Source organism: Allosphingosinicella indica (assembly GCF_900177405.1).
In the GTDB taxonomy this organism is placed as follows: Bacteria; Pseudomonadota; Alphaproteobacteria; order Sphingomonadales; family Sphingomonadaceae; genus Allosphingosinicella; species Allosphingosinicella indica.
In genome coordinates this window covers 1,417,064-1,638,349 of record NZ_LT840185.1, presented here as the reverse complement: position 1 = coordinate 1,638,349, position 221,286 = coordinate 1,417,064, and the positions used below count along the sequence as shown (strand labels likewise).

Below are 221,286 nucleotides of genomic sequence, written 5' to 3'. Positions count from 1 at the left end.
GCGATCAGCGCCATCGGCGTGCTGATCTTCGCCGGCCTCACCGCCTATGACACGCAGCGCATCAAGAGCCTGTACTTCCATGTCGCGGGCACTGACATGATGGGCAAGACCGTGATCATGGGCGCGCTGTCGCTCTATCTCGACTTCGTCAACATGTTCACCTTCCTGCTCCAGTTCATGGGCCAGCGCGACTAAGCGCGGAAGGCGATACGAAAGCGAAAGGCCCGGCGGAAACGCCGGGCCTTTTTCGTTGGGGCTGGCGTAGCGATCTAGGCGAGATGCTGGCGGAAGAAGGCGATGCTCGCCGCCCAGGCTTTGTCCGCCGCCGCCTTGTTGTAGCGCTCCGCCGAAGTGTCGTTGTTGAAGGCGTGATCGACGTCGGGATAGGTCACCGCCTGCACCTGTTTGCCAGCCGCCTTCAAGGCCGCAGCCCAAGGCTCCGCCGTCGCATTAACCCGCGCGTCGCGGCCGGCGAGTTGGATCAGCAGCGGGGCGCTCACCTTCGCTGCTTCCGATGTCGCTGGCGCGGGACCGTAATAGGAGACACCCGCGCTCAAGCGATCGCCCGCGGCGACGGCAAGCCGATTGACGAACGCGCCACCCCAGCAATAGCCGACGACGCCGACCTTGCCGTTGGTGCTGGCGAGCGCCTTCAGCGCGTCGATCTCCGCGATCGCGGCGGCGAGAGCGGCATCGTAATCGAGCTTGCCGATCGCGGCGCGGGCGGCATCCTCATCCGCGGGCGTGCCGCCGGCCGGCGTCAGGAAATCGGGCGCGACGGTGAAGAAGCCTTCGAGTGCGAAGCGGCGCGCAACGTCCTCGATATGCGCGTTGAGCCCGCGATTCTCGTGTACCACGATCAGCGCGGGGAGCTTCCCCTTGGCGTCCTTCGGCGCGGCGACATAGCCGTCGAGCGCGATGCCCTTGAGCCCGAGCGAGCCCTTCTTGATCACCAGCCGGGGATCGTCCGCCTTGGTGATCGCGGCCGCGGCGGGATCGGCGGCGATCGCCAGCAGCAGCGCATTGGCCGCCGCCGCGCCGCCCGCGATGCGCGTCAGCCGCTCCATGAACACGCGGCGGTCCATGCCTTCGTGGGTGAAGCGATCGTAGAGCGCTACGGCGGCGGCGCGGGTCTCGGGGTTCATGCGCTTGCTCCCTGTGTTTCGGCTTCCGCAACGGCGGCATCGTCCAGTTCGTTGGCGCGCTGGGCGGCCGGACGGGCGTGCAGCCGCGCGATATAGGCTTCGAACGCCGGCCGCTTCTCGATCGTGCCGAACATCAGCCCCCAGCCGATCTGCGATCCGACATAGACGTCGGCGGCGGAAAAGTGGTCACCCGCAATATATTCCCGGTCCTTCACCGCACCCTCCAGTGCGTAGATCACATCCTCATAGGTGCCGTAACCAGCCGCGGCGGATTTCTCCTTGGGGACGAGCAGGCCAAACGCCTTGGCGGTAACCGCCGCTTCCAACGGCCCGGCGGCGAAGAACAGCCAGCGATAATAATCGCCGCGCCGGTCCACCGGCGGCGCGAGCCCGGCATTGGGGAAAGCATCGGCCATATAGGCGCAGATCGCCGCCGCCTCGGTGACGATTGTCTCTCCATGTTTGATCGCGGGCACCTTGCCCATCGGATTCACCGCCAGATAGTCGGCGGACTTCATGCTGGTGCCGTAGCCGAGGATTACCGTCTCGTAAGGCTCGCCCGCCTCCTCCAGCATCCACCGAGCGATCCGCCCACGCGACTGGGGGTTTGTGTAGAGGGTCAGCTCGGCCATCGCTTGCTCTCCTTGGTGCGGGAGCAGCCTTTTGCGCCTGGGGCTCGGCAATGAAAAGCCCCTCCGCCGCGGGCTGCGGGGGAGGGGGCTTGTTCTTACGCCTGTTCGGTCGGCTTTTTCTCGGGCGGCGCCTTCTTGGCCTTCTTCCGCCCGGCCTTGGGCGGCGCGCCGGTGATCTCGAAGGCGGGGGCGTTGTCCTTGATGCGGACCTTGACCTCGCCGCCGTGGATGAGCTTGCCGAACAGCAACTCCTCGGCCAGCGGCTGCTTGATCTTCTCCTGCACCAGCCGGGCCATCGGCCGGGCGCCGTAGAGCCGGTCGTAGCCGCGTGCCGTGAGCCAGGCGCGCGCCTCGTCGTCCAGTTCGATGTGGACGTTGCGGTCGGCGAGCTGGAGCTCGAGCTGGAGGATGAACTTGTCGACCACCCGCGCCACGACCTCGGTCGGCAGGTAGCCGAACGGCACCACCGCATCCAGGCGGTTGCGGAACTCCGGCGTGAACATCCGCTTGATCGCTTCCTCGTCCTCGCCTTCGCGGGTCATGGCACCGAAGCCCACCGCCTCGCGCGCCATGTCGCTGGCGCCCGCATTGGTGGTCATGATGAGGATCACATTGCGGAAATCGACCGTCTTGCCGTGGTGATCGGTAAGCTTGCCGTTATCCATCACCTGCAGGAGGATGTTGAACAGATCGGGGTGCGCCTTCTCGATCTCGTCGAGCAGCAGCACGCTGTGCGGATGCTGATCGACCGCATCGGTCAAGAGACCGCCCTGATCGTAGCCGACATAGCCCGGCGGCGCGCCGATCAGCCGGCTGACCGAGTGGCGCTCCATATATTCCGACATGTCGAAGCGCTGCAGCGGAATGCCCATGATGCTGGCAAGCTGGCGCGCGACCTCTGTCTTGCCGACACCGGTCGGGCCGGAGAAGAGATAGTTGCCGATCGGCTTGTCGGGATCACGCAGGCCAGCACGGCTGAGCTTGATCGCCGACGAGAGCACCGAGATCGCCGCATCCTGGCCGAACACGACGCGCTTCAGATCGCGATCGAGATGCTCGAGCGTCTTCTTGTCGTCGGTCGAGACGCTCTTCGGCGGGATGCGCGCCATCGTCGCGATCACCGCCTCGATCTCCTTGGTGGTGATCGTCTTCTTGCGCTTCGACGGCGGCACCAGCATCTGCATTGCGCCGACCTCGTCGATCACGTCGATCGCCTTGTCGGGCAGCTTGCGGTCGTTGATGTAGCGCGCCGACAGCTCGACCGCCGACTTGATCGCGTCGGGGGTGTATTTGACGCTGTGGTGATCCTCGAACGCCGAGCGCAGGCCGGCGAGGATCTTGATCGTATCCTCGACGGTCGGCTCGTTGACGTCGATCTTCTGGAAGCGCCGGAGCAGCGCCCGGTCCTTCTCGAAATGGTTTCGGAATTCCTTGTAGGTAGTCGATCCGATGCAGCGGATCGTGCCGCCCGACAGCGCGGGCTTGAGCAGGTTCGACGCATCCATCGCGCCTCCCGAGGTGGCGCCCGCACCGATGACGGTGTGGATCTCGTCGATGAACAGCACCGCGTGCGGAAGCTTTTCGAGCTCGTTGACGACCGCCTTCAGCCGTTCCTCGAAATCGCCGCGGTAGCGGGTGCCCGCCAGCAGCGCGCCCATGTCGAGCGAATAGATGACGGCGGGCTTGAGCACATCGGGGACGTCGCCCTCAACGATCTTGCGCGCGAGGCCCTCGGCGATGGCGGTCTTGCCGACGCCGGGATCGCCGACGTAGAGCGGGTTGTTCTTCGAGCGGCGGCAGAGGATCTGCACCGTGCGATCGACCTCCGGCCCGCGGCCGATCAGCGGATCGACGCGGCCGTCCTGCGCCTTCTCGTTCAGGTTGATCGTGAACTGTTTGAGCGCGCTCTCGCTCTTCTTCTTGCCCTCGTCGGCCTTGGGCTCCTCGGCGCCCTTCACTTCGGGCGCGTCCGAAGAGACCTCGCCCTTGCCGACGCCGTGGCTGATGTAGCTCACCGCATCGAGGCGGCTCATATCCTGCTGCTGGAGGAAATAGACGGCATAGCTTTCGCGCTCGGAGAACAGCGCGACGAGCACGTTGGCGCCGGTCACCTCGTCGCGGCCCGAGGACTGGACGTGGAGGATCGCGCGCTGGACGACGCGCTGGAAGCCGCTGGTCGGCGAGGGATCGGTCCCGGCATCGACCTTCAGCGCCTCGAGCTCGGTATCGAGATAATTCTTCACTGCAGCCTTCAGCTCGCCGGTGTCGACGCCGCAAGCCTGCATCACCTTGGAGGCATGGGCATCGTCGATAAGGGCGATCAGCAGATGCTCGAGCGTCGCATATTCGTGGTGGCGGTTGCTCGCTTCGGCGAGCGCGCCGTGCAGCGTCTGTTCGAGTTCGCGGGCAAATGACGGCATTTCAAACTCCTGGTGGCCCGCGAGCGTCGCGCTACGGGCGGCTTGCCCTTAATGTCGTGCCTCGTCGCACGATCATCAAGCGGACGGCGGGAAAGGCGCTGAGCGGCACAGGCAAGTCCCGGCGTTCCATCACTTTCGGAATAGAGCGTCGGCGCTTGCGCGATGGTTAACGGCGGCGGTAATTTTCGCTTTGATGCGAGCGATTTCGGCCTCCAGCGCGGCGATGCGCGCGGTGAGCTCGTCGACGGACAGCGGATCGAGATCCTGGCGCTGGAGCAGCGTCAGCGGATCTTCCGGCTTGCCCGGAAAGAGATCGTCGAGATCCATGGGCGAAAGTTGACCCCCGGGCGCGGCCAAGTCAACAAGCGCGGCGGGCGGATGCGAAGCCGGCCGGGGAGCGTTGCGCGATGACCACTATCCCTCAGACGATGACCGCGATCGATTTCGAGGCGCCCGGGGGGCCGGAGGTGCTCAAGCCGTTCGAGCGGCCGGTGCCGAAGCCCGGCGCGGGCGAAGTGCTGATTCAGGTCGCTGCGGCGGGCGTCAACCGGCCCGACGTGATGCAGCGCAAGGGCCTCTACCCCTCCCCGCCCGGTGCGGCGGCGTGGCCCGGACTGGAGGTTGCGGGAACAGTCGTCACGCTCGGCGACGGCGCCGAGGAAGCGCTGCTGGGAACGCGTGTATGCGCGCTGGTCGCGGGCGGCGGCTATGCCGAATATTGCGCCGCGCCCGCTGGCCAGTGCCTGCCGGTCCCCGACGCGCTGACGATGGTCGAGGCCGCGGCGCTGCCGGAAACCCTCTTCACCGTCTGGGTCAATCTGTTCGAGCGCGGCTATGCGGCTCCCGGCGACACGGTGCTGGTTCACGGCGGCACCAGCGGGATCGGGACGATGGCGATCCAGCTCGGCACGCTGTTCGACCTCAAAGTGATCGTTACCGCCGGCTCCGCCGCAAAGTGCGCGCGGGCGCTGGAGATCGGCGCGGCGCATGCCATCGACTACAACACTCAGGATTTCGTCGCCGAGGTTGAGCGCATCACCGGCGGTGCGGGCGTCGCGGTTGTGCTCGACATGATCGGCGGCGATTATCTGCCGCGCAACCTCCAGTGCCTCGCCATCGAGGGACGCCACGTCTCGATCGCTATGCAGCGCGGCGCCAAGGCGGAGATCGCGATATTCGATCTGATGGTCCGCCGCCTGACCCTCACCGGATCGACGCTCCGCCCGCGATCGGTGGAGTTCAAGACGCTGGTGGCTGAGGAGCTCCACCGCACCGTCTGGCCGCATGTCGAGGCGGGCGAATTGAAGCCGGTGATCGATTCCACCTTCCCTCTCGCCGACGCCGCCAAAGCGCATGCGCGGATGGAAAGCAGCGAACATGTCGGCAAGATCGTGCTGACCATGGAATCTGCCGGCTGAGGAGTTGCATCCGCATTATGCGGGCGCGACGCAATGATGGCCGCGAAAGAGGTTGCCGGGGTCGTAGCGGCGCTTGACCGCTGCGAGTCGCGGATAATTGCTGCCCCAATAGGCCTGCTGCCAGTCGGGCTGAAAATAGTCCGCCTCCGACATATAGGCGCCGGCATTGGGGACAAGCGTCCGGAACGGCGCCATTGCGCTTGCAACCCGCTCCGCCTCCTTCCGTGCTAACGCGGTGTCGGGGGCATGGCCCTCTATGCCCGGCCAGACCGGGGGACCGTCCGCCGCGCAGATGAGCAATGCGAAGGCGTCGAGGACGGCAGGATTCGTCGCGGTTTCGCGTGTCGCGCCGAGTGCGTCCGCCGTTCCCCCAGCCAGACCCTTGTTCATGTGCAGTGTCACGCTCCATTCTCCGGCTCCCGCGATCAGCGCATCGACCAGCGCCCCGCGGCGCGCCGGGGCGAGCAGGTCTGCCGGGAGCCAGGCGGACTGATAGGCGTGGAGCGTCTGTCCAGCCTCGCCGAGATTGCCGGCCCAGAAGATATTCTCCTTCGGGGCGCCCGGCCGGTCGTCGCCCAGGACGATGCCGGGTACGCTCCGCAGAAATTCCGGGTCCCAGAAGCTGCGGCCTGGAATTTCGACGATCATGGGCTCCGCCTTGAGCGCATAGTCAGCGGGCCGGGACCGCAGGAACCCAAGGAACGGCTCCCACACTTGCCTGATCCTCGCTTCGTCCAAGCCGTGGCAGACCATCGACACGCTGAGGCGTCGCCCGCGGTTGAACCGAATCTGTTCGCCCCAATGGGAGTTGAACAGGTCTTCCGCGTAGAAATCCACGACGCGCCCTACCAGCGTGCGCCACGCGGCATCATCGGCAGCGGCGACGTCGAAGATCGCAGCGCCGAACCGCTCGGGAAGATCATGCGTCTTCATGGTCAGCCGCGTGGCGATGCCGAAGGTGCCGCCGCCACCGCCGCGCAACGCATAAAAGAGATCGGGATGCGAATGCGCGTTGACGACGAGGGGTGAGCCGTCCGCGGTGACGATCTCGGCCTCGATCAAATTCGCTGCCCCGGTGCCGAATTGTTTCGAGAAGGAGCCGAAGCCGCCGCCAAGGGTGAACCCGGTGACGCCGACCGTCAGGCAGCCGCCGCCCTGGACGTATCGGCCCTGCCGCGCGGCCGCGCGATAGACCTCTCCCCAGATGCAGCCCGCGCCGACCGAGATGGCCGGCACCGGCGGAGCGTCCGCAGGCCATGCCGCACCCTTGAACGCATCGTGCAACTGCACGTCGCGAAGCCGACGGGTCCAGACGAGCAGCGATCCCGCGCGATTGGAATTGCCGAAATAGCTGTGCCCGCCACCTTTGACGACCAACGGCACCTTGGAGTCCCGCGCAAAGCGCACGGCGGCGCTCACGTCCTCGACCGATCGGGCAGCAACGGCCTTCAGGCTCGGCTGGCTGGTCCACGCACCAGTCCAGCCGAGCGTCTGGGTAAGACCCGGCTCATCGCCCAGATAATAGGGGTTCTTGAGCTGCCGCATGAGCGCGCCGATATCCGTGTCCCCACGCGCCGCGGCGACAAGCGGCGATCGGACGTCTAGCAGGCGATCGCCCACCTGCCGCTGGAGTGGCGCCCAGAAGCCCGCTGCCTCCGGTGTGCCAGCCTGGTTAGCCCTGGCCGGGCCGGCAGCGACCGCCGCCAGCGAACCCGCAATAAATGTCCGGCGATCCATATCGGCCCCCAATTGCGTCGTATCGGCGCTTGGCCACATGCACCACGTGAGCAGAAGCACGTAACTATGCGGATGGTTAGCCGGCTCCGGAGACAAACGGGATTTCGGTTTTGAAAGCGGGCCATTTCCGCCAAAGGACCGAAAGCAGGAGACCGGACGTGGAAAAGCTTATTCTTCACGAATATGCGCCTTCGGGCAATTGCTACAAAATCCGGCTGACAGCCGCGCATCTCGGGCTGACGCTGGAGCGGCGGGGCTACGATATCCTGAGCGGGGCGACGCGGACGGCCGAGTTTCTGGCCAGCGTCAATGCCAACGGCCGCATCCCGGTGCTGCAGATCGGCGAACGCTTCCTGCCGGAGAGCGGTGCGGCCTGCTTCCACCTTGCTGAGGGCTCGACGCTGATCCCGACCGATCCGTTCGAGCGCGCCGACATGCTGCACTGGATGTTCTGGGAGCAATATAATCACGAGCCCAATATCGCGACTTTGCGCTTCTGGATTGCCTTCGTCGGCGAGGAAAATCTGAGCGCCGCGCAGAAGGCGCAGATCGACACCAAGCGGGCGGCGGGCGAGGCGGCGCTCGACCTGCTGGACAAGCATCTCGAAGATCGCACCTTCTTCGTGGGCGAAGCGCTGAGCCTCGCCGACATCGCGCTCTATGCCTACACTCATGTCGCGGACGAAGGCGGGTTCGATCTCGCGCGCTGGCCCAACGTTCGCTCCTGGCTGGACCGCGTCGCCGCGCAGCCGGGGCATATCCCGATCGACGCGTGACGCTGCCGATCCACGCCGTCCTGCCGGAGCTGCTCGCGGCGCTGCGCGGCGGGTCCAACGCCGTGCTGGTCGCGCCGCCCGGAGCGGGCAAGACGACGGCCGTGGCGCCCGCGCTGCTCGCCGAGCCGTGGTGCGGGGGCGAGATCCTGCTCCTCTCCCCGCGCCGCCTCGCGGCGCGCGCGGCGGCGGAGCGGATGGCGGAGCTGGCGGGCGAGAAGCCTGGCGGCACGATCGGCTATGCGACGCGGCTCGACAGCAAGCGATCCGCCTCGACGCGGATCACGGTGCTGACCGAAGGCATATTCCGCAACCGCATCCAGGCGGACCCCGAGCTGGCGGGCGTCTCCGCCGTGCTGTTCGACGAGGTGCACGAGCGCGGCCTCGACAGCGATTTCGGCCTTGCGCTGGCGCTCGACGCGCAGGTGGCGCTGCGGCCCGATCTGCGGCTGATCGCGATGTCGGCGACGCTCGACGGCGCGCGCTTCGCCGCGCTGATGGGCGGCTCGCCAGTGATAGAAAGCGCGGGCCGCAGCCATCCGATTACGCTGCATCATATCGGCCGACGCGCTGAGGCGCGGATCGAGGATGCGATGGCCGCCGCGATCCGCCGCGCGCTGGGCGAAACGGAAGGCAGCCTGCTCGCCTTCCTGCCCGGCGTCGCCGAGATCGAGCGCACCGCCGAGCGGTTGGAGCCGCTGCCGCCGGGCATCGCGCTCCACCGGCTGCACGGCAGCCTCGACCCCGCCGCGCAGCGCGCCGCGATCGCGCCGTCAGCCGGGCGAAAGGTCGTGCTCGCGACATCGATCGCGGAGACCAGCCTCACCATCGACGGAGTGCGGATCGTGGTGGATTCGGGCCTCGCGCGGCGCCCGCGATACGATCGTGCGGCGGGCGTCACCCGGCTCGTCACCGAGCGTGCGAGCCAGGCCGCCGTGACCCAGCGCGCGGGCCGCGCAGGGCGGCAGGGGCCGGGCATCGTCTATCGCCTGTGGGAGGAAGCGGCGACCGCTGGCCTGCCGCGCTTCGACTCGCCCGAGATATTGGAGGCCGACCTCTCCGCGCTGACGCTCGATGCTGCGATCTGGGGCGTCGCCGATCCGCGCGATCTGGCCTGGATCGATCCGCCGCCCGACGCCGCCGTCTCGGAAGCGCGGCGCCGGCTGACAGCGCTGGGCGCGATCGGCGAAGACGGACGCCCGACGCCGCATGGCCGCCGCATCGCGGCTCTGCCGCTGCCGCCGCGGCTCGCGCACATGCTGATCGAGGCCGAGACGCTCGGCCGCGCGCGCGAGGGGGCGGAGGTGGCGGTGCTGCTTTCCGAGCGCGGGCTCGGCGGCAGCGATGTCGATCTGGACTTGCGGCTCCGGCGCTGGCGGAGCGAGCGCGGGCGGCGGGCGGAAGCGGCGCGGGGTTTGGCGCGGCGCTGGGCAGCGCTGGCGTCCTCTCCCCAAGGCTCGCTTCGCTCGTCACCCACCCCCGGCCCCTCCCTTGGCAGGGAAGGGGGTGCCGGGGAGCTGGTCGCGCTCGCCTTTCCCGATCGCGTTGCCAAGCGGCGGGGCGGCGATGGGGCGGACTGGCTTTCGGCGGGCGGGCGCGGGTTCCGGCTCGATCCGCTGTCGCCGCTGGCGCGCGAGACTTGGCTGGCGGTGGCCGAGGTCAGCGGCACCGCGGCCGGGGCACGCATCCTCTCCGCCGCTGCGATCGACGAGGCCACGGTCGAAGCGCTGTTCGCCGATCGGATCGCGACCGGCGCGTCGGTCACATTCGATCCCGCCACCGGGGGCGTCACCGCGGCGCGCGGGCGTCGGCTGGGCGCGATCCTGCTGTTGGGCGGACAGGACAGCCGCCCCGATCCGGAAGCGGTGACCGCCGCGTTGGTCGAAGGCGTCCGCGCCCACGGCCTTGACCGCCTGCCGTGGAGTGCCAATGCACGCTCGCTCCGCACCCGCGGCGCCTTCGCCCGCTCTTACGATCCGGCGATCGCCGATCTGTCGGACGCGGCGCTGCTCGCAACGCTCGACGAATGGCTGCCGCTGCTCGCGGCGGGGCGTCGCAGGCTGAGCGAGATCGACCCCGGCGCGCTGTCGGGGACGCTGGATGCGCTGATAGGCTGGGAGGGGCGCAAGGCGATCGACCGGCTGGCGCCCGAGCAGTTCACCACACCCGCCGGAAGCGCGCACGCGATCGATTATGCGGCGGAGGGCGGCCCCGCCGTCACCGTTCGCGTGCAGGCGCTGTTCGGCCTCACCGATCATCCCGCGGTCGCGGGCGGCCGGGTGCCACTGCTCCTGCTCCTCACCTCGCCCGCGGGACGCCCGATCCAGACGACGCGCGACCTGCCCGGCTTCTGGGCGGGAAGCTGGACCGCGGTCGCCAAGGAGATGCGCGGCCGCTACCCCAAGCATCCCTGGCCCGACGATCCCGCCCGCGCCGATCCGACGTTGCGCACCAAGAAGGCTTCGTCGCGCTAGTTCACAGAGCCGGTTTTGGCGCTATAGGTTCTGCAGACCAATTTCAGGGGCAGGCGACATGGCGGCGCGCATCTACCAGCGCTCGAAGAATGCGATGCAATCGGGCCGCGCGCGGGCCGACGAATGGGTACTGGAGTTCGAATCGCACTCCGCCAAGCGTCCCGATCCGCTGACCGGCTGGGCCGGCGGCTCCGACACCCAGACGCAGGTGCGACTGCGCTTCCCGACGCTGGAAGCCGCGAAGGCCTATGCTGCGAAGAAGGGGGTGGAGGTGCATTTCGTGCCCCCGGCGCCCAAGAAGCTGCGCCTGCAGAGCTACGCGGACAATTTTCGGTAAGCGTGCCTGCCGTCACCCTGAACTTGTTTCAGGGTCCATCTTGGAGAGGGTCGCGATCGTCCCCGGCATGGATGCTGAAACAAGTTCAGCATGACAGGTTGAGCGGTGAGGTGGCGAGAACACTGCCCGCCATCAGCATCAGCAGCTTTGCATCCACGGCTGCGCCTTCCCGGCGCTTGGCATCGAGAAATGCCCCTACCTCCGTCAGCGGGACGCGGTGGACGATGATGCCTTCGCCGTTCACGCCGCCGCCCTCGCCCACTTTCTCCAGATCGTGCGCCGTGAGGAGGGTGAAGGTCTCCGAGACCATGCCGGGCGAGGAGGCGAATTCGCCGATCGTCTCGATCCGCCCGGCGCGATAGCCGGTTTCCTCCTCCAGCTCGCGGCGCGCGGCTTGCTCGGCCGGCTCGCCTTCGCGATCATCGCCGACGAGGCCGGCGGGAAGCTCGATACAGTTGCGGCCGAGCGGCACGCGATATTGCTCGACGAGCAGCACGTCGCCCGCATCCACCGCGACGATCACGGCGGCGCGGATGCCGCGGGTGCGGCCGACATATTCCCAGCGCCCGCGCCGCTTGGCGGCGATGAAGCGGCCCTCCCACATCAGCTCTTCGGGCCTGTCGGCGTCGGGCGTCACAATTCGATCAACCGATCGGGCAGTTCGTTGGTATCGCCCGCCTCGCGCGGCAGATGCGCGGCGAGCACGGCGCCGATCGCGGTGACCGCCGCGGCCATGCCCTCGCCCGGCCGACCCGCCTTCACCTCGGCGATGAGCGCCGCCATCGCATCGCCCCAGACGCCAGGCTCGACCTTCGAATGGATCGCCTCGTCGGCGACGATCTCGGCGCGATGCTCCAGCATCGACAGATAGACGAGGATGCCGGTGCGCCCGCGCGTGCGGCGCTCGGCGCTCGCCCGGAACAGCGCCAGCGCGCGGCGGCGGACGCGGCGCGTCTTGGTGCCGCCCGGGGTCAGCGCCATGCGCAGCGGCATGTAGGCGAGGATCACGCGCACGATCAGGAAGACGATGGCGAGCAGAGCGAACAGTGCCGCCATCGCCGCGCCATGCGCCACGCCCTCGTTCCAGCCCGCGAACGGCGCGAGCGCAGCGTCGATCGCTCCGCGCGGGAGCGCGGCGAGGACGGCTGGCACCAGCAGCATCGCCAGCACCGCATAATGGAGCGCGACGTCGTGATAGGAATCGGACGCCGGGGCCACGATCGTCACGATCTCGCCCGCCGTCTCGCGCTCGGCCGCGGCGATCGCCGCCGTCACCCTGCCATGATCGTCGGGCGTGACGCGCATCACCAGCTCCCCGAGGCGCCGCCGCCACCGAAGCCGCCGCCGCCGCCGCCGCTGAAGCCGCCGCCGCCCCAGCCTCCGCCACCGAAGCCGCCGCTGCTGCCGCCTCCGCCCCAGCCTCCGCCGCCGCGCCCGCTGGAGCGCGCCGCGTCGCTCATCGCATCGGCGATCGTCCAGAGCACGATCGGCCAACTGCTGTCGTGGCGGCGCCCGCCCCACGGCCCTTTCCGGGAGCGGCGGCGGAAGATCATCGGCACGAGGACGAACAGGATCACGATCCCCCAGAAGACGAGGCCGAACCAGGAACTGCCGCCCTCGCTCCGGCGGTGCGTCTTGTCATATTCCGCCGCAGCCGCTGCCGCGCGCGCCTGTGCCTCGGCATCGGGGAGCGACAATTGCTCGACCAGCGCATCGGTGCCGGCGACGATGCCGCCGGGCAGATCCCCTGCCTTGAAGCGCGGCAGTATCTGCTGGTTGATGACGATACTGCTGAACGCGTCGGTCAGCACCGGCTCGAGCCCATAACCGACCTCGACCCGCACCGCGCGATCGTTGGGCGCGATGATGAGGATGGCGCCGTTGTTCGCATCCTTCAGCCCCACGCCCCAGGCGCGGCCGAGTTGGTAGCCGTAATCGTCGATCGGTCGCCCTTCGAGATCGGGGATCGTCGCAACGACGAGTTGGTGATTGGTGGTGCGCTGGAGATCGTCGAGCTTCTGCGTCAGCGACGCCTCGACCTCCGGTGGCAGCACGTTGGCGGCATCGACGACGAAGCCGCTGAACGCGGGGAAGTTCTGCGCCGAAGCGGGGGCGGCGAAGAGAAAGGCGAAAGCGACCAGCAGCAGGCGCACCAGATCCTCCCCTGCTTTTCGCAGGGGAGGGGGACCATGCGAAGCATGGTGGAGGGGCCCATCCGACCCAGAATACCCCTCCGCCGCGCTGCGCGCGGTCCCCCTCCCCCAGCCTTCGGCGCGGGGAGGATTGGAAGGGGCCACCGCCGTCACTGGCCGTTGCCGAAATCCACCGTCGGCGCCTGTTCGGCGTTGGGGGCGGTCGCCTCGAACGGCACCTTGGGCTCGGCGCCGTAGATCACCTTCGCGCCGATCATGTCGGGGAAGGTGCGGATGCGCGTGTTATAGGCCTGCACCGCGGCGTTATAGTCCTGCCGCGCGATCGTGATGCGGTTCTCGGTCCCCTCGAGCTGCGATTGCAGCGTCAGGAAATTCTGGTTGGACTTGAGGTCCGGATAGGCCTCGACCGTCGCGAGCAGCCGGCCGAGCGACTGGCCGAGCTGCGCCTGCGCGGCGCCGAACTGCTGGAGCTTGGCGGGATCGCTGAGATCGTCGGCATTGACCTGGATCGAGCTCGCCTTGGCGCGCGCCTCGGTCACCTGCGTCAGCACCTGGCTTTCCTGCTGCGCATAGCCCTTCACCGTGTTGACCAGATTGGGGATGAGATCGGCGCGGCGCTGATACTGGTTTTGCACGTCGGCCCAGCGCGCCTTCACATTCTCGTCGGCGGTAGGGATCGAATTGATGCCGCAGCCGGAGAGCGTCATCAGCGCGACGGGGGCGATCAGGGCGAGGGTGAAGCGGCGATCCATCGTCATCTCCATGCCAGCGGCCCGTGGAAGGGGGTGGGCCGCAGCGTTAGGTAGGGCGGCAGTGTCCGCGGCGCAATCGTGACAAGCGCATCATCCTTCGCCATGCTGGCACGCGAACAGCGGGAGATGCTCCATGATCCAGGAGTTCAAGGCCTTCATCGCGCGCGGCAACGTGCTCGACCTCGCCGTCGCGGTCATTATCGGCGCGGCGTTCGGCAAGATCGTCACCAGCCTGACCGACGACATCATCATGCCGGTGATCGGGTGGCTGGCGGGCGATCTCGATTTCTCCGGTTATTTCGTCCGGCTGGGATCGATCCCCGAGGGCTATACCGGATCGACCACCAGCTACGCCGCGCTGAAGGCGGCGGGCGTACCGCTCCTGGGTTACGGCCAGTTCGTCACCGTCGCGGTCAATTTCCTGATCGTCGCCTTCATCATCTTCCTCCTCGTGCGCGTGGCCAACCGCATCGTCGCGAAGAAGGAGGAGGCCCCTGCGGCCGATCCGGCGGAGATCGTGCTGCTGCGCGAAATCCGCGACGAGCTGAAGGCGCGGCGCGAGGTCTGAGCCGAAGCGTGCAGACACTTCCTATTCAGGAACGGCGACTTATATAGGTCGGTGCCGGGTTCGCCCGGCTATGGCGATAAACTGCGGCGTATAATAGGCGCAGCGGACCCGGGGGCAGTACCCGGCGGCTCCACCAACTGAGCCGAACGGCAGCACGCTTGGACCGCGTGCCGCCGAGCGGCTCAGCTAGAGGGGCCGAACCAGGATCGACGTGTGTTGAAAAGCGCAGCTTTCGCCCGGAATGGGACCACCGCAACGGCCCATAACACAAGTGCCAACGATAACGAGGCGCTCGCGATTGCTGCGTAACGACGTCCTCACGGACTGACTTACAAAGACAAAAGCGCGGTTGGGCCGCACCGGGCAACAGAAGCGGATACCGGCGGTACGGGGAGCACCGAGCAACAGAAGCTCCCCACTTTTCTTCATCCGGAGTCGGGCACCGCATTCAGTCGCGGTTCAGCGCCGATGCGTCATTCGCGCTATCGAAGCATATTTTTTCGGCGGGTGCATATCAGCCGAAATGCAAGGCCGGCCAAGGCTTTAACGTCCGCCGTTCGTTACGGGCGCGATCGGGCGTGCTTCGTTTCGTCGAATTTTCTGGAACCAACTCCGGAAACGATGATTATTACGCTTCTCTAACCAGGGGAGCACCTAGATGAAATTCATGTCCAACGTGATCGCGCTGTCGGCTTTCGCCATGGTGGCGGCCTGCAACAGCCCGGCCGCCGAGAAGGTCGAGGACGCGGCCGAGAATCAGGCGGATGCGCTGGAGAACCAGGCCGACGTCCTCGATGAGCAGGCGGACAACGCCACCGGCGCGACCGAGAATGCTCTCGAGAACCAGGCCGATGCGCTCGAGAACCAGGCCGACGCCGTCCGCGAGGAAGGCGAGAACAAGGCCGACGCGATCAACGCGAACTCCAACTAAGCCTTTCCGCCTCGGCGGAAGGATCGAAGGCCGCCGGCAGCGATGCCGGCGGCCTTTTCTTTGGCCTAGGCGCGGCGGCCTACGCCCGGCCCGCGATCAGAACCTCCGCGACAGCGACAGCTCGAAGCTGCGCGGCGCGCCGACGAACACCAACCCGGAGGCATAACCGGACCAATCGGCGTAGAACGCGTCGGTGAGGTTGCGGCAGCGCAGGGTCAGCGTGCCGAAGGGCGCGCGCCAGGCAATGGCGGCATCCACCGTGGTGAAGCCGTTGATCCGCACGTTGTTGGCGTTCGACGTGTAGAAGCTGCCGCTGTGTCGCACGCTTCCCGTCAGGCTGATCGGCAGCGCCTGGGGCGCGTAGGTGACGACGAAATCGGCGAGCCGTTCGGGCACGTTGGGGGGCCGATTGCCCGATCGGTCCGCGCCGCCTGCCTCGACCAGCTCCAGATATTCGGCATCCAGCAAGGTTCCGCTCAGCGCGACATTGAGCTCCGGCGAGACGGGCAGGTTCAATGCCGCCTCCACCCCGCGCGAGCGGAGCGTCCCACCCTGGACGGTGATCGCGGGATTGATCGGATCGCGGGTCAGGATGTCGTCCTGACGAATGTCGAACAGCGAGGCGGTGAGTTCCACCCCGCTCCCGGCAAGCGAAGTTTTCACGCCGGCTTCGTAGGAGCGGCCCCTGGTCAGATCTAATTCCGCGTTGGACGCGCTCAGGAACAGCAAACCGCTGATCGGCGTGACGGCACGATTATATTGCGCGAAGAGCTGGGTGCGCGGGGTCAGGCTATAGACGGTGCCGACACGCCACGAGAGCGGATCATAATCCTGCCCATAGCGCTGCACCGCGCCGCTCGTCACGTCGGCCACCTTGCGATCGAGATCGATGGCGTCGTATCGCAGCCCGGCGACCACCAGCCAATCCGCGGTCACGTTGAGCGCATTTTCGGCAAAGATGGCGCGCTGTCCGACATCGGCGGTCACATCCTGCCGCGTCGCGAAATTGGCGGGCGTATCGGCAGGAAACAGGCCGCGGACGGGCGCAAACGGATCGGCCGCCGCCGCGGCCCCAAAGCGGCGTTCGGTGAAGAAATCGGTCTCGCCGATCTCGACTCCGATCGCGAAGCGGTTGCGCAGGCCCGCGACGTGGCCGTCGAAAGCCAGGTGGAGGCGCTGGCTCCAGAATTGATGATCATGGGTTATCAGCGTCGCGCCGCGCCCGATCAGCCCCGTCGCCGCGTTGAACGTATATTCGTCCGCGTCGCGATAATAGCGGTAGCTGTCGTAATAGCTGCTGTCGCTGACCAGCGTCAGCGTATCGCTCAGCGCATATTCGCCGCGCGCGCGCAGCCACAACGTGTCCGAATTGTCGTCCCCGTCGGCCACGTTGAAGTTCAGCCGACGCATCGCGCGATCGAGAACCAGCCCGGCGCTACCCGACACTGCGGAGGACGGGCGGCGCGCGACCGCGCGTGAGACGACCGGCGTGCCATAATATTGGGTGTCGAAATCATCCTCGAAATAGTCGGCCGAGAGGGAGAGCTTTAGCCGCGCGCTGGGCTGCCAAAGCAGTGATCCGGACGCCGCGGTCGTGCGGCTGTCGGTATCGTCGATCCAGCCGGAGGACCGGGAGAAGGCGATATCGCCGCGCGCCGCGACCGTCTCGCCAAGCGGGACGTTGAGATCGCCGGCCAGGCGTGCGGTGCCAAAGCTGCCGTAGCTCGCGAGCGCCTCGCCGCCGACCGCGCCGAGGATCGGCCGGCGCGGCACGAAATTGATAGCGCCAGCGAGCGCTCCTTCCCCCGAGGTGACCGACGCGGGGCCCTTGATCACCTCGATGCGCTCGAACATCCACGCATCCCAGTTGCGCAGCCCGACGTCCGAATTGGCCATCCGCACGCCGTCGTAGAGATAGTTCACCGCGCGGTGGAAGCCGCGCATCGAGACCGAGCCGATCGATCCCGGCAAATTGCCCGACGCGACACCCGGCGCGGCGTTCATCGCCTCGATGATGGTGCGGAGTCCCTGGTTCTGGAAATCGGCCTGCGTCACGACATCGACGATCGCCGGCGTCTCGCGATTGCTGAGGCCGAGCCGCCCGGCCACCTCCGGTTCGGCTTCGAGCTGGCGCTGGCCGGTGACGACGATGCGGCCGAGATCGGCGCCGTCATCGGCGGTTTCGGCAAATGCGGGCGTGGCGGCAAAGCAGGCCGCAACCGCGATGAGCGAGGTTTTCATGATAGTCTCCCTGTTGCATTGTCGGTGATGGTGGCTGGCCGGGCGCGGGCGGCGCGGCGGCGCCTCCAGTGCAAGAGGCCGGTGAGGAGGAGCGCTGCGGGCGCGAGCCCGGCGACGATTGCGAGGATGCGGCCCACGGTGCCGCCGGCCGATCCGTCGTGGAGGCCGCGCACCCACGCCGACACCATCGTCCCACCGCCGGCGGTCCGGATGTCGTGGATGGCGAGGACGCGCGCCGAATATTGGTCTACGAAGACGAAGCTGCCGGGGAAGCGGCGGTGCGGATCGCCCGGCACCTGCACGCGCATCCGGAACACGCCGTCCCCGGCGCCCAGAACATCGATGAAGGACAGGCGCGCTTCCGGAAGCGCGCGATGCGCGGCAGCGAGCGCCGCCGCCACCGGCACCTGCGTCCCCGATGCCCTGTGCGAGCGCGGATCAGGCACCGCGGCCGGCGCGAGAAGCACGGCGCGCACGCCCGGCATGGCCAGCAGTGCGCCGGTCATTGCGAGCAGCGCGAGCGGTATCGCGCTCGACAGGCCGGCGAGCTTGTGGACGTCGTGCAGGCGGCGGAGCGGCACCGCACGGCGCTTGAAGGCAAGCGCCTTGCGCCAGCCCCCGCGCGGCCACCAGGCGACGATGCCCGATGCCAAAAGCAGAATGACGGCAAAGCCCGACCAGCCAGCGATCTGCCGGCCCAGCGCGTCCGCCTTTAGGTTGGCGTGGAGTTCGTACAGCCAGCTCATGGCGTACTCGCCCCAGGGCTCGGCTCGAAGAACGCGGCCGCCATCGGCTGAGAACCAGACCGTCTCGCGCAAGTCATGGTGCGAGTGGCCGGCATGGTCCGCGGGCGGATAGTAGCGCGCCGGGATCGGCCCTCCCTGCCCGGTTGCTTCGAACGACCAGCTTCCATGGGGATCGGGCCAACGCGAACGCGCCGTCTTCAGGGCATGGTCCCAAACCGGCGACGACCAGCCCGGTCCCGCCCCCGGCACGGGCGCGCTCGCCGCGGGGTGAAGCGCGCCATCGATCTCGATGTAGAAGACGAGCGCAGCGCCGGTCAGCCCGAGCAGCGCGAACAGCGCGCCCACCACGAGGCCCAGCCAGAGATGCACGGCGCGCACGAAGCTCCGCGCGCGCCTCATGCCCGCGTTCCGTCGTTCGCGCGCCGCCACCGCGCGGCGACGCGCTTTTGGCTAGCCAGGCCGACGGCGTTGCGCCGCTGGACCGGAAGCCGGCCACCGTGCGCGCTAGTCAGCGCGCCGGCGGAAAATCCATCTTGCATGTCGAGCCCCTGTCTCGCCGCGCAGCGCGCAGGGCGAGGAGCGCGCGGCGGCGAGCCACGCGACGTTCAGCGGCGAGGAACTGCGATTGTCCGTCGCCGCGCGAGCGTCAGCGGCGGGCGGGTGGTCCGCGCAAGGGTGGCCGGAGGTGCGGCGCCGGCAGGATCGGCGGCAGCGGCGCGCGGATCAACGCAAGCGCGAGGATGAAGGCGATCGCCGCCGCAAGAAGCACCGGGTCCGCACTGCCCGTCAGCGCCTGCGCCAGATCCGCATAGGCGCATTTGCCTTCGGCGGCGCTCCCGGCCTTATGCTCCAAACCGGGGATCGTCATTTCCATCGTCTTGCGACCATCCGGCGAGCCGGTACATATCGTGACGATGATAGTGCCGCTCTTCACGGTGGGCATGTAACCGCCTGGAACGAGCACGCGCAGCGCCAGCGCCGCCGCCAGAATTAGGGCGACCAGCCATGGGCGGTTCCGGATCAAGGCGCGCGCCTGATGCACTGCGCCTCCTTAGAATCCGCCAGCGGTAATGTCATCCGCATAAACGAACAGTTGGGGAGCCGTTCGATGTGGTGACCCCTACGGGAATCGAACCCGTGTTTCAGCCGTGAAAGGGCCGCGTCCTAACCGCTAGACGAAGGGGCCACGTCGCCGTGGGCAGGCGCCGGTTAGGCGAGGCGGCGGCGCGGGTCAAGCATCGGCAAAGGCGGCGTCGTCGAGGTGGAGCTCGGCCTGCGGGCGGTCTCCCCAGTCGTCGCGCTTGACGCGCCCGGCGATCCACAGGCTGCGATAGGACGGCGCCGCGAGCAGCGCCTGGCCGAGCGGACCGTCGGCCATACGAAAGCCGATCGCCTTCAGCCGCCGCCCGTCGTCGCCCGCGACGATGAGGCGCAGGTGGCCGTTGCCGACGACATCGGCCTTGACGATCCGCACCGGCCCGGCAGCGACGCGCGGGCTCGGCCAGCCGGCGCCATACGGCCCGCCTGCTTCCAGCGCATCACAGAGGTCGGGCGTCACGCCCCCGGGCGCGAGCAGCGCGTCGATGGTAAGCGACCGTCCCTGGCGCGCGCGCGCCACATCGGCGGCGAGCCGCTCCTCCAGAAAATCGGCGAGCGCGTCGATACGGCCGGCGTCGACGGTCAGCCCCGCCGCCATTGCATGGCCGCCGCCCGCGACGAGCAGCCCGCTGTCCTTGGCAGCCAGCACAGCTGCGCCAAGATCGACACCGGTGATCGACCGGCCCGACCCCTTACCGGTGCCCCCGTCCAGCGCGACCACGATCGCGGGCCGCCCCAACTTCTCCTTGAGCCGCCCGGCGACGATGCCGATCACGCCGGGGTGCCAGCCCTCGCCCGACACGATCGCGACGGCGCGATTGTCCTGCGCGGCCGCGAGCGCATCGGCGGCCTCGGAGACCGCCGCCTCGATCGCGCGGCGCTCCTCATTGTGGCGATCGAGCTCCTCGGCAAGCGATCGCGCCTCGACAGGATCGTCGGTGGTGAGCAGGCGGACGCCGAGATCGGAGCGGCCGACGCGCCCGCCGGCATTGATCCGCGGGCCGAGCGCGAAGCCGAGATCGTGGCACGCGGGCGGCTTGGTCAGCCGTGCGACCTCGGCAAGCGCGGCGAGGCCGGTGTTGCGGCGCCCCGCCATCACCTTCAGCCCCTGCGCCACGAAGGCGCGGTTGAGGCCCTTCAACTGCGCGACATCGGCAACGGTGCCGAGCGCGACGAGATCGAGCAGCTCGATCAGCTTCGGCTCCTCGCACCCCGCGAAGAAGCCGCGGGCGCGGAGGGTGCGGATCAGCGCCGCGCCGAGGAGGAAGCAGACGCCCACCGCGGCGAGATGGCCGTGGGATGCCGCCTCGCTCGCCTCGTCCAATCGGTTGGGATTGACCAGCGCGCGCGCCACCGGGAGCGCGGCAGCGCATTTGTGATGATCGACGACGACGACGTCGACGCCGGCGCCTTTCGCCATCTCGAGCGCCTCGAACGCCTGCGCGCCGCAATCGACGGTGACGATGAGCTGGGCGCCCTCTTCCGCCAGCCGGACCAGAGCTTCGCCGGACGGGCCATAGCCCTCCATCAGCCGGTCCGGGATGTAGACCGAAGGGTCGGCGCCGAGCTGGCGGAGCAGGCGGACGAGCAGCGCCGCCGAGGTCGCGCCATCGACGTCGTAATCGCCGAAGATCGTGATCCGCTCGCCGGCCGCGAGGGCATCGGCGAGCCGCTCGGCGGCGGCATCCATGTCGCGGAACAGCGAGGGATCGGGCATGAAACCGCGGATCGTCGGCGCGCGGTGCTGTTCCAGATCGGCGCGGGCGACGCCACGGGCGAGGAGGAGCTGATCGGTGAGATCGTCGGGCCGGAAGCCCGCGTCGAGCCCCTCCCCGGCCAGTGCCCGCCAGCGCCATGGCTGGCCGAGGATCGACTGCGAGACGCCGCAGACGGGCGGGGGATCGGAGGGGGTGGTCACGAGAAGAAGGTTAGTCTCGGTCTGCTTGGTCCGGAAGCCCTCCCCCTTGATGGGGGAGATGATCAGGTCGCCATGTCCCCCGGACATGGCTTTGGATTGCGGGGCAATCCAAACCTGATCATGGGTGGGGGTGGCGGTGGAGATTAAAGCGCCATTTTCGGAGACGCCACCCACCACCCCTCCCCATCAAGGGGAGGGGAACAGGATCAATCGCACCCGCCCGGCGTCTTGCGGTGCTCGCCCTTGACCCAGCGGACGGTGCCGGTGCTGGCGCGCATCACGACGCTTTCGGTGGTGACGCAATGCTTGCGGCGCTTGACGCCCTCGAGCAGCGATCCGTCGGTGACGCCGGTTGCTGCGAAGATGACGTCGCCCTGCGCGAGATCCTCAAGGTGATAGATGCGGTCCAGATTCTCGACGCCCCATTTGGCGGCGCGGCTGCGCTCGTCGTCGTTGCGGAAGACGAGGCGGCCCTGGAACTGGCCGCCGACGCAGCGCAGCGCGGCCGCGGCGAGCACGCCCTCCGGCGCGCCGCCCTGCCCCATGTAGACGTCGATCGTCGTGTCGGGATCGGTCACCGCGATCACCCCCGCGACGTCGCCGTCGGGGATGAGGTGGATGCCGCAGCCGAGCGCGCGCAGCTCCGCAATGATCGACGCGTGGCGCGGCCGGTCGAGCACGCAGGCGATGATGTCGGAAGGCTCGACGCCCTTCGCCGCGGCGATCGCGCGGACATTCTCCGCCGGGCTCTTGGCGAGATCGATCGTGCCTTCGGGGTAGCCGGGGCCGATCGCAAGCTTGTCCATATAGACGTCAGGTGCGTTAAGGAGGCAGCCCTTCTCGGCGATCGCCAGCACCGCCAGCGCATTGGGGCCGGCCTTGGCAGTGATCGTGGTGCCTTCGAGCGGATCGAGCGCAATGTCGATCGCCGGCGCATTGCCCTGCGCGCTGCCGACCTTCTCGCCGATATAGAGCATCGGCGCCTCGTCGCGCTCGCCCTCGCCGATCACCACGGTGCCGTCCATCGCCAGCGTGTTGAGCGCGGCCCGCATCGCCTCGACCGCAGCCGCGTCCGCCGCTTTCTCGTCGCCGCGGCCGATCAGCCGCGACGCCGCGACCGCCGCCGCCTCGGTGACGCGCACCATTTCGAGCACCAGCACGCGATCGAGCACCTGGCTTGCCTTCACCATTTTTTCGTGATCCCTGTTCATTCCAAGACGCTTGCGAGGGCGATTACGCGAGGGGCATGGCATTGTCGAGAATGACGCTCGCCACCGCGCTGCTGATCCTCCCCGCCGCCGGATCGGCGCAGGAGAGCGCGGTCGAGGGTAAGTATCGCGCGCTCTTCCCGACGATCGCCGAGCTGGATTGCCCGCAAGGCAGCGGCGACGACATCGTCGTGTGCGCGCGCAAGGACGAGCGCCGGTCGCCCCGCCTGCCGCTGCCGGTCGAGCCGGTGGAGGGCGCACGCGTTGCGGGCATGAGCACCACTACCGACACGATGGGTCCGGTCGATCACAACCGCTGCACGCCGGTTGGGCCCAACAAGCAATGCGGCGGCGGATTGCCGATCCCGCAGGCGATCATGCTATTGGTCGAAGCGGCAAAGATCATAGCGGACCCCGATCGCTAGGGAGCCGAAAGCCGCATCGGGCCGTTCGAAGCCCGAGCCAAGAGAAGAGGATGCGATGGCGGACCAGGACGAGCGCAAAGCGGACGCGGGCATGACGGCCGCTTTTCCGACGCTGGAAGAAATGCAGCATTGGACATCGGTGATGGGCCGCGCCCAGCAGATGATGCTGGAGCATCTTTCCGCGCAAATGAGTGAGGCGGCTGCGGCGGCGCCCGCCGCCCCCGTAGCAATGCCTGCGATCCGCTGGCCGGGCATGGAGCAGTTCGTCGATCCCGCGAAGCTTGCGCAGGCGCAGGCGGACATGTGGTCGCAGGGCATGGCGGTGTGGCAGCAGATGCTGAGCGGTACACCGGCTGCAGCGCCCGCGCCGGACGCGTCCAAGGACAAGCGTTTCGCCGCGCCGGAATGGGCGGCGAACCCGATGTTCGACATGATCCGCCAGAGCTATCTGATGATCTCCGACCGACTGCTCGGCGGCGTAGAGGCGCTTGAGGGGATCGACGAGCCTGCCCGGCGCAAGCTGCGCTTCGCGACCAAGAGCTTCGTCGATGCGATGGCGCCCTCCAATTTCGCGCTCACCAATCCGCAGGTGATGCAGCGGGCGATGGAGACGCGTGGCGAGAGCCTGCTCAAGGGGCTGGAGAACATGCTCCGAGACATGGGCAAGGGGCAGCTCACCCACACCGATGCGGACGCCTTCGAGGTCGGCCGCAATATCGCGACCACGCCGGGCAAGGTCGTCAAGCAGACCAAGCTCTATCAGCTCATCCAGTACAGCCCGGCGACCGATCAGGTGCTGGAAGTGCCGCTCGTCATCTTCCCGCCGTGGATCAACCGCTTCTACATCCTCGATCTCAACCCCAAGAAGAGCTTCATCCGCTGGGCGGTCGAGCAGGGGCTGACGGTGTTCGTCGTCTCGTGGAAATCGGCGGACGAGAGCACCGTGGACGTCGACGTCGAAGATTATGTGCTGGCGCAGGTCGATGCGATCGACACGATCCGCAAATTGCTCGACGTAGAGAGCGTCCACACCATAGGCTATTGCGTGGCGGGGACGATGCTCGCGGCGACGCTGGCGCTGCTCGCGGCGCGGGGCGAGGCCGAAAAGGTCGCCTCCGCCACCTTCTTCACCGCGCAGGTCGATTTCGCGCAGGCTGGCGATCTCAACCTCTTCGTCGGCGACGAGCAGATGGAGCTCTTGAAGCAGATTTCGGCCGACAAGGGCTATCTCGATGGCCGCTACATGGCCGCGACCTTTAACCTGCTGCGCGGTCGCGACCTCATCTGGTCCTACGTCGTGAACAATTATCTGATGGGCGAGGAGTATCCGCCGTTCGATCTGCTCCACTGGAACGGCGACACCACCAACCTGCCCGCCAAGTGGCACCAGAATTACCTCACCCAATTCTATCGCGACAATCGGCTGGTGCAGGCGGGCAGCATCACCGTCGACGGCACGCCGATCAACCTCGCCAAGGTCAAGACGCCGACCTATGTGCAGGCCGGGCGTGAGGACCATATCGCGCCGCCCGAAAGCGTGTGGAAGATCACCCATCATTTCCAGGGGCCGCTGCGCTTCGTGCTCGCGGGCTCCGGCCATATCGCCGGCGTGGTGAACCCGCCCGAGGCCGGCAAATACCAATATTGGACCAACGAGGACCGGGTCGACACGCTCGACGATTTCATCGCCGGCGCGAGCGAGACCAAGGGAAGCTGGTGGCCGGATTGGAACCGCTGGATCCGGTCGCTGAACGACGACACCGCGCTGGCGATCGGTGCGCGCAAACCCGGTGAGGGGGATTTGAAGGCGCTGGAGGATGCGCCGGGGAGCTACGTGCGAACGCGATGATCCTGCACCGCTACGTCATGCTGAACTTGTTTCAGCATCCATGCCGGTGACGATCGCGTCAGTCTCCCAGATGGACCCTGAAACAAGTTCAGGGTGACGACCGAGGGAATCTACGCACGCTCATGTTGCACTGCACAAAAAGTTCTTGAAACCGTAACATCACCTCGCTATGTTGCACCGCAGCATGAGCAGGAAGAACAGCATGACCGCCCAGAAGAAGGGTGCCGCCAAGGCGAAGCGCGCGAGCGCCAAGCCCGTCGTCGCCCAGCGGCCGGCCGCGCCGGCTCCCGCCCTCAAGGCAGACATCCCCGCCGCGGCTTCGGCCCAGGCGATCGAAACCGCGAAAGGACATGACATGAACGAGCAGATCAAGAAGACCGTCGAGACCGGCCAGCAGACCGCGCAGCAGACCGCCGAGCGCGTCCAGGCCGCCTTCGGCGACATGAACGAGCGCGCCAAGAGCGCGATGGAGCGCAACTCCAAGCTGGTCGAGGAAATGACCGACCTCACCAAGGGCAACGTCGAGGCGTTCGTCGCTTCGAGCCGCGTCGCCGCGCAGGGCTTCCAGACCCTCGGCCAGGAAGCCGCCGATTTCTCGCGCCGCAGCTTCGAGGAGGCCTCGGCCACCCTCAAGAGCTTCGCCGAAGTGAAGTCGCCGACCGACTTCTTCCGCCTGCAGAGCGAATATGCGCGCAGCGCGTTCGACTCGATGGTGTCGGAGAGCTCGAAGATGAGCGAAGCCGTGATCAAGCTCGCCGGCGAAGTCGCCGAGCCGATCACCAACCGCGCGACGATCGCCGCGGACAAGGTCAAGGCGTTCGCCGCCTAAGCCCGATCGGCTTCTGAAAACGGAAAGGGCGGCGCCTCACCGGAGGCGCCGCCCTTTTCTTTTGCGTGCCGTCTCTCGACATACCGTCTCGACGGGCTCGACGGCCGCTCGAGATGAGCGGCGGGGAATGCGTGACATCGCTCATCTCGAGCCAGCGTCGAGCGAAGCGGAGACGCGCCGTCGAGAGACGCTTCACCCCACGCTAACCATTCCACCGTCTTGCCCCCCGGGCGGCGATTGCCATATTAGAAGGGCGCGATGGAACGACCGACCGATATCACTGCCGCGGGGGACCGCCGTGAGGACGACGAAGGCACGGGCCTTGGCGTCGCCACGCGAACGCGCACCCGCACCAAGACGCCCTCGCCCTACAAGGTGCTGATGCTCAACGACGACTACACGCCAATGGAGTTCGTCGTCCTCTGCCTCCAGCGCTTCTTCCGGATGGGGATCGAGGATGCGACGCGCGTGATGCTCCACGTCCACCAGCGCGGCGTCGGCGTCTGCGGCATCTTCAGCTACGAGGTCGCCGAGACCAAAGTCAGCCAAGTGATCGACTTCGCGCGCGAGAACCAGCACCCGCTGCAATGCACGCTGGAAAAGGCCTGAACCTGACCGCTCGGTGCGCCGCTTGCGCGCGTCTCGCAAGTCTCTAGAAGCCGCGCGATGGACAAGATCATCATTCGCGGCGGCAAGCGGCTGGAAGGCCGCATCCCCATCTCCGGCGCCAAGAATGCCGCGCTGACGCTCCTCCCCTGCGCGGTGCTGACCGACGAGCCGCTGACGCTCCGCAACCTGCCGCGCCTCGCCGATGTCGACAGCTTCGGCCATCTGCTCAACCAGTTCGGCGTTTCGACCACGATCGAAGGCGCGCGGCCCGGCGATTTCGGCAGGGTGATGACCGCGCGCGCTGCGAACATCACCTCGACGGTCGCGCCTTACGACATCGTCCGCAAGATGCGCGCGTCGATCCTCGTGCTCGGCCCGTTGCTCGCGCGCTGCGGCGAGGCGACGGTGTCGCTGCCCGGGGGCTGCGCGATCGGCAACCGGCCGATCGACCTCCACCTGAAGGCGCTCGAGGCGCTCGGCGCCGAGATCGAGCTCGCCGCGGGCTATGTGAAGGCGACCGCGCCGGGCGGGCGGCTGAAGGGCGGACGGATCAATTTCTCCAACGTCTCGGTCGGCGCCACCGAGAATGCGCTGATGGCCGCGGTGCTCGCCCAGGGCGAGAGCGTGATCGAGAATGCCGCGCGCGAGCCCGAGATCACCGATCTCGCTAAATGCCTGATCGCGATGGGCGCCAAGATCGACGGCCTGCGCACCGACACGCTCACCATCCAGGGCGTCGACGAGCTGCACGGCGCGACCTATGCGGTGATGCCCGACCGGATCGAGGCGGGAAGCTACGCCTGCGCCGCCGCGATCACCGGCGGATCGCTGATCCTTGCGGGCGCGCGGCGCGAGACGATGCCGTCGATCCTCTCCAGCCTGGAAGATGCCGGCGTGACGGTGGAGGACGTGAAGGACGGCCTCAAGGTCAGCGCCAACGGGCGGCTGAAGCCGCTGTCGCTCTCCACCGCGCCGTACCCCGCCTTCCCCACCGACATGCAGGCGCAGTTCATGGCGATGCTTGCGCTCGCGGACGGCACCAGCCTCCTTACCGAGACGATCTTCGAAAACCGCTACATGCACGTCCCCGAGCTCAACCGCATGGGCGCCGAGATCGAGGTGCGCGGCCGTTCGGCGATCGTGCGCGGGGTCGAGGGTCTGGTCGGCGCGCCGGTGATGGCGACCGATCTTCGCGCCTCAATGAGCCTGATTCTCGCCGGCCTCGCCGCCGAGGGGGAGACCGAAGTCAGCCGCATCTATCACCTCGACCGCGGCTACGAGCGGCTGGAAGAGAAGCTCCAGGCCGTCGGCGCCGACATCGAGCGCGTCAGCGACGGCTAGGGCGTCAGCGTCTTTCCGAAACGGTGGCTGGTGTGCTCATAGCCCAGCCGTTCGTAGAAACGATGCGCTTCGACGCGCCGCCGGTTGCTGGTCACCTCCACCAGTCCGCAACCTTCCGCAGCGAGCAATCGCTCGGCCTCCGCCACCAGTGCCGCGCCGATCCCCGATCCGCGGCGCTCGGGGCTAACGACCAGCATGGAGATGCGGCCGACCGGCTTCGGCCGATGGAGAACATGCATGACGCTGGTGGTGAGCACGCCGATCACCGCGCCGTCGGCCGCGACGAGCACGTGCTGGCGCGCCTCGCGCACGGCCAGCATGCGCGCCGTGACCACCTCGGCATCGGCGGCATAGCCTAGGCCGTCGATCAGCGCCGCGATGGCGGGAGCGTCGGCGCGCGTCGCCGCGCGGATGGCGAGCGCGGCGCCCTCGCCGCTCACCGGGGATCGCGCGCGTAGAGATTGACCGGATCGCCCTTGTGCTCTGCGGTGCGCAGGAGGCGATAGCCGAGCCTGGCGGCGATCTTCGCGGAGGCGGCGTTTTCCGTGGCGATCATGCATACCGTGCGGCATTTGCCGTGCGTTGCCTCGAACCAGTCGATCGCGGCCTGCATCGCCTCGCCCGCATAGCCGCGGCCCCAGCGGTCAGAGGCGACGATCCAGCCGGCCTCCGGATGGTCATCGAAACCTTCGCCGAGCCCGCGATTGAGGCGGAAGAGGCCGCAGGTGCCGACGAAGGCGCCGCCGTCGCGCTCGCGAATAGTGAAGCGGTCGAAGCCGAAGGTCGCCCAGCCGCCGATCGCCGCGAGCAGGCGGCGGTAATCATCCTCGATGCTCGCCGCGCCGCCGAGGTAGCGGTGCATTTCCTCACTCGCGGTCAGCGCGTGCAGCCGATCGAAATCGTCGATCTGCCACGGCCGGAGGCGCAGCCGATCGGTCTCGATCGTCACCACAGAACTTCGGCCGTGTGGATGGTGAGCCCGACGAGGCCGCCGACGAGCGTACCGTTGATGCGGATATATTGGAGATCGCGGCCCACGGCGCCCTCCAGCCGGTTGGTGACAGTCCGCGCATCCCAGCCGCGGACGGTCTCCGAAACCAGCGTCACGATCTGCGACCCGTAGGTTGCGACCGCGCCCACGACGGCGCGCCGCGCGAATTGGTTGATCGCCGCCTTGAGTCGCGCATCCTCTTGCAACGTAGCGCCGAGTTGCTGGAGCATCTCGCCCATTCGCCCCGCCATCGCCGCTTGCGGGTCGCGCGCGGCGGCGAGCAGGCCGGCGCGGGTCTTTTCCCAGAGGCCCTCGATCCAGTCGGTCACCGCCTTGTTGCCGATGAGATCGGCCTTCCATTCCTCGACCTTGGCGCGCGTCTCGGGATCGTTCTTGAGGCTGGCGGCAAGGCGGACGAGCCCTTCCTCCGCCTTCAGCCGCAGCGGGTGATCGAGATCGACCGCCATGTCGATGGTGAGGCGCCGCAGCCCGTCGATGATCCCCTCCGCGAGCTTGTCGTCGAGCCCGGCGAGCCGCATCACCCAGCCGGCGCGGTCGTGGACCATGTTGCGGATCACATCTTCGTTCGCGTCGAGCGTCCGGCCCGCCCAGGTGATGATCGCATCGAGCATCGGGATATGGCGTTCCTGATTGATCGCAGCGTCGAGCGACTTGCCGGCGAGCGGCGAGATTTCCATCGCCTTCAGCCGCCCGGCGACCGCGCTCTTCACCATGCCGCCTAGCCGCTCCTGATCGAGCGATTCGAGCACGTCGGCGAGGAGCCGCGACGCCCCTTCACGCAAACGCCCCTCGCGCGGCGGATGGGCGAGGAAGCGGCCGACCGCGCCCGCGACGTCGAACGTCCGCATCCGCCGCGCGATCACCGACGCGGTGAGGAAATTGTCCTTGAGGAAGGAGGCGAGCGCCCCTCCGATCCGGTCCTTGTTGCGCGGGATGATCGCGGTGTGCGGAATGGGGATGCCGAGCGGGTGGCGGAACAGCGCCGTCACCGCGAACCAGTCGGCGAGCCCGCCGACCATCGCCGCCTCGGCAAAGGATTTGACGAACCCCCAGGCAGGATGCGTCTCCGCCATGTAGCTCGCGAGGCCGAAGATGCCGGCCATCAGCACCAGCATGCCGGTGGCGACGGTGCGCATCCGCCCCGCGCCGCTCTGGACGGGCGACAGGCGCGCGGCCTCGGGCTGGGCGGACGGCGTCATTCCGCCCTCAATAGCCGAAACCGGCTAAAGGTTCACTCCGCGGGTTGCGGTGCCGGCCCGTGATCCTGCGGACCCTTGTAGGTAAGCATCCGCCCGAGCTTCGGCCCGAGCCATTTCTCGAAGCTGTCGGCAAGGCTGAACGAGGCTGGGACGATGACAAGGGTCAGCACCGTCGAGAGCAGCAGCCCGCCGATCACCGTGATGCCCATCGGCTGCCGCCACGCGCCGTCGCCCGAGAGCGACAGAGCGGTCGGCACCATGCCGGCGACCATCGCCACCGTCGTCATCACGATCGGCTGGGCGCGCTTGTGGCCGGCATCGATGATCGCCTCCAGCTTGGGCACCCCCTTGTCCATCTCCTCCAGCGCGAAGTCGATCAGCAGGATCGAGTTCTTGGCGACGATGCCGAGCAGCATGAGGAGGCCGATGAACACCGGCATCGAGACCGGCATGCCGGCGATGTGCAGCGCCAGCGCACCGCCGAGCGGGGCGAGCAGCAGCGAGCCCATGTTCACGAACGGCGGCATCACCCGCTTGTAGAGCAGCACCAGCACCGCGAAGACCAGCATCACGCCCGAGATCACCGCGACGACGAAATTCTGCAGCATCTCCATCTGGAACTTGCTGTCGCCGGCGTTGATCTTCTGGACGCCCTGCACATTGCCGTCGAGGATCGCCTTCATCGTCGGCAGCGCGTTCAATTTGGTCATCGCTTGGCTCGTGACGAGGCCGGGCGCGAGATCGGCACCGATCACGACGCGGCGGATCTGGTTGAAGCGGCGGATCTGCGTCGGGCCGGCGCCGAACTGCACGTCGGCCACCACCTTCAGCGGCACCGAGCCGCCGTCCGCGGTCGGCACCGGCAGATTCTCGAGCGTCGAAAGATTTCGGCGCGAATTCTCGTCGAGCGCGACGCGGATCGGAATCTGGCGGTCGCTCAGCGAGAATTTGGCGCTGTTCTGATCGATGTCGCCCAGCGTCGCGATGCGGATCGTCTGGCTGAGCGCCGACGTGGTGACGCCCATGTCGGCGGCAAGGTCGAGCCGCGGCTTGATGATCACCTCAGGCCGCTGCATGTCGCCCTGCACGCGCGGCTGGCGTAGCTCCGGCAGCGTCGCCATCTCGCCGACCAGCTTGTTCGCCGTCCGCTCGAGCAGCGCGGGATCGTCGCTGCCGAGCATGATGATGATGTCGCGGCCGAAACCGCCGCCTGATTGCGACTGGAAGTTCACCCGTGCGTCCGCGACCTTGGAGAACATTGGCGCCGTCTTGCGCTCCCACTCGACGCTGGAGATCGGCTTGTCGTCCCGCAGCGTCAGATAGATGGTCGCGGCGGTCGGGTTGATGTCCGAGAAGGCCGATTCGACCACCGCAGTGTCGGCGGAGAGCTTGGCGGCCACGTCCTGCGTTACGCGGCGCGTCTGCTCGAGCGTGCTGCCCGGCACCATCTCGATCTGGACCTGGCTGTAATCCTGGTCGACCGAAGGCTGGAAGGTCAGCGGCAGCGTCGCGAACGCCGCGATGGTGAGCGCGAACGCGCCGCCGCCGCCGATAAGCACCGTCTTCCAGCGGTTGCGCAGGCTCCAGCGCAGCACATCCATATAGCGGTCGATCAGCCAGCCTTCGCCATGCTTGGCCTCGCCGTGCGCTTCTAGAAAATAGGCCGCGATCATTGGCGTTATCAGGCGCGCCACGGCAAGGCTCATCAGCACCGCGACGACGACGGTCATGCCGAACTGGGTGAAGAACTGGCCGGTGAGGCCGGGCATCAGCCCGACGGGGAGGAACACCGCGACGATCGACATGGTGGTGGCGAGCACCGCGAGCCCGATCTCGTCGGCCGCCTCGATCGACGCCTGATACGCGGATTTGCCCATCCGCATATGGCGCACGATATTCTCGATCTCCACGATCGCATCGTCGACCAGCACGCCGGCGACGAGGCTGAGCGCGAGCAGCGACAGCGTGTTGAGCGTGAAGCCCATCATGTCCATGAACCAGAAGGCCGGGATCGCCGACAACGGGATGGCGAGCGCCGAGATGAGCGTGGCGCGCCAGTCGCGCAGGAACAGGAACACCACGATGACGGCGAGGACGGCGCCCTCGATCATCGCCAGCATCGCCGAGTGATATTGCATCTTGGTGTATTTGACGCTGCTGAAAAGCTGCTTGAACTTGACCTTGGGGTTCTCCTTTTCGAGCTTCTCGATCTGCTTCAGCGCCTCGTCATAGACGGTGACGTCCGAAGAGCCCTTGGCCTTCGACATCGAGAAGCTCGTCACCTGGCGGCCGCCGGCGACGGAGAAATTGCGCTGCTCAGCATACATGTCGCGCACGTCGGCGATGTCGGAGAGCCTGACGGTCCGCCCGCCGCCGACAGCGATCTGCGTTTCGCCCAGCGTGAAGGCGTTGGTAGCGTTGCCGAGCACGCGCACCGACTGTTCGGCGCCGGCGATCTCGGTCCGGCCGCCCGCGGCGTTGAGATTGACCTGGCGGAGCTGCTGGTTGACCTGAACCGCGGTCAGCCCCTGCGCCTGGAGCTTGGCGGGATCGAGGATGACGCGGATCTCGCGACTGACGCCGCCGCCGCGCTGTACCTGCGCCATGCCGGGCACGCCGAGCAGCCGCTTGGCGACCGTATTGTCCACGTACCAGCTCAGCTCCTCCAGCGTCATATCGGTCGCTTCGGCGCTGAAATAGGCCATCGGTCCGCCCTCGATGTCCATCCGCACCACCTGCGGCTCGAGGATGCCGTCGGGAAGCTGGCTGCGGACCTGATCGATCGCGTTGCGCACGTCGTTCATCGCGCGGTCGACGGGGGTGCCGATGTCGAACTGGACGATGGTGAAGCTCTCGCCCTCGCGCGCGATCGAGGTGATCTCGTCGACGCCGCTTATGCCGCGCACCGCCGCCTCGACGCGCTGGGTGACCTGCGTCTCGAGCTCCGCGGGCGCCGCGCCCGGCTGGTTGACGGTCACCGTCACGGCGGGGAAGCTGATGTCGGGCATCGCATTGATGTCCATCCGCATGAAGCTGACCATGCCGGCCAGCGTCAGCGCGACGAACAGCACGATCGGGGTCACCGGGTTGCGGATCGACCAGGCCGAGATGTTGCGGAAGTTCATATGCCCAGCGTCCCTGCTGCCGTTCAGCGCGCCGCAGCGCGGACCGGATTGACCTTGTCGCCCGGATTGAGAAATGCGCCCGCCGACTGGACGACCGGCTCATTGCCCTGCAGTCCGCCGATAATGGTGACGCCCTTGTCCGTCACCTGACCGACCTGCACGTCGCGGCGCACGACCTTGTTCTCGCCCGAGACGATATAGACGTAGCTGCCCTTGGCATCGTTCTGCACCGCCGATTCGGGGAGCAGCGGCGCATCGACCTGTCCGGAAACGATTTGCGCGGTGGCGAAGCCGCCCGGCCGCAGCAGAGGATTATAGGCGAGCGTGATGCGCGCGATGCCCTGCCGCGTCTGCGGATCGATGACGGGGGAGACCTGCCACACCTGGCCCGTGAACGACTGGCTGGAGCCGACCGGGGTGACCGTCGCCGGGATGCCGGCGCTGACCCGCGCCAGATCCTCCTGCGACATGCGCGCGCGCAACTCCATCTGACCGCCCATGGCGATGCGGAACAAAGCGCCCGAGCCCGGACCGACCACCTGGCCCGGCTCGACCATGCGATCGAGCACCAGCCCCGCTGCCGGCGCGCGCACGTCGAGACGGCCGATCCGCGCGCGGGTTTCGGCGAGCTGCGCCTGGGCCACCTTCACGCGGGCGTTGGCCGCGTCGCGCGTCGCGATGCGCCGCTCGACGTCCGCCTTGGAAATGAAGCCGCGGCCGACGAGGCTCTGCGCACGCTCCAGCTCCTGCTGGGCAAGGCGCGCGTCGGCGCGGGCGACGTCGATCGAAGCAGCGAGCTGCTGCGCCTGCTGCGATTGCACCGAACGCTCGATCACCGCGAGCGTCTGGCCCGCGGATACCCAGGCGCCCGGCTCCACCATCACGCGGGTGACCTCGCCGCCTTCGCCCGACACGCCGACCGGCATGTCGCGGCGGGCGGCGAGCGATCCGGTCGCCGAGATGGCGCGCTCGACCTGCGTGCGGCCCGGCACGACCACCGTAACGGTCGGCATCGCCTGACCGCCCGGCTCGGCACCCGGCGCGGCGCCGCCGCCGCGGCCCATGATGAGATAGAAAGCCAGTGCCGCGGCGGCCAGCGCCACCACCACGCCGATGATGATCCGCCGCTTACGCCGTGCGATCATCGCCGCGCCGTCGACATCGTCATCCTGCAGCGGATCGCGCTTCCAGCTCGCCGTTTCGAAATTCATCGTCTTCATCATCCCCGCACCGCAACGCCAGCGGCCCCTGCAGCCGCACAACTGTATTACCCGAATATAGCACCAAGCTCAAGCGGCATTCGTGCATCGCGCCCAACCCCTCGCAAGACCCGCTCGCGCGCCCATACACCGGAATGTGCGAGCGCTCCATGAACGGCGGTCGAAAAATTGTGCACTTTGGTCGCAACCTTTGCGGGGTCGATCCGCTTTGGATACGGATGCGTTACGAACGCGCGAAAGGGAGCAACGCCATATGCTGGGCACGTACAGTTTTCTCGGTTGGATCGTCGTCGGAGCGGTCGCCGGCATTCTTGCCAAGGTCATCATGCCTGGGCGCGATCCGGGTGGCTGCATCGTCACCATATTGCTGGGCATCGGCGGTGCGCTGGTCGCGGGTTTCATCGGCAATGCGATGGGCTGGTACAGCCAGGGTCAGGCGGGCGGCTGGATCGCGGCTACGCTGGGCGCCATCCTCATACTCTGGATCTACCGAATGATCTCGGCGCGCCGCTGAACGGAAGCTGTCGTTCCGGTTCAGATTCGTTGCAGCCGGTCCGTGCTTTTGGCGGGCCGAGCCGTTGATGCGGCCGAATCCACAGGGAGTATCCACATGATCCGTTCGTTGACCGTTGCTTCGCTGATCGCGCTTTCGGCCGCAGCGGTGCCTGCCTCCGCGCAGGTTTCGCCGGGCGCAGCCGTGCCGGTGCAGACGATTTCCGGCACGCGCCTCGACATTGTCGCGACCGGCGAGATCAACCGCGTGCCCGATGTGGCGCGAATCAGCGCCGGCGTGGTGACGCAGGCACAATCGGCGAGCGAGGCGATCCGCGGCAATTCCGCGCAGATGGCCAAGGTGATGGCGGCGCTGAAGCGCGCCGGGATCGCCGAGCGCGACATCCAGACGAGTACGATCAGCCTCAACCCCGAATATCGCTACGCCGACAACCAGCCGCCGGTGCTGACCGGCTATCGCGCCTCCAACCAGGTTGACGTGCGCTTCCGCGACATCGCTCAGACCGGCAAGATCCTTGATGCGCTGGTCGCCGAGGGCGCCAACCAGATCAACGGCCCCAACCTGATGATCGACAAGCCCGAGGCGGCGATGGACGAGGCACGCCAGCAGGCGCTGAAGACTGCGCAGGCCCGCGCCGATCAATATGCCCGCGCGCTCGGCAAGCGGGTGGTGCGCATCCTCTCGATCAGCGAATCGGGGGCGCAGCCGCCCTATCCGATGCCGGTCGCGGTGCAGAGCTTCGCCCGCGATGGCGCGGCCGAGGCCAAGATCGCGCCGGGCGAGCAGACGATCAGCACCACGCTGCAGGTCAGCTTCGAAATCCAGTGACTGCGAAAGAGGCTCCGCGAGCGATCGCGGAGCCCCTCGCGAACCATGCCGGTCGACCCGGCGCGGTTTTAGAATTTGCGTTGGCGCTCGTAGAGCGACTTGTAATGCTGGATGCGGGTCACGCGCAGTCCCGGCATGCCCGAGCGGTCCACCGCGCGTTGCCACCCGGCGAATTCCTCGAGGCTGAGGCCGTAGCGCTCGCACACCTCGTCCACCGAAAGCAGCCCGCCGTTCACCGCCGACACCACTTCCGCCTTGCGGCGCACCACCCATCGCGTGGTGCCCTTGGGCGGAAGCGAATCCACCGTCAGCGGCTCTCCCAACGGACCGATCACCTGCGCGGGACGGATTTTCTGATTCTCGATCATTCCTACCTCAAAGCCTAACCGTCCTGCCGTCGCCTCACCTCTAGCCCTGCGTCCTTTGAGGAACGCTAAAGCGCGAAGGTAAATGCGCCGGTCATTTCGGTTGACGACGCCCGCAGAAGTGCCGCCACCCGTGGATTGAAGCTGCCCCGCTGCACCGCGACGGCCTCGCGCCGGCACGGTCCGCCCGCCAGAACGTCAACCAGCGCATGGCCGGTCACCGTCCGGGCGGACGCCGCGGCCGCCGCTGCCTTCGCCGCAACGCTTGCGCGCTGCGCCGCCGACAGGCCGGCCGTCAGCAGGCGGAAATCCGGCCGCGCCACGCTTTCGCCCGACAACGGAACCCGGAAGCCGCTCAAATCCATGTCCCCGGTCTTAGCGGGGAAGGCTGAAGACGAGGTAAAGGGCGGCTTACGGGTGGGCGCGGGGGCCGTCAGGCGCTATGGGGCGCGGCGATGAACGCGGATTTCCAGCTCGGCCGCTCCGCGAAGGGCGCGCGGATCGTCGTCGCCATGTCGGGCGGCGTCGACAGCTCGGTGGTGGCCGCGCTGGCCGTTCAAACCGGCGCCGAGGTGATCGGCGTGACGCTCCAGCTCTACGATCATGGCACCGTGCCGCAACGCGCCGGAAGCTGCTGCGCCGGGCAGGACATCTACGACGCACGCACCGTCGCCGACCGGCTCGGCATCGCGCACCACGTCTTCGACTATGAAAGCCGCTTCCGCGAGGGCGTGATCGACCGCTTCGCCGACGAATATGTGAGGGGGCGCACGCCGATCCCCTGCGTCTCGTGCAACCAGGGTGTGAAGTTCACCGATCTCCTGGGCTTCGCGCGCGAGATGGGGGCGGATTGCCTCGCGACCGGCCATTACGTCCGCCGGGTCGCCGGGCCGCACGGCGCCGAACTCCACCGCGCGGACGATCCCGCGCGCGACCAGAGCTATTTCCTGTTCGCGACGACCCGCGACCAGCTCGACTATCTCCGCTTTCCGCTCGGCGACATGCCCAAGCCCGCAGTGCGCGAGGCGGCGCGCGCGCTCGGCCTGCTCGTCGCCGACAAGCCCGACAGCCAGGACATCTGCTTCGTCCCCAACGGCGATTATGCGTCGATCGTGAAGAAGGTCCGCCCCGAAGCGGGCGAACCGGGCGCGATCGTCGATCTGGAAGGCCGCGAGATCGGCCGCCACCGCGGCCTCATCCATTTCACCGTCGGCCAGCGCCGCGGGCTGGAGATCGGCGGGCAGCCCGAGCCGCTCTACGTTGTGCGGATCGAACCCGAGACCCGCCGCGTTGTCGCCGGCCCCAAGGCCGCGCTCGCGGTGCGAGGCGCGCGCCTTTCCGGCATCAACTGGCTCGGCGAGGACCAATGCGACGATCTCACCGTCAAGGTCCGCTCGATGGCCAAGCCCGCGCCCGCGCGCTTCGCCGACGGTGCGGTCCATTTCGAAACACCCGAATATGGCGTTGCCCCCGGCCAGGCCGCCGTCCTCTACCAGGGCGACCGCGTCCTCGGCGGCGGCTGGATCGAGGAAACTTTCGCGGCGGAGCTAAGCCCGGCCTGACGCGCGCCTCGCGGCGAAATAGAGGATGATCCCGGCGGCGAGCAGCGCGGCAAGGGTGATCCATGCGGTCGCGTTGGATTGCGCCGCGCCCCACAGGCCGACTGCAATGCCCGCTGCGACAAGTGCGTAGACGCTCCAGCCTGCGCGGCCCACAGCGGCACGCTCGGCAGCGGGAAGCGCAGCGATGCTGAGGCCGTAGACGAACATCCGCGCCAGCGTGCTCACCACCGCCAGCCAGACGAAGCTGCCGGTTACTGCGAGCAACGCGCCGAGCGCGCCCATGAACAGGATCGAATTGGCCGGCGTCGCCCAGCGGCGGCTGACCCGGCCGAACCAGCCGGGCAGCACTCCCTCCTCGGCGAGCGCATAGGTGACGCGCGGCGTCGAGGTCATCGAGCCGGAGATATTGCCCGCGACCGACGCGAGCGCCGCCGCGGTGATGAGTGCAGCCCCCGCCGGGCCAGCCAGCGCAAAAGCGAAGGCGACGAGCGGCGCATCGGGGTGCGCGTCCGCCGGCATCACCGCCACATAGGCGAGCTGGACGAAGAAATAGAGCGCCGCCGTCGCGACGATGGTTGTGATGAGCGCGCGCGGGATGGTCTTGAGCGGACTGCGCGTCTCGCCCGCGGGCACCACCGAATTTTCGAAGCCGACAAAGGCGTAGAGAGTGAGCAGCGCCGCGGCCTCGATTCCCGACAGCGGCGGCGGCGGGCCGGGCGGCGGCACACCGTCGGCATAGAGCGCCAGCCCCCAGCCGGCGAGCGCGACCAGCGGCGCGGCCTTGAGCAGGGTCAGCGCATCGAGCGCGCGGATCGCGCGGCGTACCCCGACGAGGTTGACGTAGGTAACCGCCGCGGTGAGCGCGAGCAGCACCGCGATGCGGCCCGGGCCGGTGCCGAGCGGACTCCACAGCGCACCGGCATAGGTCGCGAAGACATTGGCGTTGGCGGCGAGCGCCGCGACGCGCGCGACATAATAGAGCCAGCCGGCCTGGAACGACACGAAGCGGCCGAAGGGCGCGGTGTAGGCGACCGGCCCGCCCGATGCCGGCACCCGCGCCGCCAGCCGCGCGAGCGGCAGCGCGATCAGCAGCACCAGCGCGCCGAACATCGGGAACAGCCAAGGGCTGAACGCGCCGAATTGTTCGTGCAGACTGCCGGGCAGCGCGAAGATGCCCGCGCCGACGATGCCGTTGAACGACAAGAAGGCCGATCCTGCGAAGGATATGTCGCGGCGGAGGCGGCCGTCCTCTTCGCTCAAGTCGGCGCCTCTCCGGCTCCGCAGCCATGATCGGGACAGCGGTTCGCCTCCACCGTCAGATGCGCGATGCGGCTCTGCCCGGCGAGCCGCGCCTTGTAATCGGTGGGCGGCAGCGGCCGCTCGGCGACCAGCGAGACGATCGCCGCATATTTGCCGGGGCCGACCTGCCAGAGGTGCATGTCGGCGATCCGCGCATCGCCGTCGCTTTCGATCGCCGCGGTGATCGTGTCGGCCAGCGCCGCGTCGGGAACGGTGTCGGTCAGCACCGAGGCGGTGTCCTTCGCCAGCCCCCACGACCAGCGCGCGATCACCACGGCTCCGATGATGCCGACCGCCGAATCGAGCCAGGTGATCCCGAACCAAAGCCCTGCGACCAGCGCCGCGATCGCGAGCACCGAGGTCAGCGCGTCGGCAAGGACGTGGAGGTAGGCCGATCGCAGATTGTTGTCGTGGCCGTGGCTGTGGCCGTGCCCATCATGGCCGTGATGGCCATGACCGTGATGATGCCCGCCGCCGGCGAGCAGCCAGGCGCTGACCAGGTTCACGAGCAGGCCGATGACGGCGACGACGATCGCCTCGCGGAAGGCGACGCGGCCGGGATCGATCAGCCGCTCGACCGATTCGATGCCGATGCCGATGGACACCGCGCCGAGCCCCAGCGCCGATGCGAAGCCGGCGAGATCGCCGACCTTGCCGGTGCCCCAGCCGAACCGCACGTCCCCGGCGCGGCGCCGCGCGAAGGCATAAGCGGCGGCGGTGACGCCCAGCGCGCCCGCGTGCGTCGCCATGTGCCAGCCGTCCGCCAGCAGCGCCATCGAGTTGAAGATGTAGCCGGCGGCGATCTCCGCCACCATCATCACCGCCGTCAGCGCGACCACCCACCAGGTCCGCCGCTCGTTCGACGCATGGGCATGGCCGAGAAAGGCGTGGTCGTGGGTGTGATCGGCGATGTCGTGGCGGTGCATGGTCAGATCAGCAGCAGCCCTTCGATGACGGTGACGCAGCGCCCGCCGAGGATGACGCGGTCCCTCGCCATGCGGCAATCGACGCGCCCACCGCGTGCGCTTGCCTGGAAGGCTGAGACGCTCTCACGCCCCAGCCGCTCCGCCCAGAAGGGCGCGAGCGCGGCATGGGCGGAGCCGGTGACTGGGTCCTCATCGACACCCCAGGCCGGCACAAAGACGCGGCTGACCACGTCCATTTCGCCATCGCCCGGCGCGGTAACGATCGCCATCAGCGATATCTCCCGAAGCGCCGCCATGTCGGGCGTGCAGGCGCGCACCGCGTCGGCATCGAGGAGCAGGACGATCGCTGTCTCCTCCGCGCCCTCATAGGAAAGGAAAACCTCCGCGCCCGGCGTGCCGAGCGCGGCGAGCAGCGCCGCATCCTCCGCCCGCCGCACGCGCGTCGCCGGCAGATCAAGCGTCAGCGCATCGCCGTCACGCGCGACGGTCAGCACACCGGCCTTGCGGGTGCGGAAGCGCACCGCATCGCCTTCGATCAGAACATGCCCGCTGGCCAGCGTCGCGTGGCCGCACAGCGCCACTTCGGTGGTCGGGGTGAACCAGCGCAGCTCGTAATCGGCGTCGCCATCGGCCAGCGGCACGGTGAAGGCGGTTTCGGAGAGATTATTCTCTAGCGCGATCGCCTGCATTATCGCGTCGGGAAGCCATGCCTCCAGCGGCACCACCGCGGCCGGGTTGCCGGTGAACGGTCGGTCGGCAAAGGCATCGACCTGGACGAACCGCAGGCTCATGCGCGCTTGCCGAACCAGTGGGGAACGACTTCTTCCTCGATAAGCGCATTGCCGGGATGATCGACATGCCCGTCGGGATCGACGTGGATCAGCACTTCGACATTGGGGAACTCGCGCCGCAGATTCTCTTCCACTTCCTCGACGATGTCATGCGCCTTCGCGACAGTGATGTCGGCAGGGACATGCATGTGGAATTGCGCGAAATCGTGCGATCCGCTGTGCCGGGTACGGAAATCGTGGATGCCGAGCAGTTGCGGATGCTGCGCAGCGACCGCGATGAAACGCTCGCGCATTTCCTCCGGCCATTCCCTGTCCATGAGCTGATCGATCGCGTGGCTCGACGCCTTGAACGCGCCCCACGCCAGCCACAGCGCGATCGCGATGCCGAAGATCGGATCGGCACTGGCAAAGCCCAGGAACTGGTCGAGCACCAGCGCCGCTATCACCGAGAGGTTGAGCAGCAGATCGCTCTGGTAGTGGACGTTGTCGGCGCGGATCGCGATCGATCCGGTCTTCTTGATGACGCTGCGCTGATAGGCGAGCAGCGCGAAGGTCGCGACGATAGCGACGATCGACACGCCGATGCCGAACTCGGCATCCGTCGTCGGCGCGTCGGCGCCCAGCCGCTCGATCGCGCGCCACGCGATCGCGCCAGCCGACGCGGTAATCAGGGCGACCTGGAACAGCGCCGCCAGCGCCTCCGCCTTGCCGTGGCCGAAGCGGTGGTCGTGGTCGGCCGGCTCCGCGGCGATGCGCACGCCGTAGAGTGTCACCAGCGAGGCGAGGAGATCGAGCCCGGTGTCGGCGAGCGAGCCGAGCATCGCCACCGACCCGGTGTGCCAGGCGGCGAATCCTTTGAGCGCGAGCAGGAAGGTCGCCGTCGCGACGCTCGCGATGGCGGCCGATATCGTGGCGCGGGCGGCTTCCTGGCGAGTCATGGGTAGAGCAAGCCTTCGGCCCATGCGCCGCCGTCGGCAAGCGTGAAGATGCGCCGCTCGTGCAGCCGATGCGCCCGGTCGCTCCAGAATTCGAACCGCTCCGGGGTCAGCCGGAAGCCCGACCAGCGCGGCGGGCGCGGCACATTGCTGCCAGCAAATCGATCGCTCATCGCCCCGAAGCGCACCTCGAAAGTCTCCCGGTCGGCGAGCGGCCGGGATTGATCGGACGCCCAGGCGCCAAGCTGCGAATCGCGGGATCGAGTGGCGAAATAAGCGTCCGCCTCCTCTGCGCTCACTGCCTCGAGCGCGCCCTCGATTCGAATCTGGCGGCGCAGCGATTTCCAGTGAAACAGCAGCGCCGCCTTGGGATTGGCCGCGATCTCGCCGCCCTTGCGGCTGTCGAGATTGGTGTAGAAGGCGAAGCCGCGCGCGTCGTGGCCCTTCAGCAGCACCATCCGCACCGAGGGGCGGCCGGCCGCATCGGCGGTGGCCAGCGCCATCGCGTTGGGATCGTTGGGCTCGGCCGCTTCGGCCTCCGCCATCCAGTGATCGAACAGCAGATGCGGGTCTTCGCTCATGCCCGCCTCTTGCCGCCGGACGCCGCTTGGCACAAGCATGGGTTGCGGCGCCGCCCCATCGGGGCCATTTCGGGATCGTCAGTGAGGACATGAGGGGCGAATGGCCGATCTCTACGCGACATTGGGGGTAGCGCGCAGCGCCGACGAGGCGGCGATCAAGAAGGCGTATCGCAAGCTCGCCAAGGAGCTGCACCCCGATCGCAACAAGGATAATCCCAAGGCGACCGAGCGCTTCGCCAAGGTGACGCAGGCCTATGACATCCTCACCGACAAGGACAAACGCGCGCAATACGACCGCGGCGAGATCGACGACGAGGGCAATCCGCGCGCACCATTCGGCTTCAGCCGCGGCGGCCAGCCTGGCGGCGGCTTCCGCTCCGGATCCGGCGGTTTCGAGGGGTTCGGCGGCGGCGGCGCGGAAGCGCCCGACCTCTCCGACCTGTTCGAGGGCCTGTTCGGCGGAGGCGGCGGCGCGCGGCGCGGCGGCGGCGGGTTCGGCGGCGGCTTCGGCCGGTCCGCGCCCCCGCAGAAGGGCGCTGACGTCGCCTATCGCCTGTCGGTGCCGTTCGAGGATGCCGCCGCGCTCAAGGAGCAAAGGGTGACGCTCTCCGGCGGCCGGACGCTCGACGTGAAGCTTCCCAAGGGCGTCGAGGACGGCACCCGCATCCGCCTTTCCGGCCAGGGCCAGGCCGGGCCGGGCGGCAACGGCGATGCGATCGTCACCATTGCCGTCACGCCCCACCGCTTCTTCACCCGCGACGGCAACGACGTGCGGCTCAATCTCCCGATTTCGCTCGCCGAGGCGGTGCAGGGCGGCAAGGTGAAGATCCCGACGGTGGAGGGCGCGGTGATGATGGCGATCCCCAAGGGATCCACCTCCGGCAAGGTGCTGCGCCTCAAGGGCCGCGGCTTCCACGGCAAGTCGGGCCGCGGCGATCAGCTCGTCACGCTGATGGTCGACGTGCCGACCGACGACGCCGATCTCGCGGCCTTCGTCGAAGGCTGGAAAGGCGGCGGAGGAAACCCGCGGGCCGGGTTGGGCGTCTAACGCTACGTGACTGGTATCTCGCCTGAATCGCCCGAAGCGCGGCGCAAGCGCTTCGCCAAGACCCGCGCCCGGCTCGACAAGCAGGTCGAGAAGATCAAACCCGGCACCTATCCCTTCGAGGTCGGCAAGCGCGTCGTGGTGGGCGTCTACAGCGACGGCTTCATCCACGCCGGCAATCTCGCCTATCTGGCGCTGCTGACGCTGTTCCCGTTCGTCATCGTCGCCGCCGCGGTCGCGCGGCTGTTCGGTGCCACCGAAGGCGGCCTCGATACGATCGTCGCCCTCCTCCAGACGATGCCGCCGACCGTAGCGGACGTGCTGCAGAAGCCGATCAACGACGTCCTCACCGCCCGCTCCGGCACATTGCTCTGGGTCGGTGCGCTGGTCGGCCTCTGGACCACCGGCAGCTTCATCGAGACCATCCGCGACATCATCCGCCGCGCTTACGGCATTTCCTACAGCCGCCCATTCTGGGAATATCGGCTGGGATCGATGGGGATCATCATCGGATCGGTGGTGCTGGCGCTGACCGCTTTGGCGCTCTCGGTCATGCTCGCCGGCGTTCAGCAATTCGTCGTCAGCTATCTGCCGGGCGCGAGCACGGTCTTCCTCAACCTCTTCCGCCTGCTCCCCGCCGTCGTCCTGTTCGGCTCGCTCTACTTGCTCTTCTACACGCTAACGCCGAAGCGTTATCGAAAATGGACCGTCTGGCCCGGCCCCGCGCTCGTCAGCATCTGGTGGGTCGGCACCACCGCGCTCCTGCCCCGCGTCATCTCTACGCTCGGCAGCTACGACCTCACTTACGGCAGCCTTGCCGGTGTGATGATTGCGCTCATCTTTTTCTTCATCATAGGCTTGGGCGTGGTTATTGGGGCCGAACTCAATGCCGCGCTCGCGGAATCGCCGAGCGATGCGCATGACAATATCGGCCAGGCCGACAACCGGGCGCGAGAGGAGCGGGAATGACGGGATTGATGGCGGGGAAGCGCGGCCTCATCATGGGCCTGGCCAACGATCGATCGCTCGCCTGGGGAATTGCCAGGGCGCTCAGCGAACAGGGCGCCGAACTCGCCTTCAGCTATCAAGGGGAAGCGCTGGCGAGGCGCGTCGCGCCGCTGGCGGAACAGCTCGGCTCCGATCTGCTGATCGACTGCGACGTCGCCGATATGGACGCGCTCGACCGCGCGTTCGCCGCGCTGGCGGAACGCTGGCCGACGATCGATTTCGTCGTCCACGCCATCGGCTTTTCGGACAAGAATGAGCTACGCGGGAAGTATGTCGACACCAGCCTCGACAATTTCCTGATGACGATGAACATCTCCGCCTACAGCTTCGTCGCGGTCGCCCGGCGGGCGCGCGCGATGATGCCGGATGGCGGCAGCCTGCTCACCCTCTCTTATTACGGCGCCGAGAAGGTCATCCCGCACTATAACGTCATGGGCGTCGCCAAGGCCGCGCTCGAAACCTCGGTCAAATATCTGGCGATGGATCTCGGGCCGGAGAACATCCGCGTCAACGCCATCTCCGCCGGGCCGATCAAGACGCTCGCCGCCAGCGGCATCGGCGATTTCCGCTACATCATGAAGTGGAACGAATATAACGCGCCGCTCCGCCGCAACGTCACGATCGAGGACGTCGGCGGCGCCGGCCTTTATCTCCTCTCCGATCTCGCATCCGGCGTTACCGGCGAAACGCACCATGTCGACGCCGGCTACAATGTCGTCGGGATGAAGGCCGAAGACGCTCCCGACATTGCCACCACGTAACGGGAGCGAAACGCACGATCGCTCGTTGAACGCGACGTGACAGGGGGCATCCAGGCATTCATCGATACGCATTCGGCGGTGATCGGTCTCGCGATCCTCGCCGTGATGTTCGTCGAATTCATCCGCGAGCGTTACGCAGTTTCGGTCATCTCGCTGCTTGGTGCATGCGCGTTTCTTGCGCTCGGCCTCCTCGACGCTGACGGCTTCTTCTCGGTCTTCTCCAACACTGCGCCGATCACCGTGGCGGCGATGTTCATCCTCTCGGGCGCGCTGGTCCGCACGGGCGTGATCGATGCGGTAGCTTCTTTCTTCGTCGCCCGCGCCAAGCGGCATCCACGGCTCGCCGTGTTGGAAGTTTTCGGCGGCGCGCTCGCGGTCGCGCCCTTTATGAACAACACGCCGGTGGTTGCGATCCTTATTCCAATCGTCTTCCGCCTCGCCACCGCAACCGGGTTCGGCGTCAAGAAGCTGATGATGCCGGTATCGATCATCGCGGTGCTCGGGGGCTGCCTGACACTCGTCGGCACCTCGACCAACCTCGTCGTCGACGGCCTCGCGCGCGACGCCGGCATGCTGCCGTTCGGCATCTTCGAGATCACGCCTTACGGGGCCGCGGCAGTGGTCGCGGGCTGTATCGGGCTGCTTATTCTCGGCCCCTGGCTGCTTCCCAACGATCCGCCCTCGGGCATGATGGGTGACACCGAGGACGGTGATTATCTTACCGAACTGACTGTGCGGGAGGACAGCGCGCTCATCGGGAAGCTTGCCGGCGAAATTGGACCGATCAAGCGGCGCATGAAGCAGGTGCGCGCGATTATTCAGGGTTCGCGGACTTCCTGGTCGGATCTTGAAACCGTGGCTTTGGGTGCCGGCGACCGGATCGTACTGCGCGCGCAAGCCGCGGATCTGCTAACGCTTCGGCAAAACAAGGACTTCTTGGTCGGCATCACCCGAGGCGTCCTGCCGGTCGATGATGAGCAGGAAATCGTCGAGACGATGATCGCGCCGACCCATCCCTCGATCGGCGGGCGGCTGGCCGACGTTCCCTTCTTCAACAAATTGCGCGTCCGCGTACTGGGCATCATGCGCTACCGTCACCTTCCCGGCCCGGATCTCGCCAATGCCCGGTTGCGCGCAGCGGATCGCCTGTTGATCGCTGCAGGTCCGGATTCGGTCCAGGCGCTGCGCGACAATCAGCACCTGCTCGGCGCCAACCCAATTGCCAATCGCGCATTTCGTCCCGATCTCGCGCCCATCGCGATCCTCGCGCTCGCCGCCGCGATTACGGTTTCGGCCCTCGGCCTGATGCCGATAGCAGTGTCGGCGGTGCTCGCGACGGCGGCGATCCTGCTCCTCCGTTGCATCGATCCAGCGGAAGCCTGGGCATCGATCGACGGCGACGTCCTCATCCTCATCTTCGCGATGCTCGCCGTCGGGCTCGGACTTGAGCAAGCGGGCAGCGTGCGATTGATGGTGGATTGGATCACGCCGATGCTGCGCGACGCATCCCCCGCGATGCTCGTCTTTCTCATATACTTCATGACGATGCTGCTCTCCGAACTGCTCAGCAACAACGCCGTCGCGGCGATCGTCACGCCGGTTGTCATCTATCTCGCGCGCGATCTCGGCGTGGATCCGCGCCCGCTGGTGATCGCGGTCATGATCGCCGCCTCGGCCTGCTTCGCGACTCCGATCGGCTATCAGACCAACGTCATGGTCTATGTCGCCGGCGATTACCGCTTCATGGATTTCGTCAAGATCGGCGTCCCGCTCAACATCATCGTCGGCGTCGCTGCCTGCTTGGCGATCATCCTGATATAGCCGGCGGCGATGGAGATTGCCCGCCATTTGACGATCCGCGGCCGCGTCCAGGGAGTCTGGTATCGTGCGTGGATGGCGGAGCAGGCGGAAGCGCTCGGCGTGCGCGGCTGGGTTCGCAACCGGAGCGACAGCACCGTAGAAGCGCTGGTGGTGGGGAGTGCCGACGCGCTGGAGGGCCTGATCACGCGCTGCCGTCAGGGTCCGCCCGCCGCGCGCGTCGATTCGATCGACAGCGAAAAGGCCGATCCCGCAGACGCGGGACCGGCCTTCGAAAAGAGAACGACTCTAGCTTAACCGAACACGCCGCATGCGATCCGCGCGCCGCTGTTGCCGGTCGGGTCGGTGCGATAATCGTCCGCCGTCGCATGGATGACGATCGCCGCGCCGTCGGCATCCAGCATCGGTGCTGCGCCACCACGCACCATCGCGCCCTTTATGGTGAACTCGACAGTGCCGCGCCCGTCCGATCCGATCACGATGTTGGGGAGATCGCCCATATGCGGGCCGGAGGCATTGTCCTTGCCGTGCTGCATCTTGCCCGGGTTCCAGTGCCCGCCCGCGCTGTCGAAGCTCGGCGGCGTGCACTGGCCGACGGTATGGACGTGAAGACCGTGCGAACCGGGCGGGAAGCCCATTGCATTCACCCGCACGCGGATATCGTTGCCGGCCTGCGAAGCGGTCGCGTTGCCGCGGCTCTGGCCATCGGCATCGAGCAGCCCGGCATTCGCGCTGACGACTTCGGCGCTGCCGCCATCTCCTGCCGTGGTGCATGCCGCCGTCGCCAGAATCGCGGCCGCACCCAGGATCGTCACCATCGCCTTCATAAACTCGTCCTCCTGTTGTCGCGGAATGAACGAGCCGTCGTCCGATGGGTTGCGCGCGTCAAGCGCGGCCGATGCCGGAATATTGGAAGCCTGCAGCAGCGGCATCCTGCGGACTGTAGACGTTGCGGAGATCGACGAGGATCGGCTGCGCCATTTTCGCCGCCAGCCGCCGGAGATCCAACGCGCGCAGAACGTCCCATTCGGTGACAAGCACCGCGGCGTCTGCGCCGTTCGCCGCGTCATAGGGCGTGGCGCAGAAGGTGACGCTCTTCATCAGCGGCTTGGCTTGCTCGACCCCTTCCGGATCGAACGCGCGGACGACAGCGCCGGCATCTTCCAGCGCCTGCACGATCGCGATCGACGGCGCATCGCGCATGTCGTCGGTGTTGGGCTTGAAGGTGAGGCCGAGCAGCGCGACCGTCTTCCCGCGCGCGTCGCCGCCCAGCGCCTGGATGACGCGGCGTCCCATTGCACGCTTGCGCTGGTCGTTCACCGACGCGACGGCCTCGACAATGCGCAGCGGCGATTCGTAATCCTCCGCCGTCTTGAGCAGCGCCAGCGTATCCTTCGGGAAGCAGGAGCCGCCATAGCCTGGGCCTGCATGCAGAAACTTGCCGCCGATCCGGTTGTCCAGCCCGATGCCCTGCGCCACGTCCTGCACGTCGCCGCCGACCTTCTCACACAGATCCGCCATCTCGTTGATGAAAGTGATCTTGGTCGCGAGGAAGGCGTTGGCCGCATATTTGATGAGCTCGGCCGAACGGCGGCTGGTGAACAGCAGCGGCGCCTTGTTGAGATAGAGCGGCCTGTAAACCTCGCGCATGATCGCGCGCCCGCGCTCGTCGTCGGCGCCGATCACGATCCGATCCGGCCGTTTGAAATCCTCGATCGCCGCGCCTTCGCGCAAGAACTCGGGGTTGGACACCACCCAGGCCTCGGCGTCGGGCGAAGTCTCGCGGATGATCCGCTCCACCTCGTCCCCCGTGCCCACCGGCACCGTCGATTTCGTGACGACGACGGTCGAGCCTGTCAGGGAAGCTGCAATCTCCTCCGCGGCTGCGAAGACGTAGCTGAGATCGGCATGGCCGTCGCCGCGGCGGGATGGTGTGCCCACCGCGATGAACACGGCATCGGCGCCCGCAACGGCCGTCGCAGTGTCGGTGGTGAATGACAGCCGCCCGCCCCGCACGTTGCTCGCGACCAGCCGGTCCAGGCCGGGCTCATATATCGGCATCACGCCGCGCTCGAGTGCGGCGATCTTTTCGGCATCCTTGTCGACGCAGATCACGTCGTGGCCGAAATCCGAGAAACAGGCGCCGGATACGAGACCCACATAGCCCGTACCGATCATCGCAATCCGCATCACATCGCCCCGAATGGAAGTTCGGCGCCCGCCTAGCAAAGCGAGCGGCTCGGGGCCAGCGCTCGCGGTCGCTCCCCCTCAGCGGCCAACGCAAAAGAAAAGGAGCCGGCCCTTGCGGACCAGCTCCCTTCTTTCACCAGTCCGGTGACTGCCGCCGGAGCGGCAGTCCTCGGTCTTACATGCCCGAACCCGGACCGAAGGTGATTTCCACGCGCCGGTTCTGCGGCTCGCGGACACCGTCGGCGGTTTCGACCAGCGGACGGCTTTCGCCGAACGCTTCGGTGGACATGGCACCATCCGGAACACCACGGCCAGCCATGTACGAGCGGACCGAGTCAGCACGACGCTGAGACAGACCGACGTTGTAGCTTGCCGAACCCGAACGATCCGCGTGACCAGCGAGCACGACCTGCGCCTGACCGGTCTGCTGATAAGCAGCGGCGGCGTTGTCGAGGATCGCTGCGGCCTGCGGCGTGATGTCCGACTTATCCCAGTCGAAGAACACGATGAACGGCCCAACCGGCGGCGGCGGAGGCGGCGGCGGCGGGGGCGGAGGAGGCGGCGGAGGCGGAGGCGGAGGCGGCGGAGGCGGCGGGGGCGGAGCCGCGCCGAAGTTGAAGATCAGACCACCGAGCAGCGAGTGCGAGCGGTAGCGGAACTCCGTCTCCTGACCGTTGAACGCGACCATGCGAACGTCCGGCACGTTGAAGAAGCGATACTTCAGGCTGACGTCGATGTTGTCGGTGACCGCAGTGCGGACGCCGGCGAACACCTGCCAAGCAAGACGCGTGTCGCTGTCGTCGAGGAACGGCGCGACATTGGCATAGACGCGCTGGTTGTCCGACTCGACGCGGGCGACACCGACACCGCCGCCGACGAAGCCGTTCAGGCCGTCGTCGTCGCCGAAGTCGAGCATACCGTTCGCCATGAAGCTCAGGACGTTGACGTTACCGCCACCGAACGGAAAACTCGGCGGAGCGGTCGTGATCGACGGACCCGTGCCCGGAAGCAGGATGCGACGCGCGGTCTCGATGCTCTCGAGATCGGCGCGCTTGTAAGCGACTTCGGCCTCGATGCGGAACGACCCGAGGTCGTAGCCGACGAAGGCGCCGCCATCGAACCCGTAATCATAGTTCAGGATGGCAGCGTTGTTGGTTGCGCCAACGTCGAGTTTGATATCCTCGACGAGCATGCCACCAAACTCGCCGCCGACATACCAGGCGCCATCACGCGCGAGGGCCGGGGTGGCGAGCACGGTGGATGAAAGCGCCACAGCTATGGCGAGCTTCCGCATAGAATCTTCCCCTTTCTTGTGCGTTCCAACGGGAACGGCCTTGGACTCATTACGGTAAGGTGAGTTTCCGCGCAAGCACGCTTATCCCCACAATTGTTGCCGAAATGCCGCAGTTTATCCCTAAGGAATGCCTGCCGCGGTTCGACAATCACACCGCAAACGGCAGTTCAGCCCTTCCGGTTTCATTTTCCAGAGCCCTGAGAGTCAATCAATCAGGCCGTGTGACTTTAACGCAACAATAATCTCCTCCACTGCTGACCGTGCCTCGGCATCGATTATCGTTCCACCTGAAGGAGTTGCTATCTCCGCAAGTCGCGATCCTACCACCTGTACCCCACCGACGAAAATCGCGTCGGCGCAAATGGAACTTTCCCACGTCGCGCCAGTCCATCGCAGGAGCCGGCCCTCGCCATCCTCCCAGATCTGCATGCCCGGCCTCGGCGCCACGAAACGCCATCCGCCTTCGGTCCAGGCGGCGAGGGCATGCGCCTGCCCGCTCCATGCCCCGCTCGGCGTGCTTCCGACGATCCAGCAGTCGCCCGCCGCTGGTGCCGCGGGCGGCGCATTGCGCGGCGGCTCGATCACCGACGCATGCAAAGCGGCATCGATCCGCGCGAGCGCCTCGTTGTGGAAAAGCTCCTTCTGCGCTTGCCCGGGAAGAATGTGAGGCAGCGCGAAGCGCGGCGTAGTGGCCATGCGCGTCTCCTATGATGAAAGGGTGAGCGTCGTCGCGCGCGATGGCGCGAACATGCCTGTCTGCCGGACGGCGACGATGAAGGGCGCCCCGCCGTCCGCAGCCTGTGCAGCGGCACTATATAGATAGCCGGGCGTATCGAGCGGGACCGCCCGTCCGTTGATCGTCAGCAGATAGCGCTCCGCATCTTCGCCCAGCGGCACATCGCCGCCGTCGCGCCAGTCCCATCCGTCGCGGCTGCGTCGCACCCAGGCCAATCGGATATCGCCGCCGGCCAGATGCTCGGCCGTGAGATGCACCGGCGACGGCGGACGCAACATCGCGCCCTCGATCGTCACGGAAGCGACGACCGGCGCACCCGCGTCGCCCAGCCCTTCCGCCATTACGGAAAGCGATCCGCCGATGCGCGATGCTGGAAGATCGATCGTGGCCAGCGTCGGCGCTTCCAGAAGAATGAAACGGGCTCCAACGGCATGGTCTCCGGCCGCCCATTCGGTGCCGCGCCGCCCGCGCAGCAGGCGGGAGAGCCGGAACACGCGCGCCCACCCGCTCGGGGCGCAGCGCGAACAGCTCCGCCGGCATCGCCGCCGCGTCGCAGACGATCTGCAGGAAGGCGTTGCCGTGGAGCAGCAGATGCGCCGCCGCCGCCTCCATCAGCCCCGGCGCGCGGACCAGAGCGGCCGCCTTCGCCTCGCCCGCCAGCGCATAGAGCGGCACGCCGGCAAGCCCTTCCGCCACCAGCCGCACCGCGCGCTGCGCCACCGGATTGCCGAGATAGGCGGCGCGCACCTGCGCCTCGTAGGATCGCGGCCACGGCTCCGCCGCCGCCCCGCCCCACCGCTCCACAAGAAAAGGCCGCGGCACCGCCGCGGCCTTCCGCCCGAACCATTTCATGGCCTTGCTCTCCAGAATAACGGACACCCTTGCGCCGCTCTCCCTCTCCCGCTTGCGGGAGAGGGTTGGGGTGAGGGTGCGAGCGCAGCGAGCATAAAGCGCCTCCGCACCACCCTCACCGCTGCGACTAGTGCGCTCCCGTCAGGACCGCCCAAGTCTCGCTCCTCTCCCGCAAGCGGGAGAGGGAATTACGCCACCCACACCCGCGGCTCCGCCTTCCTCCCCAGCATCAGATCGGTCAGCGCCCATACCATCGCGTCCGCCCGGTCCGGCGATCGGCCCGGGCCTTCATAATCCCCGCCGAAGGTCATCCCCGCCATCTCGTCCTCCAGCGCGGGGAAGGCGCCGGCGAGCTTCGCCAGTCCGCGCTCGAACAGCGCCGCCACCGGCTCGGCGCGGACGCTCTTGCCGCGCCGCGCGTGGACCGCGCGCACCGGCAGCGTCACCCCGGCGCTGCGCAGCACGCTCTCCACCATGTCGCCGCCCATGTTCGCCTCGGCGATCACTCGCGATGCGCCCCACGCCTCCGCCGCCGCCTCCACCGCGCGCGCCCAGCCGTCGGGGCGGAGGCCACCAACGCTCGCATCGGCGAGCACATAGCCGGTGCCGCTGCGCGCCAGCCCCGCGACGACGATGCCGCACGCATCGCCCCGCGCGCTCGCCGGCGGATCGACCGCCACCACCACGCGGGCCAGCGCCGCCGGCGCCGGCGCACGGCTGCGCTCGATCAGGTCGCGCGGCCACAGGCTCCCCTCCGCCTCGCTCAATATCTCGCCGTCCAGCTCCTGCCGGCCGAGCCGCGTGCCGCCATAGGTGGCGCGCATCATCGCGACGAAATCCTCGTCCAGGCTGACATTCTCGTCGGTGCTGCCGCGCGTCTTCACGCTGCGCGGCGCCGCTGCGATCGCATCGAGCAGCTTCAGCGGCCGCGGTGTCGTCGTCACCATCGCGCGCGGCCGGTGCCCGGCGCGCAGCCCCATCTGCAGATTGTGCCACGTCTCTTCGGCCCGCGCCCATTTCGCCAGCTCGTCGCACCAGGCGAAGTGATGCTCCGGCCCGCGCAGCCCGTCCGGATGCTCGCCCGAATAGACATAAGCCACGCTGCCGTTGGGCCAGGAGAGCTTGCCCAGGCTCGGCTCCCAGCGCGGCACCCGCGCGCCGCGCCAGCGCGCGACGTTGAGCAGCCCCGCCGGCCCCTCGATCATCACGCTGCGCACTTCCGCGGCGCTCGCGCCAATCAGCGCAATCCGGCAACCGGTACGCGCCGTCGCCATGCCGTGCACCCATTCCGCGCCGGCCCGCGTCTTGCCGAAGCCGCGCCCCGCGATCATCAGCCAGGTGCGCCAGCCCTCCGCGTCCCGGGGGAGCTGGCGGCGGTCGGCCCATAGCTCGAACCAGGCGTCCATCCTGAGCAGGTCGCTCGCCGTCATCCCGCCCAGGAAATCGCGCCACCCGCCTTCGTCGAGCGCGCCGAGCAAAGCCCGCACCCGCCCCACGTCCAACCCGTGCATCACTCTCTCCGATGTCCGATCGCCCGCAGCCCAGCCGCCACCCTCTCCCGCTCGCCCCCGGCAACCCTCTCCCGCCCGCGGGAGAGGAGCGAGACTTGGCAGTCCCGAAGGGAATGCCTAGTCGCAGCGGTGAGGGTCGGACGCCTCAGCAACCCCCGCCGCCCCCGCCGCCAGTTTCGCCTTCAGCCGCTTCAGCTTGCCCTCGATCTTCGCCCGCAGCTCCGCCAGCTCCGCGCCCTCCGGCTCGCTGTCCGCGGCATGCGCCGCGTCGCGGTGCATGCGGAGCAGCGCCAGCGCCGTCTGGTTCGAATATTCGCGCACCACGTCGGTGCTGCCGTCGGGCCGAGTGATCTCCTTCACCACGCCCTGCATCGCGCGTTCCAGCAGCACCAGCTCCAGCCGCGCATAGCCTTCGCTCAGCGCCGCCGCCCAGCGCGCGCGGAACGCCGCCCGCGTCCGCCGCCGGCGATAGGCCGCACTGTCGCTCACCCCCGCCGCCGCCGCCGCACGGCTGACGTTGCACCCCTCCGCCAGCGCCATGAAGAAGGCGTCCTCGGTCGCCTTGTCCCACCGCTCGCGCGCCACCGCCACGATCCGGGGCCGAGCCCCGCCGCGCAGCACCGCGCCCCGCACCGCCCTCCGCTTCGCCACCATCGCCCACCCCACCAAACGCCGGGCGCAACGAAAAAAGGCCCCCGGTCACCCGAGAGCCCTGCCCGACTCGCAATTCTTCAGCGTGGATACCTAGTGGCGTATCTGTCTTTTACAAACCCACAGAGGGGAGGTGGGGAATGGGCCTTTGGGCGTGCCTCACCAAGTGGGCTAAAGGGATAGCGCTCGACGAAAGCGCAGAACAATCCTACATTGCAAAGGTGCAATACACACCGCTAGCCTTGGCCAACACGTTTGTGGAGCGATATGGATCAAGCAATACGCTTGACCATATGAAGCTCCAGAAGCTGGCGTTTTATGCCTACGGCTGGTGGCTCGCCTACAATCCGCAGCCTGTGCTAAATGAACCGCCGCAGGTTTGGAGGCATGGCCCTGTATTTTCTTCGCTCTACGGCGCTCTCCGGCCGTTCGGTAGCGCGCCCATTACTAAACCCGTGGGAGGCCCTAACCGCACGCCCCCCACGATACCTGCGACCGATGACGTGGCGCGCAGTTGGGTCGATTGGGTGTGGAACCGTTACGGGCACCTCAATGCCCTCCAGCTTTCGGATATGACGCATGAGGTGGGGACCCCTTGGCAGATTGAGGCGGCGGCGCGAGAATATCGAGTCCCACAGCACCATCCCATCCCCGACGCCACAACCCGAGCCTACTTTAAGCGTCTTGCCGCCAACCTTACCTGACGTAAGTAACGAGGAGACTTTTGAGGTCGCTCGCGAGCCGTCGAGTTCAGCCGAGAAGAGACAGCTCGAAGACCTTCGCGAGAAGCGGATTAAAAACGATTCCGAAGAGCAAGACGTAGGCGAGCGCATGCGTTACGCCGACCACGCCTACGGCATTACCCAAGCCTGGGTCGGCTTCCTGATCGTTCTAACGATCGCGCAATTCTCCTTGAAGCCGCTCGGCTTAGGGCTGTCCGATGGAGCTTTTGTGGCTGTCTTCACAACCACGACGGCGGCCGTGTTCGGCTTTTGGCTGTTAGTCGGGAAATATCTGTTTCGAAGCCGGTAAAAGGTTCCTAGCGACCGAGCTTTTCGACAGCCTTTTCCATCGCCTCGATATTCTCCCGAAGCGCGTCGTTCAAATGGGCGGTCGACCCTACCAGTTCGCCGAGCAATTTCGGACCCATTAAGGGCGCTTGCCCAAGCGCCTCGTCGGCTCGACGTAGTAGCCGCTGGGTATCGGCGACGAGAGCCATGCCATCTCCAACAGTCTCTGGGTTACTCATCGCCATTCTCCACCGGCTTCTGCTTCACCAGCTTCCCTACGCGCTCCCGAAAGCGCTCCGGGTCATCGTCCGTCTCTAGGTCGCGAGCGGCCTGCTTGAACTTGTCGAGTTGCCCCGGCGCAGGGTCAGGTGAAATCGTCATAACAATGGGTCCTTTCAACTTCTTGACAGTGACGGAAACGGGAGTTTTCCGGCACTTTCAGCACGGTTGACACCTCTTGCGGAATCTCCGGAGGCAATTTACCATACGCCCGTGCCCGTATGGCGGAATGGTAGACGCAGTGGTCTTTAAAACCAAAGTCCTCTCCGGGGCGTGCCGGTTCGAGTCCGGCTGCGGGCACCATTGTCACTTTCAAAGGATATAATCGTGAACGCGAAAGAGCAAATGCAGATGATAGACGCAGAGCTGGCCCGTATCAGGTCCGAGATCGAACGGCTTCGCGCCCAAGAAGAGGTGCTCCTTAAGCTCCGATCCAGCTTCAGCGGGGAGCCCGCCGCCGTCGCGCGCAAGCGATCCTCCCCAGTGAAGCCGCTTGTAATCGACATTATGCGTAGCGTGGGATTTGCTGGCGCCACCTCGGCGGAGGTGGACGACATGGTGCGCGAGAAGGTGCCCACGGTTGCGAAGGACAGCGTGGGCTCGATCCTGTCTCGGCTGAAATCTGCTGGCGCGCTCGTTTACAGCGGTGAGCGCTACTATGAGAAGCAGTTCGCCCCGAAGGCAGAATCCCCTTTTGAACAGGGGTTACGGGCGGTAGGATAAAGGTGAAGCCCCCGACCAGTGGTAGCTGGCCGGGGGCTTAGAGAATATGGACGCGTGGCAGAGCGGTTTAATGCTCCGGACTCAAAATCCGGCGGGGTAGCCCATCACAGCATCGCCCCCGTGGGTTCGAATCCCACCGCGTCCGTAACCTCTGGAATTGGCGAAGCCTCTCCGGGGCGTTTCGTCACTTCCAAACCGGAAGCTAACGAAAACCCCTTAAAAAAGCCCGTTCAAGCTGTTTGACTCGGATAGCTTTGACAAACCTATCAAGTCGAATGCTTCCCTGATTAAGAAGCGTATGTCAGCCGCTTGCCGACGATGCCCCGCACCGCTTCGTGCGAACGCGCGCGATCATCGACGCCATTCGCGATGCGGTTGTTATAGCGGAACTCGAACTCCGCCAGATAGCGGTGTAGGTGCTGCTCGCCGCAGTGCTGATAGACGCCGCGCATGCCGCGCTTAAAGATCGAGAAGGCGCCTTCCACGGTATTCGTGTGAATGGTGCGGTCCTCCGGGTGGACATACTGGTGACCGCCGTGAAGCGTGGTGCCGTGCTCGGCGAACTGCTTGCCGATCTTGGAATACATGCGGGCTTCGTCCGTCATTAGGCGGGCTTCGCGGCTGATGTTGGCGAGGACGATCGGGTGGACCTGCTCGGCGCGGAACTTGTCGAACGTGAAAGAGCGCATGGTGCCGGTAGCGCGGTCCACCAGCGACAGGACGCCCAGCTTGTGAGCGTGACCGCCACGGCCCTTCTGAACGCCCTTGCGGTTGCCGAAATAGGTTTCGTCCACCTCGACAGCGCCGCCGCCCGAACCGAACGGAGCGAGATCGCCAGAGCGCATCGCTTCACGGATGCGGTGAGCGAGAAACCAAGCGCTCTTATACTGGACTTCCAAAACGCGAGCGAGCTGGTGGGCGCTGATGCCCTTCTTGCTCGACACCATGAGGTGAACGGCCTGTAGCATCTTGTGAAGCGGCATGCGGGCGTGCTCGAAAACAGTGCCGACCTTGACGGTGAACTGCTTGCGGCACTCGCCACACTTCTTGAGGCCGTGGCGGACAACGCCCTCCGGGCTCTTCTTGCTCGGCTTGGAACGGACGCCCGCCAGATCATAGACGCGACCGGCGACAACGCCGCAGTGCGGACAGGTCACTCCGTCAGCCCAGACGATGCTTTCCAGATACTCGAAAGCCTTGGCTTCGTCGTGGAAGTGAGGGGAAGAAAGAACCGACATGGTGAACCGCTCCGTTGATGCTTCCTTATGGCATCAATCGGTGGGTTTGTAAACTACATAATCGCCTACCTAGTGCCAGATCAGCGTCACGATGTCAACTATATTATCCTGTTTGGTTCAGAATTATGACAAGCATTGCGATAGCAAAAATAGCGGGCACGACTACGCGAAGCCATCGGTAGGCGAACACGGTTGTGCACCGGTCGCACGTTGGAAACATCTCCGGGCCGTGCATAAGTCTGCCGCAGTGCTCGCAAGGCTCCTTCATATCTTCGGGTCCACACGGTCTGGCTGAGTTTCATCGGCGCGCCTTGCGCGATAATCAGCCGAACTGCGCAACATTTCTTCTATCTTGCCAAGCTGACGCCCAATCTCGCCCAAGTTCCCAAAGAGACGGTCGTATAGCTCAATCTGCATGCGTCTAACGCTGCGCGCGGAATCGGCGACCTGCCAGATCAGCGCCACCACCAGCAGTGCGATTATCGCCAACAGCCAGATCATATCGCTCGACACCTGCACGCCAATCTCCCGCTCGCCCGGTAGGGTTCACTTGGGTTCGTCATCCGCCTTTAGGGGCTTTGCGCACCAACGCCATTCCGCGGCAGCACAAATGACAAGCAAGATATACATGAACACGAAGCCAATTGCCGCGCGCCGCCCGGCTTCAGCGAACGTCGCGGCATTCGAACTTCCGCTGATCCAGACCGATGTCGTGATGACGACGACAGTCACCGTGGCGAGAATCAAAGGCCTGAGCCAGATATATTTCCAGACGGGCATTCTACGCTCAACGCTGTTTTGCGCGCAGCTTAGCCAAGACAGCCCAAACAAAAAAGGACCGCTCTCCCTCCCCCGGCAGAGCGGTCACTCCAGGTATCGGCGGCCGGTCGCGGTCGGCCTTTGGGGCTAAGGTGGTCCGGCCGCTTCCTTGAGGCGTCGACCGTGGCCTGTCCTTGCGAAAAGCATCCTGCCCCGCCCCCGCGACGCCGCGCGCGATCATCGACCGGCGCGCGCGCCGCCACGACGGAGCCGTTCCGCACGCGACGAAAGTGACGGAAACCGCGACGAAATCGACAGCCATGCCCTCCGCCGCAGGAACGCGCCCGCGCCGCGCGGCGTTTTCCGCTTCGGCCGCGCCCTCGCTGCCGCCTGTTGGAGTATGCCCCTTGAAGATCGCGCAGATCGCCCCGCTCGCCGAGGCTGTTCCCCCCAAGCTCTACGGCGGCACCGAGCGGGTGATCTGGTGGCTGACGGAGGCGCTGGTCGATCTCGGCCATGATGTCACGCTCTATGCCTCAGGCGATTCCGTCACCTCCGCGCGGCTGGTGCCGTGCAGCGAAGCGGGCCTCCGCCTCGCCGGGATCAACGACCACGCCGCTGCCACGCTGGCGATGCTTGATCGCGTGCTGCGCGAGGCGGACCGCTACGACATCCTCCATTTCCACGTCGATCTGCTGCAATATCCGATGTTCCGCCACCTCGCGGGCAAGTGCCTCACCACGCTCCACGGCCGCCAGGATCTTCCCGATTTCTGGCCGATCCACGATGCGTTTCCAGAGAAGAACCTGGTCTCCATCTCGGACAATCAGCGCGCGCCCATCCCGCAGGCCAATTTCATCGGCACCGTCTATCACGGCATGCCCGATGCGCTGATCCCCTTCGCGCCCGCGGGCGGCGATTATCTCGCCTTCATCGGCCGCATCTCGCCCGAGAAGCGCCCCGATCGCGCGATCGAAATCGCTCGGCGCGCCGGCATGAAGCTGCGCATCGCCGCCAAGATCGACAATGCCGACAAGGCCTATTTCGAGGAGCGGATCGCGCCGTTGCTGGAGGGCGCCGACGTCGAGTTCATCGGCGAGATCGGCGATGCCGAGAAGCCCGAATTTCTCGGCAATGCCGCCGCGCTGCTCTTCCCGATCGACTGGCCCGAGCCGTTCGGGCTGGTGATGATCGAGGCGATGGCGGCGGGCACGCCGGTCATCGCCTTCGCCAACGGCTCGGTGCCCGAAGTGATTGAGCCCGGCGTCACCGGCGCCATCGTCTCCTCGGTCGAGGAAGCGGTGGACGCCGTCCCCTTCGTCCGCGCCATCCCGCGCGAGACGGTGCGCCGCGCGTTCGAGGCACGCTTCACCGCGCACCGCATGGCGCGCGATTATGTCGCGCTCTACGAGAGCCTCGCCGGGCTCGGCACGCTGCCGCCGCCCGCATTCGCGGGTGATGCATTCGCCGCGAGCCGGGGCTTGGATATGGCGGGAGCGGGCACTTATGGCTGATGCCGATACGGATTCCGGCTGGAAGACGATCGCGCCGCAATCGGCCCCCGACGATTATCATATCGAGGTCGAGAAATCGCTGGTCGATCAGCCGCTTCGCACGCTGAAGCGGGACGATCTGTTTGGCGTGTTTGACAATTACGGCGATTTCCGGGGCGAGGAGCATGGCGCCCACGGCCTTTATTTCCACGACACCCGCTTCCTCTCGCGGCTCGAATTCCGGCTCGGCGGCAAGCCGCCGCTGCTGCTCGATTCCGTGGTGCTCGACGACAACAGCGCGCTCATCGTCGATACCTCCAATGCCGATCTCCACGTCAGCGCCGCGCCCGCCGGCGCCGCGCCGGTGGGGATGGAGCTGCCGCGCGAGACCTTGTTCGCCAGCCGCCTCAAATTCCTCTGGGAGGATGCCGCCTACGAGCGCATCCTCATCCGCCGCTTCGGCGGACCCGGCCTCACCATCCCTGCGGATCTCCGCTTCGACGCCGATTTCGCCGATCTGTTCGAGGTGCGCGGCGACATAAGGCTTAAGCGCGGCACGCTGAGCGCCACGGTGGTCGATCCCGCCACCGTCCGCTTCTCCTACGTCGGGCTCGACGAGATCGCGCGCACCACCACCATCCAGTTCGAGCCCGCGCCGGACGAGCTCCGCCCCCTCGGCGCGCGCTGGCTGGTCGATCTCACCGAGCGCGACCGCGCCACGATCCTCACCCGCGTCCATTGCGCGATCGGCGATGCCCCCGCCGCCGATCCGCCCAGCCCCATCGCCGCCTATCGCGGCCTCCGCCGATCGGGCCGCAAGCGCACCGCCGCGCTCCGCCAGGTGGAGACGTCGAACGAGATGTTCGACAGCGTGCTCGGCCGCTCCGCCGCCGATCTCGAGATGCTCATCACCAAGACGCCGCACGGGCTTTATCCTTACGCCGGCGTCCCCTGGTATTCCACGATCTTCGGCCGCGACGGCCTCATCACCGCGATCGAGCTGCTGTGGATCGCCCCCGCGATCGCGCGCGACGTGCTCCTCGTGCTCGCCCGCACACAGGCGACCGAGGTGGACGAAGCGGCGGACGCGCAGCCCGGCAAGATCCTCCACGAGATGCGCGGCGGCGAAATGGCCATTCTCGGCGAAGTGCCGTTCCGCCGCTATTACGGCACCGTCGATGCGACGCCGCTCTTCGTCATGCTCGCCGGCCTCTATTTCCGCCGCACCGGCGATCTCGAGACGATCCGCAGCATCTGGCCCAACATCCGGGCTGCGATGGGCTGGATCACCGATTGGGGCGATCCCGACGGCGACGGCTTCGTCGAATATCACCGGATGACCGACCGCGGCCTCGCCAACCAGGGGTGGAAGGACAGCCACGATTCGATCTTCCACGCCGACGGCCGTGGCGCCGAAGGCCCGATCGCGCTGTGCGAAGTCCAGGCCTATGTCTTCGCCGCGCACGAGGCCGCTGCGCTCCTCGCCGACGCCTTGGGCGAGCCCGGCGCCGAGGCCCATGCCGCCAAGGCGGAAGCGATCCGCACCGCGTTCGAGGACCGTTTCTGGATCGAGGAGATGGGCTGCTACGCGCTCGCGCTTGACGGGCGGAAGGAGCCGTGCCGCGTCCTCTCCTCCAACGCCGGCCATGCCCTTTTCGCCCGCATCGCCGCGCCCGATCGCGCCGCGCGTGTCGCGAAACTGCTCACCGGATCGCGCTTCTTCACCGGCTGGGGGATCCGCACCATCGCGGCGGGCGAGGCGCGCTACAATCCGATGTCCTATCACAACGGATCGGTGTGGCCGCACGACAATGCGCTGATCGCGATGGGCCTCGCCCGCTACGGCCACAAGGCGGAAGCCGCGCGTGTCCTCCACGGCCTGTTCGAGGCCGCGACCTATGACGAGCTCCACCGCCTGCCCGAGCTTTTCTGCGGCTTCCCGCGCCGCCGCAAGCGTGGCCCTACCGGCTATCCGGTCGCCTGCTCGCCGCAAGCCTGGGCGGCGGCGGCGCCCTTCGCGCTGCTCGGCGCGGCGATCGGCGTCGATCTCGATCATGCCGCGGGTGCGCTCGCCATCGACCGGCCGTTCTTCCCCGATTTCCTCGATAGCGTGCGCCTGCCCGAGCTGCGGCTCGGCAGCTCGGCGATGACGCTCGCCTTCCACCGCGCGGGGCAGGACATTGCGGCGCAGGTGGTGGCGCGCTCCGGCCCGGCGCGGCTCGTCGTCTCCAAATGACCGCCGTTCATCGACCGATCATGCGGCCTGTGGTAGTGAAATACCCCATGCGCTTTCTCCTCGCCTTTGCCGGAGTCGCCGCCGCCGCGCTCGCGATGCCCGCCGCCGCCCAGCAATCCGACGGGCGGCTCGGCGACATTCTCGAATCGCTGCCCCCTGAGGATGGTGCCGTCCCGCTGCCCGAGGCCGACGCGCCGTTCGCGCCGCGCGTAACTCCGCCGCCGCCTTCGGCAATGCCGCCCGGCCCGGTCCAGCCCGTCGTTACCTCGCGCACGTCGAGCGGCATCGGCATCGCCGATCTGCCACCCAGCCAGGTCGTCTCCGGCCCCTATGGCGGCGGCGAGCGGCCCGCCGACATGCCGTTCGGCCCGCCGACCGACGATCCCGCCAACGCCCCGCGCCTCGGCGGCGATCTCGCCGAGACGGAGGACGATCCCGCCGCCGAGCCGGTCGCCGTCGCCGATGCCGAGGGCGTCAATCCTTACACAGACGATGCCGCCGAACCGGCCGAGCCCGTGATCCTCACCGCCGAGCAGCAGCAGGCGATCTGGGAAGAGAATGAACGCGCCCGGCTGGCCGAGGCGGACCGCCGCATGGCCGCCCGTGCCGAGGAGATCCTCCGCGCCCGCGAAGCGCGCGCCGCCGAATATGAGGCGCAGATCGCCGCGCGCCAGGCCGAGATGGAGGCGCAGGACGCCGATTATCGGCGCACGCTCGACGAGGCGCGCCAGAACATGGAGCGCGACCGCGCCGCCTGGGAAGCCCGCGTCCGCGCCTGCCGCGCCGGCGACCAGAGCGCCTGCGCCACGAGGGAAGAACGGCGGCGCTACTGAGCGACTGACCTCCTCCCCAATATGCGGCTTGCCGCCCGCCGCGCTTCGCGCGACATTGGCGGCGATGGGGGAACAATCAGCCGCACCCGCGCGGGACCGGATCGAGGCGCTCGATTTCGTGCGTGGCGCCGCGTTGCTCGGCATCCTCCTCCTCAACATCACCGGCTTCGGGCTGCCCGATTCTTACGTCAATCCCGCCAATGCGGGCGGCAGCAGCGGCCCGGACCTGTGGAGCTGGATCGTCATCCAGGTCGGCTTCGAGGGCACCCAGCGCGCGCTGTTCGCGATCCTGTTCGGTGCCGGCGCGATCCTCTTCACGCGCAATCTGGAGGCCAAGGGCGGCGACAGCGCGCCGCTCTGGTTCCGCCGCAATTTCTGGCTGATCGTCTTCGGGATGGTGAACGGCTATCTGCTGCTCTGGTTCGGCGACATATTGTTCAGCTACGGCGTCATCGCCTTCGGCCTCTACGCCTTCCGCCACATGGCCCCCAAACGCCTCCTCGCGCTCGGGCTGGCGATGCTGGTGGCGAGCGCGGCGTGGAACCTGTGGGATGCGACATTGATGCTCAACGCCGAGCGCGCCGCCCGGCCCGCGATCGAGGCGCAGGCCGCTGGCGAAGAGCTCAGTCCCGCGCAGACCGCCGCGCTCGAACGCTGGGACGCCGAGCGGGTGGAATATGAATCCTCCGCGGATTCGATGCAGGCCGACATCAAGGCGCGCACTCAGGGCTATGCCGCCGCCTTCCCCTATCTCGCCCGCATCACTTATTATTTTCAGACCTGGGGGCTGATCCGCTACTTCTTCGACGCCTTCGGGATGATGCTGATCGGCATGGGCCTGTTCGGCCTCGGCGTGCTGACGCTGGAGCGGCCGGGCAGCGTCTATCTGGCGATGGTGGCGATCGGCTACGGCATCGGCATTCCCGTCAACATCATCGAGACCAAGCACGTCATCGACGGCGCCTTCGCGGCCTCCGCCTTTGCCGAGGCCAATATCAGCTACGATCTCGGCCGCCTGCCGCTTACCATGGGGCATCTCGGGCTGCTGCTGCTCTTCGTCCGCTTGGGCGCGATCCCGGCGCTGCGCCGCGCGCTCGCCGCGGTCGGGCGGATGGCGCTCACCTCCTACATGATGCAGTCGGCGATCTGCGGTATCCTCTTCCTCGGCCTCGGCTGGTACGGCCAGCTCCAGCGGCACGAGCTTTACTATATCGTCGCCGCGATCTGGGCATTCCAGATCGCCTTCGCGGTCCTCTGGCTCGCCCGCTTCCGCTTCGGCCCGATGGAATATGTCTGGCGCTGGCTCACCTACGGCGCCCGCCCGCCGATGAAGCGTTAGGCGCGCCACCTTCTTGACCGTCATCCCGGCGAAGGCCGGGATCCAGCCCTTCAAACGAATCCTTGTCAGCGGACTGAATACCGGCCTTCGCCGGAATAACGAGAAGAGGATGGCGCCGCGCTCTTCCCAACCCCATCACGCCGCGCTAGGTTGCAAAACGCAATCCATTTCCGGGAGTACGCTCGATGATCCTCTACGGTTCTTCGCTGTCGCCGTTCGTGCGCAAGGTGCTGGTCTTCGCCGCGGAGAAAGGCATCGCGCTCGAACTGAAGCCCACCGGCCTCAACGCGCAGGATCCGGAGTTTCTGGAGGCCAGCCCCTTCCGCAAAATCCCCGCCTTCCGCGACGGCGATTTCACCCTCGCCGATTCCAGCGCGATCATCACCTATCTCGATGCGCTGAACCCCGATACCAACCTCATTCCCACCGAAGCCAAGGCACACGCGAAGGCCATCTGGTTCGAGGAATTCGCCGACACCTTGCTGATGAGCTGCGGCGGCAAGATGTTCTTCAATCGCATCGTCAGCCCGCTGTTCCTGAAGCGGCCGGGCAATGCGGCGATGGCCGACGAGGCCGAAGCGACCGAATTCCCGCCGCTGCTCGATTATCTGGAGGGCGTCATCCCCGAGAGCGGCTTCCTGGTCGAGGACCGGCTGACTCTCGCCGACATCGCGGTCGCGGCGCCTTTCGTGAACTTCGCCCACCTCGCGCTCGATTGGCGCAGCGCTCGGCCCAAGCTCGCCGCATACATCGACGCCATCCTCGCCCGCCCAAGCTTCACGCAATGGGCGGAGCGCGAGACGGCGTTCCTCGAGAAAGCGCGCGCCGCCTAGACGGTGAGCAACTTGCCGGTCGCCACCACCGGCCCCGTCGGCGCGCCGGTCGGCGATCCGCCTGCGGGCTCCAGCGAGATGGCGAGCGTCGCGCCCTCGCTCAGATAGGCGCGCATCGGCGCCGCGACCGCCATCCGGCCCGGCGCATCGCCCGCGATCAGGCCGAGCGAGCGCGGCGTGCCGTCGGCGGGGATCACCCACAATTCGCGCGCGCGATCATCGTCCGCCATCCGCACCGGCGTGATCAGCAGTTCGGCGCCCGCCTTCTCGATGCCGATCGCGACTGCCATCGGCATTTCGTCGCCCTCGAGCGCGGCGACCATGCGCGCCGCCTGCGTCTCGACGGGCTGCGGTGGAACAACCGGCGGCGTCCGCCCCGGCTGCAGGATGAGCACCAGCGCCAGCACCGCCGCAACGGCGCTCGCCACAAACGAGAAGGCGCGCCAGCGGCGTAGCGCGGCGGCATTGCCGGGCGCATCGGACACGTCGTTGGCCGCAAGCGTCGGCGCGATCCGCTCCCACAGCTCCGCCGGCGGCGTGGCCTCGGTGCCGAGCATCGGCAGCAGCCGCGCGTGCCAGCGATCGACTGCCGCCGCGAAATCCGGATCGGCGCGCACGCGCGCCTCCGCTTCGGCACGATCGGCGCCTTCCAGCACGCCCAGCGCGAGCTCAGCGGCGAAGATGTCGTCGTCGCGTTCGCGGGTCATGGTGTCAGGCACCCCCGGAGCTTGGCGAGCGCGCGGCGGACGCGGCTCTTGACGGTGCCGAGCGGGATGCCGCCGCGCTCCGCCAGTTCGGAATAGGTCGATCCCTGCAGGAAAGCGGCGCGGATCAGCGCCTCGTCTTTCTCCTCCAATTGCTTCAGACAAGCGATGAGTTCGGCGACCTCCTGATCGCGCTCGATGACGGCATCGGCGGGCGCGTCCGTCGCGGCGATCTCGCTTGCCGCGTCGATCGGCCGCGTGTTGACCGGCCGGCGCGCGCGGAAGCGGTCTACCGCGCGGTTGCGCGTTACCGTCGCCAGCCAGGTGATCGGGCTCGCGCGCTTCGGATCGAAGCTGCCGGCGTTGCGCCAGATCTTGAGGAATGCGTCTTGCAGGGCCTCCTCCGCGTCGCCCCTGTCGGTCAAGATACGCAGGCAAATGCCGTAGAGTTTCGGAGCGGTGCGGTCGTAGACCAGCTTCAGAGCGCTACGGTCTCCGTCGGCGACGCGGCGGAGCGCCTCGGCGAGCGCGGCGCGTGCCGCATCGGCATCCTCTCCGGCGGGGCGCGGCCCGTCTGCGGACGGAGTATCGGGAGGGGATTCGCCGCTCATTCGGGCCGACGCTACGAAACAAATGTTTCGGATCAAACGAAATTCTTTCGCCCGAAATGCGTCCGAGCGCGCCGCATCCTCGTAACTCCTTGCGCGCGCTCGCGAAGAGATGACGCCAACAGGAGGTATGCGATGACCAAGACCAACGACGATCTGCTGATCGAGGCGTTCGACGCGCGCGTGAAGCGCCGCGAGGACCGGCGCGATTTCTTCCGCGCCGCCGGCGGTCTTGCCGTCGCGATGGGCGGTGTCGGTCTCCTTGCCGCCTGTGACGGGGACGACAATTCTCCGACCCCCACACCCAGCCCGACACCCACGCCCGCACCGACGCCGACGCCCAGCCCGACGCCCGCTTTCACCGATGCGGACATCCTCAACTTCGCGCTCAACCTCGAATATCTCGAGGCGCAATTCTATTATTTCGCGTCTTACGGCACGGGCCTGCCCGCCAGCATCCTGACCGGCACCGGCACGCAGGGCGCCGTCACCGGCGGCGCGCAGGTCAATTTCACCGATCCAGTCGTCCGCCAATATGCCCGCGAGATCGCCAATGACGAGCGCGCGCACGTCGAGTTTCTGCGTGCCGCGCTCGGTGCGTCCGCCGTTTCGCAGCCGGCGCTCGATATCAGTTCCGACCCCAACGGCGCCTTCTCCAGCGCGGCGCGCGCGGCGGGGCTGATCGGCGCGGGCGCGTCGTTCGATCCGTACGCCAATGACGAGAACTTCCTGCTCGGCGCCTATATCTTCGAGGATGTCGGCGTCACCGCGTACAAGGGCGCCTCGCCGCTCATCACCAGCAAGACCTTCCTCGAAGCGGCGGCGGGCATCCTCGCGGCCGAGGCCTATCACGCCGGTCTGGTGCGTACCGCGCTTTATGCCAAGGGCGTCGCGATACCGGAGCTGCGCACTTCGGCGGACGCGATTTCCGACGCGCGCGATAGTCTCGACGGGCCGACCGATCTCGATCAGGGCATCACCGGCACCGCCGATGAATCCAACATCGTGCCGCTCGACGCCAACGGCATCGCCTTCAGCCGCACCGTCGGCCAGGTGCTCAACATCGTCTATCTCAACAAGGAAGCGGTGACGATGGGCGGGTTCTTCCCGGCCGGCGTCAACGGCACAAACATCGCGTTCCGGACCAGCGCCGACAACTGACCCAGGCGCCTCCTCGCCTGTACTCGAAGGGCGCGTCGTGATCGGCGCGCCCTTTCTTTTTGGGCGCATGCCGGACCGGGCGAGTCCCGCGTCGCGGCCCGCGAGTCGTTCGCATTCCGTCCGTTTCGCACCCTGGAAATCGTCCCATCGCGGGACGAACGGATTGGGTAAATTCCCAGAAAAGCGAGATTGTTAACTTCTGGTTGACAGTCGCGCCGCGGCGGCGATGATGCCGGCGGTGGGGAAAGGCTGCGCGGCAGCTTCATCCCAATCCGGACGGGCGGCCTGCAGGCGGCCCGGTTGCACGGGAGCGACGAAGCTGACGGTTCAAGGCGTGAGCATCGGTTTTAGCGGCGGGACGTCCTTTACGGGCGGCATCGCGGCGACCGGCTATGCCTATTATCGCCGCAGCGCTCTTAAGGTTCAGCAAGCCTCGCCGGGAACGGCGGGGCTTTTTTGATGGCCGGAAGGGGGCGCGGCACATCGCATCCCCGGCGGCGACAGGATCTGAAGCAAGATCGATAATGGGAGGTTGATGATGGTTGGTACGTTGAAAGACATCGAGTTCGAGGGCGATCGCAGCACGCGCGACCTCAACAACGAATATTCGGACGCCTATGTCGCCGCGGTGCGCGCCTCACAGGCCAATGTCGACGGCCAGGGCGGCACGATCCGCGGCAAGCCGGTCTTCACCAAAGAAGAGGTCGCTTACTACCTCAACCGCGGCGACGGGATTATCGGCGGCTTCGAGTCGGGCGCCAACTGGGACGGCGCGCAGGGCTATGCCAACAACCAATATTATTGGCTGCCCGTCACCAAGGCGATGGGCGGCGAAGCCGGCCTGCCGTCGGAAGGCGGCCCCGGCGCGACCGGCCCGCTGACCACGCTGACCTTCGGCTTCTACGAGACGCTGGCCAGCCTGCCCGAGCCTTATGTCTATCGCACGCCGGCCGGCAATCTCGCGCTTGGCCTCAGCGTCGCGCAGGGCTTCTCGCCCTTCACCGCGGCGCAGCGCACCGCCACGCGCGAAGCGATTGGCCTCTGGGACGACATCATCAAGGTCAATTTCCAGGAAACGTCGTTCCAGCAGGGCGACCTCAACTTCATGAACACCACGACGGGCCCGGCGCAGGCCGCGGCCTATCTGCCCTATGATTACGGGTCGGAAGAAGGGTTCAAGAACTTCGAAGGCGACGACGTCAGCTACTACGAGATCGCCGGCGACGTGTTCGTGAACCCGAACCAGGCGTCGAACTTCCAGTTCCTGCCGGGTCAATACGGCCTCAACACGCTGGTTCACGAAATCGGCCACGCGATCGGCCTCGAGCACCCGGGTGCCTATAACTTTGGCCCCGGCTTCGACGTGACCTATGACAATGGCGCGGAATATTATCAGGATTCGCGCATGTACTCGATCATGTCCTACTGGGACGCGGAAGAGACCGGCGCGGCGCACGTCAACTGGGAAAACCTGACGTACAGCTACAATTCGACGCCGATGATCCACGACATCCTGGCGGCGCAGCGTATCTATGGCGTCGAGGAGAATACCCGCACCGGCAACACGACTTACGGCTTCAACAGCAATGCCGGTAAGGACATGTACGATTTCACCAAGAATCCGAACCCGGTGATTTCGATCTACGATGCCGGCGGCAACGACACCCTCGATCTGTCGGGCTACAACACCCGCTCGTTCATCGATTTGAACCCGGGTGCATTCAGCAGCGCCGGTGGCTTCTATTCGGAAGACATCCCGACGCTCGACGAGATCAACGCCCGCCGTGCGGCCGCCGGCCTCGCGCCGCGTACGCAGGCAACCTATGATCTCTATATCGAGCTGTTCGGTGCCACCTACACCGACGGTCTGATGCGCGATAACATCTCGATTGCGTACAATTCGATCATCGAGAATGCGGTCGGCGGCGGCGGGGACGACACGATCGTCGCCAACGGCGCGGCCAACCGCATCGACGGCGGCGCCGGCAACGACATCGTCAGCTATCAGACCTCGGGCACCGCAGTCAGCGTCAACCTCGCCAACGGCCTCGTGTCGGGCGGTGCGGCTGGCGACGTCCTGATCTCGATCGAAGGCGTCACCGGCAGCCGGCACAACGACGTGCTGACCGGCAGCGACGGCAACAACGTCCTGAACGGCGGCGCCGGCAACGACATCATCTACGGTCGCAACGGTGACGACACGATCGATGGTGGCGACGGCGTCGATCAGCTGTTCGGCGATGGCGGCAACGACACGATCCGTGGTGGTGACGGCAACGACACCATCATGGGCGGCGCCGGCGACGACATCCTGTTCGGCGATGCCGGCAACGACACGCTCTACGGTGATGCCGGCAATGACGTCCTCGATGGCGGTGCGGGCGACGACAAGCTGTACGGCGGTGCGGGTGCGGATACGTTCCGCTTCTCGGATCTCGGCGGCTACGACACGATCGTCGACTTCCGCCGCGGCCAGGGCGACAAGATCGACCTGACCGGCATCGACCCGAACATCAACGTCGATGCGGTGAACGAGCAGTTCAACTTCATCGGCAACGCGGCTTTCTCCGGCACCGCCGGCGAGCTCCGCACGTTCGTGGATCGCGGTTCGACGATCATCGCCGGTGACGTCAACGGCGATGGCGTCGCCGACTTCCAGATCAACGTCGGCGCCACGGCCATCCGTGCCGACGACCTGATCCTGACGGTCAACGTCGCCGCCTGATCGGGCACGACGGAAACAAGAAGGGCGCCGGGGACAACCCCGGCGCCCTTTCTTTTTGCGCGACGAACGGGCGTCAGCCGATCCGCCGTGCAGCCCCGGACCGCACCGCCTCTTCGATCAGCGCACGAAGTTCGCGGTCGGTTTGGGCGGCGATGCGGGTTTGTTCGCGGGAGAGCGCGTCCTGTTCGCGGCTCAGCATGTCCTGCTGGCGGCCGAGCGCTTCCTGCTTCTGCTCCAGCGCGCGCTGTTCGCGCTCATTGACATCCGGGCGGGCGGCTCCGGTGCTGGCCAGCGACACGGCAGCGCGGGCCTGGCGCATGCCGATTTCCGCCTGGCGCATGCTGAGCTCGGCTTGTTGCGCACCGAGCGCGCCCTGCCGTTTGCCGAGCGCACCCTGGCGCGCGCCGAGATCGCGTTGCGGCGCGAAAATACGCTCCGCCGCGCGCAGCGTCGCCGCCTCGCGGATGACGTAATGGCTGCCGCCCGAACGGACGTAGAGCAGCGCCTCGGTCCCCGCGCGCTGGGCCCGCGCGCGCCGGAGATCGTCCGTGTCACCGCTCATCATGCTGCCGCGTTCGCCGGCGTGGAACAGCACATAGGCCACCCGCTCGCGTGTACGCTCAGCAGCGACGGCGGTAGTGGTCGGCAGAAGCGCAGGCAACGTCACGGCGGCGGCAAGCAGGCCAAGGGCGAGGCCGCGCAGCATGCGCGGTGCGGAGGTGGGCGATAAGGTCACGGCGTTTCTCCCGGGTTCGATATATCCCGGCGCTGCAACTTCCGCGCCAGCGCGGGCCCCGAGAGAAACCCGTCGCTCCGCCGCCGCATCCGTCCGGATGCGAACAGCCGCCAGTTCGGTTCCGGACAGTAGAAGGGGCCCGCGGCCGGACGACAGACCGCGGGCCCCGTCGCGTCAGGCGAGTTCGGCCTGACGGTTGACCTTGGTTTCGGCCATCTTGCTGAGCTTGATGTCGGTCGCCTTTTCTTCTTCCAGCGTCTCGGCGAGCACGGCGGCGCAATCGTCGCGGCCGAGCTGCTTGGCCCAAGCGATCAGCGTGCCGTAGCGCGTGATCTCATAATGTTCGACCGCCTGCGCCGAAGCGACCAGCGCCGCATCGAGCACGTCCTTGTCGGCGATGTCACCGGCGACCTCATTGGCCTCCTTGATGATGCCGTCGATCGCCGGGCATTGCACCGCCTTGGGCTTCTGGCCGTGCATCTCGAACACGCGCTCGAGCCGCGCGATCTGGCCTTCGGTCTCCTTGAGATGCATCTCGAAGCCCTGCTTGAGCTCGGGGCTCGTCGCCTTGCCGATCATCTTTGGCAGCGCCTTGGTGATCTGATTCTCGGCATAATAGATGTCCTGCAAGGTGTGGACGAAGAGGTCGTCAAGCGTTGTGATGTCCTTGGAGAACAGTCCCATGATGGTTTCCTTCTGATTGGTCTCGGTGCCCACCCGTGGGCCGCCAACGGGGCGCATCGGCCGCCCGTTCCCCAAAGCAATGCAGGTTAGTACGAATCTTATGCTGCGCTGCGGAACTCGCGGATCGGCGGTCGCGTTTGGTCGCCGGGTTCCATTTCCAAGGGCTTCAACATGCAGGACTATGTCGTGGTGCGTCAGCCGCTTGATGGATCTCGCGCATGCGAGACGTGCCGCTTCGAGGACGACGATGCAGCGGTTTCCTACATTCTGCCGCTGGCGCGCGGATTGCTGCTCGAAGTCTGGCAGGGCGATCGCCTCGTCGCGACGGTCGACGAACGCCCCTGCCTCGCCGCCTGAGGCTTGCGGCGGGCCGCTCCCTAAGAGGGGTAGGGCGCCCGGAAGACTAACCCGCATCGGGGACTTGCCGCCGCCAAGCCGCTATATTCGGGAAAGCGCGGAGGGGCCTCGCTCGAAAAGGAGCAGACACATGCGCATTTTCCTCGGCCTTTACGCCGCAATCCTCATGGCATCGCCCGCACTGGCGCAGGCCGGGCAGGCACCGATGCAGGACCAGACGCCGCCGCCGGTCGATCGCACCATGCCGGCGCCCGAGGGCACCACGCCGCCGCCCGGACCGGTGGCCGACAGCGGCGACAGGCCAGACGGCTTTACCGGCACCGACGCCGAATGGGCGGATCATGTGCGGAGCTGCCAGGACCGCTATCAGGGCTATGACCCCGCGACGAACAAATATCGCGCGCCCAACGGCGACATGAAAAGCTGCCCGCACTCGGCGATGAAGAAACGCTGATCCTCTATCGCCCCGGCCCATCGCGGCCGGGGCTTTTCATGTCCTTCGAAGAAATCCCGGAAAATCGCCCCCGCGGCGTTGCCTAATCGCGGCTGATCGGCATTATCGGGGCGCGCCGTCCGGGGAGCGCGGCTCTTGCCGCTCCGCTCGCCGGCCGCGCGCTCCGCAACCCGCATCGCTCTTTTCACGCCGGAGGACGATCATCTTCGACGATTTGCCCCGGCCACTGTCCGCCGTTCCGCGGGGCGCTTTTCCGACATGCTGATCCTGCTGCTCATCGCGCTGCTGGGAAGCTGCCTGTTCCCGCTGGCCGCCCGGATCATCGGACGCGGCGCGGGCTTCGTCGTCGCGCTGCTGCCGTTCGGGCTGCTCGCCGGCCTCGTCGCGCTCGCGCCGATTGTCGAGCGCGGCTGGGTGCGCGGCGAGGGCTGGCAATGGGCGCCGTCGCTGGGGCTGGACCTGACGCTCCGCCTCGACGGTTTCTCCTTCCTCTTCTGCCTGCTGATCACCGGGATCGGCGGGCTCGTCACCATCTATGCGGGCGGCTATCTCACCAACAAGTCGCGCCGCGACCGCGCGCGGTTCTTCACGCTGATCCTGCTGTTCATGACGGCCATGCTCGGCACCGTCCTCGCCGACAATCTGCTGCTGATGATCCTCTTCTGGGAAGCGACCAGCATCCTCTCGTTCCTGCTGATCGGTTTCGATCACAAGAGCTCGCGCTCGCGCCGCGCCGCGATCCTCTCGCTCCAGGTAACGGCGATCGGCGGGCTTGGCCTCGTCGTCGCGGCGGTGATGATCGGCCATGTCACCGGCACCTATTCGATGGCGGAGGCGGTGCGCCGCGGCGACGAGATCGTGGCGCATCCGCTGGGCGTTCCGATCCTGCTGGGCATCATGCTCGCGGCCTTCACCAAGTCCGCGCAATTCCCGTTCCACTTCTGGCTGCCCAACGCGATGCAGGCGCCGACGCCGGCCTCCGCCTATCTCCACTCGGCGACGATGGTGAAGCTCGGCATCTACCTCCTCGCCCGCTTCGAGCCGGTGATCGCGATGACCGAATGGGGCCGCGGCACCTTGGTTGCGGTCGCCTGCCTGACCATGATCGTCGCCGCGGTTCAGGCGCTGCGGGCGGAAAGCTTCAAGGCCGCGCTCGCTTATTCGACGATCGCCTCGCTCGGCATCCTCGTGCTGCTCGTCGGGCTCGACGGGCCGCGCGCGTCGGTGGCGATGATCGGCTTCCTGTTCGCGCATGCGCTCTACAAGGCGGCGCTGTTCTTCTGCGCGGGATCGGTGCTGCACGCGACCGGCAAGGGGGTGCTGCGCTCGCTCGGGGGCCTCAGAAAGCCGCTGCCGCTCACTGCCGCGGCCTGCGTCGGCGCGAGCCTCTCGATGGCCGGCATCCCGCCGTTCCTGGGCTTCATCTCCAAGGAGTTCCTGTTCGAGGCGCAGCTCGCGAGCAGTTGGGAGCTGGTGCCGCTCGCCATCGCCGTGCTGGTCAATGCGGTGATGGTCGGCGTCGCCGGCGTCATCACGCTCCGCCCCTTCTTCATGAAGCCCGCGCAGCCGGTCGAGATGCTCCATGGCGAGAGCTTCTCGCTGGTGCTGCCGCCGCTGCTGCTCGCGACGATGGGCCTCACCATCAGCCTCGATCCCGAATGGATCACCCGCGTCGCTATCCGACCCGCGGTGATCGAGGTCTATGGCCAGACGGTCGCCGTGGACCTTTCGGTCTGGCACGGGCTGACGCCAATGCTGGCGCTGAGCGCGGTGGTGGTGTCGATCGGCATCCTTATCATCCGCTTCTGGCGGCGTATCCATTTGCTGCTCCGCTCGCGCGAGCGGATCGAACGCTATTCGGTCGAGAGCCTGTGGGAGAAGAGCCTGTTCCGGCTGGTGCAGGGCGGCGCGCGGTTGACCCGGTGGATCGAGCATGGCGATCTGCGCGGCTATGTCGCCACCGCGATTGTGGCGTTCACCTTCTTCCTCGTCTGGGCGTTCGTCGCATCGGGCGCGGAGATCCGCGTGCCCGCGATCGAGGGGCCGGTGCGCTATGCCGAGATACTGGTCGGGCTGATGGCGGTCGCCGGCGCGATCGTCGCCGCCGCGAGCCGCAACCTGCTCGCCGCGCTGGTCGGCGTCGGCATCACCGGCTTCGCCATCGCGATCACCTTCCTGTTCAACGGCGCGCCCGATCTCGCGCTCACCCAGTTCACCGTCGAGGCGCTGCTGGTGGTGCTGCTGACCGCGCTGCTGCTCGCGCTGCCGCTGGCCGGCGCGGCGACGCGCAGCCGTAGCGAGCATGGCCGCGACCTGCTGATCGCCGGCGCATTCGGCATCGTGCTGTTCGCGGCGCTGATCGACATGGGCGCGGGCCGCACCGCCTCCGAGGCCTCCGACTGGTTCGGCCGGATGAGCTATATCGCCGGCCACGGCGCCAACGTCGTCAACGTAATCCTCGTCGATTTCCGCGCCTTCGACACGATGGGCGAAACGGCGGTGATCGCGATCGCGGCGGTGCTCGCCGGATCGCTGCTCGCCCGCCGCCGCGGCGCGGCGCGTGATGCCGAGGAAGCACGCACCGTCCATTTCGCTTTCTCGGCGGCGAGCAGACCCTTGTTCTGGATGCTGATCGCCGCCTCGGTGATCATCCTCTTCCGCGGCCATAACCAGCCGGGCGGCGGCTTCGTCGGCGGGCTCGCCGCCGCGCTCGCCTTCGCCGTCCTCTCGCTCGCCCACGGTGCGGCGCGGGCGGAGAAGGCGCTGCGGCTCCAGCCGCTCACCCTCGTCGGCATCGGCCTCGCGCTCGGCGTCGCCAGCGGATTGCCCGGCATGTTCGTCCCCGGCGGCGCGCCGTTCCTGACACATCTGTGGTGGGAGCCGGGCGGTATGCTACCCAAGCTCGGCACGACGATGATCTTCGACATCGGCGTCTATCTGGTGGTGCTCGGCGCCGTCCTCTCCTTCCTATTCGGGCTGCAGAAGGAGGGCGCGCGATGACGATCTTCTACGCCTTCTGCGCCGCCGCGATCATGGCCTGCGCGCTGCACATGACGCTCTCGCGCAATCTCGTGCGGACGTTGCTCGGGCTCGCGCTGCTCTCCACCGGGGTCAATCTCGCGCTGTTCGGCGCCGGCGGCTTCTCGACCGATCAGCCGCCGATCGTGGCCGAGGGCGCAAAGCGGCTGGGCGAATCCGCCGATCCGCTTCTTCAGGCGCTTATCCTCACCGCGATCGTCATCGGTTTCGCGCTGACCCTGGTGCTCGCCGCGATCGTGCTGCGCGCGTGGCGCGGCACCAAGTCGCTCGATGCGCGCGACCTGGAGACGCTCGACCAGCCCGACGATTGGGAGGCGCCGCCGCATGGCTGACGCCTGGCTGCTCGTCGCACCGGTGGTGGTGCCTTTGCTCGCCGCGGCGGCCGCGATCCTGCTGCGCCATCGCCCGCGCGCCAGCGAGGCGCTGACCCTCGCCACGCTTGCCGCGAGCTTCGCGCTTTCGATCGCGCTGCTCCAGCGCGCGATGGACGGCGGCACGCTCGCCGCCACCGTCTTCGGCGGCTGGCCCCAGGGGTTCGGCGTCTCCTTCGCGGCGCGGATGCCGGGCGCGGTGCTGGTGGCGACCACGCTGCTCATCGCGCTCGCCGTCGCCATCTACAGCCATGCGGCGATCGGCGGGCGGCGGCGCCACGGCGGGCATGACGCTTTGCTGCTCGCGATGGTCGGCGCGGTGAACGGCGCGTTCCTCACCGGCGATCTCTTCAACCTCTACGTCTGGTTCGAGCTGGCGCTGCTCGCCGCGATCGGCCTCATCAGCCTCGACAGGCGGCAGATGCAGATCGGCGCGGCGATGCGCTACGCGACCTTCGGCATCGTCGGCGCGACCGCGATCCTGGCGGGCATCGGCATCCTCTACGGCGCGACGGGGACGCTCGATCTCGCGACGCTCGCCGCCCGGCTCGCCCCCGCGCCGCCGACCATCGCCACCGCCGCGGCGGCCGCGCTGCTGCTCGGCGGGCTGGCGCTCAAGTCCGGGCTGGCGCCGGTCCACGTCTGGCTGCCGTCGTCTTACGGGCCCGCACCCATCTCCGCCTCCGGCCTGTTCGCCGGGCTACTCACCAAGATGGGCTTCTACGCGCTGCTGCTGATCTTCGCTGGCGTGTTCGCCGTCGGCGCGGGCGGCATCGGCGCGCGCCATATCGCGCCTCTGTTCGGCTGGATCGCGGGGGCGACGATGCTGCTGTGTTCGATCGCCGCGCTGGCGCAGAACGACATGCGGCGGCTGCTCGCCTACCATATCGTCGCGCAGGTCGGTTACATGATGGCGGGCCTTGCCACCGGCACGCGCGAGGGCGTCGAGGCGGCGGTCTTCGCGATGGTCCATTCGATGATCGTCCAGACCAACCTCTTCCTCGGCGCGGGCGCGATCCACCGCGCGACGGGATCGTGGCTGCTCTCGACCACCGGCGGAATGCTGCGCGCCAATCCCTTGTTCGGCTTCGTCTTCGCGGTGCCGATGCTGTCGCTGGCGGGCATCCCGCCCTTCTCGGGCTTCTGGGCCAAGATGCTGGTGTTCCGCGCGGCGATCGACGCGGGCGATTACGCGCTGCTCGCCGCCGCGATCCTCGCCGCGGTGCTGACCATCTTCTCGGTCGCGATCTTCTGGTCCGCCGCCTGCTGGAAGGAGCTGCCCGACCGCCCCGCCAAGCGCCTGCCGCCCTCGATGCTCGCCGGCATGGCGCTGCTCTCGCTCGCGACGCTCGCCATCGGCCTTTACCCCGGCTGGCTGCACGAGGCCGCGCAACTCTCCGCCGGCGCGCTTGCGCGGATGGGGGTCTTCGCATGAGGCTGTTCGCCAAAGCCCGCGCGCTGCTGATGCTGCTGCTGAGCTTCGTCTGGGATCTGTTCGCCTCGACCGGGACGGTGGCGCGGATCGTCCTCTCGCCCCGGATCGGCGTCAGACCCGCGATCCTCGTCATGCCCACGAAACTGCAAAAACCCTGGGCGGTGGCGATGCTCGCTTACTTCACCTCGCTGACGCCGGGATCGACCTGCCTGCACGTCTCGGAGGACCGCCAGACGCTGCATCTCCACATCCTTGATCTGCATGATGCCGACGCGACGATCGCCAAGTTCCGGCGGCTCTACGAACGCCGCATTGCGGAGCTCGAGGCATGATCGCGCTCGGCCCTCTCGCCGACATTCTCGCGGTGGTGCTGTGTGGCGCGCTGGCGCTGATCTGCTGGCGGCTGGTCAAGGGGCCGAGCTTCGCCGACCGCTTCGTCGCCTTCGACATGCTGACCGCAATCGGCATCGCCTTCGCCGGGCTCACCGCAGTCTCCACCGGCCGCGGCACCTTCCTCGACATCGCTCTCGGCCTCTCGCTCATCAACTTCGTCGGCACCGCCGCCTTCGCGATCTTCCTCGAACGCAAGGCGCGCGACCGGTGAATATCCTCGCCGCCATCCTGCTCGTCGCAGGCGTGCTGCTGATGCTGATCGCCGCCATCGGCGTCGTCCGCCTCGCCGATCCGCTGCAACGCATGCACAGCGCCACGAAGGCGGGAACGCTCGGCACCGTGCTCGTCATGGCGGGCGTGCTTGCGGGGTCGGACGCACAGGTTTCGACCGGCGTGCTGACTGTGCTGTTCCTGCTCTTCACCCTGCCAATCACTGCCCAGCTCCTCGGCCGCGCCACCTACCTCTCGGGCACCCCGCTGCAAGGCCTAGACGACACCGAGATCGAAGGCATGCCCGAGCGCGCAAAGCCCGAGGACGGAGAGGAGGGCCGCCCATGAATTTCGACGATCAGTTCCGCGAATATTTTGGCTCTGCGGATCTCGCCCGGGTGACGCCGCCGGCGCTGGCGGCAGGAATCGAGCGGATGCGGGTCGATCTCGGGCTGGAGCGTGATCGCGGCCGCCGCTTCGCGCTTTGGGCTGTGCTCTTCATGCTCGGCGAGGCGCCCGATCTCGACGTCGCCTTCGCCGACCCTGCCGATCGCGACGCCGCGCGCAACTTCATGGACTTCGCCGCCCGCGCGGAGGATTGAGGGCGGCTGCGGCTTCTCCGCCGGCGGGGCCAGGCCGATCTGGTCGATCCAGTTCTCGCCGCGCGCGCGGCGGGCGCCGAACCAGCGTTCGTGGAATTCGAACATGCCGGGCTGCATGTCGCGGCCCGGCTCGGGCTGGTCGGCGAAGCGCATATAGCCCTCGCCCTCCGCATAGGCGGGCCAGCGGGGAAGTCCGCCGCTGTTGGGGTTGCCGGTGCGCGCGAACTGCACCCAATAGTCGATCATCGCATCGGACAGTGCCGCGTCGACCGACCCGCCGAGCCGCGGCCAGGTGTCGGGGAGCGGCGCGTCCGGGCCGGTCTGGCCGAAGACATAGGGCAATTCGCTCGCATGGAAGGCGCAGAGATCGCGCGCCTCGGATGCCGGATCACAGCGGTCGAACCGGTAGAGATAGGCCGGCACGCCCGCCGCCGCGTAATCGCGGACCAGCCGTTCGCTCGACCAGCCGAACACGCCATCGCGCAGCGTCGCCAGCATGCTCTCGCGCAGGTCCGACGCGGGGTAGAGCGCGAGGAAGGCGGGTGCCTGTTTGCCGTAGCGCGCGGTAGCCGCTGCCTCATAGGCTGCCGCATCGGCCGGGATCGGTGGCAGCGTGATCAGCCCGGCGCGCATCTCACCGCCGGTGAAGCCGGTTAGCAGCGGCACCCTGGCCTGCTCGCCCGCATCGAACACGTCGAGCAACTGGCGCGGCAGCACCCAGCCGTCGAGCACGGTGCGTGCATCGAAGCGGGCGCGGAGCGCAGCGGCGGCAAGCGCCTCGGCGTCCATCGCGCGCAGCGCCGCGAGGTTCGGCGCGCCGACCTCCTTTGCCAGCGCAGCGCCGGTCGCTTCGGCAGGCGGCAGCCCGTAGGCGGCGCGCTTCAGTTCGGGCATGGCGCGCAGGTTGGTGCTCTGCGCGATCGCCTTGTGGAACAGCCCCTCGGCGAGCGAGCTGACGAGCAGGTGGGTTACGCTGAGCGCGCCCGCCGATTCGCCCATGATCGTGACATTGCCTGGATCGCCCCCGAAAGCGGCGGCATTGGCCTGCACCCAGCGCAGAGCGGCGATCTGATCGAGCAGCCCGTAATTGCCCGACGCATTGTGCGGCGATTCCGCGCTGAGCCCGGGATGCGTGAGCCAGCCAAGCACGCCGAGCCGGTAGTTGATCGACACGAAGACGATCCCCCGGCGCGCGAACGCGGCGCCGTCGTAAAGCGGCTCGGCGCTGCCGCCGATGCGCAGCGATCCGCCGTGGATCCACACGATCACCGGCGCACGCTCGGCTTTGTCGGGCACCCAGACGTTGAGCGTCAGGCAATCCTCGCTCATCGCCGCGATCGGGCTGTAATAGAGGCTCGTCTTCGGCAGTGGCGGCTGGACGCAGCGCGGTCCGAAATCGGTCGCAGCGCGGATGCCGGTCCAGGCTTGCGGCGGCTCCGGCGCGCGCCAGCGCATTTCGCCGACGGGAGGGCGGGCATAAGGGATGTTCTTGAAGACGCGGAGCGCACCGTCGCGGATGCCGGCGAGACGGCCGTCCGCCACCGTCACGACCGGCGGTTCGGTGGCCGGCGCTGCGGTGCCGAGGCCGACGAGCAGCAGCCAGGCCAGGAGGCGCGCCCATCGTCCGGTCATCCGCATGCTCGTCTCTCCCGTTTGCCCCCCGGCACCGCGTCAGCGCGCGGCGATCAGCGTCTCCGCAAAGCCCGCCTTGGCGAGCTCGCGCTCGGCCTGGGTGAAGCCGTAATCGGGGACGATCTCGCCGCGCCGATCGCCGACCGCGTCCCATGCCTCGATCACTCGCTCCGCCGCATCCGTGCCGCCGCCGATCTGGACACCCTCCGTGAGCGTGACGAAGGCGCGCGCGAAATGGCCGGCGCCCGCGCACAGGATCGCGCGGGTGGGCGCATTCTCGGCGACGAGCGCCAGCAGACCCGGGCTGACCAGATCGGGAGCCAGTTTCGCCAGCGCCTCGGGCGCCATCAGGCCGCCGGTCATCTGCGTCGCCGCGGTGGGAGCGAGGCAGTTGACGCGGATGCCGTATTTCTCGCCCTCCAGCGCCAGCGTCTGCATCAGGCCGACGAGCGCCATCTTGGCGGCGCCGTAATTGGCCTGGCCGAAATTGCCGTAGAGTCCCGACGAGGAGGTCGTCATCACGATGCGGCCGAACTGCTGCGCGCGCATGATCTCCCACACCGCCTTGGTGCAGATCGCGGCGCCCATCAGATGCACGTCGACGACCGCGCGGAAATCGTCGAGCGTCATCTTGGCGAAGCTCTTGTCGCGCAGGATGCCGGCATTGTTGACGAGGATGTCGATCCGCCCCCAATCGTCGATCGCGCGATCCGCCATCGCGGCCACCGCATCGACGTCAGTGACCGACGCGGCGATGCCGATCGCTGTGCCGCCGGCCGCAGCGATCTCATCGGCGACGCCTTCGGCGAGCGCGGCGCTGACATCATTGACCACCACCTTGGCGCCGTGGCGGGCGAGCATCAGCGCGTGACACCGGCCCAGCCCTCCGCCCGCACCGGTCACGATGGCGACACGTCCATTCAATCGCATTGCTTCGCTCACTTATTACTCGCTCTCTCGTCAGTTAGTGTTGTGCGCATGCAGGGTGCGATTTGCGGGCGCCCTGTTCAGGCGGGCTTGCAAATCTCCAGGAAGCCCGCTGCCATGAAGCGCGCCATCCGCGCCTTCACCGCCGCATAATCGTCGGAATCACAGAGGCCGTTCGAAAGCCGGTCGATGCGGCCGGTGCGCGCCAGCGTCAGCATCAGCGCGCCGGTGACGAAATGATAGCCCCAGAACAGGTCGCGGTCGGGGCAGCCGGGCAAGGCCTTCCGGAGCAGCTCGATCAGCCGCAGCACGACCGGATCGAAATGCTCATTCATCAACTGCGCGCCCCATTCGGGCGAGTTCGACATCAAGGCGCCGAGCGCGGCATAATTGCGCCAGCCCTCGCCGCCCTCGATGTAGAGATCGAGATCGGTGTCGAGAAAGGCGTGGAGCGCGCCTTCCACCGTGGGCTTGCCGCCGGTCGCCGCGTCATATTCGTCGAGCGCCTGCATCCGCCGCTCCACCGTCACCACCGCGCGCCGGGCGGAGACGGCGTGGAACAGCTTGGTCTTGTCCTCGAAATAATAATTGAGCAGCGTGTGGTGGACGCCGACCTGCTTGGCGACATCCTTCAGCGTAACGCCGTAGAAGCCGCGCTTGGAGAACAGAGCTTCCGCGGCGTCCAAGATCTGCTCGGTCGTCTCGGCGCGCTGTTCGGCCTTGGTGGTCCGCTTGCGCCGCGGTTGACTGACTGCTGACAAAACTCGCCCCTTCCTCATCGCTGGCGCGACCACTGCCCGGGATGTGCCCGCCTGGCTCATACCCGCCCATATTCCGATCTGAGGCGTATTTTGTCGATCTTTCCGGTGGATGCCAGCGGCATGTTGCCGAGATGGATCACCGCATCGGGTATCCACCAGGGCGCCACTCGCCCGCGCAAGGGGGCGAGCAGATCGTCGTCCGCGAGCGGCGCGCCGTCGCGCGTCTCGACCAGCAGGATCGGACGCTCGCCCCATTTGGGGTCGGGCCGGCCGATCACCGCGGCCAGCGCGACCTGGGGCAGCGCGCCGACGATCGCCTCGATCTCGCTGGGGTTGATCCATTCCCCGCCCGACTTGATGAGATCCTTCGCGCGGCCGGTGATGGTGAGGTTTCCGGCAGCGTCGATCCGCGCGAGATCGCCGGTGTCGAACCAGCCGTCGCGCGTCGCCGGCTCGTCATGGCCGAAATAGCGTTCGACGACCGAGGGGCCGCGGACGTGCAGGCGCCCTTCCCCGTCGCGCTGATCGGGCAGCGGGTTGCCCTCGCTGTCGGCAAGCATGAGATCGACCCCGACCGCGGGGCGGCCGGAGCGGCCGGCGTCGCGATCGGCCGAGGCGGCAGGCGCCGCTGTGCCGAGCGGCGAAAGCTCGGTCATCCCCCAGGTGGTCTGCACCGCGATACCGCGATCCTCGATCCGCTGCATGAGCGCGGGCGGCATCGGCGCGCCGCCGACCATGATCCGCTCGAGCGACGGCAGCGAGCGGCCGGTCTCGTCGAGCAGGTCCATGAGCCCGAGCCAGACGGTGGGAACGCCGACGCCGATCGTCACGCCCTCTTCCGCGATCAGGTCGACCAGACTGGCGCCGTCGGCATGGCGGCCGGGAAGGATCAGCGATCCCCCCGCGGCGGGGACCGAGAAGGGCAGGCCCCAGCCGTTGGCGTGAAACATCGGCACCGCGACCAGCACGACATCGCGCGCGGTGATGCCCGAGACGTCCGCCTGCAACTGGCGCATTGTGTGGAGATAATTGCCGCGGTGCGTGTAGCTGACGCCCTTCGGCGCGCCGGTGGTGCCAGAGGTGAAGCAGAGACCGCAGGGTGCACTCTCGTCGAAGCCGCCCCAAGCGATTGGATCGACGTCCGCAGCGGCGATATCGTCCAGGGTCGCAACCGGGCGGCCCGCCGCGGCCTCCGCCATCGCCTCGGCCGGGCCGTCGATCACGATGACCTCGGCGATCGCCGGCGCGGCGGCGAGGATGTCGCGGACCAGCGGCGCGAGATCGGCGCTAGCGATCAACACCCGGGCTGCCGATTGCGCGAGCATCGCGGCGCTCTGCGCGGCGAACAGGCGGGGGTTGAGCGTGTGGCAGACCGCGCCCATCCCCATGATCGCGTACCATGCCTCAAGATGCGCCTGCGTGTTCCAGGCGAGCGTGGCGACGCGCGTGCCCTGCGTCACGCCCCGCGCGGCCAGTGCCGCTGAGACGCGGCGCGCGCGATCGAGCAGCGCGGGGTAGGCGATCCGGTCCACCGCCCCCTCGCCCCGCGCGGTGACGACCTGGCCGCTCGGATGCCATTTGGCGGCATGGAGAAGGAACTTGTCTACCGTCAGCGCGTAGCGCTGGGTCGTGCCGTCGGTCATCGGCACCCCGGCGCCTGCGGCGGCATGTCCGGCGCGATCACTCCGACGTTCCACGTCCAGCCGATCCCCGCGGCGCGGCGGCGGCAGACGACTTCCTCGTGCAGCTCGAAATGGCCGGGCAGCGGATCGGCGGCGGTGCGCGGCGCGCCGGCGAAATGCATGTAGGCCTGATCCTCGCCATAGGGCTTCCACGCGGGCTGACCTTTGGCCTGCGGACGGCCGCTCTTCGCGAAGGAAGCCCAATATTCCACCATCGCCTGCGACAAAGCGGTCTCCGCCGCCGTGTCGGGGATCGCCGGCCAGTCGGGCGCGGTCTGGCGGATCGTGCCGAACATGTAGGGCAGCTCCATCGCATGGAAGGCGTGGAGGTTCGCGGCCTCGGTCGCCGGCGTGCCGTGATCGAAATAATAGAGGAAGGAGGGCTGGCCCATCGCCGACTGCTTCGCGGCGAGCCGCTCCGACGTCCAGCCGTACATCGCGTCACGCGTCGTCGCGAGCATGCTCTCCTCGATGTTCGCCGACGGATAGAGGCGGAGCGCGGCATCGGCGAGATCGCCATAGCCCTTGCGGATCGCCGCCTCATAAGCCGCTGCATCGGCGGGCTTGGGCGGCAGCAGGATGCGAAGCGAGCGTATTTCGCCTTCATTGAACCCGGCGAGGACCGGCACCGGCGCCTGCTCGCCGCGATCGAAGATATCGACGAGCTGGGCCGGCAGAATTTTCCCGTCGATCGTCCCCCACGGGATGTATCCCGCGGTCACCGCCGCCTCGGTCAGCGCCTGCGCGTCCATGGCGCGGAGATCGGCGAGGCTGCCGGCCTTGAGTTGGCCCTGCAGCCAGGCGCCAACCGCTTCCGCCGGCGGCGCACCGAAGCGCTCGGCTCGAAGCTCGGGCGTCGAGAGCATGTAGGCGCTCTGCGCGATCGCGCGGTGGAAGAGGCCGCGCGCGGAAGGCGAGGCCATCAGATACATGACGCTGAGCGCCCCCGCCGACTCCCCGGCGATCGTGACCTGCTTCGGATCGCCGCCGAACGCCGCGATGTTGCGGTTGATCCAGCGCAGCGCGGCGACTTGATCGAGCAGTCCGTAATTGCCCGAGACGCCATCGGCCGATTCCGCGCTGAGCTCGGGGTGGGCGAGATAGCCGAGCGCGCCGACACGATAGTTGATCGAGACGACGACCAGCCCCTGCTTGGCGAGCGCGGCGCCGTCGTACATCGGGAAGCGCGTCCCGCCCGTCGTCAGCGCGCCGCCGTAGATCCAGACGAACACCGGCGCGTTCCTGGCATTTTCCGGCGCCCAGACGTTGAGCGTCAGGCAATCCTCGCTCGTCGTGCCGACATCGTCGGCATAGATGCTTTCGCCGCGCCGCGCGGGCTGGATGCACGACGCGCCGAATTGCGTCGCATCACGCACGCCGCTCCAGCGCGGCAGATCGGCAGGCGCCTGCCAGCGGCGCTCGCCGACGGGGGGCTGCGCATAGGGCAGGCCTTTGAACAGCTTTAGCCCGTCCGCCTGCGTGCCGCGTGCAGCACCCGCCGGCGCATCGATCTCGACCGGCTGCTGCGCCGTTGCGGGAAGCGCGAGCGCCGCCGCCGCAGCGGCGATCGCCCATTTTACCAGAGCCTGCATCACGCCCATTTCTCCCCTCAGAACCGATAGCCGGCGCGTATCCCCACGGTGCGCGGACGCAACCGCGCGAACCGGCTGTCGAGGAAGGCTTCGGGGTGGATGTAGGTGATCGAGGAATCGTTCAGCACATTCTCGACATAAGCGGTGAGATCGAGATCGCCGACGTTGACGCCCGCATAGAGGTTCACGTTGGTCCAAGCGTCGGTGAAGCCGTAGGTCGGGCTCACCTGAGTGGGCCGGCCGGGCACGTTCGGGAACTGGTTCGGGAAGGAGCCGGCGTGGGAGACGTTGACCGACGCATAAGCGTTGGACGTCGCCGAGACCGGGAAATCGTAGCGGATCGTGCCCGATCCCTGGAAGCGCGGAGACGCCAGTCGCCCGCCGAGCACCGCGCCCGAGATCGCGGCCTCGCCCGGGGTTAGATCGTTGATGTTCGTCTCGTTGACCGAGCCGTTCAAGATCAGGCTCAGCCCCTGCACGGGCCGCGCCATGAACTCGAATTCCACGCCGTAGCTTTCCGCGCCGCCGATGTTGGTGGCGAACTGGATGGTGTCCGAAACGCGGTTGGCCTGGACCTGGATGTCGCTCCAGTCGATATAATAAGCCGCGATATTGGCGGTGAGATCGCCTCCCAGCCAGCGGCCCTTCACGCCCACCTCATAGTTGATGAGCTTGTCCGACTTCGCGCCGTCCGGGATGACGATGTCGGTGGGGTCGAGCGCGCTGACGAGGCCGGCGCGGGCGTTGACCACCGGCGGGCGGAAGCCGGTCGCGACCGTGGCATAGGTGGTGATGTCGGGAGACGGCCGCCACGACACGCTCGCCTTCCACGATATCCGGTCATCCTCGACCTTGCGGCCGATCTCGGCCGCGATCGGCGTCACCGTCAGTGGAATGTTGGAGAAACCGCCCAGCGCGGCGGCGAGATAGTTGCTGTTATAGCCGCCCTCGCGCGTAAAGGCCTGCACCGTGGTGTTGCCGTAGCGGATGCCGCCGGTGACCCAGAAATCGTCGCTGAAGCGATAGGTCAGCTCGCCGAACCCGGCGATCTCCTTCTGGTCGGCATAGCTGTTGAACCGCTGATAATATTCGTCCGGTAACCCGGTGAGCCCGCGCGCCTGGAGGAATTCGACCGACGAACGGTAATCGAAATCGACCGTCCGCCGCTTCGAATAATAGAAGAAGCCCGCGACCCACTCGAGCGGCCCGTCGGTCTTGGAGACGAGGCGCGATTCCTGGACGAAGAGGTCGTCATAGCCGAACGCGTCGAGCGCGAACGGGATGAGCTGGCCGAACGTGCCGGCGAGATCGACGTAGAAGGACGCGTCGTAGTTCGACAGCGTGGTCGAGCTGATCAGCTCCGCGAAATCGAAATCGTAATTGACGGTGACATTGTAGTTGGTGAGCTCACCCTGGAAGAGATCGGGGCGGTCGGACCGCCGCACATATTTGCCGAGCGCCGGGTTGGTGAGCGCGGAATCGGCAGGATTGCTCTTTTCGTAGGAGGTAAGCAGCCGAATCGTCAGCCGATCGGACGGCTTCATCAGCAGGATCGCGCGGCCACCATAAGCTTCCAGGCTGTTCGAATCCTCGATGCCGGTGCCGATGTTGTTCACCCAGCCGTCTTCGTTGCGGTAATAGCCCACCGCGCGGAAACCCAGCTGATCGTCGATCAGCGGAACGTTGATCATCCCGTTGTAGCGCTGGCGGAGCGAATCCGAGCCGGTCAGGCCGAAATCGACCAGCGCCGAAGCTTCGAAATTGTTGAGGTTGGGGTTCTTGTTGAGGATGCGCATCGCGCCCGCCAGCGAGCTCGATCCGAACAAGGTGCCCTGCGGCCCGCGCAGGAATTCGACGCGCTCGACATCATAGAGGTTGGGATCGAGGATGGTCGAGTTGCCGTTTGCCGAGATCGGCAGCTCGTCGATATAGATGGCGACGGCGCTCTGCAGGCCCGCGCTGTAGCCGTTGGTGTTGATGCCGCGCGCGGTGAAATTGTTGAAGTTCTGCGTTGGCCGATTGACCACGATACCGGGCGTGTTCTGCGCAATCCCCTCGTAACCGACGATGCCAAGCTTGTTCAGCTCTTCCTGGTCGAAGGCGGTGATGCTGAGCGGTACGTCCTGCAGCTTCTCTTCGCGCCGCGTCGCGGTGACGATGATGTCGCGATTGTCCATCGTCGCGGACCGCGGCTCGGCAGTCTCGACGGTTTCGCCGGCATTCTCCGATTGCGCCCAGGCGGCGCCCGGAACCAGCATGACGGCTGCCGCCGACACCGATGCGAAAAGCATGGCCTTCATCTTTATCCCCTCCTGTTGCGCGTGGGTCGTTTTCGCCCACTTGTTTTCAATTTCGACCTTAGGGTTGTGCCAAGTCAATACTCGCTATCGCGTGTGTGAATGTCTTTCCGAGCAAGTCGTGGTGTTGCGCGACCGACGCCCGGCGTCAGCGTGTCTGTGCCTGCCTCCCGTTCATGCCGCGGCCTGTTCTTCGCGCGCGATCGCTCGCGACAGCGCTATGAACAGCAGCACCGCGAGGAAATAGAAGGGTACGAGCGTGTAGAAGGCCATCTGCAGCGAATTGTCCGGAAAGCTGGCGCGGAACCAGTCGCTCGCCGCGCCGAGATAGGTCGGGCCGAGGCCGAGGCCGATCATGTTCATCACCAGCAGCAGCAGCGCGCCGGCGAGCACGCGCTGGTTGGGCCGCACCTCCTCTTGCACCAGCGCCACCGCGGGCGAGAGGTAGAAATAGTTGAGGCCCATCGGCAGCGCGAGGAACAGCAGCGCCATCTGCCAGGTCGGCGCCCGTACGAAGCCGACGAACAGCGGCACCGCGCACAGCAGCCCGATCGCCGGCACCCAGGCATAGACCTTCTTGGTCCGCGTCACGAAGCGGTCGATCAGACGGCCCGAGACATACATGCCGACACTCGTCGCGATGCCGATGAGCAGCGCATAGTAAAGCGCCACCTCGTTCAGTGTCATGCCCTTCTCGCGCATCAGGAAGAGAATGGTGAAGTTGAGCGATGCGTAGGTGACGAACTGCGTCGCCCCGCAGGCGAGCGCCACCAGCAGCAGCACCCGGCGGGTGAAGAACATGCGGCAGGTCGCGAGGAACGGCGCGGGCGCTTCCACTGCCACGGTAGCGGCGCCGGGGCTCGGCGCATCGAGGCCGCCGCGCTTGGGCTCCTTCACGAAGATCCAGACCATCAGCGCCGTGACGACGCCGACCCCGCCGATCGCGATGAAGGCGTCACGCCAGCTATAGGCGGCGGCGATCGACGCGCCGAATGCGACCCCCAACGCCTGGCCGATCGGCGGACCGAGATTGAACAGGCCGAGCGCGGTGCCGCGCGTGCCGCGCGGGAAATAATCGGAAATGATCGCATAGGACGGCGGGACACCGCCTGCCTCGCCCAGCCCCACAGTCATCCGCGCGACGGCGAGTTGCGGATAGGTGCGCGCAAGCCCGCAGGCGATCGTGGCCGCGCTCCACAAGGCGCAGGCGAGCGAGAGCACGCGGACGCGATTGGTCCGGTCCGCAAGCCACGCGACGGGGATCGACACCAGGCAATAGAAGATCGCGAAATAGAGTCCGCTGATGAGGCCGATCTGCCCGTCCGTGATCCCCATCTCGTCCTGGATCGGCTTGGCGAGGATCGACAGCAATTGCCGATCGAGAAAGTTCAGGACGTAGACGAAGCACAGGAAGGCGAGAACGACCCAGGCGTAGCGATCGGGCCGGGCCGGTGCCATCGGCGGCGGGCCGGGCGGCCCGGAAAGCGGATCGACCGATGCGGGAATGGCGGTCATCGTGTCGGCCGCGCAAAAAGGGATGGTCCGCAGGGCCGGATCGGAAGGCGATGCGATGAAGGCTCCGCCGCGATCCTATCGCAGCCGCCGACCCCACGGCGATACAATCCGCCAAGCGTCATCCGTCCCTCTCCTGTCGCGGACCCGACTCTTGCCGGCCAGGTCTCGATCCAGAGACTGCAAGCGAAACGCACCGCTGTCAACACTCACTATCGAGCGTGTGAATATCATGTGTTGGCGGCATGGCTCTGGCGCGCTTCCCGCCGGCGCCGGGGCGCAATCCACCCATAACGAAGCACATTTCATGTGATTTATCACTTTTACATCGCCGGAAATGTCGTGCATGCGCTGTCTTGGATGCGGGGTGGCCAGATATTTACGCGGGCGCCGCATCCCGAATGTCACAGCTTATGCCTTTGATTTCCCCTCCCCAAGTAATGACTAGCTGCTAATAAGCTTGGACATGACGCGACGCACGATGCGCGCGGCATGGCGGTTGTTAGGCAGAAGCATGATGGAAGGCTTTCCGCTCGATGAGTGACCGTAGTGCTTACGACCCCAGCAATCCGGAGTTCAGGCTCGAGAACTCGCCATTCTATCTGATGGCGCATGCCGACTACAAATATCACGAGGACATGGACAAGGTGCTGCACAAGCACGGCATGTCCAAGCCGATCTATCGCATCATGACCGTGCTGCGCGAGCATCAGCCCGCGAGCATCGGTGCGCTGGCCGAGGCGGCCCTGATCAAGCGCCCGACCGTCAGCCGGATCATCGACCGGATGATCGAGCAGGGGCTGGTGAAGACTTCGCCCAATCGCGAGGACAACCGGATAACGGAAGTCACCCTGACGCCCGCCGGCCAGCAGAAGCTGGGAAAGCTGACCCCCATCGTCGGCCGGCAGTTCGCGCGTGCGATGGAGGGCGTGAGCGACCGCGATATCGCCTATCTGCTGCAAGTCCTGCACAGGATCAGCCAGAACCTGAGCAAATTGCCGATCGAGTAAAGGCGGGCCTGTCCAGGCGTGTGAGACCTATCCGCCCGATAGCTAGGCCGGGGCCTGCGGCACGCGACGGTCGCGGATTACGCCCGATCCGAGGCAGTCGCACACGCCTCGACTAACATTCGAGTTCAATTACACGTGATTTTGCGTATCGCGTTGGGCTGTGACAGAGTGCGATGTCCGCGATGGTCGCCGGACGTAGAGCAGGACATCGCGACGCAATTGTCCCCGCAGCAAACCGACGCCATGCTTCAGCGCGCCATGCAGCTTGGCCAGGCCGGCGCGTTGCCGGCGGCGCGGGCGTTGCTGGACGAATTGCTGGCCGCGTCCCCCTCTCATCCCGACGCGCTCCAGCTTAAGGGCATGATCGCGCGCCGTGGCGGCGACAATGAAGAAGCGGTACGCTGGTTTCAGCGCTCGCTTCGGGCGAACCCCGCGCAGCCCCATGTGCTCAGCAACCTCGGCAATGCCTTGCTCGATCTCGGCGAGATCGATGCCGCCGTGCGCGCCTATCGCGAGGCGGTGAAAATGGCGCCGGGCAACCACGATGCGACGGCGCATCTGGGAATGGCGCTGATTGCGCGCGGCGATACGCGCGAAGCCTGCGATGTGCTGGAACGAGCGGTGCGCAACGCTCCCCGGCATGCCAAGATGTGGGCTGTACTCGGCAGCGCGCTTCGCGCGGAAAACAGGCTGGCCGAAGCCGTGACTGCCTTTCGCAATGCCCTGGCGCTCCGTCCCGGCCATGTCGCGACGATGCACAACCTAGGGGTCGCGCTGCGGCTCTCCGGCCAGCCCGGGGAGGCCGCCGCGCTGCTGCGCACCTGTGCGACGGCCGATCCCGCGTCGCCCGAGATCCACTACAATCTCGGCCATTGCCTCCAGGACCTCGGCGACGTCACCGGTGCCGCGGAAGCCTATCGCCGGACGATCGCGCTACGGCCGCTAGACCGGGACGCGCACGCCTCGCTCGCGCGCCTGTGCTGGCAGGTGGGGAATAATGCCGCTCATCTTGCCAGCTATCGCGAAACGCTCGACCGACATTCGGATGACGCCGGGCTGCTCGCCGATCTCGCCCACCAGCTAAACCTCCGCGGCGAACAGAGCGAGGCGGCGGCGGCGCTGGGCAACGGATTTGCGCGCGGCGTCGATGGCGCCGAACTGCGGCTGCGCATGGGTCAGGCCCTCTGGGGTCAGGGGCAGGTCGACGCCGCGCTGGCCGAATGGGCGGCCGGGCGGCGGATGGCCCCCGATGATGCGTCGCTGCGGCGGGAGACGGCGCGCGCGCTCATCATCCTCGCGCGCTACGAAGACGCGCTGTCGGAGCTTGGCGCGGATGAGGGCGCGGACCAGCAGTCCTTGGCCTATCGCGGACTGTGCTGGCGCTTCCTCGGCGATCCGCGCGCGGACTGGCTCAACAATTTTGACCGCTTCGTCCACGCTGCCCCGCTGACGCCCCCGGACGGGACGGACATCGACTCGTTCAACGCCCGCCTTGCCGCGCGCCTCGCCGATCTTCACGCCGCGACGCGGCATCCGCTCGATCAGACGCTGCGCGGCGGGACGCAGACGACTGACGACCTGTTCGGCCGCGACATTCCGGAGATCCGGGCGGTGCAGGCGATGATCGAGGCGGAGGTCGCGCGCTATATCGCCGCCCTGCCCGACGACTCCGATCATCCGTTTCTGCGCCGGAAATCGCAGCGTTTCGCTTTCTCGGGCTCATGGTCGGTGCGCTTGCGGCGCGGCGGGCATCATGTGAACCACGTTCACCCGGAAGGCTGGATCAGCTCCTGCTATTATGTCGCGCTGCCGAAGGCCGTGGATGGGTCAGGCCATCAGGGCTGGCTCAAGTTCGGCGAGTCGGCACTTAACCTCGGGCCACGCGAAAGCATCGCGCGGGTGGAGCGGCCGGAGGTCGGCAAGCTCGTCCTCTTCCCCTCCTATTTCTATCACGGCACGGTGCCGTTCGACGAGGAAGCCGACCGGTTGACGATCGCCTTCGATGTGATCCCCGCTGCCTGAGGCGCAGCTCAGTCCGCCGCTGCGGCACGCTCCGCGATCCAGCGATCGACGAGTCCCTCCAGCGTGCTCATCGGCACCTGGCCTTGCGCGAGGATGAGATCGTGGAAGCCGCGGATGTCGAACCGCTTTCCAAGCTTCTGCTCGGCGCGGGCGCGTAGCCCGACGATCGTCAGTTCGCCCACCTTGTAGGCGACGGCGCCGCCCGGCGCGCCGATGTAGCGCAGCAGCTCGGTATCGATGTTGATGTCGGCAAGCGCGGTATTTTCGACGAAGCAAGCCCGCGCCTGCTCATAGCTCCACCCCATCACGTGGATCCCAGTATCGACGACCATTCGGCACGCCCGCCACATCTCGGTCGAGAGCGTGCCGAAGGTCTCATAAGGGTCGCGATAGATGCCCATTTCGTGGCCCAACCGCTCGGCATAGAGCGCCCAGCCTTCGCGATAGGCTAGCATGTCCCGCTGGCGCCGGAAGGCGGGGAGGTCCGGATTCTCGCTGGTCAGCGCGAAATGGGTGTGATGGCCCGGCGCGGCTTCGTGCAGCGTCAGCGCGGGCAGCTCGTAGAACGGCCGCTGATCGAGGTGCGACGTGTTGACGAGGAAGCGGCCCGGAAAGCCCTTGCCGAAATCGGCGCCGCCATAGCGCGCGGTGGTGTAGCCCTCCTCCACGTCGCGCGGCACCGGCACGACGGCGAAGGGCTGCCGCGGGAGCAGTCCGAAATAGCGGGGTAGCACCGCGTCGATGCGCTTGGCGATGATGCTCGCGCGGTCGAGCAATTGCTCGCGGCTGGTCGCGTAGAAGCGCGGATCGGTGCGGAGGAAATCGAGCCACTCCGCGAAGCTGCCTTCGAAGCCCGCGGCCTTGATGACCGTATCCATCTCGGCGCGGATGCGGCGCACCTCCGCAAGGCCGGTCGCGTGGATCTGTTCGGCGGTCTGATCGGTGGTGGTGTAATAGCGCAGCAGGAAATCATAATAGGCCCGCCCGTCAGGCACCGATGCGATGCCGATCCCGGGGCGCGCTGCTGCCCGATACGGGCCATCGATGAACGCCAAGGCCTCGCGCTGCGCGGGCCGGACGACGGTTTCGATCACTTTCGTTGCTTCCGCAAGCAGGGTCGGATCGAGCTTGGCGGCCTTGATGGGATCGAGCAGCGGATCCTCTGCGGCGGGGCGGGCAATGTAGTTGCGCAGAATCGTGACCGCGACATCGACCACCGATGCCGGATTGGTCCATCCGGTCGCCATGCCGCGCTCCATATTGACGCGCTGCTCGGCGAAATATGCGGGCACCGCGTTCAATTGCGCGATCCAGGCGCGGGCCTCCGCCGCGTCGCGCACGGTGACGCCACGCGCCGCGTTATACGGCGTGTTGTAGAAGCCTTCGTGCGCGACGAAAGCGAAGCGCCGCTCGTCGAAATCGAGGCCCTCGATGCGCCAGGCGATGAGCTTGCCGAGATAGTCGCGGTCCGCCGCCGCGTCGGCGGACAGGCCAGTCGCATCGACCGCGCGAAGCCGTGCCTGCATCGCGACGAGACCGGCCTTCCGCTCGGTCATCGCCGCTAGGCTCTCCTGCGGCCAGCCATCCACCCCGCGCGCGGGATCGGACCGTCCCGCTTCCATCGGGAAGCGCGTCGTGAAGCGTTCGTAATCGGCGATCAGGTCGGGCAGCGACGGAGGCGGGGCTGCTGCTAGCAGCAATGCGGCCAGCGGAAGGATCAGCAACCTGCGTTTGCCGGAGACCCTGCTGTGCATCCTTCCTCCTTCAGTCGGCAAGATAGGCGAGCGTCATCATCAGCTCCGGCGAGCGCGCGGCGAGCGGATAGAATGGGATGGCGGCGGGAGAGCGCACCGACACCGAGAGCGCCGAAAGATCGTCACCCGCCAAAGCGGCGGCCAGCTCCGCACCGATCACGGTGTTGGTGGAGATGCCCCGCCCGTTGCAGGCCTGGATCGCGACGGCGCCGTCGCCGAGATCATAGACTTCGGGCAGGAACGACGTGTTGATCCACGCGATGCCTTCCCACAGGCTTTCGATCTCCACGCCGTGCAATGCCGGAAAATGCTTGGTCAGGCGGCGCCGCGCTTCCTTGTGATAGGCACGCGGACCGCGCACGCACCACGTCCGCGGGAAAGCCGATATCAGCCGCCCGTCGCCGTCGTAACGTGCCGAGAAGATGTAGGAGGATTTGTCGGTGAACGCGCCGCCGTGCGGGAGGATACGGTCACGCAATGCGGCAGGAAGCGGCGTGGTCGCGAACTCGACGACGTTGAGCGGAAGCGCGGCGCGGCGCATGGCGCGATGCAGCCCGGCATTCCCGCCGTTGGCGGCAAGGACGACCCGCGAGGCGCGGACCGATCCGCCTGCTGCGCGCGCATGCCAGCGCCCGTCCGCCGCGCGCGAAAGATCGCGGACAGCCGTGTCGCGATAGACATATGCGCCCGCCGCCATCGCCGCTTCCGTCAAGCCGCGCACGTAGGCGAGCGGATTGATGCTGCCACCCTGCCCGAAGCGCAGCGCACCGCGATAGGCATCGGTGCCGAGCGCGTCCTCCGCGCCGGCCTGCTCCACGAACGATACGTCGAAACCGCGCGACTGCCATTGCCCGGCAACGCGGCGCTGCTGTTCGGCAAGATCGTGCTGATGGACGGGGGTGTAGAAACCGTCCTGCCGGGCGTCGCAGTCGATATCGTGGCGCGCGATGAGATCGAAGCAATGCTGCGCCGAACGCCCGAGCATGGCGGTCAGCCGCTCGCCCGCTTCCGGCCCGAATTGCGCGGCGATGCTGTCCGGCGTGTGGCGGATGTAATCGGGCGCGATGAGACCGCCGCTCTGGCCGGTGGCGGCGCTGCCGGGTTCACCCGCCTCCACCACCACGACCGCAACGCCGGCCTCGGCGAGGTGCAGCGCGGTCGACATGCCCGCGATGCCGCCACCGATGACGAGCACGTCCGTATCCACATCCCCCTGCAATTGCGTAAGGGACGGCCCGGCGGGCGCGGTGTGCCGCCACAGCGCGAGCCGGCTCGCGGCCTTCACGAAACGCTCCGCGCCGCGGACACCGGCGATACGGGGCCTGTGCCGGAAAGGACGATCGCCCCCCCGAAGGCCAGGAAACACTGCACTGTCATCGAACCGAACCCTTGGTGCCCGAAGGACACATTGAAGCTAAGCGGCCGCCGCGGCCGCCGGGGCCCTGCGCCGCGCGATGGCGACGAAGGCGAGAACGACGGCCAGCGCGACCGGAGTGTTCATGATCATCGGCAGCGACATCTCGTTGTTGCCGACGATGGAGACCGCGATGAAAATCGCCGTCCCCTCCTGGCGCATGAGATGCTCGATCCCGATGGCGATATTCTCCCGCCGGTTGAGCTTGGCGAAGCTCACCAGCGTCAGCACCACCGCCAGCATCGCGACGTTGAGGAACACGGTGATCCAGAAGAGCGCGCCGAGATTTTCGCGGAGGACCGGGATCTGATCGACGAGGATGAAGCCGAACGAGGTGAACAGCACGATCATCGCGATGTTCTTGATGTAGGGCTTGATCCACAGCGCGAATTCCGGGCGGAAGGCGCGGATCGCGAAACCCGTCGCGGCCGGCAGCACGGTGATCGAAAAGATGTCCCAGAAGAAGGACGCGATCGGCACCTCGATCTCGGCCTCGACGCCCATGAAATGCAGGATCGCGAAGTGCGCGTAAAAGGGGATGACGAGGATGTAGATCATGCTCAGCAGCAGCGTCATCGACATGGACAGCGCGAGATCGCCCTTGGCCATGTCGGTGAACAGGTTCGAGAGCATGCCGCTCGGCGTCGTCGCGAGCAGGATGAAGCCGACGGCCAGCGCCGGGGTCGGCGCGACGGTGAATGCGATGAAGAGGCCGATGATCGGCGGCACGATCAGCATCGAGCACAGGCCGATGATCAGCGCGCGCTTGTTGCGGAACACCTGACGGAAATCGTCGGCGACGAGCGAGAGGCCCATCGAGAGCATGATACACACGAGCGAGCCCGGCAGCAGCCAGTCCCCCATCAAGGCCATCAGATCGGCAAATTCCATATGGGCTACCCCTGCTCGCTCAGGCCGGCTCGAACGTGATCGTGCAGGCGCCATTCCGGCGGATCGTCTTGAAATCCGCCTGCGCCTTGGCGAGATCATCCGCGACGATGCGCGCGCACACGTTCGCCTTGATCCAGCCGAACGGCATCAGCAGCCGCCCGCCTGCACCATAGAAGACGCCGATGTCGTAGAAATCGCCGGGCGGAAGCCCCTGCACGCTGCCCGCGGTCAGATAGGCCAGCACCAGATCGCCGGCGTCGGGATAGGAGGTGGCATTCTCCTCCGGAATCGCGGGCGCCGCCATGCCTTCGGGCAAGATGGATGCCGGCATCGGCACCGAGATTTCGGGGCCGGTCCACATCGCGTGGATTGCATCGAACCCCGCCCGCCGCGCCGCCAGATCGGCGAGAAAGGCGGAGGACACGGGGGCTTCGCGTTCGAGCAAATCGCAGCGCGCCGACAGGCCCGAACGCGCTTCGGTGATCCGGATCATGGTCATTCGGCGCCCTTCCCGGCCGTCGCCAGATATTCCTCACGCTGCAGCGCGATCGGCACGTTGCCGTTGAGCCAGAGATAGTCGTGAAAATGCTTGAGGCTGAACCGATCGCCGAGGCGCGTCTTCGCTTCGGTCAGGAAGTCCAGCGTCTGCAGCTTGCCGATCTGATAGCTGATCGCCTGGCCGGGGGATGCGGCGAAGAACACCGCTTCCTCCTCCGCCGTCTCGCGGTCCATCGGCACCGCAGCGGCTAGACAATCCGCAGCTTCGGCGATCGTGAATTCGCCCAGCGCCAGCTTGACGTCCACTTCCACGCGCAACGCCCGCAGCCGCGCGAAATTGTAGATGATCTCCCGCGTGCGCGGGGAATCGTCGAACAGTCCGGCCTGCAGCATCATTTCTTCGGCATAGAAGCCGGTGCCCTCGTTGGCGGCGCTGTCATAATAATAGCGGCGCAGCGGATTGGGGTGGCGCCAGCTCAAAGTAAGCTGGAAGAAATGGCCCGGAACCCCCTCGTGGACGATGATCGGGCGCGGATCGCGGGTGATCGACAGATTGAAATAGCCGAGCGATGGCGACGGCTCGGGCAGATAGACGGTGGCATTCTGGCCGACGCGGACCCGATCGGTGAGATCGAAGGTGCGGCCGAGCCAGCCGATCGGCGCCAGATAGGCCGGAAAGCCCATCGCATTATAATGACCCGCCCAGTCCGGCACGGTGAGCAGATCGTGGTCGCGAAGGTAGGTGCGGACCTCAAGCTCCTGCGCATTCAGCCGGCCGACGACGGCGTCGATCGACGGCCCGATCGGAAGCTGGGGCACCGTGCGGTTGCGGTTGCGCTCGAGCTCCTCGAACTGGACCGAGCGCGTCCATTCCTGCCGCCCCATGATGAGCAGTTGCTCGGGCGTGTAGGGATAGAGCGCGACGTTCCGCAGGAAGAATGTGTAGCCGTCACGGCCGACCGCCGTTTCCTGCGAGAGGCCGGCCTGGCGCGCGGCGAGAAACGCGCCGTAGGATTCGAAGGCTGTCAGCGCGCGCTGGATCGCGGCGCGAAGCCGCCGTTCCTGATTGCCCGCGAGCGACGGCCGGAGCCCGTCCGCCATGCCGTTAAGGCTGGCAGGAATCCGCTCGAGCCCCGCGATCGCAACCTCGACGAAAGGCCCGCGCATGTCGGTGAGATTGGATTGGCCCGCGAGCAAGGTCGCGGGGATGCGCTCGACCAGAGCGATCACCGTCTCGACGCGCGCGGACTTGACCGGCGGCGGCGGAAGCAGCGTTTCGAAGATCGGGACCAGCGCCTGATCGACGTAGAATTGCGGCTGGCGCTGCCACGCCGCGACATGATCCATTTCCCAGCGCACGCGGGCGAGCGCCGATCCGACGAGCCGGTAATCGACGCGCCCGCTTACGTCCTGCGGCGTATCGGCCAGCGCCTGGAAGCGGCGCTCGAAATCCGCCAGTCGCGCCTTGCGGTCTTCGATCGCCTTCGGCGACCAGTCCGGCACCCATTTTGCGGGACGGACGATGCGCGGAATGTCGTCACTGGTGGCGGGCTGGGTCTTCGCGCGCCACGCCCAGAACTCCGCGCCCAGATCCTGCACCGGCTGCGCCGCCGCCGTGCCGCCGAATGCCAGCATGCCGAGCGCGTACAGGAACCGCAGCGGGCGCCTCAGCATCCTTACCGCTCCGGCTTCAGGTGGAGGTTGAAGAAATCGACCATCTTGCGGAACGCGAAGCGCGTCTGCGGCAGATTGTCGGTCGCCCAGCTATGGCTCGCGCCGGGCAGCGTCACCAGCTCGAACATCTGCTCGTTGGCGATCATCTTTTCGGTGAGCGCCACCGTGTCGGAATAGAGGACGACGGGATCGCGCGTGCCGTGGATGATCATCAGCGGATCGCGCACGCCCTGCACCTGATAGAGCGGCGACTGCGCCTCGTAACGGGCGGGCATGTCGCGCCCGTCGGGCGGGCCCATGATCCACATCTGCGAGGGATAGGCGTGCCATACGTTCGTCGCCGGCGCGCCTGCGATGCCCGCAGCGTAGACGCCCGGCTTCTTGGCCAGCGACATGATCGTCATCAGGCCGCCGTAGCTGGAGCCCCAGAGGCCGACGCGTGAGGGATCGACATAGCCCTTGGAGACTAGGTGCCGGACGCCGCTCTCCAAATCGTTGATGTCGGTCTCGCCGTAGCTGTTGAGCTGCGCCTGGGTATGCTTGCGGCCCTGCCCCCAGCTTCCGCGGATGTTGACGTTGAGGACGAGATAACCCCGCGCGACGAAATATTGGTCGAGGCCCCAGGTGGGGTGTGCGCGCCGCCCGCCCCACTGGTTGCGCACCGCATCCGAATAGACCGAACCGACGATCAGCGGATAGCGCCGCGACGGATCGAAATCGGCCGGCACGCTTAGCCGGCCGATCAACTTTGTGCCGTCGACGTGGCTCGGGAATTCCACGTAGCTGACCTTTGCCCAGGTCTGGCGATCGAATTCAGGCTGCGGCGAGCGGGTGACCTGCTTCGCCTGCGCGGGGGTCGCCGGATCGATGACCAGAAGCTCGGGCGGGGTGGTGTCGTTGGTGAAGAAGCTCGCAGCCCGGCTGTAATCGGGCGACCAGACGGGCGTGTGCGTGCCGGGCGTCGCGGGGCTGACCCGCTCGACCGCGCCGCCGCCCATCGCCACGCGATAGAGCTGCCGCTCGGGCAGCGCCGACTCGTTGGCGACGAAATAGATGCGGTTGTTTGACGCATCGACCTCGAAGGATTCGATTTCCCACTCGCCGCGGGTGATCCGGCGCGGCGCGGCACCTGCCGACGGCTTGTGATAGAGATGCCCGAAGCCGTCTCGATCGGTGAGGATCACGAGGCCACGGTCGCCCGGCGCCCAGGCGACCTTCCAGTCGGGCCGGATGTGTTTCGGATCGCGCTCGCGATAGAAGGTCTCGCGCTTGCCGGTCTGCGTGTCGAAGACGTAGACGATATGGTCCTTCACCTCGAGATCGGAGCTGTTGACGAACAGCCGCCGCCCGTCCTGCGAGAGGCCGAAGCCCCAGAGGTGATGGAGCGGATCGGGCCGCTCGAAGTAACGCGGCGCCGCCTCGCCGAGCGCGATCAGGCCGATTCGGGTGCGACTGGTCTCGTCGCCCGGAAAGGCGCGGATGACGCGATTGTTCTGAAGCTCGCCCTTCGCATAATAATAGATGTCGCGCTCCGGCATCGCCCGATCGTCCGATTCCTCGAACGCGATCGCGCGGCCGTCCGACGACCAGTGATAATCGGACACGTAGATCTTCGGGTCATCGTTGCCGACGAGACGCCGCGCTGCATTACCGCCCGGCGCGGCGGCATCGCGCGTCCACAGGATGCCGCCCTGGGTGACGCGATTGCGGGGATCGACCGGATTGCCCGACACGAACGCGAGCGTCTGCCCGTCGGGCGAAAGCGAAAGCCGGCGAATGGCGCGCTTGTCAGTCTCCACCTGCACCGACGCGCCATCGGCCTCGCGAATGTGGAGATTGCCATCGACCACGAAGGCGATGCGGTCGTTGCCGAGGAATAGGGCCTCGGAAATGCCGCGCCGCTCGCTCTTGGGATCCGCCTCACGGCCGAGGGAGGTTAGCCGCGTGCGCTCCCCGCTATCGAGCGAGTATACCCAAAGGTCGCGAAAGCTGTATCCCTCGTCGTTCCAGAGAAACAGCAACTGGCGGCCATCCGCCGACCACGCATAGCCTTCCGGCGTAGTGCCGATGAGGCTGCGAGGCTGATAGAGTTGGTCGATCGAAAGCATGGTGCCCGAAGCCGCCCTCGCCTCCGGCGCCGCGACCGGTGCGGTCGCCTGGCCGAATGCGGGACCGGATGCCAACAGCATCGCCGCCGCCGCGCCGAAGGTGAGACGATACAGTTTCATGTCCGGCATCCTGTCCACCCTCCAGCGCGGCGTCGAGCCCCTGCGTCCTCAGAAGTTGGCGGTGAAACCAACCGTGAAGCGCCGGCCGATCGCATCATAGGTCTGCCGTTCGAAAAGCTGGAACGGCGGATCGCGATCGAGAAGGTTGTCGATCGTCCCGAAGAAGCGGAAGCGCTCGTTGACGTCGATGCTCGCCGAAAGGTCGAGATAATGGACATCGGGCGTGCTCGGCACCGCGAGCAGCGGCGGCGCGGAGCCGGTGGATTCCGCGGCCGCGATCCGTCCGTCCCTCGCCTTTCCGATGAAGCGGTGACGCAGCGAAATCTGGAAGGTATCGGCATCCCAGGTCAGCCGTTGGGTGAAGCGCCAGCGCGGATTGGCGCTGCCGCAGCTTCCGCCGCCGATGAAGCCCGCGCAGTCGATCGGGTTCAGCACCGGGCTGCTCGTCGTTTCATTCTCGAAGAGATAGGCGCCGGCGAGGAAGTAGCCGAGGCTGCCCGCGCCGATCTCGTGACGATAGTCGAGCCGGAAATCGATGCCCGACGCGGTGATCTCGGCGATGTTCTGGTTGAGCAGCGGAACGTCCTGCAACTGCCCGTCCGGCGTACGCGTCTGCAGCGGCACGCAGAACGGATTGGTGAGGCTGAGATTGCCCCGGCAGGCGTTGATCGTCGGCTGCAGGCCGCCGCCGAACAGCGCGATCGCGTCGCTGATCTTGATGTTGTAATAATCGACGGTGATCTGAAGGTTGGGGATGAAGTCTGGCCGCAGCACGGCGCCGACCGACCAGGTGTCGGAGGTTTCCTCGGACAGATTGGGATTGCCGCCGGTGATGGCGCGAATCTGGACGTTCTCCTGCTGGAACACGTCGATCAGTGCCGCGGGCACGCCGAGATCGATACAGAATTGACGCTCCTGCGCAGTGCGGTTCGGCCCCGCGTTGCAGAAGTCGGTCGCCAGCGGCGCGGTGTTGGTCGCGCCCGAGAAGAGCTCGGTGATGTTCGGCGCACGCACGGCGCGCTGATAGAGGCCGCGCAGCTTCAGCCCGCGGAACGGCGTATATTCGCCGCCGATCTTGTAGGAGACGACGGACCCCGCGGTGGAGTAATCCGAATAGCGGATGCCGCCTTCGACCGCGAGCAGTTCGGCGCCAGGCATGTCGGCGAGCAACGGCACGTAAATCTCGCCGAACACTTCGGACACGTCGTAGCTGCCGCCGGTGGGCTGGAGGCCCGCCGAGCGCGAGATCGCATCGCCCAGAACATAGAGCTGATCGGGCTGGAAGCGCGCGGATTCCTTGCGATATTCCGCGCCCACCGCGATGCCGACATCGCCGGCCGGAAGTGCGAAGAGCGAGCCCGTCACCGTGCCGCCGACCTGTGTCTGGCGTACGCGCGTGATGTTCGTGAGATCGACATTGTAATAAGCAACCATCTCCGGCGTCAGCGTGTTGAGGCCGAAGGGATTGATGACCGGGCAACTTGGGTCGCCGTTCGCGCAGCGGAACGGATTGCTGGGATCAGTGAGGAACATCGCCGCGAAGCGATCGATCAGGATACCGCCACCCTGCCGGTCGCGAAGATCGTTCTCACCGTGGTTGAAGAAGACTTCCCAGTTCAGCTTGTCGGTGAGCCCGCCACGCAGACCCAGGACACCACGCCAGAAATCGCGCGTCTGATCGCTGGTCCGCGGACCGGACTCGAGGATGCGGCGGTTGATGTTGACGGGCACGAGATTGTTGCCGTCTGCATCGAGATTGGTGCGGAGGAACTCGCGCAGAGTGTCCGGAAGATAGGGATTGCGCAGATCGAGCTGGAAGCCGGGGATGAAGCCCGAACTGCTCATCGGCAGCGCGCCCAGGGTCGAGTTGACGCGCGAGCGGGCGTAGGTGCCTTCCCAGAAGAATTTGATGTCGTCGCTCACCTCGTAATGGCCGAGGATCGCGCCCTGGATGCGCTCGAGCGGGAGTTGCAGATTGTTGAACGGGCGATCGTTGAAGCCGTCGCTTCCGCGATAGGCGCGCCACCCTTCATCCGCGAAGAAGATGCCCTGCGGTCCGATGGTGTTACCGAACTGATCGCGAAGCCCGACGAGCGAAGGCGCGAAGATCGTGCCCTGCGGCGTCACGGCATTGCCACCGGGAACGAGGACGCCGACGCCGTTCTGCACAGCATCGACCAGGAACACCGTCGCGTGATCGCGCGCCGAGGCGAAGGTCTGCTCACGATTGAAATAATTGGCGTAGAAAACGACGTTGCCGCGGCCGTCGGCGAAATTGCCGCCGACGGTAAGATCGACGTTATAGCGCGCGCTGTCGCCGCGGCTCGAGACGCCCGCCTGTGCGCCAAGCTCGAGCCCTTCGAAGTCGTCCGTCATCACGAAGTTGACAACGCCGGCCATCGCGTCCGAACCGTAGACGGCCGAAGCGCCGCCAGTGACAACGTCGATCCGCTTGATGAGCGCGGGCGGGATCATGTTGATATCGACGACGCCGTCCTCGCCCGAGCCGACGATGCGGCGGCCGTTCATCAAGACCAGCGTGCGCACGGTGCCGAGGTTGCGAAGGTTCACCGTGGCGGTGCCGTTGCCCGGGTTGTTCGACTGCGATCCGAAGCCCGCCGAGAATTGCGGCATCGAGTTCAGGATCTGCTCGGTCTCGTTCGACGCGGTGAGCTTGATTTCCTCTTCGCCGATCACGTTGACCGGGCTGTTGGAAACGACGTCCGGCCGCGGGATGCGCGAGCCCGTGACGACGATCGATTCGCCCGCATCGGGGGTAAGGGTGGTTTCCGGCGGAAGCGATTCGTCGGCCGTCTGGGCGAACGCCGCGCCGCTGCAAAGCGCCGCCAAAAGGATTGCCGATCCGGCCTTGAGGGCCATGCATTTCGCGGTCCTGCGGTTTGTCGACATAGTCCCGTCCCCTCCATGCTCACGCAATGTTTTGAGTGAAGATATGCGTGATTTTGAGCATGATTTGGGCGGGCTCGCAACCCGCTTTGGCGGTGAAACAAAATTTTCATCCAACGCAACGTTCGGCGCGTACGCTGAGCATGAAACGTCGCGTGCCTCTGCGGTATTGCGCGCAGTCGAGTCACGGCACCGGCGCAGCAAGCATCGAACACGATCGATCGTCGTCGTGCATTGACGCAGCCGAAAATCTTCAACAATGTTCAGAATCACATGATATTTTTGCGGTGCAGCGCGAGGCTTGCGCCGGAGGATATTGCCGACACAGGAGGAGCATAGCGATGCGACACGTTCTGGGACTGGCCTGCGCGTTGCTGGCAGGCAGCGCTTTCGTGGCACCGGCTTCGGCCCAGACGACGGCACCGGCCGCAGCCTCCACATCGAGCGCCGCGATCCCCAACGGCGCAGGAAGCTACGAGGATTTCACGGCGCTCTTTACCGAATTCCACGCCTGGCGCAGCGCGCAGCCGGCGGACGGCGTGGTCGACTACAGCCCCGCCGCCACGGACCGGCGCCGCGCCGAGCTGCGCGCATTCCAGGCGCGCCTCCCCGACTTCGCCGTCGCGCGCTGGGATCGCCACAAGCAGGTCGATTACCTTGCCGTCCGCGCGCAGATGGATCTCCAGGACTTCATCCTGAACGTCACCAAGCCCTGGGCCCGCGATCCGGGCATGTATATCGACGAGATCCAGCGGCTTGCTTACGCGGAGCTGCCATTAGAAGGCGAGGCGCTGACAACGCTGCAGACCCGCCTGCGCGGCATTCCTGCCTATCTCTCGCAGGCCCGCGTCAATCTCGATTCGGTGGCACACGACTATGCCGACCTCGCAATCCACAATCTTTCGAATGGCGATGGCGTCGGCCACGGCATGCCCTACCGCGCCGTCGAGCCCGCCGGCCTGATCGGCTGGTTCGCCGATCTGCGGAAGCGCGCTGAGACCCAGCAACCCGCGCTAGTCGCCGACATTCGCGCCGCGGAGAAGGCGATCCAGGGCTATCGCCAGTGGCTGACCGCCAACCGGCCGAAGATGACGGCCAAGGCGGGCGTCGGCGAAGCGGCCTATGACTGGTTCCTCACCAACGTGCGCCTGATGCCTTACACCTCGGACGACATCGTGCTGCTCGGTCAGCGGGAGCTGGAGCGCCACTGGGCTTTCTACACGGCCGAGCGCCATCGCAACCGCAAGCTGCCCGAGGTTCCGCTTCCGAAGTCGGGCGAGGAGTATGAGGCGCAGCTCGCTGCGACCGACGCGAAGATCCGCCGCTGGCTGGTCGACGAGGAGATCATTACCGTTCCCGATTACATGCCGGCCACCTATCAGGAGATGGGTTACAACGCGCCGTGGGTGGTGCGGCCGGAAGGACCGATGTTCTGGGAGCAGATCCAGTTCCGCGACGCATCGCCCGACCATCTCCACGCCACCTTCCCCGGCCACCGCTTCGACGGCCACGCCGCCAAACGGCTCACGCATCCCATTCGTGCCCACATATCGGATAGCGGCCGCACCGAGGGCTGGGGCTTCTACATCGAGGAGACCGCTCTCCAGCTCGGCCTGTTCGACGATCGGCCGCGCACGCGCGAGTTCATCTACGTCTTCGGCCTGTTCCGCGCGGCGCGGACGATCGGCGACGTCAAGATGCAGCGCAACGAGATGAACGTCGGCGAGGTGATGAAATTCTGGAAGGAATGGACGCCCTATCTCGACGACAATGTCGCGCGGGTCGATGCGGCGATCTATCTGCGCCGCCCGCCTGGTTACGGCATGACTTATACGATCGGCGCGATGCAGCTACAGCGGCTGCTGGTCGATCGGCGCCGCCAACTCGGCGACAAGTTCTCGCTGCGCGATTTCCACGATTATCTGATGAATGCGGGCCGCCTTCCGGTATCGCTGCTGCGCTACGACCTCACCGGTCATGGCGATGAAGTCGCGAAGCTGTGGCCGCACACGCCGCTGTCGGACCTGAAGCGCGATTGAGCGCCCGTCCCCAATCCCCCAGCACCGGAGACACCGCACGATGAAATGGCCCGCGCAGCGGCTGCAGCGAAGCTCGAACAAGAGCTTCGGCATGTATGAGGAAGCCGTGAAGCTTGAAGCGCAGGGGCTCGATCTCATCCATCTGGAATTCGGGCGACCGCATGCCGATACGCCCGGTCATATCAAGGAGGCGGTGAAGACGGCGCTCGATGCCGGCATCGTCCATTATGGCGATTTTCGCGGCACGCTGAGTTTCCGCCAGGCGCTCGCGGAGAAGCTCACCGACTTCAACAAGCTGGATTATGGCGTCGACGAGATCCTCGTCACCAACGGCCTCACCCACGCGTCCTTCGCCGCGTTCATGGCGGCGATCGATCCGGGCGACGAGGTTATCCTGCTCGAGCCTTATTATCCGCAGCATGTCGCCAAGGTCGAACTGGCGGGCGGCACGGTGGTCACCGCGCCACTCGACGCGGCGAACAATTTCGCGATCTCGCACGCGGCGATCGCGGCGAAGATCACGCCGAAGACGCGGATGATCGTGCTGGTCAATCCCGCCAACCCCACCGGCCGCGTCTACACCCGCGCCGAGCTGGAGATCGTCGCCGAACTGGCCATCGCCCACGACCTCATCGTGCTGTGCGACGAGGTATACGAATATATCACCTACGATGGCGCCGAACATGTCAGCATCGCCTCGCTGCCCGGAATGCGCGAGCGCACGATCACCTGCTTCGCCTTCACCAAGGCCTATTCGATGGACGGATGGCGCGTCGGCTATCTCACCGCCGACGCCAGGCTCATCCCGGCGATCCTCCGCATCATCACCACGGACGTCACCCATGTGAACGTCTTCGTGCAGGAAGGCGCGCGTGCCGCCGTTACCGGACCGCAGGAGCCGATGCACGCGATGGTGGAGGCGGACCGGCGCAAGCGCGAGATCGTCGTGCGCGCGCTCAACCAGATGCCCGGCGTGACCTGCGCGGAGCCGCAAGGCACGATCTACGCCTTCCCCGATATCCGCGGCACCGGCCGCACATCGGCCGCGCTCGCGACGGAGATCCTCCACAAAGCGCATGTCGTCACCGAAGCCGGGTCTTTCTACGGGCCCGCCGGCGAGGGACATCTGCGCATCTGCTTCGGATCGGAATCCGAAGAGCGCGTGCGCGAAGGGATGGAGCGGCTCACGCGCTTCTTCAACACCATCTGACGCGGCGCGGCTGCATCGCGGGCACGCAGAACACAGGCAAGGGAGAGCGGCACGTGCAACATCGGATAGGGCGCGCGGCACGATGGCTCGCTCCGCTTCTCGCTGGCGTGGCGCTTTCCCAAGCGGCCAGTGCCCAGCAGGCATCGCCGCCACCGGCGGGGGTGACCGCCACCTCCGGGGCCGAGGCACAGCCCGAAGCCTATCGCGCGCTCGTCGCGCTGCACGGCGAGTTTCGCGCGTTGGTGCCGCCGCCGATGCGCGACGGCGTTCCCGATTATTCGCCCGCGGCGACGGGTGCGCAATATCGCGCGCTGCAGCAGTTGATGGGGCGCCTGCGCGCGATCGACGACAGCGCATGGCCGATTCCGCTCAGGGTCGATTATATGGTCGTGCTCGCCGAGATGCGCGGGATGGACTTCCAGCATCGCGTGCTGAAACCTTGGCAGCGCGATCCGGCTTTCTACAGTACGACCAACCTCGGCTTCGGCCCCAAGATGCACGGCGCATTCTCGATCCCCGATCTGCCGATGCCGGCGGCCGAGGCTGGTGCGCTGGCGAAGAAACTGAACGCAGTGCCCGAAGCGCTGCGCCAAGCCCGCGCCAATCTGACCGAACCGCGCGGCGATCTCGCCCGCCTCGCGATCGAGCAGAAGCGCATTGAAGTGAACGTCTTTTCCCGGCTGGCTTCGGAAGCGAAGGCGCACAACCCGGAGCTCGTAGCTCCGGCGACCCGTGCGCGCGATGCCGCGGCCGGCTTCCTCGCCTGGCTGACGCAGATCGAAGCGGGGCTCCCCGCGCATGGCGGCGTGGGGCGTGAGAATTACGACTGGTATCTGCGCCATGTGCTGCTGCTGCCCTACACCGCCGACCAGATCGAGACGATTGGCGACCGGGAATATCAGCGCATGGTCGCCTTCCTGCGGATCGAGGAGCATCGCAATCGCGACCTCCCCGAAATCCCGATGGTCCGCAGCCGCGCCGCCTTCGACGCGAAGCGCGCGCGTGAGGATGAGGCGCTGCTGACCTTCCTGCGCGAAGGCAAGTGGGTCACCGTGCCCGATTATCTCCGCCACGATCCGGCGGAAGGGCCGTATATCCTCCCCGCGGAGCGCGATCCCAAGCGGCCGGGGCTGTTCGACGATCCCGAGAACGTCCACTTCTTCTTCCAGACCGAGTTCCGCGACGGAACGCCGCTGCGCGCGCACAATCTGCCCGGCCATATGTTCGATCGGCTGCAGGCGGAGCGCGACACGCGGCCGATCCGCGGGCAGCGCCGCCTGTTCTTCGTCGACGGCGTCCGCAACGAAGGCTGGGCCTTCTACCTGGAGGAGATGATCCTCCAGGGCGGCATGCTCGACGGCAGCCCGCGCACCCGCGAGATCGATTATATGCTGGGGGCGAAGCGCGCCGCGCGCCTGCGGCCGGAAGTGCGCATGCATGCCAATGAATGGACCTGGGCGGAGGCCAACGCCTCGCTGATCAGCCGCACGCCGCGCTGGATGCACAAGGGCGACGCCATCGCCCAGTTCGATATCGAATTGTATCTGCGGCAGCCGGGCTACGGCATCGGCTATCATATCGGGAAGGTCGAGCTGGAACGGCTGCTGGCCGAGCGATCGATGCAGCTCGGCGACAGCTTCGACATCCGCGCATTCCACGATCAGTTCCGCGCCGCGGGCGCGGTCCCGATCTCCCTCATCCGCTGGGAAATGACCGGCCGCGACGACGAAATCGCGACGCTGAGAGGCGATTTCTGATCGGTCGGGTTGTCCAAGTCGAGTTGCGCAAAGTTCGACTTGGCGACGCCCCATCAGCCCCGATGCCAGGCGAACCCTCTTTTGCGCGTCTCGACGTGCCAAATCATCGTCCAACGAAGAGGACAGTCTGACGAAATTTCTCGCGCGCTTCGATATTGCGTGGAGCGATATCCAATCCGCCCGAGTAAACTTCGAGTGTGGCCCGGAACCTTCCGGATCCTGGACCAGCCCGCGCCGACCATTCGGCGCAGCTTCTTCGGTAATTACTCCGCGCATTGGGCGTGCTAGCATCTGCTCATGTTCAGAAATCCGCATCGAGATCGGCTCCGTAAAATGTTCGCGGATCAGTTCGAGCAGGATGGAGAGAGCTTTCTTTACCGGCGAGACCTCAAAGGCGCTGCCATTCGCGTTACTCAGGCGGAGCGCGATGAGTTCGTCGCATCATTCAACAGGACCGCGCGCTACATATTCTGGTCGCTGGTTCCTGGGTCTGTGTTTGTCATCTTCCTCCTAGCATGGCTGGTGCCGCAGCAAGACGAAGCAGCGCGCACCACCGCCGTCTGGATTGCGGTCCCGGCAATTCTTATCCCTTTCGGCGCAGCGTTTTACAGGATCTGGACGAGGCCCGCGCGCTGGCCTTCTCGAGAATATCTTACGCGCAGTTGGGGTTGGGCGCGTTGCTCGGCATAGGTCTCGCTTGGAGCCATTGGATGGAGCCCGGCAATTTTGACGCCTCAGAAGCCGCCTGGGTGGGTTGCGGGGTTTTCCTCGCCCTGCTTTCCGCCGTTCAGACTGTTCGCAAATGGCGTCATAGCCGAAGTCGGACATCGGTCTAACGTGTCGCATCTCGTCGCTCACCGCTAAATCGGGAGGCGACCGGAGCCGCTGGCTGGGGCGGCAGGATTCGAACCTGCGAATGGCGGCACCAAAAGCCGCTGCCTTACCACTTGGCGACGCCCCAGCAGCCGGCGCGCCTTATAGCGCGGCGCGGCGGGAGGGGAAGCCTTTCACTGGCGCCTTCGGATCAGGCCGGGGCGAGGTCCATGATGAGGGTCGGGATCAGCTCGGACACGGTGGGGTGGATCGGCACCGCCCAGCGTAGCGTGCGATAATCCATCCCCGCATGAACCGCATCGAGGATGCCGTGGATCGCCTCGTCGCCGCCGGTGCCGAGGATCGCGGCGCCGAGGATGCGGTGCGTCTCTGCGTCCGCGATCAGCTTCATGAATCCCTTGGTCTCGCCCTTCTCCTTGGCGCGGCCGACGCGGCTCATCGGCCGCTTGGCGATCAGCAGCGGTCGGCCGGACTTGCGCGCCTCCGACTCGCTCATTCCGACGCGGCCGAGCGGCGGATCGGTGTAGAGCGCGTAGCCGGAGACGCGCGCACCGACCTTGCGGTTCGCACCGTCGAGGAGATTGGCAGCCACGATCTCGTAATCATTGTAGGCGGTGTGGGTGAAGGCGCCGCGGCCGTTGCAATCGCCGAGCGCCCAGACGCCGTCTGCACTCGTCTTGAGATGCTCGTCGACCGTGACGTAGCCGCGCGCGTCGGTCTCGACGCCGGCTGCATCGAGCCCGAGATCGGCGGTGTTGGGGACGCGGCCGACCGCGAGCAGCAGATGGCTCCCCTCCATCACCGGCGGCCCGTCCGCGCAATCGACCGCGATGGCGACGCCGCCCTCGCGGCCCGGCTGGAGACGGATGCATTCGGCGCCGGTGCGGATCGCGATCCCCTCGTCTTCCAGCAGGCTTTGGAGTGCTTCCGACACGTCCTCGTCCTCGCGCATGACGATGCGCGGGCTGCGCTCGACCACCGACACGCGCGCGCCGAAGCGGCGGAACATCTGCGCGAATTCGAGCCCGATGTAGGAGCCGCCGACGACGAGCAGATGCTCGGGAACTTCGGTGAGTTGAAGGATCGAGCTGTTGGTGAGAAATGGCACGCGGTCGACGCCCGGAAGATCGGGCACGAGCGCGCGCCCGCCGACGTTGAGGAAGATGCGCGGCGCGGTCAGCCGTTCGCCGTCCACCTCGATCGCGCTAGGGCCGGTGAAGCGGGCATGGCCGCGGATAAGGGTCAGCCGCTCCATCCCCTCGAGCCAGCGCGTGTTGCCCTCGCGCGCGTCGCGCGTGATGCCGTGCGCGCGGGCTTGGACGCGGGCCATGTCGACCGTGATGTCGCCGCCGATGCCGACGCCGTACTCGCCGGCGCGGCGGACGAGATGCGCGGCATAGGCGCTGGCGACCATCGCCTTGGTGGGCATGCAGCCGGTGTTGACGCAGGTGCCGCCGATAAGGTGCCGCTCGATCAGCGCAACGCTCATGCCTTCAGCGGTCAGCCGCCCGGCGAGCGGCGGCCCGGCCTGCCCGGCGCCGATGATGATCGCGTCGAAGCCGCGGCTCATGCCGCCGCCGACAGCACCGCGATGGCGAGCGCGATGCCCGCCACGTCCTCGATCAGCGCCGCGGGGAGATCGCGGCCCAATGCGGCGGCAAGGCGCGCGCGGATCGCGGCGCCGCCGAGCGTGCCGGCGATGCCGCCTACCGCGCCGGCGGCAAGGCCCAGCCACAGCGCGCCGCCCGCGATACCGATCGCCGCGCCGCCAAGCGCGCCCATCGCGATGCGCGCGGCGAAGGCCGGCGGCTGCTTGCGGCTCGGCGTAGTCGGGAGCTTGTCGGTGACGAGCTCGCCCACCGCGAGAAGGGTCGCGATCCACGGCGTCCAGGGATGTGCCAGCCAGGACAGCCAGGTGCCGGAAAGATCGATCCAGCCGAGATGCGCCGCCCAGGCAACCGCGGCGGGAACGAGCATCGCGCGGAGCCCCGCGACGACGCCTATGCCGAAGGCGAGAAGGATCAGCATCGCGGCAGACTAGCCGAAAATTACGGCTGCGTCACGATGATCCGGCAGCGATCAGGCGCGATCGGGCAGGCGGCGTGCCGGCTCGGAACCGTCCGGCACGAATACCATCGCCACCGAATTGAGGCAGTAGCGCAGCCCTGTCGGCGGCGGGCCGTCGGGAAAGACATGGCCCAGGTGAGATGCGCAGCGTGCGCAGCGGATTTCGGTGCGCACCATGCCGTAGGAATGGTCGGTGATCTCGGCGATATGCTGCGGATCGTAAGGCTCGGTGAAGCTCGGCCAGCCGGTGCCGCTCTCGAACTTGGCGCCTGCCCTGAACAGCGGCAGCCCGCACAGGCGGCAGGCATAGGCGCCCGGCTCCTTGGTGGCGAGCAAGGTGCCGCAGAAGGCGCGCTCGGTGCCGTGATGGAGCAGGACTTCGCGCTCCTCGGCAGTGAGATCCGCTTCGGCGGCGGTGCGTTCGGCGTCGTTCAGGGGTGTGAGATCGTATCCGCTGGCGGACAGCGTGCCGGTGGTCATGGTCCGGGCTCCTGTGGTGGGCGCTGACGGGCTCGAACCGCCGACCCTCTCGGTGTAAACGAGATGCTCTACCAACTGAGCTAAGCGCCCCAAGGGGTGAGCGCTGCATGTAGGCGCCGCCGCGGCGCGGTCAAGCGCGGGGTTGGGATGATGTACCCCTCCCCGTCATGCTGACGATCGCGATCGTCTCCAGCATGGACCCTGAAACGAGTTCAGGGTGACGGTCCACTCAAAGCGGGCGGACAAGGCGGACGGCGACGGCGGCCCAGGGCGGATCGGTGATCACCGTCTGGCGCTGGCCGGAGCCGAGCGGCAGCAGGTGGAGCTTACCCCCGCTTTCGCCCGCGGGCGCCTCGCGGCCGATCAGCCGGCCGAAGACGAAGCGTCCGGCGGGGCGCGGCAGCAGCACGTCGCGGTTCATCGCCTGGCTGAAGGCGTCGGGGGCGAGGCGCCGGCACCAGATTTCGTCGCCCGCGCGATAATCGCCGATCCCCGCCTCGACGCGCACGGCGATCATCCCCGCTTCCACCGCCGGGGGCAGCGCCAGCGCCTCGCGGCGCGGCGCATGCGCGCCGTCGGGGCCGAGCAGCGCCGCGATCGGCAGGTCGTCGCGCTCGGGAAGTCGGACAAGATCCGCCGCCTCGACGCCCAGCGCCTTGGCGATGCGGTTGAGCCAGCCGACCGACACCGTGCGCGTACCCGTCTCCAGCCGGCCCACGGTCTGCGGCGTCGTCGGCGGAATGCATTGGTCCGCGACTTCCTGCAGCGTCATCTTCTTCGCGCGCCGAACTTCGCGGATGCGGGTGATCATGCGGCGATCCTTTTAACCGATACGGTTTCCTTCTGTCCTACATTCCATCCGGCGTGGCAAGGACGATTCGACGGGCGATGGAGGGTGGATGCGACGCAATCGATTGCTGGTGGAAGAGGCGCTGCCGCAGGATGGCCGCGGGCGGACGCATGCCGGCAAGCGCCCGGTGCGCAGCGTCACCGTCAACGCCGTGGAATCGCCGCTCGGCTGGCTGAAGGCGCGCGGCCATGTCAGCCAGCGCCAATATGACGCGGGCGAGCGGCTGCGCGCCGACTGGGAGATGGCGCAGCTCGGCGCGTCGGTGACGATGCGTTGGGATGCGCCGCCGCTCGGCCGCACGCCGCGCGGCAGTCACGATCACGGCAGCGCGACGCTCGCCCAGATCGCAGCCAAGCGCCGCTTCGACGCCGCGATCGAAGCAGTCGGCCCGGGCCTCTCCGACATCGCCTGGCGGACGGTCTGCGCGGGCGAGGGCATGCGCGATGCCGAGAGCGCGCTCGGCTGGCCGGCGCGCGCGGGCAAGCTGGTGCTCGGCCTGGCGCTCGACCGGCTGGCGGACTTCTACCGGATGTGAGCGGGCACGCTCCCCTCAGCCATTCTCGCCGAGATATTTGAGATTGGCTTCCCGCACCTCGGCCGCGGCCTCGTCGTAGAGGAAAGGCAGATAGGCGAAGCGCTCGCCGCGCGTCACCGGTGTCGCCTCGTGGAGCAGCGAGCAGGAGAAGACGACCGCGCCGCCGGTTGGCGCGCGATAGGTGCGCGGGCCGAATTCCGGGAAGCGCAGATCGCCACCGTCATACTCACCAGCGTTGAGGTTGAGCGTCACGGCGAAGCGGCGGTGCGCGGTGCCCTTGGTCGTATTGTCGCGATGCGGCCGGAAATGGCCCGCGCCGGCCGAATAGCACGCGATGAGGTGGCGCTCGATCCGTGTCGGCTCGAATGCGAAGGCGCGCTGGACCGCCGGGGTCAGCCGCCGCGCGAGCCGTGCCAGCACCGAATTGCGGAGCTCCGCATCGTCCACCTCGACGTCGCGGCGCTGCTTGTGGGTCGCGTCGTGGACCAGCACGGTCTGGCCGTCTACTTCACGCATGAAGCCGGATTCGACACCGCCCCGATCGCGATAATAACCGACCAGCCGCTGGCAGAGCTCGGGCTCCAGCACGTCCGGCACCACTAGCACCGGCGCGTGCGGCTCGGGCGGCGCGGCCTCGATCGCACCGCGCAGGCAGGCGATCGCCTCCTCGCCGCGATCGACCGGGAAGGCGCCGAGCACGCGCAGCGCCGGATCGAGCACCAGCCAGTGCGGGCGATAACGCTCCGGGCCTTCCTCGGCGTGGTAGAGGCGGCTCACCGAACGATCATAGTCGAGAAAGAAGCGGAGCCCCGGGAGCCGCTGCGCGATCCGCCCCATCTCCGCATCCTCGGGATCGACGGTGATGCCGAAGAAGCAGGCCTTTGCATCATCGAACAATGCGCGATGCGCGACGACCACCGACAGCGCCGCCGCAGTGGGCGCGAACCGGGCCGATCCCATGAACAGCAACAGCACATGCCGCCCGGCGACCGAATCGAAGGCGTAGCGCGGCGATCCCGAAAGCGCCTGCGCATGGAACCAGGGCGCGTGATCGCCGGGTAGGATTCGCGTTGCGGTCATGCGGTCAGCGCAGCCGGTTGTCCGCCAGGTCGCGCGCCGCGATGTCCAGCGCCTCGGGCGCGGCCGCCCCGGTTAGCGCGTAGGAGATGTCGCCGTTGCGCCAGTAAGCGACGGATTCCGCGCCCTTGTCGATCACCACGGGTGTGGCGGGGGCATCGCTGCCGGCGTGGATCGCGAAGATCGAGATCGCATCCTCCTCGGCGGTATCAACCATGATCTGCAGCGCCGGTCCCTCGTCCGACGGGAAGATCTGCACGTCTCGCACGGTCCATCCTTCGGGCAGCACGGGCATCCGGATGCGGGTGGCGCGCATCACTTCGCCCGCATCGAACACGCGCGATTGCGGCAGCGATTCCATGCCGGCGCGCAGCATCCCGGTGCGATAGGCCATCAGCGCATCGGCGACGTAGGGCGGCGGCTCGGCCTGTGCGGGGCCGTCGTTGACCGCGATCATCAGCAGCACCACGGCGGCGGCGCTGGTCATCAGCCCGGCGAGCGGACGAAACAGGCGCGAGCGCGGCTTGCCCGCCAGCCGCCGGTCTAGCCGATCAGCGGCACTGCCGAGGCCGGACGGGACCGGCCCTTCCGCGCGGGCGAGCAGCCGAAGCGCGCTGCGGGCACGGAGATCGGCCATCACGCTGGCGGCGAGCTCGGGATCGTGCGCCAGCCGCTCCTCCACCGCCATGCGGCGGGCGAGATCGAGCTGATCGTCGACATAGGCTTCGAGCTCGATCGGCTCGATCGATTCAGGACGCATCGGTGCCTCCGACAATACGCAGGGGATGGGGAGCGACGTCGGCCTCGCGGAGCGCCGCGCGGGCGCGACTGATGCGCGACATGACGGTGCCGATCGGCACCTCGAGCGCGTCCGCCGCCTCCTGGTAGGAAAAGCCCTCGACCGCGACGAGGTGGAGCACCGACCGCTGCGCTTCCGGCAGCCGCGAGAAGCGCGCCGCTATCTGGGCGAGATAGACCGCCTGCTCGGGATCGCTCGAGGCGATCGCGTCGGCGGTCTGATAGGCGAAATCCTCGTCGCGCGCGGCTTCCGCCTCGCGCCGCCGGATGCCGCTGATGAAGGCGTTGCGCAGGATCGCCAGCAGCCAGACCTTGAGCGAACGACCGGTCTGGAAGGTGCCGCTCTTCTCATAGGCGCGGAGCAGCGCGTCCTGCACGAGATCGTCCGCCGCCGCGCGGTCCCGCGCGAGGCTCCGTGCATAGCGGCGCAGCACCGGCAGTGCGCGCTGGACGTCCGTTTTTCCCCACATATGCGAACCTTACGCCTGCGGCGCCGATTTTATTCCATCGCTGAACCGCGCTTCCCGCGGCGCGTTGGGATCGGTACCCCACAGTCTTGGAGGCCGTCATGCCACAGGGTGACAAATCCGCTTACACCGACAAGCAGAAGCGCAAGGCCACGCATATCGAGCAAGGCTATGAAGAGCGCGGTGTTCCCCGGAAGGAAGCCGAAGCGCGCGCTTGGGCGACGGTGAACAAGGAAAGCGGCGGCGGCAACAAGTCTGGCTCCGGCCGCGGCAAGCCCGATACCAAGGTTTCGTCGCGGAAAGGTGGCAAGAAAGGCGGCGCGGCCTCGGCCAGCCGCAGCGCCGCCGACCGCTCCGCCGCGGCCAAGAAAGGCTGGGAAACACGCCGCAAGCGCGGGAATAGTTGAGGCGTCTCCTTACCTCACCTTTGTCATGCTGAACTTGTTTCAGCATCCATCGCGATGAGGGTCGCGACCGTCTCCGCCATGGACCCTGAAACGAGTTCAGGGTGACGTCTATGGTTACGCGTTCGGCAGGCGCCGATGCACTAGGTCGAGATAATCCTTGCGGAGCTGGCGGGTGAGATCGCCGACTTCGAAATTCCACGGGCCGGCGGACTGGACCGGGGTCACCTCGGCAGCGCTCCCGGTGAGGAAGAATTGTTCGAAGCTCTCCAGCTCCTCGGGCCAGATCTTGCGCTCGATCACTTCGATCCCGCGGCGGCGGGCGAGGTCCATCACGGTGCGGCGGGTGATGCCGTCGAGGAAGCAATCGGGGACCGGCGTGTGCAGTGCGCCGTCCTTGACGAAGAAGGCGTTGGCGCCGGTCGCCTCCGCCACCTGCCCGCGCCAGTCGAGCATCAGCGCGTCGTTATAGCCGCGATCGTCGGCGCGGTGCTTGGCGAGCGTGCAGATCATGTAGAGGCCCGCCGCCTTGCTCTCGGTCGGCGCGGTGTAGGGGGCGGGGCGGCGCCACGGCGAGATGTCCAGCCGGAGGCCGCTCTCGATCGCCTCATGGCCGAAATAGGTGCCCCATTCCCAGGCAGTGATCGCGACATGCGGCTTGGTGCGCTGCGCCGCGACGCCCATCTGCTCGGACCCGCGCCAGGCGAGCGGACGCATATAGCCGTCCTCCAGCCCATTGGCCTTCATCACTTCGATACAGGCGGCGTCGAGCTCCTCGACCGTCCAGGGCAGCTCGAAGCCGAGCAGCGACGCGCTCTTGCGGAGCCGCGTGCTATGCTCGCTGAGCTTGAAGATCTCGCCCGAATAGATGCGCTGCCCCTCAAACACCGCGGAGGCATAATGCAGCGCGTGGGTGAGGACGTGGACGTTCGCCTCGCGCCAGGGCACCAGCTTGCCGTCGAACCAGATCCAACCGTCCCGGTCGTCGAAGCTGCGCTGGTCGGTCATGTCGGTCCCCGTCGGCTGTGGTGCGGGGGCGGGATAGGAAAGCCGGGAGGCGCGGTCAACGCGTCAGCGCCGCGCCGCCGCCCCCATCTCGCGCGAGCGATCGACGGCCGCCTCCAGGGTGCGGCGGACGAGATCGGCGAGCGCAGCGTCGTCGTCGAGGATGTCGAGCCCCTTCGCGGTCATCCCCCCGGGACTGGTAACGCGCACCGCAAGCTCGTGCGGCGTTTCGGGCGAAGATCCGGCGAGGCTGCCTGCGCCGTCGACCGTCGCGAGCGCGAGCCGCGCCGCCTGCTCGGGCGGCAGGCCGAGCGCCGCGCCCGCCGCCGCGATCGCGTCGATGAAACGGAAGACGAACGCGGGGCCACTGCCGCAGAGCGCACCGACGACATGGAGCAGATCCTCGTCCTCCACCCATTCGGCGTGGCCGAGCGCCGTCATCAGCGCGCCCACGGCTTCGCGCGCAGCCGGGTGGGCGCTGTCGGAGAACAGCCCCGTCGCGCCCTTGCGGAGCGCCACCGGCGTGTTGGGCATGGCGCGAACGATTGTGCGCGGCGCAGCAAAGCGCGCGCGGAGCGAGGCGGTTTCGACCCCGGCGAGGATCGAGACGAGGATGGTCTCGGGCGCCAGAGCGGGCGCGAGCGACGGCGCGACATCGTCCAGCTTCTGCGGCTTGACGCCGAGCATCGCGATCGCCGGCGTTTCGTCGGCGGGAAGCGCAGTGAGCGTGCGCACGCCGCCCGGCGCGGGGGTGCCGCTGGGGCGAATGACGGTCACGCGGTCTGGGTCCAGCCCCGCCGCGAGCCAGCCCTCGAGCATCGCCCCGGCCATATTGCCGCAGCCGATCATCCAGAACGGGCCGGGAAGGTGGATCATGCCATCGTCATTGCGAAGCGCGTAGCGCCGCGGCAATCCAGCCATTGCTGGATTGCTTCGCTGCGCTCGCAATGACGGGACTGGTACGGAATGCCCGCGCGGTCACGCCTCGCCCTGCGTCTCGATCAGCGCGGCGGCGATGGCGTCCTGGGGGGTCTTGTCGGCCCAGAGCACGAACTGGAAGACGGGGTAGAAGCGCTCGCACTCCTCGATCGCGGCTTCGACCAAAGTCTCCGCCTGGCGCAGCGTCAGCGTCGCGCCGTCGTCATTCTCGATCAGCGCGGCGTGGCGGAAGAGCACGAGGCCCGAGGTCGCCCACAGCTCGAAATGGCCGAGCCAGAGCTGCTCGTTGATGAGACCAATCGTCTCATAGGTCTGCGGGCGCTTATCGGTCGCGACGCGGATATCGGGGAGCGCGAGGAACTGGAGGACATTGTCGTCGTCGCGCCAGATCGCGCGCAGCTCATACTGCGCCCAGCTTCCCTGGAACGTCGCCACGATCTCGTCGTCGCCGCTGCGCTCATAGGCCCAGCCGTGCGCGCCGAAATAATATTCGAGCATGTCGATCGGCGCGCCCGCGTCGCGCTCGGCCTCATATTCGTCGACAGTCATGCGCAATCCCTGACGCCCTTCACTCACGCGAGTCTGCAACGCACCGCACCGCCGCCGCAAGGGCAGCGGGCGCCGCTATAACAGAAAGCTGTGGATTAGTCGCCGCGCCCCGACGCTGCGGGCTTTTGCTTGGGCGCGGGCTTCGCCGCCGGCTTGGCCGCTTGCGGCTTCGCCTTGCCTTCCAGCGCGTCGAGACGGGCTTTCAGCTCCGCATTCTCCTCGCGCGCGGCCACGGCCATCGCCTTCACCGCCTCGAACTCGTCGCGGCTCACCATGTCGAGCCCGCCGACCCAGTCGCGCGCGCGCTCGCGGAACGCCGTCTCCGCCTCGCGGCCCATGCCCGCGACGGTGCCGGCGGCGCCGTTCAGCACTTTCACCAGATCGTCGAACAAACGGTTCTGCGACTGCATGGACGTATCTCCTAGGGTCTCAGAGCGCGATGTCGGTGCTCTCGGCGCCCGGCGCAAGGGTTTCGGCCTCCGGGTTGAGCACGCGGATCTGGTAATTGAGGTAGGAGGCAAAGCACAGCCAGGCCAGATAGGGCAGCATCAGCACTGCCGCAGCCTTGCGGATCCGCCAGAAGAGGGCGGTGACTGCGATCGAAACGCCAAGGATCGCGACGATCAGGATCAGCGCCACGCCGACCTTGTGCCAGGCGAAGAAGACCGGCGACCAGAGATAGTTGAGGATAAGCTGGCCGACGAACAGCGCGATCGCCGCCTCGCGCAGCCGCGCGCCCTTGGCGTGGAGAATCATCGCGAAGGCGAGTCCCAACAGGATGTAGAGCAATGTCCACGCCGCGCCGAACACCCAGCCAGGCGGCATCAGATCGGGCTTCACCAGCGCATCGAACCAGGAATTGCCATAGCCCGAATTGGCGAGCCGGCCGGAGAGCGTGCCGAGCAGCAGCACCGCGGGCACGGTGAACAGCGCATAGCGGAAAAAGGACATACGCAATTGGGACCGGGACGCGATGGCGGTCATGCTGGCATTCCCTATTCTGGGGTTATTCGGCGGGCATCGGCACCGCACCGTGCGGCGCCCCCTCGCCATGCTCGGCGAGCTGCGCTTCCAGCTTGCGCTTCACGGCATCCGGAGAGCCGGTGTAGCGCGCCAGCAGCGAATAGAGGACAGGTATGAGGAACAGCGTGACGATCGTCGCGATGGAGACGCCCCACACAACGACCACGCCGATCGCCTGACGCGCGCCCGCGCCGGCGCCGGAGGCCAGCATCAACGGCACCGCACCCGCGGTGGTCGCGATCGAGGTCATCAGGATCGGCCGCAGCCGTCGCGCCGAGGCTTCGCGGATCGCGTCGGCGATGTCGCGGCCCTGATCGCGCAACTGGTTCGCGAATTCGACGATCAGGATGCCGTTCTTGGCGGCGAGCCCGACCAGCATGACGATGCCGACCTGACTGTAGAGGTTGAGCGACTGGCCCATCACCGCCAGCCCGACGATGCCGCCCGCCACGGCGAGCGGTACGGTGGATATGATCACCCCCGGATGGACGAAGCTTTCGAACTGCGCCGCGAGCAGCAGATAGACGACGAGGATGGTGAGGCCGAACACGAGCAGAATCGAGCCACCCGATTCCTTGAACGACTGACTTTCGCCGCGATAGCCGATGGCGGTGACCTCGGAGGATTGCGCGGCCTGCTGCTCGAGGAATTCGAGCGCCTGGCCGAGCGAATAGCCGGGCGCGAGGCCGCCCGAGAGCGTGATCGCGCGCAGCTTGTTGTAGCGGCCGAGATCGCGCGCGCCCGCCGTCTCGCGCGTCGTCACGAGGTTGGAGAGCGGGATGAGATCGCCGGTGCGGCTGCGCACGTAGATGGATGCGAGATCGGCCTCGGTCGAACGGCGCTGGGCATCGGCCTGGACGACGACGCGATATTCCTCGCCGCGATCGAGATAGGTCGAAACGCGGCGCGAGCCGAGCAGGGTCTGCAGCGCCTGACTGATCGCATCGACCGACACGCCGAGATCGCCGGCGCGGGTGGTGTCGACCTCGATCCGCATCTGCGGCTTCGATTCCTTATAGTCGGAATCGAGATTGATGATGCCGGGGTTGTCCGCCGCCGCGGCGAGGATGCGGTCGCGCGCCTGCGCCAGTTCCTCATAGGTGTTGCCGGCGATGACGAAGTTGATCGGCTGTCCGCGGCCGCGGCCGAGCGAGGAGCGGACCGAGGCATTGCCGCGGACGGCCGGGATGGTCGCGAGCATTCGGTTGATGTCGTTGACCACGTCCTGCGTCGTCTTCTCGCGATTGCCCCATTGGTTGAGGAAGACGGTGTAGGATCCGGTATTGAAATCGTCGCTCTGGCCGAAGCCGCCGGGCGTGCGGGCGATGACGGTGCGGACATCGCCTTCCTTCAGCATCGGCAGCAGCTGCGCCTGCACGTCGAGCACGTAACGGTCCATCGCGTCATAGCCCGTACCTTCGGGCGCGTTGACGTTGACCGAAAGGATGCCGACGTCCTCCGCCGGGGCGAGCTCCGACTGGAGCGTCATGAACAACACGCCGGCACCGCCCAGCAAGACACCGACCCCGGCCAGCGCGATGAGGGGCTTGCGCAGCACCCCGTCGAGCCGGCGGCCATAGGCGCCTTCGAGTCGCTGGAACCGCCGATCGAGCCACGCCGCGAAACGTCCGCGCTGCTCGTTCTTGAGCAATTTCGAACAGAGCATCGGCGCCAGGCTGAGCGCGAGGAAGCCCGAAAAGGCGATCGCCCCGATCATCGCCACCGCCAGCTCGCGGAACAGCAGGCCCGTCTGCCCGGCGATGAACATCACGGGCACGAACACCGCGCAAACGACGAGCGTCATCGAGATGACCGCGAACCCGACCTGCCGTGCGCCCTCGAACGCGGCGGCGAGCGGCGGCTCGCCCTGTTCGATGCGATGGTAGATATTCTCGAGCACCACGATCGCATCGTCGACCACGATGCCGATCGCGAGGACGAGCGCGAGCAGCGTTAGGAGATTGATCGAGAAGCCTGCGACCCAGAGGACGAAGAAGGCGCCGAGCAGGCAGATCGGCACAGTGATCGCCGGGATGAGCGTCGCGCGCCAGCTTCCCAGAAACAGGAAGATCACCAGCACCACGAGCACGGCTGCCTCGGCAAGGGTGAGATAGACCTTGTTGATGGCCTCGTTGATGAACAGCGAATCGTCCGAGCCGACGACCATCGTCATGCCTTCGGGAAGGTTCGGCTGCATCTCGTTCGCGACGCGCTTCACCTGATCCGCCACCGCAAGCGTGTTCGCGCCAGACTGGCGGACAATACCGAGGCCGACCGCATTGTTGCCGTTCATCCGAAACGCCGAATAGGGATTTTCCGGGCCCTGCTCGACACGCCCGACATCGCCGAGGCGGACGAGATAACCGTCCGATCCGCGCCCGACGATGAGCCCCGCAAACTGCTGCGCGGTCGCGAACGGCCGGTCGACGCGCAGGGTGACGTTCTGATCGGCGGATTCGAGGCGGCCCGCGGGAAGCTCGACATTCTGCGAGCGGAGCGCGGTCTCGATGTCGCCGGGGGTCAGCGAATAAGCGGCGAGCCGCTCCGGATTGAGCCAGATGCGCATCGCCGGACGCGCCTCTCCGCCGATGAACACCCGCGCTACGCCGTCGATCGCCGAAAACCGGTCGACGAGGGTACGATCAACATAGTCGGAGAGCTGGAGCCGGTCCCAGCCCGGCTTGGAAATGACGAGGAACATGATCGGCGACGCATCGGCATCGACCTTGCGGACCTCCGGCGGCAGGACTTCGTCGGGCAGATCGTCGGTGACCCGGCCGATCCGATCGCGCACGTCGTTGGCGGCGATGTCGACATCACGCCCGGCGGCGAATTCCAGCGTAATGTCCGACTGCCCGTCACGCGACCGCGACGTGATCGTCTGCAGCCCCTCGATGCCCGACAGGCTCTGCTCGAGGACTTGCGTCACGCGCGCCTCCACCACCGATGCGGCGGCGCCCGTGTAGACCGTATCGACCGACACGATCGGCGGATCGACATCCGGATATTCGCGGATCGAGAGGCTGAAGAAACCGACGATGCCGACAACCACGATCAGGATCGCCAGAACCGCGGCGAAGACGGGCCGTTTGACCGAGACGTCGGAGAGTTGCATCGACCGCTAGCTGCCGGTCGCGCTGGGCGTGCCCGGCGCGGGCGTATCACGGCGGACCTGCTCGGCCCCCGTCACCCGCACCGCCATGCCATCGGCCAGCTTTACGACGCCTTCGGTCACCACCCGCGCGTTTTGCGGCAGGCCCTCGACGATCTCGATCTTGCCGTCGGCGCGCATGCCGGTCTTGACGTTGGTACGGCGGACCTTGTTGTCGGCGCCGACCACATAAACGAAGCGATTGTCGCCCTCTCCCACCACCGCAAGCTCGGGCACCGCAAGTGCGGCGCGCGGCGCGGTCTCGATATTCACCGTCAGCAGCATCCCGGGCTTCAGCCGGTTGCCGGGATTGGGCAGCCGCGCGCGCACCGTGACGGCGCGGGTGTTGGGATTGATCACGGGGTCGATCGTCGAAATCTGCCCGCTGAACCGCTCGTCGGGCCACGCAGCAGCGCGCGCGACGATCGGCTGGCCGGTGCGGATCGCCGACAGCATCGTCTCGGGCACCGGGAAATCGAGCTTGATCGAGGAGAGGTCGCTGATCGTCGCGATCTCGGTTCCCGCCTGGACGACGGCACCGGCGGAGATGTTGCGAAGCGACACCCAGCCTGAGAAGGGCGCCTTGACGATCCGGTCGGCGATCTCGGCCCGCGCCCCGGCCGCCTGCGCGCGCGCAGCAGCAGCGGCGGCGACCTGCGTGTCGAGGCTGGAGGTGGTCGCGAAGCCGCGGTTCTTGAGCTCCTCGACGCGGCTGAGCTGCTGCTGCGCCTCGCGGGCGCGCGCCTGCGCCTCGTTGAGCGACGCGGTCTGCTGACCCTGCGAGAGCACTGCGATGGTCTGGCCGCTGCGCACAAAGGCGCCGTCGTCGAAATTGAGGCGCACGATCCGCTCGGTCACCGGCGCGGAAAGCGTCACCTGCTCGTTGGCGAGCGCGGTGCCCACCGCCTCGATCGAATCCGCAAAGCGCGTCATCTCGGCAGCAGCGGCGCTCACCGTGGGCGCGGGACGCTCACGTTCCTTGGTCTCCCCGCCCGTGCATGCGGCGGCGAGAAGTGCGATCAGCGGGATGAAGCGACGTATCCGATACACCACGCGCCGCTAGCCCGACACACGGCAGCGATCAACCGCGGACTGCGGCGAGCAGAAATTCGACATTTCCTTCGGGACCCTGGATCGGACTTTCAACTATTCCCTCAACGCACCATTGCCTCGATTCGACCCACCGTGCAGCATCTTCGCAGACTCTAAGATGAACGGCAGGGTCGCGGACCACCCCGCCCTTGCCGATTTCGGATCGCTCCGCCTCGAACTGCGGCTTGACCAGCGCCACCAACCGCGCCCGCTCCGCCGCCATGTCGAGCGCCGTATCGAGCACTTTTGACAAGGATATGAAACTCGCGTCGCAAACCACGATGTCCACGGGATCGGGCACGATCTCGCGGGTGAGATAGCGCGCGTTGGTCTGCTCGTGGACGATGACGCGCGGATCGGAACGCAGCTTCCAGGCGAGCTGATTGGTGCCGACGTCGATCGCGAACACTTTGGCCGCGCCGCGCTGGAGCAGTACGTCGGTGAACCCGCCGGTGGACGAACCGACGTCGAGCCCGACCGCGCCCGTGACGTCCCAGCCGAAATGATCGAGCGCATGGGCAAGCTTGATCCCGCCGCGCGACACCCAGGGATGATCGCGCCCGCGTACCTCCAGCGGCGCATCGGCGGCGAGCGGCTGCCCCGCCTTGTCGATCTTGCGCTCGCCCGAGAACACCGCCCCCGCCAGGATCAAAGCCTGCGCCCGCGCCCGGCTCTCCACAAGCCCGCGTTCGACGAGAAGCTGGTCAGCGCGTTGTTTAGCCACCACCAGAAATACAGTCTATCTAGTCCGACGAACTTCGGTGACAGCCTGTTGCCAGTCTTCCCACATCGCCAGATCAGCCGGAGCGCCGTCGCCTGCCGCCGTACGGTCGCACGCCGACAAAAGCCAAGCGACGTCACCGCCCTCGAACACGCTTTGATCCGGCGACCCGCTACGCACCCACCAATTTTCCAGGAATTTTCGCATGGCATCGAAGGCCGTCAGCGCGTCGAGATAGGCGGCAAGCGGTCCGGGCCAGTCCCTCTCGCTTTCCGCCACGGTTACGCCCGCGCCCCCTCGACAACCCCCGCGCTGTTGTGGCGAAGGGCCTTCAGGACCGTGTCGACGATCGCGTCGGCATCCAGCCCCGCCTCGGCATATTGCTTCTCGGGCTTGTCCTGGTCCTGGAAACGGTCGGGGAGGCGCATGGTGCGGATCTTGAGGCCGGCGTCGGTGAGCCCGGCGTCGCTGGCGAGGGTCAGGACATGCGCGCCCAATCCGCCGACCGCGGCTTCCTCGATCGTCACCGCAACTTCGTGCGTGGCGAGCAGGCGGCGGATCAGTTCCTCGTCGAGCGGCTTGGCAAAGCGGAGGTCCGCAACGGTGGTGGAAAGGCCCCGCGCATCGAGCTGATCGGCGGCCTTGAGCGCCTCCGCCAGCCGCGTGCCGAGCGACAGGATCGCGACCTTCTTGCCCTCGCGAACGACGCGGCCCTTGCCGATCGCCAGCGGCTCGAGCGCGTCGGGAATCACGACGCCGGTGCCATTGCCGCGCGGATAGCGCACCGCGATCGGCCCGTCGTCGTGGAGCTGCATGGTGCGCACCATCTGCGCCAGTTCCGCCTCGTCCGACGGCGCCATGACGACGAAATTGGGCAGGGTGCAGAGATAGGCGAGATCGAAGCTGCCCGCGTGGGTCGATCCGTCGGCGCCGACAAGCCCGGCGCGGTCCATGCCGAAGCGGACGGGCAGGTTCTGGATCGCGACGTCGTGGACGACCTGATCGTAGGCGCGCTGCAGGAAGGTTGAATAGATGGCGACGAACGGCCGCATCCCCTGCGCGGCGAGGCCGGCAGCGAAGGTGACGGCATGCTGCTCGGCAATGCCGACGTCGAACGCGCGCGCCGGATGTGCCTGCGCGAACCTGTCGACGCCGGTGCCCGACGGCATCGCCGCGGTGATCGCGCAGATACGGTCGTCGTCGTCCGCCAGCTTCGCCAGCGTCTCGCCGAACACGTTTTGATAAGCCGGCGGGCCGCCGCCCGGCCCCTTGTCCTGCTTGCCGGTGACGACATCGAACTTCACGACGCCGTGATATTTGTCCGCCGCCGCCTCGGCCGGGGCATAGCCCTTGCCCTTCTTGGTGACGACGTGGACGAGCATCGGCCCTTCCTCGGCGTCGCGGACATTCTCCAGCACCTCGACCAGCGCCTCGATATTGTGGCCGTCGATCGGGCCGACGTAGTAGAAGCCCAGCTCCTCGAAGAGCGTGCCGCCGGTCGCCATGCCCCGGGCATATTCTTCCACCTTGCGCGCAGCATTGTGGATAGGCCCCGGCAGCCGCCGCGCGACCTTGCGCGCGATGTCGCGCACCGTGAGATATTTGCCCGACGAGACGAGCCGCGCGAGATAGTTGGAAAGCCCGCCCACCGGCGGCGCGATCGACATGTCGTTGTCGTTGAGGATGACGATCAGCCGGTTGCCCGCGGCCTCGGCATTGTTCATCGCTTCATAGGCCATGCCGGCGCTCATCGCGCCGTCGCCGATCACCGCGATCGCCTTGCCCGGACGGTCGTTCAGCTTGTTGGCGATTGCGAAGCCCAGCGCCGCCGAGATCGAGGTCGAGCTGTGCGCGGCGCCGAACGGATCATATTCGCTCTCGCTGCGCTTGGTGAAGCCGGACAGGCCGCCGCCCATGCGCAGGGTGCGGATGCGGTCGCGCCGCCCGGTGAGGATCTTGTGCGGATAACATTGGTGGCCGACGTCCCAGATCAGCCGGTCTTCGGGCGTGTCGAAGACATAGTGGAGCGCCGCGGTCAGCTCGACCACGCCGAGTCCCGCGCCGAGATGCCCGCCGGTGACCGAAACGGCGGAGATCGTCTCGGCGCGCAGCTCGTCGGCGAACTGGCGGAGCTGGCCGGGATCGAGCCGGCGGAGATCGGCCGGCGTATCGACGGTGTCCAGAAGGGGCGTGTGCGGTCGCTCTGTCATCGCGCCGTCTTAATCGAGTGCGCCGATGCTGTCGAACGCGGAGTGAGTATCTCCGCGCGGGGCTGTCCCCTCTCCCGCTTGCGGGAGAGGTTGGGGTGAGGGTGCGAGCGCAGCGAGCATGAGGCCGCCCCACCCACCCTCACCGCTGCGACTAAGGCGCTCCGTTGCCGCACCGCCAAGTCTCGCTCCTATCCCGCGAGCGGGAGAGGGTCCTACTCCAGCGTCTTCACTTCGATCGGCATCCCCAGCTTCTCGAGCTGCGGCCTTACCTTGGCGGCGTCGCCGATCACCACCCAGACGAGCTTCTTGGGATCGACAGCGGCGCGGATCGCCTTGTCGAGCTCCGGCGCGGTCATCGTGCGGTAGCGGCTGGCGAGCGTCGCCTGATAGTCGTCGGGCCGCTTGTAGAGCGCATTGCCCTGGATCGCGGAGAGAACGGCGGGCGACGTCTCATAGCTGCCCGGCAGCTCGCGGATATTGCCGTTGAGCGTGCGGGTCAGCTCCTCCGGGGTGATGCCCTTCTTGCCGAGGAACTGGGTCATCTGATCGCGCAGCGCCGCGATCGAGTCGCCGGTGCGGTCCGACTGGACGGGCGCGTAAACCAAATAGGGCACCTGATGCTCGACGCGGTTGACGAAGCCCTGGACGCCATAGGCCCAGCCCTTGGTCTCGCGCAGATCTAAGTTGAGGCGCGAGAGGAAGCTGCCGCCGAGAACATCGTTGGCGGCGAGCAGAGTGGTCAGGTCGTCGGTGCCGTTGAGCGGCATGATTTCGCCCGCCAGGATCAGCGACTGCGGCGAATTCGGCCGGTTGATGAGGACGATGCGGGGCTTCGCGGCCGGGATCGGCGCGGCGAAGCTCTTCTCCGGCCGCGCGCCCGCCGGCACCGCCCAGGCGCCGAACCGCGCCTCCAGCAACGGCATGATTTCAGCGAGATTGGCGTCGCCGACGACGAAGATCTGCGCATTGTCGGGCCGCACCCAATTGGCGTGCGCGGAGACAATGTCCTCCCGGGTCAGCGACTTGACGTCATCAACTGTGCCCGATCCGGTGAACGGCACGCCATAGGGGTGCGCGTCGCCGTAGAGCAGCGGCGGCAGCGTGCGGAGCGCGATGCCGGTTGGCTGAGTCAGCTCGCTGGCGATGCCGGCGAGGCGCTGCGCGCGCAACCGCTCGATCTCCTTGGGATCGAAGGCGGGGTTGCGGACGATATCGGCCATCAGATCGAGCGACGGCGCGAGATTGGGCGTCAGCGCGGCGAGCGTCACGCTGGTGCGATCGAGCGTCGCGCCGGTGCTGATCTGCGCGCCCAGCCGCTCCTGCGCCTCGGCGATGCCGACCGCGTCGAGCGACGTCGTACCCTCGTCGAGCAGCGCCGCCATCAGGCTCTGCAGGCCGAGTTTGGACTTGGGATCGGAGGCATAGCCCGCGTCGAACTGGATCGACACGCGCACCACCGGCACCGTCGCGCGGCGCGCGAAGACGACCGGAATGCCGTTGGAAAGTTGCGCCCGCTCGATCGCGGGAAATTCGAGATCGCCGATCGCGCCGACCGGCGGCAGCTTCGAGCGATCGACGCCCTGGAAGCTGCGCGGCATCGGCGCCAGCGGCTGCTCGCCCTCCTGCGGGGTGCGATAGTAGCGCGGACGGATCGTGCCGCCTTTGCCCGAGGCCTGCGCCTCTTCATAGGCGCCGCGCTCGCCCGGCTCGACCGCCAGCGCATAGACCGGCCGCGTCAGCCACTTCTGCATCGCCGCGCGCACCGTCTCCGGCGTCATCGCGGCAAGCCCCTGGAGCTGCTTTTTGTAGAAATCGGAATCGTTCGCGTAGAGCTCGCCCTCCGCAAGCGCGACCGCCTTGCCGCCGAAGCCGCCGACCTGCTCGAGCCCGCGGATCCGGCCCGCGACCTCCTGCATCACGACGCGGCGGACCTCGTCCTCGGTCGGGCCCTTGGCGATGAAGTCCGCCATCAGCGCATCGAGCTTCTGCGCGACCGCACCCGCATCGACCCCCGGCTTCACGTTGACGATCACTTCGAAGATCGAGATGCGGTGGAATTTCTGGACCTGCGCGCTCGCGCTTACCGCCGTCTGGTCGCCGCGGACCAGCGCGTTGTCGAGCCGCGAACTGGCGAGCCCGCCGAACACCTGCGCGGCGACGTCGAGCGCGTCGGTGTCCGGATCGAGCAGCCCGGGCACCGCCCAGTTGCGATAGAGCCGCGTCATCGCGACCTTGTCGTGCATCGTCTCGTTGACCGGCGCTGGCAGCGTCGGCACCGGCGCCTGGGCGGGGCTGTTGACCGCGCCGCGCGGGATGTCGCCGAAATATTTCTCGACCAGCGGCCGCGCCTCGGCGGCATTGATGTCGCCCGCGAGAACCAGCACCGCATTGTTGGGGCCGTATTTGTCGCGGAACCACTGCTTAACGTCGTTGAGGCTGGCGGCGTCGAGATCGGCCATCGAGCCGATCGTCGAGTGATGATAGGGATGCCCTTCCGGGAACAGCGCCGAAAGCTGCGCATATTCGACGAGGCCGTAGGGCTCGTTGTCGCCCTGCCTTTTCTCGTTCTGGACGACGCCGCGCTGGTTATCGAGCACCTCCTTGGTCACCGCGCCGAGCAAGTGGCCCATCCGGTCGCTTTCCAGGAACAACGTGGTTTCCAGTGCGGCGCGCGGCACCGTCTGGAAATAATTGGTGCGATCGAACCAGGTGGTGCCGTTGAGATCGGTGGCGCCGATCTGCTGCATCGGCTCGAAATAGTCGCCCGGCGCATTCTCCGATCCGTTGAACATCAGATGCTCGAAGAGATGGGCGAAGCCGGTCTTGCCCTTGGGCTCGTCCTTTGAGCCAACATTGTACCAGATGCTGACCGCGACGATCGGCGCCTTGCGATCCTCGTGGACGACAACGCGCAGGCCGTTCGCCAGCGTGAAATTCTCGTGCGGGATGTCGACGCGGCCGACCAGGCTCGCGGCGTCGACGGCGGGCTGGAGCGGCGCCGGGGCGGCAGCCGCCGCGCGCGGCGCATCGCTGGAGGCCGTCTGGGTGCAGGCGGGAAGCGCGAGCGCCAAAAGCAGGACGAACGGCAGCAGCAGGCGGCGCATCGGGCGACTCCATTTCATCAAAGGCCGCGGCACCATAGCGAGGGGCCTTGGTGATGCAACACGCTGAGTCACCCTTTTCCCGCGACGAACCGCCGCTATAGTCGCGCCCGCATCACAAAGGGGATTTCCATGCGCCTTGCCTTCGCCGCCGTCGCCGCCGCCCTGCTCGCTTCCGCTGCGCCCGCGCAGGCGCCTGCCCAGCCGGAATTCTCGGCGGACCGGGTGAAGGCCGACATCGAGTTTCTCGCCGACGATCTGCTCGAAGGGCGCGACACGGGGACGCGCGGCTACGACATCGCCGCGCACTTCGTCGCGACGCGGTTCGAATCGATGGGGCTCAAGCCCGCATCGAAGGACGGCTGGTATCAGGAGGTGCGCTTCCGCGAGACCAAGCTCGCCGACCCTGCGCCGGTGCTGACGATCGGCGGCAAGAGTTATGAGAACGGCCCGCAGGTGCTGATGGGGCCGAGCGCGTTCGAGACCAGCCAGACGATCGCCGGGTTGCCGGTGGTGTTCGCGGGCTACGGCCTTCACGCGCCCGATCGCGGCATCGACGATTATGCCGGGCTCGACGTCAAGGGGAAGGTCGTCGCGGTGCTGAGCGGCTTCCCCAAGGGCATGGCGAGCGACATCGGCGCGCATCTCGCCACCGACAAAGGCAGCGCGGCGGAGCGGCAGGGCGCGGTCGGCATGGTCTCGATCCTGACGCCAGAAGCGCTGAAGGTCGCGCCCTGGGCGCTCCGCCAGCGCTATGCGGGCGAGCCGGGCTTCACCTGGCTGAAGCCCGACGGCCAGCCGTTCGACGACGCTCCGGGCCTGCGCTTCGGCGCGCAGTTCAACGAGGAAGCGGCAGCGAACCTGTTCGCCGGCGCGCCGCGCAGCCTGAAGACGGTGCTCGGCGAGGCGGCCAAGGCGGGAGGCAAGCCCAAGGGCTTCGCGCTCAAGCAGACCGTCGGCATCACCCGCGCCAGCGCGCACAGCGAGACGAAGAGCCCCAACGTCATCGCGATGCTGCCCGGCTCCGATCCCGCGCTCGCCAACGAATATGTGCTGCTGATGGCGCATCTCGACCATGAGGGGATCGACGCCAAGAAAGCCGACGGCGACCGCATCTACAACGGCGCGATGGACAATGCCTCGGGTGTCGCGACGATGCTGGAAGCGGCGCGCGCTTTCGTCGCCAGCGGCGTCGCGCCCAAGCGCCCGATCCTGTTCGCGGCGGTGACAGCCGAGGAGAAGGGCCTGCTCGGCGCGCAATATCTCGCGAAATATCCTGCGGTGCCGGCACCCGGCAAGGTGGTCGCGGTCGTGAATCTCGACATGCCGGTGCTGCTCTACGACTTCACCGATGTCGTCGCGTTCGGCGCGGAGCATTCGACGCTCGGCCCGATCGTCGACCGCGCCACGGCGTCGGCGGGCGTCAAGCTCTCCCCCGATCCGATGCCCGAGCAGAACCTCTTCACCCGCTCCGACCATTACCGCTTCGTGCAGGAAGGCGTGCCCTCGGTGTTCCTGATGACCGGCTTCGCCAATGGCGGCGAGAAGATCTTCAAGGACTTCCTCGCGACGCACTACCACAAGGTCAGCGACCAGACCGACCTGCCCTTCGACTGGAACGCCGCCGCCAAGTTCGCGCGGATCAACTACGCCATCGCCCGCGAAATCGCCGACGCCCCCGAGGCGCCGCGCTGGTACCAGGACAGCTTCTTCGGCGATACCTTCGCCAAGGACGCCCCGAAGGCGGCGAAGGCGGGGAAGTGAGGCGCGCTCACCTATTCGTCATGCTGAACTCGTTTCAGCATCCATCCCGGTGACGGTCGCGATCGTCTCCCGCATGGACCCTGAAACAAGTTCAGGGTGACGGGTATGGAGCGGAGTCCGGCGGTTTACATCCTAGCCAGCGCGCCACGCGGGACGCTCTACATTGGGGTACCTCGGATCTCATGGCGCGGATCTGGCAACATCGCAGCGGCGCGACCGGGGGCTTCACCGCGCGCTACCGCGTTCACCGGCTCGTCCATTACGAGTCTTACGATGACATGGAGGCCGCAATCCTCCGCGAAAAGCAGCTCAAGCGCTGGCATCGCGGTTGGAAAATCAACCTGGTCGAAGCGGCAAACCCGCAATGGGGCGATCTGGCAATCGGCTTGGGCTTCGAGCCGTTGCCTCGACAATGATTGTTCCTAACCGTCATGCTGAACTTGTTTCAGCATCCATTCCGGTGACAATCGCGACCGTCTCCAACATGGACCCTGAAACAAGTTCAGGGTGACGGCAGTGGGGCTCCATCTTGTGTTGTTTTCGGGCAACACCATATCCGCTCGAACGGCAATTGAGGGGCTGTCATGAACCTTGAGAAATTCACCGATCGGGCGCGCGGGTTCCTGCAGTCGGCGCAGACCGTCGCGCTCCGCATGAACCACCAGCGGATCACCCCGGCGCACTTGCTGAAGGCGCTGCTGGAGGACGATCAGGGCATGGCCGCGGGGCTGATCGCGCGCGCCGGCGCAAGTGCTGACGCCGCGGTCCGCGCGGTCGACGCGTCGCTGGCGCGCATGCCGGCGGTGACGGGCAGCGGCGCGAGCGCGGCGCCGGGGCTGGACGGGGAGACGATCCGCCTCCTCGACCAGGCCGAGCAGATCGCGTCCAAGGCAGGCGATTCCTACGTGACGGTCGAGCGGATGCTGCTCGCGCTGGCGCTCGCCACCACCACCGATGCGGGCAAGGCGCTCGCCGAAGCGGGGCTGAAGCCCGAGGCGCTCAACACCGCGATCAACGAATTGCGCGGCGGCCGCAACGCCGACACGGCCTCTGCCGAAGACCGTTACGACGCGCTCAAGAAGTTCGCGCGCGACCTCACCCAGGCGGCGCGCGACGGCAAGCTCGATCCGGTCATCGGCCGCGACGAGGAAATCCGCCGCACCGTCCAGATCCTCGCCCGCCGCACAAAGAACAATCCGGTGCTGATCGGCGACCCCGGCGTCGGCAAGACCGCGATCGCCGAAGGGCTGGCGCTGCGCATCGCCAATGGCGACGTGCCCGACAGCCTCAAGGACCGGCGGCTGATGGCGCTCGACATGGGCGCCCTCATCGCGGGCGCGAAATATCGCGGCGAGTTCGAGGAGCGGCTGAAGGGCGTCCTCGACGAGGTGCGCCAAGCCGAGGGCGAGATCGTCCTCTTCATCGACGAGATGCACACGCTGATCGGCGCCGGCAAGGCCGAAGGTGCGATGGACGCGGGCAACCTCCTGAAGCCAGCGCTCGCCCGCGGCGAGCTGCACTGCATCGGCGCCACCACGCTCGACGAATATCGCAAATATGTCGAGAAGGACCCGGCCCTCCAGCGGCGGTTCCAGCCCGTGTTCGTCGGCGAGCCGACCGTCGAGGACACGATCTCGATTCTCCGCGGCCTCAAGGAGAAATATGAGGCGCACCACAACGTGCGCATCACCGACGGCGCGCTGGTTTCCGCCGCGACGCTCTCCAACCGCTACATCTCGGACCGCTTTCTTCCCGACAAGGCAATCGACCTGATGGACGAGGCCGCGTCGCGGCTGCGCATGGAGGTGGAGTCCAAACCCGAGGAGATCGAAAGCCTCGACCGGCGCATCATCCAACTCAAGATCGAGCGCGAGGCGCTGAAGAAGGAGACCGACCAGGCCTCCAAGGACCGGCTCGCGACTCTGGAGGCCGATCTCGCCAATCTCGAGCAACAGTCCGGCGAGCTGACCGCGCGCTGGCAGGCGGAGAAGGACAAGATCGCGGGCGAGGCCAAGGTCCGCGAGAAGCTGGAGGCGGCGCGGCTCGAGCTGGAACAGGCGCAGCGGGCGGGCGACCTCGCCAAGGCGGGCGAGCTTTCATACGGCACCATCCCGGGCCTCGAGAAGCAGCTCGACGCGGCGCAGGCCGCGGGCGCCGGCGCGATGCTGCGCGAGGAAGTCACCGCCGAGGACATCGCGTCGGTCGTCAGCCGCTGGACCGGCATTCCGGTCGACCGGATGCTGGAGGGCGAGCGGGAGAAATTGCTCCAGATGGAAGCGATCATCGGCAAGCGCGTGATCGGCCAGGAGGATGCGGTGAAGGCCGTCTCCGCCGCCGTCCGCCGCGCCCGTGCGGGCCTCCAGGATCCCAACCGGCCGCTCGGCTCGTTCCTGTTCCTGGGACCGACCGGCGTCGGCAAGACCGAGCTCACCCGCGCGCTCGCCGGTTTCCTGTTCGACGACGATGCCGCGATGGTGCGCGTCGACATGAGCGAGTTCATGGAGAAGCACAGCGTCGCGCGGCTGGTCGGCGCGCCGCCGGGCTATGTCGGCTATGAGGAAGGCGGCGTGCTCACCGAGGCCGTCCGCCGCCGCCCCTATCAGGTCGTGTTGTTCGACGAGGTCGAGAAGGCGCACGCGGACGTGTTCAACATCCTGCTCCAGGTGCTCGACGACGGGCGCCTTACCGACGGGCAGGGCCGCACGGTCGATTTCACCAACACGCTCATCATCCTGACTTCGAACCTCGGCAGCCAGTATCTCGCCGGGCTCGGTGACGATCAGGCGGTGGCCGATGTCGAGCCGCAGGTGATGGAGGTGGTACGCGGCCACTTCCGGCCCGAATTCCTCAACCGGCTGGACGAGATCATCCTGTTCCACCGGCTGGCGGCGGGGCACATGGCGCCGATCGTCGACATCCAGGTCGCGCGCGTCCAGCGGCTGCTCAAGGACCGCAAGATCACGCTCGATCTCACCGACGGCGCGCGGGCGTGGCTCGGCCGGGTCGGCTACGATCCGGTCTACGGCGCGCGGCCCTTGAAGCGCGCGGTGCAGAAATATCTGCAGGACCCGCTCGCCGACAAGATTCTCAGAGGCGAGGTGCGCGACGGATCGACGGTGAAGGTCGACGAGGGCGACGGCGCGCTGGTGCTGAAGGCGGCCTAATGTTCCCCGGCGAAAGCCGGGGCCCAATGGCCGCCGTCCGACACAGACTGGGCCCCGGCTTTCGCCGGGGAACAGCGGCATTGGCGTTCAACCCGTCACCACAAGCCGCAGCCATAACCGCCATCGTCACCCTGAACTTGTTTCAGGGTCCATGCCGGAGACGGTCGCGACTTTCATCGAGAGGGATGCTGAAACAAGTTCAGCATGACGGCGGTTCGAGGTGGCCCCTCAGTCCATAACCCTGAGTTTCAGCTCCAGCCGGCCGCCCTCGGCGACCAGTTCGTTGAACGAGGGCCGCGTAGATCGCGTGCGTTCGGAAAGCGTACCCGCGCCGATCATGCGGATCTGGCGATCGCCGATCGCATGCGCGATATCGAACGGATCGTGGACATGGCCCGAGATCACTGCATGCGCCCCCGCTTCCGCCAAGATCTTGAGCGCCGCGCGCCCGCGCAGCGTGCGTCCGCTCGATTCCAGCCCCTGCTTGTCGACCAGCGGATGATGCGCGGCGACGATGCAGATGTGATCGGGATCGGCGCTGGCGAGCAGTTCGACGGCTTTGCGCAAGCTGTCCTTGTTGACCACGCCCCACGACCAATTGTGCCGCCATTGCGCGCGCGCGGTGGTGCGCAGCGGGACGATCGACACGCCCTTCAAATCCAGGGGCCGCTCGACCAGCTTCTGGACGCGGCCGAAGCGGCGATAGGGCCGAACGAACCGCTCGAACGGGTTGAAATAGGGAAGATCGTGGTTGCCTGGTTCCACCGAGACCGGCACCGGCAGCGCCTCCAGCCACTTCGCCGCCGCTTCGAACTCGGCCGAGCGCGCCCGCATCGTGAGATCACCGGTGCAGACCACCGCATTGGGCCGCTCCGCCTCCACCGTCGCTGCGAACCAGTCGAGCGCGGCATGGTCGGCCTTGCCGAAATGGAGATCGGAAACGTGGAAGATGCGTGTCATGTCCGCTGTCCTGAACGCCGGCCGGGCGGCAAAGGTTCGATTTGCCTGCCCACAAAGCGCATGACGGCCATCTCGACAACCCCGGCGGCGCGCCCTAATTGATGCCGGAACGCGGGTGTAGCTCAATGGTAGAGCAGAAGCTTCCCAAGCTTACGACGAGGGTTCGATTCCCTTCACCCGCTCCACGCTAGCGCGAGTGCGAGGGCTTCAAACAGCTTTCAAACTAAGCGTAGCGAGCAGCGCCTGCGCTTCCTCCCGCTCATATTCCGAAATATAATCGGAACGGACCGCCGCCGTTAAAGATCGCAGCGCCATCTGGCGATCCGCGCGCACCCCGGTGCCGTCCAGATAGCATTTCGCGATATCGAGCTGCGCGCTCCCATCGCCCGTTTCGGCGACGCGAGTGAACCACTGGAACATCGCGCGGAGGTTGCCGCGTTCCCGATAGAGGATGGCGATGTTGTTGCCCGCCGCAATGTTTCGGCCGATCCGCCAGGCGCGCCGATAGAGGCGCATCGCTCTGTCCTTATCGACCGGCACGCCCGTGCCGACGTCGAACATATGCGCCAGGCGGCTCATGCAATAGTCGTCGCCCAGCGCTGCGCCGCGCTCGAACATTTGGCGCGCGACGTCGAACTTGCCGTCTTCTTCGGCAGCATCGCCAGGATGAAGAGGGCAGTGGTATCGACCATTCCGCAGCTTGGCACATATGCGGTTCAAAGCAGAAGGGCCGCCCCCTCGCGGGAGCGGCCCTTCTTCATTCCAATGTGACAGGCGGGCCTCAGCCCATCAGTTCCTGTTCCAGCTTCTTGGCCATTTCCTCGATATTCTCGGGCGGCCAGCCGGGGATGTCCATGCCGAGGCGCAGGCCCATCGACGAGAGGACTTCCTTGATCTCGTTGAGGCTCTTGCGGCCGAAGTTCGGCGTGCGCAGCATCTCGGCTTCGGTCTTCTGGACGAGATCGCCGATGTAGATGATGTTGTCGTTCTTGAGGCAGTTGGCCGAACGCACCGAAAGCTCCAGCTCGTCCACCTTCTTCAAGAGATAGCGGTTGAGCTGGTTGGCGTCGGCCTCCGTGTCCATGGTGCCGGTCGCCGCGAGGCCCGCGGTGGTCGGGACGGCATGGGCGATGCCCTCGTCGAAGTGGACGAAGAGCTGGAGCTGGTCCTGCAGGATGCGCGCCGCATAAGCGATCGCGTCGTCCGGCGTGACCGTGCCGTCGGTCTCGACGGTCAGCGTCAGCTTGTCGTAATCGAGCTCCTGCCCGACGCGGGTGTTCTCGACCTTGTAGCTGACCTGGCGGACCGGCGAGTAGAGCGCGTCGACCGGGATCAGGCCGATCGGCGCATCGACCGGGCGGTTGGCGGCGGCGGGCACATAGCCTTTGCCGACTTCCGCGGTGAGCTCCATGTTGAGCGTCGCGCCGTCGTCGAGATGGCAGAGCACGAGATCGGGGTTCATCACCTCGATGTCGCCGCTCGTCGCGATCTGGCCGGCGGTGACTTCACCGGGGCCGGTGGCGGAAAGCTGGAGGCGCTTGGAGCCCTCGCCTTCCATCTTGAGCGCGACCTGCTTCACGTTGAGGACGATGTCGGTGACGTCCTCGCGGACACCCGCGAGGCTCGAGAATTCGTGCAGCACGCCTTCGATCTTGATCGCGGTGACGGCGGCGCCCTGCAGCGACGAGAGAAGCACGCGGCGCAGCGAGTTGCCGAGCGTCAGGCCGAAGCCGCGCTCCAGCGGCTCGGCGACGAAGGTCGCCTTGCGGCGGCTGTCGCCTCCGGCCTTCTTCTCGAGCGCGTTGGGCTTCTTCATTTCCTGCCAGTTCTTTGCGTTGACGGCCATGGTCTTCCCTTGGGCTCGGGCGGGGGGCGGTCCCCGCCTTTTGGACTTCGTAAGCGAGGAGGGCGGAGCCGCGGCGAACCGCGGCCCTCAAGCCGTCCTCAGACGCGGCGACGCTTGGACGGGCGGACGCCGTTGTGCGGGATCGGCGTCACGTCGCGGATCGAGGTGATCTGGAAGCCGACCGCCTGCAGCGCACGGAGCGCCGACTCGCGGCCCGAACCCGGACCCTTGACCTCGACCTCGAGGGTGCGAACGCCGTGATCGGCGGCCTTCTTGCCGGCATCCTCGGCGGCGACCTGGGCGGCATAAGGCGTCGACTTGCGGCTGCCCTTGAAGCCCATCATGCCCGCGGACGACCAGGCGATGGCGTTGCCCTGCGCGTCGGTGATGGTGATCATCGTGTTGTTGAACGTCGCGTTCACGTGCGCGACGCCGGCGGAGATATTCTTGCGCTCGCGACGGCGAAGGCGCTGCGGTGCTTGTGCCATTTCTTCTGACCTAACCTAAAGTCTTGCGTGACGCCGGTGCAGTCTGAGACGCGCCGGCGGAGAAATCAGCCCCTGCGGACTTACTTCTTCTTGCCGGCGATCGGCTTGGCCTTGCCCTTGCGGGTGCGCGCGTTTGTGTGCGTGCGCTGGCCGCGGACCGGAAGGCCCTTGCGATGGCGAAGGCCGCGATAGCAGGCGAGATCCATCAGCCGCTTGATGTTCATCGCGGTCTCGCGACGAAGATCGCCCTCGACCGTATGATCGGCGTCGATCGTCTCGCGGATCTGGAGCACTTCCTGATCCGAAAGGTCCTGCACGCGGCGCTCCGGCGCGATGCCGAGCTTGTTGGCGATTTCCACGGCCTTGGTGCGGCCGATGCCGTGAATGTAGGTCAGCGCGATCACTACGCGCTTGTTGGTCGGGATGTTGACACCCGCGATACGTGCCATGTGACTTTTTCTCCTGCTCCACAGGGCGGATGGCGTCCCGCCCTATCTCAGCGCTTCGATGGCCCGGCGAATCGGGCAGCCCTTGAACGGACGAAAGCGGCGCGCGCACGGAATGCGCCGCCGGAATTTCCGGTTTCGGGATGAGACGCAAATAGGGATGGCCCCGGCCCGAGTCAAGCGAGTCGGCAGCCGCTGGGGACGCGCGCGCCGCCCTCTTCTACCTGTCACGGAAAGCCGCTAGTCCGCCAGCGATGATCGACATGCGCGAGGATGAGACGAGGGCTGCGGCGGACGGGCCGATCGCGCTCGCCATCATCATCCCCGTCTTCCAGGAATCGGCCAATATCGCCGAGCTGGCCGCGCGGCTCGCGGCGGTGCTTGAGGGCGTCGCCTGGGAAGCGATCTTCGTCGACGACAACAGCCCCGACGGCACCGCCGATGCGGCGCGCGCACTGGCGCGGACCGACCGGCGCATCCGGGTGATCGAGCGCGTCGGGCGGCGCGGGCTCGCCTCGGCGGTGATTGAGGGGATGCTGGCGACCGCCGCGCCGCTCGTCGCGGTGATCGACGGCGATCTCCAGCACGACGAGGCGCTGCTGCCACGGATGCTCGCGGCGATGGAGGCCGATCCGGCGCTCGATCTCGCGATCGGATCGCGCTTCGTTGCCGGGGGCAGCGATGCCGGCCTGTCGGACAAGCGCGCGGCGCAGTCGCGGCTCGCCACACGCCTCAGCCGCGGCGCGATCGGCGCGGACCTCAAGGATCCGATGAGCGGCTTCTTCATGGCGCGCATCGAGACCATCCGCGAAGTGCTGCCGCGCCTCAGCGCGATCGGCTTCAAGATCCTGCTCGACATCTTCACCTCGGCGCGGCGGCCACTGAAGTTCGTCGAGCTACCTTATGCCTTTAGAAGCCGCGGCGCGGGCGCCAGCAAGCTCGATCGCGCGATCGCCTTCGAATATCTGGTGATGCTCTACGACAAGGCGTTCGGCCGGATCGTTCCCGCGCGCTTTGCCTTGTTCTCGGCGATCGGCGCGCTGGGCGTCGCGGTCCACTTTGCCTTCCTCACCGCGATGTTCCAGGGCGCGAACACCAGCTTCGCGGCGGCGCAGGCAGTGGCGACGCTGGGCGCGATGACCTTCAACTTCGCGCTCAACAACAGCCTCACCTATCGCGACCGGCAGCTCCGCGGGCCCAAGCAACTGCTCAAGGGCTGGCTCTCCTTCTGCGTCGTGTGCAGCGTCGGCGCGCTCGCCAATGTCGGCGTCGCGACCTGGCTGTTCGAGACGCGCCACGCGCTCTGGACGCTCTCCGCGCTCGCCGGCATCGCGGTCGGCGCGGTGTGGAATTTCGCGCTGTCGAGCCGCTTCACCTGGAGCCGCTTCTAGGGCCGCCTCACTTCCAGCTCTCGAGCCAGGTCCAGTGGGCAAAGGCGCCTTCGTCGGCAAGCGGGCGGGCGGCGAGGACGGGGTAGAAATAATAGAAGAGCGCGGCGGCGACGCCGAGGAAGACCGGCGGTAGCCAGTTCGTCCAGCGGCCGGTGCAGAGGCGGTGCAGCGCGCCCGCCAGCGCCAGGCACAGGAACAGCGCCGGCATATAATAATAATAATAGAAGCCGATCTTCTTGGGGATCACCGCGAACACCAGCCACGAGAAGAGGAACAGCCCCGCGACCAGCAACAGCGCGCCGTCGTGGCGGCGGAGGCCCGTCCAGAGGCAGGCGACGGCGGCAACGAGGCCGCCCCACATGATCGCCGGATTGCCGATGAAGAGCACGCCGCGCATCACCCCCTCCACCCGCTCGTAGAGATACCAGATCGGCCGGCCGATGACGGGCCAGCTCCACCACTGGCTCTCATAGGGATGCGGCGAAAGCTGCTGCGTCTGGAGGCGGAGCAGTTCCATCTGGTGGACGAGAAGATCGCGCGGGGCGAGCGGATTGGCGCCGACGAAGAACGCGGGTGTGAAGGTCGCGAGATAGATGGCGAGCGCGGGGACGGCGAGCAGCAGCGCACCCTCCGCCGCGGACACGCCCGCCCATCCGCGGCCGCGGAGGCGGAGGACGAGATAGGTGAGCCCCGCCGCGCCGGCATAAGGCACCGCCGCCCATTTGCAGCCGATCGCACAACCGAAGGCGATGCCGGCGAGCACCAGCCGCCAACGCACCGCCCTTCCTTCCCTTTCGCGCGCATCGAGCAGCAGCCACAGGGCGGCGAGCAGAAAGGCGCCCATATAGACGTCGAGCATCGCGATGCGCGCCTGGATGAAGAGCAATTGGTTGAGGATCGCGAGCGTCGCGGCGACCAGGCTGACCCGGCTGTCGCGCCACAGCGCCTGCGCGATGCCGAAGATGGCGGCGACGGTGGCGGTGCCTGCGACCGTGCTCAGCACGCGCCAGCCCCAGGGCGTATCGCCGAACAGGTGCATCGAGAGGCCGATGAGCCATTTGCCGAGCAAAGGATGCTCGACGTTCACATAGGCCGCGCCCGTGAACAGCATCCGCGCCGCGGGCACGTAATGCGTTTCGTCGAACATCATCTGGTTGGGCTGGCCGAGCCCGACGAGGAACAGGATTTGCGCGGCGGCGCAGACGAGGAGCAGCGCGAAGGCGGGCTTCAGCGCGGGGAAGAAGTCGAGGCCGGAGGTCTGCGCTGGAGCGGCCATGCGGGAGGGGTTAGCCGGGCGCGGCGGGGTTGGAAAGGTGGGGCGCGGCGCTCCCTCCACCGTCATGCTGAACTTGTTTCAGCATCCATGCCGGAGACGGTAGCGGCTGTCTTCACGATGGACCCTGAAACGCGTTCAGGGTGACGGCTTGTGACTACGGAACGGGCGTCGCGGCAAAGCCGCGCCGTCGGTCGGGCTCGGCGGGGACGACCCGCCGGCCGGTCTTTCGCCTCTCTCGCCCAAGCAACGGGCGCGCTGCGCCCGTCGCTTGGTCTCGGGGCTTCAGACCACTCCGAACGCCAGCATGGCGTCGGCGACTTTCTTGAAACCGGCGATGTTGGCGCCGCGGACGTAATCGACATAGCCCTTTTCGCGCTCGCCATATTCCAGGCAGCGTTCGTGGATGCCGTCCATGATGTCGCGGAGCAGCCGCTGCAGCTCGTCGACCTTCCAGCTGATCCGCGCGCTGTTCTGGCTCATCTCGAGGCCCGAGACGGCGACGCCGCCGGCGTTGGCCGCCTTTCCCGGCGCGTAGAGCGTCTTGGCCTTGCGAAACAGGTGCACGCCTTCGAGATCCGTCGGCATGTTGGCGCCTTCCGACACCGCAATGCAGCCGTTTTTGATGAGGAGCTCGGCTTCCTTGCCGTTGAGCTCGTTCTGCGTGGCGCAGGGCAGCGCGACGTCGCATTCGACGCCCCACGGCCGCTCGCCGGCGTGGAAGGTCGCGGTCTTATACTCCTTGGCATAGTCGCTGATCCGGCCGCGGCGGCGCGTCTTGTGCGTCTTCACCCAGTCGATCTTCTCCTGCGTGAAGCCGTCGGGATCGTAGACGAAGCCTTCGGAGTCGGAGAGCGTCAGCACCTTGCCGCCAAGCTGGACGATCTTTTCCGCCGCATGGGTCGCGACATTGCCCGAGCCGGAGATGACGGCGCGCTTGCCGGTCAGGTCTTGGCCCTTGGTCTTCAGCATATTCTCGAGGAAATAGACGGCGCCATAGCCGGTCGCCTCGGGGCGGATCAGCGAGCCGCCATATTCGAGGCCCTTGCCGGTCAGCACGCCCTCGAAGCTGTTGGTGATCCGCTTGTACTGGCCGAACATGTAGCCGATCTCGCGCCCGCCGACGCCGATGTCGCCCGCCGGCACGTCCACGTCGGCGCCGATGTGACGGTAGAGCTCGGTCATGAAGCTCTGGCAGAAGCGCATGATCTCGCCGTCGCTCTTGCCCTTGGGGTTGAAGTTGGCGCCGCCCTTACCGCCGCCCATGGGGAGGCCGGTGAGCGCGTTCTTGAAGGTCTGTTCGAACGCCAGAAACTTCAGGATCGATTCGTTGACCGACGGGTGGAAGCGCAGCCCCCCCTTATACGGTCCGATCGCATTGTTGTTCTGGACGCGGTAGCCGCGCTGGACGCGGATGTTGTGCTCGTCGTCCTCCCAGCTCACGCGGAACGAAACGACACGATCGGGCTCGGCAATGCGGCGGAGGATCTGCCAGCGGTGATATTCTTCCTTGCCCTCGATAAAGTCGAAGATGTCCTCGGCGACTTCCTGCACCGCCTGCACGAACTCGGGCTGGCCGGGGTTGCGGCGCTTCACGCCCTCCATGAAGCCTTCGATACCGACATGCTCCGACGGCGCGGCCGTTCCATCGCCTCTGCTCATCAAACCCCTCCCACATAGATGAAATCGGCGCCGGACTGCCCGGAGTCGAAACGCGGGTTTCATATCATGTTTCGGGGAAATTGAAGCGCCGATCCGGCAGTTTCGTCGCCGGGCGGGAAAGGTTGGTCGATGACGGCGCCGATCAGCGCTCGACGACGTCGCGCTTCATCGGCGCGAGCTTGGCGAGGAAGCGATTCTGCGCGCGGAACGGCACGCCTTCCTTGGTCATCGCCTTCTGGAGATTGTCGACCAGCGCGTTCATGTCCGCCGTTTGCGTGCCCATATCCTTGTGGGCGGAGCGCATGTCGCGGCCGGTATAGGCGCAGCCCCCGCCGAGGATGTAGCAGAATTGCTCGCGCAGCGTCCGGTTGAGGCGGACGATATCCTGGCCCTTGAAAATGTCGCTGATGCGCGGATCACTGGTGTTGAGGCCGACGAAGGTGGTGACGATCCGGTCGATGCCCTCCCTGCCGTTGAACGCGCGGAACATCGCATCGCCGGCAAAGGGCGCGGCGCCGGCATTGGCATCGCTGATCTCGTACGGATCGACTGGCTCTTCGCCCGGATGGACGGCGGGCGTGGCAGCGGCGAGCAGGAATGCGGTGAGGATCATGGCCGGATGTTCCGTCAGAAAGCGGTTTGCAAGGAGAGATAGGCGCCCTGCTGCCCGCGGAATGTCGCGATGCTGCCGAGATCGACATAAGCGGCGGTGAGCGTGACGTTGCGGTGGAGCTGCCAGGCGGCGAACAGATCGAAGCTGTCCTGCTCCTTCGCGAAGCCGAGGTTGTCGGGCTTGGTGCGCACCTCCGCGCCGACCAGCAGACGGCGCGTGACGAGCGTGCCGACCGAGCCTTCGAATTGCAGGCTGTGCCCCGACTTGCGATCGCCGCCGAAGCCGAGCAGCCCGAACTGATTGGCCTTGGTGAGCCGCGCGGTGCCGTTCACCACGAGGCTCTGGCCGAGCAGCACCTTGGTGGCGGCGACGTAGAAATCGGTGCCGGTTCGGTTGCGGCCGCCGACCGCGGCGATCACCGCGCCCTCGTCCGCGCGCTTGTGCTGGATGCCGAGCGAGATTTGCGGAAGCACGCGATCCTGATCGTAGACGGCATCACCAACGACGCGCAGCTTGGCGCCGAACACGTCCTGACCGAAGGTGAAGCCGCGGCCGAGGCCGAGCGCGGCGCCCGCGTCGCGCGTGTCGAAGCTCTGCCGCGCCCATGACAGCTCGACCCGGTCGAACAGGCCGATCTTGGCACCGAAGGTGGTGAGCGAGAAATCGTCGGTGACGACATAAGTGCCATGCGCGCCGCCGCCGATGCCGGCGTCCGTCGCGTGCCCGCCGATCACCGCCCAGCTCGCGAGCCCGCCGCCTGCCGCACCCTCAACCGAAGTCGCGGCGTCGGTCAGCAGCAGCTTGCCGCCCCAGCGCAGATCCTGCGCCGCAGCCGGTCCAGCCATGCAAGCGATTGAAAGACCAATCGAAATACCCACGATCCGGCGCAAATTCCGGGTCCTCGTTCCGTCAAAAATCGGCCTCAAACCTAGCCCGCCATGGTTATCGGCAAGTTAAAGCCGAAACGGATATCCGAAATGGATTTAACCGAATGTTGGGGTTCGCGCGCCATAGTCCGGTTATGAAAAGGACCGTATTCGCCCTCGCCGCCGCGGCAGCGATCACTGCGCCTGCGCAGGCCGGCACGCTGGAGATCAGCGTGCGCGACACCGCGGGCAAGCCGCTGCGCGATGCCGTCGTCACCGTCCACGCGCCGGGCCGCACGCCTGCCGCCGCGCGCTTCCCCTGGCCGGCGCAGGTCACGCAGCAGGACATCCAGTTCAATCCGTTCGTGCTGGTCGTGCCGGTCGGCGCGGAGGTCTCCTTCCCCAACAAGGACAAGGTGCGCCATCACGTCTATTCCTTCTCCAAGCCCAAGAAGTTCGAGCTCAAGCTCTACGGCCGCGAGGACGCGCGCACGGTGAAGTTCGACAAGGCCGGAGCCGTGGCGCTGGGCTGCAACATCCATGACGGGATGACCGGCTTCGTGAAGGTGGTCGACACGCCCTGGGCGGCGAAGACCGACGAGCGCGGCGTCGCCCGCGTCGCCGGCCTGCCCGCCGGTCAGGCGTCGGTGGCGGTCTGGCATCCCTATGCGCGGCTGAAGAACAACGAATCGGTGCTCGCCGTGTCGCTGCCACCTTCGGGCAATGTCGCGCGGTCGATCAGCCTGCCGATCGTGCCGCCGCGCTGACATGCCGATGCGGCTGCCGCACTTTCGACGGATACGGACGCGGCTGGCGGTTCTCTACGCCGGCCTGTTCGCGCTCGTACTGTTCGTCATCGCGCTGATGGCGCAGGTGATGATCCTCGAAAATGCCAAGACCTCGGTGCGCAGCGAGCTGACGACCAGCGGCAGCGTCTATGATCGCATATGGGCGCTGCGCAGCCGGGCGCTGTCCGACTCCGCCGACGTGCTGGCGCGCGACTTCGGTTTTCGCGGCGCCATCGCCTCCAACGACGTGCCGACCATCGAATCCGCGCTAGAGAATCTGCGCAGCCGCGCGCGGGTGAGCACTGCGTTCATCGTCATGCAGGACGGCGCGGTGATCGGCGAAGGCGATGCCGCGCTGAAGGACGGCATCTCCGAAATCCCCTACACTTTGCCCGGTGGCCGCGGCAGCGGCATCACCGCGATCGGCGACGAAGCCTATCGAATCATCGTCGCACCCGTGCTGGCGCCGGTCGAGATCGGCTGGGTGGTGTTCGCCGTGCATCTCGACGCCGCCGAGATGCGGACGCTCGAGAAACTCTCCGCCATCCCGCTCACCGCCAGCGTCCTCCACCGCGATGCCGGCGGCGCGTGGCGCGGCACGGGCGCCGCGCCGGATACCGCTATGCTCCAGCTCGCCCAGCAGGCGCTCAGCACCCGGAGCGCGCAGCCGCGCGAGATCGACACCGGCGAGGGGTCGGCGATCGCGCTGGCGAAGCCGCTGCCGGCGATTGCCGAGGGCGAGGCTTCGGTGCTGCTGCTCCGCTATCCGCTGGCGCGCGCTATGGCCTCCTTCCGGCCGCTGCAGCTCGGCGTGCTCGTCACCGGCCTCCTCGGGCTGCTTATCGTCATCGCAGGGAGCCTCAGGCTGGCGGCGAGTATCTCGCGCCCGATCGCCCAGCTCGACGATGCCGCCAAGCGGCTCGAAACCGGGGACCGTATCCAGGTGCCCGTGACGGGGCAGGACGAGATCGGCCGCCTCGCCGAAAGCTTCAACGCGATGTCGCGCGGGATCTTCGAGCGCGAGGACCGCATCGCGCACATGGCGTTCAACGACAGCCTCACCGGGCTTCCCAATCGCGTCTTCTTCCGGGAGCAGCTCGACCGGCGCCTGCGCCGCGCCGCGACGGGCGACGGCTTCGCGATCCTCTGCCTCGATCTCGACGGGTTCAAGGACATCAACGACACGATGGGCCACCCGTTCGGAGACCGGGTGCTCTGCTCGGTCGGCGCGCTGCTCGCTGAAACCGCGCCAGAGGCCTTCGTCGCACGGCTGGGCGGGGACGAGTTCGCGCTCATCCTGCCCGAAGGCAGCGACGGAGAGGCCGCCCGCGCGCTGGGCCAGAAGCTGGTCGAGCGGATGCTGCGCCCGGTCGACGTCGGCGATCAGCAGGTGCTGGTCGGCACCAGCGTCGGCATCGCGCTGGCGCCGCAGGACGGCGATTGCGCCGATGAGCTCATCAAGAATGCCGATCTTGCGCTCTATCGCGCCAAGCATGACGGGCGCGGCGCCTATCGCTTCTTCGAGCCCGATCTCGATGCCCAGGCGCAGGCGCGCCGCCAGCTCGAGATCGATCTGCGCGAGGCGCTGGCCGAGGGCCAGTTCCACCTCCACTTCCAGCCGATCTACGCCGCGAGCGGCGATCGCATCGTCTGCTTCGAGACGCTGCTACGCTGGAACCACCCGGTCCGCGGCGCGGTCGGCCCCGACGTCTTCATCCCGGTGGCGGAAGAATGCGGGCTGATCGGACGGATGGGCGAGTGGGTGCTCAACGAAGCCTGCCGCCATGCGCGCGCCTGGGATCCGGCGATCCGCATCGCGGTCAATGTTTCGGCGCGCCAGTTCCGCAACCCCGGCCTCAACGCCTCGATCCTGCAGGCATTGGCCAACAGCGGCATCGATCCCAAGCGGCTGGAGATCGAGATCACCGAATCGATCTTCCTCGACGACGGCGGCGACACGATCGCGATGCTGCACAGCCTGCGCGCGCTGGGCGTCCGCATCGCGCTCGACGATTTCGGCACCGGCTATTCGTCGCTGAGCTATTTGCGCAGCTTCCCCTTTGACAAGATCAAGATCGACAAGAGCTTCGTGAACGACATCTCGCGCGCTGCCGATGCCGAGGCGATCGTCCATGCGATCCTGCAGCTCGCCACGGCGCTCGGCATGGAGACGACCGCCGAGGGGGTGGAGACGCAGGAGCAGCTCGACAAGCTGAGGAGCCACGGCTGCGACAGCATCCAGGGTTATCTGATGAGCCGGCCGATCTCCGCGGCCGAGGCAGGGCGGCTGGCCGACACCGTCGCCGCCGCGGCACGCGCCGCCTGACGGCGCTCAGCGCCCGTCGAGAATCGCCTCGATCGCGCGGGTCACTTCGGGCATCGGCGCCATCCCGTCGACGCGGCGGACGAGGCCGGTCGCTTCGAAATGCGGCAGGATCGGCGCGGTCTTGGCGCGATATTCGACGAGGCGGTTGCGTACCGTCTCCTCATTGTCGTCGGGGCGGCGCTTGAACGCGGTCGATCCGCAGACGTCGCACACGCCTTCCACCTTCGGCTGCTTGTAGCGGTCGTGATAGCCTTCGCCGCAGCTGGCGCAGGAGAAGCGGCCGGTGATGCGGTCGACCAGCGCTTCCTCGTCCACCACGAGTTCGATGACATGATCGAGTTTCATGCCCTTCTCGGCGAGCAGCCGGTCCAGCGATTCCGCCTGCGCGGCGGTCCGCGGATAGCCGTCGAGAATGAACCCCTTGGCGACGTCGGGCTGGTCGAGCCGCTCGGAGAGGATGCCGGTGACGATCTCGTCCGAGACCAGCCCGCCCGCGTCCATCACCGCCTTGGCGCGCAGCCCGGTCTCGGAGCGGGCGGCGACGGCGGCGCGCAGCATGTCGCCGGTCGACAGCTGCACCATGCCCCGGTCCTTCTCCAGCAGGCTCGCTTGCGTCCCCTTGCCCGCGCCCGGCGGCCCCAGAAGGATGATGTTCATCGGATTGCTGCGCTCCCCTGTCGCCGCCGGCCTTTACCGCGGTCGGCCGCCCTTCAGCTTCGCCTTCTTGATGAGATCGCCATATTGATGGGCGATGAGGTGGCTCTGGATCTGCGTCACCGTATCCATCGTCACGTTGACGACGATGAGGAGGCTGGTGCCGCCGAGATAGAAGGGGATGCCAGCGCGCGCGATCAGGAACTCCGGCACCAGACAGATCAGCGTCAGATAGGCGGCGCCGACCACGGTGATGCGGGTGAGTACGTAATCGAGATATTCCTCAGTACGCTTGCCGGGGCGGATGCCCGGGATGAAGCCGCCATGCTTCTTGAGATTGTCCGCGGTCTCTTCCGGATTGAAGACGACCGCGGTGTAGAAGAAGCAGAAGAAGATGATCCCCGCCGCATAGAGCGCCATGTAAAGCGGCGCGCCGTGCTGGAGCGCGGTGGTGACGGTGATCAAGAGATCGCCGCCGGTGCTTTCGCCCTGCACACGATTGCCGGCGAATTGCGCGATCGTCAGCGGCATAAGCAGCAGCGACGAGGCGAAAATCGGCGGGATGACGCCGGCGGTGTTGATCTTGAGCGGCAGGTGCGAACGCTCCGGCTGCATCGCGCCGCGCGCCGTCTGGCGCTTGGGATATTGGATCAGGACACGCCGCTGCGCGCGCTCCATGAAGCAGATGCCGGCGATCAGCGCGAGCGCGAGCGCGATGACGCCGATGATCAGCACCGGCGAGAGCGTGCCGGTGCGGCCGCCCTCGAACACCTGGCCGAGCGCGCGCGGAAGCTGCGCGACGATGCCCGCCATGATGATGAGGCTGATGCCGTTGCCGATGCCGCGGCTGGTGATCTGCTCGCCCAGCCACATCAGGAACATGGTGCCGCCGACCAGATTGATGACGGTGGTGATGCGGAACAGCAGGCCCGGATCGATCACCGCCGACTGGCCCTGCGCCGCGCCCCAGCCTTCGAGGCCGACGGCGATGAACCAGCCTTGCACCGCGCACAGGAAGACCGTGCCGATGCGAGTGTACTGGTTGATCTTCTTGCGCCCCGCTTCGCCCTCTTTCTTGAGCTGCGCGAGGGTGGGCGACATGGTGGTGGCGAGCTGCACCACGATCGACGCGGTGATGTAGGGCATGACGCCGAGCGCGATGAGGCTCATGCGCTCCAGGCTGCCGCCCGAGAAGGTGTTGAAGAAATCGAGGACGGTGCCCTGCGTCGTCTGGAACAGCGCACCCAGCGCGCGCGGATCGATGCCGGGCAGCGGGATGAAGCTCAGCAGGCGGAAGACGATCAGCGCGCCGAGCGTGAACCACAGGCGCTTCTTGAGCTCGGTCGCCTTGGCGAAATTCGCCAGGCTGATGTTGGCGGCCATGTTCTGGGCTGCGGATGCCATATGTCTATCGATCCTGGGAAACGGCCTTGATGGTCAGATCATCGACCCGGCTGCGGGTCAAGAAACGAAAGGGCGGCGGAGGTCCGTGAAGTCCCGCCGCCGCCCCATATAATGTTCCCTCGGCGCTTGTCAGCCTCCGAGACGGCTAAATGGCTTTACGCCTTCGCGGCGGCGGCCTTCTTGACGCTGCCCTTCTTGGCAGCCGCCTTTTCGGACGCCGGAACGACCTCGATCACCTCGACCGAGCCGCCCGCCTTCTCGATCGCCTCGCGCGCGCCCTTCGACAGGCCGGCGACCTTGAAGCTGAGCTTGGCCGAATAATCGCCCTTGCCGAGCAGGCGGACGCCGTCCTTGCCACCGCGCGCCACGCCCGCGGCCTTCAGCGCCGCATGGTCGATGGTGCCCTTGGCGTCGAGCTTCTTGGCGTCGACCAGCTTCTGGATCGTGCCGAGGTTCACCTCGGCATAATCCTTGGCGAAGATGTTGTTGAAGCCGCGCTTCGGCAGCCGCATGTGGAGCGGCATCTGGCCGCCCTCGAAGCCCTTGATCGAGACGCCCGAGCGGCTCTTCTGGCCCTTCTGGCCGCGGCCGGCGGTCTTGCCGAGGCCGGAACCGATGCCGCGGCCGACGCGGACGCGGCTCTTGCGGGCACCGGGATTGTCGCGGATTTCGTTCAGTTTCATGTCTTGCACTCGCTGTAGTTCACCCTCGCAAAAGCGAGGGCCCAGTTTCGCTGTGGGCCAACCCTGCCGCGCGCTTAGGCAGGGTGGATCCCCGCTTGCGCGGGGATGACACGTGGAAGGCTCAGCCCTCCACGTTCACCATATGCTGCACCTTGCGGATCATGCCGCGCACCTCGGGGGTGTCGTCGAGCTCGACCGTGCGGTGCATCTTGTTGAGGCCGAGGCCGACCAGCGTCTTGCGCTGATCCGGCGAGCGGCGGATCGGGGAACCCGTCTGGGTGATCTTGAGCTTCGCCACGTTCTTACTCCGTAACCGCTTCCGCTTCGGCCTGAGCCTCGGCGCCCGACAGGCCATCGCGGCGGCCCATCAGATCGGCGATCTTCTTGCCGCGGCGCTGCGCCACCGACTTCGGGCTCGCCTGATCCGTCAGCGCCTCGAAGGTCGCGCGGATCATATTGTAGGGGTTGGACGTGCCGACCGACTTGGTGACCACGTCCGCGACGCCCAGGCTCTCGAACACGGCGCGCATCGGTCCGCCGGCGATGATGCCGGTGCCGGCCGGAGCCGAACGGACGTAGACGCGGCCGGCGCCGAAATGGCCCATGCCGTCGTGGTGGAGAGTGCGGCCCTCGCGCAGCGGCACGCGGACCATCGCCTTCTTCGCGGCGGCGGTCGCCTTGTTGATCGCCTCGGGAACCTCGCGGGCCTTGCCGTGGCCGAAGCCGGCGCGACCCTTGGCGTCGCCGACGACGACCAGCGCGGCGAAGCCGAAGCGCTTGCCGCCCTTCACGGTCTTGGAGACGCGGTTGATGTGGACCAGCTTCTCGACCAGCTCCTCGCCGCCGTCCTCGTCGCCGCCACGGCCGCCACGGCGATCGTCGCGACGGCCACGGCCGCCACGGCCACCGTCACGGCCACCGCCCCCACCACGTCCGCCGCGGGGACCGCGATCGCGGCGCCCCTCGGTCTGCGGCTGCGCTGCAGGCTGCTCGGCGGTGGCCGGAGCCTCCGCTGCGCCGGCGTCCTGCGCCTGGGTGTTTTCGTCAGCCATCATCAGAACTCCAGGCCGCCTTCGCGGGCGGCATCGGCGAGCGCCTTGACGCGCCCATGGAACAGGAAGCCCCCGCGATCGAACACGACGCGGGTGACGCCGGCCTTCTTGGCCTTCTCGGCGACGCGCTTGCCGACTTCGGCGGCAGCGGCGGACGTCGCGCCGCCCTTGCCCTTGACGTCCTTGTCGATCGTCGAGGCGGAGGCGACGGTGCGGCCCTGCGCATCGTCGATCACCTGGGCGTAGATGTGCCGGCCCGAGCGGTGGACGCTGAGCCGCGGGCGATCGCCGCCGCGTGCGCGGAGCGAGGTGCGGACGCGCTGGCGCCGCCGGTCGAAGAGGGAGAGCTTTGCCATCTTACTTCTTCTTCCCTTCCTTGCGGAAGATATACTCGCCGCGATACTTGATGCCCTTGCCCTTATAGGGCTCCGGCTTCCTCCAGCGGCGGATCTCGGCGGCGAGCTGGCCGACCTTCTGCTTGTCGGTGCCCGTGATCTCGACCGTGGTCTGATCCGGCGTCTTCACCTCGAGCCCGTCCGGCACCGCGACGTTGACGTCGTGGCTGTAGCCGAGCTGCAGGCGCAGGTTCTTGCCCTGCGCAGCGGCACGATAGCCGACGCCGGTGATCTCCAGAACCTTGGTGAAACCGTCGGTCACGCCGGTCACCAGATTCTGCACCAGCGTGCGGTGCATGCCCCAGAAGGAGCGCGCGCGCTTGGTATCGTTCGCCGGTTTGACGACGATGCGGCCGTCTTCGATGCCATAGCTGATGTCGTCGATCATCGGCATCGACAGGGTGCCCTTCGGACCCTTCACCGACAGCGTCGAACCTTCGGTCGTCGCGGTGACGTTGCCAGGCAGCGCGACCGGCACTTTTCCAATGCGGCTCATGATCAGAATACCTCCGCCAGCACCTCGCCGCCGACGTTCTGGTCGCGCGCTTCCGCGTCGGACAGAACGCCACGAGGCGTCGAGACGATGGTGATGCCAAGGCCGTTGCGGACGCGCGGCAGCTCCTGCGCGCCCGAATAGACGCGGCGGCCGGGCTTCGACACGCGCGCCAGGTGGTGGATCGCCGGCTGGCCCTCGAAATACTTCAGCTCGATGCGAAGACCGGCATGGGCGCCGAGCGCCTCTTCCGAATAGCCACGGATGTAGCCTTCGCGCTGGAGAACATCGAGGACACGCGCGCGCAGCTTGGACGCGGGGGAAACCACGCTGTCCTTGCGGGCCCGCTGGCCGTTGCGGATACGGGTGAGCAGGTCACCCAGGGGATCGGTCATCGCCATCTCAGATAGCCCTTACCAGCTCGACTTCGTGACGCCGGGGATCAGGCCCTTGTTGGCCAGATCGCGCAGCGAAACGCGCGAAAGACGGAATTTGCGATAATAGGCACGCGGACGGCCGGTCATCTCGCAACGGTTGCGCACCCGGGTGGGGTTCGCGTTGCGCGGAATTTCCGCCATCTTCAGGCGCGCCATCAGGCGCTCCGTATCGTCCTTGGACTCGTCGTCCGCGATCGCCTTGAGCTTCGCATATTGGCCGGCGTACTTCTTCACCAGCTTCTTGCGACGCTCATTCTTGTTGATCGAACTCAGTTTCGCCATGACTTAAGTTCTCTTCCTTCTGTCACGAAGCAGGACGGCTTAGGCCGCCTGCTTCTGATCCTCTTGGGCCGGGAACGGGAAGTTGAAGAGGCGCAGCAGCTCGCGCGCTTCCTCGTCCGTCTTCGCCGTGGTGGCCACGATGATGTCCATGCCGCGCACCTTCTCGATGCGATCGTAGTTGATCTCCGGGAACACGATCTGCTCCTTGAGACCCATGGCGTAATTGCCGCGGCCGTCGAACGACTTCGGGTTCAGGCCGCGGAAATCGCGAACGCGCGGCAGCGCGATCGTGACCAGGCGGTCCAGGAACTCGTACATCCGCTCGCGGCGCATCGTCACCTTGACGCCGATCGGCATGCCTTCGCGCAGCTTGAACTGCGCGATCGAGACGCGGGCCTTGGTGATGACCGGCTTCTGGCCGGCGATCAGCTCCATTTCGGCAGCCGCGGTGTCGACCTTCTTCTTGTCCTGGGTCGCCTCGCCGACGCCCATGTTGAGGACGATCTTGTCGAGCTTCGGAACCTCGAAACGGTTCTTGTACCCGAACTTCGCGATCATCGCCGGGACGATGCGCTCGTCATAATCCTTGCGAAGACGCGGGGTGTATTTGTCAGCCATTGATAAGCTCCCCGGACTTGGCGGCCACGCGGACCTTCTTGCCGTCGCGGACCTCGAAGCGGACGCGCGTCGCCTTGCCGGTCTTCGGATCCTCGATCGCGACCTTCGACACGTGCATCGGCGCCTCGACACGCTCCAGGCCGCCCTGCGGGTTGGCCTGGCTCGGCTTGCGATGGCGCGTCGCGACGTTGACGCCGGACACGATCACCTTGCCCTCCTTGGGCATCGACTTGGTGACTTCGCCGTGCTTGCCCTTGTCCTTGCCGGACAGGATCACGACGCGATCGCCCTTCTTGATCTTGAGCGCGGACATTTACAGCACCTCCGGCGCAAGGCTGATGATCTTCATATGCTTCTTCGCGCGCAGCTCGCGCACGACCGGGCCGAAGATGCGCGTGCCGATCGGCTCCGCATTGTTGTTCACCAGGACGGCGGCGTTCGAATCGAACCGGATGGTCGAACCGTCGGCGCGGTGGATGTCCTTGGCGGTGCGGACGATCACGGCCTTGTGCACGTCGCCCTTCTTCACGCGGCCGCGCGGGGCCGCTTCCTTGACGGAGACGACGATGATGTCGCCCACGCCCGCGAAGCGGCGCTTGGAGCCGCCCAGCACCTTGATGCACTGAACGCGCTTGGCCCCCGAATTGTCGGCAACCTCAAGGTTTGACTGCATCTGGATCATCGATCCATTCCTTCTCTCACTTCAACCGGAACCGGTCCGGCGATCAGCTACAAACGATTGCGGTCAGGCTTCCGCCTGGGCCTCTTCCTTCTTCGCCTTGGACTTGGCGGCGGGCTTGGTCGGCGTCGCATGGGTGTCGACGCGGCCCGTGACCTTCCAGGTCTTCAGCTTGGAGATCGGCGCGGTCTCTTCGATCCGCACGGTTTCCCCGGACTTGTACTCATTGCCCTCGTCATGGGCATGATATTTCTTCGAACGCCGGATGATCTTGCCGTACATCGCGTGCTTCACGCGACGCTCGACCTTCACCACGACGGTCTTGTCGGTCTTGTCGGAGACCACCGTTCCCGTCAGCACGCGCTTCGGCATCGTGCGGTCCTCCTTACTTGCCCGACGCCGCGGCCTTGTCGGCGCGCTGCGTCTGCAGGGTCTTGATACGCGCGATGGTGCGACGCACCTCGCGCACGCGGCTCGGCTTTTCGAGCTGGTTGGTCGCGGCCTGGAAGCGCAGGTTGAACTGCTCGCGCTTCAGATCGACGAGCTGCTGCTGCAGTTGATCGTCGGTCTGGACCTTGAGATCGTCGGTCTTCGCCATGGATCAGGCCTCCTCGAACAGCGATTCGCCGAGGCGGGCAACCACCTTGGTCTTGATCGGCAGCTTCTCCGCGGCGCGCTCGAAAGCGGCCTTGGCGAGCGGGCCGGGGACACCGTCCAGCTCGAACAGGACCCGGCCGGGTTTGACGCGGGCGGCCCAGAATTCCGGCGCGCCCTTGCCCTTGCCCATGCGGACTTCGGCCGGCTTCGACGAGACGGGCACGTCCGGGAAGATGCGGATCCACAAACGCCCCTGGCGCTTGATGTGACGCGTGATCGCGCGGCGGGCCGCCTCGATCTGGCGCGCGGTGATCCGGTCCGGCTCCATAGCCTTGAGGCCGAAGGAACCGAAGTTCAGCGCGGTCCCGCCCTTGGCGTTGCCATGGATGCGGCCCTTGAAGGCCTTGCGGAACTTGGTGCGTTTGGGTTGCAGCATGATCAGTCGTCCTTAGCGACGGTCGTCGCGGGCCGGGCGGACGCCCGAGGTCTGCGCTTCCATCATCAGGCGGTCCTGGGCGAGCGGATCGTGACCCAGGATCTCACCCTTGAAGATCCACACCTTGACGCCGCACACGCCGTAAGCGGTGTGCGCCTGCGCCTCGGCATAATCGACGTTGCCGCGCAGCGTGTGGAGCGGCACGCGGCCTTCGCGATACCATTCGGTACGCGCGATCTCGGCGCCGCCGAGACGGCCCGAGCAGGTGATGCGAATGCCCTCGGCGCCGAGACGCAGCGCCGACTGCACCGCGCGCTTCATGGCGCGGCGGAAGGCGATGCGGCGCTCGAGCTGATCGGCGACACCCTGCGCGACGAGCTTGGCGTCGATCTCGGGCTTGCGGATCTCGACGATGTTCAGCGACACGTCGCTGGACGTCATCTCGCCGAGCTTCTTGCGCAGCTTCTCGATGTCCGCGCCCTTCTTGCCGATGATCACGCCGGGGCGCGCGGCATAGATGGAGATGCGGCACAGCTTGGCCGGACGCTCGATCACCACCTTGGAGATCGCCGCCTGCGGCAGCGCCTTCATGACATGCTCGCGGATCTTCAGATCCTCGAGCAGCAGGCGGCCGTAATCGGCGCCGTCGGCGTACCAGCGGCTGTCCCAGGTGCGATTGATCTGGAGGCGGAGCCCGATCGGATTGCTCTTCTGACCCATTATGCTTCTTCCTGCTCGCGCACCACGATGCGCACGCGGCTGAACGGCTTGACGATGCGGGTGGAACGGCCGCGGGCGCGCGTCGCGAAACGCTTCATCGACAGGCTCTTGCCCACCGAAGCCTCGGCGACGACCAGCGCGTCGACGTCCAGATTGTGGTTGTTCTCCGCATTGGCGATCGCTGAGGCGAGCACCTTGCGGACGTCCACCGCCATCGCCTTGGGCGAGAACGAGAGGATGTTGAGCGCGTCCTCGGCCTTCTTGCCGCGGATCAGCGCGGCGACCAGGTTGAGCTTCTGCGCCGAACCGCGGATCGTGGTGCCGACCGCGAGCGCTTCCTTGTCGCCCACCTTGCGCGGTGCTGCCTGCTTGGACATCAGCGCTTGCCCTTCTTGTCCGCGGCGTGGCCCGGGAAGAAGCGGGTCGGCGCGAACTCGCCGAGCTTCATACCGACCATGTCCTCGTTGACCGACACCGGCACGAACTTGCGGCCGTTGTAGACGTTGAACGTGAGGCCCACGAACTGCGGCAGGATCGTCGAACGGCGCGACCAGGTCTTGATCGGCGCGCGGCCTCCGGCATCCTGCGCCGCTTCCGCCTTCTTCAGCAGCGACAGCTCGACGAACGGGCCTTTCCAGATGGAACGGGCCATGGCTTACCTCTTCTTCTTCGCGTGGCGGCTGCGGATGATCATCTTGTCCGTCGCCTTGTTGTTGCGGGTGCGCGCACCCTTCGTCGGCTTGCCCCACGGGGTGACCGGATGACGGCCGCCCGAGGTACGGCCTTCACCACCGCCGTGGGGGTGATCGACCGGGTTCTTGGCGACGCCGCGGGTCAGCGGGCGCTTGCCCATCCAGCGCGTGCGGCCCGCCTTGCCGAAATTCTGGTTCTGGTTGTCGGGGTTCGAGACCGCGCCGACCGTCGCCATGCAATCGCTGCGGATGTAGCGCTGCTCGCCCGAGTTGAGGCGGACGATGACCATGCCGCGATCGCGGCCGACGACCTGCACATAGGTGCCGGCCGAACGCGCGATCTGGCCGCCCTTGCCCGGCTTCATCTCCACATTGTGGACGATGGTGCCGACCGGCATCGAGCCCAGCTCCATCGCATTGCCCGGCTTCACGTCGGTCTTCTTGCCGGCGACGATGGTGTCGCCCGCGGCCAGACGCTGCGGCGCGATGATATAGGCCTGCTCGCCGTCCTCATACTTCACCAGCGCGATGAAGGCGGTGCGATTGGGGTCATATTCCAGCCGCTCGACGGTCGCCGGGGCGTCCCACTTGCGGCGCTTGAAATCGATATAGCGATAGCGCTGCTTGTGGCCGCCGGCGATGCCACGCGATGTGACATGGCCCTTGTTGTTGCGGCCGCCGGTCTTGCGCTTGCCTTCGGTCAGCGCCTTGACGGGCTTGCCCTTCCACAGCGCCGACTTGTCGACCAGCACGAGCCCGCGCTGCGACGAAGTCGTCGGGTTGTAAGTCTTGAGTGCCATCTTGCCCTAGCCTCAGATACCGGTGGTGACGTCGATCGACTGGCCGTCGGCCAGCGTCACAACCGCCTTCTTGACGCTGGAGCGCGTGTAGGCACGGCCCTTCCAGCGCTTCGTCTTGCCCTTCTGGACCATCGTGTTGACGCCCGTCACGGTGACGTTGAACAGCGCCTCGACGGCGGCCTTGATCTCCGGCTTGGACGCAGTGTTCGCGACGCGGAACACGACGGCATTCTGTTCGGACAGCAGGGTCGACTTCTCGGTGATGTGCGGCGCGAGCACGACGTCGTAGTGCGCGACGTCCACCTGAGCCGTCTTTGCGGGCTTTTTAGCCATTGAAACGGGCCTCCAGCTTCTCGACCGCGGCGCGGGTCAGGACCAGCGTCTCGTGGGCGAGGATGTCGTAGACGTTGGCGCCGACCGCCGGGAGAAGGTTGATCTCCCGAAGGTTGGACGACGCACGGGCGAAAGCGACGTTGAGCGCGTCGCCGTCAATGACGAGAGCGTTCTTGCCGAAGCCGAGCTTGCCGAGCTGCTCCTTGAGCGTCTTGGTCTTGCCGCCATCGACGTCAAGATTGTCCATCACGATCAGCTTGCCGTCCTTGGCCTTCGACGACAGCGCCATCTTGAGGCCGAGCGCGCGGACCTTCTTGTTCAGCGACGGATTGAAGTCGCGAACGCGCGGCCCATGCGCCTTGCCGCCGCCGATGAAGATCGGGGCGCGGCGATCGCCGTGACGGGCGGTGCCGCCGCCCTTCTGGCGACCGAACTTCTTGCCGGTGCGGGCGACATCGCTGCGCTCGCGGGCACCGCGCGCGGTGCCGCGGCGCTTCTCGAGCTGCCAGGTGACGACGCGGTGCAGGATGTCGGCGCGCGGATCGAGGCCGAAGACCTCGTCGTTGAGCTCGATATCGCCGCCCGCCTTGGCGCCGTCGAGGGTCTGAACCTTGACCTTCATGGCTTAGCCTTCCTTGCTCTCGTCGGCGGCCGGGGCATCGCCCTCGGAGCCCTTGTCCCCAGCGGCCACGTCGTCGGCGGCGGGCGCGTCGGCCGCACCTTCCTCGACCACGCCGGCTTCCTGCTCGGCGGCGATCGCGGCGACTTCATCGTCGCCCGGAAGCGCCGGAATCTCGTGAACCGCGGCCTCGTCGACCATGCCGGCCATCGGCGTCTCTTCCAGATCCGCCTTCTTCAGCAGTTCCTTGAGGCCGGCGGGATAGGGCGCGTCCTCGGGACGGGCGACCTTCACCGAATCCTTGACAATCAGCCAGCCGCCCTTCGAGCCGGGCACCGAGCCCTTCACGAAGATGAGGCCGCGCGCGATGTCGGTCAGCACGACTTCGAGGTTCTGCTGGGTGCGGTTGCGCGCGCCCATGTGGCCGGCCATCTTCTTGTTCTTGAAGACGCGGCCCGGATCCTGGCGATTGCCGGTCGAACCGTGCGAACGGTGCGAGACCGAGACGCCGTGGGTGGCGCGCAGACCGCCGAAGCCCCAACGCTTCATGGCGCCCGCGAAGCCCTTACCCTGGGTCACGCCCTGGATATCGACCATCTGGCCGGCGATGAAATGGTTGGCGGCGATTTCCGCGCCGACGTCGAGGAGCGCATCCTCGGCGACGCGAAATTCGACGACGCGCGCCTTGGGCTCGACCTCGGCCTTGCCGAAATGGCCGCGCTGCGGCTTCGAAAGATTCTTCGCCTTGGCCGAGCCGGCGCCGAGCTGAACGGCCGTATAGCCGTCGCGATCGGCTTCGCGGCGCGCCACGACCTGGACGTTGTCGAGCTGCAGGACGGTGACGGGCACATGGCGTCCGTCTTCCTGGAACAGGCGGGTCATCCCCATTTTCTTCGCGATCACGCCAGTGCGCATGATCCATACTCCCTATACAGAGGCCCCCGAGACCCTGATGGCTTCGGGGGCGTGGTGGGCGCCCGTCAAAGTACTACTTTGACGGGACCCTTGACCCTTGAAAACAATGCGTACCCGCCTGGGCCAAAGCTTCACCACGAGGGCGAAACGGCGGGGACGCAGACCCGGGCAAGCCCGGCGGTATCCCTTGTCTCGTCAGGAGGGCCGAAGCCTTCCTCTTTCGTCATGCCTGCGAAGGCTGGCATCCATACGGTCTTGCGAGACCCGATGGACCCGGCCTCGGCCGGGCGACGATGCCGGCCTCTTAGGCCAGCTTGATCTCTACGTCGACGCCGGCGGCGAGATCGAGCTTCATCAGCGCGTCGACCGTCTGCGGCGTGGGCTGCACGATGTCGAGCAGCCGCTTGTACGTCCTCACCTCGAACTGCTCGCGCGACTTCTTGTCGATGTGCGGCGAACGGTTGACGGTGAACTTCTCGATGCGCGTCGGGAGGGGAATGGGACCGCGGATGAGAGCACCCGTGCGACGCGCCGTATCGGCAATGTCGCCGGTGGCCTGATCGAGCACACGATGATCGAACGCCTTCAGGCGAATGCGGATATTCTGCGTTTCCATGTCCACTACCGATGCGAAAGAGCCAGCCCCGCGGGGCAAACCAAAACCGGCCTTCTCCGGACCCTTGCGGCCCCGGATCGGCCTTCAATATCACTCAAAAGGCGAGCCGCCCGAATCTCCCGATCCGGGCGGCTGGAGGCCCTATATTACTTCGTGATCGTGCCGACAACCCCTGCGCCGACCGTGCGGCCGCCTTCGCGGATAGCGAAGCGCAGGCCCTGGTCCATGGCGATCGGAGCGATCAGCTTCACGCCGAGGGTGACGTTGTCGCCCGGCATGACCATCTCGGTGCCTTCCGGCAGAACCACTTCGCCCGTCACGTCGGTCGTGCGGAAGTAGAACTGCGGACGGTAGTTGGCGAAGAACGGCGTGTGACGGCCGCCTTCGTCCTTCGAGAGGACATAGACTTCCGCCGAGAAGTCGGTGTGCGGCGTGATCGAGCCCGGCTTGGCCAGAACCTGGCCGCGCTCGACTTCCTCACGGCCGACGCCGCGGATCAGCGCGCCGATGTTGTCGCCGGCCTGGCCCTGATCGAGCAGCTTGCGGAACATCTCGACGCCGGTGACGGTCGTCTTCTTGGTGTCCTTGATGCCGACGATCTCGACTTCCTCGCCGACCTTGACGATGCCGGTCTCGACGCGGCCGGTGACGACCGTGCCGCGGCCCGAGATCGAGAACACGTCCTCGATCGGCATCAGGAACGGCTTGTCCAGCGGACGCTCCGGCTGCGGAATGTAGCTGTCGACAGCCTTCATCAGCTCCAGGATGGCGTCATGGCCGATCTTGCGGTCGCTGTCCTCGAGCGCGGCGAGAGCCGAACCCTTGATGACGGGGATGTCGTCGCCCGGGAAGTCGTAGGACGACAGCAGCTCGCGGATTTCGAGCTCGACGAGCTCGAGGAGCTCCTCGTCGTCGACCTGGTCGACCTTGTTCATGAACACGACGAGCGCCGGAACACCGACCTGACGGGCGAGCAGGATGTGCTCGCGGGTCTGCGGCATGGGGCCGTCGGCCGCCGACACCACCAGGATGCCGCCGTCCATCTGCGCCGCGCCGGTGATCATGTTCTTCACATAATCGGCGTGGCCCGGGCAATCGACGTGCGCATAGTGGCGATCGCTCGTCTCATACTCGACGTGCGCCGTCGAGATGGTGATGCCGCGCTCGCGCTCTTCCGGCGCCTTGTCGATATTGTCGTAGCTGGTGAAGGTCGCGCCGCCGGTTTCGGCCAGCACCTTCGTGATCGCCGCGGTCAGCGAGGTCTTGCCGTGATCGACGTGACCGATCGTGCCGATGTTGCAGTGCGGCTTCGTCCGCTCAAATTTAGCTTTCGCCATTGTAACCTACCCTCGTCTTTCTGACTGTTGACCCAAGCCGCTATCAGGCGAGCTTGGCTTTCACTTCATCCGCGACGTTCTGCGGCACTTCATCGTAATGTGAGAACTGCATCGTGTACTGAGCGCGGCCCTGGGTGAAGGACCGGAGCTCATTAACGTAGCCGAACATATTGGCAAGCGGGACCAGCGCCTCGACCGCCTGGGCATTGCCCCGGCTGTCGGTGCCCTGGATCTGGCCCCGCCGCGAGTTGATGTCGCCGATAACGTCGCCGAGATAATCCTCCGGCGTCACCACCTCAACCTTCATCACCGGCTCCAGCAGCGTGATGCCCGCCTTCTGCGCAGCCTCGCGCATCGCGGCGCGAGCGGTGATCTCGAATGCCAGCGCCGACGAATCGACGTCGTGGTACGCGCCGTCATAGAGCAGGATCTCGAAATCGATGATCGGGAAGCCGATCAGCGATCCGGTCGCCGCGGTCTCACGGAAGCCCTTCTCGATCGCGGGGATATATTCCTTGGGAATATTGCCACCCTTGATCTCGTCCTTGAAGATGATGCCCGCGCCGCGCTCGCCCGGCGTCAGCTTCACCTTGACGCGGCCGAACTGGCCGGTGCCGCCCGACTGCTTCTTGTGGGTGTAATCGATGTCGACCTCTTTCTTGAGGTACTCACGATACGCCACCTGCGGCGCGCCGACATTGGCCTCGACCTTGAACTCGCGCTTCATGCGGTCGACCAGGATCTCGAGGTGGAGCTCGCCCATCCCCTTGATGATGGTCTGGCCCGATTCGTGATCGGTCGAGACGCGGAACGAGGGATCCTCGGCAGCGAGGCGATTGAGCGCGATGCCCATCTTCTCCTGGTCGGCCTTGGTCTTCGGCTCCACGCTGAGCTCGATGACGGGCTCGGGGAATTCCATCCGCTCGAGGATGATCGGCGCCGACTTCGCGCAAAGCGTGTCGCCGGTCGTCGTCTCCTTGAGGCCGGCCAGCGCAACGATGTCGCCGGCATAGGCCTCGTCGATGTCCTCGCGGCTGTTCGCATGCATCAGGAGCATACGGCCGATCTTCTCGTCCTTCTCCTTGACGCTGTTCAGGTACGAGCCCTTGGTGAGCTTGCCCGAATAGATGCGCGCAAAGGTGAGCGAGCCGACGAACGGATCGTTCATGATCTTGAACGCGAGCGCGCTGAACGGCGCGTCGTCCGACGACGGACGCGAATCCTCGGTCTCACCGTCGAGCTTGACGCCCTTGATCGCCGGCACGTCGAGCGGGCTCGGCAGATAGTCGATGACCGCGTCGAGCAGGGGCTGCACGCCCTTGTTCTTGAACGCCGAGCCACAGACGACCGGCACGAACGCCATCGCCAGCGTGCCCTTGCGGATCAGCTTCTTGAGCGTCGCGACATCCGGCTCATTGCCTTCGAGATAGGCTTCCATGACGTCGTCGTCCTGGTCGACGACCAGTTCGATGAGCGCCTGGCGCGCCTCGGCGGCCTTGTCCTTCAGATCGTCCGGGATCTCGCGATATTCGAACTTCGCGCCCAGCGACTCTTCGAGCCAGACGATCGCGCGATTCTCGACGAGATCGACCAGGCCCTTGAAGTCGCCTTCGAGGCCGATCGGGAGATAGAGGACGGCCGGCTTCGCGCCGAGGCGATCGATGATCGACTGCACGCAATAGTCGAAATTGGCGCCGGTGCGGTCGAGCTTGTTGATGAAGCACATCCGCGGCACGCCATATTTGTCGGCCTGACGCCACACCGTCTCGGACTGCGGCTCCACACCGGCGACGCCGTCGAAGCAGGCGACCGCGCCGTCGAGCACGCGCAAGCTGCGCTCGACTTCGATGGTGAAGTCGACGTGGCCCGGCGTGTCGATGATGTTGATGCGGTGCTCGGGGCCCTTGCCCTCGTCGGCCTGCCAGAAGCAGGTCGTCGCGGCCGACGTGATCGTGATCCCGCGCTCCTGCTCCTGCTCCATCCAGTCCATCGTCGCAGTGCCTTCGTGCACTTCGCCGATCTTGTAGGACTTGCCGGTATAATAGAGGATGCGCTCGGTCGTCGTCGTCTTGCCGGCGTCGATGTGCGCCATGATACCGATGTTGCGATAATGTTCGAGCGGATGGCGGCGGGCCATGATCTTTAACTCCGATGCCGGGAAGAGCCTCAGGGGCCCGTTCCCAGCGATATGGTGACTGTTTTTACCAGCGGTAGTGGCTGAAGGCGCGGTTCGCTTCAGCCATGCGGTGCGTATCCTCGCGCTTCTTCACCGCGTTGCCGCGATTGTTCGAAGCGTCGAGAAGCTCGCCCGAAAGGCGGGCGGCCATCGTCTTTTCCGAACGGGCGCGCGCGGCGCCGATCAGCCAGCGGATGGCGAGCGCCTGCGCACGCTCGGTGCGGACCTCGACCGGAACCTGATAGGTCGCACCGCCGACGCGGCGGCTGCGGACCTCGATGCCCGGCTTCACATTGTTCAGCGCGTCGTGAAACACGCCGATCGGATCCTTCTTGGCACGCGCCTCGACGGTGTCGAGCGCGCCATAGACGATGCCTTCGGCGACCGACTTCTTGCCGTCGAGCATGACGGAATTCATGAACTTCGAAAGCACGATATCCCCGAACTTCGGATCGGGGAGAATCTCGCGCTTCTCTGGGCGACGACGACGGGACATTCTTTCAACCCTTCCTTGCTTCAGCCTGGTCCGGAACCTGTGGGAACCCGTCAAAGTACTACTTTGATGGGAGCCCTGTCCGGGGCTTACTGTTTCGATGTCATCCCCGCGAAAGCGGGGACCCAGTAACGATGTGGATCCCGGATAGGCTCGCTCGTCGCGAGCCTTGCGGGATGATCATGCCCCCGGCATGATCACTTCGGACGCTTGGCGCCGTATTTGGAGCGCGACTGGCGGCGGTCCTTGACACCCTGGGTGTCGAGCACGCCGCGCAGCACGTGATAGCGCACGCCGGGCAAGTCGCGCACACGACCGCCGCGGATCAGCACGACGCTGTGCTCCTGGAGGTTGTGGCCCTCGCCGGGGATGTAGCTGATCACCTCGCGCTGGTTGGTGAGGCGCACCTTGGCGACCTTGCGAAGCGCCGAGTTCGGCTTCTTCGGGGTCGTGGTGTAGACGCGCGTGCAGACGCCCCGCTTCTGCGGGTTCTGCTCCATCGCGGGAACCTTGGACTTGGCCTTCTGCGGCTCGCGACCCTTGCGGATCAACTGGTTGATCGTCGGCATGAAGCCTTCACTTCCTTGAGTTACTTTACCGAACGCGAAAATGCGCGAACACCCGGTGGACCCTATGGGCCCCCCGGCCATTCGCATGCGTGCGGCAACGTTCATTGCTCTGGCGCCCGGACCCGAACGCGGCCTCGCTGGGAGAATCCTCCGGTCCCGGACAGGCGCGGCCTATACTGACGGGTAGTCGCAGCGTCAACGGGAGTCTGGCCTGCCGCGCGACATCAAGGCCGGCCCTCTGCCATTGCCCCCCACGCCCCGCTCCCCTACATGCCGAGGCCTGGTTTCACCGGGGAGGGACAATGCTGCTCGCGGTCTTCAACGTCATCGATCTGCTTCTCAGGGTTCTCACCTGGATCATCATCATCCAGGCGATCCTGAGCTGGCTGGTCGCGTTCAACGTGATCAACACCTACAACGACTTCGTCCGCCAGGTGCTGAACGCGCTCGACAAGATCACCGAGCCGTTATACCGCCCCGTCCGCCGCATCATGCCCGATTTCGGCGGCATCGATTTCTCGCCGCTGGTCGTGCTTCTCGCCATCTACGTCGCGCGCATCCTGTTGAGCGGGCTCGCCCGCGACATGGCGCTGGCGGCTTATTAGGGCATTGGCATGAGCGCCGAGATCATCGACGGCAAGGCGTTCGCGGCCGGCCTGCGCAGCCGCGTCGGCGCGCTCGCGGGCGCGTTCGAAAAGGCCACGGGCCGCAAGGCGGGTCTCGCCGTCGTGCTGGTCGGCGAGGATCCGGCGAGCCAGGTCTATGTCCGCTCCAAGGGCAAAGCGACGCTCGAGGCGGGCATGGAGAGCTTCGAGCACCGCCTGCCCGACGACACGAGCGAAGCCGATCTCGTCGCGCTGGTCCGGTCGCTCAACGCCGATCCCGCGGTCGACGGCATCCTCGTCCAGCTCCCGCTCCCGAAGCATATCGACGAGAATGCAGTGATTGCGGCGATCGACCCCGACAAGGACGTCGATGGCTTCCACCCGGTCAACGCCGGCCGCCTCGCCACCGGGCTCCACGGCTTCGTCCCCTGCACGCCGCTCGGCTGCATCATGCTGCTCAAGGACCGGCTCGGTGATCTTTCCGGCCTCGATGCGGTGGTGATCGGCCGCTCGAACATCGTCGGCAAGCCGATGGCGCAACTGCTGCTCAAGGAAAGCTGCACCGTCACCATCGCGCACAGCCGGACGCGCGATTTGGCGGACGTCGTGCGCCGCGCCGACATCGTCGTGGCCGCAGTCGGCCGGCCGCAAATGATCCGCGGCGACTGGCTGAAGCCAGGCGCGACGGTGATCGACGTTGGCATCAACCGGATCATGGACACCGAGACGGCCAAGGGCCGGCTGGTCGGCGACGTCGATTTCGACAGCGCCGCGAAGGTCGCCGGCGCGATCACGCCGGTGCCGGGCGGCGTCGGGCCGATGACGATCGCGGTGCTGCTGCGCAATACGCTCGTCGCCGCGCACCGGCTGGCCGGCGTGCCGCTGGCGAAGGACGCGATCTGATGCGCGCGCGGGGGGGCCTGCGATGATCGAGCTGTTCGTCTCCGCCTTCGTGACGTTGCTCGTCATCATCGATCCGCCGGGCTGCGCGCCGATCTTCGCGACGCTCACCAAGGGCGCCGAGGCTTCGCACCGCCGCGCGATGGCCTATCGCTCGGTGCTGATCGCGACCGGCATCCTGCTCTTCTTCGGTCTGTTCGGCGAGGATCTGCTCCGTGCGCTCGGCATCAGCCTCGACGCCTTCCGCATCGCGGGCGGCATCATGCTCTTCCTGATCGCGCTCGAAATGGTGTTCGAGAAGCGGCAGGAGCGCCGCGAGAACCGCGCCAACGAGGTGAATGCCACGCCCGAGATCGAGGACATCTCGGTCTTCCCGATGGCGATCCCGATGATCGCCGGACCCGGCTCGATCTCGGCGCTGATGCTGCTGATGGCGCGCACCGAGGGGCTGAACGCCAGCCTCGTCGTGCTCGGCGCGCTCGCCGCGGTGCTGATCGTGACGCTGATCGCGCTGCTCGCCGCCGGGCCGCTGCTGCGGCTGCTGGGGCACAAGGTCGAGGCGATGATCACCCGCATCCTGGGCGTCATCCTCGCCGCGCTTGCCACCCAGTTCATCATCGACGGCATCGCCGCGAGCTTCCGCGTCAGCGTCTGATCACCCGCCACATCCGATAGGGCGATCCCTTGGGCAGATCCACGGGATCGAGCCAGTCGGGCACCTGCCCTGCCGCCAGCATCACATAGAAGCCCTGCTTCGCCTCGCTGCGGTAGACGGTCGATTCCGACATGCCGGGGCAGATGAGGACATAATCAACGCCGCGCTTCTCGACGATCGCGCGCGCGGTGTCGGCGCTGCCGCGGAAGGCGTGCATCACGTCGAGGATCGCATCGCCGTTGCGGTGATAGGGCCCGGCGATCGCGCTGTGCGGCGTCACCGCGATCAGCCGCGGGCCGAGATCGACGAAGGTGAGCACCGTCCCCTTGGGCTGCATCGCCACTGCGCGCAGCGCCGCCAGCGTCGGGCAGAAGCTGTTCGCGCGGTTGACCTTCTTCATCCCGGCGCTGACCGGTGTGCGCAGCCAATCGGCGCTCCACTGCGCGGCAAGGCCGGAGATGACGAGGAAGGCGGCGACGATTGCGGCGGACTGGACCGGCCAGGGCCGCCAGCCGCGCACCTTCGCGAAGGCCGCCCAGGCCAGCGCCGCCGCACCGGGGATGGATAGGAGCTGCGCTGCCGGCCCGGCGCGCGTCTGCCAGAGCAGCAGGGTCGCCGCGACGAGCGCGGGCAGCGCGAGCACGCCCCAGCGGATCGCGGCATGCGCATCGCGGCGCGAGCGCCACAGCATCAGCGCATAGCCGATCAGCCCCGCCACCGGCAGCGAGACGATGCCGAGGCCGACCTGCAGGCTGTGGGTGTAGACCGGACGCGCCTCGCGGACATGGCTCAGCCACCGATCGTCGAGCTCGGGCGTCACGCCCTCCGGGCGGCCGAGGCAATGCGGCCAGAGCAGCACGAAGCCGACCGCGATGATCGCGCCCGCAGCCGCCGCGAGGCCGAAGCGCGCGGTCCACCGTTCCGGCGACAGCCGCGCCAGCAGCACCGCCGCGCCGCCCGCCGCGATCATCGCGGAGAGCCAGACCGGCGACAGCGCATCGCAGACCGGCGCGCGGTTGGCGTAGGAGGCGAACAGCAGGAAGCCCGCCGCACAGCCGCCGGCAAGGCTCGCGCCATAGGTCGCGGCGCGGGGCGCCTCGGCCCGGTCGTGCACCCAGCGCAGGATCGTCACCGCGCCGGCCAGCGCGAGATAGATCAGCATCTCAAGCCCGATGACGAGCGAGAGCGCCGTGGCGAAGCCGATCACCGCGCCGCCGCGCGCGCGCCGCGCATCGGTCAGCCCGACGAGGACGAGACCGAGCAAGGCGAGCTGCCAGCCGTGGTGATCGATGCGCAGCGGCACCCACATGCCACGCGCCGAATGCGCGCAGAGCAACAGCGCTATCGCCAGCGGCCATGCCGCGGCGCCGATCATCCGCCGCGCGATCGCGGCAATGGCGAAGAAGGCAACGCCGAGTGGCAGTAGCGGCGCCGCGCGGACCGCCGCCCGCTCGGCATCCGCGCCGCCGAGCAGCGGCGTCAGGAGGAGCTTGATCCCCGCGATCGGCAGATCGACGAGCCGCGACCAGTGGACATCCGCCCCACCCGGCGGCGCGAGCTTATATTGCCTGAGATCGAACCAGCCTTGTCCCGCGAGCCAGGCGCGGACTTGGGCGATGCGCAGATTGTCGTCGGTGTCGGCGAGCGCGAACCACTGGATCTGCTGCCAGCGCGCCCAGACGAGCAGCGCCGCCGCGGCGAGCCAGAAGAGCAGCACCCACCAGCGCCATTGCGCTTCGCGTTCAAGGGGAAGGCCCCCGCCTTGCAATCGATCGTCCCTTCCCAACCGCCTGGCGGTGCATTAGTCGCTGCGCCGCAAAGGGCAAGCGACCGGACAGATGCTGGATCGACTGAAATCGCACGAGGCGCTGATCGGCCAGCTCGTCCGCTACGCGCTGACCGGCGGGCTCGCCAGCTTCGTCAACATCGGCGTCTATTGGGTACTCGCCGCGCGCGGCATGGACCCGAACCTCGCCTGGGCGATCGGCTTCGTCGCCGCCGTCGCGGTCGGCTATGTCGTTCACAGCCGCTGGAGCTTCCGCGGCCACGGCCGTCGCGGCAATCTGGCGCGCACCGGCGGGCGGTTCGTGATCGTCGCACTTGTCAGCTTCGCGCTCAACCAATTTTGGGTGTGGTTGCTCGTCGCGCGCGCCGGCCTGCCGCTCTGGGCGCCCTATCCGCTGGTGCTGGGCGTCACCCCGCTCGTCGTCTTCGCGCTCAACCGCCGCTGGGTGTTCGGATGATCCCGGCGGAGGATTGTGGCACAAGGCGCGTCATGGCCGCCGACCCTGCCGTTCCAACACTTTCGATCATCGTTCCGGTGAAGGACGAGGAAGACGGCATCGCGCCCTTCGTCGCGCGTGTCGCGCCGATCCTCGACGGGCTGCTGCCCGCGCGCGACTGGGAAATCCTGTTCATCGACGACGGCAGCACCGATACCACGCTGCCCGCCATCGACCTCGCCCACCGCGCCGAGCCGCGCGTCCGCGGCCTCTCGCTCTCGCGCAATTTCGGCAAGGAGGCGGCGCTCTCCGCCGGGCTCGATCATGCCCGCGGCGCGGCGGTGGTGCCGATGGACGTCGATCTGCAGGATCCGCCCGAAGTGCTGGGCGAGATGATGGCCAAGTGGCGCGAGGGGCATGAGGTGGTCTACGGCGTCCGCCGCAACCGGCGCACCGACAGCCTCCCCAAGCGGCTGACCGCCGATCTCTATTATCGCGCGCACAATTACATGTCGTCGGACAAGATCCCCGAACATGCCGGCGATTTCCGCCTGCTCGACCGCGCCGTCGTCGATCTCATCCGCCGCATGCCCGAGCGTAACCGCTTCATGAAGGGCATGTTCGCCTGGGGCGGCTTCCGCCAGGCCGCGGTGGAATATGACCGCGCCAGGCGCACCGTCGGCAAGACCAAGTTCAATTACTGGAAGCTGTGGACGCTTGCGCTCGACGGAATCACCTCCGCCTCCACCTGGCCGCTGCGCGTCTGGAGCTATATCGGCGTCGTCATCGCGCTCCTCTCCTTCGTCTACGCCCTCTACATGATCGTCCGCGTCGTCGTGCTGGGGAGCGACGTCCCCGGCTATCCCTCGCTGATGGTCGCGGTGCTGTTCTTCGGCGGGCTGCAGCTCATCTCGCTGGGCGTGCTCGGCGAATATATCGGCCGCATCCTCATCGAGACCAAGCAGCGGCCGATCTACGTCATCCGCCACACCATCGGCATCGAGGAGCAGGGCTGATGGAACGCGCAGTCTATGAGCGGATGGCGGCGATCGACGGCGAGCATTGGTGGTTCGCCGCGCGGCGCCAGATCCTCACCGATCTTATCCGCCGCCTCGATCTGCCGCAGAGCCCGCGCATCCTCGAAGTCGGCGCGGGTACCGGATCGAACCTCGAGATGCTGAAAGGCTTCGGCCGGGTCGACGCGATCGAGCCCGACGATCCCGCGCGCGCGCTCGCCAGCCGGCGCAGCGGCATCGACGTGATGGGCGGGATGCTCCCCGACGGCGTGAAGCTCGAGGACGGCGCCTACGACCTTATCGTCCTGCTCGACGTGCTCGAACATATTCCGGACGACGAGGGCACGCTGAAGGCGCTGCGCTCGAAGCTCGCGCCGGGCGGGCGGCTGATGGTCTCGGTGCCGGCGTCGCCTTGGATGTGGAGCGCGCACGATGTCGCGCACCACCACCAACGCCGCTACACCGCCGCCGGGCTGGAGAAGGTGTTCCGCGCGGCAGGCTATCGCACCGCCTATCGCAGCCATTTCAACACCCTGCTCTTCCCGCTGATCGCCGCCGCGCGGCTGGCGGGCAAGCTGACGAAGCGCGAGGGCGGCGACGATGCGATTCCGCCCAAGCCGCTCAACGGCCTCCTGAAGACGATTTTCGGCGCCGAGCGTCACGCGATCGGGCGCGCGTCGCTCCCGTTCGGCGTGTCGCTGGCGTTGGTCGCGGTGCCGACCACCCGGTAGAGCACGCCGCGCTCGCCCTGCCAGACCGGCTGCAGGAACGGCGCGGAGGGCCAGTCGGCGGGGCCGACTCCGATCAGCCAGAAATGATCGAACGCGCCGCGCGGCAGCACCTGCATCGCCATCGCGATCGACCCCTCACGCCGCGTCTGACATTCGGGCGGGCGGAGTATTTGCGAAGGGTCGTCGGCGAATGGCTCGCCATCGCGGTAGCGAACGCGGAGGAGTTGCGCGCCGGGCATGACCCACTGATCGTTGACGAAGGCGTCGCGGCGGATGGTGGCGAAGCTGGTCAGATGCTCGAAGCGCGGCCGGTCCCACACTTCGTTGCACGGCGTCTCGGCGAGCGCGAGGACGCGGCTGCCCTCGGCGATATGCGGGACGGCGGCGAGCTGCGCCTGCCAGCCGCGGTCGACATCGGCGAAGGCGGCGGTGCTGACCGCGATCCGCGCAGCGAAGAAAGCGATGCCGAAGATCGCGATCGCGCCCGACCAGCGCTTCGCGAACTCGCCCACCGGCGCGATCGCGATGATCGCGACGGCGAAGAGGAAGGGCGCGAGCCGCATGTCGGCATAGGCACTGCCCAACAGGATGCGCGGCAGGCCGATGAAGGCGAGCATCAGGAACAAGGTCGCCAGCCCCAGCTTGTGGCTGAAGCGGATGCGCGTCCAGAAGATGGCGGTCAGCGGCAGCGCCATCACCAGCAGCGCGCTGGCGACGTCCCACGCCTCCCACCGCTCGCGCAGCAGATAGACCAGCCAGCGGCCCTTGGCGTACCAGTTGAACCAGTCCCCGGTGGAGCCCGCGACCTGGCCGCTCCGCCACAGCAGCATCAGCGCCACGGGCGGCGCGAGCGGCAAGCAGGCGAGCCCGCCGCGGACCAGCGCCGCGAAATAATTGTGCCCGCGCTCGCGCGCGCTCGCCGTCTCGGTGGCGAAGGCAAGCAGGCCTAGCAGCCCCCAGCCGAAGGTGTGGGTCAGCCAGATCAGCGCGCCGATCGGCACGAAGAGGATCGCGCGCTGCCGCTCGCGCCCCTTGCGGCCCATCCGGATCCACAAGGCGAAGGCGATCAGCGCGAACGCCGCGGACAGCGCGAAATTGGCGAAGCCGAACTGGAAGGGATAGCCATAGGCCAGCGGCAGCGCGAAAAAGGCGGTGGCCGGGATACGGCCGTGGATCTCGTGCGCGATCCACAGCAGCCCCGCGACGGTGAGCGGCGGGATCGCCAGCACGATCATCTTCACCGCCGGCTCCAGCCCGAACAGGCGGCCGAGCGGTTCGATCAGGAGATCGATGCCAAGATTGCCGATCACCGCCCATTGGAAGCCGAAATAGCGCGCCAGCGCGGCCGATTCGCCCATGTTGAGCTGCACGCGATAGCGACCCATATGGCCGGGCAGATCGACCAGCGGCGGGACAGCAGGCGCGATCAGCGGGATCGCGGCGGCGAGGATGACCAACGCCAGGAACAGGCGGCTCTGCCACCATTGCCCCCGGACCGGGTTCCGGAAATTGAGCCTGAGAACCACGCGCCGCGCCTAGGCCGGAAGCGCCGCCTTCGCAATCAGGAGATTGGCGGCGCCACCTGCCAGACGCGCAGATCGGGCGAGTTGGTCACGGGCACGGGCCGCAGCCACGCAGGCGCGCGCCCACCCTCCAGATCGGCCATGAACCCTTTTGGGCTGGCGGCCAGGTAGAGCTGGATTTCGGGCAGGCGGCGGCAATAAGCCACATAGGTCGCGCCGCTCGCGCGCACGATCGCCTCGGCGTCCCGCGCGCTCCCCGTGAAGCTTCGGATCACCTCGCGCATCGCATCATTGTTGCGATGATAGCCGCCAGCGATCACGCTGTGCTGCGTGTACATCAGCATCGAGGGGCCAACGTCGATCGGCGCGAAGAGTGTGGCGGCGGGCCGTGCCGCGATCTGGGACAGTCCGGCTTCAGACAGGCATTCCTTCCCGTCGAACGCCGGCTGGAGCATCGTCCGCTCGGCATCGTCGAGTTCGATCCGCGCCATCGCGCTGCCTGCCGGAATGGGCGACGGGAGCGCGATCGCGAGGACCGTCAGCGGCACCCGCGCGGCGGCGAAGCGGAGGTTTGCCAGGCGGCGGAGCAGCACGGTAAGCAGCGCCGCCGACCCGATCGTGGCGTACAGATGCGCGACGCCCTGCCCGCGGTAAACGAGAACCGAGAGCAGGAAGGCGCCGCCGAACATCACCGCGAAGGTCGTCCAGCGCCGCGCCGCCTCGGGCGTTTCGGCCGAGCGCCAGCCGATCCACGCGCCGATCATGCCGACCAGCGAGGGCCAGAGCGATCCGACGGCGAGATAGGAGGGCTGATCCCACAGCGGCAGCCCTTCGCGGACATTCTGATACCAGAAGCGATGGACGAGCGGATCGAGCGCCTCGAACGGCCCGCCGAGGCAGGCCGGGCCGGACAGCGCGAGCGCGGCGGCGCCGACAGCCCCCGCCACACCGAGCAGCGCCAGACGCTGCACCGCGCCCTCCATGGCGGGAAGCCGGCTGCCCGCCGCGACGGTTGCGGCGGCGATGGCGAGCGGAAGGAGATAGGGCGCCGACATCGAATCGCAGCGCACCGCGCCCCAGGCCGCAGGCAGCTTGGTCGCGGCGAAGAAGGCGATCGACGCCGCCGCCGCCGCGATCAGATAGGCGACCAGCCGGGCGCCTTCACGCCGGTCGAGCAGATAACGGAGCGCGAGCAGCGCGCCGATCAGCGCGAGATAAGGCAGGCCCTCGATCGAGATATGCGTCCAGAAGGCCGCTGCAATGCCTGCGACGATCCCCGAGCGGCGCGGATCGTCGTCGAGCAGCGCGAGCAGCGCGAGCCCCGCCATCGCGATCTGCCAGCTATGATGATCGATCCGCAGCGGCGCGAATTGCGCGAGAAGATAGGGGCTGGTCGCGACGAGCAGCGCGGCGAGGATTCCGCCTTCCGGCCCGAGCAGCCGGCGCCCGGCGCGCGCGACGAAGTTCATCGCCAGCAGCAATATGCCGAGCGGCACCGCGATCAGCGCCGCGATCTCCGCCTGCGCGCCGCCAAGCAGCGGGCGCAGCAGCAGGATCACCCCCGCGATCGGCATGTCGACGAAGCGCGACCAGTGCATGTCGCCGCCGTGCGGCGGGTAAAGGCGGTGCTGGCTGACGTCGAACCAGCCCTGCCCCGCCAGCCAGTCGCGGACCTGAACCAGGCGCATGTGATCGTCCGGATCGATCATCGAAACGGTAAGGATGCTCTGCCAGCGGCCGGCGATCAGGATGACCGCGACCACCGCCCAGGCGAGCAGGATCAGCCGGCCGTAGGGCCAGCCTGCGATGCCGCGCGCCGGCTGCGGGGCCGGCGCCGGGGTCATGCGAAGACGAACCGCCGGCGCAGCAGGTAGGTGGTCTGGAAGGCGACGCCGATCGCGACGAGCTTGGCGAGCCGCGGATCGAGATGCAGCGCATCGCCGATGCCGACGATCGCGGTGGTGAGCGCAAGGCCGATCAGCGCCGAGCCCAGGAACAGCACCTGCTGCTGGCGGCGCGCGCCGCCGCGTTCCGCAAGGCGTCCGCTGAAGACCGCGCGGCTGGAGAGCAGCCAGTGCGCGCCGATGCCCGCGCCATAGCCGATCGCCGCGGCGAGGAACGGCTCGACGCCCAAATGGATCGCGGCGAGGAACAGCGCGAGATCGAGCCCCAGCGCGCCGGCGCTGGCGACGATGTAGCGGGTATAAGTGGCGCGCAGCAGCGCGAGCATCACGCCGCCGCCTTCAGCCGTGCCGGGACGGCGCGTTCGGACGAAAGCGCGGCGTTGCGGCCGGCGGCATCGTCCTGCCCCTCGTGGCCCGCCTCATGATATTCGGCGTCCTCGTTGACCTGCCAGATGTCGTAGACCCGCGCGCCCGCCTCGATGTTGCGGACGGTCAGCATCGCCGTCATCATCGCATGGTCCTGGTTGTTGTAGCGATGCATGCCGTTGCGGCCGACCATGTGCAGCGTCGGGAAGCGCTCCTCCAGATCGGCGCGCATCGCCTCGACATTGTCGCGATATTCGTCGTCGTAAACCGGATAGGCCTTTTCCTGGCGCACCACCTTGCCGCCGACGACGGTGGCGGGATCGGCGAGGCCGAGCGTCGCCAGTTCCTTCGTTGCCAGCGCGACCAGCTCTTCGTCATCCGCGGACCACAGCCCGTCGCCCTCGAAACAGAAATATTCGAGGCCGACGCAGGCGAGGTCGGGATCGGGCACCATCTCGGGCGACCAGGAACGGAAGTTCTGCACGCGGCCTACCTGCACGCGCGGATCGTGGATGTAGATCCAATTGTCCGGGAACAGATCGTCCGATCGGATCATCAGCGCGACGGTCAGGAAGTCGCGATATTTGAGGTCCATCGCCTGCGGCAGGCTGGCGGGCAGCGGATGGATGCGCCCGGCGAGCTCGCGCATCGGCGCGGAGGAAATGACATGCGCCGCGCTGATCGCCGACTTGCTGCCGTCCGGGCAGTCGACGGTGACGCGCCACCGCCCGCTCGCCTGGTCCTCGGATAGCTGGTGCAAAGCATGGCCCATCAGCACGCGGTTGCCGCATGCGGTAACGAAATCGCGCGCGCGCTCCCACATCATGCCGGGGCCCTGGCGCGGATAGCGGAACGTCTCGAGCAGCGTCTTCACCGCCATCCCGTCGTTCTTGCGCTTGTGGAGGCCGAGCGAGCGCTTGAGCCCGTCGAGCACCGCGCCGCCGAGGCTCAGCCCCTTGATCCGCTGCGCCGCCCAGTCGGCCGACATCTCGTCGGTCGGCATGCCCCACACCTTCTCGGTGTAGGTCTTGAAGAAGATCGAAAAGAGCTTGTGGCCGAACTGGTTCACCACCCACTGCTCGAAGCTCTTCGGGTCCTTGTGCGGGAACAGCTTCCAGCGGGCATAGCTCGCCATGCAGAGCGTCGAGCGCCAGATGCCGAGGTTCCACAGCGCCTCGAACGCGCGCAGCGGATAGGAATAGAATTTGCCTTCATAATAGATGCGGCTCATCCGCGGCCGCTCGATGAAGTCGTCGGGCAGGATCTCGTTCCAGAGATCGACCACCTCCTTGGATTTCGAGAAGAAGCGGTGGCCGCCGATGTCGAAGCGGAAGCCGTCATGCTCCACCGTGCGGCTGATGCCGCCGACATAGACCGGGTCCTTCTCGATGACGGTAACCGAATAGCCGCGCTTGGTCAGCAGATAGGCCGCCGTCAAACCGGCCGGCCCCGCGCCGATGATCGCCACATCGACAGCCTGGTAATCGCGATCCATTGCCACTCCCCGTCCTAGCCCTCCGACCAGTGACGCAAAGGTGCTAAGGGATGGTTAATCGATTCTTCCCGCCGCTGGGCATCGGGGCGACGGCGTTAGCGGGCCCGTTAACCCAGCCCGTTCAAGGTGGAGACAGGCGGTGAAGCGTATTTCCCCTGCGGCAAGCGGCGCTTACCGTCGCTCCCGCCGCGTAAGGAGTATCGCATGAAGAAGCTGATTATCACCGGCGCGCTGGCCGCGCTCGTCGCCGTTCCCGTCGTCGCGCAGGAGATGGCGCGTCCCGAACGCGGCGCAGACATGACCCGCACCGCGGTCGAAGCGCGCGTCCGCGCCAATTTCGACCGGCTCGACGCCAACAAGGACGGCTTCGTCACCAAGGAAGAGCGCCAGGCCGCGCGCAGCGAGCGACGCGAGAAGCGCCGCGACGCGATGTTCGCCCGGCTCGATGCGAACAAGGACGGCATGATCAGCCGCGCCGAATTCGATGCGCCGCGTGCCAAGGGGCCCAAGGGCGAGCGCGCCGAGGGCATGCGCGGCAAGCACCGCGGCATGGGCATGGCGCACCGCGGCGGCGGCAAGATGATGGAGCGCGTCGATGCCGACAGGGACGGCCGCGTCTCGCTTGCCGAGATGACCGCGGCGCGCCTCGCGCATTTCGATCGCATGGATGCCGATCGCAACGGCGTCGTCACCCGCGAGGAGCGCAAGGCGTTCCGCGAATCGATCCGCGCGCAGCGTAGGGGCTGACCGGCCCGACCTGCGAACCGGACACGACGAGAGGGCCGGGGCGTCGCCGCTCCGGCCCTTTCTTCATTCTGCCTGCAATCAGACGCAGCCGCCCGCGGGCGGCCGGCCGGGCCTCAGCCCTGGCGCGCCTTGAAGCGGCGATTCGTCTTGTTGATGACGTAGGTGCGGCCCCGGCGACGGATCACGCGGCAGTCGCGATGGCGCGACTTGAGGGACTTCAGAGAGTTGCGGATCTTCATGGCCGTGACTTTGCCTGTCTGGGATCGGACGAAATTGCCGGGAAAAACGAAGGCGCTCCCCTATGCGGCGGTGCCAGGCAAGTCAAGCGCGGGACGGGTGAAGCGCGCCCTGTCCTATGTCCTACATCCGGATTATCTGCGACTATCGCCGCCTTAGGCTCTTTCCCATCGTCGATCCGCGTTCAACGACACTGCCACGGCATAAGCCCCTGTCACCACCCCCATGGCCAGTGCGAACATTGGGACCTTTCGCGCGAAAGGACCGGACGCGAAGCCCTCAAACCCCGTCGATCGCCTCGAAGATGGTGGCAATGCCGCGGCGTTCTTCGTCGCTCAGTTCGGGCCGCCAGATGTCGAAGATCAGCACGACGCGGTTGTGCGCGCTGTCGTTCCACGCCTCATGCTCGATGCTGTCGTCGAAGATGAGCAGCTTGCCCTCCTCCCACTCGCGCGTCTCGTTGCCGACGCGAATGCCGCAGCCCTCCGGCACCACCAGCGGCAGATGGCAGACCAGGCGCGTATTGAGCATCCCCGTATGCGGCGGGATGCGCGCGCCGGGCCGCAGCATCGAGAAGAAGACAGAAGGCGTGCGCCCGCGCATCTGGGTCAGCGGCAGCGCCTCCAGCGCAGCCATCGTCCGCGGGCAGCGCGCGGCATGCGCTTCGTTCATCGTGCCATGCTCGACCAGGTAGAAGGCGCTCCAGTTCGGATCGTCGAGCAGGTCATGGAAATCCATCTTCGGACGATTTTCCTCCTGCTGGACGTACGGCTTGAAGCCGGCCTCTGATTTCAGCAGCTCGACCAGCTCGGCACGGATCGCATCGGTCTCCGCTTCCACCCGCTCCGCCCACTCGAACGCCCCGCGCTCGTAGAACTGGATGTGCGGCAGCCGCGGATAGAAGAAGGCGCTCGGCTGCTGGAAATAGGGCTGTTTGCGCTGGAACAATATGTCGAGCGATTCGGCGAAGCGCGCCCCGATCGCCGCCGGATCGACACCGCCAGAGAGAATGCGGTCCTCCAGGTGCCCCTGGAAATTGGAGCCCGCCTCCTCGGTGCGCCGCGCGATCCGTTGCAGCTCGCGCGCCATGTTGAGCGGCAGGCCCGGCGTGGCGGCGCCGACCTTCGCGGCCATCTGGTAGAAGCTGACCGCGGAGCGCGGGTCGCGCGCGTCCCAGCGGCGATCGCCCTTGCGAATGAGACCCATCAGGTGGCGCGGCGCGATCTCCAGCAGCCGGTCGATCCACACCTCCTCCGCCGCGCGGTCGCCGATCTCGGAATGCGATTGGGCGATGAGCGTGAACAGCGCCGGATGCCGCTCACCGCCGTCCGCCACCGGCTGGAGCAGCCGCAGCGCGCCGCGCGGATCGCCGCGCTGGAGCATCGCGGCGGCGGATTGCAGCGTCGCGTCGATCGTCATGCGGCCGAGCCCTCCGCCTGGCGTTCGGCCAGCGACCGCTCCCAAGCGAGCGCGTGGGCGACGATGGTGTCGAGATCGTCGCGGCGCGGGCGCCACGGCAGCGTTTCGAGGATGCGGGCATTGTCCGCGACCAGCGCGTCGGGATCGCCGGCGCGGCGCGGCTCCATCCGCCGATCGACGCGCATGTTTGTGACGCGATCGACCGCGTCGAGCACTTCGAGCACCGAGAAGCCGCGCCCGTAGCCGCAGTTCATCACATGGCTCGCGGCGGGATCGCGGACCAGCATCTCCAGCGCGTCGACATGCGCATCGGCGAGATCGCTGACATGGATATAATCGCGCACCCCGGTGCCGTCCGGCGTGTCGTAATCGCTGCCGTAGACGGCAACGCCGTCGCGCTTGCTCGTCGCCGCCTCGACCGCGACCTTGATGAGGTGCGTCGCACCGGCGGTGGATTGCCCCGTGCGGCCGTGCGGATCGGCGCCGGCGACGTTGAAATAGCGGAGCGCGCAATAGTTGATCGGATGCGCTGCGGCAGTGTCGGCGAGCATCCGCTCGGTCATCAGCTTGGACCAGCCATAGGGGTTGATCGGCCGCGTCGGCGCATCCTCCGCCACCGGCACGCTTTCGGGAATGCCGTAGGTCGCGGCGGTCGAGGAGAAGATGAAGTGGCGCACCCCGCCTTTCACCGCGCTCTCGATCAGCGCGCGGCTCTTCACGGTGTTGTTCTCATAATATTTGAGCGGATCGCTCACCGATTCGGGCACCACCACCGATCCCGCGAAATGCATGATCGCGCCGACGCCATGCTCGGCGATGACGCGCGCGACCAGCGGCTGATCGGCGATGTCGCCTTCAACGAACGCCGCCGCACCGGGCACCGCCCAGCGGAAACCGGTCACCAGATTGTCGATCACCACCACCGGCCAGCCGGCATCGAGCAGCGCCAGAACGGCGTGGCTGCCGATATAGCCGGCACCGCCCGTCACCAGCACAGCGGGTTTCTTCGCTTCGTCCATTCGCCCCTCTCGCCTGCCGATGCAGCGAAATGCCCGCACGATCGTTTAGGAAGTGCAATGATCATCATAGCGGCGAGGTGCGCAAAATGAAGGCGGTGATGCGGATCGGCGGAGCGATGCTGCTGGCGGCAACGGTTTTGACCGGCTGCGCTACGGGCGGTGGGGAGCGGCGGCTTGGTGGCGCGGACGTCACCCGCTTCCACCTCGGAGAGCCGATCGCGCGCGGCCAGATTGCAGTCGAGCCGTTCGAGCCGGACATGGCGGGCAGCCTGGAATTCCGCAGCTATTCGGGCGCGGTCACGGCGCAGCTCGCCCGGCTCGGCTGGACCGTCGTCGATTCGCCCGGCAAGTCCGAGCAGGTCGCGCTCGTCGATGTTCGCCAGGGCAGCCGCGAGGCGCTCCGTAGCCGCCCGCCGGTCACCATCGGTATCGGCGGCGGCACCGGCGGCTGGTCGAGCGGCGTCGGCGCGGGCGCAAGCTTCGGTGTCGGCGGCGGGCGCGGCGGCGAGATCGTCGGCACTATGCTGCAGGTGAGCATCAAGCGCCGCTCCGACGGCACCGTATTTTGGGAAGGCCGCGCCGAGACCGAGGCGCGTGCGGAAGATCCGCTCGCCGATCGCCGCAATGCGGTCGAAAGACTCGCCGACGCGCTGTTCCGGGACTTCCCCGGTGAATCGGGACGCACTATCTCGGTGCCATGACCCTCAGCATCTCGAGCGCCTTCGATGGCGGCAACATCAAGCTGGTCGCCATCGAAGGCGATCGTGTCGACCTGGAAATCGTCAAGGACCACCAGTCCGATTTCTACCAATGGTTCTACTTCCGGCTGACCGGCGCTGCCGGCCGCGCGGTGGAGCTGCGCATCGTCAACTGCGGCGATTCGGCCTACCCCAAAGGCTGGGAGAATTACCGCGCGCGCTTCTCCTACGACCGCGAAGATTGGCGGCAGGCGGAAACGGATTACGCAGGCGGGGTGCTGACGATCCGGCTGACGCCCGCTTCGGACAGCGTGTGGCTCGCCTATTTCGCGCCATATTCGATGGAGCGCCACAACGATTTCATCGCCGACGCCGCATCGCACCCGGACGTTTCCTACCGTTCGCTTGGGACTACGCTCGACGGGCAGGACATCGACTATCTCTCGGTCGGCACCGGGCCGCTCTCGGTGTGGCTTTACGGCCGCCAGCATCCCGGCGAGACGATGGCAAGCTGGTGGATGGAAGGCGCGGTGGCGCGGCTGCTCGACGATTCGGATCCGGTCGCACGGCGGCTGCGCGAGCGCGCGACCTTCCACATCGTACCCAATATGAACCCCGACGGATCGCGCCTCGGGCATCTGCGCACCAACGCCGCGGGCGTGAACCTCAACCGCGAATGGCATACGCCCACCGCCGAGAAGAGCCCCGAAGTGCTCGCCGTGCGCAATCGCATGGACGAGACCGGCGTCCATTTCGCGATGGACGTCCACGGCGACGAGGCGATCCCCTATAATTTCCTCGCCGGCTTCGAGGGCATCCCGAGCTGGACCGATGCGCTGGGCGATCTCTTCACCCGCTATGCCGAGCGGCTGGAGGCGATCTCGCCCGATTTCCAGCGCCGCCACGGCTATGAGGTCGCGCAGCCCGGCCAGGCCAATCTCTCGATGTCGACCAACCAGGTCGCCGAGCGGTTTGGCGCGGTGTCGATGACGCTGGAAATGCCGTTCAAGGACAATGACGATCTGCCCGATCCCGATCAGGGCTGGTCGCCGGACCGCTGCGCCGCGCTCGGCCGTTCGTGCCTAGACGCGCTCCATGCCATGCTCGACGATCTCGACGCGCGGCGGTAAGCGGCCAAGCCGGAAGCGTCCTTGCGAGGAGCATCGCGACGAAGCAATCCAGCGGCCACCAACGCCGCTCTGGATTGCTTCTCCCGGCATTCGCCGGGATCGCAATGACGGCAATATTTACGGAGACCCCATGCCCACGCTCGTCCTCATCCGTCATGGCCAGTCGGCCTGGAACCTGGAGAATCGCTTCACCGGCTGGTGGGACGTCAACCTGACGCCGCAGGGCGAAGCGGAAGCCAAGGCGGCGGGCGAGCTGCTCGCCGAGCGCGGGCTCGATTTCGACATCTGTTTCACCAGCCTCCAGACGCGCGCGATCAAGACGCTCAACATCGCGCTGGAGGCGATGGGGCGTCTGTGGTTGCCGGTCGAAAAGCATTGGCGGCTGAACGAGCGCCACTATGGCGGGCTCACTGGGCTCGACAAGGCGGAGACGGCGGCGAAGCATAGCGCCGAGCAGGTCCATATCTGGCGGCGCTCGTTCGACATCCCGCCGCCCGCGATGGAGCCGGGCGGCGACTTCGATCTCACCAACGACCGTCGCTACGCGGGGATCGAGATCCCGTCGCACGAAAGCCTCAAGGACACGATCGCGCGCGTGCTGCCTTATTGGGAGGAGCGGATCATCCCCGAGCTGAAAGAGGGCCGCCGCGTGCTCGTCTCCGCGCACGGCAATTCGCTCCGCGCGCTCGTCAAGCATCTCAACCGGATCACCGATGCGGACATCAGCGGGCTGGAGATCCCGACCGGCCAGCCGATCGTCTTCGAGCTCGACGACAGCCTCGACGCGAAAGACTTCTACTATCTGAAGGACCGCTAGGCGCGGCCTCAGCCGTCGCGCTTGGCGCGTGCCTTGTTGCGGTCGGCGCGGCGGAGGACGTCCTCCACCGTATCGCCGGTCAGCACCGTCGCGACGCCGATCGCGGACTCCAACGCCAGCTCGCTGCCGCCGATGTCGAGCGGGTTGGTGGCGATGCAGCGCGCGATGCGCTCCGCGGTCTCGATCGCGCTGTTGTGATCGAGATGGTCGAGGATCAGTCCGAACTCGTCGCCGCCAACGCGCGCCGCGCAATCGGTGGTGCGGATCAGCCCGGCGAGCAGCCCGGCGACATGGATCAGCGCCGCGTCGCCCGCGAAATGGCCGTGCGCGTCGTTGATCGCCTTCAGCCCGGCGAGATCGACGAACAGCACCGCCGACGGCGTGCCGTGGCGATTGGCGCGGCTTACCGCGCGCTCGAGTTCGGCAAGGAAGCGGCGGCGGTTGGGGAGCGGCGTCAGCACGTCGCTGTCGGCGGTGCGCTCCAGCTCCTGCACCCGCTCGCGCGTTTCGGCGAGTGCGGCGCGGAGCAGCGCATTCTCGTCGGAGAGCTGGCCGATCGCGGCGCGCACCTCGCTCGTCATGTCCTCGACCGGAATGCCGGCGACGATATTGCCGTGGATGTTCATGGCCCTGCCCCTTGCGTGTGGGCACGAAACTAGCCCGCATCTGGTTAACAGACCGCCAATTGCGCACCCCCGCCGCGCCGGTTAAGGAGTGGCGCTTCGCCGGGCAGGCAGGGTGGCAATGGCAGACGAAGCGACGATCGGGATTATCATGGGCAGCCGCTCCGATTGGGAGACGATGCGCCATGCCGCGGAGACGCTCGAAGCGCTCGGCGTGTCGCATGAGGTGAAGGTCGTCTCCGCGCACCGCACGCCCGACCGGCTCTACGATTATGCCAAGTCCGCCGCCGGGCGCGGCCTCAGGGCGATCATCGCCGGCGCGGGCGGCGCGGCGCACCTGCCCGGCATGGCGGCGGCGATGACGCGGCTGCCGGTGCTCGGCGTGCCGGTCGAATCCAAGGCGCTGTCGGGCTGGGACAGCCTGCTTTCGATCGTCCAGATGCCCGCCGGCATTCCGGTCGGCACGCTCGCGATCGGCAAGGCGGGCGCGGTCAACGCCGCGCTCCTCGCCGCCGCGATGCTCGCCACCACCGACGATGCGCTCGCCGGGCGGCTGGAGGCGTGGCGCGAAAAGCAGACCAGCGACGTGGCCGAAACGCCCGAATGACCGTCCCGCCGGGCTCTACCATCGGCATCGTCGGCGGCGGCCAGCTCGGCCGGATGCTGGCGATGGCCGCGGCGCAGCTCGGCTATCGCTGCCACATCTACGCGCCCGAAGATGCGCCGATCGCCGCCGAAGTCGCCGCGCGCGTCACCCGCGGCGCCTATGACGATGCGGAGGCACTGGCTAGGTTCGGCGCCGAGGTCGACGTCGCGACCTACGAGTTCGAGAATATCGCCGCCGGCCCGCTGTCGGCGCTGACCGGCAAGGTCGCACTGCATCCGCCCGCCGCGGCGCTGGAGGTGGCGCAGGACCGGCTGAGCGAGAAGAATTTCGTCGCCGGGCTGGGCGGGCGGCCCGCGCCGTTCGCGGCGGTCGACGACCGCGCCGGACTCGACGCCGCGCTCGCCGGGATCGGCGCGCCGGCGATCCTGAAGACGCGGCGGTTCGGCTATGACGGCAAGGGCCAGGCGCGGATCATGGCCGCAGCGGACGCCGATGCGGCATGGGACGCGGTGCGCGGCGCGCCGTCCGTGCTGGAAGGCTTCGTCCGCTTCGACGCGGAATTTTCGATCCTGCTGTGCCGCGGCACCGATGGCCAGGCGGTGGTCTGGGACGCGCCGCGCAACGTCCATACCAACGGCATCCTCGACACCAGCGAGGCGCCTGCGACCGGCATCGCGCCGGAGACGATCGCCGAGGGCGCCGCGCTGGCGCGCAAGGTGGCGGACGCGCTCGATTATGTCGGCGTCATCGCGTTGGAGTTTTTCGCGACGGCGGATGGCGCGGTGTTCAACGAGATGGCGCCGCGCGTCCACAACAGCGGACACTGGACGATCGAAGGGGCGCGCACCTCGCAGTTCGAAAACCACATCCGCGCGATCTGCGGCCTGCCGCTCGGCGACACGTCGCTGTCGGCCCAGCGGGTAACGATGCGCAATCTGATCGGCACCGACGCCGGCGACTGGCCGACGCTTCTGGCCGATCCGCGCGCGCATCTGCATCTTTATGGAAAACGTCAGGCACGGCCCGGGCGCAAGATGGGCCACGTCACCTGGCTTGCTGACTAGTCCTTGCAATCCTCGCAGCGGCCACGGACTTCGATGACCGGGCGCTCGGGCGAAAAGCCCGTCTCGCTCGCCGCCGCGCGCACCCGGCTCGACAGCGCATCGTCGTCGATATGCTTGGCCTGGCCGCAGGTGTCGCAGATCAGGAAGATGCAATCGTGCAGGCAGCCTGGGTGGTCGTTGGCAATATAGCCGTTGGCGCTTTCCACCCGCCGCGCGAGATTGGCGCCGACGAAAAGGTCCAGGATGCGATAGACGCTGTTGGCGGCGACGCGGCGGCCCTGCGCCTGCCCCAGCTTCTCGGCGATGTCATAGGCCGACGCCGGCTTGTCGAACCCGGCGAGCGCATCGAACACCGCGGCGCGCATCGCCGTCCACTGCTCGCCCGATTTCTCCATCGTCGATTGCGCGGCGACCGCGAGATCGCGGCTTTCGTGGATGTGATGATCGTGCGCGGTCGACATGATCCGGATTTAGGCCTTCGCGGCCCCTGCGACAAGCGGAAGCTAGATCACCGCCCGACGGTTGAGATCGTGGCCGAGCGCGAGCAGCGCCACACCAAGCACCGTGTAGAGCGTGCTGCCCAAGCCGTGATCGAGCGTCATCGCGCCCGCCATCACGCCAAGCCCGAGCGAGCCGACCGCGGCGGGCATCATGTATCCGTGATCGACGATCCCGCGGCCAAGCGCGAAAACGCCGAGAAGGATCGCCAGCGAAAGGCCGATCTCGTGGATCGCGGGATCGAGCAATGCGCCGCCCGCGGACGCCAGCATCGCGACGAATACCGCGCTCGCCACGCAATGCACGACGCACAGGCCGGAGAGCATGATGCCCAGCCGGTCCATCGCACCACCTGACCTGATCGCGTTCATGGGAATCGGGAAATCCGCTGTCGTGAGATGCATCTATAAGGCTGGCGCTGCAAAGATACAATATAACATTTGCGATCTGCGCAAAGTTTTCCGGGAAGGCGGCCGCGGTGTCCGGGCGACCTCCGCCTTCCCTTTTTCCCCCGGTGCGGCCATAGGCGCGGCCATGTCGTCCACGCTCTTGCAGCCCCCCACCGCCCGGCCGCTCGCGATCGCGCGCTGGCTCTATGCCGTCGCTTCGCTGGTCTTCGTGATGGTCGTCGTCGGCGGGATCACGCGGCTCACCGAATCAGGGCTGTCGATCGTCCATTGGGATGTGGTCACGGGGACGCTGCCGCCGCTCAACGAAGCGGCGTGGCAGGCGGCGTTCGATGCCTATCGCACCAGCCCGCAATATCTCGAGATCAATCGCGGCATGAGCCTTGATGCGTTCAAGGAGATCTATTTCTGGGAGTATGTCCACCGGTTGCTCGGCCGCGTGATCGGCTTCGCCTTCGCGCTGCCGCTCGCCTGGTTCGCGTGGAAGCGGGCGATCCCCAGGGGCTATGGCTGGCGGCTGGTCGCGCTGCTCGCACTCGGCGGACTGCAGGGCGCGATCGGCTGGTGGATGGTGGCGTCCGGCCTCGTCGACCGGCCCGACGTCAGCCACATCCGGCTCGCCGTCCACCTGCTCACCGCGCTTTTCATCTTCGCCGGGCTGATCTGGACCGCGCTGGACCTGATGGACTTGTCGCGCGACCCCGCCGCAAAGCCGGTGCGGATGACGACACCCGGTATCTGGACCCTGTCGATCCTGGCGCTGCAGATGCTGTTCGGCGCCTATGTCGCCGGGCTCGACGCCGGCTACGCCTATTCGAGCTGGCCCAAAATGGGCGACGAATGGTTCCCCTCCGGCACCCCGATGCTTGAGCCGTTCGTCCGCAACTTCGTGGACAATCCGATTGTCGTGCAGTTCGTCCATCGCTGGCTCGCCTTCGCGGTGGCGATCGCTGCCTGCCTCTTCGCCTTCACCGCCTGGGACCGCGGCTTGCGGCGCGAGGCCGTATGGGTGATTGCGGCGGTGACCGCGCAGATCCTACTCGGCATCGGCACGCTGCTGACCGGCGTCGATATTCACATCGCGGTCGCCCACCAGGGCATGGGCGCGCTGCTGCTCGCTGCGGTCATCGTCTGCGCGCACCGGCTGGGCGAACGGCGGGCGTGACCGCGATCGTCTCTGTCTACGCGGTCTTCGCCAACGCCGAGGAGGCCGAGCGGATCGGACGCGTGGCCGTCGAGGAAGGGCTCGCCGCCTGCGTCAACATTCTGGGTCCCTGCCGGTCGATCTATCGCTGGCAGGGCGCAATCGAGACCAGCAGCGAAGTACCCGTGATCTTCAAGACCGCCGCCGAGGCCGCACCCGCGCTCACCGCCCGTATCGCCGCGCTGCACAGCTATGACGTGCCGGCCATCGTCACCTGGCCGATCGCCGATGCGCTTCCCGATTACGCGCGCTGGGCGGCGGAGAGCAGCACGCGGCGGTAGTCCTGCGGTATCGTGATACCTCTCGGCAAACCCGCTCATTTCTTGACTTTATCGGGCGCCGCTGCGAATAGCGCGCCACCGGCGCCGTCCCCAGTGGGCGGCGCAGTTCATTTTCAAGAGGTCTGGCCCCATGAAGGCGCTGTTGAAGACCACGAAGTCGGCGAAGCCGGCCGAGGTCGAAAAGAAGTGGCATCTGATCGATGCCGACGGGCTGGTGGTCGGGCGTCTCGCCACGATCGTCGCCAACATCCTGCGCGGCAAGCACAAGCCGAGCTACACCCCGCACGTCGATTGTGGCGACCATGTCGTCATCATCAACGCGGACAAGGTGAAGTTCACGGGCCGCAAGCTGCAGCAGAAGATGTATTACAAGCATACCGGCTATCCGGGCGGCCTCAAGGAAGTCCGCGCCGACAAGATCCTCGAGGGTCGTTTCCCCGAGCGCATTCTTGAAAAGGCCGTCGAGCGCATGATCCCGCGCGGTCCGCTGGGCCGCGATCAGATGCGCGCGCTGCACCTCTACAACGGCACCGAGCATCCGCACGGCGGCCAGAACCCCGAAACCCTCGACGTCGCGGGCATGAGCCGCAAGAACAAGGTGGGTGCCTGATGACCGACAATCGCCAGTCCCTTGCCGATCTCGGCAATCTGACCAACCAGCCGGCCCCCGCCGCGCCGGACGCCGCCGAGGCTCCCGCCGCCGCGGACGCATCGGCCGATGCACCGCAGCAGGAGGCCGCTCCGGTCCAGCCGCAGCAGCCGGAAGCCCCGCTTCGCGAGCAGCAGCTCGACAAGCAGGGCCGCGCCTATGCCACCGGCCGCCGCAAGGACGCCGTCGCGCGCGTCTGGCTGAAGCCGGGCTCGGGCAAGATCACGGTCAACGGCCGCGATCAGGCCGTCTACTTTGCGCGCCCGACGCTGCGTCTCGTCATCAACCAGCCGTTCGGCGTCGCCGGCCGCGAAGGCCAGTATGACGTCGTCTGCACCGTCACCGGCGGCGGGCTTTCGGGCCAGGCCGGTGCGGTGAAGCACGGCATCAGCCAGGCGCTGACCCGCTACGAGCCGGCGCTGCGCACCACCGTCAAGCGTGCGGGCTTCCTCACGCGCGACAGCCGCGCGGTCGAGCGCAAGAAGTATGGCCGCGCCAAGGCGCGCCGCAGCTTCCAGTTCTCGAAGCGCTGATCGGCACACGGTCGCAAAGCCTTTGAAGGGCGGTCCGGGCAACCGGGCCGCCCTTTTTCTTTGGGTCCGCATCACGCCGGCTTGACGCGCGCCGGACCAGCGGAGACGATCCGCGCTTCATCGATCAGCGAAGGACCACCGCCATGCTCGGCCCCAAGGACAGCAACAAATCCGCGCCGCCGCTCGACAAGAAGCCGCTGGAAGAGAAGTCGACCGACGAGACCCAGCCGCCGAAGAGCAAGCAGTACTGACGCGGCAGCGCCGCGGGCGTCAGCGTCCGCGCGCGACGTCGAACGCGACGGTAAGCCGCTCGCCGGCGTCGAATGGCACCGTCCCGTGCCACATCGTCGAGGGGAAGAGTGCGAGCCGGCCCGGCTTGGGCTCGATCACTCGCGTCGGCGGCAGATCGACGCCAAGCTCGGTCTGCGGCACGCCGAGCTGGAGCCAGCCCGCCGGATCGGCCCCGCGCTCCGCCGCATCGGGCAGCGCCACGTAGAAGGCCGAGCTGATCCAGCCTTGCGGGTGGATGTGGTTCGAATGATGCCCCTGTTGCTGGAGCCGCACCGACCAGGATCCGGCGAAGCGCACTGGTCCGTCGCGGGGCACCCCCAGGAAGGGATGGGTCGCATCGACAGGCGGCAGCCCGTCGACATAGGTCTCGACCGCGCGAACGATCGCGGCTCGGAGCGCCTGAATCTCCGGCTCGATGCGGCGGAACAGCGGGCCGTCGGTCTGCGTCCCGCCGCGCACCGATTGCTCCAGCGGCTGATGGCTGGTGTTGTGCAGCACGCGCAACCGCTCGGCGAGCGCGTCGAGGCCGGGCGCAAGCTCGTCGAGATCGAAATGGCGGACGAGGCGTTCGTCGCCCTCCAGCCATTGCCAGCGCGGATCATCGGTCAGCCGCCAGGCAATCGACAGATAGGGCCATACCATCGCCGCTTCGGGACGGCCGGTCCACGGCAGCGCCAGCGCGATTGCCTCGTCGGGACGGCCCGCGCGGAGCAGATGGCGGATGTGGCGGACGGCGACGGTGACGTCGTCGATGGTACCGAGCTTGGCGAACAGCCGGTCCGCCGTCGCGATGTCGCCCATCTCGGCAACGCACACCGCCTCGTTGACGTCGAACACGATATGCTGGCCGGCAGAGATGCGCCCTTGTGCGATCGCGGCGAGCGCGGATTCGAACTGGTCGGCATGGGTCAGCGTCGTGATGAGATCGCGCCACAGGTTGATGTCGCCGGGTGCGGTGCCGAGAGCGCGCTTGTAGCTGTCGGCGAAATGCTCGCGATCACCGATCAGCCAGCGCAGCCGCGCCATCAGCGCATGGCCGGGGAGCCAACCGGGATTGGCGCCGAGGATGATTTCAAGATCGGGCAGCGCGGCCTCTGGCCCGCCGTCGGCGAATTGCGCGGCGCTGCGGCCGAGCAGCACGTCGCCATCGCGTGGAGCAAGGCTGGCGGCATGATCGAACAGCGGCTTCGAGGGGAGCCCCGCCTCCAGCGCCGCGCGGGCATGGCCGTGGGCGATGCGCGGATCGGCGGGTGCGCGCGCGGCGGCACGCTCGAACGCGGCAAGCGCGGGCTTGAGCTGATCCAACTCGCGGCGGAGCAGCCCGATCACCTGATGGAGCCGGGCATGACCCGGATGCGCCGCGGCGGCGCGATCGAGCCGCGGCAGGACCTCCGCCTCGCGGCCCTCGCGCAGCGCATCGAGCCCCGCGTCGGCGGCGGCATCGGGACTGTCCGCCGTGGCGGCGCCCGCGGGCCGGAATTGAATCGTGCTGTTCATCAGATGCCTTCGCCTTCGCCGCCGTCGCTCGCTTCCATGATCGCGCGCACCGCGGCGCGTTCGCCCTTTGACAGACCGGGGTGCCAGGTGTCGATGATGAAGACGACACGCAGCGCCTGGCTTGGGTTCATCGCCTCATGCTCGATCGTGTCGTCGAACACGAAAGCCTCGCCACGCTTCCACGCACGCCGTTCCGCCCCAGCGCGGAACCAGCAGCCATCGGGCACGATCAGCGGCAGGTGGCAGACGAGCCGCGCGTTGGAGACTCCGACATGCGGCGGGATGTGCGTACCAGGCGCGAGCAGCGAGAACATCGCATTGGGCGAGCGCCGCGCGATATCGGGCTGATCGAGCCTGGCGAGCACCGCCATCGTCGCTTCGCAATGCCGCGCGTTCGCCTCGACCCGCTCGCCATTCTGGAGCAGATGGATCGCGGTCCACGCCTTAGATTGGTTGAGCGCCGTCCATTGGCGGAGCGGCACATCCTCGGGATACTGGATGTAGGGCACCAGCTCGGCGCGCTCGGCTGCCATGACGCGTTCGAAATCGGCGGCGATCGTATCGGTCGCGACCTCCAGCGTTTCGAGCCACGGGAAATCCTCGCGATCGTGAAACTCCCGCTCGGCGAGGCCGGGGTAATGGAAGTGCGTCGGTTCGGAGTGGAACACGCGGGTCGTGCGCAGGATGTTGCTGCGGAACCGCGCCGCCCGGCGAGCCTCCGATCCGGAGAGAGCTGCTTCTGTCGCGGCGCCCGCCTTCGCAAGCCGCACGGCGGCGGCTTCGAGATGCTCAGCATGACGCGCCTCGGCCTGGGCGATCGCGTTGCTCAGGTGGCCCGGTGCCGGTGAGGGGCGTTGCGCGAGCGCATTGCCATAAGCCTCGCCCGCTTCCGCCCTGCGGCCCGCCGCGTCCAGGAGGTTGGCCTTCATCAGCAGCGGCACGAAGGCGAGCGGATCGATCCGCAGCGCGCCGCCGATCGCGTCCAGCGCGGCAGGCACGTCGCCCGAAGCGCGGCACATCGCGGAGAGCTTGAGCCAGGTTTCGGCGCGGTCGGGGGCCGTCCTGCTGGCATCTTCCAGCAGGCGCCGCGCAGTCGCGGCATCACCCCGCGCCGCGGCCTGATCGGCTTGCAACTCGGCGGGAGAGGGGGGCGGCTGCGCGGTCGTGGCCATGGCCCGTCATAGCGCGCTCGCCCAAAAAGAAAACGGCGGGCACCAGGCCCGCCGTTCAAGTTTTTTGCCTTTGGCCTTCGACTTAGAAGTCGAGGGTGACGCCGGCGAAGATGTACCGACCCAGCGCGTCATAGACCTGCGGGAAGGTGTTACCCGAGCAGGTGACGCCCGGGCAGGCGTTGATGACGCCCGAGGCACCGTTCGAACCGATCACCGGCGGCGAGCGGTCGAGGATGTTGTTCACACCGAGGCGGAACGAATAGTTCTCGCCGATACGGAAGGTCGAGGTCAGATCGAAGTAGCTCTGAGCCTTGATGCCGTTGATGTTGAACGCGGCCGTCGGCGTCGCCGCCAGCGTCGGGTTCGGGCTCAGACGATCCACGTCGACCGAGTCGAAGTAGCGCCACTGGAGCGACAGACCAATACCTTCAGGCGAGGTGTAGGTCAGGCGCGCCTTGTGCCGCCATTCGGGGTTCGGCGTGCCGCACTGGAGACCGAAGTAACCGGTGCAGTCATACGGGGTCGAAACGCCGTTGTCGGTGGTGATCTTGTCCAGCCAGGTGCCGACGAAGTTGAAGCCAAGGGTGCCCAGATCACCGATCTCGGTGGTGTAGGACAGGCCAACGTCGATACCGGAGGTCTTGATGCTACCGATATTGGTGTTCAGATCCTGGATGAAGCCGTTCGGCGTCAGCCACAGCGAACCACGCGCATCGCGGTTGATCCGGCCGCAGAAGTCGGGATCAGCGGAGTCGATGCAGGTCTGCAGGATCGTGTCGTACCCGATCGTCGAGATGGTGTTAGCCACCTTGATGTTGAAGTAATCGACCGTCGCCGCGAAGCCCGGAAGGAAGCGCGGCTGGAGGACGACACCGACCGAGTAGGTGTCCGACTTCTCCGGCGACAGAGCAGCGTTACCACCGATCTGGCCGTTGTACTGACCCGCCGGGTTGGCGGCGATGTTGCCGTACTGGGCAGCCGTGACGCCGGTGAGGGCGCACTGCGCGGCCGTCGCGGTCGGAGCGGTCTGCGGCGTATCGTCGTTGAAGTCACCCGCACACGGATCGGAGTTACCCGTCAGAGCGACGCGCACCGGAGCGAAGAGCTCCTGGATGTTCGGCGCACGGACCGCACGGTTGTACGAAGCGCGCAGGCGGATGTCCCGGATCGGCGAGAAGTCGAGGCCGATCTTGTACGAGTCGGTCGAGAAGCTGCCGCCGCCACCGATCTCGTACTTCGAGTAGCGGTAGCCGCCCTCGACCGCGAGATAGTGGAAGAAGCCGTCCGTCACGATCGGCAGACGCGCCTCGGCGTAGAGCTCGCGAACGTCGAACGAACCCTGGACCGGGAGCGACGGCGCGCCCTGGCCGGCAAGATCGCCCGCCTGGAAGCCCGCATCGGTGCGATAATCGACCGCGTCCTTGCGATATTCGAGGCCGACGTTGATGCCGAGACCTTCGTTCGCCCACGGGAACTGCAGGCCATATTCGCCGAGCAGACCGGTGATCGAGGCCGAGGCAACGCTCTGCTCGACGACCGCGTTCGAGAAGCCCGGGGTCTGCAGATACGAAAGCGCTGCCGGATTGACCGAGTTGCGGGCGAACACATCGTAGGGGACGCAGTTCGGGTCGGAACCGTCGAGAACCGAACGACAGACCGGCTGACCGTTGGCCGGGTTGGTGACGACGTCGAGAGCACGGTTCAAACGCGAAACCGAGAACTCGTTCAGGTAGGTCTGGCTGAAGTTGACGCGACCATAGAGATAGTAAGCGTCATACGACCAAGCCGGGCTGATGTCGCCCTTCACACCGACGAGCGTGCGGAAGTTGGTGTGCTGCAGATCGTCCTGACGCGGACCACCTTCCTTGTTGCGGCGCAGAACGTACAGAACGCCACGGTTGTAGGTGCCACCGTTGACCGTGTCGATGAAGTCGACCGGCGGAGCGTCCGACTCGTCTTCCGGCGTCGCGGGATCGTCGGCCGGATAGACCAGGTTGGCAGGCTGGCAGACCAGCGCCAGCTGCTGCGCCGACAGAAGCGGGTTGTCGCAGTTGACGCTGGTGGTGTTACCGAAGTTGCCCGATTCCGCGATCTGGGCGACCGTGCGGTCGTCCATGAACATGATCTCGAGGTACGGCTTCACCGCCGGGCTGATCTCATATTCCGCGAAGGCGCCGAACGTGTAACGCTCGTCGGCACGCTGATAGTAGTTCAGCGGCGCGAAGTTGTAGGCAGTCGAACCCGGAACGAACGCACGGCCGGTCGGCGAGGTCTGGAACGTGCCGACGTTGGTGAGGAACGTGCCTTCCGGCGAGGTGGCCGAGCCTCCGCAATCGACGAGGCGGTTCGGTTCCGCAGTGACCTGAGCGGGCGTGCGGGCCTGAAGGGCGCAAGCCGAATAGTCACGGCGGTTCTGGGTGACCGGATCGAGCTTACGATAGCCGGCATAGGCAGTGACGTGGCCGCGGCCGTCGTCGAAGCCAGCGCCGAACACGGCGTTGAGATCGATACCGCCGCCATCAGTGACGCTACCACGCGGGTAGGCGAAGCCGCGACGATTGAGCGCCGCCAGCACCTGGCCGTCGTTGCGGTTGTCGTGCTGGTAGAAGCTGTACTGACCGTCGAGGCGGATGCCCTCGAAGTTCGTGTTCATCACGAAGTTCACGACGCCGGCGACGGCGTCCGAACCGTAAACCGACGAGGCGCCGCCGGTGAGCACGTCGACGCGCTCGACGACCGCAGTCGGGATCGTGTTGATATCCGGAGCCGGGAAGGTCGGATCGCCCGGGAGCAGACGGCGGCCGTTGACGAGAACCAGCGTACGGGCCGAACCGAGGCCGCGCAGGTTGACGGTGGCGGTGCCGGTCGCGCCGTTGGCGAGGTTACCACCCTGCGAGGCGAAGGCCTGCGGCAGCGTGTTGACGAGATCTTCCGTGCGGGTCGTGCCCTGAAGCTTCACTTCCTGGCTGCCGAGAACGGTGACCGGCGAAACCGCGGTCAGGTTCGGCTGCGGAATGCGCGAACCGGTGACGACGATGGCGCCGCCCTGATCGGCCGACTGGGTCGCCTGATCGGTCGGCGTCAGGCTCTCGACGGGACCGGTCGCGGTCGTGTCGGCCTGCTCCTGCTGCGCGAACGCGGGAGCCGCGAGGCCCATCGCGCCGCCGATGACCGTGGTGGCCAGCAGCTGGTTGAGAAGACGAGTCTTATTCATATTGATCCCCTTTTTGCGGCCGTGCCGCGCGCAGAATCTTGATTGCCAGCCCTATCTGGCATGGGGCGCTGTTTAAGGGATGTAACAAGAAGGACGCAATTCCCCCACACGGGAGAACCGCCCATTTTCGTGCCTCGTGACAAAATTGCCACAATGACGCGAGGCCGCCTGGAACGATTGATCGTCCGCCGCGGCGTGCTACACCGGTACTCTAACGGGACATGGGGTTTCAGTCACGATGAGCGCGAAGACGATAGCGGTGTCGACGGTGGTTCTGGCGGCGGCGATGGCGATGCCCGCGTCCGCGCAGAAGAAGCCCGAGGAGCGGCCGGCCGCCTATGAAGCGCTGATGCGCTGCCGCGGCGTCGCGGATTCGGCCGAGCGCCTCGCCTGTTTCGACCAAGCGACCGCTGCGCTGCAGACCGCGACCGACAATCGCGAGGTTGTGATGGTCGACCGCCAGCAGATCCGAAAGACGCGTCGCACCCTGTTCGGCCTCGCGCTGCCCGACTTCAACCTGTTCGGCGGCGGCGACGACGAGAAAGAAGAGGACGAGGTCAAGCAGATCGAGACCACCGTCGCCAATGCCTTTGTCGATCAGAACGGCAAATGGGCGCTGAAGGTGGCCGAGGGCGCGACCTGGCGTCAGACCGACAACAATGTGCTTGGGCGCAAGCCGCGGCCGGGATCGAAGATCGTGATCAGCCGCTCGGCGCTTGGCAGCTATATGGCGAAGATCGACGGCCAGCCCAGCATCCGCGTTCGTCGCGACCAGTAAGGCGGATCGCCGCTAGCGCGCGCCCTTTAACGTACAGGCGTCATTGGCCCGGCAAGAGCCTGCGGATCCAGCCGCGCGTCGATCCACTTCATGCTCCAGTGGAGGTGCGGCCCGGTCGCGCGGCCCGTGGCGCCGACGGTGCCGATCAGCTGACCCTGCCGCACCGCCTGCCCCTCCCGCACAGTATTGGTGGCGAGGTGGAGGAAGGCGCTGTTGAGCCCCATGCCGTGATCGATGATGACAAGATTGCCTTCGAGGCTGAAGGCGGGCGGCCCGGCGAGCACGACAACGCCATCCGCCGGCGCCACCACCGGCGCGCCGCTACCTGGCGCGACGTCCACGCCGGAATGATAGGCCGCCGGCTCGCCGCGGTAGACGCGCTGCGATCCGAACAGGCCGCTGATCCGCCCCGTCGCCGGCCAGACAAAGCGCTGCCGCCAGCCCTCGCTCGACGAATTAACCGCGCGCGCCGCCTCGATCCGCTTCAATTCGCCGGCGCGATGGATGCGATAGGCTTCGCTGGGGACGCCGCCGGGCGTGCGGGCGACGTTGATATTCTCGATCCGCCAGCTTCGCGGCGACACCGCGATGGTCTGGCGCAAGGGGGCGCCGGATGCGCGCTCCGCCTGTAGCACCGTCGACGTCCCCTGGTCGCGGTCGAACCCGATCAGGAAGCGTCCGCCCGGCGCCAGCGGCACCGGCTTGCCGTCGAGCGTCAGGCGGACGGTGCCTTCAGGCGCGGTGCCGAGCAGCAGCCCGCCCTGCTCCGCGCGCCCGGACAGCTGGAAGGGATCGCTGCCGGTCTGCGCAAAGGCTGCGGCGGCGACGCAACCGCCCGCCAGCGCCAGCACGGCACGCCGCCTCAAAGGTCGCGCCCGGCCTTCGCGGCGGCCTCGGCGGAGGCATAGGCTTCCTGCCGCGCGACGCTCCAGTAGCGCAGCGATTCCAGCGGAATCTCGTCGCCGGTGACCGCGCAGACGACATGATCGCCCCCGCTCAGCATGCGGAACGTGCCCGCCATATAATGGAGCCGCGCGGCGCGGCCCTTGCTGGACATCAGCATCGCAATTCGTCCGTCATAACAGCCGCGGCTGCGGCCCTTCCGGCTTGGACTTAGCAGCCCGGCGCGGCGGCTCAACCCCGTCGACGCTCGCATCGACGCGGCCATCGGCGAAGGCGAGCCGCAGCCGCCCGGCCTCGCGCGCCGCCGCGGCGGAACCGAGCACATGGCCGTCGCGCGATTCGACCAGCGCATAGCCGCGCTCCAGCGGACGGCGCGGATCCACCGCCTGCGCCAGCCGCCACGTTGCCTCCAGCCGATCGCGCCCGCGCCGCCAGGCCGATTGCAGCAGCCCCGGCCGCAGCGCGCCGCCCGCGCGCCCGAGTTCAGCGCGCGCCCGGTCGAGCGAGCCGCGCAAGGCGCGCGGCAGCCGGTCGCCAAGCTCATCGAGCTTCTGCCGCTGCGGCGCGAGTAGCGATTCGCGGGTCGGGTAATGGCGGAGCACCGCTTCCAGCCGCTCGTCGCCGCGCTCGGTGGTGCGACGGACGGAGCGTTCCATGCGCAGACCCGATTCCCGGAGGTTGGCGATGAGATCGGCGCGCACCGGGACCGCCATCTCCGCCGCGGCAGTGGGCGTCGGGGCGCGAATATCGGCGACAAAATCGGCGAGCGTCACGTCGGTCTCGTGCCCCACCGCCGAAATGACGGGGATGGCGCAGTCGGCGATCGCGCGGACGACCTCTTCCTCGTTGAACGCCCAGAGATCCTCGATCGAGCCGCCGCCGCGCGCGACGATCAGCAGATCGGGCCGGGGCACGGCGCCGCCTGCCGCGAGCGTATCGAAGCCCCGGATCGCCGCCGCCACCTGCGGTGCTGCGCCCTCGCCCTGGACCGGCACCGGCCAGACGATGACGTGACTGGGGCAGCGGTCGGCGAGGCGGTGGAGGATATCGCGGATTACCGCGCCGGTGGGAGACGTGACGACAGCGATGGCGCGCGGCAGGAAGGGCAGCCGCTTCTTCCGATCCTCGTCGAACAGGCCCTCGGCGGCGAGCGCGCGGCGGCGCTTGTCGAGCAGCGCCATCAGCGCCCCCTGACCGGCGAGCTCAAGCCGATCGACCACCACCTGATATTTGGACCGGCCCGGATAAGTGGTGAGCTTGCCGGTCGCGATCACCTCGATCCCGTCCTCGGGCCGGAAGCGCAGCGCCGCCGCCTGCCCCTTCCAGATCACGCCGTCGATGCAGGCGCGATCGTCCTTCAAGGTAAAATAGCAATGGCCCGAGCTGTGGCGCTTGAAGCCGGAGACCTCGCCGCGCACGCGGACATGGCCGAAGGCGTCCTCCACCGTCCGCTTCAGCGATTGCGAAAGCTCCGACACGCTTTGCGCGGGCGAATTGTCCCCCGGCGTCTCGGTTGCTAACAGCCCGCCGTCAGATGGAGGAAACGAGTTCATGAATGTCCTGCTTGTCGGATCGGGTGGCCGCGAACATGCGCTGGCGTGGAAGCTCGCGCAATCGCCCAGCCTCGGCAAGCTGTTCGCCATGCCTGGCAACCCCGGCATAGCCGAACATGCCAAATGCGTCGATATCGACCCCACCGACCATCGTGCGGTGATCGACTTCTGCCTCAAGAATTCGGTCGAGTTGGTCGTGATCGGGCCGGAGGCGCCGCTGGTCGACGGGCTCGGCGACAATCTGCGCACCATGGGCTTCTCCGTATTCGGCCCCAATCGCGCGCCGGCGCAGCTCGAAGGGTCCAAGGGGTTCACCAAGGATCTGTGCGCGCGTCATGACATCCCGACCGCCCGCTACGTCCGCGCCACCGACAAACTCGCGGCCGAGACCGCGCTGGAAGAGTTCAGCCTGCCCGTCGTCATCAAGGCCGACGGCCTCGCCGCGGGCAAGGGCGTCATCATCGCGGCCACGAAGGAAGAAGCCGAGGCCGCGGTGGCGGACATGTTCTCCGGCGGGTTCGGCGGCGCGGGCGCCGAGGTGGTGATCGAGGAGTTCCTGGAGGGCGAGGAGGTGAGCTATTTCGCGCTGACCGATGGCAGCGCGGTCGCGCCGTTCGGCTCGGCGCAGGACCATAAGCGCGTCGGCGACGGCGATACCGGGCCGAACACCGGCGGCATGGGCGCCTACAGCCCCGCCTCGATCCTGACACCGGCGCTGCGCGAACAGGTGATGGCCAGGATCATCCGCCCCACCGTCCGCGCGCTCGCCGATGCCGGCACGCCCTATTCGGGCGTGCTCTACGCCGGTCTGATGCTCACGGCGGACGGCCCCAAGCTGATCGAATATAACGCCCGCTTCGGCGATCCTGAATGCCAGGTGCTGATGATGCGCTATGACGGCGACCTGGTCGCGTTGCTCAAGGCGGTCGCGGACGGCAACCTCGCCAACGTGCCGCCGCCGCAGTTCCGGCGCGAGGCGGCGCTCACCGTCGTGATGGCGGCGCGCGGCTACCCCGGCACACCCGAGAAGGGCGGCACGATCGGCGGCATCGACGGCGCTGGCAGCGATCGCGTCCACATCTTCCAGGCCGGCACCGCGCAGGGGAGCGACGGGCTGGTCGCCAATGGCGGACGCGTGCTGACAGTCACCGCGCTGGGCCGCACCGTCGCCGAAGCGCAAAAGGCCGCCTATGCCGCGGTCGACGCGATCGACTTCCCGAGCGGCTTCTGCCGCCGCGACATCGGGTGGCGCGAGGTGGAGCGCGAAGCCGCGCTCGCTTGACCTTTGGCATGGCGCGAGCGGATACTTTCCGGACGCGAAACATTGTCGGTCGAGAGGAGGGCCGCCGCGCCATGTCGCCAACCATGAGGATCATTGCCGGGCTGGTCGCCGCCTTGCTGTTCGGCTGGCTGTGGCATGGCCCGATCGGCCAGGGCGCCGGGCTGATCGACCGGCTGGAGGCAGAAGCGCGGACCACCGTCGCTGCTGCCGAAGTGCCGGGCATCTCGGTTGCTCTCGCGCGCGCACCGCTGGCGCGCGCCGCGACGCTCGCCGGCCCTGCCGACCGTTTTCAGCGCGACGGCCAGGGCGAGTTTCCGGGCCTTACCCAGCGCGTCGCCGCCACACCTGGCATCGGGTCGGTCGCCTGGGCGGACGAGCCGGGATCGGGCGGCTTCGTGCTGCCGCTGATCGTCGAGGCGCTGGGCCTCGTTCTCGCCGCTTATTTCGCCGGGCTCGGCATCGCCTGGCTGCTGTTCGGCCGTCCCGAAAAGGACGGTTTCCTGTCATGACCGAGGGGTTAAGATGAACGAGCTTTTCAACACCTATCTCATCCCGATCATCGTCGCGCTGACGATCGGCGTCATTGTCGGCGTGTGGCTGTTCCGCTCGCGCCGCAGCGGCCCGGTCGTGCGCGATACTCCGCTGGAGCGCGTCGGCCAGGCGGAGGACCCGCGCCCCGGCCCTGGCCGGACGCATCCCCTTGGCGATCCGCTGGAAGCGCGCCCCTCGCCGCTCACCGAGACGCCGCCGCCGCCCGCTCCGGTCCAGCGCCAGACCAGCAGCCGCGACGGGACCGAGGGCAACGGACTGATCGATCAGGGCGCGGCTGCCACCGCCGATGTCGCGGGATCAGTGCTGGGCGTGAAAGCGCATCAGGAACTGCCTGGTGCTGACGGCCCGCCCGACAATCTCCAGACCTTGAAGGGCGTCGGCCCCAAGATGGCAGCCAAGCTCAACGAGCATGGCATCACCCGCTTCTCCCATATCGCGCGGCTCAGCGATTCGGAGCTGGCGCGGCTGGACGAAGATATGGGCGCGTTCCGCGGCCGCCTCACCCGCGATCGCGTCCGCGAACAAGCCGATTATCTCGCCCGCGACGACCGCGACGCCTTCGAAGCGAAGTTCGGCAAGCTCGGCGGGGCATAAGTCTGTTCCCCGGCGAAAGCCGGGGCCGAGTCGCTTTCTTTGATCGCAAGTTCGACACTGGACCCCGGCTTTCGCCGGAGAACGCGCCGTATCCGTCATGCTGAACTTGTTTCAGCATTCCTGTCGCTGACGGTCGCGACCGTCTCCAGCATGGGCCCTGAAACGAGTTCAGGGTGACGGCGGAAGCAACGTCCGCTCAGCGCCAGGCGCTGAGCTGGCCGTCGTCGTCGAGGATGTAGAGTGTGCCGCCCGCCACGACCGGCGAGAGCGAGACGGTGCGGCCCGATTCGACGGTGGACTGGATGCTGCCGTCCGCCGGCGAGACCTGCGCGATCGCGCCTTCGTTGCTGACCACGATCAGTCGCCCGCCGGCGAGCACCGGGCCGCGCCAGGTGAGCGGGCCGGACTTGCTCTTCTCCTTGCGGTAGCGCGAGAGCTGCGTGATCCACTTGGCCTTGCCGGTCGCGCGCGAGATCGCCATCAGCCGGGCATCGTCGGTGACGACGAACACCCAGTCGCCCGCTACCCACGGCGTCGCGATGCTGGCGATGTTGAGCTCCCAGATACGCTGGCCGGTGACCAGTTCCATCGCGACCATGCGGCCGCCCTGGCCGATCGCATAGACGCGGCCGTCGGCGATCACCGGCTCGGCATCGATGTCGGACAGCGCCGAGACCGAGGTCGAGATGCTGGTGCGCGCGAGCGCGTCCTGCCAGACGACGCGGCCGTTCTCGTAGCGATAGGCGGTGAGCTCGCCCGACGAATAGCCGGCGACGACGGTGCCCTGCGCGGCGGCCGGGGCCGCGGCGCCGAACACGCCCGCCTGCTCCAGCGTGCCCGATCCGGTCCAGCGGACGGTGCCGTCTGCGGGGTTGAGCGCGTAGAGCTGGTTGTCCTGGCTGACGACATAGACATTGTCGTTGGCGATCGTCGGCGATCCGCGGAGCGGGCCGCCGGGGCGGCTCTTCCAGATCTGGCTGCCGTCGGCGGCGTTGAGCGCAGCGACATCGCCGACCCCGCTCGTCGCATAGACCCGCTCTCCGTCGGCACTGACGCCGCCGCCGAAGAACATATTCTGGTTGCCGCCGCTGCCGGGCGCGATCGAGGTGCGCCATACCTGACTGCCGGTGCGCGCGTCGAACGCGGTCACCACCGCCGCGGTGTCGGTCACATAGACGCGGCCGTTGGCAACGACCGGCGGCGCGGCGAGCCGCATCCGCTTGCTGCCGCCCTGGCCGATCGAGACGCTCCACGCGCGGGTGAACTGGCCGGGCAGCGCGACATGGCCCAGCGCCTTGGCGGCATTGCCGCCCGGCTGCGCCCAATCGGGATTGTCCACCGGCGCAGGCAGCGTCACCGCGACGTCGGCCAGCGCGGGATCGACCTCCAGCCCGGTTTCGGCGGTCAGCACGGGAACGCGCTCGCCCACCGTCGGGGTGGTCGGCTTCTCCTTGCCGCCCAGGATGCCGCAGCCGCCGGTCAGCGCGACCAGCGCCAGCGCGAGATATCTACGCTTCATGATGCCTCAATTTCCCTTGGGAGCCGCCATGCCGGCGGCGGCCTTGTCGTCGATCGCGTCGACGCCGAGCGCCCCCGCCATCTGCAGCGCGCGCGACCGCACGGTCGAGGGGATGGTGTCGTCCTTGGTCATCGCCGCGAAGATCTTCGCCGCCTCGGCCTGCTGGCCGGCCTTGAGATGCGCGATGCCGGTGAGCTCGCCCGCGGTCGCGAACCACGGATTGCCGGCCACCGCGAGCGGCTTCAGCCGCGCGATGACGTCCGCCGGCGGCAGCGTGTCGAATTCCAGCGAGGTCTGGCGGATCAGCGCCAGCTCGCGATAGGGCTGGGCGATCTTGCCGTCGTCGGCGACTGCCTTGAACGCGGCGAGCGCCGCCTTGTCGTCGCCGGCTTCGAGCGCGAGATCGGCCTTGGTGAGCAGCGCCGCGGCGCGATAACCGGGGCCGCCGTCTTCCGCGAGCGCGTCGAGCTTCGGCCCGGCTTCCTTGGCCTTGCCGGCGCCGATGTCGGTGTAGATCTGCGCGAGTTCCTCACCATGCGCCTCGGCGGTCACCCGCTGATGATGCTCATAATAGATGTAGCCGCCGATCGCGGCGATCAGCAGCAATGCGCCGCCGATGATCAGCACGCCATAGCGGCTCCAGACGTTCTTCATCTGGTCGCGGCGGAGTTCCTCGTCCACCTCGCGGTAGAAGGTCTCGTTGTCGGCAGGCTTGATCGCCAAAAAACTACTCCTTGCGCGCCGCTCGGGCGTTGGCCTTGTGTCAGAGGCGCCGGGGCGCCGTCAAACAGATCGCGGATGAACGGAAGCTGGCATCTTCCCACCGCCGCGCCGTTTAGCCGGGGCGGGGCCACGTGAAAAGCGTCTTCGCGCTTCACGTCTTGGGGCGGTAGATCTGCTCCTCCGTCGGGAAGGCGCGCGCGCGAACCTCGGCGGCATAGGTCTCCGCCGCCTTCGACACGCGCGTCGCGAGATCGTCGTAGCGCTTCACGAAGCGCGGCACCCGCTCGAACAGCCCCAGCATGTCGTCGATCACCAGCACCTGGCCGTCGCATGCCGCGGAAGCGCCGATGCCGATCGTCGGGCAGCCGACTGCCTTGGTTGCGGCGTCGGCGATCTCTTCCATCACCCCTTCGAGCACGAGCAGGAACGCGCCCGCATCGGCGACCGCCTTGGCATCGGAGAGGATCTTGTCCCGCTCGGCATCGTCGCGCCCCCGCGCGCGATAACCGCCGAGCATGTTGACCGCCTGCGGGGTGAGCCCGACGTGGCCGATCACCGGGATGCCGCGGCTCGTGAGGAAACGGATCGTCTCCGCCATCGCGGCGCCGCCCTCGAGCTTAACCGCCGCCGCGCCCGTCTCCTTCATAAGCCGCGCGGCGCTGCGGAATGCCTGCTCGGGGCTTTCCTCATAGCTGCCGAACGGCATGTCGATCGCGACCAGCGAATGGTAGGAGCCGCGCACCACCGCCGCGCCGTGCGCGATCATCATCTCCATCGTCACCGGCACGGTCGAGGGCAGGCCGTAGATCACCTGCCCCAGGCTGTCGCCGACCAGCAGCACGTCGCAATGCGGATCGAGCAATTGCGCCATCCGCGCGGTGTAGGCGGTAAGCATCACGATCGGCTCGCCGCCCTTCTGCTCCATCAGCTTGGGCACGGTCAGCCGGCGCATCGGCGCAGGCGTCGGGTTGGCGCGGCTGGTCGCCGTGTCGAGCGTGTAGGTGGACATGAGCGCCTTACTAGCGGCTGGCGGAGGCGAGCGCCAGAAATGGACGATGGATCGATTCCCCTCCCTGCAAAGGGAGGGGCTAGGGGTGGGTGCGAGCGCGCCAGCGCGAGCCACAGCTTCAGTGGAGGGCGCCGCAGCCGGTGCTTCCGCACCGGCACCCACCCCCAACCCCTCCCTTGCAGGGAGGGGAGCACAGCCCGCTTACCCTATGGTAGCATTTGGCTTTTATCGCCGGTTCGATGGCGAAGAAGCGCAAAGCGGTGACGATCGCGGCGGCGGAGGGATTCCCGCCGGCGATCGACGCGCTTGCCGCAGCGGGACCCCCGGAGCTGAGATTCCTCCGCCGCGGCTGGTTCGCCGCGGGTGGCGAGAGCCATGCGCGGACGGTGACGGCGGTGCGCGGCGACGGCACGCCGGTCGCCGCCATCCCATCACGCCCCGCCGGCCCCGCGATGCTCCGTGCCCGCGCGGTGCCCGGCGGCTACTGGCCGTTCCGCGGCGTGCCGGTCGCGGCGGACGCGAGCGACGAGGAATTGCACGCGCTGCTCTCCGACGGCGCGCTCAATCCCTGCTGGCGGCTCGGCCCGGTCTATCGCGACGCCGGGACGCTCCGCCTCCGCCGCATCGCGCGCCGCGCAGGCTGGACGATATTGACGCGGCGGAGCGGCCGATCGTGGGTGCTCGACATCGCCGCGCTCCAGGCCGAAGGGCCGTGGCCCCGCCCCTCCACGCTCAAGAAGAATCGCGCGCATCTCCGCAAGCTGGAGGCCGAAGGCGCCGTCGCATGGCGCACCGTCCGCGGCGCGGACTGGGACGCCGCCACCTTCGACGCGCTCGCCGCGATCGAGGCGGCAAGCTGGATCGCCGCGACCACCGACGGCAGCGGCGCCAAGTTCCTGAAGCCCGAGCAGCGCGCCATCTGGGAGAATGCGGTCCGCGATCCCCTCCTCGCCGAGATGCTGTCCGCCACCATCCTCACCGTCGGCGGGCGGCCCGCGGCCTTCTCGCTCGATCTCACCTGCGGCGCGCTGCAATATGGCATCGCGTCGAGCTACGACGAGGCATTCGCGCGCTTCCGCGCCGGCCGGCTGCTCGCGTGGAAACAGATCGAGGATGCGATCGCCGCGGGGGTCGCGCGGATCGACTGGGGCGCCGGCGACAGCGGCTACAAGCGCGAGGCGGGCGCCGTGCCCGGCCCGCTGATCGAGGATCATCTCTTCGTGCGCAGCGGAGCCCTAGCGGCGGTGCTGCGGCCGGGCTGGGAGCGCAGCTTCACCCGTTCCGCCAAGGAGCCGGATGCCGAATGGGAGGCCGAGCGCGATCCGCTCGCCAACCTGCCGCAGATATTGATGGCGAGCATGGTCGCCGCCGCCGCGGCCGTGCTCGGCGAATAGGGCTCAGCCGAAGGCCTGCGCATATTCGCCGGGCTTGAAGCCGAGCAGCCGCCGATCGCCCAGATCGAGCATCGGCCGCTTGATCATCGACGGCTGCGCCAGCATCAGCGCGATCGCCTTGTCGGCATCGAGATCGGCGCGCTCCGCCTCGGGCAGCTTGCGGAAGGTGGTGCCGGCGCGGTTGAGCACCTTCTCCCAACCGAATTCATCGACCCAGGAGCTGAGCCGCGCCGCGTCGATCCCCGCAATCTTGTAATCGTGAAAGGCGTAGTCGACGCTCTTCGCATCGAGCCACGCCCGCGCCTTCTTCACCGTGTCACAGTTCTTGATGCCGTAGAGCGTGGCGGTCATCGATTCTTCCCGATCCTTGAAATGCGCGCCGCCTAGCACGACGCCGGCGTCGCCAGCCACCGTTGCGGCCACCCCGCGCTGCCCCTAGAGCAAGGCCGTTCACCGGGAGTCTGCCCATGCGTTTCCTCATCCTTGCCGGAGCCCTTCTTATGTCTACCGCCGCCCAAGCCCAGACCCCCTGGAAGCTCGTCATTCACGGCGGCGCCGGGGTGATCGAGCGCGAGCGGATATCCAAGGAGCAGGACAGCGACATCCGCGCCGCGCTGACCCGCGCGCTCGATGCGGGGTCGAAGGTGCTGGCGGGCGGCGGCGAGGCGATCGACGCGGTCGAGGCGGCGGTGAAGGTGCTGGAGGACGATCCGCACTTCAACGCCGGCAAGGGCGCGGTCTACACCTACGAAGGCAAGAACGAACTGGATGCCGCGATCATGCGCGGCGACACGCGCGCGGCGGGCGCCGTGGCCGGGATCAACGGAACGCGCAATCCCATCGAGGCGGCGCGCGCGGTGATGGAGAAGAGCCCGCACGTCATGCTGATCGGCGAGGGCGCCAACATCTTCAGCCGCGAGCAGGGGCTGACGCAGGTGACCCCCGATTATTACGAAACCCCCGAGCGCAAACGCCAGCTCGAGGAGCTCAAGGCCAACAAGCTCTCCTGGTTCGACGTGGACATGAAATACGGCACGGTCGGCGCGGTCGCGCTCGACGCCAAGGGCCATGTCGCGGCGGCGACCTCGACCGGCGGCGTCACCGGCAAGCGCTGGGGCCGCGTCGGCGACGCGCCAATCATCGGCGCGGGCACCTATGCCGACGATCGCGCCTGCGCGGTCTCCGCCACCGGCGCCGGCGAATATTTCATCCGCGCGGGCGTGGCGCACGAAATCTGCGCGCGGATGCGGCTGAAGGGCGAAAGCGCCAAGGCCGCGGCGGACGCGGTGATCGCCGATGTTGGCCAATTAGGTGGCACCGGCGGGGTGATCGTCGTGTCGCCGAAGGGCGAGACGATCTATTCGTTCAATACGCCCGGCATGTACCGCGGCATGGCCAGCGCCGACGGCAAGAGCGTCGGCATCTACGGCGACGAGAAATAAGTAATCCTCCCCCGGCTTAGCCGGGGGAGGGGGACCATGCGAAGCATGGTGGAGGGGTATGCTGACTCAGTAAGCCCCTCCACCGTCCTGCGGACGGTCCCCCTCCCCTGCGCGTAGCGCAGGGGAGGATCAGTCCTCAGTTCGGCACCACCGTCACGGCGCGGCGGTTCTGGGCCCAGGCGCTTTCGTTGGAGCCTTCGGCGGCCGGGCGTTCCTTGCCCCAGCTCACCGTCGTCATCCGGTTGGCGGGCACGCCGCGGCTGGCGAGATAATTCTTCGCCGCATTGGCGCGACGCTCGCCGAGGCCGAGGTTGTATTCGCGCGTGCCGCGCTCGTCGGCATGACCTTCGATCGTCACCGACACGCTGGGATTGGCCATCAGCCACTGCGCCTGGCTGTCGAGCGTGGCGCGGCCCTGGCCGTCGACCGAATAGCTGTCGGTCTCGAACAGGATGCGGTCGGACGTGACCTTCTGCAGGAAGTCCGCGCGGCTGCCGGGGACGATTCCGCCGCCGACATTGCCGGTGTCGGTGCCGGTATCCATGCCGCCATCGGTGCCCGCGGGCGGGGGCGGAAGCTGTTCGGGCGCCTTCTTGGCGCAGCCGGCCGTCATGGCCAGGGCTGCCGTCGCCAGCAGCGCGATCTGGATGCGGGATGTTTTCATCAATTATTCCTCCATTGGGACAATACGCATGACGGCGGATTTCTATTCCGCCGCTGTAATCACATCAGTCGAGCAGCCGCGACCAGGACGGGTCGGAACCGTCGAGCGGCGTCGGCACGCGGCGCGCCACCTGGCCGGTGAGATCGACCGACCAGAGGTCCGCCTTCCCCGAGCCTTGCGCGGTGCGGAAGAACAGGATGACGCGGCCGTTGGGCGCCCAGACGGGCCCTTCGTCCTGCCACCCGTTGGTCAGCCTTTTTTCGCCCGACCCATCCGAATTCATCACGCCGATCGCGAAGCCGCCGCCGATCTTGGTGTAGGCGATCTGGTCGCCGCGCGGGCTCCATACCGGCGTCGCGTAGCGGCCCGAGCCGAAACTGATCCGGCGCTGGCCCGATCCGTCGGCGTTCATCACATAGAGCTGCTGGCTGCCGCCGCGATCGCTCTCGAAGACGATGCGGCTGCCATCGGGCGAGAAGCTGCCGCCGGTGTCGATTCCCGGCGTGTTGGTCAGCCGCTGCGGCGCGCCGCCCGAGGTGCGCACCTTGTAGATGTCGGTGTTGCCCCCCGCCGCCATCGAGAAGACGATCCAATTGCCGTCCGGCGAGAAATGCGGCGCGAAGGTCATGTTCGGCTGGCTGACGAGCTGCCGCTGGCGCCCGCTCTCGATGTCGTAGACGTAGAGTCGCGGCTGCTCGTTGACGTAGCTCATGTAGACGAGCGTGCGGTTGTCCGGCGAGAAGCGCGGCGTGAGCACGGTCTGCTGTCCGTTGGTCAGGAAGCGGTGGTTGGCGCCGTCCTGATCCATGATCGCGATGCGCTTGGTGCGCTTGCCCTTGGGGCCGCTCTCCGCGACGTAGACGACGCGGCTGTCGAAATAGGGACCTTCGCCGGTCAACCGGGTGTAGACCGTGTCGGCGCATTTGTGCGCGGCGCGCCGCCACAGTGCCGGGCGCACGACGAAGCCCTGGCGGGCAAGCTCGGTGCGCGAATAGATGTCGTAGAGATAGCAGCCGACGGTGAGCGTGCCGTCGCCATTCGCCTGGACGAAGCCCTGCACCAGCGCCTGCGCGCCGCTGCCACCCCACGCGCCGAAATCGGGCGCCGTCACCTGCGGATAGCTGACATTGGGAAGTCCCGACGGACCCTTGGGCGTGAACAGACCCGAATTGCGCAGATCGTTGGCGACGATCTCCGCGACCTGCCGGCCGAGCGCGGTGGTTTCGCCCGCCGCGGTCGATTGCGCCGCGGGCGTCGGCATCACCGGAATGGCGATCGGCATCGGTGCCGAGACGCCGCCGACCACGTCCACCACCAGCCCGCCGGACTGGCCAGCGGGCGCCGGCGGCGCGGGCTGCACGGGGGTTTGGGCGGCCGCCGCGCTCGCATAGGCCAGCGCCGCAAAGCCGATCGTCGTCAGTCGAAATCTACGCATCGCTCATCCTCAGCCCGGAAGTTTGTATCGAAGGGTGAAATCGCTCCACCCGTTGGGGACATCGTAAAGCTCGTCCGGCAGACCGCGGAGCGGCGAACAGCCGGTGAAGGTCGCGATCGCTAGATCGTCCACCCGGTCGGCATAGCGCCGGTTCTCGTCGTCCACCCCGTCGCGCCCGGTGATCCGGGGGCGGGAAGCGAGCGAACCGTCGCGGTTGAGTTTCAAATTGATCGCGACGCGGATTCGTTCCGCGCCGGGGCCAGGCGTGCGTTGGCGATCCGCGCACGGTTGCACCTGCCGCAGGATCGCCTGACCGATGCTCGCCATCGCCTGGCTGCTCATCACCGCGCCGCGCGGCGCCTGCGCCTTGGACTTGCTCGCGTCTGAGCCGATACCTTTCAGGAAGTCCGAGCCGAGGCGGGAGCCGCGCGTCCGCTCGCCGCTGCCGGATCGCGGCGTTTCGGTCTTGGTCTTGGCGGGCGGCGTCTTGGGCTGCGCGGCCTTGGGCTCCGGCTTGGCGGCAGCCTTGGGCGCGGGCTTGGACGGCGCCGGCTTCTCGGCGGGTTTCGGCACCGGTTTGGGCTCGGGCGGCGCGGGCTGCGGGCGCGGCGGCGGCGGCACCGGCTCGGGCGGCGCGGGGACAGGCTCGGGCACCGGCGCGGCCTCGTCGGGCGCGCCGATCTCGGGCGCGAGGCTCTGCGCGGGCGGCTCGATCGAGGGCGAAGCGGAACGCAGCGCGACATCCTCGACGAACGACACTTCTATCGGATCGCTCGCGATCGGCGGCGTGCGGACGCTGGCGAATCCTAGCGTCAGCGCCGCCAGTAGCGCGAGATGCGCCCCGACCGAGACGCCGAGGCCGGTGGATTCGGCGCGGTCCATCAGCGCGCCTTGGGTGGAATGAGAGGCGAAGCGCCCATCAATTGTCGGCACCCTGCGTGCTGACCAGCGCGACCTTGCGGAGGCCCGCGGCGTTGATCTCGCCCATCACCCCCATCACCCGGCCGTAATCGAGGCTGCGGTCGGCGCGCAGGAAGATGCGCGGCCCGCCCTCCTCGGTCGATGTCTGCGCGATCTGCGCGAGGCGGCCGCCCAATTGTTCGGGGCTGAGCTGGGTATCGTCGACGAAGATCGCGCCGCTCGGATCGAGCGAGATCTGCACCGGCTGCTGCTCCTGATCGAGCGCACCGGCCTTGCTGTCGGGCAGATCGACCGGGACGCCGGCGACGAGCAGCGGCGCCGTCACCATGAAGATGATGAGCAGCACCAGCATCACGTCCACCATCGGCGTGACGTTGATCTCCGCCATCGGCGCGCGCCGGCTGCGGCGGCCGGCGCCCAGGATCGGCCCCATCGCCATCAGCCACCCTTCCGGAGCGGTGCGCCGGCGCTGGCCTTGGGCGCGAAGGCGAAGGTGCCCTCGGGGTTGGCCGCGGGCTGCGGCGGTGCGGCGGAGGGATCATATTCCAGCTCGCGGCTGAGCGTTGCGTGGAAGCGGTCGGCGAAGCGGCCGAGCGCGGTCTCCATCCGATTGATACCGTGCGTCATGCGGTTGTAGGCGATTACCGCCGGGATGGCGGCGAACAGGCCGAGCGCGGTGGCGAACAGCGCCTCGGCGATGCCCGGCGCGACGACCGCGAGGCTGGTGTTGTTGGCGCCCGCGATGTCCGAGAAGCTGCGCATGATGCCCCAGACGGTGCCGAACAGGCCGACGAAGGGCGCCACCGAGCCGACGGTTGCGAGGATGTTGAGCCGGTCGGCGAGGCGATCGACCTCCGCCGCCGCGGTGGAGTGCATTGCGCCCGAGAGCCGCGCGCGCGTCCCTTCCTTGTCGACGTGGCGGCCGGAGGTGGAGCGGCGCCATTCGTCGATGCCGGCGGCGAACACCTTGGCGGCGGGCAGATCGTCGCTGCCGCGCGCGTCGTGAAAGCGATCGATATCCTCGGCGCGCCAAAAATCGCGCTCGAACTTCTCGTTCGCCGCCTTCAGCCTTTTCACCTTCATCGCGTGCGCGATGATGATCGCCCACGTCCAGATGCTGGCGAGGATGAGGCCGATCATCACCGCCTTCACCACGATGTCCGCCTGCATGAACAGCGCCACGGGCGACATCAGCTCGCCCGGCGTATGCGCGGCGGTGGCGGGCATTTCGATATTCGTCACGTCGTTCCTTCCCCTTTGAACCGGGCGATGGCCTCTATCCATGCGCGCGGCTGGCGACGCGGCCGCCCGTCCAGCCCCAGGAAGGCGGCGGTGACCGTCGCTTCTGCCAGAGGTTGCGACCCGCGCATGACTCGTTGATGAATGACGCAGCTCGCGGCGCGAAGCTCGCGCACTTCGCTGAGGATCACGAGATCGTCGTCGAGCTTCGCGGGCGCACGGTAGCGGATATGCGCTTCGGCGACGGCATAGACGCCGTCACCCGCGTCCAGAGCGCTGCGCTGGTCGATCCCCGCCGCGCGCAACATGTCCGACCGGGCACGCTCCATGAAGCGGAGATAATTGGCATAATAGACTATCCCCGCGGTGTCCGTGTCCTCGAAATAGACGCGGAGCGCGAAGTGATGCGTCGTACCAACGAAGCCCCCTTGATAGGGCGTATCGAGCATGGATGCCGTCATGGCTTCCGCCTCTGCCAAGGCGACGGCGGCGACGAAAGGTTGTTCTGCCCAGTCGAGCCGTTTTTGCGTTGGGCCTTCAAGCCATCCCCCTTTATGGAGGATGATCAGGTTTGGGTTGCCCTACAATCCAAAGCCATGTCCGGGGGACATGGCGATCTGATCATCACCACCCCCGCCACCGCCCAGGCTGAGGACAGGCAGAGTGGTGTAGCTCCCCCTCATTTCGCTTCGAACAGCCCGCCCTGCGGCGATCCCGCGGGCGGGGTGATGCCGAGATGCGTCCACGCCTTGCCGTTGAGGCAGCGACCGCGCGCGGTCCGCGCGACGAGGCCCAGCTGGATAAGGTAAGGCTCGATCACTTCTTCGATCGTGTCGCGCGGCTCGCTCAGCCCCGCCGCCAGCGTTTCCACGCCCACCGGACCGCCCTTGTAGATATCGGCGATCATGTGGAGGTAGCGCCGGTCCATCGCATCGAGGCCGAGCGCGTCGACCTCCATCCGCGTCAGCGCATCGTCGGCGATCCGCGCATCGACCGCCCCCGCGCCGCGCGCCTCGGCGAAATCGCGCACGCGGCGGAGCAGGCGTCCGGCTATGCGCGGCGTGCCCCGCGATCGGCGCGCGATCTCGGTCGCGCCGCCCGCTGCAAGCTCGAGCCCGAGCAGCCCGGCGGCGCGGCGCACGACCTGCTCCAGCTCGTCCACAGTGTAGAAATTGAGCCGCACCGGAATGCCGAAGCGATCGCGCAGCGGCGTGGTGATCAGCCCCTGCCGCGTCGTCGCACCGACCAGGGTGAAGCGCGGCAGATCGATCCGCACGCTCCGCGCCGACGGCCCCTCGCCGATCATCAGATCGAGCGCGCGGTCCTCCATCGCAGGATAGAGGATTTCCTCGACCGCGGGTGCGAGGCGGTGGATCTCGTCGATGAACAGCACATCGCCGTCGTCGAGATTGGTGAGCAGAGCGGCGAGATCGCCCGATTTGGCGATCACAGGGCCGGAGGTGGCGCGGAAGCCGACGCCGAGCTCGCGCGCGATGATCTGTGCCAGCGTCGTCTTGCCGAGGCCGGGCGGGCCGAAGAAGAGCACATGATCGAGCGCATCGCCGCGCCGCCGCGCCGCATCGATGAAGACGCGGAGGTTCTCCCGCGCGGCCTTCTGTCCCACAAACTCGTCGAGCGCCTTGGGCCGCAGCGCCGCGTCGATATCCTCGGGCTTGCGCGCGGGCGCGATGATGCGTTCGGCGTCGGTCACGCCCGCGACGATAGCCGCGGAGGCGGGCGGAACGGAAGGGGAAAGCGGTTTAGCTTCCGGCTCTCGACGGCGCATCTCGGCTTTGCTCGATGCTTTGCTCGAGATGAGCGGAAAGAATTTGTCCGAACCGCTCATCTCGAGCAGCCGTCGAGCGCAGTCGAGACGGCGTGTCGAGAGAGCAACTGCTTGACTCCAATAACACACCGCATAAGCTGCCCGCGACAGGAAGGACAGGATGGATCGTCGCGATTTCCTCATCGGCGGGGCGGGCGCGGCGGCGCTGGTCAGTTGGCCGGCATTGGCTCAGACACCTACGGCACTGGCAAAGCCCCGCCCGCGCGGCGTACGATCCACTTATATCGATGCCTGCGGCGCGATCGACGGGTTCGACGAGCAGCCGGACGGGAGCTTCAAGGCGAGCGCTGCGCTCTTCGAGGCGGCGAAGGCGCGCCGGATCGATGCGATGACGACGACGCTGGGCGAGGTCGGCAACAAGCCCGGCGCGTTCATGTCCGCGGTGCAGTCCATCGCCGATTACGACAACCTGATCGCCACTAGCGGCGCGCCGATCCTGCGCGTGCGCCGCGCCGCCGATATCGAGGCCACGCGCGCCGCGGGGCGCATCGGCCTCATCTACCAGTTCCAGGACACCACCGCGCTGGAAGGCGATGTCGACAACGTCCAGCGCTTCGCCACGCTCGGCGTCCGAATCCTCCAGCTCACCTACAACAAGCGCAATCTCGCCGGCGACGGCTGCCTGGAGAAGACCAACGGCGGCGTCTCCCATTTCGGCCGCGCGGTGATCGAGAAGATCGAGGCGGCGGACCTGCTGCTCGATCTGTCGCACGCCGGGCAGCGGACGATCGCCGAAGGCATCGCCGCCGCCAGGCGCCCGCCCGCGATCACCCACACCGGCTGCCGCGCGCTTGCCGATCTGCCGCGCAACGTGCCCGACGCTGAGCTCAAGGCGCTGGCCGACAAGGGCGGCGTCGCGGGCATGTATCTAATGCCGTTCCTCCGCACCTCCGGCCAGCCGGGCCGCGACGATCTCCTCCGCCATCTCGATCATGCGGTGAACGTCTGCGGCGAGGATCATGTCGGCATCGGCACCGACAATCCGCTGACCGGCTATGTGATTAACGATGAGATGCGCAAGCAGCAGCGCGAATTCTTCCAGCGGCGCCAGAAGGAGGGCATCGCCGCGCCCGGCGAGGCGGCAGACGTGCTCAACCTCGTGGACGGCTACAACGACGTTTCGCGCTTCGACCGCATCGCCGCCGACCTCCGCACCCGGGGCTGGAGCGGCGCCCGCGTCGACAAGGTGATGGGCGGCAACTGGCTCCGTCTCTTCCGCGAAGCCTGGCGGGGCTAAAAGAGCTTCAGGCCCCGTCCGTCCCGAGCGAACTCAAGGGGCGCCGACACGAACTCATCACATACGCCCCTCGACTACGCTCGGGACGAGCGGAAGGTAGCGCCTCAGGCCACGTCCAAAGGCGCACGGCAGCTCGAGCATTCGCGCTCGGGCCACCAGCGGCTGACGAACCACCAACTCCAGATGCCCGTCTGACGGTTGGCGAGATAAAGCTTAAGCGCCGGCTTGCCGCATTCAGGGCAGCGACCCCCCAGCCAGCCGATAATGCCTGAAATCACCGCCATCAGCATCGCGAGCGTCGCGCCACTCCAGACCGTCACGGCGAAAAAGAAATAGAAGCCTGCAATCCCGGCAGCAGCGATCTCATATGGACTGAACAGCGCAGGCGATTGTTTCACCGCGCCGCCTTCTTGAGCGCGATGCGGACCAGCGCATCCAGGCTTGCGTCGGGCCCCAGTTCCGCTTCCGCCTGCGCCACCGCGGCCGAAGCCTCGCTCGGGCGGAAGCCGAGGTTGAGCAGCGCCGAGACGGCATCCACGCCCGCGCCGCCCACCACCGGTGCCAATCCAGTCGCGGCGCCCAGCACGATGCCGCCCGCCTTATCCTTGAGCTCGTTGACGATACGGAGCGCGAGCTTGGGGCCGACGCCGTTGGCGCGCGCGACCATCGCCTTGTCGCCGCTCGCCACCGCGCGGTGCAGCTCGTCGCCGGTGAGCACTGAGAGGATCGCCAGCGCGACGCGCGCGCCGACGCCCTGCACCGACGTCAGCAGGCGGAACCAGTCGCGCTCCTCGGCGCTCGCGAAGCCGATCAGGCGGATCGCGTCGTCCGACACCTGCATCTCGACATGGACCACCACAGGATCGCCGATCGCGCCTAGGGCCGAAAGCGTGCGGGTGGAGGCGAGCACGAGATAGCCGACGCCGCCGACGTCGATCACGGCATGATCATGCGCGAAGGAATCGAGCGTGCCGGTGAGTTTGGCGATCATGCGGCGAAACCCCTGTTCCGGCTGGCGAGATGGTGCGCGTGGGTGATCGCGACCGCGAGCGCGTCGGCGGCGTCCGCCCCCGCGATCGCTGCGCCGGGCAGCAGCCGCGCGACCATCGCGCGCACCTGTTCCTTCGCTGCGCCGCCGGTGCCGACGACCGCCTTCTTGACGAGGCTCGGCGCATATTCGCCGACCGCGATGCCGCGCCGCGCCGCCGCGAGCAGGACGACGCCCCGCGCCTGCCCCAGCTTCAGCGTCGATTGCGGATTCTCGTTGACGAACACCTCCTCCACCGCGGCGCCGGCGGGGGCGTGGGCGGCGAGGATTTCCGCCAGCGCGTCGTGCAGCACCACCAGCCGCTGCGGCAGCGGCATCTTCGCGTCGGTGCGCACCTGCCCGTTGGCGATGTGGCGGAGGCGGTTGCCCTCCGCCGCGATCGCGCCCCAGCCGGTGCAGCCGAGGCCGGGATCGAGGCCGACGAGGATCATGTGCGGGCGGCGCTTGCTATCATGCGCGCGACTATAGCCGCGGCGGCGGCGCGGTGAAGATCATGTGATGCCGTCGGGCACCGAAATGCGTGTCGCGCCCGCACCGACCGCATTGAACAGTGCCGGCTCGGTGCCCGTCAGCCACACCTGCCCGCCGCCCGCATCCAGCCGCGCGAACAGCGCCGCGCGGCGGCCGGGATCGAGATGCGCGGCGACCTCGTCGAGCAACAGCACCGGCCGGCGTCCCTGTTCCTCCGCGACGAGATCGGCGTGGGCGAGGACGAGGCCCAGGAGCAGCGCCTTCTGCTCGCCGGTCGAGCAGAGCGCGGCGGGCTGGCCCTTGGCGACATGCGTCACCGCGAGATCGGTGCGGTGCGGCCCGGCGAGCGTCCGCCCCGCCGCCGCATCGCGCGTCCGTCCGGCTGCGAGCTCGTCGGCGAGCGCGCCCCGGGTCCAGCCTTCCAGCGCGATCGCCGCGCGTGCGAACGGGCCGTCGGGCGCATCGGCAAGGCGGCGGCCGAGCGCATCGACGGTCCGCATCCGCGCCGCGGCGATGGCGAGGCCATGCTCGTCCATGCGGGCTTCCAGCGCGGTCAGCCATGCGGGATCGGGCCGTTCCTCACCCAACAGCTTGTTGCGCGCGCGCATCGCCGCCTCGTAGCGCGCTGCATGACTGGCATGGCCGGGGTCGAGCGCGAGCACGAGCCGGTCGAGGAAGCGGCGGCGGCCCGACGCCGCCTCGGTGAACAGCCGGTCCATCGCCGGGGTCAGCCACAAGACCGACAGCCATTCGCCAAGCGCACTCGCCGCCGTCGGCGCGCCGTTGATCCGCACCTGCCTCCTCTCCGGCGCCCCCGGGCCGGTCCCGGTGCCGATATCGACACCCCCCAGCCGCGCCGCGACGCCGAAGCCGCCGGCACCGCCCTGCCGCGCCATCTCGGAAAGCGCCGCGCCGCGCAACCCCCGCCCCGGCGACAGCAGCGACACGGCCTCGAGAATGTTCGTTTTCCCCGCACCATTTTCGCCGGTCAGCACCACCAGTCCCGGCCCCGGCGCGATAACGGCATCGGCATAGGACCGGAAATCGGTGAGCGAGAGTCGGGTGAGGGGCATGGTCAGAGCGACAGCAGCCGCTGCAGCTTCACTCTTACGGCATCGAGGAGGTCGTCCGACAACCGTCCGATATGCGGGACGTCCGAGACTTGAACCGTCGCGATCTTGGCGGTGCGGATCACGCAAGGCACCGGCAAACCGAACTCGCGGTGGCGTTCGATCAGCGAGACGTCGTCCGGCCATCCGGCGTTTTCGGCCGTCGTGATCATCAGCGCCCAGGCGACATCATCGGTACCCGGCAGAGCGTCGGTGACGAGCAGCACCGGACGCGGGCGCAGTCGCGGGCGCTCGACGAATGGGAAGGGCACGCGAACGATGTCGCCCGCGCTAAAGATTGTCGAAAGCCTTGCAGTCGGCTTCGCTGGCCCATTCGTCGAATGTCGAGAAATTATTGACGAAGGGATCGTCCGGCCGGCCGACGATCACCTCGCCGCCTTCGATCCGCCAGGCGATCTGGTCGCCCGGACCGAGCCCAAGCGCCTTGCGCACCGCCATTGGGACGGTGACCTGTGCCTTGGCAGTCAGTCGGCTGAGGATCATGGTCGCAATGTAAGGAAATTCCTTACAAGCAGCAAGATCGTCACACCCGCATCGGCATCAGCACATAGAGCGCCGGGGCCTTGTCGTTTTCGCGCAGCAAGGTCGGGGCGGCGGCGTCGGCGAGGTGAACTTCCACTGTATCGCCTTCGATCTGGCCGAGAATGTCGAGCAGATAGCGCGCGTTGAAGCCGATCTCGAACGAATCGGCGCCGTAATCACCGGGCACTTCCTCCGCCGCGGTGCCGTTCTCCGGGCTGGTGACGGAGAGCGTCACCTTGTCGCGGTCGAGCGCCATCTTCACCGCGCGCGTCTTCTCGCTGGCGATGGTGGCGACGCGGTCGACGCCTTCCTCGAAGCTCCGCGGATCGATGCGGAGCAGCTTGTCGTTCGCCGTTGGGATGACGCGGTTGTAATCGGGGAAGGTGCCGTCGATCAGCTTGGAGGTGAGCACCGCATTGCCGAGATCGAAGCGAATCTTGGATTCGGAGAGCGAGACCGACACGGTGCCGTCCACCTCGTCGAGCAGCTTCCTAAGCTCGGCGACGCATTTGCGCGGGATGATGACGTCGGGCATCCCCTCCGCCCCCGCCGGGCGCGGCACGGTGACGCGGGCGAGACGGTGGCCGTCGGTGGCCGCCGCCTTCAGCACCGGTTGCTCCTCGTCGGAAACGTGGATGAAGATGCCGTTCAGATAATAACGCGTCTCCTCGGTGGAGATGGCGAAGCGCGTCTTGTCGATGATCTGGCGGAGCGTCGCGGCCGGCAGCTCGAAATGGGTCGGCAGCTCGCCTTCTGCGATCACCGGGAAATCGTCGCGCGGCAGCGTCGAAAGGTTGAACCGCGCGCGACCGGCGTTGATCTGCATCTTGCCCTCGGCCGCGGTCAGCTCGACCTGGCTGCCCTCGGGAAGCTTGCGGACGATGTCGAACAGGGTGTGCGCCGAGATCGTCGTCGCGCCGGGCTGCGCGACCTGCGCCTCCACCGTCTCGTTGATCTGGAGATCGAGATCGGTCGCCATCAGCCTGAGGCTCCCCTCGCTCGCCGCCTCGATGAGGACGTTGGAGAGGATGGGAATGGTGTTCCTGCGCTCCACTACGGACTGGACGTGGCCGAGGCCCTTGAGGAGGGTGGCCCGTTCGATCGTCGCCTTCATGCGTAACCCCTTGGTCGCCGAATTTTTCGGTCCTCGGGGTTATAACGGGACTTCGGCCCTCCGCCAGTGGCCGCAATGCAAAAAAGAAGGGCCGGAGCAGTGCCCCGGCCCTTCCGTTCACCTGCCGAAACAGGTTTCGCCGATCAGAAGCGGAAGCCGAAGCCGGCGACGGCCTGGTGCTTCTCGATATCCTGCTCGTAGTTCGAGTAGCGATATTCGGCCTTGATGTAGCTATTCGGGCCGATTGCATGCTCGACGCCGGCGCCGACGCGGACGCCATCCAGGTTCCGGCCGGTCTCGTAGCCGGTGGTATTGGCCGCCGTGCCGTCATCATAGTCCAGCTGGACGCGGCCGTTCACATAGCCGGCCTTCGCATAGAGCAAAGTGTTGGCGCCGACGACGGCACCGGCGCGCGCGCCGACATAGATGTCGCGGCCGATCTGGCCGCACAGCGTGTCGCCTGCGACGATCACGTTGGGCGAGCATTCGTCGACGGTGCTGTCGCTGAGCTCTGCTTCGACGCCATAGACCGTGCCGCCCGACTGGATGTCGTAGCCGATGCCGCCGCCATAGACGACGCCATCGCTGTTCGGGCCGGGGATCTTGGCATTGTCGTAGCCGACGATGCCCTCGACGCGCGGACCGGCAAACGGGCCGGCGGCGGACTGGGCAAACGCAGGCGAAGCGACGGCGGTGGTGGCCAGCAGCGCGGCCCCAAGAATCATACGCATTGTAAGGAACTCCATTCATTGAAAGCGCCCCGTTCCCGGGAACGGGCTCGCCAGCGAATGGCTGTGACGATGGTTGCATGAATGGCGGATAAACGCGATTTTCCGTTGCCCTCGCGCCACAGGACGTGGTTGGATCAGCCCCTATGCGGCGGGCGATTTTCCTTCTCGCGATTGCGGTTTGCACGGTGCCCGCGGCGGCGCCGGCGGAGCGTCGCGCGATCGGAATTTTTTCGACCTGGGGAACCTTCGCCGACGCGAATCCGCGCCGCTGCTTCGCGATCGTCGAGCCGCTGCGGCGCGCCCGCGCGGGCGAGCGGAGCGCCTCCGCCTCGATATCCTATTGGCCGCGACGGGGGATTGTCGGCCAGTTCCACGCGCGCCTCAGCCGGGAGAAGAGGCCGGGATCAGCCGTGCTGCTCCGGATCGGAGACCAAACCTTCCAGCTTCTCGCCGGGCCAGGGGATGCCTGGGCGGCGGACCCGCGCACCGACGCGGCTATCGTGTCGGCGATGCGCAGCGAGCTGGAAATGACGGTCGAGACCCGTGCCACCAACGGCGCGCCGGTGCGAGACCGCTACCCGCTGCAAGGCGCCGCGTCCGCCATCGACGCGGCCGCAGTGGAGTGCGCGCGGTAATCCACCAATCGTCATGCTGAACTCGGTTCAGCATCCATGCCGGTGACGATCGCGACGTCTCCACAATGGACCCTGAAACAAGTTCAGGGTGACGATCTTAGGGAGGCGCTCAGCGCCCCCGGATGATATGATAACGGTCCTGCCGCCCGTCGAGATAGCGGACGCTGGTGCCGTCGAAATAGGCATCGTCCTCGCTGCGGAACTCGACCTCCTGGCCGCCCCATTCGGGCACCCGCAGCTTGGCGGCGAGCTCGATAGACCAAGCGGTATTGGGCCGGACCATGTCGGCGCCGCGCGGATCGGCTTCCTGATTGTCCCAGAAGCCGATCGCCGGGCCGGCGCCATGCCCGTGAAAGCCGATCGGGTGCGAGTAGATGGAGGGCTTGAGCCCCTCGGCGATCGCCTTGGCGCGCGCGCGAGCGAGGATCGCATTGCCGCTGTCGCCCGCGCGGAACGAAGAAGTGAGCGCATCGCGGACGCGGTTGTTGGCGGCGAGGCCCGCCTTAAGCCCAGCCGGAACGTCGCGCTCGCCGCGCTTCAGCACGTAGCCCAGATGCTGGGTGTCGGTGTTGAGGCCCAGATAGGTGATGCCGAAATCGGTCCACAGCATGTCGCCGGGGCGGATCAGCGCATCGCCCTCGATCATCTCCGCCGCGCCCTGGCGGATGATCGCGACCGAGGGCTGGAACCAGGCCTTGAGGCCGAGCCGCGACACCCGCTCGCGCATCCACCAGACGACATCGGCGGCGGTGGTTTTGCCGGGGCGGATCACCGCATCCGAAAAGGCCTCGGCGATGATCGAGTGGGCAAGCCGGACGATCGAGGGATAGACCGCCATCTCCGCCGGGGTGCGCGTCTCCAGCCAGCGCACCGCCAGCGTCTGGTTCGATTCGACACGGCTGCGATACTTGCGCGGCAGCGCCTCGGTGAACTCGGCATATTGGCTGAGCGTCATGCCGTCGGCGAAGGCGGTGAGCGCGGAGCTGTTGATGGCGATGCGCTTGGGGTCGCGCTCGGCAATGATCTCCGCCAGCCGCTTCCACTGGTCGCGCTGCTTCTCGGGCTCCCAGGCAGGGGCGAAAAGCCCGCCGAGCCCGTAGCGGCTGACCGTGAACCGCTCGACCGGCTTGCCGCCGCCCGGATCGAAGAAGACCAGGATGGTGCGGCGGCGCGCGTGCATGCTCTCGGCATCGAGCATTGTCGCGATGACCGGCTCTTCGAAATATTCGCGCGCGACGAGCACCCACATGTCGACGCCCTGCTCGCGCATGATCATCGGCACGACAGTGTCCAGCCGCTCCTTGAGCCACGCATCGCGCAGCCGCGCCTGCTCGCGCAGCGGCAGGACTGCGGGCGCCTTCGGGCGCGCCTGCTCGGTCATATTGAGCGCGGCGGGCTGCGCAGCGGCGGGCGCTGCGAAAGCAAACATGAGAAGCAGCAAACTAACAGGCCCGAATTTCTTCATCCAATGTCCCCTTTCGGTGCGGGCCAAGCCCGTTGCCTGTCATGCTGAACTCGTTTCAGCATCCATCTCGATGACGATTACGGCCTTCTCCATGGAGACCCTGAAACAAGTTCAGGGTGACGGATTGTTGGTATCGCCGCCAAAAGAAAGGGCGGCCACAATGGACCGCCCTTCCCTTTTCTCTGCAACGATCGGACGCTGCGTCAGAACGTCGCGTAAGCCTCGTTTCCGACGAAGCCGAACGCGGTGACGTTGGCGCGCTTCACGATCGCCAGCACCTCGTCCACCGTCTCGTAGCGCGCGTTCGGATCGGGCTGCAGGTGCAGCTCCGGCGTCGGCGTCATCGTCGTGGTGATGTTGAGATACTGGCGCAGCACCGTCTCGTTCACCGGCGCGCCGTTCCAGAACACCTGGCCCGACGGCGCAATGACGATCTTGTTCTTCACCGGATCGATCGGCGGCGGCGTCGACTCGCCGCTGTCAACGGGAAGATCGATCTTTACCGCGTGCGTCTGGATCGGGATGGTGATGATGAACATGATCAGGAGAACCAGCATGACGTCGATCAGCGGCGTCGTGTTGATGTCCATCATCGGTTCGTCGGCCGAACCCCCCATGGAAATAGCCATGACTCTTACTCCTTCCTGGGGCCGATCAAAGCCGCTGGGTTACGGTGCCCGCAGGCGGCTCGGAAATGAAGCCCACGCGGCTGAAGCCGGCGCGCTGCATGGTGAAGATCGCGCCGCCGACGCACTTGTACGGCGTGTTCACGTCACCGCGAATATGCGCTTCGGGAAGCTCGGTCACATTGTCCGGGCCGCCCTGCTTGTCGATCTCGAGCCGCAGCTTGGCGACCGCGCGATCGAGCAGATCCTGCGAATTGACCTTGGTGAGGCCCCAATAGACCTCGCAGCCGCCGGCGCCGTCGCCGCGCACGGAGAGCGAGACGTTCTCCGGCTTGGTCGTCGTCACCTCGAACTTCACCTTGGGCAGGTTCACCGGGACGGTCTGGATCACGACGGGGACCGCGATGAGGAAGATGATGAGCAGAACCAACATGACGTCCACGAGGGGCGTCGTGTTGATGTCCGACATCGGGGTTTCATCGCCATCGCTGCCTGGCCCGACACTCATCGCCATAATCTGAAATCCTGTTCCTGAATCGTGCTGCGGGCGCGCGCGGCGTCCGGCGGAGCGGGGCGGAGCCGGCCGGTCAGGCCGTGCCCCGCCCTACGCTCTTGGATCAGCGCTTGACGGTGCCGGCCGGCGCGGTCGTCGCGGCGGCCGGAGCGGTCTTGGCAGCGGCGACGGCGGCGGCGTTCTTGCCGACCTGCGCCGGCTTCACCGCACCGCCCGACATCATGTAGCCGTGCAGATCGGTCGAGAAGGCGCCCAGCGAGTCCATGATCGCCTTGTTGCGCCGCATCAGCCAGTTGTAGCCGAGCACCGCAGGCACCGCGACGACGAGGCCGAGCGCGGTCATGATGAGCGCCTCGCCGACCGGGCCGGCGACGGCGTCGATCGACGCCTGACCGGCGGCACCGATCTTGATGAGCGCGCGGTAGATGCCGACGACGGTACCGAACAGACCGATGAACGGCGCGGTCGAACCGACCGACGCGAGGAAGGCGAGGCCTTCACCCAGCTTGTTGCCGACCATCGCCTGGCTACGCTGGAGCGAGTTTAGCATCCACTCGTGCTGGTCGACCGGATCGGTCAGCTTGGTGTGCTGCTCCTGCGCGATCAGGCCGTCTTCGACGATCTGGCGATAGGCGCTGTTCTTTTCGAGCTTGGCGCCGCCTTCACGGA

Annotated in this window: 225 protein-coding genes, 5 tRNA genes, 1 other RNA gene and 2 pseudogenes (2 of these 233 only partly in view); 80 read left to right on the top strand and 153 right to left on the bottom strand. The window is 67.2% G+C overall.

Translation table 11 applies throughout. The features are described 5' to 3' along the window. A protein-coding gene (locus tag B9N75_RS08090) for a Bax inhibitor-1/YccA family protein (protein ID WP_085218328.1) crosses the window boundary here: on the top strand, window positions 1–195 show its 3' portion. 546 nt of this gene lie to the left of the window's left edge; the window shows 195 of its 741 coding nt (coding positions 547–741); its start codon lies beyond the left edge, outside the window; it ends in the stop codon at window positions 193–195. 74 nt (window positions 196–269) lie between these two features. Here B9N75_RS08090 and B9N75_RS08085 read toward each other — a convergent pair whose 3' ends face one another. The 4 genes from B9N75_RS08085 to B9N75_RS08070 form a co-directional block, all read right to left on the bottom strand. Continuing rightward, entirely contained in the window at window positions 270–1,145 is an 876-nt protein-coding gene (locus tag B9N75_RS08085) for a dienelactone hydrolase family protein (RefSeq protein WP_085218327.1), read from the bottom strand. Then, entirely contained in the window at window positions 1,142–1,777 is a 636-nt protein-coding gene (locus B9N75_RS08080) for a glutathione S-transferase family protein (RefSeq protein WP_085218326.1), read from the bottom strand. Before B9N75_RS08080 ends, B9N75_RS08085 begins: the two co-directional genes overlap by 4 nt. Before the next feature lie 95 nt (window positions 1,778–1,872). Next, complete coding sequence (gene clpA, locus B9N75_RS08075; protein WP_085218325.1) at window positions 1,873–4,197, bottom strand: ATP-dependent Clp protease ATP-binding subunit ClpA; 2,325 nt, start codon at window positions 4,195–4,197, stop codon at window positions 1,873–1,875. 129 nt (window positions 4,198–4,326) lie between these two features. Next, complete coding sequence (locus B9N75_RS08070; protein ID WP_085218324.1) at window positions 4,327–4,524, bottom strand: DUF1192 domain-containing protein; 198 nt, start codon at window positions 4,522–4,524, stop codon at window positions 4,327–4,329. Window positions 4,525–4,604: 80 nt separating this feature from the next. Between B9N75_RS08070 and B9N75_RS08065 the strand changes: the two genes are divergently transcribed. Next, window positions 4,605–5,615, top strand: a complete 1,011-nt coding sequence (locus B9N75_RS08065) for an NAD(P)H-quinone oxidoreductase (RefSeq protein WP_172840848.1) — start codon at window positions 4,605–4,607, stop codon at window positions 5,613–5,615. A gap of 15 nt (window positions 5,616–5,630) precedes the next feature. Here the strand turns inward: B9N75_RS08065 and B9N75_RS08060 are convergent, their stop codons facing one another. After that, the gene (locus tag B9N75_RS08060; protein WP_197685107.1) at window positions 5,631–7,160 is read right to left on the bottom strand and encodes an FAD-dependent oxidoreductase; all 1,530 of its coding nucleotides are present in this window, start codon (window positions 7,158–7,160) and stop codon (window positions 5,631–5,633) included. 350 nt (window positions 7,161–7,510) lie between these two features. Between B9N75_RS08060 and B9N75_RS08055 the strand changes: the two genes are divergently transcribed. From B9N75_RS08055 to B9N75_RS08045, 3 genes are read left to right on the top strand one after another with little or no spacing between them, the layout of a single operon-like run. Continuing rightward, window positions 7,511–8,128, top strand: a complete 618-nt coding sequence (locus tag B9N75_RS08055; protein WP_085218321.1) for a glutathione S-transferase family protein — start codon at window positions 7,511–7,513, stop codon at window positions 8,126–8,128. After that, complete coding sequence (hrpB, locus tag B9N75_RS08050; RefSeq protein ID WP_085218320.1) at window positions 8,125–10,599, top strand: ATP-dependent helicase HrpB; 2,475 nt, start codon at window positions 8,125–8,127, stop codon at window positions 10,597–10,599. Before B9N75_RS08055 ends, hrpB begins: the two co-directional genes overlap by 4 nt. A gap of 58 nt (window positions 10,600–10,657) precedes the next feature. Continuing rightward, complete coding sequence (locus B9N75_RS08045; RefSeq protein WP_085218319.1) at window positions 10,658–10,936, top strand: NADH dehydrogenase ubiquinone Fe-S protein 4; 279 nt, start codon at window positions 10,658–10,660, stop codon at window positions 10,934–10,936. An 85-nt stretch (window positions 10,937–11,021) separates the two neighbouring features. On the opposite strand, the gene B9N75_RS08040 is transcribed toward B9N75_RS08045, so the two are convergent. From B9N75_RS08040 to B9N75_RS08025, 4 genes are all read right to left on the bottom strand, one after another. Further along, the gene (locus tag B9N75_RS08040) at window positions 11,022–11,540 is read right to left on the bottom strand and encodes an NUDIX hydrolase (protein WP_085219484.1); all 519 of its coding nucleotides are present in this window, start codon (window positions 11,538–11,540) and stop codon (window positions 11,022–11,024) included. Window positions 11,541–11,569: 29 nt separating this feature from the next. Further along, window positions 11,570–12,241 (bottom strand): TPM domain-containing protein, encoded by a 672-nt coding sequence (locus tag B9N75_RS08035; protein WP_085218318.1) that lies wholly within the window; start codon window positions 12,239–12,241, stop codon window positions 11,570–11,572. Continuing rightward, window positions 12,241–13,092, bottom strand: a complete 852-nt coding sequence (locus B9N75_RS08030) for a TPM domain-containing protein (RefSeq protein WP_197685148.1) — start codon at window positions 13,090–13,092, stop codon at window positions 12,241–12,243. Before B9N75_RS08030 ends, B9N75_RS08035 begins: the two co-directional genes overlap by 1 nt. Before the next feature lie 146 nt (window positions 13,093–13,238). Then, complete coding sequence (locus B9N75_RS08025) at window positions 13,239–13,847, bottom strand: LemA family protein (RefSeq protein WP_085219480.1); 609 nt, start codon at window positions 13,845–13,847, stop codon at window positions 13,239–13,241. A gap of 127 nt (window positions 13,848–13,974) precedes the next feature. Between B9N75_RS08025 and mscL the strand changes: the two genes are divergently transcribed. The 3 genes from mscL to B9N75_RS08010 all read left to right on the top strand — a co-directional run bounded on the left by mscL (window position 13,975) and on the right by B9N75_RS08010 (window position 15,340). Beyond that, window positions 13,975–14,409 (top strand): large conductance mechanosensitive channel protein MscL, encoded by a 435-nt coding sequence (gene mscL / locus B9N75_RS08020; RefSeq protein WP_085218317.1) that lies wholly within the window; start codon window positions 13,975–13,977, stop codon window positions 14,407–14,409. Between the two features lie 14 nt (window positions 14,410–14,423). Continuing rightward, window positions 14,424–14,790: a transfer-messenger RNA gene (gene ssrA, locus B9N75_RS08015) on the top strand. A 277-nt stretch (window positions 14,791–15,067) separates the two neighbouring features. Beyond that, the gene (locus tag B9N75_RS08010) at window positions 15,068–15,340 is read left to right on the top strand and encodes a hypothetical protein (RefSeq protein ID WP_085218316.1); all 273 of its coding nucleotides are present in this window, start codon (window positions 15,068–15,070) and stop codon (window positions 15,338–15,340) included. Between the two features lie 96 nt (window positions 15,341–15,436). On the opposite strand, the gene B9N75_RS08005 is transcribed toward B9N75_RS08010, so the two are convergent. The 6 genes from B9N75_RS08005 to glpX all read right to left on the bottom strand — a co-directional run bounded on the left by B9N75_RS08005 (window position 15,437) and on the right by glpX (window position 22,533). Beyond that, window positions 15,437–17,581, bottom strand: coding sequence for a TonB-dependent receptor (locus tag B9N75_RS08005; protein WP_085218315.1), 2,145 nt, complete (start codon window positions 17,579–17,581; stop codon window positions 15,437–15,439). After that, window positions 17,578–18,726, bottom strand: coding sequence for a PepSY-associated TM helix domain-containing protein (locus B9N75_RS08000; RefSeq protein WP_157123752.1), 1,149 nt, complete (start codon window positions 18,724–18,726; stop codon window positions 17,578–17,580). The genes B9N75_RS08005 and B9N75_RS08000 overlap by 4 nt, the downstream gene beginning before the upstream one ends. 247 nt (window positions 18,727–18,973) lie before the next feature. After that, entirely contained in the window at window positions 18,974–19,351 is a 378-nt protein-coding gene (locus B9N75_RS07995; RefSeq protein ID WP_244552297.1) for a hypothetical protein, read from the bottom strand. Between the two features lie 87 nt (window positions 19,352–19,438). Next, window positions 19,439–19,513, bottom strand: a tRNA-Glu gene (locus B9N75_RS07990). Between the two features lie 45 nt (window positions 19,514–19,558). Continuing rightward, window positions 19,559–21,343, bottom strand: coding sequence for a single-stranded-DNA-specific exonuclease RecJ (gene recJ, locus B9N75_RS07985; protein ID WP_244552296.1), 1,785 nt, complete (start codon window positions 21,341–21,343; stop codon window positions 19,559–19,561). 206 nt (window positions 21,344–21,549) lie between these two features. Beyond that, entirely contained in the window at window positions 21,550–22,533 is a 984-nt protein-coding gene (gene glpX / locus B9N75_RS07980) for a class II fructose-bisphosphatase (RefSeq protein ID WP_085219477.1), read from the bottom strand. Window positions 22,534–22,589: 56 nt separating this feature from the next. Here glpX and B9N75_RS07975 point away from each other — a divergent pair, with 56 nt between their 5' ends. From B9N75_RS07975 to murA, 5 genes are all read left to right on the top strand, one after another. Then, window positions 22,590–22,976 carry a hypothetical protein gene (locus B9N75_RS07975; protein ID WP_157123751.1) on the top strand — a complete coding sequence of 129 codons (387 nt, stop codon included), beginning with the start codon at window positions 22,590–22,592 and terminating at the stop codon, window positions 22,974–22,976. Between the two features lie 55 nt (window positions 22,977–23,031). Continuing rightward, window positions 23,032–24,825, top strand: coding sequence for a PHA/PHB synthase family protein (locus B9N75_RS07970; RefSeq protein WP_085218311.1), 1,794 nt, complete (start codon window positions 23,032–23,034; stop codon window positions 24,823–24,825). Between the two features lie 202 nt (window positions 24,826–25,027). Further along, window positions 25,028–25,654 (top strand): phasin family protein, encoded by a 627-nt coding sequence (locus tag B9N75_RS07965; protein ID WP_244552295.1) that lies wholly within the window; start codon window positions 25,028–25,030, stop codon window positions 25,652–25,654. Window positions 25,655–25,912: 258 nt separating this feature from the next. Beyond that, entirely contained in the window at window positions 25,913–26,263 is a 351-nt protein-coding gene (gene clpS, locus B9N75_RS07960) for an ATP-dependent Clp protease adapter ClpS (RefSeq protein WP_085218309.1), read from the top strand. Between the two features lie 57 nt (window positions 26,264–26,320). Continuing rightward, window positions 26,321–27,604, top strand: a complete 1,284-nt coding sequence (murA, locus tag B9N75_RS07955) for a UDP-N-acetylglucosamine 1-carboxyvinyltransferase (RefSeq protein WP_085218308.1) — start codon at window positions 26,321–26,323, stop codon at window positions 27,602–27,604. Here murA and B9N75_RS07950 read toward each other — a convergent pair. Genes B9N75_RS07950 through B9N75_RS07930 form a run of 5 tightly spaced genes read right to left on the bottom strand, consistent with a single transcriptional unit; the run spans window position 27,601 to window position 34,151 of the window. Beyond that, a complete protein-coding gene (locus B9N75_RS07950; protein ID WP_172840847.1) occupies window positions 27,601–28,044 on the bottom strand; it encodes a GNAT family N-acetyltransferase in 444 nt (147 codons plus the stop codon). The genes murA and B9N75_RS07950 overlap by 4 nt on opposite strands. Beyond that, window positions 28,041–28,553: a GNAT family N-acetyltransferase gene (locus B9N75_RS07945; protein WP_172840846.1), complete on the bottom strand. Its 513-nt coding sequence runs from the start codon at window positions 28,551–28,553 to the stop codon at window positions 28,041–28,043. Before B9N75_RS07945 ends, B9N75_RS07950 begins: the two co-directional genes overlap by 4 nt. Next, window positions 28,550–29,815 carry a DUF445 domain-containing protein gene (locus tag B9N75_RS07940; RefSeq protein ID WP_085218306.1) on the bottom strand — a complete coding sequence of 422 codons (1,266 nt, stop codon included), beginning with the start codon at window positions 29,813–29,815 and terminating at the stop codon, window positions 28,550–28,552. Before B9N75_RS07940 ends, B9N75_RS07945 begins: the two co-directional genes overlap by 4 nt. Before the next feature lie 32 nt (window positions 29,816–29,847). Continuing rightward, complete coding sequence (locus B9N75_RS07935) at window positions 29,848–32,940, bottom strand: efflux RND transporter permease subunit (protein WP_085218305.1); 3,093 nt, start codon at window positions 32,938–32,940, stop codon at window positions 29,848–29,850. Window positions 32,941–32,963: 23 nt separating this feature from the next. Beyond that, on the bottom strand, window positions 32,964–34,151 hold the full coding sequence (locus B9N75_RS07930; RefSeq protein WP_085219475.1) for an efflux RND transporter periplasmic adaptor subunit: 1,188 nt from the start codon (window positions 34,149–34,151) through the stop codon (window positions 32,964–32,966). Between the two features lie 262 nt (window positions 34,152–34,413). On the opposite strand from B9N75_RS07930, the gene B9N75_RS07925 reads away from it, so the two are divergent. After that, window positions 34,414–34,674 (top strand): GlsB/YeaQ/YmgE family stress response membrane protein, encoded by a 261-nt coding sequence (locus B9N75_RS07925; protein WP_085218304.1) that lies wholly within the window; start codon window positions 34,414–34,416, stop codon window positions 34,672–34,674. A gap of 96 nt (window positions 34,675–34,770) precedes the next feature. Next, window positions 34,771–35,502 (top strand): SIMPL domain-containing protein, encoded by a 732-nt coding sequence (locus B9N75_RS07920; RefSeq protein WP_085218303.1) that lies wholly within the window; start codon window positions 34,771–34,773, stop codon window positions 35,500–35,502. A gap of 68 nt (window positions 35,503–35,570) precedes the next feature. Here the strand turns inward: B9N75_RS07920 and sciP are convergent, their stop codons facing one another. Together sciP and B9N75_RS07910 are read right to left on the bottom strand one after the other, a co-directional pair. Then, window positions 35,571–35,870 carry a CtrA inhibitor SciP gene (gene sciP, locus B9N75_RS07915; protein ID WP_085218302.1) on the bottom strand — a complete coding sequence of 100 codons (300 nt, stop codon included), beginning with the start codon at window positions 35,868–35,870 and terminating at the stop codon, window positions 35,571–35,573. Window positions 35,871–35,935: 65 nt separating this feature from the next. Next, complete coding sequence (locus B9N75_RS07910; protein WP_085218301.1) at window positions 35,936–36,232, bottom strand: hypothetical protein; 297 nt, start codon at window positions 36,230–36,232, stop codon at window positions 35,936–35,938. Window positions 36,233–36,322: 90 nt separating this feature from the next. Here B9N75_RS07910 and mnmA point away from each other — a divergent pair, with 90 nt between their 5' ends. After that, on the top strand, window positions 36,323–37,429 hold the full coding sequence (gene mnmA, locus B9N75_RS07905) for a tRNA 2-thiouridine(34) synthase MnmA (protein ID WP_085218300.1): 1,107 nt from the start codon (window positions 36,323–36,325) through the stop codon (window positions 37,427–37,429). Here the strand turns inward: mnmA and B9N75_RS07900 are convergent. From B9N75_RS07900 to pdxH, 5 genes are read right to left on the bottom strand one after another with little or no spacing between them, the layout of a single operon-like run. Then, window positions 37,415–38,689, bottom strand: coding sequence for an APC family permease (locus B9N75_RS07900; protein ID WP_172840845.1), 1,275 nt, complete (start codon window positions 38,687–38,689; stop codon window positions 37,415–37,417). The genes mnmA and B9N75_RS07900 overlap by 15 nt on opposite strands. Then, complete coding sequence (gene dmeF / locus B9N75_RS07895) at window positions 38,686–39,654, bottom strand: CDF family Co(II)/Ni(II) efflux transporter DmeF (protein WP_085218298.1); 969 nt, start codon at window positions 39,652–39,654, stop codon at window positions 38,686–38,688. The genes B9N75_RS07900 and dmeF overlap by 4 nt, the downstream gene beginning before the upstream one ends. 2 nt (window positions 39,655–39,656) lie before the next feature. After that, window positions 39,657–40,445, bottom strand: coding sequence for a PhzF family phenazine biosynthesis protein (locus B9N75_RS07890; protein ID WP_085218297.1), 789 nt, complete (start codon window positions 40,443–40,445; stop codon window positions 39,657–39,659). Further along, window positions 40,442–41,383, bottom strand: a complete 942-nt coding sequence (locus tag B9N75_RS07885; RefSeq protein ID WP_085218296.1) for a cation diffusion facilitator family transporter — start codon at window positions 41,381–41,383, stop codon at window positions 40,442–40,444. The genes B9N75_RS07890 and B9N75_RS07885 overlap by 4 nt, the downstream gene beginning before the upstream one ends. Further along, window positions 41,380–41,961: a pyridoxamine 5'-phosphate oxidase gene (pdxH, locus tag B9N75_RS07880; protein WP_085218295.1), complete on the bottom strand. Its 582-nt coding sequence runs from the start codon at window positions 41,959–41,961 to the stop codon at window positions 41,380–41,382. The genes B9N75_RS07885 and pdxH overlap by 4 nt, the downstream gene beginning before the upstream one ends. A gap of 100 nt (window positions 41,962–42,061) precedes the next feature. Between pdxH and B9N75_RS07875 the strand changes: the two genes are divergently transcribed. The 5 genes from B9N75_RS07875 to B9N75_RS07855 are packed head-to-tail and all read left to right on the top strand — an operon-like array spanning window position 42,062 to window position 46,890. Then, window positions 42,062–43,009, top strand: a complete 948-nt coding sequence (locus B9N75_RS07875; protein WP_085218294.1) for a DnaJ C-terminal domain-containing protein — start codon at window positions 42,062–42,064, stop codon at window positions 43,007–43,009. A 6-nt stretch (window positions 43,010–43,015) separates the two neighbouring features. Next, window positions 43,016–43,975: a YihY/virulence factor BrkB family protein gene (locus B9N75_RS07870; protein ID WP_085218293.1), complete on the top strand. Its 960-nt coding sequence runs from the start codon at window positions 43,016–43,018 to the stop codon at window positions 43,973–43,975. Beyond that, complete coding sequence (gene fabI, locus B9N75_RS07865; RefSeq protein WP_085218292.1) at window positions 43,972–44,775, top strand: enoyl-ACP reductase FabI; 804 nt, start codon at window positions 43,972–43,974, stop codon at window positions 44,773–44,775. The genes B9N75_RS07870 and fabI overlap by 4 nt, the downstream gene beginning before the upstream one ends. A 36-nt stretch (window positions 44,776–44,811) precedes the next feature. Further along, entirely contained in the window at window positions 44,812–46,596 is a 1,785-nt protein-coding gene (locus B9N75_RS07860) for an SLC13 family permease (RefSeq protein WP_244552294.1), read from the top strand. A gap of 9 nt (window positions 46,597–46,605) precedes the next feature. Next, a complete protein-coding gene (locus B9N75_RS07855; protein ID WP_085218291.1) occupies window positions 46,606–46,890 on the top strand; it encodes an acylphosphatase in 285 nt (94 codons plus the stop codon). Here the strand turns inward: B9N75_RS07855 and B9N75_RS07850 are convergent. The 7 genes from B9N75_RS07850 to B9N75_RS07820 form a co-directional block, all read right to left on the bottom strand. Further along, window positions 46,887–47,420: a superoxide dismutase family protein gene (locus B9N75_RS07850; RefSeq protein ID WP_085219473.1), complete on the bottom strand. Its 534-nt coding sequence runs from the start codon at window positions 47,418–47,420 to the stop codon at window positions 46,887–46,889. The genes B9N75_RS07855 and B9N75_RS07850 overlap by 4 nt on opposite strands. 58 nt (window positions 47,421–47,478) lie before the next feature. After that, window positions 47,479–48,783 (bottom strand): UDP-glucose dehydrogenase family protein, encoded by a 1,305-nt coding sequence (locus tag B9N75_RS07845; RefSeq protein WP_085219472.1) that lies wholly within the window; start codon window positions 48,781–48,783, stop codon window positions 47,479–47,481. Between the two features lie 175 nt (window positions 48,784–48,958). Beyond that, window positions 48,959–50,077 carry an OmpA family protein gene (locus B9N75_RS07840; RefSeq protein WP_085218290.1) on the bottom strand — a complete coding sequence of 373 codons (1,119 nt, stop codon included), beginning with the start codon at window positions 50,075–50,077 and terminating at the stop codon, window positions 48,959–48,961. A gap of 204 nt (window positions 50,078–50,281) precedes the next feature. Then, window positions 50,282–50,773 (bottom strand): DUF2793 domain-containing protein, encoded by a 492-nt coding sequence (locus B9N75_RS07835; RefSeq protein WP_085218289.1) that lies wholly within the window; start codon window positions 50,771–50,773, stop codon window positions 50,282–50,284. 9 nt (window positions 50,774–50,782) lie between these two features. Then, entirely contained in the window at window positions 50,783–51,307 is a 525-nt protein-coding gene (locus B9N75_RS07830) for a GTA baseplate fiber-binding domain-containing protein (protein ID WP_085218288.1), read from the bottom strand. A 546-nt stretch (window positions 51,308–51,853) separates the two neighbouring features. Continuing rightward, window positions 51,854–53,176: a DNA-packaging protein gene (locus B9N75_RS07825; protein ID WP_085218287.1), complete on the bottom strand. Its 1,323-nt coding sequence runs from the start codon at window positions 53,174–53,176 to the stop codon at window positions 51,854–51,856. A gap of 117 nt (window positions 53,177–53,293) precedes the next feature. After that, the gene (locus B9N75_RS07820) at window positions 53,294–53,830 is read right to left on the bottom strand and encodes a hypothetical protein (RefSeq protein WP_085218286.1); all 537 of its coding nucleotides are present in this window, start codon (window positions 53,828–53,830) and stop codon (window positions 53,294–53,296) included. A 137-nt stretch (window positions 53,831–53,967) separates the two neighbouring features. Here B9N75_RS07820 and B9N75_RS07815 point away from each other — a divergent pair, with 137 nt between their 5' ends. Beyond that, window positions 53,968–54,531, top strand: coding sequence for a Panacea domain-containing protein (locus tag B9N75_RS07815; RefSeq protein WP_085218285.1), 564 nt, complete (start codon window positions 53,968–53,970; stop codon window positions 54,529–54,531). Window positions 54,532–54,658: 127 nt separating this feature from the next. Then, window positions 54,659–54,859: a hypothetical protein gene (locus B9N75_RS07810; protein ID WP_085218284.1), complete on the top strand. Its 201-nt coding sequence runs from the start codon at window positions 54,659–54,661 to the stop codon at window positions 54,857–54,859. A 7-nt stretch (window positions 54,860–54,866) separates the two neighbouring features. Here the strand turns inward: B9N75_RS07810 and B9N75_RS13980 are convergent, their stop codons facing one another. Together B9N75_RS13980 and B9N75_RS14205 are read right to left on the bottom strand one after the other, a co-directional pair. Then, a complete protein-coding gene (locus B9N75_RS13980; protein ID WP_157123749.1) occupies window positions 54,867–55,046 on the bottom strand; it encodes a hypothetical protein in 180 nt (59 codons plus the stop codon). A gap of 22 nt (window positions 55,047–55,068) precedes the next feature. Then, on the bottom strand, window positions 55,069–55,218 hold the full coding sequence (locus tag B9N75_RS14205; protein WP_172840844.1) for a hypothetical protein: 150 nt from the start codon (window positions 55,216–55,218) through the stop codon (window positions 55,069–55,071). 225 nt (window positions 55,219–55,443) lie between these two features. On the opposite strand from B9N75_RS14205, the gene B9N75_RS07805 reads away from it, so the two are divergent. After that, entirely contained in the window at window positions 55,444–55,839 is a 396-nt protein-coding gene (locus B9N75_RS07805; RefSeq protein ID WP_157123748.1) for a hypothetical protein, read from the top strand. 48 nt (window positions 55,840–55,887) lie between these two features. Further along, a tRNA-Leu gene (locus tag B9N75_RS07800) sits at window positions 55,888–55,984 on the top strand. A gap of 142 nt (window positions 55,985–56,126) precedes the next feature. Here the strand turns inward: B9N75_RS07800 and B9N75_RS07795 are convergent. From B9N75_RS07795 to B9N75_RS13975, 3 genes are all read right to left on the bottom strand, one after another. Further along, entirely contained in the window at window positions 56,127–57,077 is a 951-nt protein-coding gene (locus B9N75_RS07795) for an IS1595 family transposase (RefSeq protein WP_085218282.1), read from the bottom strand. Window positions 57,078–57,341: 264 nt separating this feature from the next. Then, window positions 57,342–57,578: a hypothetical protein gene (locus B9N75_RS07790; RefSeq protein WP_085218281.1), complete on the bottom strand. Its 237-nt coding sequence runs from the start codon at window positions 57,576–57,578 to the stop codon at window positions 57,342–57,344. A gap of 45 nt (window positions 57,579–57,623) precedes the next feature. After that, window positions 57,624–57,857: a hypothetical protein gene (locus B9N75_RS13975; RefSeq protein ID WP_157123747.1), complete on the bottom strand. Its 234-nt coding sequence runs from the start codon at window positions 57,855–57,857 to the stop codon at window positions 57,624–57,626. Between the two features lie 386 nt (window positions 57,858–58,243). On the opposite strand from B9N75_RS13975, the gene B9N75_RS07780 reads away from it, so the two are divergent. The 5 genes from B9N75_RS07780 (at window position 58,244) to B9N75_RS07765 (ending at window position 64,570) form a co-directional block, all read left to right on the top strand. After that, entirely contained in the window at window positions 58,244–59,350 is a 1,107-nt protein-coding gene (locus tag B9N75_RS07780) for a glycosyltransferase family 4 protein (RefSeq protein WP_085218279.1), read from the top strand. Then, complete coding sequence (locus B9N75_RS07775) at window positions 59,343–61,565, top strand: amylo-alpha-1,6-glucosidase (RefSeq protein ID WP_085218278.1); 2,223 nt, start codon at window positions 59,343–59,345, stop codon at window positions 61,563–61,565. The genes B9N75_RS07780 and B9N75_RS07775 overlap by 8 nt, the downstream gene beginning before the upstream one ends. Then, window positions 61,562–62,398: a hypothetical protein gene (locus B9N75_RS14200; RefSeq protein WP_210189340.1), complete on the top strand. Its 837-nt coding sequence runs from the start codon at window positions 61,562–61,564 to the stop codon at window positions 62,396–62,398. Before B9N75_RS07775 ends, B9N75_RS14200 begins: the two co-directional genes overlap by 4 nt. 64 nt (window positions 62,399–62,462) lie before the next feature. After that, window positions 62,463–63,737, top strand: coding sequence for a DUF418 domain-containing protein (locus tag B9N75_RS07770; RefSeq protein WP_172840842.1), 1,275 nt, complete (start codon window positions 62,463–62,465; stop codon window positions 63,735–63,737). A 185-nt stretch (window positions 63,738–63,922) separates the two neighbouring features. Further along, window positions 63,923–64,570 carry a glutathione S-transferase family protein gene (locus B9N75_RS07765; RefSeq protein ID WP_085218276.1) on the top strand — a complete coding sequence of 216 codons (648 nt, stop codon included), beginning with the start codon at window positions 63,923–63,925 and terminating at the stop codon, window positions 64,568–64,570. Here the strand turns inward: B9N75_RS07765 and B9N75_RS07760 are convergent. Next, the gene (locus B9N75_RS07760) at window positions 64,567–65,277 is read right to left on the bottom strand and encodes an anti-sigma factor (RefSeq protein ID WP_085218275.1); all 711 of its coding nucleotides are present in this window, start codon (window positions 65,275–65,277) and stop codon (window positions 64,567–64,569) included. The two genes, B9N75_RS07765 and B9N75_RS07760, sit on opposite strands and share 4 nt — an antisense overlap. Beyond that, window positions 65,274–65,885, bottom strand: a complete 612-nt coding sequence (locus B9N75_RS07755; protein ID WP_085218274.1) for a sigma-70 family RNA polymerase sigma factor — start codon at window positions 65,883–65,885, stop codon at window positions 65,274–65,276. Before B9N75_RS07755 ends, B9N75_RS07760 begins: the two co-directional genes overlap by 4 nt. 132 nt (window positions 65,886–66,017) lie before the next feature. Here B9N75_RS07755 and B9N75_RS07750 point away from each other — a divergent pair, with 132 nt between their 5' ends. Both B9N75_RS07750 and B9N75_RS07745 read left to right on the top strand, forming a co-directional pair. Next, on the top strand, window positions 66,018–67,043 hold the full coding sequence (locus B9N75_RS07750; protein WP_085218273.1) for a ferritin-like domain-containing protein: 1,026 nt from the start codon (window positions 66,018–66,020) through the stop codon (window positions 67,041–67,043). 535 nt (window positions 67,044–67,578) lie between these two features. Continuing rightward, window positions 67,579–69,768 (top strand): M10 family metallopeptidase C-terminal domain-containing protein, encoded by a 2,190-nt coding sequence (locus tag B9N75_RS07745; protein WP_085218272.1) that lies wholly within the window; start codon window positions 67,579–67,581, stop codon window positions 69,766–69,768. 73 nt (window positions 69,769–69,841) lie between these two features. Here the strand turns inward: B9N75_RS07745 and B9N75_RS07740 are convergent, their stop codons facing one another. Both B9N75_RS07740 and B9N75_RS07735 read right to left on the bottom strand, forming a co-directional pair. Continuing rightward, on the bottom strand, window positions 69,842–70,474 hold the full coding sequence (locus B9N75_RS07740; protein ID WP_085218271.1) for a hypothetical protein: 633 nt from the start codon (window positions 70,472–70,474) through the stop codon (window positions 69,842–69,844). Window positions 70,475–70,678: 204 nt separating this feature from the next. Then, complete coding sequence (locus B9N75_RS07735) at window positions 70,679–71,188, bottom strand: YciE/YciF ferroxidase family protein (RefSeq protein ID WP_085219471.1); 510 nt, start codon at window positions 71,186–71,188, stop codon at window positions 70,679–70,681. 171 nt (window positions 71,189–71,359) lie between these two features. Between B9N75_RS07735 and B9N75_RS13970 the strand changes: the two genes are divergently transcribed. The 9 genes from B9N75_RS13970 to B9N75_RS14345 all read left to right on the top strand — a co-directional run bounded on the left by B9N75_RS13970 (window position 71,360) and on the right by B9N75_RS14345 (window position 78,049). Beyond that, window positions 71,360–71,545, top strand: a complete 186-nt coding sequence (locus tag B9N75_RS13970) for a hypothetical protein (RefSeq protein ID WP_157123745.1) — start codon at window positions 71,360–71,362, stop codon at window positions 71,543–71,545. A 130-nt stretch (window positions 71,546–71,675) separates the two neighbouring features. Continuing rightward, a complete protein-coding gene (locus B9N75_RS13965) occupies window positions 71,676–71,999 on the top strand; it encodes a BA14K family protein (RefSeq protein ID WP_157123744.1) in 324 nt (107 codons plus the stop codon). A gap of 258 nt (window positions 72,000–72,257) precedes the next feature. Beyond that, window positions 72,258–74,999: a hydrogen gas-evolving membrane-bound hydrogenase subunit E gene (mbhE, locus tag B9N75_RS07725; RefSeq protein ID WP_085218269.1), complete on the top strand. Its 2,742-nt coding sequence runs from the start codon at window positions 72,258–72,260 to the stop codon at window positions 74,997–74,999. Further along, window positions 74,996–75,370, top strand: coding sequence for a sodium:proton antiporter (locus tag B9N75_RS07720; RefSeq protein ID WP_085218268.1), 375 nt, complete (start codon window positions 74,996–74,998; stop codon window positions 75,368–75,370). The genes mbhE and B9N75_RS07720 overlap by 4 nt, the downstream gene beginning before the upstream one ends. Continuing rightward, window positions 75,363–76,844, top strand: coding sequence for a proton-conducting transporter transmembrane domain-containing protein (locus B9N75_RS07715; RefSeq protein ID WP_172840841.1), 1,482 nt, complete (start codon window positions 75,363–75,365; stop codon window positions 76,842–76,844). The genes B9N75_RS07720 and B9N75_RS07715 overlap by 8 nt, the downstream gene beginning before the upstream one ends. Further along, entirely contained in the window at window positions 76,841–77,176 is a 336-nt protein-coding gene (locus B9N75_RS07710; protein WP_085218266.1) for a Na+/H+ antiporter subunit E, read from the top strand. The genes B9N75_RS07715 and B9N75_RS07710 overlap by 4 nt, the downstream gene beginning before the upstream one ends. After that, window positions 77,173–77,448 carry an MrpF/PhaF family protein gene (locus tag B9N75_RS07705; RefSeq protein ID WP_085218265.1) on the top strand — a complete coding sequence of 92 codons (276 nt, stop codon included), beginning with the start codon at window positions 77,173–77,175 and terminating at the stop codon, window positions 77,446–77,448. The genes B9N75_RS07710 and B9N75_RS07705 overlap by 4 nt, the downstream gene beginning before the upstream one ends. Further along, window positions 77,445–77,795 (top strand): monovalent cation/H(+) antiporter subunit G, encoded by a 351-nt coding sequence (gene mnhG, locus B9N75_RS07700; protein WP_085218264.1) that lies wholly within the window; start codon window positions 77,445–77,447, stop codon window positions 77,793–77,795. The genes B9N75_RS07705 and mnhG overlap by 4 nt, the downstream gene beginning before the upstream one ends. Further along, entirely contained in the window at window positions 77,792–78,049 is a 258-nt protein-coding gene (locus B9N75_RS14345) for a hypothetical protein (RefSeq protein ID WP_157123911.1), read from the top strand. Before mnhG ends, B9N75_RS14345 begins: the two co-directional genes overlap by 4 nt. A gap of 141 nt (window positions 78,050–78,190) precedes the next feature. Here B9N75_RS14345 and B9N75_RS07695 read toward each other — a convergent pair. The 7 genes and pseudogenes from B9N75_RS07695 to B9N75_RS07665 all read right to left on the bottom strand — a co-directional run. Continuing rightward, window positions 78,191–79,681: pseudogene (locus B9N75_RS07695) on the bottom strand (carboxylesterase/lipase family protein); the annotation flags it as partial. Window positions 79,682–79,720: 39 nt separating this feature from the next. Then, window positions 79,721–80,611, bottom strand: a complete 891-nt coding sequence (locus B9N75_RS07690; protein ID WP_085218262.1) for an SDR family NAD(P)-dependent oxidoreductase — start codon at window positions 80,609–80,611, stop codon at window positions 79,721–79,723. 77 nt (window positions 80,612–80,688) lie between these two features. Next, window positions 80,689–81,387: a TetR/AcrR family transcriptional regulator gene (locus B9N75_RS07685; RefSeq protein ID WP_085218261.1), complete on the bottom strand. Its 699-nt coding sequence runs from the start codon at window positions 81,385–81,387 to the stop codon at window positions 80,689–80,691. Window positions 81,388–81,425: 38 nt separating this feature from the next. After that, window positions 81,426–83,012, bottom strand: coding sequence for an AMP-binding protein (locus B9N75_RS07680; RefSeq protein WP_085218260.1), 1,587 nt, complete (start codon window positions 83,010–83,012; stop codon window positions 81,426–81,428). After that, a complete protein-coding gene (locus B9N75_RS07675; protein ID WP_085219470.1) occupies window positions 83,009–84,643 on the bottom strand; it encodes a carboxylesterase/lipase family protein in 1,635 nt (544 codons plus the stop codon). The genes B9N75_RS07680 and B9N75_RS07675 overlap by 4 nt, the downstream gene beginning before the upstream one ends. A gap of 17 nt (window positions 84,644–84,660) precedes the next feature. After that, complete coding sequence (locus tag B9N75_RS07670) at window positions 84,661–86,943, bottom strand: TonB-dependent receptor (RefSeq protein ID WP_085219469.1); 2,283 nt, start codon at window positions 86,941–86,943, stop codon at window positions 84,661–84,663. A 171-nt stretch (window positions 86,944–87,114) separates the two neighbouring features. After that, a complete protein-coding gene (locus B9N75_RS07665) occupies window positions 87,115–88,455 on the bottom strand; it encodes a spinster family MFS transporter (RefSeq protein ID WP_244552292.1) in 1,341 nt (446 codons plus the stop codon). Between the two features lie 533 nt (window positions 88,456–88,988). Between B9N75_RS07665 and B9N75_RS07660 the strand changes: the two genes are divergently transcribed. Both B9N75_RS07660 and B9N75_RS07655 read left to right on the top strand, forming a co-directional pair. Beyond that, window positions 88,989–89,462: a MarR family winged helix-turn-helix transcriptional regulator gene (locus B9N75_RS07660; RefSeq protein WP_085218259.1), complete on the top strand. Its 474-nt coding sequence runs from the start codon at window positions 88,989–88,991 to the stop codon at window positions 89,460–89,462. Window positions 89,463–89,705: 243 nt separating this feature from the next. After that, complete coding sequence (locus tag B9N75_RS07655) at window positions 89,706–91,484, top strand: tetratricopeptide repeat protein (protein ID WP_085218258.1); 1,779 nt, start codon at window positions 89,706–89,708, stop codon at window positions 91,482–91,484. A gap of 8 nt (window positions 91,485–91,492) precedes the next feature. Here B9N75_RS07655 and B9N75_RS07650 read toward each other — a convergent pair whose 3' ends face one another. From B9N75_RS07650 to B9N75_RS07620, 7 genes are all read right to left on the bottom strand, one after another. After that, the gene (locus B9N75_RS07650; RefSeq protein WP_085218257.1) at window positions 91,493–93,238 is read right to left on the bottom strand and encodes a DUF885 domain-containing protein; all 1,746 of its coding nucleotides are present in this window, start codon (window positions 93,236–93,238) and stop codon (window positions 91,493–91,495) included. A gap of 10 nt (window positions 93,239–93,248) precedes the next feature. Continuing rightward, window positions 93,249–94,523: an NAD(P)/FAD-dependent oxidoreductase gene (locus B9N75_RS07645; protein WP_157123743.1), complete on the bottom strand. Its 1,275-nt coding sequence runs from the start codon at window positions 94,521–94,523 to the stop codon at window positions 93,249–93,251. Between the two features lie 129 nt (window positions 94,524–94,652). Further along, window positions 94,653–95,543: a bile acid:sodium symporter family protein gene (locus B9N75_RS07640; protein ID WP_172840840.1), complete on the bottom strand. Its 891-nt coding sequence runs from the start codon at window positions 95,541–95,543 to the stop codon at window positions 94,653–94,655. Between the two features lie 19 nt (window positions 95,544–95,562). Further along, window positions 95,563–96,042 carry a DUF3830 family protein gene (locus B9N75_RS07635; RefSeq protein ID WP_085218254.1) on the bottom strand — a complete coding sequence of 160 codons (480 nt, stop codon included), beginning with the start codon at window positions 96,040–96,042 and terminating at the stop codon, window positions 95,563–95,565. Continuing rightward, window positions 96,039–97,715 carry a DUF885 family protein gene (locus tag B9N75_RS07630; protein ID WP_085218253.1) on the bottom strand — a complete coding sequence of 559 codons (1,677 nt, stop codon included), beginning with the start codon at window positions 97,713–97,715 and terminating at the stop codon, window positions 96,039–96,041. The genes B9N75_RS07635 and B9N75_RS07630 overlap by 4 nt, the downstream gene beginning before the upstream one ends. A gap of 2 nt (window positions 97,716–97,717) precedes the next feature. After that, window positions 97,718–99,943 carry a S9 family peptidase gene (locus tag B9N75_RS07625; protein ID WP_172840839.1) on the bottom strand — a complete coding sequence of 742 codons (2,226 nt, stop codon included), beginning with the start codon at window positions 99,941–99,943 and terminating at the stop codon, window positions 97,718–97,720. A gap of 48 nt (window positions 99,944–99,991) precedes the next feature. Then, window positions 99,992–102,823 (bottom strand): TonB-dependent receptor plug domain-containing protein, encoded by a 2,832-nt coding sequence (locus B9N75_RS07620; protein ID WP_172840838.1) that lies wholly within the window; start codon window positions 102,821–102,823, stop codon window positions 99,992–99,994. A 368-nt stretch (window positions 102,824–103,191) separates the two neighbouring features. Between B9N75_RS07620 and B9N75_RS07615 the strand changes: the two genes are divergently transcribed. The 4 genes from B9N75_RS07615 to B9N75_RS07600 all read left to right on the top strand — a co-directional run bounded on the left by B9N75_RS07615 (window position 103,192) and on the right by B9N75_RS07600 (window position 108,546). Beyond that, window positions 103,192–104,889, top strand: a complete 1,698-nt coding sequence (locus B9N75_RS07615) for a DUF885 family protein (RefSeq protein ID WP_172840837.1) — start codon at window positions 103,192–103,194, stop codon at window positions 104,887–104,889. A 40-nt stretch (window positions 104,890–104,929) separates the two neighbouring features. Next, window positions 104,930–106,099, top strand: coding sequence for a pyridoxal phosphate-dependent aminotransferase (locus B9N75_RS07610; RefSeq protein ID WP_085218250.1), 1,170 nt, complete (start codon window positions 104,930–104,932; stop codon window positions 106,097–106,099). A 107-nt stretch (window positions 106,100–106,206) separates the two neighbouring features. Continuing rightward, window positions 106,207–107,856: a DUF885 family protein gene (locus B9N75_RS07605; protein ID WP_157123742.1), complete on the top strand. Its 1,650-nt coding sequence runs from the start codon at window positions 106,207–106,209 to the stop codon at window positions 107,854–107,856. A gap of 297 nt (window positions 107,857–108,153) precedes the next feature. Further along, window positions 108,154–108,546: a hypothetical protein gene (locus tag B9N75_RS07600; RefSeq protein ID WP_172840836.1), complete on the top strand. Its 393-nt coding sequence runs from the start codon at window positions 108,154–108,156 to the stop codon at window positions 108,544–108,546. Between the two features lie 196 nt (window positions 108,547–108,742). Here the strand turns inward: B9N75_RS07600 and B9N75_RS07595 are convergent. The 6 genes from B9N75_RS07595 to B9N75_RS07570 form a co-directional block, all read right to left on the bottom strand. Continuing rightward, window positions 108,743–108,817: transfer RNA gene (locus tag B9N75_RS07595), tRNA-Gln, on the bottom strand. A gap of 63 nt (window positions 108,818–108,880) precedes the next feature. Continuing rightward, complete coding sequence (locus tag B9N75_RS07590) at window positions 108,881–110,260, bottom strand: FAD-containing oxidoreductase (RefSeq protein WP_085218247.1); 1,380 nt, start codon at window positions 110,258–110,260, stop codon at window positions 108,881–108,883. Then, window positions 110,257–110,718, bottom strand: coding sequence for a DUF4126 family protein (locus tag B9N75_RS07585; RefSeq protein WP_085218246.1), 462 nt, complete (start codon window positions 110,716–110,718; stop codon window positions 110,257–110,259). The genes B9N75_RS07590 and B9N75_RS07585 overlap by 4 nt, the downstream gene beginning before the upstream one ends. Window positions 110,719–110,769: 51 nt before the next feature. Then, window positions 110,770–111,237, bottom strand: a complete 468-nt coding sequence (msrB, locus tag B9N75_RS07580) for a peptide-methionine (R)-S-oxide reductase MsrB (RefSeq protein WP_085218245.1) — start codon at window positions 111,235–111,237, stop codon at window positions 110,770–110,772. Window positions 111,238–111,251: 14 nt separating this feature from the next. Then, a tRNA-Val gene (locus B9N75_RS07575) sits at window positions 111,252–111,327 on the bottom strand. Window positions 111,328–111,466: 139 nt separating this feature from the next. Further along, window positions 111,467–112,048 carry a helix-turn-helix domain-containing protein gene (locus tag B9N75_RS07570; RefSeq protein ID WP_085218244.1) on the bottom strand — a complete coding sequence of 194 codons (582 nt, stop codon included), beginning with the start codon at window positions 112,046–112,048 and terminating at the stop codon, window positions 111,467–111,469. 88 nt (window positions 112,049–112,136) lie between these two features. Between B9N75_RS07570 and B9N75_RS07565 the strand changes: the two genes are divergently transcribed. Beyond that, a complete protein-coding gene (locus tag B9N75_RS07565; protein WP_085218243.1) occupies window positions 112,137–112,622 on the top strand; it encodes a DUF6456 domain-containing protein in 486 nt (161 codons plus the stop codon). Window positions 112,623–112,637: 15 nt separating this feature from the next. Here B9N75_RS07565 and B9N75_RS07560 read toward each other — a convergent pair whose 3' ends face one another. Genes B9N75_RS07560 through B9N75_RS07550 form a run of 3 tightly spaced genes read right to left on the bottom strand, consistent with a single transcriptional unit; the run spans window position 112,638 to window position 114,967 of the window. Beyond that, window positions 112,638–113,702 (bottom strand): 2OG-Fe(II) oxygenase, encoded by a 1,065-nt coding sequence (locus B9N75_RS07560; protein ID WP_085218242.1) that lies wholly within the window; start codon window positions 113,700–113,702, stop codon window positions 112,638–112,640. Window positions 113,703–113,706: 4 nt separating this feature from the next. Beyond that, window positions 113,707–114,459, bottom strand: coding sequence for an anti-sigma factor family protein (locus B9N75_RS07555; protein WP_085218241.1), 753 nt, complete (start codon window positions 114,457–114,459; stop codon window positions 113,707–113,709). Next, the gene (locus B9N75_RS07550) at window positions 114,449–114,967 is read right to left on the bottom strand and encodes a sigma-70 family RNA polymerase sigma factor (protein ID WP_085218240.1); all 519 of its coding nucleotides are present in this window, start codon (window positions 114,965–114,967) and stop codon (window positions 114,449–114,451) included. Before B9N75_RS07550 ends, B9N75_RS07555 begins: the two co-directional genes overlap by 11 nt. 98 nt (window positions 114,968–115,065) lie before the next feature. Here B9N75_RS07550 and B9N75_RS07545 point away from each other — a divergent pair, with 98 nt between their 5' ends. Beyond that, a complete protein-coding gene (locus B9N75_RS07545) occupies window positions 115,066–115,371 on the top strand; it encodes a plasmid stabilization protein (protein ID WP_085219466.1) in 306 nt (101 codons plus the stop codon). 114 nt (window positions 115,372–115,485) lie between these two features. On the opposite strand, the gene B9N75_RS07540 is transcribed toward B9N75_RS07545, so the two are convergent. The 11 genes from B9N75_RS07540 to B9N75_RS07495 all read right to left on the bottom strand — a co-directional run bounded on the left by B9N75_RS07540 (window position 115,486) and on the right by B9N75_RS07495 (window position 129,180). Beyond that, window positions 115,486–116,376 (bottom strand): branched-chain amino acid aminotransferase, encoded by an 891-nt coding sequence (locus tag B9N75_RS07540; RefSeq protein ID WP_085218239.1) that lies wholly within the window; start codon window positions 116,374–116,376, stop codon window positions 115,486–115,488. Window positions 116,377–116,439: 63 nt separating this feature from the next. Next, window positions 116,440–117,294 (bottom strand): pyrroline-5-carboxylate reductase, encoded by an 855-nt coding sequence (gene proC / locus B9N75_RS07535; protein ID WP_244552291.1) that lies wholly within the window; start codon window positions 117,292–117,294, stop codon window positions 116,440–116,442. Window positions 117,295–117,351: 57 nt separating this feature from the next. After that, the gene (locus tag B9N75_RS07530; RefSeq protein ID WP_072046982.1) at window positions 117,352–117,861 is read right to left on the bottom strand and encodes a type III secretion system chaperone family protein; all 510 of its coding nucleotides are present in this window, start codon (window positions 117,859–117,861) and stop codon (window positions 117,352–117,354) included. A 95-nt stretch (window positions 117,862–117,956) separates the two neighbouring features. Next, window positions 117,957–118,271: an accessory factor UbiK family protein gene (locus tag B9N75_RS07525; protein WP_085218238.1), complete on the bottom strand. Its 315-nt coding sequence runs from the start codon at window positions 118,269–118,271 to the stop codon at window positions 117,957–117,959. A gap of 19 nt (window positions 118,272–118,290) precedes the next feature. Further along, the gene (locus B9N75_RS07520; RefSeq protein WP_085218237.1) at window positions 118,291–118,845 is read right to left on the bottom strand and encodes a TspO/MBR family protein; all 555 of its coding nucleotides are present in this window, start codon (window positions 118,843–118,845) and stop codon (window positions 118,291–118,293) included. A gap of 22 nt (window positions 118,846–118,867) precedes the next feature. Further along, window positions 118,868–121,999 carry an efflux RND transporter permease subunit gene (locus tag B9N75_RS07515; protein ID WP_085218236.1) on the bottom strand — a complete coding sequence of 1,044 codons (3,132 nt, stop codon included), beginning with the start codon at window positions 121,997–121,999 and terminating at the stop codon, window positions 118,868–118,870. 6 nt (window positions 122,000–122,005) lie between these two features. After that, a complete protein-coding gene (locus B9N75_RS07510; protein WP_085219464.1) occupies window positions 122,006–123,076 on the bottom strand; it encodes an efflux RND transporter periplasmic adaptor subunit in 1,071 nt (356 codons plus the stop codon). A gap of 40 nt (window positions 123,077–123,116) precedes the next feature. Next, on the bottom strand, window positions 123,117–123,851 hold the full coding sequence (locus B9N75_RS07505; protein ID WP_085219463.1) for a TlyA family RNA methyltransferase: 735 nt from the start codon (window positions 123,849–123,851) through the stop codon (window positions 123,117–123,119). A gap of 15 nt (window positions 123,852–123,866) precedes the next feature. Further along, window positions 123,867–124,127: a hypothetical protein gene (locus B9N75_RS13955; protein WP_157123741.1), complete on the bottom strand. Its 261-nt coding sequence runs from the start codon at window positions 124,125–124,127 to the stop codon at window positions 123,867–123,869. 2 nt (window positions 124,128–124,129) lie between these two features. Next, window positions 124,130–126,058: a 1-deoxy-D-xylulose-5-phosphate synthase gene (gene dxs / locus B9N75_RS07500; RefSeq protein ID WP_085218235.1), complete on the bottom strand. Its 1,929-nt coding sequence runs from the start codon at window positions 126,056–126,058 to the stop codon at window positions 124,130–124,132. A 212-nt stretch (window positions 126,059–126,270) separates the two neighbouring features. Further along, window positions 126,271–129,180 carry a M16 family metallopeptidase gene (locus B9N75_RS07495; RefSeq protein ID WP_085219462.1) on the bottom strand — a complete coding sequence of 970 codons (2,910 nt, stop codon included), beginning with the start codon at window positions 129,178–129,180 and terminating at the stop codon, window positions 126,271–126,273. 111 nt (window positions 129,181–129,291) lie between these two features. On the opposite strand from B9N75_RS07495, the gene B9N75_RS07490 reads away from it, so the two are divergent. From B9N75_RS07490 to clpB, 3 genes and pseudogenes are all read left to right on the top strand, one after another. After that, window positions 129,292–130,923 (top strand): M28 family metallopeptidase, encoded by a 1,632-nt coding sequence (locus tag B9N75_RS07490; RefSeq protein WP_085218234.1) that lies wholly within the window; start codon window positions 129,292–129,294, stop codon window positions 130,921–130,923. Between the two features lie 105 nt (window positions 130,924–131,028). Next, window positions 131,029–131,339, top strand: a pseudogene (locus B9N75_RS07485) (GIY-YIG nuclease family protein). Window positions 131,340–131,507: 168 nt separating this feature from the next. Next, window positions 131,508–134,087 carry an ATP-dependent chaperone ClpB gene (gene clpB / locus B9N75_RS07480; protein ID WP_085218233.1) on the top strand — a complete coding sequence of 860 codons (2,580 nt, stop codon included), beginning with the start codon at window positions 131,508–131,510 and terminating at the stop codon, window positions 134,085–134,087. A gap of 228 nt (window positions 134,088–134,315) precedes the next feature. Here the strand turns inward: clpB and B9N75_RS07475 are convergent, their stop codons facing one another. Continuing rightward, entirely contained in the window at window positions 134,316–135,047 is a 732-nt protein-coding gene (locus tag B9N75_RS07475; RefSeq protein ID WP_085218232.1) for a metallophosphoesterase family protein, read from the bottom strand. A 111-nt stretch (window positions 135,048–135,158) separates the two neighbouring features. Between B9N75_RS07475 and B9N75_RS07470 the strand changes: the two genes are divergently transcribed. After that, window positions 135,159–135,232: transfer RNA gene (locus B9N75_RS07470), tRNA-Gly, on the top strand. Window positions 135,233–135,254: 22 nt separating this feature from the next. On the opposite strand, the gene B9N75_RS07465 is transcribed toward B9N75_RS07470, so the two are convergent. From B9N75_RS07465 to rpsM, 4 genes are all read right to left on the bottom strand, one after another. Next, on the bottom strand, window positions 135,255–135,665 hold the full coding sequence (locus B9N75_RS07465) for a tetratricopeptide repeat protein (protein WP_085218231.1): 411 nt from the start codon (window positions 135,663–135,665) through the stop codon (window positions 135,255–135,257). A gap of 163 nt (window positions 135,666–135,828) precedes the next feature. Further along, the gene (locus B9N75_RS07460; protein WP_085218230.1) at window positions 135,829–136,893 is read right to left on the bottom strand and encodes a DNA-directed RNA polymerase subunit alpha; all 1,065 of its coding nucleotides are present in this window, start codon (window positions 136,891–136,893) and stop codon (window positions 135,829–135,831) included. Between the two features lie 98 nt (window positions 136,894–136,991). After that, complete coding sequence (gene rpsK / locus B9N75_RS07455) at window positions 136,992–137,381, bottom strand: 30S ribosomal protein S11 (protein ID WP_085218229.1); 390 nt, start codon at window positions 137,379–137,381, stop codon at window positions 136,992–136,994. A gap of 80 nt (window positions 137,382–137,461) precedes the next feature. Next, window positions 137,462–137,830: a 30S ribosomal protein S13 gene (rpsM, locus tag B9N75_RS07450; protein ID WP_085218228.1), complete on the bottom strand. Its 369-nt coding sequence runs from the start codon at window positions 137,828–137,830 to the stop codon at window positions 137,462–137,464. A gap of 251 nt (window positions 137,831–138,081) precedes the next feature. On the opposite strand from rpsM, the gene B9N75_RS07445 reads away from it, so the two are divergent. Next, window positions 138,082–139,218 (top strand): glycosyltransferase family 2 protein, encoded by a 1,137-nt coding sequence (locus tag B9N75_RS07445; protein ID WP_244552290.1) that lies wholly within the window; start codon window positions 138,082–138,084, stop codon window positions 139,216–139,218. Window positions 139,219–139,225: 7 nt separating this feature from the next. On the opposite strand, the gene B9N75_RS07440 is transcribed toward B9N75_RS07445, so the two are convergent. From B9N75_RS07440 to B9N75_RS07425, 4 genes are all read right to left on the bottom strand, one after another. Further along, a complete protein-coding gene (locus B9N75_RS07440) occupies window positions 139,226–140,494 on the bottom strand; it encodes a glycosyltransferase family 39 protein (RefSeq protein WP_172840835.1) in 1,269 nt (422 codons plus the stop codon). A gap of 282 nt (window positions 140,495–140,776) precedes the next feature. Then, window positions 140,777–142,153 carry an NADP-specific glutamate dehydrogenase gene (gene gdhA / locus B9N75_RS07435; RefSeq protein WP_085218226.1) on the bottom strand — a complete coding sequence of 459 codons (1,377 nt, stop codon included), beginning with the start codon at window positions 142,151–142,153 and terminating at the stop codon, window positions 140,777–140,779. Between the two features lie 142 nt (window positions 142,154–142,295). Next, entirely contained in the window at window positions 142,296–142,766 is a 471-nt protein-coding gene (locus B9N75_RS07430; RefSeq protein WP_085218225.1) for a group I truncated hemoglobin, read from the bottom strand. Between the two features lie 14 nt (window positions 142,767–142,780). Beyond that, window positions 142,781–143,611 (bottom strand): DUF3034 family protein, encoded by an 831-nt coding sequence (locus tag B9N75_RS07425; protein WP_085218224.1) that lies wholly within the window; start codon window positions 143,609–143,611, stop codon window positions 142,781–142,783. Window positions 143,612–143,787: 176 nt separating this feature from the next. Between B9N75_RS07425 and B9N75_RS07420 the strand changes: the two genes are divergently transcribed. Together B9N75_RS07420 and B9N75_RS07415 are read left to right on the top strand one after the other, a co-directional pair. Beyond that, complete coding sequence (locus tag B9N75_RS07420; RefSeq protein WP_085218223.1) at window positions 143,788–144,399, top strand: cupredoxin domain-containing protein; 612 nt, start codon at window positions 143,788–143,790, stop codon at window positions 144,397–144,399. A 7-nt stretch (window positions 144,400–144,406) separates the two neighbouring features. Beyond that, on the top strand, window positions 144,407–146,746 hold the full coding sequence (locus tag B9N75_RS07415; protein WP_244552289.1) for a putative bifunctional diguanylate cyclase/phosphodiesterase: 2,340 nt from the start codon (window positions 144,407–144,409) through the stop codon (window positions 146,744–146,746). A gap of 6 nt (window positions 146,747–146,752) precedes the next feature. Here B9N75_RS07415 and B9N75_RS07410 read toward each other — a convergent pair whose 3' ends face one another. The 27 genes from B9N75_RS07410 to rpsL all read right to left on the bottom strand — a co-directional run bounded on the left by B9N75_RS07410 (window position 146,753) and on the right by rpsL (window position 163,746). Beyond that, complete coding sequence (locus B9N75_RS07410; protein ID WP_085218221.1) at window positions 146,753–147,403, bottom strand: adenylate kinase; 651 nt, start codon at window positions 147,401–147,403, stop codon at window positions 146,753–146,755. A 33-nt stretch (window positions 147,404–147,436) separates the two neighbouring features. Beyond that, window positions 147,437–148,804 (bottom strand): preprotein translocase subunit SecY, encoded by a 1,368-nt coding sequence (gene secY, locus B9N75_RS07405; RefSeq protein WP_085218220.1) that lies wholly within the window; start codon window positions 148,802–148,804, stop codon window positions 147,437–147,439. Window positions 148,805–148,959: 155 nt separating this feature from the next. After that, a complete protein-coding gene (rplO, locus tag B9N75_RS07400) occupies window positions 148,960–149,487 on the bottom strand; it encodes a 50S ribosomal protein L15 (protein WP_085218219.1) in 528 nt (175 codons plus the stop codon). Between the two features lie 121 nt (window positions 149,488–149,608). Next, entirely contained in the window at window positions 149,609–149,785 is a 177-nt protein-coding gene (gene rpmD / locus B9N75_RS07395; RefSeq protein ID WP_210189339.1) for a 50S ribosomal protein L30, read from the bottom strand. Between the two features lie 4 nt (window positions 149,786–149,789). After that, a complete protein-coding gene (gene rpsE, locus B9N75_RS07390; RefSeq protein WP_085219460.1) occupies window positions 149,790–150,539 on the bottom strand; it encodes a 30S ribosomal protein S5 in 750 nt (249 codons plus the stop codon). 2 nt (window positions 150,540–150,541) lie between these two features. Next, complete coding sequence (rplR, locus tag B9N75_RS07385; protein ID WP_085218217.1) at window positions 150,542–150,895, bottom strand: 50S ribosomal protein L18; 354 nt, start codon at window positions 150,893–150,895, stop codon at window positions 150,542–150,544. A 1-nt stretch (window position 150,896) separates the two neighbouring features. Continuing rightward, on the bottom strand, window positions 150,897–151,430 hold the full coding sequence (gene rplF, locus B9N75_RS07380) for a 50S ribosomal protein L6 (RefSeq protein ID WP_044450108.1): 534 nt from the start codon (window positions 151,428–151,430) through the stop codon (window positions 150,897–150,899). A 2-nt stretch (window positions 151,431–151,432) separates the two neighbouring features. Continuing rightward, a complete protein-coding gene (rpsH, locus tag B9N75_RS07375) occupies window positions 151,433–151,828 on the bottom strand; it encodes a 30S ribosomal protein S8 (RefSeq protein WP_044450109.1) in 396 nt (131 codons plus the stop codon). 12 nt (window positions 151,829–151,840) lie between these two features. Further along, window positions 151,841–152,146 carry a 30S ribosomal protein S14 gene (gene rpsN / locus B9N75_RS07370; protein ID WP_085218216.1) on the bottom strand — a complete coding sequence of 102 codons (306 nt, stop codon included), beginning with the start codon at window positions 152,144–152,146 and terminating at the stop codon, window positions 151,841–151,843. A gap of 39 nt (window positions 152,147–152,185) precedes the next feature. Beyond that, window positions 152,186–152,764: a 50S ribosomal protein L5 gene (gene rplE, locus B9N75_RS07365; protein WP_085218215.1), complete on the bottom strand. Its 579-nt coding sequence runs from the start codon at window positions 152,762–152,764 to the stop codon at window positions 152,186–152,188. After that, window positions 152,757–153,077 carry a 50S ribosomal protein L24 gene (gene rplX, locus B9N75_RS07360; RefSeq protein WP_085218214.1) on the bottom strand — a complete coding sequence of 107 codons (321 nt, stop codon included), beginning with the start codon at window positions 153,075–153,077 and terminating at the stop codon, window positions 152,757–152,759. Before rplX ends, rplE begins: the two co-directional genes overlap by 8 nt. Beyond that, complete coding sequence (gene rplN, locus B9N75_RS07355) at window positions 153,078–153,446, bottom strand: 50S ribosomal protein L14 (protein WP_044450113.1); 369 nt, start codon at window positions 153,444–153,446, stop codon at window positions 153,078–153,080. A gap of 63 nt (window positions 153,447–153,509) precedes the next feature. Then, window positions 153,510–153,815 (bottom strand): 30S ribosomal protein S17, encoded by a 306-nt coding sequence (gene rpsQ, locus B9N75_RS07350; RefSeq protein WP_085218213.1) that lies wholly within the window; start codon window positions 153,813–153,815, stop codon window positions 153,510–153,512. 13 nt (window positions 153,816–153,828) lie between these two features. Further along, the gene (gene rpmC / locus B9N75_RS07345; protein ID WP_072046929.1) at window positions 153,829–154,041 is read right to left on the bottom strand and encodes a 50S ribosomal protein L29; all 213 of its coding nucleotides are present in this window, start codon (window positions 154,039–154,041) and stop codon (window positions 153,829–153,831) included. Window positions 154,042–154,044: 3 nt separating this feature from the next. Continuing rightward, complete coding sequence (rplP, locus tag B9N75_RS07340; protein WP_085218212.1) at window positions 154,045–154,476, bottom strand: 50S ribosomal protein L16; 432 nt, start codon at window positions 154,474–154,476, stop codon at window positions 154,045–154,047. 12 nt (window positions 154,477–154,488) lie between these two features. Then, window positions 154,489–155,196: a 30S ribosomal protein S3 gene (gene rpsC, locus B9N75_RS07335; protein ID WP_085218211.1), complete on the bottom strand. Its 708-nt coding sequence runs from the start codon at window positions 155,194–155,196 to the stop codon at window positions 154,489–154,491. Next, the gene (rplV, locus tag B9N75_RS07330; RefSeq protein WP_085218210.1) at window positions 155,196–155,573 is read right to left on the bottom strand and encodes a 50S ribosomal protein L22; all 378 of its coding nucleotides are present in this window, start codon (window positions 155,571–155,573) and stop codon (window positions 155,196–155,198) included. Before rplV ends, rpsC begins: the two co-directional genes overlap by 1 nt. Next, entirely contained in the window at window positions 155,573–155,848 is a 276-nt protein-coding gene (rpsS, locus tag B9N75_RS07325; RefSeq protein WP_072046933.1) for a 30S ribosomal protein S19, read from the bottom strand. Before rpsS ends, rplV begins: the two co-directional genes overlap by 1 nt. Window positions 155,849–155,851: 3 nt before the next feature. After that, complete coding sequence (rplB, locus tag B9N75_RS07320; protein WP_085218209.1) at window positions 155,852–156,688, bottom strand: 50S ribosomal protein L2; 837 nt, start codon at window positions 156,686–156,688, stop codon at window positions 155,852–155,854. Between the two features lie 12 nt (window positions 156,689–156,700). Further along, window positions 156,701–157,021, bottom strand: coding sequence for a 50S ribosomal protein L23 (locus B9N75_RS07315; protein ID WP_085218208.1), 321 nt, complete (start codon window positions 157,019–157,021; stop codon window positions 156,701–156,703). Then, entirely contained in the window at window positions 157,014–157,643 is a 630-nt protein-coding gene (gene rplD / locus B9N75_RS07310; RefSeq protein ID WP_085218207.1) for a 50S ribosomal protein L4, read from the bottom strand. The genes B9N75_RS07315 and rplD overlap by 8 nt, the downstream gene beginning before the upstream one ends. Window positions 157,644–157,646: 3 nt before the next feature. Beyond that, entirely contained in the window at window positions 157,647–158,555 is a 909-nt protein-coding gene (gene rplC / locus B9N75_RS07305; protein WP_085218206.1) for a 50S ribosomal protein L3, read from the bottom strand. A 304-nt stretch (window positions 158,556–158,859) separates the two neighbouring features. After that, on the bottom strand, window positions 158,860–159,171 hold the full coding sequence (gene rpsJ, locus B9N75_RS07300; RefSeq protein WP_044450118.1) for a 30S ribosomal protein S10: 312 nt from the start codon (window positions 159,169–159,171) through the stop codon (window positions 158,860–158,862). Window positions 159,172–159,317: 146 nt separating this feature from the next. Then, entirely contained in the window at window positions 159,318–160,508 is a 1,191-nt protein-coding gene (tuf, locus tag B9N75_RS07295; RefSeq protein ID WP_085218205.1) for an elongation factor Tu, read from the bottom strand. A 43-nt stretch (window positions 160,509–160,551) separates the two neighbouring features. Continuing rightward, window positions 160,552–162,645, bottom strand: coding sequence for an elongation factor G (gene fusA / locus B9N75_RS07290; protein WP_085218204.1), 2,094 nt, complete (start codon window positions 162,643–162,645; stop codon window positions 160,552–160,554). Between the two features lie 64 nt (window positions 162,646–162,709). Beyond that, complete coding sequence (gene rpsG, locus B9N75_RS07285; RefSeq protein ID WP_085218203.1) at window positions 162,710–163,180, bottom strand: 30S ribosomal protein S7; 471 nt, start codon at window positions 163,178–163,180, stop codon at window positions 162,710–162,712. A 194-nt stretch (window positions 163,181–163,374) separates the two neighbouring features. Continuing rightward, window positions 163,375–163,746: a 30S ribosomal protein S12 gene (gene rpsL / locus B9N75_RS07280; protein ID WP_028969180.1), complete on the bottom strand. Its 372-nt coding sequence runs from the start codon at window positions 163,744–163,746 to the stop codon at window positions 163,375–163,377. Window positions 163,747–164,048: 302 nt separating this feature from the next. Between rpsL and B9N75_RS07275 the strand changes: the two genes are divergently transcribed. From B9N75_RS07275 to B9N75_RS07265, 3 genes are read left to right on the top strand one after another with little or no spacing between them, the layout of a single operon-like run. Next, the gene (locus tag B9N75_RS07275; protein ID WP_085218202.1) at window positions 164,049–164,351 is read left to right on the top strand and encodes a YggT family protein; all 303 of its coding nucleotides are present in this window, start codon (window positions 164,049–164,051) and stop codon (window positions 164,349–164,351) included. 9 nt (window positions 164,352–164,360) lie between these two features. Further along, window positions 164,361–165,254, top strand: a complete 894-nt coding sequence (gene folD / locus B9N75_RS07270; RefSeq protein ID WP_085218201.1) for a bifunctional methylenetetrahydrofolate dehydrogenase/methenyltetrahydrofolate cyclohydrolase FolD — start codon at window positions 164,361–164,363, stop codon at window positions 165,252–165,254. A gap of 22 nt (window positions 165,255–165,276) precedes the next feature. Next, window positions 165,277–165,906 carry a MarC family protein gene (locus tag B9N75_RS07265; protein WP_085218200.1) on the top strand — a complete coding sequence of 210 codons (630 nt, stop codon included), beginning with the start codon at window positions 165,277–165,279 and terminating at the stop codon, window positions 165,904–165,906. On the opposite strand, the gene B9N75_RS07260 is transcribed toward B9N75_RS07265, so the two are convergent. Further along, window positions 165,896–167,623 (bottom strand): hypothetical protein, encoded by a 1,728-nt coding sequence (locus B9N75_RS07260; RefSeq protein ID WP_085218199.1) that lies wholly within the window; start codon window positions 167,621–167,623, stop codon window positions 165,896–165,898. The genes B9N75_RS07265 and B9N75_RS07260 overlap by 11 nt on opposite strands. Before the next feature lie 121 nt (window positions 167,624–167,744). On the opposite strand from B9N75_RS07260, the gene B9N75_RS07255 reads away from it, so the two are divergent. The 3 genes from B9N75_RS07255 to B9N75_RS07245 are packed head-to-tail and all read left to right on the top strand — an operon-like array spanning window position 167,745 to window position 169,875. After that, window positions 167,745–168,149, top strand: a complete 405-nt coding sequence (locus tag B9N75_RS07255) for a GtrA family protein (RefSeq protein WP_085218198.1) — start codon at window positions 167,745–167,747, stop codon at window positions 168,147–168,149. 32 nt (window positions 168,150–168,181) lie between these two features. Beyond that, window positions 168,182–169,144, top strand: coding sequence for a glycosyltransferase family 2 protein (locus B9N75_RS07250; protein WP_085218197.1), 963 nt, complete (start codon window positions 168,182–168,184; stop codon window positions 169,142–169,144). Then, window positions 169,144–169,875: a class I SAM-dependent methyltransferase gene (locus B9N75_RS07245; RefSeq protein WP_085218196.1), complete on the top strand. Its 732-nt coding sequence runs from the start codon at window positions 169,144–169,146 to the stop codon at window positions 169,873–169,875. The genes B9N75_RS07250 and B9N75_RS07245 overlap by 1 nt, the downstream gene beginning before the upstream one ends. On the opposite strand, the gene B9N75_RS07240 is transcribed toward B9N75_RS07245, so the two are convergent. Genes B9N75_RS07240 through B9N75_RS07225 form a run of 4 tightly spaced genes read right to left on the bottom strand, consistent with a single transcriptional unit; the run spans window position 169,803 to window position 175,163 of the window. After that, window positions 169,803–171,401, bottom strand: a complete 1,599-nt coding sequence (locus B9N75_RS07240; RefSeq protein WP_085218195.1) for a hypothetical protein — start codon at window positions 171,399–171,401, stop codon at window positions 169,803–169,805. The genes B9N75_RS07245 and B9N75_RS07240 overlap by 73 nt on opposite strands. Before the next feature lie 35 nt (window positions 171,402–171,436). Next, entirely contained in the window at window positions 171,437–173,242 is a 1,806-nt protein-coding gene (locus B9N75_RS07235; protein ID WP_085218194.1) for a hypothetical protein, read from the bottom strand. Beyond that, the gene (locus B9N75_RS07230) at window positions 173,239–173,628 is read right to left on the bottom strand and encodes a GtrA family protein (RefSeq protein WP_085218193.1); all 390 of its coding nucleotides are present in this window, start codon (window positions 173,626–173,628) and stop codon (window positions 173,239–173,241) included. Before B9N75_RS07230 ends, B9N75_RS07235 begins: the two co-directional genes overlap by 4 nt. After that, entirely contained in the window at window positions 173,628–175,163 is a 1,536-nt protein-coding gene (locus B9N75_RS07225; protein ID WP_085218192.1) for an NAD(P)/FAD-dependent oxidoreductase, read from the bottom strand. The genes B9N75_RS07230 and B9N75_RS07225 overlap by 1 nt, the downstream gene beginning before the upstream one ends. Window positions 175,164–175,367: 204 nt before the next feature. On the opposite strand from B9N75_RS07225, the gene B9N75_RS07220 reads away from it, so the two are divergent. After that, a complete protein-coding gene (locus tag B9N75_RS07220) occupies window positions 175,368–175,910 on the top strand; it encodes an EF-hand domain-containing protein (RefSeq protein WP_085218191.1) in 543 nt (180 codons plus the stop codon). Between the two features lie 113 nt (window positions 175,911–176,023). Here the strand turns inward: B9N75_RS07220 and ykgO are convergent, their stop codons facing one another. The 3 genes from ykgO to galE all read right to left on the bottom strand — a co-directional run bounded on the left by ykgO (window position 176,024) and on the right by galE (window position 178,585). Next, window positions 176,024–176,149 carry a type B 50S ribosomal protein L36 gene (ykgO, locus tag B9N75_RS07215; protein WP_006833921.1) on the bottom strand — a complete coding sequence of 42 codons (126 nt, stop codon included), beginning with the start codon at window positions 176,147–176,149 and terminating at the stop codon, window positions 176,024–176,026. 277 nt (window positions 176,150–176,426) lie between these two features. Beyond that, complete coding sequence (locus B9N75_RS07210) at window positions 176,427–177,566, bottom strand: aspartyl/asparaginyl beta-hydroxylase domain-containing protein (protein WP_085218190.1); 1,140 nt, start codon at window positions 177,564–177,566, stop codon at window positions 176,427–176,429. Then, window positions 177,563–178,585 (bottom strand): UDP-glucose 4-epimerase GalE, encoded by a 1,023-nt coding sequence (gene galE / locus B9N75_RS07205; RefSeq protein ID WP_085218189.1) that lies wholly within the window; start codon window positions 178,583–178,585, stop codon window positions 177,563–177,565. Before galE ends, B9N75_RS07210 begins: the two co-directional genes overlap by 4 nt. 86 nt (window positions 178,586–178,671) lie before the next feature. On the opposite strand from galE, the gene B9N75_RS07200 reads away from it, so the two are divergent. The 3 genes from B9N75_RS07200 to gpmA all read left to right on the top strand — a co-directional run bounded on the left by B9N75_RS07200 (window position 178,672) and on the right by gpmA (window position 181,230). After that, entirely contained in the window at window positions 178,672–179,286 is a 615-nt protein-coding gene (locus tag B9N75_RS07200; RefSeq protein WP_425292417.1) for a DUF4136 domain-containing protein, read from the top strand. Next, a complete protein-coding gene (locus tag B9N75_RS07195) occupies window positions 179,283–180,413 on the top strand; it encodes a M14 family metallopeptidase (RefSeq protein WP_085218188.1) in 1,131 nt (376 codons plus the stop codon). Before B9N75_RS07200 ends, B9N75_RS07195 begins: the two co-directional genes overlap by 4 nt. Window positions 180,414–180,543: 130 nt before the next feature. After that, window positions 180,544–181,230: a 2,3-diphosphoglycerate-dependent phosphoglycerate mutase gene (gene gpmA / locus B9N75_RS07190; RefSeq protein ID WP_085218187.1), complete on the top strand. Its 687-nt coding sequence runs from the start codon at window positions 180,544–180,546 to the stop codon at window positions 181,228–181,230. Window positions 181,231–181,238: 8 nt separating this feature from the next. Here the strand turns inward: gpmA and B9N75_RS07185 are convergent, their stop codons facing one another. Further along, on the bottom strand, window positions 181,239–181,856 hold the full coding sequence (locus tag B9N75_RS07185; protein WP_085218186.1) for a GGDEF domain-containing protein: 618 nt from the start codon (window positions 181,854–181,856) through the stop codon (window positions 181,239–181,241). A gap of 118 nt (window positions 181,857–181,974) precedes the next feature. Here B9N75_RS07185 and purE point away from each other — a divergent pair, with 118 nt between their 5' ends. Next, window positions 181,975–182,460: a 5-(carboxyamino)imidazole ribonucleotide mutase gene (gene purE / locus B9N75_RS07180; protein ID WP_085218185.1), complete on the top strand. Its 486-nt coding sequence runs from the start codon at window positions 181,975–181,977 to the stop codon at window positions 182,458–182,460. Beyond that, window positions 182,457–183,524, top strand: coding sequence for a 5-(carboxyamino)imidazole ribonucleotide synthase (locus tag B9N75_RS07175; RefSeq protein WP_085218184.1), 1,068 nt, complete (start codon window positions 182,457–182,459; stop codon window positions 183,522–183,524). Before purE ends, B9N75_RS07175 begins: the two co-directional genes overlap by 4 nt. Here the strand turns inward: B9N75_RS07175 and B9N75_RS07170 are convergent. Continuing rightward, window positions 183,521–183,985, bottom strand: coding sequence for a Fur family transcriptional regulator (locus B9N75_RS07170; RefSeq protein ID WP_085218183.1), 465 nt, complete (start codon window positions 183,983–183,985; stop codon window positions 183,521–183,523). The two genes, B9N75_RS07175 and B9N75_RS07170, sit on opposite strands and share 4 nt — an antisense overlap. 42 nt (window positions 183,986–184,027) lie before the next feature. Beyond that, window positions 184,028–184,393 carry a MerC domain-containing protein gene (locus B9N75_RS07165; protein ID WP_172840833.1) on the bottom strand — a complete coding sequence of 122 codons (366 nt, stop codon included), beginning with the start codon at window positions 184,391–184,393 and terminating at the stop codon, window positions 184,028–184,030. Window positions 184,394–184,556: 163 nt separating this feature from the next. Here B9N75_RS07165 and B9N75_RS07160 point away from each other — a divergent pair, with 163 nt between their 5' ends. The 4 genes from B9N75_RS07160 (at window position 184,557) to rpsI (ending at window position 187,096) form a co-directional block, all read left to right on the top strand. Next, a complete protein-coding gene (locus tag B9N75_RS07160; RefSeq protein WP_085218182.1) occupies window positions 184,557–185,594 on the top strand; it encodes a COX15/CtaA family protein in 1,038 nt (345 codons plus the stop codon). Then, on the top strand, window positions 185,591–185,914 hold the full coding sequence (gene cutA, locus B9N75_RS07155) for a divalent-cation tolerance protein CutA (protein ID WP_085218181.1): 324 nt from the start codon (window positions 185,591–185,593) through the stop codon (window positions 185,912–185,914). The genes B9N75_RS07160 and cutA overlap by 4 nt, the downstream gene beginning before the upstream one ends. Window positions 185,915–186,044: 130 nt before the next feature. Then, window positions 186,045–186,524, top strand: a complete 480-nt coding sequence (gene rplM / locus B9N75_RS07150) for a 50S ribosomal protein L13 (RefSeq protein WP_072047304.1) — start codon at window positions 186,045–186,047, stop codon at window positions 186,522–186,524. Continuing rightward, the gene (gene rpsI / locus B9N75_RS07145; protein ID WP_085218180.1) at window positions 186,524–187,096 is read left to right on the top strand and encodes a 30S ribosomal protein S9; all 573 of its coding nucleotides are present in this window, start codon (window positions 186,524–186,526) and stop codon (window positions 187,094–187,096) included. Before rplM ends, rpsI begins: the two co-directional genes overlap by 1 nt. A 270-nt stretch (window positions 187,097–187,366) precedes the next feature. Here rpsI and B9N75_RS07140 read toward each other — a convergent pair whose 3' ends face one another. From B9N75_RS07140 to B9N75_RS07130, 3 genes are all read right to left on the bottom strand, one after another. Then, window positions 187,367–188,884 (bottom strand): putative 2OG-Fe(II) oxygenase, encoded by a 1,518-nt coding sequence (locus tag B9N75_RS07140; protein ID WP_157123737.1) that lies wholly within the window; start codon window positions 188,882–188,884, stop codon window positions 187,367–187,369. Then, window positions 188,884–190,056: an aspartyl/asparaginyl beta-hydroxylase domain-containing protein gene (locus B9N75_RS07135; RefSeq protein ID WP_085218178.1), complete on the bottom strand. Its 1,173-nt coding sequence runs from the start codon at window positions 190,054–190,056 to the stop codon at window positions 188,884–188,886. The genes B9N75_RS07140 and B9N75_RS07135 overlap by 1 nt, the downstream gene beginning before the upstream one ends. Window positions 190,057–190,138: 82 nt before the next feature. Beyond that, window positions 190,139–193,270: a TonB-dependent receptor domain-containing protein gene (locus B9N75_RS07130; protein WP_085218177.1), complete on the bottom strand. Its 3,132-nt coding sequence runs from the start codon at window positions 193,268–193,270 to the stop codon at window positions 190,139–190,141. 238 nt (window positions 193,271–193,508) lie between these two features. Here B9N75_RS07130 and B9N75_RS07125 point away from each other — a divergent pair, with 238 nt between their 5' ends. Further along, entirely contained in the window at window positions 193,509–194,048 is a 540-nt protein-coding gene (locus B9N75_RS07125; RefSeq protein WP_085218176.1) for a hypothetical protein, read from the top strand. A 26-nt stretch (window positions 194,049–194,074) separates the two neighbouring features. Here B9N75_RS07125 and B9N75_RS07120 read toward each other — a convergent pair whose 3' ends face one another. Genes B9N75_RS07120 through xseA form a run of 3 tightly spaced genes read right to left on the bottom strand, consistent with a single transcriptional unit; the run spans window position 194,075 to window position 196,504 of the window. Beyond that, window positions 194,075–194,914, bottom strand: a complete 840-nt coding sequence (locus B9N75_RS07120) for a M23 family metallopeptidase (protein WP_085218175.1) — start codon at window positions 194,912–194,914, stop codon at window positions 194,075–194,077. Then, window positions 194,911–195,111 (bottom strand): DUF2093 domain-containing protein, encoded by a 201-nt coding sequence (locus B9N75_RS07115; RefSeq protein ID WP_085218174.1) that lies wholly within the window; start codon window positions 195,109–195,111, stop codon window positions 194,911–194,913. The genes B9N75_RS07120 and B9N75_RS07115 overlap by 4 nt, the downstream gene beginning before the upstream one ends. A gap of 13 nt (window positions 195,112–195,124) precedes the next feature. Further along, window positions 195,125–196,504 carry an exodeoxyribonuclease VII large subunit gene (gene xseA, locus B9N75_RS07110; RefSeq protein WP_085218173.1) on the bottom strand — a complete coding sequence of 460 codons (1,380 nt, stop codon included), beginning with the start codon at window positions 196,502–196,504 and terminating at the stop codon, window positions 195,125–195,127. On the opposite strand from xseA, the gene purD reads away from it, so the two are divergent. From purD to B9N75_RS07095, 3 genes are all read left to right on the top strand, one after another. Further along, on the top strand, window positions 196,503–197,786 hold the full coding sequence (gene purD / locus B9N75_RS07105; protein ID WP_085218172.1) for a phosphoribosylamine--glycine ligase: 1,284 nt from the start codon (window positions 196,503–196,505) through the stop codon (window positions 197,784–197,786). The two genes, xseA and purD, sit on opposite strands and share 2 nt — an antisense overlap. Before the next feature lie 83 nt (window positions 197,787–197,869). Next, complete coding sequence (locus tag B9N75_RS07100) at window positions 197,870–198,295, top strand: hypothetical protein (RefSeq protein ID WP_157123736.1); 426 nt, start codon at window positions 197,870–197,872, stop codon at window positions 198,293–198,295. A 13-nt stretch (window positions 198,296–198,308) separates the two neighbouring features. Further along, window positions 198,309–198,932, top strand: a complete 624-nt coding sequence (locus B9N75_RS07095) for a hypothetical protein (protein ID WP_085218170.1) — start codon at window positions 198,309–198,311, stop codon at window positions 198,930–198,932. A gap of 196 nt (window positions 198,933–199,128) precedes the next feature. On the opposite strand, the gene B9N75_RS07090 is transcribed toward B9N75_RS07095, so the two are convergent. From B9N75_RS07090 to panB, 3 genes are all read right to left on the bottom strand, one after another. Further along, window positions 199,129–200,451 carry an outer membrane protein assembly factor BamB family protein gene (locus tag B9N75_RS07090; RefSeq protein WP_085218169.1) on the bottom strand — a complete coding sequence of 441 codons (1,323 nt, stop codon included), beginning with the start codon at window positions 200,449–200,451 and terminating at the stop codon, window positions 199,129–199,131. 6 nt (window positions 200,452–200,457) lie between these two features. Continuing rightward, window positions 200,458–201,174: a tetratricopeptide repeat protein gene (locus B9N75_RS07085; protein ID WP_085218168.1), complete on the bottom strand. Its 717-nt coding sequence runs from the start codon at window positions 201,172–201,174 to the stop codon at window positions 200,458–200,460. 151 nt (window positions 201,175–201,325) lie between these two features. Then, on the bottom strand, window positions 201,326–202,183 hold the full coding sequence (panB, locus tag B9N75_RS07080; RefSeq protein ID WP_085218167.1) for a 3-methyl-2-oxobutanoate hydroxymethyltransferase: 858 nt from the start codon (window positions 202,181–202,183) through the stop codon (window positions 201,326–201,328). Between the two features lie 239 nt (window positions 202,184–202,422). On the opposite strand from panB, the gene B9N75_RS07075 reads away from it, so the two are divergent. Continuing rightward, window positions 202,423–203,577 carry a GNAT family N-acetyltransferase gene (locus B9N75_RS07075; protein ID WP_085218166.1) on the top strand — a complete coding sequence of 385 codons (1,155 nt, stop codon included), beginning with the start codon at window positions 202,423–202,425 and terminating at the stop codon, window positions 203,575–203,577. A 3-nt stretch (window positions 203,578–203,580) separates the two neighbouring features. On the opposite strand, the gene B9N75_RS07070 is transcribed toward B9N75_RS07075, so the two are convergent. Then, entirely contained in the window at window positions 203,581–203,928 is a 348-nt protein-coding gene (locus tag B9N75_RS07070; RefSeq protein WP_085219457.1) for an ArsC family reductase, read from the bottom strand. A 149-nt stretch (window positions 203,929–204,077) separates the two neighbouring features. On the opposite strand from B9N75_RS07070, the gene B9N75_RS07065 reads away from it, so the two are divergent. Further along, window positions 204,078–205,019, top strand: coding sequence for an isoaspartyl peptidase/L-asparaginase family protein (locus B9N75_RS07065; protein ID WP_244552288.1), 942 nt, complete (start codon window positions 204,078–204,080; stop codon window positions 205,017–205,019). Between the two features lie 136 nt (window positions 205,020–205,155). Here B9N75_RS07065 and pal read toward each other — a convergent pair whose 3' ends face one another. From pal to ruvB, 7 genes are all read right to left on the bottom strand, one after another. After that, entirely contained in the window at window positions 205,156–205,683 is a 528-nt protein-coding gene (pal, locus tag B9N75_RS07060) for a peptidoglycan-associated lipoprotein Pal (RefSeq protein WP_085218164.1), read from the bottom strand. A 64-nt stretch (window positions 205,684–205,747) separates the two neighbouring features. After that, a complete protein-coding gene (tolB, locus tag B9N75_RS07055; RefSeq protein ID WP_085218163.1) occupies window positions 205,748–207,118 on the bottom strand; it encodes a Tol-Pal system beta propeller repeat protein TolB in 1,371 nt (456 codons plus the stop codon). A 9-nt stretch (window positions 207,119–207,127) separates the two neighbouring features. Next, the gene (locus B9N75_RS07050; RefSeq protein ID WP_085218162.1) at window positions 207,128–208,000 is read right to left on the bottom strand and encodes a hypothetical protein; all 873 of its coding nucleotides are present in this window, start codon (window positions 207,998–208,000) and stop codon (window positions 207,128–207,130) included. 37 nt (window positions 208,001–208,037) lie between these two features. After that, window positions 208,038–208,478: a protein TolR gene (tolR, locus tag B9N75_RS07045; protein WP_085218161.1), complete on the bottom strand. Its 441-nt coding sequence runs from the start codon at window positions 208,476–208,478 to the stop codon at window positions 208,038–208,040. Continuing rightward, a complete protein-coding gene (tolQ, locus tag B9N75_RS07040) occupies window positions 208,478–209,266 on the bottom strand; it encodes a protein TolQ (RefSeq protein WP_244552485.1) in 789 nt (262 codons plus the stop codon). Before tolQ ends, tolR begins: the two co-directional genes overlap by 1 nt. Window positions 209,267–209,277: 11 nt before the next feature. Continuing rightward, on the bottom strand, window positions 209,278–209,739 hold the full coding sequence (locus B9N75_RS07035; RefSeq protein ID WP_244552287.1) for a YbgC/FadM family acyl-CoA thioesterase: 462 nt from the start codon (window positions 209,737–209,739) through the stop codon (window positions 209,278–209,280). Window positions 209,740–209,957: 218 nt separating this feature from the next. Continuing rightward, complete coding sequence (ruvB, locus tag B9N75_RS07030; RefSeq protein ID WP_085219454.1) at window positions 209,958–210,989, bottom strand: Holliday junction branch migration DNA helicase RuvB; 1,032 nt, start codon at window positions 210,987–210,989, stop codon at window positions 209,958–209,960. Between the two features lie 235 nt (window positions 210,990–211,224). Between ruvB and B9N75_RS07025 the strand changes: the two genes are divergently transcribed. Next, window positions 211,225–212,361, top strand: coding sequence for a dipeptidase (locus tag B9N75_RS07025; RefSeq protein WP_085218160.1), 1,137 nt, complete (start codon window positions 211,225–211,227; stop codon window positions 212,359–212,361). 104 nt (window positions 212,362–212,465) lie between these two features. Here the strand turns inward: B9N75_RS07025 and B9N75_RS07020 are convergent, their stop codons facing one another. From B9N75_RS07020 to B9N75_RS06985, 8 genes are all read right to left on the bottom strand, one after another. Further along, window positions 212,466–212,759, bottom strand: coding sequence for a hypothetical protein (locus B9N75_RS07020; RefSeq protein ID WP_085218159.1), 294 nt, complete (start codon window positions 212,757–212,759; stop codon window positions 212,466–212,468). Beyond that, the gene (ruvA, locus tag B9N75_RS07015; RefSeq protein WP_085218158.1) at window positions 212,756–213,352 is read right to left on the bottom strand and encodes a Holliday junction branch migration protein RuvA; all 597 of its coding nucleotides are present in this window, start codon (window positions 213,350–213,352) and stop codon (window positions 212,756–212,758) included. Before ruvA ends, B9N75_RS07020 begins: the two co-directional genes overlap by 4 nt. Further along, window positions 213,349–213,840: a crossover junction endodeoxyribonuclease RuvC gene (gene ruvC / locus B9N75_RS07010; RefSeq protein ID WP_085218157.1), complete on the bottom strand. Its 492-nt coding sequence runs from the start codon at window positions 213,838–213,840 to the stop codon at window positions 213,349–213,351. The genes ruvA and ruvC overlap by 4 nt, the downstream gene beginning before the upstream one ends. A gap of 60 nt (window positions 213,841–213,900) precedes the next feature. Beyond that, on the bottom strand, window positions 213,901–214,953 hold the full coding sequence (gene recF / locus B9N75_RS07005; RefSeq protein WP_085218156.1) for a DNA replication/repair protein RecF: 1,053 nt from the start codon (window positions 214,951–214,953) through the stop codon (window positions 213,901–213,903). 2 nt (window positions 214,954–214,955) lie between these two features. Then, window positions 214,956–215,270: a type II toxin-antitoxin system PemK/MazF family toxin gene (locus B9N75_RS07000; RefSeq protein WP_280173585.1), complete on the bottom strand. Its 315-nt coding sequence runs from the start codon at window positions 215,268–215,270 to the stop codon at window positions 214,956–214,958. A gap of 10 nt (window positions 215,271–215,280) precedes the next feature. Next, window positions 215,281–215,493, bottom strand: a complete 213-nt coding sequence (locus B9N75_RS06995) for a type II toxin-antitoxin system PrlF family antitoxin (RefSeq protein WP_085218154.1) — start codon at window positions 215,491–215,493, stop codon at window positions 215,281–215,283. 40 nt (window positions 215,494–215,533) lie between these two features. After that, window positions 215,534–216,646: a DNA polymerase III subunit beta gene (dnaN, locus tag B9N75_RS06990; RefSeq protein WP_085218153.1), complete on the bottom strand. Its 1,113-nt coding sequence runs from the start codon at window positions 216,644–216,646 to the stop codon at window positions 215,534–215,536. 143 nt (window positions 216,647–216,789) lie between these two features. After that, window positions 216,790–217,377 carry an outer membrane protein gene (locus tag B9N75_RS06985; protein ID WP_085218152.1) on the bottom strand — a complete coding sequence of 196 codons (588 nt, stop codon included), beginning with the start codon at window positions 217,375–217,377 and terminating at the stop codon, window positions 216,790–216,792. Between the two features lie 143 nt (window positions 217,378–217,520). Between B9N75_RS06985 and B9N75_RS06980 the strand changes: the two genes are divergently transcribed. Further along, window positions 217,521–218,012 carry an invasion associated locus B family protein gene (locus tag B9N75_RS06980; RefSeq protein ID WP_085218151.1) on the top strand — a complete coding sequence of 164 codons (492 nt, stop codon included), beginning with the start codon at window positions 217,521–217,523 and terminating at the stop codon, window positions 218,010–218,012. A 109-nt stretch (window positions 218,013–218,121) separates the two neighbouring features. On the opposite strand, the gene B9N75_RS06975 is transcribed toward B9N75_RS06980, so the two are convergent. The 4 genes from B9N75_RS06975 to B9N75_RS06960 form a co-directional block, all read right to left on the bottom strand. Beyond that, window positions 218,122–219,441 (bottom strand): M24 family metallopeptidase, encoded by a 1,320-nt coding sequence (locus B9N75_RS06975; RefSeq protein ID WP_244552286.1) that lies wholly within the window; start codon window positions 219,439–219,441, stop codon window positions 218,122–218,124. A 239-nt stretch (window positions 219,442–219,680) separates the two neighbouring features. Continuing rightward, window positions 219,681–220,106, bottom strand: coding sequence for an ExbD/TolR family protein (locus tag B9N75_RS06970; protein WP_085218149.1), 426 nt, complete (start codon window positions 220,104–220,106; stop codon window positions 219,681–219,683). Between the two features lie 25 nt (window positions 220,107–220,131). Next, on the bottom strand, window positions 220,132–220,617 hold the full coding sequence (locus B9N75_RS06965) for an ExbD/TolR family protein (protein ID WP_085218148.1): 486 nt from the start codon (window positions 220,615–220,617) through the stop codon (window positions 220,132–220,134). A gap of 103 nt (window positions 220,618–220,720) precedes the next feature. Beyond that, window positions 220,721–221,286 carry the 3' portion of a MotA/TolQ/ExbB proton channel family protein gene (locus B9N75_RS06960; protein WP_085218147.1) on the bottom strand. The gene runs 214 nt beyond the window's last position, so the window shows 566 of its 780 coding nt (coding positions 215–780); its start codon lies off the right edge, out of view; its stop codon occupies window positions 220,721–220,723.

Coding starts and splice junctions, on each gene's coding strand:
- B9N75_RS07845 (WP_085219472.1), bottom strand. CDS start 48,783: ATGCGGATTGCGATGATCGGTACGGGCTATGTGGGTCTCGTATCCGGC.
- clpB (WP_085218233.1), top strand. CDS start 131,508: ATGAACCTTGAGAAATTCACCGATCGGGCGCGCGGGTTCCTGCAGTCG.
- xseA (WP_085218173.1), bottom strand. CDS start 196,504: ATGAACTCGTTTCCTCCATCTGACGGCGGGCTGTTAGCAACCGAGACG.
- galE (WP_085218189.1), bottom strand. CDS start 178,585: ATGGACGAAGCGAAGAAACCCGCTGTGCTGGTGACGGGCGGTGCCGGC.
- B9N75_RS07940 (WP_085218306.1), bottom strand. CDS start 29,815: ATGACGCCGTCCGCCCAGCCCGAGGCCGCGCGCCTGTCGCCCGTCCAG.
- B9N75_RS07220 (WP_085218191.1), top strand. CDS start 175,368: ATGAAGAAGCTGATTATCACCGGCGCGCTGGCCGCGCTCGTCGCCGTT.
- B9N75_RS06965 (WP_085218148.1), bottom strand. CDS start 220,617: ATGGCGATGAGTGTCGGGCCAGGCAGCGATGGCGATGAAACCCCGATG.
- rplX (WP_085218214.1), bottom strand. CDS start 153,077: ATGTCCGCGCTCAAGATCAAGAAGGGCGATCGCGTCGTGATCCTGTCC.
- B9N75_RS07550 (WP_085218240.1), bottom strand. CDS start 114,967: ATGTGGGGAAAAACGGACGTCCAGCGCGCACTGCCGGTGCTGCGCCGC.
- rpsE (WP_085219460.1), bottom strand. CDS start 150,539: ATGGCTGACGAAAACACCCAGGCGCAGGACGCCGGCGCAGCGGAGGCT.
- B9N75_RS07745 (WP_085218272.1), top strand. CDS start 67,579: ATGATGGTTGGTACGTTGAAAGACATCGAGTTCGAGGGCGATCGCAGC.
- B9N75_RS07265 (WP_085218200.1), top strand. CDS start 165,277: ATGATCGAGCTGTTCGTCTCCGCCTTCGTGACGTTGCTCGTCATCATC.
- fabI (WP_085218292.1), top strand. CDS start 43,972: ATGACGGGATTGATGGCGGGGAAGCGCGGCCTCATCATGGGCCTGGCC.
- rpsL (WP_028969180.1), bottom strand. CDS start 163,746: ATGCCGACGATCAACCAGTTGATCCGCAAGGGTCGCGAGCCGCAGAAG.
- B9N75_RS07175 (WP_085218184.1), top strand. CDS start 182,457: ATGACCGTCCCGCCGGGCTCTACCATCGGCATCGTCGGCGGCGGCCAG.
- panB (WP_085218167.1), bottom strand. CDS start 202,183: ATGTCCACCTACACGCTCGACACGGCGACCAGCCGCGCCAACCCGACG.
- B9N75_RS07460 (WP_085218230.1), bottom strand. CDS start 136,893: ATGGCCGTCAACGCAAAGAACTGGCAGGAAATGAAGAAGCCCAACGCG.
- B9N75_RS07740 (WP_085218271.1), bottom strand. CDS start 70,474: ATGCTGCGCGGCCTCGCCCTTGGCCTGCTTGCCGCCGCCGTGACGTTG.
- B9N75_RS07090 (WP_085218169.1), bottom strand. CDS start 200,451: ATGAAGCGTAGATATCTCGCGCTGGCGCTGGTCGCGCTGACCGGCGGC.
- rpsI (WP_085218180.1), top strand. CDS start 186,524: ATGACCGACAATCGCCAGTCCCTTGCCGATCTCGGCAATCTGACCAAC.
- gpmA (WP_085218187.1), top strand. CDS start 180,544: ATGCCCACGCTCGTCCTCATCCGTCATGGCCAGTCGGCCTGGAACCTG.
- tolQ (WP_244552485.1), bottom strand. CDS start 209,266: ATGCCCGCCACCGCCGCGCATACGCCGGGCGAGCTGATGTCGCCCGTG.
- rplV (WP_085218210.1), bottom strand. CDS start 155,573: ATGTCCAAGCAGGCAGCACCGCGCAAGGTGGGCGACAAGGAAGCGCTC.
- rplD (WP_085218207.1), bottom strand. CDS start 157,643: ATGAAGGTCAAGGTTCAGACCCTCGACGGCGCCAAGGCGGGCGGCGAT.
- B9N75_RS07065 (WP_244552288.1), top strand. CDS start 204,078: ATGTCTACCGCCGCCCAAGCCCAGACCCCCTGGAAGCTCGTCATTCAC.
- folD (WP_085218201.1), top strand. CDS start 164,361: ATGAGCGCCGAGATCATCGACGGCAAGGCGTTCGCGGCCGGCCTGCGC.
- msrB (WP_085218245.1), bottom strand. CDS start 111,237: ATGACCACCGGCACGCTGTCCGCCAGCGGATACGATCTCACACCCCTG.
- murA (WP_085218308.1), top strand. CDS start 26,321: ATGGACAAGATCATCATTCGCGGCGGCAAGCGGCTGGAAGGCCGCATC.
- B9N75_RS07795 (WP_085218282.1), bottom strand. CDS start 57,077: ATGTCGGTTCTTTCTTCCCCTCACTTCCACGACGAAGCCAAGGCTTTC.
- B9N75_RS07715 (WP_172840841.1), top strand. CDS start 75,363: ATGGCTGACGCCTGGCTGCTCGTCGCACCGGTGGTGGTGCCTTTGCTC.
- B9N75_RS07170 (WP_085218183.1), bottom strand. CDS start 183,985: ATGTCGACCGCGCACGATCATCACATCCACGAAAGCCGCGATCTCGCG.
- B9N75_RS14205 (WP_172840844.1), bottom strand. CDS start 55,218: ATGACGATTTCACCTGACCCTGCGCCGGGGCAACTCGACAAGTTCAAG.
- rpsC (WP_085218211.1), bottom strand. CDS start 155,196: ATGGGTCAGAAGAGCAATCCGATCGGGCTCCGCCTCCAGATCAATCGC.
- B9N75_RS07125 (WP_085218176.1), top strand. CDS start 193,509: ATGAGCGCGAAGACGATAGCGGTGTCGACGGTGGTTCTGGCGGCGGCG.
- B9N75_RS07495 (WP_085219462.1), bottom strand. CDS start 129,180: ATGAAATGGAGTCGCCCGATGCGCCGCCTGCTGCTGCCGTTCGTCCTG.
- B9N75_RS07720 (WP_085218268.1), top strand. CDS start 74,996: ATGACGATCTTCTACGCCTTCTGCGCCGCCGCGATCATGGCCTGCGCG.
- B9N75_RS07255 (WP_085218198.1), top strand. CDS start 167,745: ATGCTGGATCGACTGAAATCGCACGAGGCGCTGATCGGCCAGCTCGTC.
- B9N75_RS14345 (WP_157123911.1), top strand. CDS start 77,792: ATGAATTTCGACGATCAGTTCCGCGAATATTTTGGCTCTGCGGATCTC.
- rplM (WP_072047304.1), top strand. CDS start 186,045: ATGAAGGCGCTGTTGAAGACCACGAAGTCGGCGAAGCCGGCCGAGGTC.
- B9N75_RS07775 (WP_085218278.1), top strand. CDS start 59,343: ATGGCTGATGCCGATACGGATTCCGGCTGGAAGACGATCGCGCCGCAA.
- rpsQ (WP_085218213.1), bottom strand. CDS start 153,815: ATGCCGAAGCGCGTGCTGACGGGAACGGTGGTCTCCGACAAGACCGAC.
- tuf (WP_085218205.1), bottom strand. CDS start 160,508: ATGGCGAAAGCTAAATTTGAGCGGACGAAGCCGCACTGCAACATCGGC.
- B9N75_RS07420 (WP_085218223.1), top strand. CDS start 143,788: ATGAAAAGGACCGTATTCGCCCTCGCCGCCGCGGCAGCGATCACTGCG.
- rplO (WP_085218219.1), bottom strand. CDS start 149,487: ATGAAACTGAACGAAATCCGCGACAATCCCGGTGCCCGCAAGAGCCGC.
- B9N75_RS07680 (WP_085218260.1), bottom strand. CDS start 83,012: ATGACCGACGGCACGACCCAGCGCTACGCGCTGACGGTAGACAAGTTC.
- pal (WP_085218164.1), bottom strand. CDS start 205,683: ATGAAAACATCCCGCATCCAGATCGCGCTGCTGGCGACGGCAGCCCTG.
- rpsS (WP_072046933.1), bottom strand. CDS start 155,848: ATGGCCCGTTCCATCTGGAAAGGCCCGTTCGTCGAGCTGTCGCTGCTG.
- B9N75_RS07655 (WP_085218258.1), top strand. CDS start 89,706: ATGCTTCAGCGCGCCATGCAGCTTGGCCAGGCCGGCGCGTTGCCGGCG.
- B9N75_RS07875 (WP_085218294.1), top strand. CDS start 42,062: ATGGCCGATCTCTACGCGACATTGGGGGTAGCGCGCAGCGCCGACGAG.
- B9N75_RS13980 (WP_157123749.1), bottom strand. CDS start 55,046: ATGGCTCTCGTCGCCGATACCCAGCGGCTACTACGTCGAGCCGACGAG.
- B9N75_RS14200 (WP_210189340.1), top strand. CDS start 61,562: ATGACCGCCGTTCATCGACCGATCATGCGGCCTGTGGTAGTGAAATAC.
- B9N75_RS07840 (WP_085218290.1), bottom strand. CDS start 50,077: ATGCGGAAGCTCGCCATAGCTGTGGCGCTTTCATCCACCGTGCTCGCC.
- rpsK (WP_085218229.1), bottom strand. CDS start 137,381: ATGGCACAAGCACCGCAGCGCCTTCGCCGTCGCGAGCGCAAGAATATC.
- tolR (WP_085218161.1), bottom strand. CDS start 208,478: ATGGCGATGGGGCCGATCCTGGGCGCCGGCCGCCGCAGCCGGCGCGCG.
- B9N75_RS07585 (WP_085218246.1), bottom strand. CDS start 110,718: ATGCTGATCCTTCTCGCCTTCGGCATAGGCGTCGTCGCGGGGCTCCGC.
- B9N75_RS06975 (WP_244552286.1), bottom strand. CDS start 219,441: ATGTTTGCTTTCGCAGCGCCCGCCGCTGCGCAGCCCGCCGCGCTCAAT.
- B9N75_RS07570 (WP_085218244.1), bottom strand. CDS start 112,048: ATGATCACCCGCATCCGCGAAGTTCGGCGCGCGAAGAAGATGACGCTG.
- rpsJ (WP_044450118.1), bottom strand. CDS start 159,171: ATGGAAACGCAGAATATCCGCATTCGCCTGAAGGCGTTCGATCATCGT.
- B9N75_RS07230 (WP_085218193.1), bottom strand. CDS start 173,628: ATGCTCGCGCTGCTGCGCGCCACTTATACCCGCTACATCGTCGCCAGC.
- B9N75_RS07200 (WP_425292417.1), top strand. CDS start 178,672: ATGAAGGCGGTGATGCGGATCGGCGGAGCGATGCTGCTGGCGGCAACG.
- recF (WP_085218156.1), bottom strand. CDS start 214,953: ATGCCCCTCACCCGACTCTCGCTCACCGATTTCCGGTCCTATGCCGAT.
- B9N75_RS07670 (WP_085219469.1), bottom strand. CDS start 86,943: ATGAAGGCCATGCTTTTCGCATCGGTGTCGGCGGCAGCCGTCATGCTG.
- rplP (WP_085218212.1), bottom strand. CDS start 154,476: ATGCTGCAACCCAAACGCACCAAGTTCCGCAAGGCCTTCAAGGGCCGC.
- B9N75_RS07660 (WP_085218259.1), top strand. CDS start 88,989: ATGAGTGACCGTAGTGCTTACGACCCCAGCAATCCGGAGTTCAGGCTC.
- dxs (WP_085218235.1), bottom strand. CDS start 126,058: ATGACAGAGCGACCGCACACGCCCCTTCTGGACACCGTCGATACGCCG.
- ruvA (WP_085218158.1), bottom strand. CDS start 213,352: ATGATCGCCAAACTCACCGGCACGCTCGATTCCTTCGCGCATGATCAT.
- B9N75_RS07600 (WP_172840836.1), top strand. CDS start 108,154: ATGTTCAGAAATCCGCATCGAGATCGGCTCCGTAAAATGTTCGCGGAT.
- B9N75_RS07515 (WP_085218236.1), bottom strand. CDS start 121,999: ATGCAACTCTCCGACGTCTCGGTCAAACGGCCCGTCTTCGCCGCGGTT.
- B9N75_RS08065 (WP_172840848.1), top strand. CDS start 4,605: ATGACCACTATCCCTCAGACGATGACCGCGATCGATTTCGAGGCGCCC.
- B9N75_RS07910 (WP_085218301.1), bottom strand. CDS start 36,232: ATGGATTTGAGCGGCTTCCGGGTTCCGTTGTCGGGCGAAAGCGTGGCG.
- B9N75_RS07710 (WP_085218266.1), top strand. CDS start 76,841: ATGAGGCTGTTCGCCAAAGCCCGCGCGCTGCTGATGCTGCTGCTGAGC.
- clpS (WP_085218309.1), top strand. CDS start 25,913: ATGGAACGACCGACCGATATCACTGCCGCGGGGGACCGCCGTGAGGAC.
- B9N75_RS07790 (WP_085218281.1), bottom strand. CDS start 57,578: ATGATCTGGCTGTTGGCGATAATCGCACTGCTGGTGGTGGCGCTGATC.
- B9N75_RS08010 (WP_085218316.1), top strand. CDS start 15,068: ATGAAATTCATGTCCAACGTGATCGCGCTGTCGGCTTTCGCCATGGTG.
- B9N75_RS07625 (WP_172840839.1), bottom strand. CDS start 99,943: ATGAAACTGTATCGTCTCACCTTCGGCGCGGCGGCGGCGATGCTGTTG.
- B9N75_RS07925 (WP_085218304.1), top strand. CDS start 34,414: ATGCTGGGCACGTACAGTTTTCTCGGTTGGATCGTCGTCGGAGCGGTC.
- glpX (WP_085219477.1), bottom strand. CDS start 22,533: ATGGTGAAGGCAAGCCAGGTGCTCGATCGCGTGCTGGTGCTCGAAATG.
- B9N75_RS07315 (WP_085218208.1), bottom strand. CDS start 157,021: ATGGCTAAAAAGCCCGCAAAGACGGCTCAGGTGGACGTCGCGCACTAC.
- B9N75_RS08080 (WP_085218326.1), bottom strand. CDS start 1,777: ATGGCCGAGCTGACCCTCTACACAAACCCCCAGTCGCGTGGGCGGATC.
- B9N75_RS07965 (WP_244552295.1), top strand. CDS start 25,028: ATGACCGCCCAGAAGAAGGGTGCCGCCAAGGCGAAGCGCGCGAGCGCC.
- clpA (WP_085218325.1), bottom strand. CDS start 4,197: ATGCCGTCATTTGCCCGCGAACTCGAACAGACGCTGCACGGCGCGCTC.
- B9N75_RS07885 (WP_085218296.1), bottom strand. CDS start 41,383: ATGACTCGCCAGGAAGCCGCCCGCGCCACGATATCGGCCGCCATCGCG.
- B9N75_RS07820 (WP_085218286.1), bottom strand. CDS start 53,830: ATGGTGGCGAAGCGGAGGGCGGTGCGGGGCGCGGTGCTGCGCGGCGGG.
- B9N75_RS13975 (WP_157123747.1), bottom strand. CDS start 57,857: ATGCCCGTCTGGAAATATATCTGGCTCAGGCCTTTGATTCTCGCCACG.
- B9N75_RS07095 (WP_085218170.1), top strand. CDS start 198,309: ATGAACGAGCTTTTCAACACCTATCTCATCCCGATCATCGTCGCGCTG.
- B9N75_RS08035 (WP_085218318.1), bottom strand. CDS start 12,241: ATGCGCGTCACGCCCGACGATCATGGCAGGGTGACGGCGGCGATCGCC.
- B9N75_RS07690 (WP_085218262.1), bottom strand. CDS start 80,611: ATGCGATTGAATGGACGTGTCGCCATCGTGACCGGTGCGGGCGGAGGG.
- B9N75_RS08045 (WP_085218319.1), top strand. CDS start 10,658: ATGGCGGCGCGCATCTACCAGCGCTCGAAGAATGCGATGCAATCGGGC.
- fusA (WP_085218204.1), bottom strand. CDS start 162,645: ATGGCCCGCCGCCATCCGCTCGAACATTATCGCAACATCGGTATCATG.
- B9N75_RS07540 (WP_085218239.1), bottom strand. CDS start 116,376: ATGACCGACCAGCGCAGCTTCGACGACCGGGACGGTTGGATCTGGTTC.
- B9N75_RS07465 (WP_085218231.1), bottom strand. CDS start 135,665: ATGTTCGAGCGCGGCGCAGCGCTGGGCGACGACTATTGCATGAGCCGC.
- B9N75_RS07650 (WP_085218257.1), bottom strand. CDS start 93,238: ATGCACAGCAGGGTCTCCGGCAAACGCAGGTTGCTGATCCTTCCGCTG.
- proC (WP_244552291.1), bottom strand. CDS start 117,294: ATGGCTGGATTGCCGCGGCGCTACGCGCTTCGCAATGACGATGGCATG.
- B9N75_RS08000 (WP_157123752.1), bottom strand. CDS start 18,726: ATGAGGCGCGCGCGGAGCTTCGTGCGCGCCGTGCATCTCTGGCTGGGC.
- rpsG (WP_085218203.1), bottom strand. CDS start 163,180: ATGTCCCGTCGTCGTCGCCCAGAGAAGCGCGAGATTCTCCCCGATCCG.
- ykgO (WP_006833921.1), bottom strand. CDS start 176,149: ATGAAGATCCGCAACTCTCTGAAGTCCCTCAAGTCGCGCCATCGCGAC.
- B9N75_RS07185 (WP_085218186.1), bottom strand. CDS start 181,856: ATGAACATCCACGGCAATATCGTCGCCGGCATTCCGGTCGAGGACATG.
- mnmA (WP_085218300.1), top strand. CDS start 36,323: ATGAACGCGGATTTCCAGCTCGGCCGCTCCGCGAAGGGCGCGCGGATC.
- rplC (WP_085218206.1), bottom strand. CDS start 158,555: ATGCGCACTGGCGTGATCGCGAAGAAAATGGGGATGACCCGCCTGTTC.
- B9N75_RS07755 (WP_085218274.1), bottom strand. CDS start 65,885: ATGAGCGGCGAATCCCCTCCCGATACTCCGTCCGCAGACGGGCCGCGC.
- B9N75_RS07640 (WP_172840840.1), bottom strand. CDS start 95,543: ATGGAATTTGCCGATCTGATGGCCTTGATGGGGGACTGGCTGCTGCCG.
- B9N75_RS07590 (WP_085218247.1), bottom strand. CDS start 110,260: ATGAGCCGCGGCTTCGACGCGATCATCATCGGCGCCGGGCAGGCCGGG.
- B9N75_RS07675 (WP_085219470.1), bottom strand. CDS start 84,643: ATGCAGGCTCTGGTAAAATGGGCGATCGCCGCTGCGGCGGCGGCGCTC.
- ruvC (WP_085218157.1), bottom strand. CDS start 213,840: ATGATCCTCGTCGGCCTCGATCCCGGCCTCGGCTGCACCGGCTGGGGC.
- B9N75_RS07475 (WP_085218232.1), bottom strand. CDS start 135,047: ATGACACGCATCTTCCACGTTTCCGATCTCCATTTCGGCAAGGCCGAC.
- B9N75_RS07615 (WP_172840837.1), top strand. CDS start 103,192: ATGCGACACGTTCTGGGACTGGCCTGCGCGTTGCTGGCAGGCAGCGCT.
- B9N75_RS07425 (WP_085218224.1), bottom strand. CDS start 143,611: ATGGCTGGACCGGCTGCGGCGCAGGATCTGCGCTGGGGCGGCAAGCTG.
- B9N75_RS07705 (WP_085218265.1), top strand. CDS start 77,173: ATGATCGCGCTCGGCCCTCTCGCCGACATTCTCGCGGTGGTGCTGTGT.
- B9N75_RS07225 (WP_085218192.1), bottom strand. CDS start 175,163: ATGGATCGCGATTACCAGGCTGTCGATGTGGCGATCATCGGCGCGGGG.
- B9N75_RS07810 (WP_085218284.1), top strand. CDS start 54,659: ATGCGTTACGCCGACCACGCCTACGGCATTACCCAAGCCTGGGTCGGC.
- B9N75_RS07410 (WP_085218221.1), bottom strand. CDS start 147,403: ATGAACATCATCCTTCTGGGGCCGCCGGGCGCGGGCAAGGGGACGCAA.
- B9N75_RS08005 (WP_085218315.1), bottom strand. CDS start 17,581: ATGAAAACCTCGCTCATCGCGGTTGCGGCCTGCTTTGCCGCCACGCCC.
- B9N75_RS07135 (WP_085218178.1), bottom strand. CDS start 190,056: ATGGCCACGACCGCGCAGCCGCCCCCCTCTCCCGCCGAGTTGCAAGCC.
- B9N75_RS07160 (WP_085218182.1), top strand. CDS start 184,557: ATGTCGTCCACGCTCTTGCAGCCCCCCACCGCCCGGCCGCTCGCGATC.
- rpsN (WP_085218216.1), bottom strand. CDS start 152,146: ATGGCGAAACTGAGTTCGATCAACAAGAATGAGCGTCGCAAGAAGCTG.
- B9N75_RS07025 (WP_085218160.1), top strand. CDS start 211,225: ATGGATCGTCGCGATTTCCTCATCGGCGGGGCGGGCGCGGCGGCGCTG.
- B9N75_RS07035 (WP_244552287.1), bottom strand. CDS start 209,739: ATGACGGCATCCATGCTCGATACGCCCTATCAAGGGGGCTTCGTTGGT.
- rpsM (WP_085218228.1), bottom strand. CDS start 137,830: ATGGCACGTATCGCGGGTGTCAACATCCCGACCAACAAGCGCGTAGTG.
- rpmC (WP_072046929.1), bottom strand. CDS start 154,041: ATGGCGAAGACCGACGATCTCAAGGTCCAGACCGACGATCAACTGCAG.
- sciP (WP_085218302.1), bottom strand. CDS start 35,870: ATGATCGAGAATCAGAAAATCCGTCCCGCGCAGGTGATCGGTCCGTTG.
- B9N75_RS07920 (WP_085218303.1), top strand. CDS start 34,771: ATGATCCGTTCGTTGACCGTTGCTTCGCTGATCGCGCTTTCGGCCGCA.
- B9N75_RS07250 (WP_085218197.1), top strand. CDS start 168,182: ATGGCCGCCGACCCTGCCGTTCCAACACTTTCGATCATCGTTCCGGTG.
- B9N75_RS07855 (WP_085218291.1), top strand. CDS start 46,606: ATGGAGATTGCCCGCCATTTGACGATCCGCGGCCGCGTCCAGGGAGTC.
- B9N75_RS07935 (WP_085218305.1), bottom strand. CDS start 32,940: ATGAACTTCCGCAACATCTCGGCCTGGTCGATCCGCAACCCGGTGACC.
- B9N75_RS07430 (WP_085218225.1), bottom strand. CDS start 142,766: ATGATCCTCACCGCATTCCTGCTCGCCGCTGCCACGCCCGCCGTCCAT.
- dmeF (WP_085218298.1), bottom strand. CDS start 39,654: ATGCACCGCCACGACATCGCCGATCACACCCACGACCACGCCTTTCTC.
- B9N75_RS07100 (WP_157123736.1), top strand. CDS start 197,870: ATGAGGATCATTGCCGGGCTGGTCGCCGCCTTGCTGTTCGGCTGGCTG.
- B9N75_RS07770 (WP_172840842.1), top strand. CDS start 62,463: ATGGGGGAACAATCAGCCGCACCCGCGCGGGACCGGATCGAGGCGCTC.
- B9N75_RS07760 (WP_085218275.1), bottom strand. CDS start 65,277: ATGACCCGCGAACGCGACGACGACATCTTCGCCGCTGAGCTCGCGCTG.
- B9N75_RS07635 (WP_085218254.1), bottom strand. CDS start 96,042: ATGACCATGATCCGGATCACCGAAGCGCGTTCGGGCCTGTCGGCGCGC.
- rplR (WP_085218217.1), bottom strand. CDS start 150,895: ATGGCAAAGCTCTCCCTCTTCGACCGGCGGCGCCAGCGCGTCCGCACC.
- B9N75_RS08060 (WP_197685107.1), bottom strand. CDS start 7,160: ATGCGGCAGCTCAAGAACCCCTATTATCTGGGCGATGAGCCGGGTCTT.
- pdxH (WP_085218295.1), bottom strand. CDS start 41,961: ATGAGCGAAGACCCGCATCTGCTGTTCGATCACTGGATGGCGGAGGCC.
- B9N75_RS07245 (WP_085218196.1), top strand. CDS start 169,144: ATGGAACGCGCAGTCTATGAGCGGATGGCGGCGATCGACGGCGAGCAT.
- B9N75_RS07070 (WP_085219457.1), bottom strand. CDS start 203,928: ATGACCGCCACGCTCTACGGCATCAAGAACTGTGACACGGTGAAGAAG.
- B9N75_RS07890 (WP_085218297.1), bottom strand. CDS start 40,445: ATGAGCCTGCGGTTCGTCCAGGTCGATGCCTTTGCCGACCGACCGTTC.
- B9N75_RS07555 (WP_085218241.1), bottom strand. CDS start 114,459: ATGCGTCCTGAATCGATCGAGCCGATCGAGCTCGAAGCCTATGTCGAC.
- B9N75_RS06995 (WP_085218154.1), bottom strand. CDS start 215,493: ATGATCCTCAGCCGACTGACTGCCAAGGCACAGGTCACCGTCCCAATG.
- B9N75_RS08025 (WP_085219480.1), bottom strand. CDS start 13,847: ATGACGATGGATCGCCGCTTCACCCTCGCCCTGATCGCCCCCGTCGCG.
- B9N75_RS07815 (WP_085218285.1), top strand. CDS start 53,968: ATGGGCCTTTGGGCGTGCCTCACCAAGTGGGCTAAAGGGATAGCGCTC.
- B9N75_RS07130 (WP_085218177.1), bottom strand. CDS start 193,270: ATGAATAAGACTCGTCTTCTCAACCAGCTGCTGGCCACCACGGTCATC.
- purE (WP_085218185.1), top strand. CDS start 181,975: ATGGCAGACGAAGCGACGATCGGGATTATCATGGGCAGCCGCTCCGAT.
- B9N75_RS07850 (WP_085219473.1), bottom strand. CDS start 47,420: ATGAAGGCGATGGTGACGATCCTGGGTGCGGCCGCGATTCTGGCGACG.
- B9N75_RS07415 (WP_244552289.1), top strand. CDS start 144,407: ATGCGGCTGCCGCACTTTCGACGGATACGGACGCGGCTGGCGGTTCTC.
- B9N75_RS07525 (WP_085218238.1), bottom strand. CDS start 118,271: ATGCAGTCGCAGAACCGTTTGTTCGACGATCTGGTGAAAGTGCTGAAC.
- B9N75_RS07825 (WP_085218287.1), bottom strand. CDS start 53,176: ATGCACGGGTTGGACGTGGGGCGGGTGCGGGCTTTGCTCGGCGCGCTC.
- B9N75_RS07610 (WP_085218250.1), top strand. CDS start 104,930: ATGAAATGGCCCGCGCAGCGGCTGCAGCGAAGCTCGAACAAGAGCTTC.
- B9N75_RS07195 (WP_085218188.1), top strand. CDS start 179,283: ATGACCCTCAGCATCTCGAGCGCCTTCGATGGCGGCAACATCAAGCTG.
- B9N75_RS07930 (WP_085219475.1), bottom strand. CDS start 34,151: ATGAATTTCGAAACGGCGAGCTGGAAGCGCGATCCGCTGCAGGATGAC.
- B9N75_RS07750 (WP_085218273.1), top strand. CDS start 66,018: ATGACCAAGACCAACGACGATCTGCTGATCGAGGCGTTCGACGCGCGC.
- mbhE (WP_085218269.1), top strand. CDS start 72,258: ATGCTGATCCTGCTGCTCATCGCGCTGCTGGGAAGCTGCCTGTTCCCG.
- B9N75_RS07440 (WP_172840835.1), bottom strand. CDS start 140,494: ATGGCCGCTCCAGCGCAGACCTCCGGCCTCGACTTCTTCCCCGCGCTG.
- B9N75_RS07275 (WP_085218202.1), top strand. CDS start 164,049: ATGCTGCTCGCGGTCTTCAACGTCATCGATCTGCTTCTCAGGGTTCTC.
- rplF (WP_044450108.1), bottom strand. CDS start 151,430: ATGAGCCGCATTGGAAAAGTGCCGGTCGCGCTGCCTGGCAACGTCACC.
- B9N75_RS06980 (WP_085218151.1), top strand. CDS start 217,521: ATGCGGCGGGCGATTTTCCTTCTCGCGATTGCGGTTTGCACGGTGCCC.
- B9N75_RS07835 (WP_085218289.1), bottom strand. CDS start 50,773: ATGGCCACTACGCCGCGCTTCGCGCTGCCTCACATTCTTCCCGGGCAA.
- gdhA (WP_085218226.1), bottom strand. CDS start 142,153: ATGAGCAGAGGCGATGGAACGGCCGCGCCGTCGGAGCATGTCGGTATC.
- B9N75_RS07970 (WP_085218311.1), top strand. CDS start 23,032: ATGGCGGACCAGGACGAGCGCAAAGCGGACGCGGGCATGACGGCCGCT.
- B9N75_RS07050 (WP_085218162.1), bottom strand. CDS start 208,000: ATGGACCGCGCCGAATCCACCGGCCTCGGCGTCTCGGTCGGGGCGCAT.
- B9N75_RS07735 (WP_085219471.1), bottom strand. CDS start 71,188: ATGGGACTGTTCTCCAAGGACATCACAACGCTTGACGACCTCTTCGTC.
- B9N75_RS08040 (WP_085219484.1), bottom strand. CDS start 11,540: ATGTGGGAGGGCCGCTTCATCGCCGCCAAGCGGCGCGGGCGCTGGGAA.
- rplB (WP_085218209.1), bottom strand. CDS start 156,688: ATGGCACTCAAGACTTACAACCCGACGACTTCGTCGCAGCGCGGGCTC.
- B9N75_RS13965 (WP_157123744.1), top strand. CDS start 71,676: ATGCGCATTTTCCTCGGCCTTTACGCCGCAATCCTCATGGCATCGCCC.
- B9N75_RS13970 (WP_157123745.1), top strand. CDS start 71,360: ATGCAGGACTATGTCGTGGTGCGTCAGCCGCTTGATGGATCTCGCGCA.
- B9N75_RS07520 (WP_085218237.1), bottom strand. CDS start 118,845: ATGACCGCCATCGCGTCCCGGTCCCAATTGCGTATGTCCTTTTTCCGC.
- B9N75_RS07975 (WP_157123751.1), top strand. CDS start 22,590: ATGGCATTGTCGAGAATGACGCTCGCCACCGCGCTGCTGATCCTCCCC.
- rpsH (WP_044450109.1), bottom strand. CDS start 151,828: ATGGCGATGACCGATCCCCTGGGTGACCTGCTCACCCGTATCCGCAAC.
- B9N75_RS08085 (WP_085218327.1), bottom strand. CDS start 1,145: ATGAACCCCGAGACCCGCGCCGCCGCCGTAGCGCTCTACGATCGCTTC.
- B9N75_RS07545 (WP_085219466.1), top strand. CDS start 115,066: ATGCCACAGGGTGACAAATCCGCTTACACCGACAAGCAGAAGCGCAAG.
- secY (WP_085218220.1), bottom strand. CDS start 148,804: ATGGCATCCGCAGCCCAGAACATGGCCGCCAACATCAGCCTGGCGAAT.
- B9N75_RS07530 (WP_072046982.1), bottom strand. CDS start 117,861: ATGACTGTCGACGAATATGAGGCCGAGCGCGACGCGGGCGCGCCGATC.
- mscL (WP_085218317.1), top strand. CDS start 13,975: ATGATCCAGGAGTTCAAGGCCTTCATCGCGCGCGGCAACGTGCTCGAC.
- B9N75_RS07235 (WP_085218194.1), bottom strand. CDS start 173,242: ATGACCCCGGCGCCGGCCCCGCAGCCGGCGCGCGGCATCGCAGGCTGG.
- B9N75_RS08070 (WP_085218324.1), bottom strand. CDS start 4,524: ATGGATCTCGACGATCTCTTTCCGGGCAAGCCGGAAGATCCGCTGACG.
- B9N75_RS07140 (WP_157123737.1), bottom strand. CDS start 188,884: ATGAACAGCACGATTCAATTCCGGCCCGCGGGCGCCGCCACGGCGGAC.
- B9N75_RS07445 (WP_244552290.1), top strand. CDS start 138,082: ATGATCGACATGCGCGAGGATGAGACGAGGGCTGCGGCGGACGGGCCG.
- B9N75_RS07115 (WP_085218174.1), bottom strand. CDS start 195,111: ATGCTGATGTCCAGCAAGGGCCGCGCCGCGCGGCTCCATTATATGGCG.
- B9N75_RS07685 (WP_085218261.1), bottom strand. CDS start 81,387: ATGAGGAAGGGGCGAGTTTTGTCAGCAGTCAGTCAACCGCGGCGCAAG.
- B9N75_RS07210 (WP_085218190.1), bottom strand. CDS start 177,566: ATGACGATCGACGCGACGCTGCAATCCGCCGCCGCGATGCTCCAGCGC.
- B9N75_RS07630 (WP_085218253.1), bottom strand. CDS start 97,715: ATGCTGAGGCGCCCGCTGCGGTTCCTGTACGCGCTCGGCATGCTGGCA.
- B9N75_RS07620 (WP_172840838.1), bottom strand. CDS start 102,823: ATGGCCCTCAAGGCCGGATCGGCAATCCTTTTGGCGGCGCTTTGCAGC.
- B9N75_RS07665 (WP_244552292.1), bottom strand. CDS start 88,455: ATGACCGCCATTCCCGCATCGGTCGATCCGCTTTCCGGGCCGCCCGGC.
- B9N75_RS06970 (WP_085218149.1), bottom strand. CDS start 220,106: ATGGCTATTTCCATGGGGGGTTCGGCCGACGAACCGATGATGGACATC.
- purD (WP_085218172.1), top strand. CDS start 196,503: ATGAATGTCCTGCTTGTCGGATCGGGTGGCCGCGAACATGCGCTGGCG.
- B9N75_RS07165 (WP_172840833.1), bottom strand. CDS start 184,393: ATGAACGCGATCAGGTCAGGTGGTGCGATGGACCGGCTGGGCATCATG.
- rplE (WP_085218215.1), bottom strand. CDS start 152,764: ATGGCTGACAAATACACCCCGCGTCTTCGCAAGGATTATGACGAGCGC.
- B9N75_RS07490 (WP_085218234.1), top strand. CDS start 129,292: ATGCGCCTTGCCTTCGCCGCCGTCGCCGCCGCCCTGCTCGCTTCCGCT.
- B9N75_RS07075 (WP_085218166.1), top strand. CDS start 202,423: ATGGCGAAGAAGCGCAAAGCGGTGACGATCGCGGCGGCGGAGGGATTC.
- B9N75_RS06985 (WP_085218152.1), bottom strand. CDS start 217,377: ATGCGTATGATTCTTGGGGCCGCGCTGCTGGCCACCACCGCCGTCGCT.
- rplN (WP_044450113.1), bottom strand. CDS start 153,446: ATGATCCAGATGCAGTCAAACCTTGAGGTTGCCGACAATTCGGGGGCC.
- B9N75_RS07565 (WP_085218243.1), top strand. CDS start 112,137: ATGCGACGCAATCGATTGCTGGTGGAAGAGGCGCTGCCGCAGGATGGC.
- B9N75_RS07765 (WP_085218276.1), top strand. CDS start 63,923: ATGATCCTCTACGGTTCTTCGCTGTCGCCGTTCGTGCGCAAGGTGCTG.
- B9N75_RS07560 (WP_085218242.1), bottom strand. CDS start 113,702: ATGACCGCAACGCGAATCCTACCCGGCGATCACGCGCCCTGGTTCCAT.
- dnaN (WP_085218153.1), bottom strand. CDS start 216,646: ATGAAGGCGACGATCGAACGGGCCACCCTCCTCAAGGGCCTCGGCCAC.
- tolB (WP_085218163.1), bottom strand. CDS start 207,118: ATGCGTAGATTTCGACTGACGACGATCGGCTTTGCGGCGCTGGCCTAT.